Origin of the sequence: Paraclostridium bifermentans (genome assembly GCF_964259345.1) — a bacterium.
In the GTDB taxonomy this organism is placed as follows: domain Bacteria; phylum Bacillota; class Clostridia; order Peptostreptococcales; family Peptostreptococcaceae; genus Paraclostridium; species Paraclostridium bifermentans_B.
This window is the reverse complement of the sequence record NZ_CAXVJR010000006.1, coordinates 1-230686: the sequence shown is the minus strand read 5'-3', so window position 1 is coordinate 230686 and position 230686 is coordinate 1. Positions and strand designations below refer to the sequence as shown.

Genomic DNA, 230686 nt, shown 5'->3' with positions numbered 1-230686 from the left:
GATTTTTGAATGCTATCAATTCCAAAGAATGTCCACCCTACCATCACTAAAACCATAGTATATATGTGTTGCATAAAGTTTGGTAATGACTGTAATATATTTTTTAAGAAGAATTTTTCAATTGCTAGAATTAGCCCGTAATATAATCCCCACAATATAAAATTCCAATCTGCTCCATGCCAAAGTCCAGTTAAAAACCATACTACAAAAAGATTTCTAAATTGAACTATTTGGCTACATCTATTTCCTCCTAAAGGTATATATACATATTCTCTAAACCAACTACCCAATGATATATGCCATCTTCTCCAGAATTCAGTAATACTTTTTGATATATATGGGTAGTTAAAGTTTTCTATAAAATCAAATCCAAACATTTTACCAAGTCCTATTGCCATATCTGAATACCCACTAAAATCAAAATATAACTGTAGTGTATACGCAGCTATTGCAAGCCAAGCAGTTAATACTGATATTTCATTTACATCATATTGTTGAATACTTGTAAATATCATCCCTATATTATTTGCAAGCAATACCTTCTTTGCAAGCCCTTGTATAAATCGCTCTACCCCTTCTCCAAATTTATTCACACTATGTCTTCTGTGTTTTAACTGATAGTCTATATCTACATATCTTACAATTGGTCCTGCCACTAATTGAGGAAACATTGTAACGTATAATCCAAATGATATTAGATTTTTTTGTACTTTTACTTTACCTAAATAAACATCTATTATATAAGACAGTGTCTGGAATGTATAAAATGATATACCTATTGGTAGAGGTAATTGTTCATATCCAATGTTAATTGAAAATATAGCATTTATATTTTCAACTAAAAATCCATAGTATTTAAAAAATCCTAGTATTCCTAAATTTACAATAACTCCAAATATAAATATATTTTTTATTTTCCTTTTATCACTTCTGTTATTATTAATTAGCAACCCTATTATATAATCAAATATGGTTGTAAATATCATAAGAAGTACATATATCGGTTCTCCCCAAGCATAAAAAATTAAACTTATAAAAAGAAGCATTACATTTTTTAACTTTCGTGGAGACATATAATATAGAATTAAAGTTATAGGTAAAAAAGTGAATAAAAATATTATGCTACTAAAAACCATTTGCTTTACCTCTCCCTCTTAATTCTTAATACTTTCTTTAAAAGCATCAGTTATACTATCTACATCTTTTGATACTGTATAAAATACATAGTTACCTTTATTTTTCACTTCATAATCTTGAAGTAGCGCAACTTGCTTAGGTCCATATCCACTAAAACTCTCAATTTGTTTATTAACCCTACTATCTATTGCATCTTCTAACCCTGTAACTTGAGATTTATCTTTTACTTTTACTATTAACATTTCTTCTACATCCATTGTTGATTTTGGAATATATAATACAAAATCATCAAATTGATTAGAGTTTAATCCAAAAAATCTTTTAAGAGCCTTGCTATCTCCTTCTTTCATATTACTCAAATCAACTTTACTACTTATATCACTAACTACTTTATTTAAATCTTTATCTTCATTTACACCACATCCACTTACTATAAACATAGTTAATAAAAAACTCATTAATAGTACGGATTTTTTAATTCCTCTCACAATTGTTCCTCCTATCTATAAATTAGCCTTATCCTTTATAATCTTTAAGTATCCTTCATAAAAATCTGGTTTAAAGTGTATCCCATCTGGTGCATACAAATCATTACTATTCATAGCTCCACTAACATCTATAAACTCTACATTTAATTCTTTACACATACCTTTTATAGCTTCATTAAACTTATCTACATTTTTAAATTCTGGATGACTATTTACAGCCTTCTGATTAGTAGGAATTATTGAGGTTACATAAATTTTTGTAGCAGGTAGCTTTTTCTTTACATCTACTATAAGCTCTTTATATTTTTTTATAAAATCATTTGAGTTTTTAAATAGCTCTAAATCATTCATACCATATGTCATAAAAACTTTGCTTGGAGCAAGTCCTACAACAGTCGAAATATCATCTTTAGCTTTTATAACAGTTCTTCCCTTATAAGCTACTACTGATGATGAACTTAGCACTCCATATTCAGTTAGTCCCTCACCTCTTGAATCTCCCATTATAACGGAATCTTCAAATACTTTATTAAAATCTATGTCTTCATTTTGTTCATTATTTACTTTCTCATTGTCTTGCCCATTTTGTTCTATATCTTCTCTTATTTTTGTAATACTTTCATTCTCAAGCTCTTTAATCTTAGCTATACCTTTATCAGTGCTTATGTACGACTTTTCATAATGAGATTTGTAGATATATCTAGCTAAGATAATTAGTCCTAATATTACTGCACATATTGATATTAATCTTAGAACTTTAATACCTGAAATCTTCCTCATCAATGTCACTTCTTCCTTAGATATTATTTATTTCCTTCCATTGAAACAACTAATATTATACTCCTAAATTTTATGCCTTTGTATATTATTTTTCCTTACAATTTCGTAACAACTTTTCACATTTATTTACATATTTCGACATATAGTATATATAATACCAAAATATATCTCTACTTGCTATGATAATCTAGCCATTTCAATAAATTTACATCTTAAAGTCTATATTTATTATAGTTGGTTAATATACTTTATTTATAAATACTAAAAAGCATATTAACTTTTAAAAGTTAATATGCTTTTTAGTATTTATATCATTGGTTTATTTGAATTACCTCTAACATCTATTTCTATAATTTCCTCAATATCCTCTCCCCTATATCCTATAATATAGCTTGTCATATTAGCACAAGAGCATGAATGGTTAGGTATTATTTCTACCTTATCACCAATATTTAAATTTGTATCTCCTAGTATTTCAATCTTTCCAACCTCTTCAGATAATCCAATTATATTCAGTTCATCATGACCTTTAACTTTTCCAAATCCAGTTATTAAAGAACTTCCATGTGCACCTTTATCTAACCCTAAACACTTGCTTCCCACATCTACTATAAATAATTTATCATTTGGTTTAGATATTATAGTTCCTAATGCTGTAAGTGCACAATCTTCTTCTTTGCATATACCTAATGATAACTGTATATTATCATAAAAAGGATAGTTTCCTGGTCTTAATATATCAAATAGATTTTCACTTACTACATCAAAGAATGTAGGCGTGCTCCCTGTGGCAACATACTTCACTTCGAATCCCGCTTCAGTTAGATATTTTTTTGCAATCTCCATAACTTGCACCTCTTGATTTGATACTAACTTTACTTCTTCAGGTGATTTTACTCCATAAACATGGCCTGGATGCGTACTTATTCCAATTAATTTTAAATTTGTTAAATTACTTAGCTCTTTTGACAATTTTACACATTCCTCAGGTTTTACGCCTAATCTATTAAGCCCTGAATTTATTAGTATAAAATATTCTAATTTTATATTCTGATTATTTAATTCTTTATCCCATATTTTAGCTGATTCTATATTGTCAAAACTAATTATTATTCTTGCTTTTTTTGATAATTCTATAATTCTTTTTATATTATTTACATTAGATATAGTATATGGAAATGTTATATTCTCTACCCCTTCATTTATAAATGCTTCTGCTTCATCTACTGTTCCTACTAACAGACCCTTAGCACCATATTCAACTTGCATTTTAGCTAACCTAGTTGACTTATGTGTTTTAGTCATTGGCCATAGGTTTTTATCATTTTTGTTACAAAGATCTTGTACATGCTTTAAATTTTTTTCTAATACATCTAAATTTAATATGAAATTAGGCGTTTGAAGTTCATTTAGTTTCATTATCTTTCCCCTTTTATTAAGTATTTATTAATTTTAACCATTTTTATTAATTTATATTTAATATATATCATATTTTCATAGTATGAATCAATATTTTATTAATAAATACTTAATTTAATGGTATATAAATTAAATCATTTTTAATTTTAATATATATGTCTCTTGAAATTTTAATCTGTATTGTTATAATTTAAATATTAAATATATTTGGAGGTATTTATGTACGATATAAATATAGGTAATAAAATAGCTGAGTATAGAAATAAACAAAATTTATCAATAAAAGATTTAGCTCAAAAAATAGGAGTTACATCCTCATTACTTAGTCAAATAGAGAGAGGCATATCAAACCCTTCTATAAATACTCTAAAACTTATAGCCAAAGGATTAGATATTCCTATGTACAATTTTTTTAAAGAAGATAAAATTAGTGATAGCTTAATCATAAGAAAGGATAAAAGAGTTAAACTGACTTTTCCAGAAAACAATAACTTGTCTTATGAGCTTTTATCACCCTCTTCAAATGGAGTTATCCAATGTATGATGTTAGAACTTCCTTCAGGTTGCTCAACTTCAAATGAATTAATGTGCCATGAAGGTGAAGAAGTAGCTACAGTACTTGAGGGGTGCGTTGATTTATATTTAGATAACGAAGTAATAACATTAAATAATGGTGATAGTATTAGGATATTACCTAATATGAATCATAAGTGGATAAATAACTTTAATAATACAAGTAAAGTTATATTTTCAGTTACACCTCCTAAGTTTTAAAACAAATAACTATTTTCGCCAATAATTTCTCTTTTTATTTATATTTTACTGTTTTGTTACATTTTTGTTATATTGTATTGTAATTAAAGTTGTATAATTAATATGTTAAATAAAATAAAAGTAAAGGGGAATATTAAAGTGGCTTACAACAAAGGCAAGCATCATGTAAAGAAAAAAGTAGTTAATAAGAATAAAGTTATGTACATTGTTATACCTGTAGTATTATCACTAGGTATATTTATAGGATATAAAGAAATATCTAATGCATTTTCAAACTCTACTAACGAAGTAACTCAAAAAGAAATTCAATTGTCTAAGGAAATAGTTGAATCTCAAGACCCTGTAATAAAGAAATTAGTTAAGTTAGCTCCTTCGTATCCTAGAGTATATGATATATTAAAAAATATAGATCAATATCCTTATGAACTTTTAGAGATGGCTTCTAAGAAGCCTGAAACAATAGAATATGTAGCTGACTATCCTAATCACAAAGATATTGAAACTTCTACTGCAATATCAGTAAAAAGTGAATATAAAAAAGGGGAAATTCCATTATTTATGCAGTGGGATAAAAGATGGGGTTATGATAAATACGGGCCTGACTTTTTCGCTATAAATGGTTGTGGACCAACAGCTCTATCAATGGTTACCGTAGGGCTTACAGGAAATACAAATATAAGTCCTAGATATGTAGAAAATTTCAGTAAAGAAAATGGTTATTTAGTAGAAGGTGTTGGTACTGCTTGGAGCCTTATGACTGAAGGAGCAAGACAATTAGGTCTAAAAAGTAAGGTGATTCCTTTAAGCGAGGCAAGTATTATATCTACACTTGAACAAGGGCATCCTATTATAGTAACTATGGGTCCTGGTCACTTTACAACAGAAGGTCATTACATCGTGTTGACAGGAGTTACTCCTGATGGAAAAATAAAAGTGAATGATTCTGATAGTATAAAAAGAAGTAATCAAACATGGGATGTAGATGTATTCCTTAAAGAAGCTAAAAACTTATGGGCTTTCAGTGTATAAAGTATAATAAAAAGAACTACCTTCAAAGGTAGTTCTTTTTATTTATTAATGAGTAAATCCATATCTTTTATTTTCTTGTTTTTTACCATGTACTAATACATTTGCATTATTTAAATCATCTATAGCTGTTTTTAAATCTCTTATAAATAATTCACCCATATCATGACTTAAATCAGCTCTACATACTATACGTTGTATTATTGTATCTTGTAAGTTTTCTGGTAATGGATAAGCTGGTATTTGCCATCCTTTCATTGCTAATCTATCTGCTAAATCATATAATGTCCATTGAACTTCATCTTCATTTTTTAATCTATAACATACTATTGGTAAATTTTCTCCATTATTATATATTTTAAATAATCCTGTTTTTTCTATTTCATCTGATAAATACATAGCTACATCTTTTGTACGTTGATGTATTTGTCTATATCCTTCAAATCCAAGTCTTAAGAAATTGTAGTATTGACCTATGACTTGACTTGCTGATCTTGAGAAGTTTATAGCCATTGTTGGCATTGATCCACCTAAATAGCTTACTTCAAATATTAATTCTTTTGGTAGATATTCTTCATCTTTCCATACTACCCAACCTATACCTGGATAAACTAATCCATATTTATGTCCTGATGTACTTATTGATACTACATTTTTTAATCTGAAGTCCCACTCAAGTTCTGGGTCTATAAAAGGTGTAAATAATCCACCTGATGCTGCATCAACATGTATTGGTACACTTATTTTAGCTGTTTTATTATATTCTTCCATTAATGCATCTAATGCTTTTATATCATCAAATTTTCCTGTATATGTTATACCAAGTAACGCTACAACACCTATTGTATAATCATCTACATAATCTAATACTTTATCTATATCTAGACTCATGTGATCTTCATCCATTGGTACTGTACGCATTTCTATATCCCAATATACACAGAATTTTTCCCAACAAACTTGGAATCCTGAAGATACTACTAGGTTTGGTTTTCTACCTGTAACATCCATTCCTAATTTTTCTGCTCTATTTCTCCATCTAAATTTCATTGCCATACCACCAAGCATACATGCTTCCGATGAACCTACTGTTGATGTTCCTATATAGCTCATACCTTTTGGTGCATTCCATAAGTTTGCTATCATATCAACACATCTATTTTCCATTTCTGTTGTTTGTGGGTATTCAGACTTATCTATCGCATTTTTTTCTAATGTTTCCGACATAAGTTTAGTTGCTTCTTCTTCCATATATGTTTGGCAGAATGTCGCTAAGTTAAGTCTTGCATTACCTTCATTCATTAACTCATCTTTTATTAATCTATACGCTATGTTTGGAGCAATAGGATCTTTCCCTATCACATCTTTAGGTATATTAGAGCCAGACTCTATTGTCCCAAACACTGGTGTACTATAATTATCTTGCTTTTTGAATAACATCTTAAAAATCCTCCCTATTATGCACTGATTATCTATTATATGATTATTTTTATAATAGTCTTATATTATGCTGCTTGTTTTTGATCTACTTCTTTAACATCTCTTTTTTTAGATGTAATTGAATATATTACAAATGGTATTAATACTGTAACTATAAAACTTACACTTAATATTGTTAAATATTGATGTTCACTATTACCACTTAACTGACTTGGTGGGAAAAATGATATTATTAATGCAAACACTGAAGTTACAAAACCACATGTTGCAACTATTAACTTAAACACCTTTCCTCCTGGTACTTGATAAGAACGTTTTAAGTCTCCTTTTTTTAGTATTAATGTAAAATACCCAACAAAGAATAATAAATATCCAACTAAGTATATAACCACTGTTAATGATATAGCTGTAAGGAATGATACATTATTTCCTCCACCACCGAATGTAAGAACTGCTGCCCATATTGTAACTATTACACCTTGAACTAGCACTAAGTTAACTGGAACATCATGTTCATTTGTTTTTGATAGTGATTCAGGTAATATTCCTTTTTGTGCTGCTATATACATACCTCTTGAAGGTCCTACAACCCATGCACTAACTTCGCCCATTACTCCTAATGCTAACAATATAGCTATTAATTTTACAAGCCATGTTGCATGTGGTGCAAAATGAAGTATTAAAACTTTAAATGTTTCAACAACCCCAGAACTTAAACTTAAATCACTTTGTGGTATTACAGCTGCTACTGTTAATCCACCTATTGTGTTTAATATTATTGCTAGTACAACTAATATAATCATAGCTAATGGATAGTTCTTTTTTGCATCTTCTAACTCAGTTACATGTGATGCAGATGCCTCAACTCCCATGTAAGCAAGTATAAATGAAACAAATACAACTAATGTATTAACCTTTGTAAAATCAGGTACAAAATATTTAGCTCCTATTTTTACATCTAAAGGGTTACCTTGAACTATATAAGCTATTGATAATCCAAATAATATAATTGCAGGTATTGCTATTCCAAATATAAATCCAGCTTTTGCTATTTTAGCTGTGTTTTTAGTACCTCCTAATTGTGAGAATGTTAATCCCCAAAATATAACTAAAACTCCTATGAATTTTATAAGTGGAACTGTATTTAATGCTTCCCAGTTAAATATGTATGATACACATCCTAATATAAAATAAATCATTGTTACAAATCCAACTGTTATTTGGAACCATTGGAAAAATATCGCTGCGAAACCATATCTCTCTCCAAGTGTATTTCCTACCCATGAGAATATTCCACCTTCTTGCCATCCGTCAACTGTAGCCATCTCTGCTGCACACAATGCAACCGGTAAGAACCATAAAATACCTCCTAGTAAAAGGAAAAATACTAAACTAAATCCTGAAGTCGCAAATGTTGGATACTCATAAACCGTCATAACCATAGATGCTGTCATTGCAAAGAATGCAAATAAACTAAGCGAATTCCTTTTAGATGCTTGTCCGTCTTTCATGTCAATCGTCTCCTAGTATATTTAATTTTTACAATATAAATTATGTCTAGGCCTATAATAATTAATCATTGTCTTTTGTACGATGTATTTATACCCCCTTGGTAACTCATTAAACAATTTTTGCAAAATAAATTGCACTATTTTTTCAATATGCAAGTTTAAAATCACACCTTTCTTTTGTAGAAATAAAAAAAGTCTTAAGACTTTTAAGATAGTCTTAAGACTTTTAAAGTTATAACTTGCTTTGAGGCTAATTTCTAGTGAGTAAATCCATATGTTTTCTTTTCTTGTTCTTTACCGTGAACCAATACATTTGCATTATTTAAATCATTTATAGCTGTTTTTAAATCTCTTATAAATAATTCTGCCATATCATGACTTAAGTCTGCTCTACATACTATACGTTGTATTATTGTGTCTTGTAAGTTTATTGGTAATGGATATGCTGGTATTTGCCATCCTTTCATTGCTAATCTATCTGCTAAATCATATAATGTCCACTCAACATTAGCATTATCTACTAATCTATAGCATACTATTGGTAAGTTTTCTCCATTATTATATATTTTAAATAATCCTGTTTTTTCTATTTCATCTGATAAATACATAGCTACGTCTTTTGTACGTTGATGTATTTGTCTATATCCTTCAAATCCAAGTCTTAAGAAGTTATAATATTGACCTATAACTTGACTTGCTGATCTTGAGAAGTTTATAGCCATTGTTGGCATTTTTCCACCTAAGTAGCTTACTTCAAATATTAATTCTTTTGGTAAGTATTCTTCATCTTTCCATATTACCCAGCCTATACCTGGATATACTAAACCATATTTATGTCCTGATGTACTTATTGATACTACATTTTTTAATCTAAAGTCCCATTCCATATCTGGATCTATAAATGGAGTAAATAATCCTCCTGATGCACCATCAACATGTATTGGCACACTTATTTTAGCTGTTTTATTGTATTCTTCTAATAAAGCATCTAGTGCTTTTATGTCATCAAATTTTCCTGTATATGTTATACCTTGTAAAGCTACTACCCCTATTGTGTAATCATCTACATAATCTAATACTTTATCTATATTTAAACTCATATGTTCTTCATCCATTGGTACTAAACGCATTTCTATATCCCAATATACACAGAATTTTTCCCAACAAACTTGGAATCCTGAAGATACTACTAAGTTCGGTTTTCTACTTGTAACATCCATACCTAACTTCTCTGCTCTATTTCTCCATCTGAACTTCATAGCCATACCACCAAGCATACAAGCTTCTGATGATCCTACTGTTGATGTTCCTATATAATTCATATCTTCTGGTGCATTCCATAAGTTTGCTATCATGCTTACACATCTATTTTCCATTTCTGTTGTTTGAGGATACTCTGATTTATCTATAGCATTTTTCTCTAATGTTTCTGCCATAAGTTTAGTTGCTTCATCTTCCATATATGTTTGGCAGAATGTACATAGATTTAATCTTGCATTACCTTCATTCATTAACTCATCTTTTATTAATTGATAAGCTACATTTGGAGCAATAGAATCTTTCCCTAATTCATCTTTTGGTATACTAGAGCCAGATTCTGTTGTCCCAAATATTGGTGTCTCATAACTATCACCTAATTTATTTTTTCTTCCATATAACATTTCAAAAACCTCCTTCATACAATTGAGTACATATATTTATCTATTTTTAACAAAAGAACAACTTTTAAAACTTTTTTATAGCATACAGAATCATTTTTATTTTTTTCTATTATTCAAAATAAACTTTACTAGCTTTTTCTTAGTTTTACTAAGTTTTCCTTTGTTTTTTGTTATATTATATATATACCTATTAATTTGAAATCTAAACATTTTTTTACACTTTTTACATTATTTTGAACTCGACGTTCCACTTTCTAATATTGATACTATCGAGAACAAAGTAAAGCATATGGCACCTAACCCTATCATTACTCTAGCAGGTATAAAATAAGATATATTGAATATCTCTGCTTCAAATAGAAATGCACCTATAAATAAACAAGTAAGCGCTGTAAACACTGGTATCAATGGTACTCTTTTTGATAATGGATTTGATTTTCTCCACACCATGCCTAATAGCAAAACTTTACTCAATATGCTATAACATACTATTCCTAATCCAATTAAAACATATCCTGGAGCTATCCATGCAGGATTTCTCGCTATTATGAGTATACAAATTCCCCATAATATATCTATTGTTCCTAAAATAAAAACAGTTATAGACCATTTATAACGCTCTTTTTCTGTAAAAGTATTTTGAATTTGTTTAACTATACTAACTACTAACATTATTAAACTAGCACAAACTAATGATATCCCTACAAGTACATGTCCCGCTACAAAGTGATCATTTGATGTAGATGTAAATAATAAATATACTCCTCTTAAAAAACCTATTAAAGTACATAATACAGGTACTGAAATTAATATTTTTTCTGTACTCTCATTAAATCCTTCTTCTTGTTTTTCTCCTTCTTTTAAATTAGCACTATTTTTAGGTATTAACATAAATTTTGTTGATGCTGTTGCAACAGTAGATACACAACATGTTATTAACCCTAATCCAAATACTACATTTCCTGAAACAAAATATGGGGGGTTATCCATACCTATTTGCCATAATACAATTCCAGAAATAATAGTAAATATTCCAGACAAATATCCTAACGTAGGTAAAGCTATTTTATAAAATTGATTGTATTTATTTATAAGCTGTCTTATTATAGTTGCAGCAGTTGTGAACAGTGCTATACAAATTGCTGTCAAGTATATTAATACATGACCTGCTACTACAAAATCTGAACCCATTGCTTGACCTAAATCTTTAACATAAAATCCATATCCTAGGCATATAGCTCCCATAATTAGTGGTATAGCTCTGAATAAAACACTAATATAATAATTCATTTATATTTCCTCCAAAACTTAATAGATTAAAAAGTTGCTCAAAATGTCATTTTTTACTTTCAACAAGACACGGGTATACCTATACTATATAAGTTATCCGCACATATTCGTTAACCATAAATTCCTTAAGCGTAAAAAAGCAACTGGCACAAATAACCTAGCACCAGTTGCTTTTAAAACATTTAACTCTATTTTAATGAGTGAATCCGTATGTTTTCTTTTCTTCTTTAGCATGTACTATTACATTTGCATTATTTAAATCTTCTATAGCCATTTTTAAGTCTCTTATAAATAGCTCTGCCATGTCACGACTTAGGTCTGCTCTACATACTATACGTTGTATTATTGTATCTTGTAAGTTTATTGGTAATGGATATGCTGGTATTTGCCATCCTTTCATTGCTAATCTATCTGCTAAATCATATAATGTCCACTCAACATTAGCATTATCTACTAATCTATAGCATACTATTGGTAAGTTTTCTCCATTATTATATATTTTAAATAATCCTGTTTTTTCTATTTCATCTGATAAATACATAGCTACATCTTTTGTACGTTGATGTATTTGTCTATATCCTTCAAATCCAAGTCTTAAGAAGTTATAATATTGACCTATAACTTGACTTGCTGATCTTGAGAAGTTTATAGCCATTGTTGGCATTGATCCACCTAAATAGCTTACTTCAAATATTAATTCTTTTGGTAAGTATTCTTCATCTTTCCAGATTACCCAACCTATACCTGGATATACTAAACCATATTTATGTCCTGATGTACTTATTGATACTACATTTTTTAATCTAAAGTCCCATTCCATATCTGGATCTATAAATGGAGTAAATAATCCTCCTGATGCACCATCAACATGTATTGGTACACTTATTTTAGCTGTTTTATTGTATTCTTCTAATAAAGCATCTAGTGCTTTTATATCATCAAATTTTCCTGTATATGTTATACCTTGTAAAGCTACTACCCCTATTGTGTAATCATCTACATAATCTAATACTTTATCTATATTTAAACTCATGTGTTCTTCGTCCATTGGTACTAAACGCATTTCTATATCCCAGTATACACAGAATTTTTCCCAACAAACTTGGAATCCTGAAGATACTACTAAGTTCGGTTTTCTACCTGTAACATCCATTCCTAATTTTTCTGCTCTGTTTCTCCATCTGAACTTCATAGCCATACCACCAAGCATACAAGCTTCTGATGATCCTACTGTTGATGTTCCTATGTAGTTCATATCTTCTGGTGCATTCCATAAGTTTGCTATCATGCTTACACATCTATTTTCCATTTCTGTTGTTTGAGGATACTCTGACTTATCTATAGCATTTTTTTCTAATGTTTCTGACATAAGCTTAGTTGCTTCATCTTCCATATATGTTTGGCAGAATGTACATAAATTTAATCTTGCATTACCTTCATTCATTAACTCATCTTTTATTAATTGATAAGCTACATTTGGAGCAATAGAATCTTTCCCTAATTCATCTTTCGGTATACTAGAGCCAGATTCTGTTGTCCCAAATATCGGTGTCTCATAATTATCACCTAATTTATTTTTTCTTCCATATAACATTCTTAATCACTCCTTATCTTTAAATACAAATATTTTTATTTTGTTTAAATTTTGAATAATTTTAAATATTTTTACTTATTTTTATTTCATATTCTTTAATTTTCTTTATTTTACTTCAAATTACTCAAAATTAATACGTTATATATATACCTATCAAATTTAAATCCAAACATAATATTTAAATTTTTATTAATTTATTTTCTAAAAAAGCAACCGTTAATTGTACTTCAGTTGCTTTTTTAGAATAATATTTTTACTCTATATTTGGAACAATAGGATCTTTCCCTAGTTATCTACTAGAGCTAGATTCTGTCGCTCCAAATTATATCTTTATTTATACTATTTTACTTTTGTTGCTTTATCTTTTCTTTTTTTAGATGTAATTTCATATATTACAAACGGAATCAATACTGTAACTATAAAACTTATACTTAATATTGTTAAATATTCATGTGCACTACTTCCACTTAATTGACTTGGTGGGAAGAATGATATTACTAGCGCAAACACTGAAGTTACAAAACCACATGCTGCTACTATTAATTTAAATGTTTTTCCACCAGGAACATGGTATGCACGTTTTAAGTTATCTTTTTTAAGTATTAATACAAAATATCCTACAAAGAATAGTAAGTATCCAACTAAGTATATAACAACTGTTAATGATATAGCAGTAAGGAATGATACGTTATTTCCTCCACCACCAAATGTAAGAACTGCTGCCCATATTGTAACTATTACTCCTTGTACAAATACTAAGTTAACTGGAACATCATGTTCATTAGTTTTTGTTAATGCTTTAGGTAATATACCTTTTTGAGCTGCTGCATACATACCTCTTGAAGGTCCTACAACCCATGCACTAACTTCTCCCATTACACCTAGTGCTAATAATATAGCTATTAATTTTACAAGCCATGTTGCATGTGGTGCAAAATGAAGTATTAAAGCTTTGAATGTTTCAACAACTCCTGCACTTAAACTTAAATCACTTTGAGGAACTACAGCTGCTACTGTTAATCCACCTACAGTATTTAATATTATTGCTAAAACAACTAATATAATCATAGCTAATGGATAGTTCTTTTTAGCGTCTTGTAATTCATTTACATGTGATGCTGATGCTTCAACTCCCATATATGCAAGTATGAATGAAACAAATACAACTAATGTATCAACTTTCGAAAAATCTGGAACAAGATATTGTGCTCCTATTTTTACGTCTACTGGGTTTCCTTGTACTATATATGTTATTGATAATCCAAATAGTATTATTGCTGGTATCAATATACCAAATATAAATCCAGCTTTTGCTATTTTAGCTGTATTTTTAGTACCACCTAATTGTGAGAATGTTAATGCCCAGAATATAACTAAAACTCCTATGAATTTTATAAATGGAACATTGTTTAAAGCATCCCAATTAAATATGTATGATACACAACCTAATATAAAATAAATCATTGTTACAAATCCAACTGTTATTTGAAACCATTGGAAGAATATTGCTGCAAATCCATATCTTTCGCCTAAAGTATTACCTACCCAAGCAAATATACCACCTTCTTGCCATCCATCTACTGTAGCCATTTCAGCAGCACATAATGCAACTGGTAAAAACCATAATAAACCTCCTAATAATAAGAAGAATACTAAGTGGAATCCTGATGTTGCAAATGTAGGATATTCGTAAACTGTCATAACCATTGATGCTGTCATTGCAAAGAATGCAAATAGACTAAGTGAATTCTTTTTGGCTGTTTGAGCCTCTTTCATTTTAATCATCTCCTAATATATTTAGTTTTTAAATATTAATTATCCTACCCCTAGAACAATTGATATCACTCATGTTGATAATATTAGGATACCCATGAATTTTACGTTCAAACTTTTTTGGTAAATGTTGTAAAAGTCTAAAAATTCCCTATTACCTGATAATATAGTTATAAATCTAACAATTTTTAAATTCACATTATAAAAGAGCTAGTCTAAATAAAACTAGCTCTTTTACCTATATCTATTAATCTATACTTATAGCTACTACTGGACAAGCGTCTTTAGCTTCTTGTGCTGACTCTGTGTATTCCGATGATATATCTTCTTTTATTGCTATTGATTTTCCATCATCATCCATGCTAAATACTTCTGGGCATATACCTACACAAGCTTCACATCCTATACAAGTATCTTTATTTACAAATGCTTTCATACTTTTTTCCTCCTAGTTTTTTTATATTATTTAATAGGCACTTCTAAACATGATGCTAAATCCTTTTCAGGTGTACTTATAGGTTTTATATCAAATGTATCCACTAGATATTGAAGTACATTCGGACTTAAGAATGCTGGAAGTGTTGGTCCTAAATAAATGCCTTTTATTCCTAAAGATAATAGCGCTAATAAATCTGCTACAGCTTTTTGTTCATACCAAGATAATATTATAGATAGCGGTAAGCTATTTACATCAGTATCAAATGCATCTGCTAATGCTAGGGCAATTCTTACAGCTGAATATGCATCATTACATTGTCCTACATCTAATAATCTTGGTAATCCTGCAACTTCGCCAAAGTCTAATTTATTAAATCTATATTTACCACATGCTAATGTAAGAATTATACAGTCTTTAGGTACTTGTTCAGCAAACTCTGTATAATAATTTCTACCAGCTCTTGCTCCATCACATCCACCTATTAAGAAGAAATGCTTAAGTTTTCCTGATTTTACTGCATCTATTATAGCTGGTGCATTGCTTAAAGTTGCGTTATGACCAAATCCAACTAATATTTCATGTGGTTTTTGATCTTCTTCATATCCACCAAGTTCTAGTGCTTTATTTATAATTTCACTGAAATCTTTTTCTCCATTTTCATTTTTACCTATATATTTAACTCCATCCCATCCAACTACACTAGTTGTAAAAATTCTATCTTTATATGAGTCTCTAGGTTTCATTAAACAGTTTGTAGTCATTAATATGCACCCTGGAATATTATCAAATTCTTTTTGTTGATCTTGCCATGCTCCTCCAAAGTTCCCTGCTAAATGCTTATATTTATTAAGTTCTGGATATCCATGACATGGTATCATTTCTCCATGAGTATAAATATTTATACCTTTACCTTCAGTTTGTTTAAGTAACATATCTAAATCTTTTAAGTCATGTCCTGATACAACTATAAATGGACCTTTTTTTAGATTAACATTTACTTTTTGTGGAGCTGGATGTTTATATATAGTAGTATTTGCTTCATCTAGTTTTTTCATTATGGCAACACTCATATCTCCAGTTTTGATAGTCCATGTTATTAAATCTTCAAGTGTTAATTTATCATCTGTTGTTGCTTGTAATGCTCTAAAATAAAAATCATCTACTTGGTCATCATAATAGCCTAGCTCTCTAGCTTGATGTCCATAAGCTGATATCCCTTTAAGTCCGTATATTATCGTTTGTCTTAATGACCTTATATCTGCATCTAAATTTTGGTCATACATTATACCTGCTTTTTTAGCATCTTCTAACATTTGGCTTCTAGTTTCGCTTAGATTATATGTAGCTTGTTCACAACAATTATTACAACTACCTAATTTACTCCTTAATGTTTGTTTTATTTCTTGTGATTGTCTAAGCATTTTTTCATGGACATCACCATCAAAATTGACATTAGTTAGTGTTGTAAATAAACTATTTTCAACAAAACTAACTATATCTTTATCAATTTTTTCACCTTTATCTATAAGTTGTTTTGCATAACAACTTATACCTTTTATTTGATATATAAGTAAATCTTGAAGTGCAGCTATTTCTGGAGTTTTTCCACAAACCCCTACTTTAGTACATCCTTTACCTCCTGCAGTTTGTTCACACTGATAACAAAACATTGGATATTCCATTTTTAAGCCTCCTTTACTATTTTCTATAATATAGTTTCCATAATTTAATATATTTATTATTTTAAATAATAAATTCAGCTGCATTACATATTAAAAAATGCCTCTTAGAATAAGTTATAACTTATTCTAAGAGGCATTTTTTTAATATAACAAAACTTATCCTAAGAATATCTTTAAATCATCTTCAACATTAGTTATTCCACCTATCCCAAAGTTTTCAACTAAAACTTTAGCTACATTTGGTGATAAGAATGCTGGTAAAGTTGGTCCTAAGTGTATATTTTTAACTCCTAAATATAGTAATGATAACAATACTATTACAGCTTTTTGCTCATACCAAGCTATATTAAATGCTATTGGTAATTCATTTATATCTTCTAGTTCAAATACTTCTTTAAGTTTTAATGCAATAAGTGCTAATGAATATGAGTCATTGCATTGACCTGCATCTAATACTCTTGGAATTCCATTTATATCTCCAAGTTGTAATTTATTGTATTTATACTTAGCACATCCTGCTGTAAGTATAACAGTATCTTTTGGTAAGGCTTTTGCAAAATCAGTATAATAATTTCTTGATTTAGCTCTTCCGTCACACCCTGCCATTACGAAGAATTTCTTTATTGCTCCTGTTTTTACTGCTTCTACAACTTGATCTGCAAGTGCAAATACTTGATTGTGTGCAAATCCACCTATTATTTCACCAGTTTCTATTTGCTTTGGAGGAGCACATTTTTTAGCTTGCTCTATTATCTCAGAAAAATCTTTATTGTCTTCACTTATACCTTTTATATGCTTAACTCCAATAAACCCTGCTGCACCTGTAGTGTATATTCTATCTTTGTAACTATCCTTTGGTGGTACTATACAATTTGTAGTCATTAATATTGGTCCATTAAAGCTTTCAAACTCTTCTTTTTGTTTCCACCAAGCATTTCCATAGTTTCCTGCAAAATTAGAATATTTTTTAAATGCTGGATAGTAATGAGCTGGTAACATTTCTGAGTGAGTATATACATCAACTCCAGTTCCCTCTGTTTGTTTTAATAATAATTCTAAGTCCTTTAAATCATGTCCTGATACTAATATTCCTGGATTATTTCTAACTCCTATATTAACTTTTGTTATTTCTGGATGTCCATAAGTTCCAGTGTTAGCTCCATCAAGTAAAGCCATTGCGTCTACTCCAACTTTTCCTGTCTCTAAAGTTAATGCTATTAGTTCATCTATTGTTAGAGTATCATCTAAAGTTTTTGCTAATGTACTTTGCATAAATGCATTTACTTCTTCATTGTCATAACCTAATGCATTAGCATGTTTCATGTATGCCGACATACCTTTTAATCCATATATTATAAGTTCTCTTAAACTTCTAATATCTTCATCCTTTGTAGCTAATACACCTACTTGTGTAGATTTTTCATCCAATATTTCATCTATATTTGCTTCTTCTTTTGTAAAAATAGCATCTTTGATTTTTTGTAATAAACCAACTTTTACATCCATTTCTAATTTGCTTGAAGCATTCCATAACGCAGCTTCTGATAAATTATTTTTATCTTTTAATAACGCTAATAGTGACTCTTTTACTTTTAAAGTTTGTTTTACTCTTTGATAGAAAACTTCATCATCAAAGTTTGCATTAGTTATAGTTGTAAATAAGTTTATAGTTATTAAATGATTAACTTCATGATCAACTAATTTTCCTTCACCTCTAAGTTTCGTAGTTACTTCTGATAATCCTTTTGTTGCATATATTAATAAGTCTTGCATTCTAGCTAAATCTGGTGATTTACCGCATACCCCAAATTTCGTACATCCTGTGCATCCTGCTGTCTCTTGACATTGAAAACAAAACATTTTATTTTCCATTTCATATTCCTCCGATTTATATCAATTTTCTTTTATGTTCATCTTATGTACTTATTTTATAATTTATTTTTATATTTAACTGTACCTTAGGTTACAAAAACTTTATAAAATTTCACTAATAATTTATTTGCATAAAAAAGAAGAAGCGAATCATTAGATTCACTTCTTCCTCAATATTTATATTATATTAAAATTCAATAATTATTTTTCATTTAACTTAGTTAAAATTTCTTCTAAATCTAATCCGTGTATTTCACAAGCTTGTTTTAAATTTTCCATTTGAGCTGATGGGCATCCTAAACACGCCATACCATAGCTCATTAGTATTTGAGCCGCTTCCGGTTTTACTTTTACTATATCTGCTATTATCATATCTTTAGTTATCATAATATTATCTCCTTCTAAACATTATTTTTTATAATTTTTTTATAGTATTTATTGTAATGTCTTCATTTGATTGCTTTTCATATGCATAATTTTTAGGTAAATTTTCTATAAAAGTTCTAATCCATAATTCTCTTAACTCGTTCATATACTCTATATCTGCTTTTCCTAGTTCATAATTGGATTTGTGTATACAACCTCTTTTTTCATAAATTATATAATCTTCACTTTTTTCTACTACTGAATTTACTCTATCACATGGCATTCCAGATAATATATAGTTATTTAATGTCATGTAAACATCTTCTGGTGATCCTATTTTATTATTTTCATTAATTGCACATTGTTTAGCTTGATTTATATATACATTTTTTGTTAGTTCTTTACTTTCTTCTTTAAATATTTCATAATATCTACTTATTATATAAGAACTCCTACTTTCAACTTCCTTTATCTTTTCTTGTAACCAGCCATGTATATTGTCTGTATCTATAAGATTTTCTATAGGTTCATTAGGAATATAATCACCATATATTTTCTTTGCCTCTTCCTCTATATCTACAGCTTCTTTGTTGTATTTATTTGAATGTACTTTTACAACTTCTTTTTCTAAGTCTTGTGCTAAATTTATTTTATTAAAAAGCCATGTGTGTATTGGCGCTAAAAATCTACTCATATTCGTCACTCCCTTTATGATTTATAAACTTATTATATCCACAAACTAAGTTTAAGTATGTAACGCAGGTTATAGATTTAAAAATTTAAAATAAACATTTTTATTAATTTTTCTCATTTTATAAATATTATAAGTAATTTATTTACATTTATATTAATAAAATACTTATATAATCATTTAAATTAAATTTTCTTATATTAAATTTCTTTATTTTAAGGGGGAGATAGTAATGCAAGTTCAAGAAAATACTGTAGATAACAGTATAAATAATGATGTTTTAAAAGTTAGCCCTAGCATAGTAGATAATCCAAATTCTTTAGCAATAAAACTAGAAGAAATAAAAAAAGCTCAAGAAGTATTTGCCACATATACACAAGAACAAGTTGATAAAATATTTTTAGCTGCATCTATAGCTGCAAATCAACAAAGAATTCCTTTAGCTAAGTTGGCAACTAAGGAAACTGGAATGGGTATAGTTGAAGATAAAGTTATAAAAAATCATTTTGCTTCTGAATATATATACAACGCATATAAAAATACTAAAACGTGTGGTGTTATAAAAGAAGATCCAGCTTTTGGTATAACAAAAATTGCAGAACCTTTAGGGGTTATAGCTGCAGTTATACCTACAACTAACCCAACATCAACAGCTATATTCAAAACATTACTAGCTTTAAAAACTAGAAATGGAATTATAATATCTCCACATCCAAAAGCTAAAAAATGTACTGTTGAAGCTGCTAGAGTTGTACTTGAAGCGGCAGTTAAAGCTGGTGCTCCTGAGGGAATAATTGGTTGGATAGATGAACCTTCACTTGAAATGACTACAGATATAATGGAAAAAGCAGATATAATACTTGCTACAGGCGGACCAGGTATGGTTAAGTCAGCATACTCTTCTGGTAAACCAGCTATAGGTGTTGGTCCTGGAAATACTCCAGCTATAATGGATGATAGTTGCGATATAGAAACTGCTGTAAACTCAGTTTTAGTTTCTAAAACTTTTGATAATGGTATGATTTGTGCTTCTGAGCAATCTATTATTGTATTAAAGTCAATATATGAAAATGTTAAAAATGAATTTGTAAAACGTGGTGCTTATCTTCTTAATATTGATGAAACTGAGAAAGTTAGAGCTATATTATTAAACCCAAATGGAGGATTAAATGCTAGTATAGTTGGTCAACCCGCTTATAAAATAGCTGAACTTGCAGGAATTACAGTTCCTAAAGAAAGTAAAATATTACTTGGCGAGGTTGAATCAGTTGAGCTTTCTGAACCTTTTGCACATGAAAAATTATCTCCTGTTCTTGCAATGTATAAAGCTGAAAACTTTGATGATGCTGTCTCTAAAGCTAGTCAGTTAATAGCTGATGGTGGTTTTGGTCATACATCTTCTATATATATAAATACTATAACTCAATCTGAAAAACTTAATAAGTTTAAAGTAGCTATGAAAACTTGTAGAGTTTTAGTTAATACACCTTCTTCTCACGGTGGTATAGGTGACTTATACAACTTCAAATTAGAGCCATCTTTAACTCTTGGATGTGGTTCTTGGGGTAACAACTCTGTATCTGAAAATGTTGGAGTTAAGCATCTAATTAATATAAAAACTGTTGCTGAGAGGAGAGAAAATATGCTTTGGTTTAGAGCTCCAGAAAAAGTTTATTTCAAAAAAGGATGTCTAGGTGTTGCATTAAAAGAAGTTAAACATGTATTAAATAAGAAAAGAGCATTTATAGTAACTGATACTTTCCTTTATCAAAATGGATATACAAAACCAATAACTAGTTTATTAGATGAAATGGGTATTAAACATCATACATTCTACGATGTTGCTCCTGATCCTACTTTAGCTACTGCAAAAGAAGGTGCTAAAGCTATGGCAGACTTTAACCCAGATATAATAATAGCAGTTGGTGGCGGTAGTTCTATGGATGCAGGAAAAATAATGTGGACTATGTATGAACACCCAGAAGTAGATTTTAATGATCTTGCTATGAGATTTATGGATATAAGAAAAAGAGTTTATGAATTCCCTACAATGGGTGAAAAAGCTTATTTTGTTGCTATCCCAACTTCAGCAGGTACAGGTTCTGAAGTAACTCCATTTGCAGTTATAACAGATCAAGATACAGGTATTAAATATCCTCTTGCTGATTATCAATTAATGCCTAATATGGCTATAATAGATGCTGATTTAATGATGAACATGCCAAAAGGATTAACAGCTGCATCTGGTATAGATGCTCTAACTCACTCTTTGGAAGCTTATGTTTCTATGCTTGCAACAGACTATACTAATGGTCTTGCTCTTCAATCAATAAAAAGCATATTTGAATGCCTTCCAAGAGCTTATAATAATGGTCCTAACGACCCTGAATCTAGAGAAAAAATGGCTAATGCTTCAACTATGGCAGGTATGGCATTTGCTAATGCCTTCCTAGGTGTTTGTCATTCTATGGCTCATAAATTAGGTGCTTTCCATCATATACCTCATGGTGTTGCTAATGCACTTTTAATAAATGAAGTTCTTAAGTTTAATGCTGCTGAAGCTCCTATAAAGATGGGAACTTTCCCTCAATATAGATATCCTCAAGCTTTAAGCAGATATGCTGAAATAGCTTCATTTATAGGAATAAATGGAAATAGTGATGAAGAAAAATTCAATGGATTATTAGATAAAATAAATGAATTAAAAGAAAAAGTTGGTATTCCTAAAACTATAAAAGACTGGGGTATAGATGAAAATAAATTTTTAGAAACTCTAGATGACATGGTAGAGCAAGCATTCGATGATCAATGTACTGGAGCTAACCCTAGATATCCATTAATGAGTGAAATAAAAGAAATGTATTTAAACGTTTATTACGGAAATTAACATATATATATTAAAAAGAGTGTAACTATCTTTTTAAGATAGTTACACTCTTAATTTATTTTAAATGAAACTTTATGGCTTTATATTATTTTAAACTATTTGCAATTTCAGTGAAGATAACACCTAATCCATAAGCTCCTGCATCTGGATATCCTAAACTTCTATCTCCGACAGTTCCTGCTCTACCCATACGAGCTACTATTTGCTCAGTTGCTTTAGCTCCTTTTACAGCTTCTTTTGCACCTTTTTCAAATGCTAATTTGAAACTATCATTTTCTTTTGCACTAACTTCCCATGAATTTGCACATGGAACTAATGCATCTATTAAAGTTTTATCTCCTACTACAGCTCCTCTACCAAAAGATCTTTCCCCTGTAGCTTGTATTCCATTAACTGCAGCTTGCATCATTTTTGCAAAATCAGAAATTGTCATTTCTTTTTTATCTCCTATAAATCTTCCTGCAGCTCTAAATGCAGAACCCCATATAGGACCTGATGCTCCTCCACAATGTTCCATGATTACCATTGAACAATCATCTAAAAACTTACCAATAGTTAAATCTTCATTTTTAACTATATCTCTCCACTCTCTTTTTAACTGTTTAAATCCTTTTGCAACACTCATACCAAAATCTCCATCTCCAGCATGAGAATCTAATTCACAGAATGGAACTTCATTTTTTATTATAATTTCACTCATCTTATCTACTATATACATCATATTATTTATAGTTAATTTGTTATCTTCTATATTTGAAAACTTCTCATCAGTTTCAACTTTAAAACATACATTTTCTATGTCTGTATTATTTTCATTTATATCTACATACTCTATAGCTTCAACTGGACCTGATACTTTAAATCCTGGAGCTTCACTTACTTGTGAAAGTAGAGTCTTTAATTCTTCATCTAACTTCATTATAGATATAGATGCTCCTTCCATATCTATACTAGTCATATAATTTCCAACAAATACTCTTGAAATCTTAATATTTCTATTAGCTAACTCGCGAGTTACTGAATTATTAAATAGATATAATTCTTGTAATGGAGTTCCTCCAAATCCATTTATCATTAAAGCTACTTCTTCATTAGATTCTCCAATCTTCATATCCTTTAATATTGCATCTACCATTTTTTTTGATAGTTCATCTGCTGAAGTTAACTTTTCTCTTCTTATTCCTGGTTCTCCGTGTATTCCAACTCCAAACTCAATTTCATCTTCTCCTAATTCAAAAGTTGGTGTACCTTTTGCTGGAACTGTACAAGATGTAAGTGCAAACCCTAAACTACGAACACTATCAGCAGCTTTTTGAGCTATTCTTTTTACTTCGTCTAATTCCATTCCTTTTTCTGCTGCTGCTCCAGCTATTTTATGAACTAATACAGTACCTGCAACTCCACGTCTTCCTACAGTATATAAACTATCTTCAACAGCTATATCATCTTCTACTTTTATATAATCCACTTTTATTCCATCTTCACTTGCTAAATGAGCAGCGTTTTTAAAGTTCATCATGTCTCCACTATAATTTTTTATTATTAGTAAAGTTCCTTTTTCACTAGCTGTAGATTTTATAGCTTGATAAACTTGTATCTGAGATGGTGATGCGAATACGTCTCCACAAACAGCAGCATCTAGCATTCCATATCCTACAAAACCTGCATGTGCTGGTTCATGACCACTTCCACCACCACTTATTAAACTAACTTTATTTTTATTTATATCTTTTCTTTTTATTACTTTATATTTTTTTACAAATTCAAGTTCTGGATGTGCCATAGCTATTCCATTACACATTTGCATAACTATATCTTCTGGTCTATTTATTATTTTTTTCATATTTACATCCCTCTATTATTTTTATATTCTTTTCCTATCTTATCAGCTGTTATAATACATGCAGCTACAGATTCTATATCTATAGGAAATGGCATAGCATATATAGATTCTTCTGGAATACAAGCTTTTTCTGCTACTGCTAAAGCTTCTTCTTCTGTAATACTATCTACACCTATATCTTCTAAACATACTGGTAATCCTATTTCTAAACAGAAATCTAGAACTTCATTTATCTCTTCTGTTGGAGCGTTTTCTAATACTAATTGAGCTATTGTTCCAAATGCTACCTTTTCTCCATGGAAGTATTTATGTGTTCCTTCTAACATTGTTAATCCATCATGTATAGCATGTGCCGCTGCTAATCCTCCACTTTCAAATCCTAACCCTGATAAAAGTATATTTGTTTCTATAATATTTTCTAATGCCTGAGTTACTAAATTACAATCACATGATTTTTTAGCTTTAACACCATCTTTTAGCAGTGTTTCATAACATAATTTAGCAAGCGCTAATGCTGCATTAGTTCCTATAGCTTCTTCACATCTACCTTCTCTAACTCCACAAGGTAACCCTGCATTTACTTTAGTAAATGAATTTGATGTAGCTCTTGCTTCGAAATATGTTGATAACGCATCTCCCATTCCTGAAACTAAAAAACGAGTTGGTGCTTTAGCTATAACTGTTGTATCTACTAATACTACACTAGGACTTTGCTTAAAGTATGCATAGTCATCAAATTCACCTTCTGGTGTATATAATACTGCTGAATGGCTTGTTGGTGCATCAGTAGCTGCTATAGTCGGTACTATTATCAGATTTTCTCCTTCAGCAACACATTTAGCTGTGTCTATTGCTTTTCCTCCTCCAAGTCCAATTGTACAAGAACATTTATTATTTTTAGCTATTTCTTGTAATCTAGCCACTTCTTCTCTTGAACATTCCCCTTGGAAGTTACTTTCTATAAATTTTATATCGAATTTTTTTGCTGTTATATCTAATTTATTTTTAACACGTTGTATATCATCTTTATGAGCAATTAATAACGCTGAATCTCCAAATACTTTAACAAAATAACCTAAATTTAATAATTCATCTTGACCTTGTACATATTTTGTTGGACATATAAATGCTTTTCTCATATTAATCTCTCCTTCGTATTTTACAAATACTATATTTTTTAAGTTATTTTTATTATAATATCGTTTTCATAAAATTTCATTGGAGTAATATGTTGAAAAATTACAATTCAAAACCGTAATTTTTTTAACTAATATAGTAAAATTGTAATCTTTCTACTTTTCGTAATTTTTTTAACAGTATATAATCTTATTTTATTAATGCTTCTTACAATGCTTTCTATATATAGCTGGTGTTACACCTTCATGTTTTTTAAATATTTTTATAAAGTATCCAGATTCACTAAATCCAAGTTCTTCACTAATCTCATTTATATGCATATCCGTTTCTTCTAATAAACTTTTAGCCCATTTCATCTTTAATTTTGGTATATATGTAGAAAACTTCTCGCCTATTTCTTTTGAAAACAATCTACTAAAATAACTAGTACTTACATGGCATAAGTTCGCCATATCTTCCATAGATATATTTTCACTTTTATGATTATATATGTATTCTATTGCAGGTTTTAAAGTCTTGCTTATAGATAAACTTTCTCCCTCTATATCATCTTGTTGTGATATGCAACTATTTATAATTGCATTAGACATTTCTTTTTGTACGTGTCTAATATTTTTTATACTATATCCCTTAAAATTCTTTGCATTAACTTCATCTTCACTCTTTATGGCTTTTTCATACATTTCTAAAATTAAATTTTTATCTAAAGCTTCTTCAACAATATAGCTAGACATACAAAACAACATATTTGAAATATCGTTTACCTCATCATATGATAAAACTGGCAAAGCTTCATAGTATTCTTTTAAATCGTCCGATATATTATATTCTCTTATATTTTTGTTTGATACTTTTACTATTTGTTCTAAAGTTTCACAACAGTTAGAATCTGATAATTTTACTTGTCCAGCCATAATAGCCCCTATATATTTATCATCTATTATTATAGGTATAGCAACATCTACTATATTATAATGACATAAATAAATATATGGTTTATTCATTCTTACTGCCTCTAATCCCCCTCTTGAATCACACTTATGACAATACCTAGCCACTTTTGGATCAGATCTTACTGCTTCACAAAACTTATGGCATCCACTATGCTTTGTTACAGGGTTTCCTTTGTAATCTACTATAACTATAGCCATCTTCGTTACTAGCGAAAGATAATCTTGAAGTGTATCCCATTTTCTAAAGTCTATGATTTTTTGCAAACTTAAATTATCATTTCTCACTTTTTGAGCTCCTTTAAAAGTAATTTTTCTAATTATTATAATAATTTTATCATATAATTCTCATTTCCATAAAAAAAGATATACAAAATATAAATATTTTGTATATCTTTTATATATTATTTTAATTTAAAGTTAATAGTAACTGGATTATGATCTGTATATTTAAATTCTAAATTAGTTCCTTTTACACTTGTTACATCTATATTATCTGAAACTAAAAATCCATCTATAATTGATAGTAAATTTTCACCTTTCTTGTATTTGATATCCATTGTTCTAGAAGTTGGTATTGATTCATCAGCTATCCATCTAAATCCATTTGGATTAAAATCACTAGGTATATCTTGTAACCATGCTGGTTTTTTTTGTGTAGTTTCAAAATTTTTATAATCAGTTCCTGGAATTTGTTGATTAAAATCGCCACCTAAAACTACATAATTTCCTTTAGAAGATTCCTCGTTTAAAAAATCTTCTATAAAATCTAGTTGTTGTAATCTTACTTTTCCACCTTTATCATAAGCTGACAAATGAGCATTTACAAGAACTAGTTCTTTTCCATTTTCAACAGGAGTTCTACTTACCATTATACATCTATCTAATTCAGCTAGTTGCCTTATGAAACTTTCTTTTCCTGGTAAATCATATCTAGTAGATTCTTTTATGTAATATTTAGACATAGTAGTAAGTCCAGCTAAAACTTTTCCATGTGGATCACTTATAGGAACTGGAACCCATGGTACTTTATAGTTTATAGCAAACATAATACCATAATCTTTAAAGTTATTTTTGTATGCTTCATATTGATCAATATTAAAACTTCTTGTTGATTCCTTGTCTACTTCTTGTAAAAAGTAAATATCCGAATTTAGTTTTTTCATTTCATCTATCATTCCATTTAAATCTTCATGTACTCTATCTTTACTTATAGCCTTAGACATAGTTCCTCCATCCATAAAGAAATCTATATCCTTATCAGTTCCAGCATAGCCTGTATTTAAAGTAGTTATAGATACATCTTCCCCAATAGCTACTTTTTTACTTTGATTGTCCTCTACATCTATAGTGATTTCACTTTCTGGTTTATAATCTGTAGCTATCATAAACAATAAATAGCCTCCAAGAATTAATATTACTGTAACTACAATTCCTAATATTATTTTGAATATATTTTTTTTAATCATTCTATTCCCCTTTTCTGTTATGTTAACGTTATCCCACTCCTAATATACCAAATCTATTTTAGTTTGCATATAGATTGAAAGTAATTAAATTAACTTTTTATAATAGAAGTTACATTCCATATTGTGGAAAATTTAGCTTAATTAGTGTATCATCTATGAAGTGTTTGTTTTTATATAAAATTTTACATTTGGAGGTATTTATGACAAAAACATTTAGAAACAAAAACTTTATAAAAAAATCTTTAATTATTTTATCTATTTCATCAGTAATTATTTCGAATTACTCATTTCCTGTATCTGCTTTAGAATCATCTACTCCTATAAATAATTCTATTGAAAAAAACTATACTATCAGCTATCTAAATAAATTAGATTATGATACTCTGATAAAATTCATTAAAACATCAACAGATTTCAATTTCAATGAATTTTTCAAGTTTAACAAAGATACTATAGAGTTTTATTCTAATACTAACCGTTTAGATAAACTTATCGATGCACTAGAAATATCTAGTCATAATTATACTAAAGATGATACTAGAGAGGTTTGTAATCTTATAGAAGTTATTCGTGCTGGATATTATATAGGTGCATATCATAACGAACTTGCTTTATATAGAACTGATAAGTATAAAGCTAAACCTAATAAAGCTCTTTCTTCAATTATCAATAACAAAAACTTTAAACTTGGTTCTAAAAGCCAAAATGAATTAATTAACAGTGTAGGAAAATTTATAGGTAATTCTTCTGCAAGTAGCGATGTCATTAATAGTCTATCTAAAATTTTGACTGATTTTAGTGAAAATTTTAGTACATATTCTCTTCAACAAGATAAATCAAGTGCTGTATATAGTCTATTAAATGGAGTTAATCAAGTTGTTAATTATGAATATAGTGTAGAAGACGAAAACTTAAGCACTAATAGTTTTTATAAAAACATAGACCCCTTTATAACTAGCTTAGAAAAATTATGTATCACAGATTCAGATAAAATCAATGAAAGTAATGAATATATAGTTAATAATGCATTATACTACACAGGAATATTAAGCAAATTTAAATCTAATGCAAATGAAAGTCAAAGAGCTTTAACAAATGCAATGAATAAGTATTCTTATTTATCATATCAATATTTAGAGGCTGCTCAAGCTATTGATAAAAACTTTAACCATAAAGACTACAATGGTAAAATAATCAATTTTAATGATATTAAGGAAGATGCTAAAAATAAATATTTATCTAATACTTATACTTTTGATGATGGTAAATTCATTGTTAAAGCTGGAGATAAAGTCTCAGCTGAAAAAATCAAAAGAATGTATTGGGCATCTAAAGAAGTTAAGGCTCAATTTATGAGGTTAATTCAAAATGATACTCCGTTAGAATCTAACAATCCAGATGATATTTTAACTGTTGTTATTTACAATTCTCCAACTGAATATAAGTTAAATCAAAAATTATATGGATGTAATACTGATAATGGAGGTATATATATAGAAAAAACAGGAACTTTCTTCACATATGAAAGAACTCCTGAAGAAAGTATTTATACATTAGAAGAATTATTTCGTCATGAATTTACTCATTATCTTCAAGGAAGATATTTAGTAAATGGTATGTGGGGTGAAGGTAATTTCTATAAAAATAATGAGCTTACTTGGTATGAAGAAGGTAGTGCAGAGTTTTTTGCTGGTTCAACTAGAACAGACGGTGTTAAACCTAGAAGTTCAATAGTTAGAAATTTAAAATACAATGATCCTATGGAACTTAAAGACCTTTTACATTCTTCATATGGTGGGTGGAATTTTTATAATTATGGATGTGCTTTTTCTTCTTATTTATATAACTCTAATCCAGAAGCATTTAAATCATTATCTAATTACATAAAAAATAACGATATAAATGGATATAAAAACTATATAAGTAACTTATCTAATAAAGATAGTTTAAATACTAATTACAAGAGCTATATAAATGAATTAGTAAATAATGACAAAAATATAGGTACTCCACTTGTATCTGATTACTATACAGTTAGACATGGTTACAAAAACCCAGGAGAGTTATATTCTGAAATAACTGCAACTGCTAACTTAAAAAATGCTAATATTCAAAAGCACCATTCTCAATTCTTTGATACTTTTACTTTAACTGGTACTTACACTGGTACTCAAAGTAAAGGTGAAAACTCAGACTGGAGCAATATGAATTCTAGTTTAGATAATACACTGAAAGAATTAGCTAAGAGAAATTGGTTAGGTTATAAAACTTTAACTGCTTACTTTAAAAATCATAAAGTTGATAGCAATGGAAATTACCAATACGAAGTTGTAATACACGGTATTTTAAATACTGACCCGAATAGTAAAAGTGAACAAGACTTTGACCTAAGTCCAGTAGCTAACATAGTTTCTAAGACAAGAAATTACGCAGGTGAAACTATTGAATTTAATGGTTCTAATTCAAAAGACCCAGACGGAAAAATAGTAAGCTATAATTGGGATTTTGGAGATGGAAATAAATCTACAGATATAAACCCTAAACATACTTTTAATAAAAATGGAGTTTATACAGTAACTCTTTCTGTAACTGATAATTTTGGAAAAATAACTACTACTTCAAAACAAATTGAAATAGTAAATAAGAACAAAGAACTAGTAATTAATGAAGTTGAAGATAATAACAGATTTAGTACTTCAAATGAAATAAACCGCTCAAATACAACAGTTAAAGGAATTTTGTCTAAAGGTGATATAGCTGATTCATTCTATTTTGATGTTACTAAAGAAGGCGAAGTTAGTATAAGTTTAAAAAATACTAATTTTGATAATGTTTCATGGTTAGTTTACGATGCTAAAAATACATCAAACTATTTAATGTTCCCTGATTTAATTAATAATGAACTTAAAGGAAGTATGAACTTAAAGCCAGGAAGATATTATATTAATGTTTATAGATTTGATAGAAATGCAAGTCCTGATAGTTATGATTTAAATGTTGAAGGTAATATAAATAAAAAAGAACAAACATCTTCTAATCAAATACATGATACTACTGTTAATGAAATAGAAAAAAACGATTCATATGAAAGTGCAATGCCTATAAACCTTAAAAATATTATAAGTAGCTCTATTAGTAAAGATGATACTACAGATATTTATAAATTTACATTAGATAAAGAAACTGATTTAAAAATAGTTTTAGAAAATAAAAAAAATCTAGGAGTTAACTGGCTACTTTACTCTACTGATGATTTATCTAATTATATAGACTATGCAAAAGCTAACGGAAGTAACTTAGAATCTACTTGTTCACTTAAAAAAGGAACTTACTACATATATGTTTACTCATATGATAGTAATTCTGAAGGAAGTTATAAACTAAATTTATTATAAATATCAGAAAATATTTAAATTTACAATTATATATATTTTTATTGACTTATTTTAAATATGCTTTATAATTGTATACATTAAATAAATAACTGAGATAGAGGCGCGAAGATTAAGAGTATTATTATGGAGGTAAGCTCGATGAAGTAATATGAAAGGAATTTTCGCCGAAGTAAATAGTTAATAGCTTTAATACTATTTGCTGGGCTTATATAAAATATATATAAGACTGTCACATTTATGTGGAGTGCTATTTTCAATGAAATATACAGTATATGCATAGTATTGCATATTACGTTCGTATAAAGTCATGAGTATAGTCTCATGGCTTTTTTGCGCTTTAAAAAACTATTTTTAGTTAATCAAGCGAAACGAATTTTTTATTGTTATGAATTTTTTATTATCTTAGTTACTTATTTTATAATTAGCACCATTAGGAGGATAATTAAAAATGAGTGATCAAAATCAAGAATTGAAAAGAGGTTTAAAAGCTAGACATTTAAATATGATAGCTTTAGGTGGTTCTATAGGAACGGGTATATTTTTAGCAATGGGAGATACCCTTCACCAAGCAGGTCCAGGGGGTGCATTAGTTGCTTATGGACTTATAGGTGTTATGGTTTATTTCTTAATAACTAGTTTAGGTGAAATGGCAACTTACATGCCTATATCTGGTTCATTTAGTTCTTATGCAACTAAATTCATAGATCCAGCTTTAGGTTTTGCTCTTGGATGGAACTATTGGTATAACTGGGCTATAACAATAGCTGCTGAAATGGTTGCAGGATCTTTAGTTATGAAATATTGGTTCCCAAATATTCCAGGTTTTTATTGGAGTATATTATTCCTTGGAATAATCGTTGGATTAAACTTTTTATCATCAAAAGCATACGGTGAATCTGAGTATTGGTTTGCTGGTATAAAAGTTGTTACTGTAATTGTATTTCTAGTAATAGGAGTTTTAATGATTCTTGGAATAATGGGATCTGACGAGATAGGTTTCCATAACTACTTTATAGCTGATGGACCTTTCCATGGTGGAGTTAAATCTATATTTGCAATATTCTTAGTTGCAGGCTTCTCTTTCCAAGGTACAGAACTTATAGGAGTTGCTGCTGGAGAAAGTGAAAATCCTGAAAAAACTATACCAAAAGCTATAAAATCAATCTTTTGGAGAATATTAATATTTTATTTAGGTACTATAATTGTCTTAGGAGCTATAATACCATTTACACAAGCAGGTGTTTCAGAAAGTCCTTTTACTATGGTATTTGAAAAAGCTGGTATAGCTGGTGCTGCATCATTTATGAATGCAGTTATATTAACTTCTGTATTATCAGCTGGAAATTCAGGAATGTATGCTTCAACAAGAATGCTTCATTCAATGGCAAAAGAAGGTCTTGCTCCTAAAATATTTGCTAAAACTAATAATAGAGGTGTTCCTGTAAATGCATTAATTTTAACTACATTAGTAGCTTCTGCATGTTTCTTAACAGGAGTATTTGCAGAAAGCACTGTTTATGTTTGGTTAGTTGCTGCATCTGGACTTGCTGGTTTTATAGCTTGGGTAGGAATAGCAATTTGCCACTATAGATTTAGAAAGGCCTTTATACACCAAGGTCATGATTTATCTGAATTAAAATTTAAAGCTAAATGGTATCCATTTGGACCTATATTAGCACTTTTAATGTGTTTTGTTATTATACTAGGTCAAGGTTATTCTTGTATAAAACCTACAGGTGTTGATTGGAATGGGTTAATAGCTTCTTATATTGGTATACCTTTATTCCTTGGTTTATACATAGGATATAAAGTTAAGCATAAAACAAAAGTTATTTCTTTAGACGATGTTGATTTAACTTATCATGATGATACTAAAAAAGATTTTAATGAAATAGAAAAAGAAATATCTGAATTAAACTAAAAAAATAGCTAGATTAAATTAAATTTAATCTAGCTATTTTTTAATTTATATAGAAATTTCCCCTCTACATAAATTTAAATAAATATATTAAACCTATTACCCCTAGTATTACTAAAGCAATAGCTGCATATCTTTCAATTTTTGTAAACTCAGGCTTATTAGGTTCAGTTTCTTTTCTAGCTTTTTTGAATACTGGAATACCTATTGCATATATTACAAGAGATATTAATAAATATTCAAGTCCAGCTGCATAAATTAACCATAATCCATATATAGTCCCTAACATAGCAGTAACTACTGCATAAGTACGACTTGCAAATATCTTAGGATATGTGCTATCTTTTGAAGCTATTTTATATAAATATAAAGTTGATGCTATATAGCAAGGTAATGCCATTACACTAGTTATACTCAACATCATATTCCATGCATTTCCTGTAAAGTGAACACATATTAATATTATTTGCATTACTATAGTTGATGCAAGTAATGAAAATGATGGTGCTTCATTTTTATTTTCTTTTGTAAATATTTTAGGGAATGTTCCTCCTTTAGCAGCTGCAAATGGAAGTTCTGAAAGCATAACTGTCCATATAAGCCAAGAACTTAATATAGCTATAATTACACCGATATTCATTATAATGCTTCCCCATTTACCCATTACTGCCATTAACACTGCTGCTGTTGATGGTGGAGCCATTTTTGAAACTGTTCCTTGAGGAACTACTCCAAGTGGAAGTAATGAAAGTGCAGTGTATAATAGTAAGCAAATTAAAAAGCCTAAAAATGTAGCTTTTCCAACATCTTTTTGAGATTTAGCTCTTCCTGATACAACTACAGCTCCTTCTATACCTGTAAATACCCATAAAGTTACAAGCATTGTACTTTTAACCTGAGGTAACAATCCTCCAAGAGCACTGTCGTGTACTGATGCTACAGTTTTTAAGCCCCAGAAATCTGTGAAGAAAAGTGAAGCCTTAAATGATATAGCCAATACTAATAAAAATATAGCTAAAGGAACTAACTTACCTATAGTCCCTATAATATTTAAAAATGAAGCTTGTTTAACTCCAGATAAAACTGCAAAATATATAATCCATAGCACTATAGATCCACAAACGATTGATAACCAATTATTCCCTCCTGTAAAATATGATGGAAAGAAATAATTAAGTGAATCCATTAATAGTACTGCATATCCTACATTAGCAAAAGAGTTGCATATCCAATAACCCCATGCCATTAAAAAACCTGTAAACTTGCCAAATCCAAGCTCTCCATATGCATATATACCAGTTTTTACTTCTGGTCTAGCAGCCGCAAGAATTCTAAAAGTATTGGCAATAAACCACATACCTATCCCTGTTATTATCCATGCAATTAAAATTGCACCTGCTGATGCATGTTGAGCCATATTTTGTGGTAGATTATAAACACCTCCACCTAACATAGCACTTATTACAACTCCGGCTAAAGCAACTACACCAAGCTTTTTAGTGCTATTATCGTCCTTTTTACTACTAGCTTTATCGCTCATAATAGCCTCCTAAATTTCATTTATTTTTATGAAATACCTTAGCTTTAAGTGCATTTTGCTATTTAATCCCTTAACAAAACGTACTTAAACTCTTACCCTTGAGTACACTCTGTTAAAGGCTTAAATTCCATTTCATCTAACCAGTTGTTAAGTGTCATTTGATTTAAACTTGAGAATCCTGTACTAGGTACTGCATCTCTTGCAAGAGTTACATATGGTGCACATGTTAATGCATTTCCTATTTCTCCTGGTTTCATTATTGTATATGCAAATCCTACATAAGTTCTATCAAATACGACATGAGAATCTTTACCACATTCTTTAACTGACCAAACTACTGCTTTTCTATGTTCTTCTAGAAATGCTTTTAAGTCTTCTTCATTATCATTTTTTGTCCAAAGTCCAGCATCTTCTATAAATAAATCAGCACAGCTATCTCTATCGTTTGATAATGATATTGCTATAAATGACCAAACTCCATAAGCTTCTCCATCATTGAAAGGTCTATTTTCTTTCGGTCTATATGATGTAACACTTTTATTTGCACATATTACATGAGCTCCTGGCGCTGTTGTAAAACGTCTATTTTTTTCTGTACCAAATAACTCTATACCTGCTTCTAATAAAGGTTTTGCATCATATACATGAAGAGGTGTTCCATCAAATTGTTCTACATCAAATAATGGTTGTTGTTCTTCAGTAACTATAGATTCATGTGCTGCTAAATCATATCCCCAAACTTGTCCAGCTATTCCACAGAAAGAAGATGCAGTTAGCATATTAATTTGTCCAACATAAGCATCATTTATTTCTGCTCTGTCATATGAAACTATACCATCTAATAAAAAGTCATCTGTTTTTTCTACAGTTCCAACTGACACTGTAAGTACTGAAACATATCCATTACCATATGCTCCTGGCATTCCATATCCATCACAGTAACGATTGTATGGACTAATGGCTGTTTTATCAACTTTAGCAGCTCTCACTTTTCTTACCTTATTAGGCCCTACCCCTATGGTTCTATTTCTTTTTTCTTCAAGATTTTTGTTCATCTTAAAATACCTCCTTAATTTTTTTGTTGCATGTAAATTAGTATACCCTTTACTAAATGCCCAAACCCGAAAATGTTTATTTCTTTATATTTAGAAATATAAAAACTTTGTATCAACTTGTATATTATTTAAGTTCAACTATTTATAATACGTATATATGACATACTATAAAATTTTCCTATAATTATTATCTATTTTTACTATTTAACTTATTTCTTTTTAAAGATTATAATATTGACATAGAAATACTTTACTATGAAAGAAGGAATTTTAAATGACTATAAAACTAATATGTATAGATATGGATGGAACGCTTTTAATAAATCAACAAAATATATCTGAAAAAGATAAATTAGCTATACAAATGGCTGTAAACAAAGGTGTTCATGTTGCTATTACAACTGGTAGAGTTTATAACTGCGCTAAGTTATATTCTAATGAAATAGGTTTAAAAACTCCAATAATAGCATCTAATGGAGCTTTTATAGGTGGTGTTAATGGCGAGGTTATTTATAATAATCCATTAACTCAAAACGAGGTTTTTGATTTCTTAAAAATAACAAATAAATATAACCTATTTTCTTATCTAACTGCGAACTTTGGAATTATATCAACTTCAGAGCTTCCTGATAATCATATTTATAAAATTTTAAATAATAGATTAAAAGATAATGAAAAAATAAGATTAGAAGTGTTAAATAGTATAGAAGATGCATGTAGTTTATATCCAAATGAACTATTAAAAGGAGTTTGCGTTGAAAAGTTTAATACGAGTAAATTAATGCAAGCTAAAAATGAATTAAAAAATTTAAATCCAGAGCTTGAAATAGTTTCTTCTTGGGATGATAATTTTGAAGTTATGAAAAAAGGTAGCTCTAAAGGTGATGCTGTTGCTTATCTTGCTGAGTATCTTAATATAAAAAGTGATGAAGTTATGTGTATAGGTGATAGCGAAAATGATTTATCAATGATAAAATATGCAGGAATCGGTGTAGCTATGGGTAATGCTATAGATACAGTAAAAGCTTGTGCTCAATATATAACTGATACAAATACTAATTCCGGTGTTTCTAAAGCAATAGAAAAGTTTATTTTAGATTAAATATAAAAATAGAGTATTTATAAATACTCTATTTTTAATCTTCAAATCTATATCCTACTTTAAATACAGTTTTTATATTGTTTTTTAAATTTAATTTATCTCTTAATCTTTGTACATGCATATCAATAGTTCTAGTCTCTCCCATATAATCAAATCCCCATACTTTATCTAGTATTTGTTCTCTTGATAAAGCTATATTTTTATTTCTTAAAAATAAAATAAGTAAATCAAATTCTTTTAAAGTTAATTCAATAAATTTATTATCTACTTTAACTGTTCTATGTTCTATATTAACTTCCATATCATTTACTTTTATTATATTTATATTCTTATTATATCTTCTAGCTACAGATTCAATTCTAGCTAAAAGTTCAATACTTTCAAATGGTTTAACTATATAATCATCAGCCCCTAATCTAAGCCCTTTTACTTTATCTACCACTGAATTTTTAGCAGTCAAGAATATAACTGGTATGTCTTTTTGCTTTATATATCCTATTAATTCAAACCCATCTACTTTCGGTAACATAACATCTAATAATACTATATCTATGTCATTATCATCAAACATTAATTTTGCTTCTTCTCCATCTTTAGCTGTTAATACTTTATACCCCGATATACTAAGATTTATATCAATTAAGTCTCTTATCGCCACATCATCTTCTACCACTAATACGTTCATAATTTCCTCCAAATATACTTAATGTTTTATAGATTTTCTAAAAGCTATAATTTTTTCATTATCATAATCTATATCAAACCGATAACTAATAGATTTATTTTTATTATCCTTGCATATAACTCTTACTCCACTGCTATAGCTATAATCAAAATAACTATCACCTATATTAATATTTAATTCATGTGCTAAAGGTTGAATTATTTCCTTAGCTTTATTGATATTTAATGCCTTGTTTTCTTTATAATTTTGTATTTTCTTGTATTCATAAATCCCTATGTTATATATTTCTCCACTATCAGCACTAATACTGCAATAATAATCTCTAATACTATCTAATCCATCATTTTCATATAATAATATACTCCATTCATATTTATCTTCATTTTTGTTTAAATCTATATTTTCATAAAGATTTTCTCTATCTAAATCAATTTTAAATCCATTTTCAAAAACTTTTAAAGTCTTTGAAACGGCTTCTTCACGAGTTACATAATCCTTATTATTTGAATCTATAACATTAGAACTAGATAGATCTTTTTCTGAATAAAGAATATTATTTTTATATCTATTAAATGGTATGTTTAATAAAATACTTATTCCTATAACAATTAAACTTAAAACAAATATATTTCTCAATTTATTATTCATGCTTAATTTTCTCCATTTTAAATGTTAATGTAACTTTAGTTCCTCTATTAATTTCACTTTCTATATCAAATTCAATATCATTAGCTATACAAATTTCCTGACATATAGCAAGTCCTAATCCAAGATTGTTTGTTGATTTAGATCTTGATTTATCAACCATATAAAAAGGCTCTCTTACTTTCTTTAAATCAATTTCTGATATCCCAAACCCCTCATCTATTATTTGCAGTTCATATTTGTCTAAATTTTTTATAGCTCCCCTAATATATATATATGAACCTTTTTCAGAAGCCTTTATAGAATTGTCTAAAATATTTGTAATTAATAATACTATTAATTGCTTATCACCTATTACTCTTTCATTTTTCAAATCTATTTTAATATCTATTTCATTTTTATCTATTTTATAATTTAATCCTTTTATAGTTTCACTAACCACATCTTTTATAAAAAACACATCTTTTATATTGTCATTATTTTGAACCATGATTAACTTTATAAGTGATGAACTCATATTTTCCAATCTCTTACCTTGAGAATTTATGTAATCAAGAGCTTTTAATTTAATACTCTCACTTATATTTCCTTTTAGTAATAAATCTGAATATCCTATTATAGATGTAATTGGAGTTTTCATCTCATGTGTCAAATTATCTATAAATCTTTGCTTTTGATTATTTATATTTTTTAATTCATCTATTTTGTCTTCAATTTCTTGCATCATAGCATTAAAATTTTTAGACAAAATTCCTATTTCATCATTATTTTTATAACTTGATCTTTTAGTATAATCCCCTTTTGTTATACTATTTGAAACTTCAGTAAGTTCTTCTATAGGATTTGTTATGTTCTTTGATATTATATACATTCCTATAGCTAAAAGTATTGTTACTAATCCACTTAGTACTATGAATATCTCATAATTTTTAATTCTTTCTTCATTTAAAAAGCTTATATCTTTAGTTATAACTAACTTATAAATATCTTTATCAATTTTTATTGCAGAACTAACAAATATTAAATTTTTATTGTCTACATTCCTAATTATAAACTTACTTTCATCTATATCTGTCGTATTTAATTCTAATCGCTCATAATCGATATTCATATCTACATCATTAATAATAACTTCGTTCTTATCATTAAATACTTCTATATTTTCTATTTTTGAAACATCTCCATATATATAGTTTTTCAAAAGCATCCAAAAGCTGTTACTATTGTTTGAATCTATTGAGTCTAAATTTATATATATAGAATTTTTTATACTTTTTTGTTCATTTATAGCTGCTACTATTGCATTATCTAAGTTTCTATTATATATGTTTTGTATAATAGCTATTCCAGCTCCATTAAATAAAACTATAAATAAAGTTATAGAATAAACAAATATCTTTTTCCATATTTTCATTACATAGATTCTCCTCTTTTATATATTTTTTATATTCTACATAGTTTTACTTAATTAATAATACTATATCTTAAGTATTATCTTTTAATTAATAATTTATTTTTACAACTATTTTACATCTAGGTTACAATGAGTATTAATCTCCTTTTTATAATAAGTTATAGAAATTAGTAAAAAGGAGGAAATTTATGAAATATATAAGACTTTTATATAATAAAAAATTTAAAAATATTGTTTTTCTGCTATTAACATTATTAATCTTAGGATTAATATATATTACTTATGCAAATTTAAATTCTACAAAGGCATATACATCTAACAAAACCACATTATCTGATGATGAAAAAATGGTTATGAGTTCTAAAAGTTCCGTAATTAAGGATTTAGTCAATATTTCTTACTCAAATCCAGAAGTAGATGCTATTTTAAGTAATTTAGATGCATATCCTTCTGAGTTGCTTGAACTAGCATCCAAGAATAAAGAAACTCTTAATTTTGTAACTAACTACCCTAAAAACATTTCAAATATTAATAAATCCGTATCTATTGAAAAAGATTATGTTCCTGGAAAAATTCCTTTATTTTTACAGTGGGATGAGCGTTGGGGATATGATAAATATGGAAATAACTTTATCGCTTTAAATGGCTGTGCTCCTACATCTTTAGCTATGGTGGCAGTTGGACTTACAGGCAATACTACTGTAACCCCAAAAACTGTTGCTGATTATTCATTTAAAAATAGTTTTTATGTAAATGGTGTTGGTTCTAGTTGGCAACTTATATCCAAAGGGGCCTCTTATTTTGGACTAAAAAGTAAGGAGATTCCGTTGAGTAAATCATCTATTTTATCATCTTTAAAAAGAGGTAACCCTGTGATTGTAACTGTAGGTCCCGGTACATTCACATCCTCTGGACATTTTCTTGTTTTAACCGGAGTGGATAATGATGGTAGAATTAAAATTAATGATCCTAATAGCAAATTTAATTCTTCAAAAACTTGGAATATAGATGTCTTTCTTAAAGAAAGTAGAAACCTATGGGAGATAAGTAAAATGTAAAATCCATATATATTAGTCTATATTTTAGTTATGTTTTTTCCTTTTGATTTAGGGTATGAATAATTATTATATGTTAGATTGGAAGTTATAATTATGAGCATTTTATCTATAACTAAGTTTTTCATATTAAAATATGGTGTGATTAGTGTTTTCTTTGCTAGTATGCTTGAATATCTATGTATTCCAGTCCCAATAGAAATTGTATTACCCTTTGTGGGTGCGCTTGCTAAAAGTAATAATCAAAATATATTTTTACTTACTTTAGTAGCCGTTCTTGGTGGAACCACAGGTTCTTTAATTATGTTTTTAGTAAGTAAGTATATACTTAAAAACTTTGTGGAGGATTTAGAAAAGAAATTTCCTAAATTTGAAACTTCCGCTAAAAAATCCGAAAAATTTTTATATAAATATAGATATATAGGAGTATTTTTATCAAGAACAGCTCCAGCAGCAAGAACTGTTACATCTATAATTGCACCTTTGATAAATATGAAACTTAGTAAATTTTTATTTTTTTCTGCTTTAGGTATGACTATATGGGATTTTATGTTGATTAAGTTAGGAACTATAGTTACCGTAAATCATAGTTTAATTAGTGAACTTATAAAAAAATATATGTTACTTATAGTTCCTTTAATAATACTTGTCATAGGTTTATATTCTTTCATAAAATCTAGACGTTCTAAAAAAAATTCACTATAATTTTACTGAACGTAAAAATAGGTTAAAATTAGATAAAATCTAATTTTAACCTATTTTTAGTTTAATGCTTATTTTCTTAATATATCACATATAGCTTCTTTTAACTTTATCATCTCTTCTTCAAAATACTCATCTGATTTTTCTTCAAATACTCCATCTTCTTTATAAAAATTTGCAAATTCTTGATTTATATATCTTGGAACAACATGCATATGGTAGTGATTTAACTCACTAAACACTCCTCCATTTTGACATATTGTAATTCCATCAGGTTTATAAACTTTATTTATTGCTTTAGATATTATTACAGATGCATCCATTATCGCCTTATAAGTATTAATATCTAATTCATAATTCTCTTTATAATGGTGTTTAGGTAAAATCAATGTATGTCCATCATTAAATGGTTGATAATCTAAAATACAGTTTACATAGTCATTTTCATATACTGTATATATTTTCAGATTATTATTAGATAACTTACATCCTAAACATTCATTATTTTTTATCATTTAATAACCCTCCATTTAAATCGTATTTACCTGGAATTGGATTATATCCATTTATTATTGTAGTAGATTCGTATGGTTCACAACTTACACCTAATACTTTGTCATTATCAGCAATTATATATACTATTGTTGAATCTATATCATCGCCTTTTTTAGAGTCTAGTTTATGATTTTTAACTCTAACTGTATATTTTATTAAATTTTCATGATCTATATCTATATTATAAGCTTCACTTTCTTCAGCTGAAATATAATATTCAATTGATTCATCTGAACTTATTAATTTTAAATCATTCTCTTTTAAAACATTCTTAACTACTTTCGGTGTTAAAAGCACTTCTTTTATATTTTGTTCTGCAACTACGTATCCACATAATAAAATTCCTATTATTATTCCTATAGCCACATTATTTCTTTTACTTTTCTTGTAAGTATCAAGCTTATCACTTTTAACATATTCATAAAAGTTTGTATAAACTAACTGTATGTAAGGTCCTACCCATATATATGCAATCCCAAATGTAAATCCTACTAGTAATATCCATCCTATTAAACTTAAATTAAGAATTATGTAGTCTATAGCATGTCCTTTCATCATTATAATAGATTTTTTTATCGCCTCTATACTACTTATATCTTTTTTATCAGCAACAATATATTCTACCTGTGCAAATATTATCATAAAAAATGTGTTAGCTATAAGTATTATTGATTGCATCATAACTATTGCAAAAAAATTATCTTTAGCTAAAGCTATAGGAATTACCGCAAGAGGTATTGTTAAAACAGCCATTATAATATATTGAATTAAAGTTACTAGATAAATTTTATCTAATCTATCTTTTATTTTGAAAATATCTTTAAATTGTATTTTTTCTCCTCTTACACAATTTATAGACATATAATAAAATCCTATTGTTAATGGTGTTCCTATAAATATTGGTATTGTAAGTAGCAAAATGTATGCTACATATGATGTAGTAACATTATCTATTATTAATGTTGGTATTGTAATTAAAATAGATATAAATAAATTAGCTAAAATCATAACTTTATTATTTGCAGCTAATTGTCTTTTGGCATCTGATTTTATTTGTGCTCTTATTTCTCCCCTGGTCATAATCTTTACCCCCTATTATTTTTATTTCATCGTTATAATAAATTATATATAACTTTATCATATATTTAGGTTACATTAAGTTTACAGGTTATCTTATTTTTTAAAGTTTTGTGGCAAATACTGATATAAGTTCTTCATAAAAATCTTCTATATTAAAATACTTATCTCTATTTTTTTCATAATACTCTAATTTTTCTATAAGCTTTAGTATATACCTATATCCTAAGTCATAATCTCTTTTTATATGTTTATCAGCATAATAATCTCCACAATATTTTCTAGTCATTAAATTAGAAAATGCTCTAATTATATGTTCATTAATACATTCTTCAAAATCTCCATACCCAGCTATATTTGTTTTATATTTTTTCAAATCTTCATAGCTACTTTCATATTTCTTTAACTTACTCATATTAGTTTTAGTTAATGGATTTATAATTGGATGACTTAGCTCATGAAATATAGTATTTATATATCTAGAATCTAAATTGAATTTAGCCATATTATTCTTATTTAAAAACTCTAAAACTATAAAAATATCTATATTCCCTTTTTTACTTTCAAAGTTAATTCCAAAATTTCCTCTATTTAAATTATGTATTATAAGATTATAGCTATTAGCTGATTTTCCATAGAAATTTTCAAATTCTTCTATAAATGGATATTTGTTTAAATTACTTTTTACTGCTATTAATATTTCTTTGTACTTATCATATATTGTTGGTATGAATTTTTCAAAATTTATTTCATTTTTAAAATCGATAATTAAGCTTATTAAATCATTTATGTTATCTATACCCCCACTAAAAGCTATACAAGTTTCACTTAGATCATATTTGAATTTAAATGAATCTAAGTTATCTATAGATAATGCAATTTCAATAGGCCTTACTAGAAAAAATCCTACCTTTGTCATTTCTTCTATTTTTTTATAAACTTTGTGATTTTCAAATTTATTAAAGTATAAATCTATAGCTCTAGTATAATCAGTGTTTTCTACTATAGGTGAAAATCCTATCATATCCTTACAAATTTGATTGTGTTTACTTTTATATAAGATAATACTAATTAATTCTAATGCTAAATTAAGTTCTACATTTATTTTTCTATAAACTTTCATAATTTTTTTCCTTTCAATTTTTTAATATATATATCATATTTAAACACTATTTTTCTATTAAAATCATAGAGATAAAATATATCCTTCTTTAAAAAGTGTTAGTTAAATTAATAGTAACTAAATTAACCTTATTAATTTAGTTACTACAGTATCATGTATATACCTTTTTTATTTTTGAAGAAAGATATTTAGATTTTAATAAATTATTATGATGATAAAAAGGAGATTAATTTTAATGAGCTTAAATAAATGTAGTAGAAAAAGTTGTAACTCTTTATATGATAAGTGTGAAGATTTGTTAAACTACCATGTTATCCTAAGAATGAAAGATGATAGCATCTTTGATGGTATTATAGTTGATCTTGATGAAGATAACATAGTAGTTTTAGTCGGGGAAGATGTATTTTATGATGACAAATGCAACGGAAGAAGACCTCGTAAAAGATATAGACGATTTAGACGTAGAAGATTTCCTCTCCTAGCTTTAGCTGCTATATCTTTGTTACCTTATCATTACTACTATCCTTATTAATAGTGTATATAGTAAAAAATACTACTATCTCTAGTTTATTAGAGTTAGTAGTATTTTTTTTAGTTAGCTGTTAATCTGTCTATTATACTTACAAGATTAGCTATCTCAGGTTTAGTTATTTGTTCATCTGCTCCTATAGATTTACCTTTTACACGCATTTCTTCACTTATTAATGAAGAGAATAATATTAATGGTATGTCTTTAAGAACACTGTCTTCTTTTACAAGCTTTGTTAGTCTATGTCCATCCATTAAAGGCATCTCTATATCAGTTACTATACATGCAACATGCTCTTTAACTGGATCTCCACAAACTTTTACTTCTTCTAAGAAATCCCATGCTTCTTGTCCATTGTCTACCTTTACAGTGTTTTTATATCCTGCTTTATGTAAACATTCAACTATCATCTTAGAAAGTAATACTGAGTCTTCTACTATTAATACAGTATTATCACTTGGCTTACGATTACCTAACTTTTCTATATCTGAGAATTGTATACTTGATTCTGGACTTATTTCTGCAATAATTTTTTCAAAGTCTAATATAGTTATAAGTCTATCTTGGTATTCTGCTATTCCAGTTGCAACGCCTTCATCTCCACCGTATATAACTCTATCAGGCTTTTTAATTGATTCCCATGAAACTCTAGCTATTCCAACCACTGTTTCAACATGGAATGCAAAGTTTAATTTGTTAAAGTGTGTTACTATGAAAATATCATTACCATTCTCATTTAGCTTAGGTATATTTAAGTATTTTCCTAAATCAATTACTGTTATAATTTCATTTCTTGGCTTAAATACCCCTTCTACCACTTCATGTGAATTAGGCATTTGTTTAACATCTTGAGCAATCATTATTTCTCTAACTTTTGCTACATTTATTCCGAATAATTCACCACCAATGGTAAATTCCATAATTTCAAGTTCATTAGTTCCCGATTCTAAAAGTATTTTTGTTTGACTTGTATTTTCTGAAAATCCCATGACAACCTCCTATTTTACAAATTTTATAAATATAAAAAAATATACGTACTTACATCTTTATATACGGATTATTTCAATAATTCTAGAGTATTCTTTATAATTAATTCTTTAATTATTTTATTATAAAATTTTAGATAATATATAAAATAATAATTATTACTATAACTATAACGACTGCAGATATTTTTTCAGAAGGCAATCCTAAATTAAAAGGTAAATATTGATTTATATTAAATAATTTTTTTCTTTCTTTATTTAAATATCCTAGCTCTTCTTTTTTTATTTCCTCTAACATTAATAAATTCATATTGTATTGAGCTTTTGAAATTAATCCATTTTTATTTATAGATTCTAAATCATTAATCACTTTAGATATTACTTGTTGTTTTTCTTCTTTTGTATCAAACTTATTTATATTTTCTTTTAAGTTTATGTATTTTTCTTTCAATTCTTTAGCTATTTGTTTAATTTCTGGATATTTATCATTTATAAATTTTTCTTCTTTAGGATTTAATTTTTCTCCCTTTATTACTTTCACTGCTATTATTTCTGCTTTTTTATCTTCCAATTGAATCTTTTTGCTTTCTTTTGCAATTTCTTCTATAACAGCTATTTTCACTTTAACTTCTGTTTTTGATATAAGATTATTTTTATCTAAATTTTTTATATCTTTAATTGCATTAGATATTATAGCTTGCCTTTCATGGTCTGTTTTACATGATCTCAATTGTTCTTTTAAATTTGAATACTCTTTCGTAGCTTTTTCTACCATTTCCTTAACTTCTGGAAACTTCTGATTTATAATTTGTTGTTCTTTAAGAGTTAATTTTTCACCCTTTATTATTTTTACAGCAATTATTTCTGCTTTATTTAACTCTTTTTGCGATTCTGTGAAACTCTTTTGAGCCTCTTCGACTCCGGATAATTTTATTCTAGATTGTAGTTCTGAAAGCACGCCTTTTTTAATCATAGTCTTTATATATTTAACAACATTAGAAATTAATTCTTTTCTAGCTTCATCAGTTTTACAATTCTTTAAATCTTTTTTTAGAGTTTCACATTCTTTTTTCGCTTCTTTTGCAGTTTGTTCTAGCTCTGGATATTTTTCTTTTATTAGCTTTTCTTCCTTTGGTGTTAGTTCTTCTCCTCTAACTATCTTTATAGCTGCTAGTTCTGCATTTGTTATTTCTTCTTTTATTCGGTTTAAAAACTCTCCTACTTCTTCACCCTGAAAAGTATTTAGTTTTTTTAGTTCATTATTATTTAATGTTGTTTCTAATTTATTTTGAATTTTGTTTATTTCATCATTAGATTTAAGTGTACTTTTGCCGTACAAGTTAGCATTATATGAGTTCTTATTTACATTATTAATCATTTCACTTGCTCCTTAAGTGATATATATTCCTTATTTTTACTTATTTTAATATTGTACGGTTAAGTTTAAAGTTTCTGTATAATTTAAATGGATGCTCAAAGGCATCCATTTTTATGTTAATTATTTTTATTTACTATTCTTTTATATCCTCTGTAAGTTCCAAAGCAATATATAGCATATATTATACATATACTCCCTATTGAAACTATATTGTTTCCTGTAGTATTATAATTTCCAAATATATTTACTACGTTATTTGCTACTTTTATTCCAAATATACTATGGACTAAAGCTAACATTATTGGAAGTGCAAAATATATTAAAACTTGTATAAATATTGATTTATTTATCATGTCAGAACTTACGCCAAGCTTTTTAAGTATTTCATATCTTCCTAAACTTTCTGTTGCTCCTGATAATTGGTTAAGTGCTAGAACCGCTGCACTACATATTAAGAAAACCAATCCTACATATATTCCTACATATAAGAACATACACGATGTACTCATATTTATATCTAACCCTAAACTTCTAGTTATATAATATATTTGTGTATTCTTATAATAGTTATCTTTTTCCATTTTATTAGCCATTTGCTCAAAGTTTTTATTAACTTTTTCTTCAGTATTAGGATTATCTAACTTATAATTTAAACTTAAACATTTTTTACTTATATCATAATCATTTACATAATTATCTCCTATTACCAATGTTATGAACTTACTATTTCCTATATTACTTTCTAGTGCTTGATATTTATAATCAGATTTAACTTTAAATTCATTTTCACCTATTTTAATATTTTTATTATTTTTTATATAATCCTTTACTGGGTTTTTCATAACATCCATATCTGTAATAACTAATACTTCATTGTCTTTTAACTCTATAGGTTTCTTTTCTTGCATTTGAGATAATCTATTATAGTCTGAAAGTTTCACAACAGGAATATTAAAGTCCATCATAACTTTTATTTGTTTACCTAAAAATTCATCTGAAGTATTTTTAAACATTTCCTTAAATTTTACTGGAGAATTGTAAAAATTATAGTCTATATAATCTTTAGAATAATCCTTTACATTAAATCCAAATTTTTGAGTCATATCACTTAATTTTTCATTAGTAAAATTAGGTTTTTCTTGATAAATATATTCTTCACTTATAGTCATATCGTATGGAGTTCTAAACTCTGATGATTTCTCCATTGCAACTTTTATTGATATTGCTGCAGAGTACATACCTATAGATATAAATAGCATCAAACATATAACACTCATTGATATATAATTTGTATTAATCTTGCTGTTTAACTGTCTTAGCGTAAACGTATTAAGATTTCTTAAATATAAATTTTTATCACTTTGAACTAATTTCACTAAAAATCCAGCTAGTGATCTAAAGAATAGTACTGTTCCTAAAATACCTAATAATATAGATAACTTAAATTTATTATCTGCTATATCTATAAGAGCATTATCTAAAATAAGTTTATAAGCTGTTCCTAAACAAACTATAGATAATATAAAAAGTACTACTGATAATATTAAATTTGTACTTTTTAAACTCTCACTTCTTCTTTGGCTGTTTATTAAATTTATAAGCTTATATCTAGAAACTACTATAAAGTTTAGTAACATAGTTATAAAAAACATTATGCTAAAATATATTGTTGTTTTTATACAAGCATCCTTTGAAAATACAAAGGTATATTTTTTCATATCAACTTCAAATAAACTTGCAGTTACTGTTGCTAGCCCTTGAGATAAAAATACCCCTACGAATAATCCTACAGCAAGTGCTATTATTCCAATTACAACAGTTTCAAAAAATAACATAAAAGAAATTTTACTTCTACTTATTCCCAGTGTCATATATATACCAAATTCTTTATTTCTTTTCTTTATTATAAAATTATTAGCATATATTATTAAAAATCCTAAAACAAAAGATATAAAAACAGATACAACAGAAATTACTTTAGTTATGCTTTCTATAAATTCTTTTCTGCTTTGTGATATATCCATCATAACAGTTTGTGCTTCAATTGAGTTAAATACATAAAATATACAAACACCTAAAACAAGTGTTAGAAAATAAATACTATAATCTTTTACACTTTTTTGTACATTTCTTTTAGATAACTTAAATAACATTACTATTGTCACCTCCTAAAAGAGTAACAACTTCTATTATTCTTTTGAAAAATTCTTTTCTATCATCATTACCTCTTATTAACTCATTGAAAATTTTTCCGTCTTTTATAAATAAAATTCTTTTACAGTAACTAGCTGTGAATGCATCATGTGTAACCATCATTATCGTCGAGTTTAAACTTTCATTTAAATCTTCTAAGTTTTCAAGTAAAACTCTAGCTGACTTTGAGTCTAATGATCCTGTTGGTTCATCTGCAAGAATTAATGCTGGTTCATTTATTATAGCTCTTGCACAAGCTACTCTTTGTTTTTGACCTCCTGATACCTCATAGGGAAATTTACCTAATATATCTGAAATTCCTAATTTATTTGAAACAACTTTTACTTTTTCATCTATTTCTGATCCTTTAACTCCAACTACAGATAACGCTAATGCTATATTTTCATAAACTGTTAAAGTGTCTAATAAGTTAAATTCTTGGAATATAAACCCTAAGTGCTCTCTTCTAAACTTTTCTATTTTCTTTCTTGATAAAGTTGTTATATCTCTATCTTCTATTTGAATAGTTCCTGTTGTTGCCTTATCTATTGTAGCTATGCAATTTAAAAGTGTAGTTTTTCCACTTCCACTAGGGCCCATAATTCCTACAAACTCTCCCTTATCTACTTCAAATGAAATATTATTTATTGCCTTAGTCAAATTTTTCTTATTCCCATAATATTTTTCTATATTTTTAACTTTTAAAACTGTATTCATCTTATCTCCTCCATATTTATTTTATACTTATAGTGTATTGCTTTTAGAGGATTACATTAATAAGATAACCTTACAGCTATCTTACGATAATGTAAGGTTATCTACATTTGAATCATATTACTTTTTGGAAATGTTATTTTTACAGTAGTTTCTTTGTTTATTATAGAATCTATTTCTATCCCTAAATACATTTTATCGGCTAGTTTTTTTGATATATATAACCCCATTCCAGTTGACTTTTTAATCTTTCTTCCATTTATTCCTGTAAATCCTTTGCTAAAAACCTTATCTAAATCTTTTTTATCTATTCCTATTCCATTATCTTTTATATAAAGCTCTAAGCTATTGCCTTTTAACTTTGTATATATTGATATTTTAGGAAATTCCTTTTCTAATTTTTTATTAATATTTTTGTTTCCTATGTACTTTATAGAGTTCACTATTATTTGATTTAGTATAAACTCTATCCATTTGCTATCACAATAAACAACTTCATTGAAATCCTCTATATCTATACATATTTTGTTTTCTCTAATTAATTTTTTATTTTTTTTGATAGTGTTATTTATACATTTTCTTAAGTTAGTTTCTTTTATTATATAATCCATTTCTAATTCATTACTTTTTGAGTAATAAAGAGCTTGTTCTATAAAACTCTCTACTTTTTCAATTTCTTCTAAAATACTTAAAGTAGTTTCATTTTTATTATTTTCAATTATTAATTTACTAGCAGCTATTGGAGTTTTTATTTCGTGTACCCATAAATCAAGATATTCTCTATATTCTTCTTGATTAAATTTATATTTATTAACTTCTTCATTCATAGCTTTGTCTGTGATACTAAGTATTTTGTATAATATTTTGCCTTCTAAAAAAGAAGCTTCGTTTATAACTACAGGTAATAAGTACTTTTTATCTAACTCCTGAAGTGATAAAAGTAATTGATTATAATAAGACTTCTTTTTATTGTAGTCATATAAAATAGATATACTAGTTAATGCTATCCAAAGTAGTACTATAAAATGTATTGTTATTCGTTCAATGTAAGCTAATTTTAAAATATAAATTACAAAAACAAAAAACATAAAATTCAAAAATATTTCTAAGCTTCTCTCTTTTAAATAGTCTTTTATATTCATAGTTACGGCATTATATAGCCTCTCCCCCTTTTAGTTTCTATGTATCCATTACATCCTATTGCATCTAATTTTTTTCTAAGTCTATTTATATTAACTGTAAGTGTATTATCATCTACAAATAAATCTAAATCCCATAAATAATCCATCAAATCTCCTCTTGAAACTATTTTACCTTTATTTTTAATTAAACAATTTAATACTCTAAACTCATTTTTAGTTAATTCAACTTCTTGATTTTTAAAGCTTGCAGTATTTTTAGATAAATCTAGCTCTAAGCCTTTATATTTAAGCATATCTGAGTTTAAATTTTTATAAGTTCTTTTTAAAAGAGAGTTTATTCGAGCTAGTAGTATTTGCGTGTTGTATGGTTTTGTTACAAAATCATCAGCTCCTAAATTCATACTCATTAATTCATCCATTTCCGTATCTCTACTTGTTACTACTATTATTGGAATATTTGACTTTTCTCTTATTTTTCTACATAAGTAGTATCCATCACATACTGGTAGATTTATATCTAATAAAACTAAATGTGCATCTATATTTAATACTTCTTCTACTACATTTTCAAATTCTTCTATGGTAATAACTTCATAATTATAATTAGCTAAGAAGTTTTTTAATTCGTTCCTTATTTTTTCTTCATCTTCTATTATTATAATCTTTTCCATAATACATCTCTCCCACTAAAGTATTTACTCATATTAATTATATAGGATATATTTATTCTATGCCATTTGCTTATATAGACAATCTAAATACTTTGGAATATAATAGTTCTAAAAGTATAACTAATATTTAAATATATTTTTATAAACCAGGAAGGATAATTATGAATAAGATAGGATTGATATTAGAAGGTGGCGGTATGAGAGGTATTTATACTGCTGGTGTTTTAGATTTTTTTATAGAAAAAGATATAGAAGTTGATTTAGTAATTGGAGTTTCAGCAGGTAGTTGTCATGCTTCTTCATATTTATCAAAGCAATATAAGAGAGCCTATCATTCTACAATAGATTATATAGGTGATAAAAACTATTTAAGTTTTAAAAATTTAATCAAAACAGGCTCAATTTTCGGTATGGACTTTATGTTTAATAAAATCCCTAATGAATTAAATATTTATGATTATGATACATTTAATAAATCTAATTCTAAATTTGTAGTTGTTACAACCAACTGTGAAAGCGGCAAAGCAGAATACTTTGAATTAAAAGATTTGAAAAAAGATATAATTTACATGCAAGCATCATGTTCTATTCCAATGTTTGCAAATATAGTAGAAGTTGATAATTATAAATTGCTAGATGGAGGAGTTTCTGATTCAATTCCTATTGAATATTCTATAAATCAAGGATATAAAAAAAATATAGTCATATTAACTAGAGACTTATCTTACAGAAAAAGTAAGCAAAAACTTATTTCTATTGTTAAAAGAAAATATAAAAAATACCCTAAACTTGTTAAAGCTATTGAAAATAGACATATTAACTATAATAAGAGTCTCGATATAATTAATGAGCTATCTCAAAAAGGTGATGCTTTCGTTATTAGACCCAAAAATCCAGTTAAAGTTAGCCAAGTTGAAAAAGATATCGATAAATTAACAAATTTATATTTAGAGGGTTATAATGATGCAAAAGAACTATATCCTAATGTTTTAGATTTTATAAATACTGCTAAAAGTTTTTAAATATATAAAAGGAACCATCTATTTTAGATAGTTCCTTTTTATTTTAAATTAGTATTTAATTAAGCTTCACTTTTACAACTTCGTTTTAGCCAATCTTTACCTTCTACAAGTCTTGCAACCATCATAGAACAAACTGTATTTCCTGTTGAGTTTAATACAGTAGCTGGTGCATCTATAATAGTACTTATAACAGCTATTATAGGTAACACTTCTGGAGAGAATCCATAAACACTTATGATTAACATTTCTCCCATCATTCCTCCACCTGGTATAGCTCCCATTACAGCTCCAACTAAGAATGATACTACTAATATTGAAAGTATAGCTGATATACTAGTCATATCTTTTCCAAATAGCCCAAATAGGAATGTTATTTTTAATACTCCTCCTATAACTGAACCATCTTTGTGTATGTTTGCACCTAATGGTATAACAGTTTCTGCTATATCGTTTGGTACTCCCATTTTTTTACTTGCATCCATATTTACAGGTATTGATGCTGCACTTGAACAAGTAGCTAATGCTGTTACTGTTGGTGCTATTGCATTTTCCCAGAATACTTTAACTCCTTGTTTTCCTCCAGCTATATACGCATATAAAGTAAATGCTCCTAAGTATATAACTATAGATAATAATAGATATAATACAAATGCTTTAGCATATCCAGAAAGAATTTGTGGTCCTAATTCTCCTACTACACTTGCAAAATAACATCCAAGTCCTAATGGTGCTATCTTCATTACTAAATCTACTATTTTCATCATTACAGCAGCTCCAGCTTGAGTAAGCTTAGCTATAGGCTTGGCTACATCTCCTGCCATAACTGTTGCTATACCTACTAGTATAGAGAATATTATAAGTTGTAACATATTTGATTTTGATAATAAATCTTTAAAATCTGAAACTGTTACCGTATTTACAAGTTGTTGTAATAAACCAACTTTTTCAGAATCAGCACTTTCTGTTGCATTCTTCATTAAATCCGAGAACATACTTGGATCTAATCCTTTTGTTGGATTAATTATAAGAACTCCTATAATACCTACTATAGCTGCTATAATAGCAGTTGTTGCGAATACTAAAACTATATTCTTTAATATTTTACCTAATCTTTTCATCTCTCCCATATTAGATATGGCTGATGTTACACTAAAGAATACTAATGGTACTAATGTCATAAATAATAGGTTTAAGAATAAGTCTCCAACTGGTTTAAAAACTACAGCGTCTTGACCCATTACTACACCTACTACACCACCTATTAATATTGCTCCTAGCAATATAATCGATGATTTGTAATTCTTCCAAAATGATTTCATCTTATGACTCCTTATTAAATTTTATAATAGTTCTAAGCTTAAAAGGTCTTCATAACTTTGTCTTTTACATATTAAATTAGCCTCTCCACCTCGAACTGATACAACTGCTGGCTTAATGATTTTATTATAGTTTGATGACATAGAATATCCATATGCACCAGTAGATGACATTATTAGTATATCTCCACTTTCTATATCCATAATATCAGCATCAGTTATTAGTATATCACCACTCTCACAACATTTACCAGCTATTGTTACCTGGTTATTTTTTTCTTGACCCATCTTATTCGCAATTGCACATTCATATCCAGCTTGATAAAGAGAAGGTCTTATATTATCAGTCATCCCTCCATCTACACTTACATAAGTTCTAACATCTTTTATATCTTTAATAGAACCTACTGTATATATAGTACTTCCCGCATTTGCAACTATAGATCTTCCTGGTTCTATAACTAAGATAGGTGTATCTATGCCTATTTCTTTGCATACTTTATCGCATTTTGTTATTATAGCTTTACAAAATTCTTTTATAGTTTTAGGCTCATCTTTTTCTGTGTAATAAACTCCTACTCCTCCACCCAAATCTACTTCTTTTATATTTATGTAATGATTTTCTCTTATGTCTTTTACTAAGTTCATCATTATTTCTACTTCATCTAAAAATGGCTCTACATCAAATATTTGAGACCCTATATGAGCATGTATTCCTACTAATTCTATATTTTTATAGTTTTTAATATGTTCTAGGGCATTATGTAAATCTCCATTAGATAAGGTAAATCCAAACTTAGAGTCAATTTGTCCTGTTTTTATATAATCGTGTGTATGAGCTTCTATACCTGGTGTTATTCTAAAATAAATAGATTGTTTTTTATTTTTTTCTTCACATATTTTTTCTAATAAATCTAGTTCATAATAATTATCTACTACAAATCTACCTACACCTAGGTTTACACCCATTTCTATTTCTTCTATGGTTTTGTTATTCCCATGAAATAATATTCTTTCCATAGGGAAATTTGCCTTATTTGCCGTATATAGTTCTCCACCTGATACTACATCTAGATACAATCCCTCTTGGTTTATTAAGTCACACATATAAATTGGTAAAAAAGCCTTACCTGCATATGCAACTCTATTTTTTCTTTCTTCAACTTCGAAATATTCCTTGTATTCTCTACAGTTATTTCTAACTAATTCTTCATCAAATATATATAGTGGTGTTTGGTATTCTTTTCTAAGTTCTTCACAACTTATTCCTCCTACATATAATTGACCTTGTTCAATAGACATTGTTCCTTGTAATTTCATTTTGCATAACCTCCTATATTTTGATGTTTGAGGTTGCTACAGGACATATTAGTTTTTAATGTTTTAATAAAAAAAATCTCCACTTAAGTAACACTTAAGGGAGATTATGGTTCTAACATAAAATACTATCCGTTCCTTAAATGTAGCTCAACACAATTTTACTTGTGACAGTTATGCATATATTCTATACATACCCAGGACTATAACCTTAAAGCATCAGTTATATCCTTCGGCGATAGTTCCTTTCCCAATAAGTCATTGTGCTTGCCTCATTATTGGTACTGATAAGTATCGCGACCTCTACAATCAATTATTATTTATTTAATACGTTATTTTACATATATAAATTTTACTTGTCAATTATTTTTCTGAATTTTTCAAATAATATTCATATAAAGCTTATTTTTCTACTAGTTTATTTATTTCTGTTAGTTCTTTTGTAATATGTATATCTATTATCTTGACAAGCTCCTTATCTATCATAACTTGATTATAATCGATACATCCCATTACAAATGGTACTCCAAATTTTCTAAAAACATATATACGAGCCTCTTCTTTAAATAAATTATCAAAGTTATTACTAATAATATCTATTATAAGCCTCATTTCATCCATCGTTATAATTGACTTAACAAGATATTTTTCTATTATTCCTATAATTAATAGTTCTTTTATTCCTATAGTTTCATTGTTTCCACATAGACTATAAAATACATTTTTTGTATAATCACTTAAAATATTTTTTTCTATTAACTCATCTATCTTGTATTCTTTTACTTCAATTTTTTTATTAAAAAAATCACACATCTCATCTAAAGACTTATCATCTTTCATTGATAGTATTAAGTTTATTCGCTCTAATACTTTTTCTTTAGGTAAAAATGTTTCTTGCCCTGTAAATGTGGATTTTTTTATAAACCAATCTTCTGGTATTATATCTTTTCTCTTCCATCTATACAATTGTCCATAAGATATCTTTGTTTTTTCTAACAAATCTTTTTTAGATATTAGATCTTCCATATACCCTCCTTAATTCATTTATATATTTAAGTAAACATATGACTTTATTAGTGTATTTGTTCTATATTTCTTTGTTTTTATTATTTATATTACATATTTTGTAACATTGTTTCATTGTTTTATATTCTTTATTTTATTCAACGTAACATTGTTATATTTATAATTATACTCCTATTTTACCAATAAAAAAAGCCTACATAGATATTTTTTCTATGCAGACTTTCCTTTATACACCTTTTTATGCTTATAATATAAATAGCTCAACTAATACAAATACAGTTACTACATTGCAAACTGCCGATACTATTCCTTCCTGAGCTCCAGTTTTTATATTTGCTATATGAACCCTATGTTTACTTATAGGATAAAATATAGGCACTCCCATTGGATTAAATAAATCCAAAATAATATGACTAATATATCCAATAGTAGCTCCCCATGCAAACATATCTAAACTATCATATACTCTACTTGAAAATATAGTGCATATACCTATTAATATGATTAAAGATGGATACTCTAAATCTAATAATTTCTTTATTTTTTTATTATGTACAAATTTAGGTCTCATTGAATTTAAAGCTGTATCTAAAGCTATCCATATTAAAAATCCACTTATTCCTCCTAGTATCAATCTAGATATTAAGCTTTCATGATAAAAACTTTTTGTAATCCCTACTACTCCAATTAAAAACATTGAAACTATAAAAGCACATACAAAGGTATGCGTAAATCCTCTATGTTCTGTATTTTCACAAATAATTTTTGATATAGGCTTTAGTTTCTTGCCTACTTCACTACCTTTATGATCTATATCTGGTAATAATGCCCCAAATGTGGCTCCTGTTACAAGCATTATACCTTGTTCTATAGATACATGGTTATGTACGCTAAATACTAATGTGGCTATAGATGCTAATGCAACTCCTCCACATTTATGTGCTGTTGAATTCATTGTTGCACCTCCTATTCATTTAATTATATACCTATTTTTATTTAATTTAACTCATTTTTTAAGCGTAAAAAAGAAGATATGATAAATATCATACCTTCTTTTAATTTATAGTAATTATATAATAAGCGTTGTTATTAGTTTTTAGTGTCTTTCTAAATATACTCTAAATATTCTATACCATTAAAAGATATTTTACCATACTTATCTATAAGTAATTTTATAACTTCCTGTTAATATCTTTAAACTACATTACATATAACTATATTTTTTTAATTTTAATCTCTGTACTTAGTTTTTCATAAAAAAACATCGACTATATTTTATAGTCGATGTTTACATTTATTTTTAATCTTAATTTTAGTCTTCTACTAATTTACTTAATTTTTTATCTAATCCCCATAATACTATACCACATACTATAACTATTACAGCTACTACTGCATATGCAGGTGCAAATGAATATTTAGATAAGTACTCATATAAGTATCCATATGATTTACCAGCTATAAATACTGCAAATGGCCATACACCCATCATTAATCCTAGTAATTTAGCAGGTGAGAATTTACTTATAAATGAGTTTCCAAGTGGAGAGAATACCATTTCACCAAGTGACATTAATACCCCGACCATAACTATCCACATTAAGTTTGCTTGACCATCACCTCTTATAACTTCAGCTAATGCCATTACAACAAATGCTGCTCCAAGTAATACCATACCTAATGCAGTTTTCTTGAACATACTTAAATCACCTTTAGGAGATTTAGCAAGCTTATTCCAAATCATAGCTAAAACTGGTCCAAGAAGTATACAACATAAAGCGTTTAATGAATCAAACCAAGAAGATGGTACTGTGAAGTTCCCTATCATCCAGTTTGCTTTATTAGCGTAATCAAAGTCTGGTCCCCAGTGATACATAACTGGCATGTATGTTAAGTACCAAACAACCCAGAATACTATAGAGAATATAGTAACAAGTACGATTGCTCCAACTCTTAACTTTTCTTTCTTAGTTAAAGGATTACTTTCATCTACTTCTACTTTTTTACCTGAAGCTTCTTTAACTTCATCAATTTTGAAAGGTTTTTTACCAACATCTCCGAAAGACATTCTTCCTCCAATTACAAACCATATTGTATCTAGGAATAAAAGCATTGCACATATTAAGAATGTACCACCAAATCCTATTGTAGAATATGCTATGAAAGATACGAAAGTAGTTCCTATAAATGATCCTATATTAACAAAAGAATATTGAACAGAGAATGCTCCGTCAAGTTCTTCTTTATTATCAAATAATCTACCATTTATACCAGCAACATTTCCTTTGAAGAATCCTGTACCTATTGATACAAGAAGTATCATTAACCATACAAATGTAGCTGATGACTGAACTGATGCTTGCCATCCACACATATACCCAAGTCCCATAAGTATTGTTCCTATAGGTACACATAATCTTGGACTTAACCATTTATCTGCTATTATACCTCCAAGTATAGGAGTTAAGTAAGTAAATGCAACTAAGTTAGCTGTCATTTTAGCTCCATCTGCTGGAGTTAATCCAAGTCCACCTTTTGCTACTGAAGCAGCTATAAAGATTCCTATTAACCATTTTGAAGAATAAAATGCCATACGTTCTAATGTGAAAGATAAAGAACATACATAGAATCCAAAAGGATACTTCTTTTTAGTTTTTACTGCGTTTTCCATATTTCCCCCTCCAAAGTATTTGACTTTTAGATTTCTACTAGTGCCAGTTACATACATATTCTGCTTTTAATATAATTTTGCAAAATGATTCCCCTATTACCTGAGTCACTATATGTAGAAATTAATTATTTACTTATAACTTTTAACTAAACCCTAATTTAGCAAAAGATTATAGCCCCGTTTATTGATTTTTATTTTCATAGATGCTTTGGATATTTTATGTCGATTATGTAATTTTTAATTACTAATTATGTCTGATTTGCTGAATTCTTTTCTTGAATTCTTAGATGTCGTATTAAATTGAATTTATATTTTCCTTATCGAATTATAATTTTATAAAACTCGATTTTTTAGATGTTAAAATGAATTGTGTCTAATATAATGATAGTACTATTTAATCATTTGTGCATTCAAATTTTTGATAAATAAAATAATTTATTATAAGTGCAATTAATTGTCAAAACGTCTTGTCTTTTTATTTTTTATTTTGTGTATATTACGATAGTAAATTTATTTATCTATTTAATTTTGACAATTTTTCAACAATTTCTATTATTAATCCCCCTTATGTAAATCTCCCCCTATGAGAAATTTATCAAAAAACGTTTTTCATGTCAATATAAATATACTATATATATAAAATTTATTTATAATTGTGAATATTTAAAGTAAACTATTTATATTTTAATATTAATTTATACAGCCTATATCTATGATTTACTCTTAATTTTTAAGTATATTTACTTAAACTATTTTAAAATAAAAATTTTTTCTGCTTTTTTCTAATGTATACGAAATAATGATATATATAGTTTCTTTAAACATAAAAAAGCGTAGAATTTATCTACGCTTAAAAAAATGGTTATTTTTTAATTATACTAAAATTATTTATTACCTATATTATTTACTTTTTCCCATCCATTGTTACCTTTAACCATATTAGCTGGGAATTTCTCTATACCTTCATTAAATAATTTTATATCTACATCATTAAGACCATCTATATAATCATCATTACTATTATTAGTTGCTATTATAGTTTCCATATCTTCATAAATGTTTTTATCTGATTTCATTTCATCATTTTTATTATAAATATCTATAAGTTTATCTACACTTTCATTAAATTTTGATATTATTTCAGTTTGTTTATTTATGTCTTTGCAATTTTCAGGATGCAGAGTCTCATTTCCTTTTAAATCTTTATTATCTAATAATATAATTTTTTCTCCATTTTCTAGAATATCATTTACTACAGATTTTGTACCGTTATATTTTTCTATATCTCCTTTATTTTCTATTAATATATCATTAATTTCTTTCATCTCATTTTTTAAGTTATAAACACCTGATGAAATCGTAACTTCTGTATTTTGTAATATATTTATTTTTCCATATTGAACTACTCCAAATATCCCAATTGATATAGTCATTACGCCTGTTATTATTCCTAAAGCTATTTTTTTATTTATTTTCATTTCATTATCTCCTTTTTAAAAACATTTAATAAAACTCATTTCATATCTATATTCGTTTTACTATTTATCATATCTATCAAATTTTCAATATATTTTTATATTTTTCATACTTAAGTAGTTTGTTCTAAACATTTATCCTTGTATTGCTTTTATTGGATCTAACTTAGCTGCCTTAATAGCTGGTATAACTCCAAATATAGCCCCTGTAGCTATAGATACAAAAAATGCTCTCATATATGATTGAACATTTGGTATAGCATCTACTCCAACATATAAAGACGCATAATTAGCAGCAAAAGTCCCTACAACCATCCCTATAATTCCACCAAGTACGGTTATAACTACTGTTTCTATTAAAAATTGTATAAGTATATCTTTGGGTTGTGCTCCTATAGCTCTTCTTATACCGATTTCTCTTTTTCTTTCAGATACAGCCATATACATTATATTCATAATTCCAATTCCACCTATAAATAATGATATTTTTGATAAAGTTTTAGTAAATGTATTTATCATAAAACTTAAATTTTGTATGTCCATTTCCGCATCACTATTTCCATTTATTCCATACGAACCATCTTCCGGATTTTTTGTTTCCTCAAACATTTTATTTATTTTATCTAAAGCTTCATAAGTATCGTATTCAGCCGATGTTAATATGTCTAATCCAGTTATAGTTGAGCTAGAAAATCCTTTGTTACCTAACTCTTCTAATGATTTTTTAGGTAAATATGACTCTAATTCTCTATAACTATTTTCTGTATCTTGAGGATCTACTTTTATTTCTTTTAATACTCCTATTACCTCAAAAATTTCTCCATTTAGATTTATAGATTCTCCTACTGCACTTTTAGGGTCATTATAAAATAAGTTATAAGCTAATTCATGATCTATTATTATTGTTTTTCGTTCTAAGTCTTCAATAGAAAATTTTCTTCCATATGCTATATCTAATTTTGTATTATTTTTATATTGAGTTAACTTTGCATATTTTATATTCTCTCCTACACGTAATTCTCCACTATATATACTTTCTTGAGAATCTCCATATTTTGGTGTAACTAGTTCAATTTCTTTCATATTTGATAATCTAGTTATATCTTCTTGTGTAAATGGTTCATAAAAAGCTGAATCTCCTATGGGGCTATCTGGATTTGCATAAAAATTCACAACAAGCTTTCTAAATTCTGGATTTTTCTTAGTTTCTAAGGACTTTTTTTCTATTCCATTACCTATACTTGAAACCACTATAACTGATGTTATTCCAAGAACTATCCATACCATAGCAGCTATTACTCTAATTTTATTTGTTTTTATATTCTCTATAGCATTTTTTATAATTACCATGATTAAACCTCCTCAACTATAACGCCGTCTTCTAATCTGATAACCTTAGTTGCATATTTTAAAAGATCAGGCTCATGAGTAACCATAATTATAGTTTTTCCTTCTTTATTTAAACTTGTTAAAAGTTCCATTATATCTTTACTTGTATCTGTATCTAATGCTCCCGTAGGTTCATCTGCAAATATTATATCTGGATCATTTACTAATGCTCTAGCTATAGTTATTCGTTGTTGTTGCCCTCCTGATAGCTCCAGAGGCCTTTGATTTATCTTATCTAATAATCCCACTATCTTTAATTTCGCTTTTATTCTTTTATCTTTTTCTTCTCTATTGTATTTGTTGTTGTATATCATAGGTAATTCTACATTTTTATATATATTTAAATTTTGTATAAGATTAAATTGCTGAAACACAAAGCCTATATTGCAATTTCTAAATATAGATCTTTCTTTTTCATTCAAATTTGTAACATCCTCACTCTTAAAAAAATATTGACCTTCATTAAATCTATCTAAAAATCCCAGAATATTAAGTAGAGTAGTTTTTCCACTCCCTGACTTTCCCACAATCATTAGAAATTCACCTTTTTTTATATCTAAATTTATAGATTTCAAAACATGTAAACTTTCTCTACCTATTGGATAATATTTTTGTATATTTTTTAATTCAATTATATTTTGTCCCAATCTTTCTTCCTCGCTTTCTCCTGTTTTTACATATCTTCTCCAGTGTATATTTCTTGTCCGTCTTCTATAGTTCTATCTTGTACATTGATAACTATTTCATCTCTTTCTTTTAATCCACTAGAAACCAATGTGTACCCTTCTTTTTCATCCACTACCGTTATCTCTGTTTTATGCGCTATTTTATTTTTAACTTTATAGACATAATGTTTACCATTCTCATTTATTACTGATGAGTTTGGTATTTTTCTATTTTCATCACCATATAAAGCTGTAAGTTGCACGTGTAATCCACTTTTTAAATTATCTTGACTTTCTAAATTTACTTTTACTTCATATTGGCTCATACCTGAATCATTGTTATATCCTTGATTTAATTCCGCTGATTCTAATGGTATATCTGATATGTTTGATATAATTCCATCATATTTTTCTTTTGTAGCTAAAGTAGTTATTTTTATATTTTGGTTGTTTTTTATCTTGTATGAGTCTCTTTCATTTACTTGTGCTTTTACGTAAAAATCAGGTGATTGTATTTTCATTACTGGCTTTGTTGCATCATTTTTATCAGAATCTGTATTTAAATATATTTTTCCATTAAATGGTGCATATACGTATTGGTACACCCCTTTATTTAAATCTGATATTTGTTTGTTTAACTGCTTTATTTCTTCATCCAAAGCTTTTTTCATCTCTTCATCTTCTGAACTTTCTTTTTCTTTTTTCTTTTGTGCTATTTGTAAATTTATGTTTTTTATTTCTTCTACTTTTGAATTATCTTTGTAAGTAAGTAATACCGTACCCTTTTCTACATATTGTTTGTCTTCAACATTTACTTTGTATAATTCTCCTTTTTCTGCACTTACATATATATTTTCCGATTTGTTAGGCTCAACTTTTCCCGTCATAAATATTCTTTCTTTTCCTACAACAGTATAAATATCAAATAAATTTTCCATTTGCTTTTGATATTTCATATCTTCTTTTACTGATACATAAGTTTGGAAACCTCCAAAAGATATAACTCCTACTGCTATACATGCTATAATTTGTTGTTTTTTACTTAATTTTATTTTATTTAAAAATTTCATATACCCTCCGCTAAAATACCTTAATTAATATTTCTTATCTTAATTTCATTTAATATTTCGTAATGCTTAAATCAAAATCTATCATTTTTAATTTTTTTATTTCAAATATTAATTCGTATATGATTTTAAGGTATCTATCAAAATAAAAAAGCTAATTTCTTTTTTAAAGAAATTAGCTTTTTTATTTTATTATCTTAAATCTATTTTAAATTCTTCTCCAATTTTTTTATCTTTAACCTGATACTTTCCATCTTTTTCTATAGTTCTACGAATGTAAGGAGCTACACTTAAATACTGAGTATTAAAATTAAATTCATTTTTTGATGAATCAAATTCATATTTATAACCTATACGAGAATCTGCCATTCCATTTTTAGGAGAAAACTCTATGTCATTTCCAAAATTATCAGTTCCTTTAAAAACTAATACTCCATCATTTTCAATTTCATTTATATTGTTACTTTTAATTGTAATAACTTGATTTAATTTATTTTGTTTATATTCAACTATATCCATATTGAATCCATTTTCTAATTTTATATCTTTATCTAATTTAACTATTTTAGTATCTTTTGATACCTTATCTGCATTAACTTTGAATTTAAATGTCCAAGGACCTATAATTCTTTTAAAATCTTCGCTTTTTTCATCTTCCCATTTATAAGCGTCCATTATTCTTAATTTAACATCTATATCTCCTTTATATTCTGCTTTGTCTAATTCATACCCTAATACAAACTCAGATTTACTTCCACTACGTTTTGTATAGTATCCAGACATACCCTTATTTACTTTTTTGCCATTTACATATAATTTTTCAGATATTAACTCAATAGATTCTACTTCTTTTAAATCTTTATCATATTCATGTTCTATAAATATTAATAGTTCATTTCCATCTAATACAACTTCTTTAATACTTACAGTTAATCCATTTCTAGTTACTGATTGATTTATATTTTCCACATATTCATCTAAATTGACCTCTATTCCTAATGCCGACTTTATATTATTGCCGATATCTACTAACTTTTCATAAGCATAAGTTCTTATATTACTATTAGATAAAAGTCCTATCGTTATTACAGCTGCAGACGCTACTGCTACATATTTTTTGTTATTATTATTTTTTCTATTAATAGATTTTTTAAATTTCTTTTTTATTCTTTGTTTCTCTATATCATTAAAATCTTCTTTTTCATATTCATCTAAATCTATATCTACATCATTTAACATATCATATATATTTTTCATAAATATACCTCTACTTTTCTCCAAATTTAAATATATTTTTTAACTTTTTTTTACCTCTTGAAACTCTATTATAAATTACATCTCTATGCATACCTGTTTCTTCGCTTATACTGTCTATGTCTTCTTCATTTACATATAACTTTAAAAATAGTTCTCTATCTTTTTCTTTTAAGTGACTAAGCATTTTTTCCATTTCTTCACTAAGTTCACTTTCTATAAGTTCTTTATGTGAATTGTCTTCTGTTTTTATATTTAAATCATCTATATTTTCATTTTTTAAATGTTTTATATACTTTCTTTGATAGTCTATTGTTTTGTATTTAGTAACTCCCGCTAACCAGTTTTTAAATGTGCTTCTGTTTTCATCAAAACTATCAATATTATTCCAAACGCCTAGCAAAATATCATTTATACATTCGTCTTGATGACTTTCTAAATTATATAAATTTTTCTTAACAATAGATTTTATAATCCATCCATAGTTATCTATAATATATTCCAATGCTTTTTCATCTTTTTGCTTTAGCTTTAGAATAAAATTATCTTCTGTAATTTTCATTTAATTTCCTCCGATATATCTTTGAAATTCTATTCTTATATATATTTTCGAATCAAACTTATATTTATCTATCAAAATAATTATAAATTTTATATTTATTTTGTAATTGATTAGATTTTATAAAACTCTCTTTAAATCACTTATACTTACAAAAACTAAAAATGCTAACTTATGATATCATAAGTTAGCATTTTTTTCTAAATTTTATTAGCTTCTTCTTCGTAATCTTGTTCACTTTCTATATGTTTTTTATCTGCTATTCCAGTAAGCATTAGAGTAATAGCCCCATCTCCAGTTACATTACACGCTGTTCCAAAACTATCTTGAAGTGCAAATATTGTTAGTATTAATGCAGTTCCAGTTTCATTAAACCCTAATACACTTGTAATTAACCCTAGTGATGCCATAACTGTTCCCCCTGGAACACCTGGCGCTCCTATTGCAAATATTCCTAATAAAATTATAAATATTACCATTGAAGTTAAATCTGGAAGTTTTCCATATAAGATTTGAGATACCACCATTACAAAAAAAACTTCAGTTAAGACAGATCCACAAAGATGTATGTTTGAGCAAAGTGGTATAGAAAAATTTAATATATCTTTTCTTAAAGCCTTAGATTTTCTAGCACATTCTAATGCTACTGGTAAAGTTGCCGCTGATGACATACTTCCTACTGCAGTTAAATATGCAGGTCCGTAATATTTTAATACATCTATAGGATTTTTTCCTGATATAATTCCACCTATAACATATAATAATCCTAACCAAATAAAATGTCCTATTAAAACTATAACTATAACTTTCATAAATACTGGTAAGTGATTAGTTATTGACCCTTCATAAGCCAATGCTGCAAATGTTGTTGCTATAAAAAATGGTAATAAAGGGATGACTATTTTGTTAACTAAACTTAACACAATTCCTTGAAATTGATCTAATAATTTTTCTATTAAATCTGCTTTAGTCCAAGTTGTTGCTAACCCTAATATTATTGATAAGAATAATGCACTCATAACCGGCATTATTTGCGGTATGTCTAATTGAAATATAAGTTCTGGTAATTCTCTTAACCCTTGTGTTGTAGATTGTATTGATAATTTAGGAATCAATATATACCCACAAATTGCCGAAAGTGTAGCAGCTCCTACAGATGATATATATGCCAGTCCAACTGCATATCCTAGTAATTTTGATGCATTACTTTTAAGTTTAGCAATAGAAGGCGCTATAAATCCAATTATAATTAATGGTACTGCAAAAAATATTACTTGCCCTAATATGTGTTTTAAGGTAACTATGATATTCATAAAAGAGCTAGGTGCATAAAACCCTATCATTAAACCTACTATTACTGCCAATACTAACTTAAATATTAAGCTTTCAAATAGCTTTTTCATAATACTCCCCCCTGTTATTTAATTGTTATTTTTCTTACTATCCCCTATCTCAATAGTAATTGTAGTTATATATATGCTACATGTCAACGAATATTATTTATAATTTTTAGTTAATCAAAGTTTCCTTAAACGTAAAAAAAGATACTAACATTTTCATGTTAATATCTCTTACTTATCCACACTATTTTTAGTAAAATTTTGTTTATTATAAAATTGGCTGTTGATTATTCATAGAATATCCATCTATTCTAACATCATTCATATCAAATATATCATCTTTTACTTTAACTTTACTTAGTTTTTTTACAGCTCCAAAAGGCTCTGCTAACGAAAGTTTATCTCCTCTTCCAGAAATAACCCATAAGATTTTATAGCCTCTAGGAGTTACTTCCAATCTATTTTCACCTTTTCCATCTGTAAAATATATAAGTAAGTTAAGTTTTTTATTATTAGCATATTTAAAAACTGGACTAAATTTAGTTCCACCTCTAATATGTGGTCTATCTTTTATATCTTTTGTAGATTTTACTTTGTATGTTCTTCTAATCTCATTGTCACATTCTATAATAGTAATCTCTTGATTATAATTTTTAACTATACTAAGAACCTCTTTTATAGCTTGTCTAAATTCTTCATCACTAATACTTCCACTTGTATCAATCGCAACTGCTATCTCTGCTTTATGACCTCTAAGTTCGCCTCTTAAATCTAATCTATTGGGTTGTCTTCTATTTCTTCTTGTTATAGTCTTTTTCTTATTACTTTCAATAGTTCCCATCAATCTCTTAAGATATATGTTCCAAGGTAGTTCACTTTTACTATTTTTAAGTGATGATATTAAGTTATCTAAATATGATGGTATAGTTCCTTTTTGAGAATTATTTATAGCTTTTTCTGTAAACTCTTTAAGTGTTTTGTCTTCTATATCATCAGACTCTTGCCAAATATCATGAGTTCGTTCTGGATTGTATTCAGTTTCTATATTATCATTTTGATTGCTATCGTCTTCTTTCCCTTCATCATCTTCTTCTAATAGATTTAGAGCTGTTTGTATTTTTTCTACGTAATATTCAAACGTTTCATATGGCTCAAGTTTTAATGAATAATTTAAATTTACCCACTGTAATGTAGTTGCATAAGGAGGTAAATAATCTAAGTATTTATTAACGATTATATCCATAGCCATATTTATAGCTAATGTAGAATATCTACCCTTCAGATGTTTTGCTCTTATTAAATGCATCGATATTACATGAAGTATCTCATGTTTTATTGTAGATTCCATTTGCTTCATATTAAGATTTAAAAATATTAACGGATTAAAATATATTACGTATTTAGCATTCTTAAAGTTTATTCCAGTTGGACTACTTATATCAAATCTTATCTCCCTTGACATTTGAAATAAGAAATATCCATAAAAATTATCCTTATCTTCCATAAGACTTAAATTAACTTTATCTACTAGTTTAAAAAATTCATTTTCAAAGTCTTTTGGAATATCTACTTCAAATTTTTCTTCATTATGGTTTGCTTTTAATACTGCATAAGTATTAACAACTTCATTTGCTTTTTTATAAAGTTCCCTTGTTTGTTTTTCAAAATAAGTTTCCATAATCTAACCTCTTATCATACTGTAAGATTCTAAATACGCCTCTACAAATTCTTCATTTTCTATAGCTTTTTTATACACTTCACTATAGTTATTTTTCATATCTTTCATAATCCCTATCATTAAATCTACTGGATATACTTTTAAAAACTCTACTAATCTATTAGTGTAAAACTCTGAATCAAAGTTATCATTTTTCACCTTTAACTCTAATGCTCTTAAAATGTTCATAGCTGATAAGTATAATCTTGTATGACTTTCATTCTTTATTTTTTCTACTATATTTTCATCAAGATTAGTTCCTGAAAAAACATCTTTATAAGATATTAATGGACTATGATCAGATTCTACAAAGCTTATAAATTCTTGTGCTATAACTTTTCCTACATTTCCTTTTATAACATTTAAAAATACATCTCTAGGTATTGAATCCTTTTGTTCTTTATATACCTTATAACTTTTAGAAACTCTTTCATAACTTCTTGGAGTTGCTCTTACATCATCTACATTTATTTTATGTAAGTACTCTGGGAAAGTCGATATAAACTCTATAACTTTTTGTTCAATCCCTGCATCTATTGCCCATCTTAGCCATTGAGTATGGTCTGCCTCCATGTTTAGCCATACAAATCTATTTTCCTGTGCTGCATCCATATCTACAACTTGATAGTCAAAGTCTGAACCATACTTACTTGATGGGTTCATAGCCGCTAATATTTTCACTTCATCACTTAATTTATATCCGTTGATTTCTCTATTTAATATTAAGTTCATAAGTTCTTGTTGAACTGTGTGTTCACAACGATTTATTTCATCTATAAATAAAAGTACTGTATTACCTTTAGATATTTCTTCGTCTATTTCTTTTAACTTGTTATGAACAGCATATACTGTTGTCTTTTTTTCTATTTCATTTCCATTAGAATTTATCATTGTATAAGATTCTACTGTAGGAAGTCCTCCTATTTCTCCTTCTTTAAGAAGATTTCCATCAACTACTACTAAACTCCAATTATTTTCTTTAGCAAGTTTTTTTGCTAAAGCTGTTTTTCCGATTCCACTTTCCCCTACTACTAGAGGTACTTCTCCAGTAGATAATACTAAGTCTACGCTCTTTAATGTATCTACAAAATTCATTTTCTTTCTCTCCTAAATCATTTTTAATTTTTCGTCTACTGCTATTTTCTTTGCTTTTTTACTTCCGTACTTATAAATGAACATTGTTTTGTCCATTGATATATTGTTATTTGTATCTATAGATTTACAGTTTAAGAAATCTCTAACGTACTTTTCTTCAACATCTTCTTTTGATAAAGTTTCTTTTAATACATTTTCTAATTCTTCTCTAGATATTTTATTTGCAATGTATTTAATTACTAAAATATTTACTTTTAAAAATTCTATCATTTTTTCTGTATCTAAGTCGTTTATAAATCTAATAGCCGCTTCATTATTTTTTATAGCTAGGATTTCTGCATTATGATTAGGATTTTCTATGTATCTCAATGCATCATAGCTTATTTTTATACCTTCTATTTGAACACTTTCATAAGGTTCTTTTATATATTTTAGCGAGTCATAATTTTTTTTCACTGCTAATAATTGTAATTTTTCACTTGGATTTTTTATATATTGAATTGCCCATCCTGCTTTATCTATAGCCATCTCCATTACTTTTTGTGTTGGATTTTTAATTAGTTCTAGTATAGTCCATCCATCATTTATAGCTTTTAGCATCATTTTTTCACTTGGATTTTCTATATATTTGATTGCTCTAGCATTGTTTTCTATTGCAAGTTCTTGCATTTTAATAGTTGGATTTTCTATATATTCTAGTAAAAGTCCATTCTTTTTAATTGCTAATAGTTTCATTTCATCAGTTGGATTATCTATAGTTTTTATAACAGACGGGTTATTGTTTATCATTTTAATAATTTTTTCTGCTTCCATAATTATGCCTTTCTATTTCCGATTATTTTATTTAGGTATAATTTTTTCTTATTATAATTAATATACTTTTTTTGTACTTTTAAACAGCATAATTATTACAATTTTTTAAATATTTAATTGTTTTAAATATAAAATAAGTATAAAAAATCCCTAATACCATAATAGTACTAGGGGTTTTTTCACCTCATATATAATTTATAATAAACCTTGAGACTTATAATTTTCTAAATTCTTTATTATATAACTTAATGTACAAAATTCTTTATCTATTCTTTCTCCAATTAACATCAATCCATCTATTAATTGCTTTTCTTTAAAGTTTTCTAAAAGTATCATAACACTTACAGTATTTATTCCACCGTCTTTAGTATCTAATGCTCTTGATTTTTTTACATACTCGTTTTTCATTGCAAATTTAACTGCGTTTTCTAATCTTTCACTCATATCTATTTCTGGCATTTTTTCAAATACTTTTATTTGAGGTGAATTTGTATTAAGATTTGTAGCTTTAGTTATATCTGTATCTACAAATATTACGTTTTTAAACTTTGCTCCTGAAAAATCTACTTCCTCTAAGTTAACTCCTTCAAATACAGTATTTTCAAACTTTGCATTTTTAAATTTACTTCTTTTTAAGTTTGAACCTATTATTTCTGATGATTTAAAAGTACATCCGTAAAAGTTACAAGATTTAAAGTGTGCTCCTCTTAAAGATGTGAAATTAAAGTTTGAGTTTGAAAAATCAGTGTTGTAACAGTTACTTCTTTTTAAATCTTGATACATAAAGTTTTTATCCATTTTTTTAGCTTTGTTGTATTTTAATGCTGTTTCTTTTTTTGCTTTATTATTCATTTTTCCTCCGTAATTTAAAAGCCCTTATACCTAAAAGTATATGAGCTTTATTCTTGTTTTCATAATAATTATTCCCTAATGTTATCATATAAACACAGGCATAACAAGCTTATTACAAATTACTTCTAATACTACACTAGCTTTATTTTTGATATAATAACATTAAATTTAATTTAGGAGATTTTTAAAATGAACAATAAATTTAGTAATAAAGAGTACGCATGGAATGATGCTATGATTTTAGATAAGATACAAGAAATTTTAGAAGGTAAAAATTTAGATGACTTAGAGTTTACAGAAGAAGAACTAGCAAATATAAAAAATCAATTGAGCAAGAGTATTTCAGAAGATGAAATAAATGAGTCTGCATATATAGTTGCTGAAAATATTGATGAGTTAAAAGTTTTAGATAATGAAGATATAAAAGATTATATAGTTAGATTAAAAAATTATTTAGATGAAACTACTTTAAAATGCATTAGAGCAGAATTTAAAGGAATTGATTTTGAAGTTTATAAAGATTCTTCTGTCGACGATGTATTTAAAGAATATTATTCTAAATATGATGAGATATATGGTATATCTGATATGCTTTCTGATTTAGGTATCATGAAACGTTAATTATTTTATAATTTAAAAATCAAATCAAAAAAAGCAACTGAATTTGAAATATAATTTTCAGTTGCTTATCAACTTTTAAATAATTTATTTTTATTGTAAAATATAGTTCTATATATTATCGATAACAAAATAAATAATCCTCCTAAGTAAAAACTCATAATAAAAGTATTATTTATATTTAATTTGTCCATATCTAAATTAAGTATCATAAGGTTTTGCATTATATTATATATAGAATGTAAGATAGCTACATATATCCAGTTTGATGAATCTTCATATATAGTTCCTAATCCTATACCTGCTAATGATGTAGCTATAAATAATGCCAAGTAATAACTAATAAGCACCTCTTGTTCTAAAAAAATTACATGATATAATCCAAAAATAAAACTACTAATTAAAATTTTATATTTCCTATTGTCCAATACTTGTAGCTTAATTTTTTCAAAAAGTAAATATCTGAAAAAGTATTCTTCTATTAAACAATTAAATACTTGAAATATTATTATAGGTGTAATTATATTGTAATAATATAAATTTATAGAATTATATTTTTTCAAATAAAAAAAATTATATATTATTAATTCTGAAAAAATTATTACTATTGATAAAGTTATAAGCCCACTCCACTTTTGATTTTTGATACTTTGAATCTTAATTTTATCTTTATCCTTAAAATTCCAAGTTATACCTACTAGCAAAATACAAATATGCATTGGAATGTTTATAATTTGTTGTATTAGCCTTGCAATTAATATTAGAAATACAACTTTAACTATAAACAATGTTATAGTTAAAGTTGTAGTTTTATCCTTAAATTGGCTCATAATATGTTGTAGTTGCTATTTTTTTGATATTTTCATATCTTAAAAAATGACCCATTCTATCATAGACTTTAAACTTCACTTTAACTTCTCTTTTTAGTCTATATGTTTTGAATTTTTTAGTTTCAGAATATGTTTTAGAAGAACCTAAATTTAGAAACTTAATACTAATTCCTGCATTGTATGCAGTAGTAGTAGTTTTTGTTACCGTTCCATTATATTTCTTAGATATAGTTCTTATAGATTTTGAAGCTACTCTCCAGTCTTCTGTAGAGCACGAATATTCCAATTTAGGAACATCTTGTTTTTTTACAATTTCCTCTACTACAGGCTCTTTACTCCTAGCTTCTAAGGCTGAAACTGTACTAAATGTCGGAGTTGAAATAGTAAATCCAATTAAAGCTAATACAATACTTTTACTTAAACTACTTTTTTTCAAAAAATCTCCTCCTTGAATTATATAGCCCTTATTTTATAAGGTAATTTAAGTATAACTGAAAATTATTATTATTTTTATTATTTGTTATATTTTGTCATTTTTTTGTAATTGATTGTAATTTTCTGAAAAGATTATATTTAAAACAAATTCTATAAGTTTACTTAATGATTGTTGCTATAAAGTTAATATTATATATTAAATTATTATTCCTTCAAAATGATCTACTTCATGTTGAATTATTTGAGCTGTAAACCCTGTAAATACTTGCTTATGCTTTTTGAAATTTACATCTAAATACTCAACTTCAATACTTTCATATCTAGTTGTTTTTCTAAATCCTTCTAAAGATAAACAACTTTCTTCAGCTTCATAAGGCTTTTCTTTTTTTAGTATAACTGGGTTTACCATAGGAACTATAATACTACCTACAGTAAATACTAATATACGTTTTTTAACTCCTATCATATTAGCAGCCATACCCACACAACGATCTAAATTTGCTTTTAATGTATCTGTTAAATCATTAATAACTTCTATATCATCTTTAGTTGCAAGTTCTGATTTTTGTTCTAAAAATGCTATATCTTTTACAATGTTTCTTATCATTCTTATCCCAGCCTTTCTTATTTCTGCAATAGGTTAATATTAATTTATATTCCATATCTTAAAAGTATACTCTAATATATCCTCATTGTATAATCATAAAATTATTTATTTTTTTAATTATTCTTCATAAAAAAAAATACATTGATAAATTTATCAATGTATTTGAAAGTATATTAAGTTAATATATTCTTATATTAATGATTAATACTTAGCATTTTCTACTACATTTGGAATTCCTATAGTAAACCTGCTCCCTTTATTAACCTCACTTTCAAGTTTAATATATCCACCATGAAGTTCTGCTATATATTTAACAAGTGTAAGTCCTATCCCACTACTGCTTGTCTTCGTAGCTCCCGTACCATCATCAACTTGTGAAAATCGTTTAAATATAAACTCTTGATCTTCTTTTGATATACCAATTCCTGTATCTTCTATCGTTATCTCAATATTATTTTCAACCTCTTCAATATATATACGTATCTCTCCACCCTCTTGAGTAAATTTAACTGCATTACCTATTAAGTTGATTATACATCTTTCTATTTCAGTTTCATCACAAGATATTATTTGTTCTTCCATATCAGGATCAATTATAAGGGACAATCCCTTATCTTCTATAAATTTACTCATATTAAGTGCAGCTTCCTCAACTATATATACTATATCATTATTTTTTTTATTAATTTTATACTTTCCAGTTTCTATTTTTGAACTATCTATAATATCATTTATTATTTTCAATAAATTATCACAATTTTTGCTTATTATGTTAATATATTGATTAAATTTTTCATATGTAATATTTTTATCTTTACTAAGTAGTTTTATTAATTGTAATGTTGATACTATAACATTTATTGGAGTTCTAAGTTCATGAGATAAGTTCACAAAATAATTATTTTTAAATTTTTCATTATCAATTATTTCTTCGCTTAGTTTTTTATTTTCTTCTAATTGTTTATTTAGTTTCATTGTTTTTTGATCTACTAAATGCTGTAATATTTTTACATAGTTAAATATACAAATAGCCATACCAATTATTATAGATATATATATTAAATAAGCTAAAGATGTTTTCCAAATAGGTTTTTTTACTCTTATATTAATACTATTTTCTTTAGTTAATTCTCCATGGCCATCCCTAGCTCTTATTTTTAAAGTATATTTTCCAGGCTCTAAAGTTTTGAAATCTAAATTACTCTGAGAATCAAGATATATCCATTGTGAATCAATTCCCTCAAGCATATATTCATAAGTTATATTATTTAAATTTTCATAATTAGGTAAAAAAAAGTTAATATACAAATTTTTGTAATCAGGTTCCAAAATCATCTCATTTCCATCATAAACAGCTTTGTTTTTTCCAATAAAAATATCTCCAATTACGACCTCATCTCTGTGTATTTTATAATCAATTAAATCATCTGGGTTAAAGTACGTACAACCATCTGTACTACCAAATATAATAGTCCCACTTTTAAGTTTTAAGCTTGAATTTAAATTAAATTGATATCCATATAATCCATCCATTTTTGTAAAGTTTGTAAATCTATTTTTTTTAATATCAAATTTACTTAAACCTTTATTAGTACTTACCCAAATATCCCTATTATCATCAATTAAAATTGAGTTTATAAAATTATTTACTAATCCTTCAGCCGTAGTATAAGAGGTAAATTTATTAGCTTTAATATCAAATTTACTAAGTCCTATATTTGTGCCTATCCACAAGTTACCATCATTATCAAATGTCATACAGTTTATATAATCATTAATTAAAGAGTTTTCATTTAAAGAATCATTTACATATTTTTCTAAAACTCCTTTTTGTTTATGATACTTAATCAATCCAATATTAACTCCACCTAGCCAAATTATATTTTCATCTTTATTATCTTGTAATATATATTTTATATTGCCTGTATTTATGCCTAGTTTCTTCATATTGTTGCTATTATCTACCTTTTTTCCTGTATTAATACAGTAGCAATAAAAATCAGTTGTAGTAGCTAACCATATGTATTTGCCATCGTTATACATATAGTTTAATTCAGTAGAATAATCATCTCCAATTATTATTTCTCTAGATAAATATTCTTGTGTATCAAAAACTATTAATCCTTTATTAGTTGATATAAGAATATATCTGTCATTTATTTCAAATAAACTTTTTATATATTTACCACTTAAATTAATTTCATCTTCCTTTATTTTCTTAATTAAATGTCCATTTGCTTCATTGTATATATATATACCTTTGAATTTAGTAGCTACCCAAACCTTTTTATCATGCCGCAATATAGATACTATATCTTTACCATCTTCTTTATTAATATAATTGAACATATCATTGTCATTTAATATGTTTGCTCCTTTATCTGTTCCTATCCATATAGTACCATTAGAGTCTTCATAAAAACATGTTATAACATTACTTGTGATAGAATTCTTGTAATTTATATTTTTTTTAAATACATTAAACTCTCTTTTTTCTTTTGAATACTTTATCGCACCATCACAACCAGATATCCATGTGTTATTCTCACTGTCATTAAATATGAAATTGTTATAAAATTTTACTTCATTATTATTAAAAGTATAGATATGATCTATATTTCCTTCATTTATATTATACTTTTTAATCCCATCTCCATTAACTCTAAGTAAAAAACCCCTTTGCCCTTTACTTATATTGTACATAAACAACCCTGTTTTAGTAGATATCCACATATTACCTTCTTTATCTTTTGATATATAATAAATGAATAATTTATCTTTGATAATTTTAGTGCTCCTACTATTTAGTACTTTTGAGTTTTTATCTATTACATTTAGTCCACTTTTTGTTCCTACCCATAAAAGGTTTTCTTCTCCCTCTTCTAGACATGTTATTGACGCACTAGTTAACGAATTGCTGTTGTTTGAATCATCATAAAAAGCTTCAACTATTTTATCTTCTATATTTATTTTTATTAAGCCATCTTCAGTACCTACCCACATAATATTCTCTTCATAGCTACTCTTTAGTAATGAAGTTATTTTAAAATTACCTAGATTATATTTATTTTTGATATCTTTCATTCTTACAATAGTGTCCGTATCCTTGATTAAAAAATCTAATCCGTGGTCAGTGGCTATCCATATATTCCCCTTTGAGTCTTCTTCTATATCTGTTATGTACGTTGAACTCAAAGTGTTTTTGTCTTCAGCATTACAATTGTATATTTTTATTCTTTCTCCATCATATCTATTGAGCCCATCTTTTGTTCCTATCCACATATATCCCTTACTATCTTGAAATATTGATGTTATATACTCATTAGAGAGACCTTCATCTATAGATATATGTTCAAATTTTGCATTACTTAATGTTGCTGCCCATGACTTCATAGGTATTAAAATATTGAGTAAAATAAATACTATTAAAATTTTAAATCTCATATCCTTTATAACCCCACATTATTAATTCTCTATATATTTAATTTTTCATATTAATGTAAAAAATTAAATAAAACCCTATTTTCTACTGAATTTTTATGCGTATCAATAATATTTTAATTTATTTCGTTCGATTTAATTTAAATTTGTCGTTAAATGGCTTTTTTTATATCTAAATTGCACATATAATAATTTCATTTAACTTAGTTAGAAGTTATTTTCTTATAAAAAAAAGGATACTACTTAACATCAGTATCCTTTTATATATTATATTTAATCTTCATATTGTATCATCGCATATGTCATAAATATGTTGTTTTCATGTTTTCTATTGATATATCCATTATGTTTTTTTACTATACTATCAATTTGAATTAAGCCAATACCATTTATTTCATTATTTTTCGTTGTTAGAAACTTACCATTAATCTCATTCACATATCCATTAGTATTATTGCTGATTTTTATTACCAATCTATTATTCTCTGAAATTATTCTTAAATCAATAAATTTATATCCCTCAATAACACTACATGCCTCAATAGAATTATCTAATAAATTTCCTAATATAATACAGATATCCACATTTGAAATTTTTATTTCTGAATTTATTTTTATATCTAAGTTTACTTTTATATTTTTATATTTTGCAACTTTAATTTTACTCACTAATATAGAATTTATTGCTATATTATCTGTATATATATTTTTATCCAACTCCCTAATCCCAATATCAATTTCATTTATGTACGAAATAACATCGTCTTTACTATTTGCTTCTACTAAGCCTAAAATCATATTTATATGATTTCTAAAGTCATGTTTCCAACCTGTCATCTTCTTATACATATCTATAATTTCTTCATCGTATATTTTACGATTTAAATTCATTTTCAATATAAAGTTTTCTTCCATCTCTTTAGAAAATATATTTAATATATCTACTAATAATATTTGTATAATACCAATGCTAATGGCAATAACAATAATATACATATTTATTTTATGTAAGTTTTTAATTAAATATCTTTCTATTACAAAAATTATTATATGGTTTAAAAATAAAATAAAACCTACTACATATAATGTTTTATATTTTGCGTATTTTATGAAATTTATATTATTTAAAAATATACAAACAATCATAAATTGAATAAACCTACTAATAATTAACCCTATAATTCTTTTGTAACTAACGTCTAGAAATAATTCTACTAGTTTTACATTAAAAACTTTTGCTAATATTATATATACTATAAAAGAACTTGCTAGTATAGCGCTAATATAAAATGATGATAAAAAAACTTTTTCTGACATCCTCCCTCTTCTAAATAGAAGAGGGTATATAAATACCAAAGTATAACATATAAATATAAATATAAACACCTGATAATCTTTCATTCTATAAACTATATGATTTACCCTATTTGATGATATTAGTGTATAAACTATAACCATAACAATTCCATATACTTTGCTATATTTTTTATTTCTAGGAGGCATAATCCTATTAAAAAAATAAACAGTCATAATCGCTCTAAAAAAATCCATTATTACTTCAAAAATATATAAACTAGTCATAACCTTACCTAAACCTTTACTCACTAATGTAATCTATAAAGGTATCGTTTATTTCCTTATATTTACCTCTACTTATTGGTACTTTAACTCCATTTTCCAGGAATACATTATTCTTTGTGATTGTTTTAATATGTTTTACGTTTACTATATACGATCTATGACATCTAACAAAATATTTGCTAGGTAAAATTTTCTCCATTTCGCTTATTTTCTTTCTTAGTACTATTTTTTTCTGATTTTGTATGAACATCTATATATGGTGAAAACATTATACAATAATATATTTCATTGTAATCTAACTTTATAACTTTTTTTGTAGTTTCTACAATAAGTTTAGATGTTTCATCCTTGCCATTTGTTCTATATAATACCTTATCTAAACAAGAATATAAATCTAATGTATTTATAGGCTTCATTAAATATTGTAATGCTCCTACTCTATATCCATGTAATGCATATTTAAAAAATCCTGTTACAAATACAATATCAATAGTTTTATTTTTTTCTCTAATTATGTTAGATAACTCAATTCCTGACATCTTACTCATATTTATATCTAAAAATACAACATCATATTTATCATAATCTAACCATTGAAATAAAAATGATTCTGCACTTGTAAAATCATCAATTGATATATTAATATCTTTATCCTTTGCCCACTTTTTAATCTTATTATTAAGTAAATCAATTTGCTCAGATTGATCCTCACATATAGCTACTTTCATTTGTATAATACCCCCTATATTTTAGCTACTATATAATTAATATTTTATATTTAATTTTATTTAACTACAACTATCTAATATATAATCCCTAAAAAATTATCTAATACTTCATCAGTTAAATAAAAAAGCGTATTGCTTTTTATATCAATACGCTTCTATACTTCATTAGTAAACTATATATTAAGTTATTTTTTTATATTTCTTTTGAAAGTATAATATGTACCTGTGAAATAAACTAAATAAATACAAATGATTAAAACTACTGCAATTATTATACTTAAAATGAAAGTTGTACCTCCAATATATGAACTAATCACTGGTTCGTATATAAGATAGAAATTATATATAAAAATCACAAATCCAACTATCGCAATAATTATAGGTGTTATAAAACAAATAGATATTTGCTTTAAAATAATCTTATTTATTTCGCTATCCTCCACCCCAAGTTTCTTAAGTACTCCAAATCTATCTTTATGCTCTATAGAATCTGATAACTGTTTAAGCGAAAGAACTGTTAAACTTATCATAAGTAGCACTGTTCCTAAATATATTCCTAAAATCCTCATAGCTAATGTTGTATTTAAAATTTCATTAGTTTCTATAACTTTTATTCTAGAATCAATAAGATAATCACTTGACTCTTTATATTCTTCAACTAAATTTTTGTTATTTTTATTAAACCAATCATATACATAATTAGCTTCAAATTCTTTTGCTTTATAAATTGATTCATCTTTTACATTAGCAAAAAAATCTGTACTTGCTAAAGCTAACTTTTCACACATCTTATCTGGTAAAATTATAAGGTTATTACAATAAAAATTATAAATTCCTTCTCCAATAGAATCCTTATAATATGAGTTACGACTGATCTTTAACTGATGTCCATTAATATTTATAGTTGGATTTTCTTTTATATATTTATTTATCTCACTTTGATCACTCATTCCATGCCACTGTGTAGTGAATTCATCATAATTAAGTTTTATTTCTTTATAACCTAACATACTTCTTAACTTGTTAAAATCGCTTAGCTTTATAGCTAATATAGGTCCTTTATTTACATTCCTTATATTAAAATCATCTTTATTAATAAAGTATTTTTCTACCTGACAATAACTTTCTACATCATAATCTTCATCATTTAAATGTTTAACAACTTCGCTATAATCTAACTTTGGTATATCATCTATTTTCTTTATTCCATTATCTTCACTTAAAAAATAAGAATACTCATTTCTTATTTCTATATCAAAAGGTACTCTAAAATCTAAATACCCTACAGTCCATTGAGATAGAAAAAGAGTTAAAATAAAGCTTATTGCTCCACCTAAAAATGTTAATGCTATTGTAGCCATTAAAATTGGGGCTGACTTAATTTTTGAAACTAATGATCCTATTAAAAATAGGTTTGTATTTTCATATTTGAAATTTATGCACTTATTCTTTATATGTATCATTATGTAAGCCATAGAATAAAATAGTAAATATGTACCTACTATAAACATTCCTAAAGATATAACTTCTAGAATCATTTTATCTAGTATTAAGTTTATAGGTTCATCAATTGATTTTATTAATTTAAATGTGCAATAACCACAAATACTATATGAAATTACCGACATAATAAATACTATAATATATGTTTTTTTACTTCTTTTAAATTGAAACTCAACTTGCTTGTGTGCATTCATCATATTTATAAGCTTTATTTTTTTTAATACTCTAGTATTAGAAAGTCCTATTATACAAAACATTGCTATAAAAAATATAAAAGTTATAGCTACAGTATCCATATACAATCTAAAATTAAAAGTTATTTCTTGTTTTGCACTAGCAAGAACTATTGCAGTAACTACCTGTGAAAATAATGTTCCGATAAATATTCCACATATTATAGCCATAATTCCTACTATCAAAGTTTCAATGAAAAACATATATGCAACACTTCTTTGCTCCGTACCGAGTAAAATATAGGTTGCAAACTCTCTTTGTCTTCTTCTTATCATATATTTATTTACATATATCACAAGAATAGATAATATTGCTGTAATTATGTAAGTTGAATATTTCAACATAATTTTCAAAGCTTCAAAATTAAAAGAATCTGCTGTGATTAGCTTATAATCTTCACTTGATAATGATGTAAAAGCATAAAACAAACTTACACATAGTGTTATAGTTATGAAATAAATTAAATAATCTTTAATAGCTTTCTTTGCATTGCCTAGTGCTAATTTAACGTACATCCCTTACATCACCACCTAACAACGCAACTACATCTAATATTTTATTGAAAAACTGTCTACGAGTATTTTCTCCTTTAATTAATTCCGTGAATATCTTCCCATCTTTTATAAATAAAATCCTATCGCAATAACTTGCTGTAAAAGAATCATGAGTTACCATTAAAATTGTAGCACCTAAATCTTTATTTAAATTTGAAATCATTTCAATTAGCATCTGAGCTGATTTAGAATCAAGTGCTCCTGTTGGTTCATCTGCTAAGATAAGTTTGGGATTTGTTATTAATGCTCTTGCACAAGCAGTTCTTTGTTTTTGTCCTCCCGATACTTCATATGGATACTTTTCAAGTAATTCTTCAATTCCTAACTCTTTTGCTATCTCTACTACTCTATTGTCTATTTCACTTTTTTTAGCTTTGTTTATCGTTAAAGCCAATGCTATATTTTCATGAATAGTTAAAGTATCTAATAAATTAAAATCTTGGAATATAAATCCTAAGTTTTCTCTTCTAAATTTTGCTATATTCTTTTGATTTATTTCAGTTAAATCTTTACCACCTAAATAAATATGACCTGAACTTACTTCATCTATTGTTGCTATTAAATTTAATAATGTTGTTTTCCCCGAACCCGATGGGCCCATTACACCTATAAATTCCCCTTTTTTTACACAAAAACTTATATCATCAATAGCTTTTACTACGTTTCCTTTATTCCCATAATATTTTTGAACATCTTCTATTTTTAATATTTCACCCATAATTATCACCTCGATACAATTCTAACCCATTTTCATATTGCCTGATTCGATTTAATATTACTTTAACATGACATTATCGTAACATTAACAAAACAAAAAGTCGCTGACTCCTATCGCCAACGACTTTGACCATTGTCACAATATTAAAATTTAGAAAAACTTCCTTTTGGAAATGTAATTATTACTCTCGTATATAAGTTTTCTTCTGATTCTATTTTTATTAATAAGCCTAATTTGTCACATAATTTTTTACATAAATATAATCCAATTCCTGTAGATTTACTCGTTATTCTTCCTTTGTTTCCTGTGAAACCCTTTTCGAAAACTCGATTTATTTCATCTTTAGGTATACCTATACCATTGTCTTCTATGATAAGTTGATTTCCATTTTTTATAGGTATAGATTTTATTTTAATCATAGAGTTCTCATTATTTCTATACTTCACAGAATTTACTATTATTTGATTTAATATAAATTCCAACCACTTACTATCACAATAAACACATATATCTATATCTTCTATTTCGATGCCTATATTGTTTAAAATAAATACCTGCTTATTTCTTGTTATTACTTTATTTACACATTCTTCTAAATAGATTTCTTTTATTAAGTAATCTTTTTCTACATCTTCACTTCTTGCATAAAATAAAGCTTGTTCTACGTATCTATCAATATCTTCTAATTGTTGTAATACTGCTGATGATTTGCTTGTTTTATTATTTTCTTCTATTAATTTAATTAAAGATATTGGTGTTTTTATTTCATGTACCCATTGTTCTATGTACTCTTTATAATTTTTACGTTTTTTTACTTCTACATTAATTTCATCACGCATAGATTTGCCTGCTTTTTTTAATAAATAATAATATAAACTAGCTTCGATATAAGGAGGTTTTTCTACTACCTCACTTATAAGATATTTTTTATCTAGGTTTTCTACACATTTTAATATTTCACTAAAAAATATTTTTCTATTTTTATATTCATAAGTTAAAAATAAACTTAAAACTAAAATCCAAACTCCTATAATAACTTTTATAGTTTCAAAAGTGTTTCCTACACTAAGCAAGAAGACTATTAGCATTATAAGTGAAATAGTATTTAATAAAATTACTATAGTTCTACTTTTTAAATAATCTATTAAAGTCATATAATGTACCCTTGTCCTCTTTTAGTTTTTATAAGATCCTTTACTCCAATTTCTTCTAACTTATTTCTTATTCTGGTTATATTCACGGTAAGAGTATTATCATTTACAAATAAAGAGCTATCCCATAAATACTCCATTATGTCATATCTAGAAACTATTTTTCCGTTATTATTTAATAAGTAATGCAAAATTTTAAGTTCATTTTTAGTTAGTTCTATAGAACTTCCTTCGTACTCTATTGTGCTTGATAGTATATTTAATTTTAATCTATTATATTCAAGTGTATCTGTAGTATTTTCATTTGGATAAGCTCTTTTTAAAAGAGAGGATATTCTTGCTAATAAAATTTGAATGTTGTATGGCTTTGTTATAAAGTCATCTCCTCCTAAAGTTATTCCCATAATTTCATCAATGTTTGTATTTCTACTTGTTATAAATATTATTGGTATATTAGAAAAGCTTCTTATTTCTGTACATATTTTAAATCCGTCATCCTGTGGTAAATTGATATCTAAAAGAATTAGATGAGGACTTTGTTCTTTTACTAGTTTTGGTATGTCGTTAAATTCTCTTGATTTTATTATCGAATATCCATTAGACGTTAAAAGATTCCCCAACTCATTTTGTAATTGTTCATTGTCGTCTATTATCATTATATTAAACATATTTTTTCCCCATTTATAATTTATTTTCTTACTAAATATATAATACTAAGTTGATTATATTGTCAATTTAACACATAACTATTAATAATTTATATTTTTCTTTCAATCCAATTTGATTATAAAAAAACACCTACTTTAAAGTAAGTGTTTTTATTATTTATTTACCATTTTTATAAGCTTCTGTTTCTCTTAGTCCAATATTTTGATATTTACAATTTTCGTATTACTGTTTAACTAGCCCATTTTCACTCAAGAAAGTATCAACTACATCATCTATTTCTTGACCATCAACATCTACTTTATAATTTAATTCTGTAACAGTCTTTGTATCTAATAAATCAGTTAGTTTTTTCACTGTTTCTGGTAGTTCTGGGTATTCATCTATAGTTTCTTGTCTAAATACAGGAGCTATGTTATAAACTGCAAATGCAGATTTATCATCATCTAAAACAACTAAGTTATCTGATTTTATTCTTCCATCTGTCATAAATCCAGTTGTTACTTCACCTTCACCATTTTTTAATGCATCATAGAATAATCCTAAATCTAGCATTAATCTATCTTTTTGATCTATGTTAAATCCATATACAGAGAATAATCTTGGCATCATATCTGGTCTTTCATATGATTCAGCTGCTGTAACAAATTTTATATGTTTTCCATCATTATATGCTTTTGCTAAATCAGATGCATTTTTCAAATTATATTTTTCTGCAATTTCTTTAGGCATTGCTAATGCATATGTATTATTAGCTTGTGCATAGTCTAACCATACGATTCCATTCTTTTTATCAAAATCTCTTATTAATTTATAGCATTCATCTGAGTTAAATACTGGATCATGTTTCATAAATTGCATTAGACCTGTTCCTGTATATTCAAAACATCCATCAATCTCACCTGATGTTATTGCTTGTCTGATTATTCCAGTTTCCCCAAGTCCAGTTTCATCTACAACATTATAGCCCTGATTATCTAAATATTTAACTAATATTTTTCCTAAAACTATATTTTCTGTAAATGTTTTAGATCCTATTGTTATTTCACTACCTTCTTTTTCTGAAGCATCTGAACCGCTACATCCAACAGCCATTCCCATTGTTAGTCCCATCGTTAACAGTAAAGCTAATTTTTTCACTAATTTTTTATTCATTTTAATCCCCCAAATTTATGATTATATTTTATACTGCTATTTTCTTTTCTATAAATCCCCAAAACTTATCCATAGATATAGCAATTATTGCACATAATAAAGCTCCTACAATTAGAAATTCTGGCCACAACATACTCATTCCACTTGATATTAGTACACCTAATCCACCTGCGCCTATAAATCCTCCTAATGTAGCTACACTTACTACATATACTGTAGATGTTTTAATACCACTTATTATCATAGGTAATGCTAAAGGTAGTTCTACCTGGAATAAAATTTGGCTTTTACTCATTCCCATACCTTTAGCTGCTTCTTTAATATTTTCATTTACTTCGCATAATCCAACAATAGTACTTCTTGCTATTGGAAGTAAGCTCTGAATAACTAGAACTACTATTGTAGGTTTGTAACCTAACCCAAGTAAAGGCATTGATACCGCTATAAATGCAAAAGCTGGTATTGTTTGAAAAACATTTAATATGTTTATAACTATCCATGAATACTTTTTATATTTTTCTCTACTTAAAAATATTCCACATGGTATTGAAATTACTATAGATATTAAAACAGCTACTACTACCATAGCTATATGTATAACAACTTGTATTGGAGCCCTATGAAATAAAGCTTCATAAAAACGTGATAAGCTCATATCAAATCCCCTTTTAATTAAATTTTTCTCTAATATTTTTAAAAGATATGTACCCTAAAAATTTATTATTTTCTACTACCGATAAGTACTCTACGTTATTTTCAATCATTATAGAAAGAGCACTTTGTAGTGAACAATCTACATCAATATTAATTTTTTTATCTAATTTAGCTTCCTTTACAAGACAATCTTTCACATCTTTTACTTCGTATAAAGACAGGCTTTTTATAACTCTATGTTCTCCCATAAAATCTTTCACAAAATCATCTGCTGGATTTTTTAATATATTAGAAGGCGTATCATATTGTACAATTTTACCTTTGTTAAAAATAGCAATTTTATCTCCCATTTTTATAGCTTCTTCTATGTCATGAGTTACAAAGCAAATAGTAGTTTTTAATTCTCTTTGTATTTTTAAGAACTCATTTTGTAAATTCATTCTAGCTATTGGGTCAACTGCTCCAAAAGGTTCATCCATAAGCATAATTGGTGGTTCACATGCCAATGCTCTTGCAACACCTACTCTTTGAGTTTGTCCTCCACTTAATTGCGATGGACGTTTATTTCTTTCTACTTTTGGATCTAATCCAACAAGTTCTAATAACTCAGTTACTCTATTTTTTATTCTTTCTTTGTCCCATCCATATAATCGAGGAACTACTGCAATATTTTCTTCTATTGTTTTATGTGGTAGTAATCCTATTTGTTGAATTACATATCCAATTCCCATTCTTAACTTATCAGGATTACTATCTTTTATGTTTTTACCATCTATTTCAATCTCCCCAGACGTAGGTTCTATTAATTTATTTATCATTCTTAATGTTGTACTTTTTCCACATCCAGATGGTCCAAGAAATACACATATCTCACCTTTTTTTATGTGTAATGATAAATTATCTACAGAAGGAAATTTATTATTATCATAGATTTTTGTAATATTTTCTAATTTAATCATTTTATGCCCCTTTATTTAGATGTATTGTTTTTTATTTCCATATGAAATCCTTTTCTCTATAAAGGCTAATATACTGTCTAGTATTATTGCTATTAGCGAAATAGTTATAGCTCCTACTACAACCATTTCAATATTTCCTCTTGATAAACCTTGAGATATTAGCCTACCTAAGTTTTTTTCACCTATGTATGTAGCTAATGCTGCCGAACTAACTAGCATTACTGTAACAGTTCTAAGTCCTGCAAATATAGATGGAGCCGCCAATGGCATTTGTACTTCCATAAATATCTGTTTCGGATTCATTCCTATTCCTTTTGCCGCTTCTATAACTGATTCATCTACTCCTTTAAGTCCAGTATAAACACTTCTTACCAAAGGCATCATTGAATATAAAACTAAAGCTAGTAATGCTGATTTTCTACCCAATCCTAGTTGAGGTATTGTTATTAACACAGCAAACAAAGCTAAAGATGGTATGCAATATAACATATTGCTAAATTCTATAACTTTCTTTGCAATTTTTTCATGTTTAGTTATGTATATTCCTAAAGGTATCCATACTACTAAAGATATAAGTAATGCAGATATAGATAAGGAAAAGTGATTTATCATATATTCAGTAATTCTATCTAAGTTTTTATCAATAAATTTAATTATGTCGATATCCAAATTTCATTTCCCCCTTAATCTAACCTAGCTACTCCTAAGCAAGAACCATAATAATTCTCGCCTTTTTTTATATTTATATCTAAGTTTTCTTTTTTAGCTTTTTCTATAATTTTATCTTTTCTGTAATCAGGCTCTACACTATTTGTTGTTTCTAATACTCCATTTACGACCTTTTTAAATATTGAATAAGGCATACCAACTCCTATTTCATCATCTCTCCAATTGCAAGAATGCCTTGTATTAGAGCATAAAACAGAAATATTTATATCATTATTCATATATGGTCTTGTTGTTAATTCAGAACATACTCCTTGATTACCTGCAAATCTTATATTTTTAGCAAACCCAAATTCATAAGAATATCCTTGCATAATTCTCATAATATTATATGGTTTACTTATTGCAATCACTACTTGTGGCTCGTCTTTAAATTCTTCAATAGGTCTTAGTTCAAGTCCATATACATTATGATTTAAATAAACTACTTCATCAAAAACTTTTCTTGCAGTTCCTAAGCTATTGTAAAGTCCATATGAAAAATACTCTATTCCTGCTTTAACTTTTTCATCAACTTCTTTTATTCCAAAGGCTCTTGCCGAGGAATTACACCAAAAATGTTCATTTCTCACTTTGATAGATTTTCCACTTGTAACTATGTTTACCATCATACAGTATGATAATTTTGTTTTTGCTGGTTTTACATCAGATTGCTCGTATTCTTTTTCATTAAATAGAAATTTAACTCCTACAATACGCCTATCCATTGTTAAGCACGCTAAAAACTTTTTTATTTCATTGTCCATAAATAAAACTCCCCTAAATTCCCCTTTTTTTGTTTATTTTCTACATTTTGCTTTTACATTTGTCATTATACAGTAAATTCAGTTAAATATATATTGATTTGAATTAGTATATAAACTAACAATAATATACCCTTTCACTATAGTTTTTTTCTATAATAAATTTTGTCTAATATTTTTTTAAATATGCTATAATTTACCTACTACATAGGGGGTATATTATGAAAATTGACAAACTTACTTCAAAAGAAAGAATGAGCAACCTTATATTAGGTAAAGAAATTGATAGAGTCCCTTTTATTTCAGCATCTACTATGTATGCCGGTACCATTTCAGGACTTTCCTCTGAAGAATTTTTCTTAAATCAACAGAAATCTTTTGATGCTCAAAAACTGTGTATAGAGCTGCATGGTTGCGATGGTTCTCCTGGATTTGACTTACCAGGTTGGATAGGATGGGATTTTGGTAGTAATTTGACTTTTGTGGAGGGGGCACATGTCTGTATTCCAAAATTAGAACCTATTATAAAAAGTAAAATTGATATTGATAAGCTTTGTATGCCTGATATACACAATGCTTTTGCTTTTAATAAAAGATTAGAGTTTTATAAAATAGCTAAAAAAGAAGGTCTTTCTGCTTCTGTACCTGCTGGTTCTCCTCTAGAAATAGTAGGTGAAATAGTTGATACATCATTGCTTATGAAGTGGTTTTATAAAGAACCTGAATTAGTTCATGAACTACTTAGATTAACAACTGACTATTTGTTAAAAGTTGCAGATTTATATATAGATGAGTTTGGAGTTGATAATTGTTGTGCTTCTTCAAACTATCCGTTAGAGTCAAATACATTGATATCTCCAAAGCTTTTTGAGAAGTTTAGTCTTCCATATATAGTTGAGATACATGATAAATTTAAAGAAAAAGGAATACCTAGTTATAGTGTTCATCTTTGTGGAGATCATAAACGTAATATTGATTATTTTAAAGAATTAAATTTACCTGATAGAAGTTTTGTAAGTGTTAGTGAAAAGCTAGATATTGAAATGGTTGCTAAAAGTTTTGGTGATGATTATATTATTGGTGGAAATGTTCCAACACATGTAATTCAAAGTGGTACACCTAATGAAGTTTTTAATGTATCTAAGGATATAATAGAAAAAATGAAGTATCATCCAGGTGGGTTTGTTTTAATGCCATCTTGTGATTTGCCACCAAATACACCTCCACTAAATTTATATGCTATGTTAAAAGCAGTTCAAACTTGTGGATGTTATTAATTTTTATGCAAAAAACTCCTTTACGATAATATCAATAACATAAAGGAGTTTTTTTAACTTAATATTTGTATATTATCAATCTAAATTTTTTATTATTATAAAAATTCTCATACATCAAAATAAACTCACTTTGCTCTATACCTTAAACTTCAAACAAATTAGTTATTATATTACTTGTTATTATCTTCGCCAACAGGCTTTATAACTTTACATAGCATTTTATAAATTCCATTACCGTACAATCTTTGCATAGCATTAAGCTTTGCATTTGGAAAATATGGTGTATCAATCCATGATTTACTCTTCCAATATTCTTTGTCTACTGGAAAAATATTTGTAGCTAAAGTCCTTTGAACATTGTAAGTATAAATTTCCTTTAATCTAGGTGAGTATGCTTTAGAGTTATAATTTATCAACTCAATAAACTTTGATAATTCTTTTTCTTCAATTGGTTGATTGAAATTCCTACCATTTCTAGATATAGTTCCTCCTAAACAAACACCCCATTGAATCATAACTTCTTCTATAGATTTTAATGTACTTTTAATACCTGACCCTTGTGTATTTGCAAGAATTAAAGTTGGTTTTTGAGCAACTTCACTTCTATGAAACCAGCTACACGTTCTATCAATAAAAGCCTTTAGTATTCCACTCATATTATTCAGATAAACTGGAGTACCTATCACTAATCCATCACTTTCAATTATTTTTTGCATAATTTTATTTGAATCATCCTTTATGAAACAATTACTTTTTAATATACATACTTCACAGCCTTTACAAAAATCTATTTTATAATCATGAAGATTAATAAGTTCTGTTTCATAGCCTTTGTTTTTTAGTATATTTTCTATCGATATTAAAAGCTTATAAGTATTTCTTTTTCTCTTACTAGAATTTATTAATAATATCTTTTTCATTTGTTTCTCCTTCATTAATATGGTTATTAAGAATATACTAACGATGTTTTTATAAAATATTTAATGCTAATACTAAACAAAACACAGCTATAAATGTTCCTATCATTATTCCAAGAGTTTTAGAATACCCTTTTGGTGTAATTTCATTCTTCTCATCTAATTGCTTAATTATAGGGTACAACTTCCAATAAAAAGAGGCTATTGATAATATTAAAGCAACTACACTTAATAACTTTGTTGTATCACTTCCTGTAAGTAAAATCACTATTAATAACACAATAAATATTAGTTTTGTTCCAGCTACCCAGTATACTAAATATTCAATAAAACTGTGCATTTCTGGATCACTCTTTGATTTTTCCCAAGCATTAAATACTGCAACCCCATTTCCTAATTTAGAGTCGGGTTTAAAATATAAAATAATTACATTCGATAATTCTAATAAAATAAATATGCTAATAGCTATTGATAATATTTCCATTATTTATCATCTCCCTTTTTTTATTCTTTTTACATTTATTAATTGTTTATATATAACAATATTTTTATCCTTCATATTTATTTTTACGTTACACTTGTTTCACATTTAAACATATTATATAATCTAAAATAATAATTCTCAATAATATATAGACTTGTGATACAGGAGGATTAAATATGTATCAGAAAAAACGAGATAAACGTTCCATTCAATCTAGTGAATGGATGTATGAGGCCTTAAAAGAATTGATGGAGGTTAAAGATTACTCTAAAATAACAGTTACTGATATAACTAATAAAGCTAACCTTGGAAGAACAACTTTTTATAGAAATTTTGAAACTATAGATGATGTTTTAGAAATGAAATGTATTGAAAAATTTAAGGAGTTTCGTCAATACTGTATTGATTTTTATAAATTAAATGATATTGAGGTTAAGTCATTTTTAAAGCCTTTTCTTATGTATTGGTATGATAATTCAGAGGTTATCGAATTACTTATTAAAGCAAATCGTGATAATATAATAAAGAAATATTTAACTAAAGAAGTACAATTTTTCGTTGATATTTCTTCAATAAATAAAGATACAGTTATTAGCTCTCATATTAATTATTTTATTGAAATGAGAGTATCAAACTCTATAAGTATTTTAACTGAATGGATTAAAAATGATAAGAACATACCACCTGATGAGTTAGCTAATATTATTTCTACTCAAACAAAAGAATCTATTGAAGTAAACTTATTTTTATAAGTTTGCTTCAATAGATTTTGTATTATAATATATTACATTTCTACTTTACTTACTTTTCTTGGTCTACCTTTTATATTTTTCGTTTGCAATACTTTTAGTACCATCTCACCTTTATTGTTTAATATTTCAACATAAGTAGATATATCAAGTACACTTATAATACCTATATCTTGTGCTGTCATACCTTCTATACTACAAAGTGTACCTACTATATCAACTGGTCTCATCTTAGTTTTTTTACCAGCATTTATGTGTATCTTCATAATATCTTGGCTTAAATTTGCACCTTTATCTTCTTTAACTTTTTGTCTTTGTTCTAACTTTTTATCAAACTCAGGTTTTAACTCCATAACAAGTCTTTTACTTGGTTTCAGTTTCATTGTTAATTCTTTTCCTGTGTAAGAATGTATTTCGGCTATACGTCTTTCATCAGATTTCATAACAAAAGTAATGGCTCTACCTTCTTTACCTGCACGCCCTGTTCTACCTATTCTGTGAACATAGTTTTCTCTTAATACAGGTACATCGTAATTTATTACATGAGTAATATTATCTATATCTATACCTCTAGCAGCTACATCTGTTGCTATTAAGTATCTAAAGTATCCTTTTTTAAAGTTATTCATTACTTTTATTCTCTCATCTTGCTCCATACCACCGTGTATTTTATCACATGGGTATTTAAGTTTTACTAATTCTTTGTATATAGCTTCTACTTTTGATTGAGTGTTACAGAAAATAACACAACTATCTGGATTTTCTATTGTTGTTATATCTTTTAATAAATTTAATTTACCTGTTTCTTCTATTCTATATCCATCCTGTTGTATTCTATCTACAGTTAAAGTTTTTGCTTTGATTTCTATTGTAACAGGATCTTTCATATGTTTTTTTGATAGTGCATCTATGTCTTCTGGCATAGTTGCTGAAAATAACATAGTTACACGATTTTTAGGTAGTGCTTCTATTATCTCTTCTACTTGTTCTAAAAATCCCATGCTAAGCATTTCATCTGCTTCATCTAATACAAGATATTTTATATTATCTGTTACAAAGTTTCCTTCTTTTATATGGTCTATTGTTCTACCTGGTGTTCCAACTACTATATGAGTTTTTTGTTTTAATTCTTTTGCTTGTAGTGCAAAAGATGATTTACCGTATAGTGCTGGTACTTTTATTCTTTTGAATCTTCCTATATTGAAGATATCGTCTTTAACTTGTATTGCAAGTTCTCTTGTTGGTGTAAGTATTAGTGCTTGTGGTTTGTTTTCATCCCAATCAACTAGTTCGCATAGTGGTATTGCAAAGGTTGCTGTTTTACCACTTCCTGTTTGTGATTTTACTAATACGTCTTTGTTTTCTAGTGCAACTGGTATTACTTCTTGCTGAACTTTTGTTGGTGTTTTGTAGTTTAGCATGTTAATAGATTTTAGTATTTCACTACTTAATTTATAATCTTTAAAATTTGTTTTTGTCATTTATATTATTTTCCTTTGTGTTATTTAAATATTTTCATATTAATTCGATACTCTATATTTGTTACTCAATAATATCACAAAAATCATACTTCTCCTAATTATATATTTATTAGCATACTTGTAGATTTTATTTACAATAAACTAAAAATCACTCTTACTGGCAATAAGAGTGACTCTAATAAAAAATAATTCAGTTATTTATACATAGAAATCACACTCTCATCCAAAAGATTATAATTTCTTTTTTATGTCTTTACATTATACTATATTAATTATAAAAATAAACTATAAAATATTTAGTAATTGTGAAATTTTATTTATTTCTTTGTATGGTTTATTATCGATATATTCAATATGATTTTTACTATTGTATAATATAGCGTTCATTCCTATATCTAATGCAGGTTTAATATCTTTTTCTAAACTATCTCCAACCATAACAGATTCCTCTGGTGCAATATTCATTTTATTAAGAGCTTCTATAAATATACTTTTGTTAGGCTTTCCAACCCTTAATGAATAACTAAATGTAAAGCTATCAATTAAATTATAAATTTTCACTTTTTTAAAGCACTCTATCATAACTTCATCATAATAACAAGTATTTGATATAATACCTATTTTATATCCCTTAGATTTTAGTTTATCTAATGTTTTATAAATATCCTCTTCAAAATACACTTGTTCTCTATATTCTGTGTAAAATAAATTAATAATTTCTATACATTGTTCTTTGGTTAGATTTATTTTATATTTATGAAGAAATTTATTTAAAAATTCTTCTATAGGATATTCTTTGTATGTTATTTTTCTATCTTTTATCCCTTCCATCCACGTATTGTAAAACTCATTCTTAACTTCGTATAATGTAATATTTTCATCTAATTTATTTAAATATTGAGTTACGTGTATTAATCCTTCCATATCTTTTTCATTGTCAGTTTTTCCATAATGAAAGTGTAATAATGTATTTCCCATATCAAAAAATATAACTTTTATCATGTTCATAAATGTAGCCTCCATAGTTTAAGCTTACCTTTTATACAATATTATTTTATAAATAAAAAAGATATTACCATAAAATTATGATAATATCTTTTCTTGTATTTAAATGCTGGAGATGATTCTCAAAAACCATACCCACAGTTTTCTTAATTATTATTTATTTTTTATATGTACTATATACTTAGTTAAGCATTAGCTTTCTCTTTTGTATTATGAGCATTCCAAGTAAATGATAAAAATACTATTGCTAAGACTGAAGATATTATTAACATTACAAATCCTCCATCCCAATTATATCTATCAACTACCATACCCATTGCAAGCTCGGCTAAAACCTGTCCTCCCATATACCCAAATAAGCCTGTAAATCCTGCTGCAGTTCCTGCTGCTTTTTTAGGTACAAGATCTAGTGCACTTACTCCTATTAACATAACAGGTCCATAAATTAACGCTCCTATTGATGCCAATGCACAATTTATAGCAAAAGGACTTGTGCTTTTCCAATATACCATTGTTGCTATAGCTACTCCAACCATACATATTACACCCATTGGAGCACGTCTACCATGGAATATATGGTCACTAATCCATCCAACTATAATAGTTCCAGGTATAGCTGCATATTCAAATAATGCAAATGCTACAGAAGACTCTTCTGGGTTAAAATGTCTAACTTCTTGAAGATATGTAGGAACCCAATTTATAACACCATATCTAACCAAATATACAAAAACGTTTGCCAGAGCTATGCACCATAAAAGTTTATTGTTTAATACATACTTAAATAAAATTTCCTTAGCACTTAGTTCTTCTTCAGCATTTACACCCTCAAGCTCATATTCTGGATAATCATTTTTATATTCTTCAATTGGTGGTAACCCCACAGATTGCGGAGTATCTCTCGCAAATATAATATATACTAGTCCACCTATAATTGCTATTATTGCTGGTAAATAGAAAGTACCTTTCCATGTTCCAAATAATGATACCCCAATTAATGCAACTGTAGCTATAAATCCTCCACCTATATTATGTGCAGTGTTCCAAATAGACATTTTTACACCACGTTCTTTATCTGAAAACCAATGAGTCATTATCCTACCACATGGAGGCCATCCCATTCCTTGAAACCATCCATTTAATAACATTAAAACAAACATAAAAGCAACATTAGTTGCATTTGGTAAAAATAAATTTACTACCCCAGACATTATAAGACCTATTGCTAGAAAATATCTTGGGTTAGATCTATCTGATACATTCCCCATTACAAATTTACTAATACCATAGGATACTCCTAAAGCTGATGCTACAAGCCCTATTTCAGCTTTTGTAAATCCTTGTTCTATAAGATATACCTTCGATAATGCAAAATTGCTTCTTACAAAATAGTATAAAAGATATCCTACATAAATACTTATAAATACCTGAATACGATATCTCTTATATGTTGAATCTATCTCTTCTTGAGGTAACCTTTTTACAAATGGTGCTGGTTTTAAAAATTTTAACATTAAAGATCCTCCTTTTACGCTAAAAAAAGCCAAGCTAAGCCTATATTAGTATTATTAACTAATATGTTAAGGCTTGTGCTTGACTCCTATTCTCTAACGCACGTTATATTGTATTTTTCCTAAATTTTTGTCTCCAATATAAAATTACCATATTTTACCTTATATTTCAACATTTTTCAGCAAATTCTTGTTAACGTTTTCATTTCTTAGCTATAATTCATCAATTCAAAAAAATATTTTGGGTCATTAGTTTTATAAAGATTTAACCATGAACTTAATGCCTCTTCTTTAAAAACATCTAAAACTTTTAAAACTTGAATCGTAAATTCTAATGGTGCCGTTCCTGAAGCAGTAATTAAATTTTCACCATTAACTGCAGATTCCATTTTATAATATTTTTCTCCAGTGTAATTTGGTCTTACCATTTTTAGAAATTCTAAATCATTACTTGTATGATTTCTAGAATCTAATAACCCAGTTTTAGCTAAACCTAATGTCGCTCCACAGATAGCTGCAACTACTGATCCTTGTGTCAAAGCTTCTTTAGTTTTTTCTAATATACTTTCATGAACTTTCGATGTCCAAGTATCCCCTCCTGGTAAAATTAATAAATCATTAACTTCAACATTACACTCATCTATTGTAATTTCAGGTAAAACTTTTAATCCTCCCATTGTCATAATGGGATTCTTATCAATTCCTACTGTAGTTACTTTTAAAGGTTTTAATCCTTTTTTAAAATATCTCCCTGTATTTAATTCAGCCGTTAGATACCCTACTTCCCAATCTGACATAGTATCAAATACATACATATACACTTTTCTATTTTTCATATTTTTACTCCTTATTTGATTAATTAATATACTTAATTGTAAAATAACTTAACTGACATCTTCTGTCAGTTAAGTTATTAAATTTGATAATGATTTATTAATTCAAATAAATTTTCAATTATTTTTTCTTTTAGACTTAATGGTTCAACTATTTGTATTGATTTTCCATAAGGTAAAATTATATTTGGTATATATGTAAATATTACTTCTTCTGGAAGCATAAATATTAATTTATTCGTAGTTCTTTCTTTTAAATAATATCCTAAAAACCAATGCTGGCATAAATTATCTAGCGCATTTATATCTCCCTCTATAACTAGTGGAATCAGATTTTGATTTCCTTTTATATTAGTCACAATTCCTTTTATAAAAAACTCACTTGCTGAAAATTCCTTTTGTCTGTTAAAAGTATTTGTTGTTTCTATAATGTTATTAATTCTATCTACTCTAAAGCTACGAATTTCATTTCTCATTTGACAAAATGCTACTACATACCAATTGTTATTCCAATGAACAATTCCATATGGATTTATAATCCTCCATTTTGATTTTTCTTCACGACCTGTACGATAGTTAATTTCTACAGATAACTCATTTACTATACTACTTTCCAAAGTTTTAAGTACATATTCTGCAGGTATCATTCCTATAGGTTTTATTACTTCAAATCCTATTAAGTGCTTTTTTAAAGTTTCTTCTTGTTTTTGATTTGAATACATTTTTAGTTTTGAAGTTGCTTTATCTAATGCTTCATCTAAAAAATATCCATTTTCTTTTGCTAATATAGCTGCATGAAATAAGGCTACTTGCTCTTTTGTATCAAAAAAAAGGGGTGCTTTGATAAAATCATTTAAAAGGCTATACCCACCATTATGCCCAGCATCTGAAATTACAGGTACTCCACTAGCAGAAAGCATATCAATATATCTATATACTGTCCTTATGTTTATTTCTAATTTTTCAGATATTTGCTTCGCTGTAACTTTTTTATCGGATCTTAGCATCCACAGTATAGACATCATGTTATCAATTTTAGCCATGAGATTCACCTCTTTATATCCGTTGTATAAAGTTATTATATAACTCATGTATTGATTTTTACAAATAAAAAAGATATCAGCTAAATAGCTGATATCTTTTCGTGAATTTCAATGGTGGAGACGATTCTCAAAAATCATACCCACGATTAATTTAACTATGTGTGAATTCTAAATAAATGATTATTTTGTGAGGCTATACTCTACTGCCAAACAAATTATAATTATTTTATATTTTCTTAACGGTATCATTTTGAGTTTTAAGCTTTGCTTAAGGTTTAATTTATACAATAAAGTTGCATGGAATACTAAAAAATTTTAAGGAGGTTTTAAAATGGCAATTAAATCATTTAAACGTTATGAAAAAAAATTCATTTTAAATCAAGAACAATATGATGTATTAATTCCAAAACTTCTAGAGTATATGAAACCAGATGAGCATTGTGAGTTTGATAAAAATTACTCTATCTACAATATATATTACGATACTACTAATAATGATGTTATTAGACACTCTATTAGTAAGCCTTATTATAAAGAAAAACTAAGACTTCGAAGTTATAGTATTCCTTCTAGTCTCGATGATAAAGTCTTCTTAGAGCTTAAAAAGAAAATTAATGGTATTGTAAATAAAAGGAGGGTTGTACTTACTTTAGATGATGCTTACAAATTTCTTACCTATGGTGTTGAGCCTATTTGTAGTAATTATTTAAATAAACAAGTTATTAAAGAAATAAAATATTACCTAGAAAAAAATAAGGTCATTCCTAAAGTATATATTAGCTACTCTAGAAAAGCTTTCTTTGCTAAGGACGATAAAGATTTCAGATTAACTTTTGATTCTAAAATTATTACCAGGCGTGATGATTTATCTTTAGAGGATGGTAGCTTTGGATATCCTATTTTGGATGACGGTATATATTTAATGGAAGTGAAAATTCTAAAAGCTATGCCTTTATGGTTTACTAGAATACTTACTGAATTAGAAATTTATAATACACATTTTTCAAAATATGGAAATGAATTTATGAATTACTGCTTAAATAATTCAAATATAGATTTGAAAAGGGGAGAAAAAATATGTTAGAAACAATAATTTCATCAACGACTGGAGAATCAATTACTCTTGCAAATACTTTAATTGTAATATTCTCATCCATCGCATTGGGAGTTGCAATTAGTTTTGTATATATTATGACAAATAAAGATACTTCTAATCAAAGTTTTACTACTACTCTTATTATATTGCCTGTAGTAATAGCAATGATAATTCTATTGGTTGGAAATAATGTTGCTAGTGCATTTAGTTTAGCTGGTGCATTTTCAATTATTCGTTTTAGAAGTGCTCCTGGCAGTCCTAAAGATATTGCTTATGTATTCTTTACTTTAGCAGTTGGTCTGACTTGCGGTATGGGCTATATTGGATATGCTGTAATATTTACTACTATCTTATGCGCTGTTATGGTAATAATTGAATTTACTGATTTTGCAACACCTAAGAATAAGAGTATGCAACTTAAAATAACTATTCCAGAAGATTTAAACTATGAAGATGCTTTTGAAGATATCTTAAGCAAATACGCAAATTCATACAGTATAGAAAGAATTAAAACTAGAGATTTTGGAGCTTTATTTGAATTAAACTACAAGGTCCAATTAAAACAAGATGTAAATCAAAAGAAGTTTATTGATGAATTAAGATGTAGAAATGGAAATTTAAATATAGTTTTAACTCTTGCAGGATTTGAAAATAATGCTTACAGTTAGTATAAACCCCTTAAAATTATTTTAAGGGGTTTATATTAATCTAGAGGTTAATGGCACATCTCTTACATTAACTTCAAAAAAATTTGATGTATTAAAATACTTCATTGAAAGGACTACTACTATAATAACTGAGGATGATTTGATTAATGAAATGCTATCTCTAGCTAAGTCAATAGCAACTCAACATAAAGGTAAGATTTATGCTAAAAGTAATTTGGGAAAAGATTGTAATTTTATAGTAGGCTTCCTCTACAATAATTTAATTGATACTAAAAAGGGCTATAACGATAATTGTTATAGTCCTTTTTGGCTATTTATTTTACTGTACTTGAGTATTATCTATTGTATTGTTTTGTGTTGTTGGAGGTTGTATATTACTATTTCTATCTGGTCTAGGTCCACCCATGTTGCCTGAACCAGTTGTTCCTAAGTTAGTTATTGTATCTGATACTGTAAAGCTAGTAGATTCTGTTCCTTCTGAATATTTACCATCAGAGTATAATCCATCTTTAACTTCTCCAGTTGAAGTCCCTCCGTATGATACTGTATATGTTGATCCTGTTTTTAATTCAGGTGATGATACTACTACTGATTGGTATTGTTTTGATGGTGCAAATGTAATTATATCATTTCCTGTTTCATCCTCTATATGAATTATAGTATTAGCTGATTGTGATGATAAAGCTACGTTTACTGTGTTTTGAGATGAAGTTGAGCTAGGTGACTGTGCCATACCTACACTACCTGCTGCTATTAAAATACCCCCACTTATATCACACGTACCATCATAATCTAAGGCTCCATTTCCTCCATTTTCTGGACCATTTACTATTGTAGTTCCACCTGTTATTGTCATATCTCCATTTGCATCTAACCCATCTCCACTAGAATCTATCACTGTATCTCCGCCATTTATAGCTATTTCACATGTGCTAGATGAATTAAAATTATTTTCTCCTGGTCTTCCATTAGTTGCAGAACCATCATTTCCTCCACCTGCATTGATTCCATCATCACTTGCTACTAAGTGTATATTTCCATCATTTATAGTTATTGATTGACTTTCAATTCCTTCATAAGATTTGGTAATATTTATATCTCCTCCATCGATTTCTATTGTAGAGTCTGCATGTATACCATCATCTCCTGAAGCAAGGTTCATTGTTCCTCCATTAATAACTGCACTATCATTTGTATGGATAGAGTCATCTGATGAATCAATGTTTATCTTACCTCCTGATATAGTAATGTTAGAAGTTGCCTTTATACCTTTTGCACTAGTAGTATCTGTTTCTTCTGTAAAAGTTGTTGAATTACTATCTAAAGCTTTACCACCAGGTGCTTGTTCTCCTCCTTTAGGTTGCATTTCACCCCAATTACCCCATCCTTCACTTTTATTACTACTATTTTCGCTACCTTCTCCAGATACTATATTTATTTCTCCATCAGATATTACTATATTATTCTCAGCTTGTATTCCATCTTGACCTGATGTAATATTTAGAGTCCCACCTGCAATGTATACATATCCTTTATCTGCGTCTTCAGCATTACTTGATTTTATCCCATCTTCTTTAGCATCTATCGTTATTTTACCATCTAGTATTGTGATAGAATCCTTTCCTCTAAATCCATCACCCACAGCATTTACTGTTATCTGTCCGCCTTCTATTTTTAAGTCATCTTTACTAGTAATTCCATTATTATAGTTTGCATTTACTATTAACGAACCCGTTCCTGCTATAGTAAGATCATCTTTACTATATATTGCTGCATTTGGCTCATCTGTTGTATCATCTTCTAATACATAATCTTTACCATCTGTTATAGTATTTTGAGTTCCTTCATTTAATGCTAGTACTACTCTTTTAGCACTTTTAATGTATACTGGTGCACTGTTTGAACATGTTAAACTTGCATTATTTAATTGTATCTGAACCTTATCTTCTTCTCCTGCACTTACTACTATTTGACCATCCTTTAGTTCACCACTAATACTATAGGTACCTTCTGTTGTTATTGTTACTACGTTATTTTCAACTGTAGCACCTTCCCCTTTAATATTTATGCTATCTCCAAGTTCTATATAAGTATCTACTTCTTTTATTTCTTCACTTTTTGTTGTATCTATAACTTGAGTCGTTGTATTAGTTTTTGTAGATGTAGTATCGTTATTTTTTGTTGAACATCCCGTTACACTTACTGCTAATGAAAATGCGCATAATGTTGCTATTAGTTTTTTATTCATGATTAATCCTCCATAAATAGTGTCTATTTAATTCAAGTTTCTTATCTAAAGAATACAATAACAACTACACCTTAAACTAAACTTAAAACAGCATATTAACCAAAGAGTTTTTTACTTATGTGATAAACCTATATATGATGTTAGATTAAATATTTAAAATGATTTTAGATAATTTCAAAATATATTTTTTATATTTTTGTGACTTTTATATATTCTATACCTATTCATATTACTATTATACAGAAATTTGCTACAGTTTTTAAAGTATCATAATGCTCTTGCAATAAAAAACTCATATTCAAATGAATATGAGTTTTCGTGGATTTAAATGGTGGAGACGAGGGGAGTCGAACCCCTGTCCGCAAGTCTTTTCCTCGCTGCATCTACGTGCGTAGCCAGCTGATTTAAATCTCGTCGCACACATCGCCCAGTGGCAAGCTATGTGATTGACCAGTCCCAATTAATCCACTTTCGGTCGAGACACCTCGAAAGTAGTTCCCTGCATAAATGAAGTCCAGGCCTAGCCGGCAGGAGGGCGCGGCGGGACTAGCAGCATTATGCTGCTAAAGCGTAATTATCGTTTGCGTTTATTTTAAATTCCCCAGTTTTTACGTGACCCAGAGTAACACGACACGCAGCCTCAAGTTCCAAACCCACGTCGAAACCATTACGCCCCCGTGGTAGTTTTATAGTCCTGAGACTCTTTCGCAAACTTTATTTTCACCATTTTTTTTATTAAGTTGTTATATATATAATAAAACTTTTTCAAAACAAAAGCAATATTATCTCATTGGAATTAATACTAGTATCTACCAGATAACTCTCTCTCGATACGTCTATTAGCATCTTTCTTAGCTAAATCCTGACGTTTATCATATAATTTTTTACCTTTAGCTAACGCAAGCTCTACCTTAACCTTACCATTTTTCAGATAAACCTTTAAAGGAATTAAAGCATACCCTTTAATAGTAGTAGCCCCTATAAGCTTTCTAATTTCAGACTTATGAAGTAAAAGCTTTCTAACTCTAAGAGGATCAACATTAAAAATGTTACCTTGCTCGTATGGACTTATATGAACCTGCTTTAAGAAAACCTCTGAATTATCAACAGAAGCATAACCATCAGCTAAGTTAAGCTTACCTTGTCTAATAGACTTAACCTCAGTACCCTTTAACTCAATACCGCACTCATAAGTCTCTTCTATAAAATACTCATGTCTAGCTTTTCTATTAGTAGCTAAAACCTTAACACCTGCCATACAATCACCTCTTATCCTTCACTTCAATATTCACCCTTAAAATATACCATATATAACCCTACTAGTCAAACTGATTTTTAAGCTAATACTATTATATGTAACTATATACCCATATATACTATCCTTCTACCAACTTTCTCTCCTAAAATATATTAATTGCCCACCTCACACATAATGTTAGCTATAAAAAAGGGATAGGTATTAAGTTGTTGTTGACGTAACACTTAAAGACCGCTCTTTTTAGGTCTTTGTGTGAAGGAAACAACAACTTAATCCCTATACACCCACACACAAATATTAGTTAACAAAAATGCGAGGTGTTTAGTAGTTGTTGACGTAACACTTAAAGACCGCGCTCTTTAGGTCTTTGTGTGAAGGAAACAACTACTAAACGCCTCGCCAAGCCTTGCTAACTAACTATTCCTCTACTTTCCCAAGTAAAGCAAAATCTATTTCTTTAAAGTCAACATTGACCTTATCAACTCTAATCTTAACAACATCACCAATTCTATAAAGCTTCTTAGTTCTCTCACCTAAAATAGTGAAACTATCCTCATCAAAGATATAATAATCATCACTCATATCAGCAAGTCTAACTAAACCTTCAACAGTATTATCAAGCTCTATAAACATACCAAATGAAGTAACACTAGAAACTATACCTTCAAATTCTTCTCCAACCTTATCTTCCATATATCTAGCCTTATAAATGTCCTTAACATCTCTTTCAGCAAGTTCTGCTTCTCTTTCTCTCTCAGAAGATTGAGTACAAGCATAATCAACTATCTGAGCTAGTTGTTCTTGTCTCTTAGGTGTTAACTTACCATTTAAGAACTCTTTTATAATTCTATGGATTTGTAAATCTGGATATCTTCTTATTGGTGAAGTAAAGTGAGAATAATATTGTGCAGCTAATCCAAAATGCCCTAAAGCTTCTGGTGAATATCTAGCTTGCTTTAAAGAACGTAACATAATAGTACTTATAGCTTTTTCCTCTGTCTTACCATGTATCTTCTCAATTATTCCTTGTAATGCCTTTGGATGAACACTCTCTAAGTCTCCCTTTATAACATATCCAAAAGTAGATATAAACTTATTTAAAGTCTCTATTTTCTCTTGTGCAGGAGTCTCATGTATTCTATAAACAAACGGCATATTTAACCAGAAGAAGTGCTCTGCAACAGTTTCATTAGTTATTAACATGAACTCTTCTATTATTCTGTTTGATATTCTTCTCTCATATTTCTTTATATCAACAACATCCCCATCACCATTTAATATTATCTTAGCTTCAGGGAAATCAAAATCTATTGCTCCACGTTTTTCTCTTCTCTTCATTAAAATTCTAGCTAACTTCTCAGAATTATAGAAATCATCTACAACCTTAGCAAATGTATTTTTAAGTTTCTCATCATCTTTTTCAAGAATATCTGATACTTCTGTATAAGTCATTCTAGCTTTTGAATTTATAATAGTTTCTTTTATATCATGCTTAACAACATCACCATTATGGTTTATTTCCATAAATACAGATAATGTAAGCTTATCTTCAAACGGATTTAAACTACATACTCCATTTGATAAAGTCTTAGGTAACATAGGTATAACCTTATCAACTAAGTACACAGATGTAGCTCTCTTTAAAGCTTCCTTGTCTAACTTACTCTTTTCTTTAACATAATGAGTAACGTCAGCTATATGAACTCCTAACTTGTAGTTTCCGTTATCTAAAACTTCTATAGATACAGCATCGTCTAAATCTTTTGCATCTTCACCATCTATAGTGAATATGTTCATATCTCTTATATCTAATCTTCTATCTATTTCTTCTTGTGGTATTTCTACAGCTACCTTCTCAGCTTCATCTAATACCTTCTTAGGGAATTCTTCTGGTAATCCGTGCTCTCTTATTACTGAAGTAATTTCTACGTATCTATCACCTTTTTGTCCGATTACTTCTACTACCTTACCTTCTGGCTTTCTATCTTCAGTTGGCCATTGAGTTATTCTGCAAACAACTTTATCATTTTCTCTTGCACCATTGAAGAATTTCTTAGGTACAAATATATCCTTATTAAACTTCTTATTATCCGGCACTACAAATCCAAAGTTCTTGCAATTTTGGAAAGTTCCTACAACATCTGTTATAGCTCTTTCTACTACTTTTATTATTCTACCCTCAGCTCTTTTTTCATCAGTTGCCTCAGCTGTTATTTCTGCTATTACTCTATCGTTGTGCATAGCTCCATTTAAACTATCTGCTGGTATGAATAAATCTTGTTTATATTCTTCATCAGATTCTACAAATCCAAATCCTTTTTTATGAGATATTAACTTTCCTACGAAAAGTCCCATTTGGTTTGGAGATGTGTATTTTCCTTTTTTAGTAAGGATTAGATATCCATCTTCTACTAATTCATCTAAGAAATTATAAAACATAGGCATTTCTGTATGATGTATATCAAATATCATTGCTAATTCTTCTTTTTTAAGAGGATTATACGCTGCTTCTGATACAAGTCCTATCAATTTTGCTTTTAGCTCTTCACCCATTTTATTTCCTCCTCATCTTTTTCAAATTTATTTATTAATTTATTTTATGCATATATAAAATATATTTCCCATTTTCTTTATATAAATAACATATATATTGACTATCACTAGATTATATCATTATTTGCCTATTTTGGTAAATTTTTGTTGAAGACTTACTAATAAAAAAACAATTACGAATCTCGTAATTGTCATCTTATGTTTGAACTTAATTTAGTTTTTACTTTATTAAAAGTAATGCTATTGCATTTAAGAAAAATAACACAGCTGTTATTTTAGTTACTCTAGCAAGAAAAGCCTCTTTTCCTTTTGGTTTGAAGTAAGCTTGTGTTCCTTCTCCACCAAATTCAGTAGGCACAGCACTTTTTGTATCTTGTGGTAATATACTAAGTACTAAAACTACAGATAGCACTATTTGTACACCCATTAAAAAATTGCCCATAGTTATCCTCCTACAATTTTTAATCTCTAGTTTTTCATAATTTTAGTGTAGCACAATACACCGCTACATTCAAGCTATTAAGCCAATCTTGTTTATATTATAATACCCCAAAAAACAGTAGATACTACAGTCATCACTAATCCTACTATACATTCATAAGGTATCAACATTAAACGACTATTTATATTCATATTAGTCGCTCCTGCTGTTGCATGGAAGAAAGATCCATGAGGTAAATGATCTAAAACAGTTGCTCCTGAATGAACCATAGCTGCACCTGCTATTGGTGATACTCCAACTCCTATTATAGTTGGTGCAAAAGTTGCAGAAGCTATCGTTGCTCCTGATGTAGTAGATGCAGTTGCTGCTGACATTAATATTCCTGATATTGGAGCCAATAAAAATGCGGGCATATTCATTGCATCTAATAACATTATAGTTGTTTGTTGTAATGTAGATGCTTTTATTATTCCTGCTACTGTTCCTGTTCCTATTAATAGTATTGCTACTGGCATCATTTTTGATAACCCAAATGTTATATATTCATTAATATTTTTAGCTTTACCCATAACTAAAGCTCCTACTATCCCTCCTATAGGAAGTGCTATAAGTGGGTCTATTTCAATATTAGCTATTGGTCTAAGTGCTAGTAATAGTATTGCAACAACTGGTCCTATTATAGCCCCAAAGAATGATGGCAATTCTATATTTTCTGTTTCTGAACTTAATTCTTCTATTTTTTCATGTTTAAATTTCTTGGCTAAAAACTTAGCTATTATTACTGTAACTATTAGTCCTGCTATTGCTGGTAGTAAGTTTGCAGCCATTAAGTAAGATAAATCTACTCCGAAGTTTTCTGCTGCTGATATAGTATTTGGATTTGGAGATATTATATTCCCAGCTTTTCCTCCACCTATCATAGCTAAAAGTATTGCCATTTTGGGATATCCTAATTCTTTAGCTATGGCAAGTGCTATGGGTGCAACTGTTATTACAGCTACATCAACAAATACTCCGACTGCAGTAAGTATCATAGTCGATAAAGCAAGTGCAAATAATGCTCTTCTTTCTCCTAATGTCTTTATAATCTGATCAGCTATTTTAGCTGCTGCTCCAGTTTTTATTAAAACTCCAGCTAAAACTCCTGATGTTATTATTCTAAGTATGGCAGGCATTATAGATTTTGATCCATCTATCATTACGTCTACTGTACCAGTAAGTCCTGCTCCGCCTACTAGTCCACCTATTACTGCTCCTAGTATTAAACTATAAGCAGGATGTATCTTTTTTATTATTAATATTATTGCTACTAAAAGGCCTAACAAAGCCCCTATTGTTGTTATTTGTACTTCCATTGTTGTCTATCCTTCTGTCATTTTATTTCATTATTTTAATAAGATTAAATACTTGAGTTACTGTCTGTATAATATTATTTTTTGCAATTTCTGGTTTCATAGCTTCTTCTATACTCATTGTTGAATTTACTATAGAAAAATAAGCATCGATTCCTTCTTTATTACATTCAACTGCATCTTCTGTAGTACAACCTGCAATTGCTATTACTTTTGCATTATGTTTTTTAGCAAGTTTAGCAACTCCTATAGGTGCTTTACCCATTGCAGTTTGGTTGTCTAATCTACCTTCTCCTGTAATAACAATATCTGCATTCTTTACTGATTCTTCTAATTTAATCTCGTCTAATATTATTTTTATTCCAGATTCTAATTTTGCATTTAAAAATCCTAAAAATCCAAAGCCTAATCCTCCTGCCGCTCCAACACCTTCAACATTTGCAATATCTTTGTTTAGGTCACTTTTAACTACCTTTGCAAAATTTCTTAATCCTTCATCTAATTCTTTAACTATTTCTTCTGTCGCACCTTTTTGAGGTCCATATATATAAGCCGCTCCATTTTCTCCATATAGTGGATTATTTACATCGCAAGCTATTCTAAATTTACATTCATCTAGTTCTTTTAATCTATTATTTGTTTTTATGTATTTTATCTCATTTAATTCTTTTCCACCTAATCCAACTAACTTGTTTTCTTTGTTATAAAATTCAAATCCTAAAGCTTGAAGCATTCCTATTCCACAATCGTTTGTAGCACTACCACCAATTCCGACTATAAAATTTCTACATCCTTTTTTTATAGCTTCTTTTATTATTTCTCCAACTCCATAGGTAGTTGTGTTTAGTGGATTTCTTAAATCTTGTGGTACTAATGGTAATCCTGATGCTTGTGCCATTTCTATTATGGCTGTGTTTGTATCTTTTAGTATTCCATATGTAGCATCTACTTTTTCTAATATAGGTCCTGTTACAGATATAGTTTTAATTTCACCATTCATACCTTCAACTAATGCTTCAACAGTACCTTCTCCTCCATCTGCTAATGGTTTAATTTCTATGTCTATATTTCCATCAACATTTAATATTCCTTGTTTTATAGCAGTTGCTGCCTCTATAGAAGTTAAGCTTCCCTTTAGAGAGTCTATTGCAATTACTACTTTCATAACTCTTTCTCCTTTCACACATATGCTTATTTTAAATGAGATAATTTCTAAATTTTTAAAATAAATTATAAAATTTGATTTTAAAAATTTTTCAGTGAATTATATTTTATTCTATTATACTTGAAAAGAAAAGCCTTCTTGTTAAAATTATACATAAATAAAGGAGCCTCAGAATTTTCTAAGGCTCCTTTTAAGCATTTATCTATTTTATAGGATTATTTCTTTAAGTTGTAGAAAGATTTTAATCCACAGTATCTAGCAGACTCTCCAATCATTTCTTCTATTCTTAATAATTGGTTGTATTTAGCAACTCTATCAGTTCTTGATGGAGCACCAGTTTTTATTTGACCAGCATTTACAGCTACTGCTAAGTCAGCTATTGTAGTATCTTCAGTTTCCCCTGATCTATGAGATATAACTGCAGTGTATCCAGCTCTCTTAGCCATTTCTATAGCATCTAAAGTCTCAGTTACAGTACCTATTTGGTTAACTTTTATTAATATAGAGTTAGAAACACCAGCTTCTATTCCTCTTTCTAATCTTTCAGTGTTAGTAACAAATAAGTCGTCTCCAACTAATTGTAATTTGTTTCCTAATCTTTCAGTTAATACTTTCCATCCATCCCAATCTTCTTCATCTAATCCATCTTCTATAGTTATTATTGGGAAGTTGTTTGACCAATCTTCGTATAAATCAACCATTTGCTCAGCAGTTAACTCTTTACCTTCTCCAGCTAAAACGTATTTTTTAGTTTCTTTGTTGTACATTTCTGTAGCAGCAACGTCAAGTCCTAACATAACGTCTTTTCCTGGCTCGTATCCAGCTTTTGATATAGCATCAACTATTAATTCTAAAGCAGCTCTGTTAGAGTTTAAGTTTGGAGCGAATCCACCCTCGTCACCAACACCACAAGCTAATCCGTTATCAGCTAAAACTTTCTTTAATGAGTGGAATACTTCTGCACCCATTCTTAAAGCTTCTCTGAAAGACTTAGCTCCTACTGGTAATATCATGAACTCTTGAACGTCTACGTTGTTATCAGCATGCTCTCCACCGTTTATTATGTTCATCATTGGAACTGGTAATTGCTTAGCATTTACTCCACCTATGTATTGGAATAATGGTAAACCAACTTCTTCAGCAGCAGCTCTAGCTACAGCCATAGAAACACCTAATATAGCGTTTGCTCCTAATTTACCTTTGTTTGGAGTTCCGTCTAACTCTATTAATAATGCATCTATTCCAGGTTGGTCAGTTGCATCCATACCTTCTAATTCAAGTGCTATTATTTCATTAACATTGTTAACTGCATTTTCAACACCTTTTCCTAAGTATCTTGATTTATCTCCATCTCTTAACTCAACTGCTTCGAAAGCTCCTGTTGATGCTCCTGATGGAACTATAGCTCTACCAGTTGCTCCACTTTCTAATACTACTTCAACTTCTACAGTTGGATTTCCTCTTGAATCTAATACTTCTCTAGCGTATACTAAATCGATTAATGACATAATTATGTCTCCTTTCAAGTTTATATATTTATTTTAAATATATTTTTATTATATTATAGTTTCTTACAAAAAATAGTTTATTTTGAAAAATTTTCAAACATTTTAAATTATTTTGCTATTAATGAATCCCCAGTCATTTCCTCTGGTTTATCTATATTCATTAAGTCTAGTACTGTTGGTGCAATATCACTTAATCTTCCATCTTCTCTTAGTTTAGCTGATTTATATTCATCACCTACAACTATAAAAGGTACTGGATTAGTTGAGTGAGCAGTTACAGTAGTTTTAGTTTCAGGATCTTGCATAAGTTCTGCATTTCCATGGTCAGCAGTTATTAAAGAAACTCCGCCTTTTTCTAATATCTTGTCTGTAACTTTTGCTACACACTTATCTACTTCTTCTACAGCTTTTACTGCTGCTTCTACTACTCCAGTATGTCCTACCATATCTGGGTTAGCGTAGTTAAGTACTATAAAGTCATATTTATCTTCATCTATAGCTTTTAATATTTTTTCAGTTAATTCTTCAGCACTCATTTCAGGTTGTAAGTCATAAGTAGCAACCTTTGGAGATGGTACTAATAGTCTTTCTTCTCCTTGGTTTGGCTCTTCTACTCCACCATTGAAGAAGAATGTAACATGAGCGTATTTTTCTGTTTCAGCAGCTCTTAATTGAGTCTTACCATTTTTAGCTAAATACTCTCCTAGTGTATTTTCTAAACTTTGTGGTTTAAATGCTACATGAACATTTTTTATAGTTATATCATATGTAGTTAAACATACAAAGTAAGTTTTCATACATGGTCTTTCAAATCCAACAAATTCATCGCAAACTAATGCTCTAGTTATTTGTCTAGCTCTATCTGGTCTAAAGTTTCCAAATACTATAGAATCATTTTCTTTTATAAGACCTACTGGGTTTCCATCTTCAACTATTACAGTTGGAAGTACGAATTCATCAGTTTTATCATCAGCATAAGCTTTTTCAACTGCTTCTTTTGCAGAAGTAGCAGTTTCACCTTTGCCATCTACCATAGCATCATATGCTAATTGTATTCTTTCCCATCTCTTGTCTCTATCCATAGCATAGTATCTACCTGATACTGATGCAAATTTACCCACGCCTACTTCTTTCATGTAGTTTTCTACATCTTCGATATAAGTTAAAGCACTTTTTGGTTCAGTGTCTCTACCATCTGTAAATGCGTGAACATATACGTTTTCAACACCATTTTCTTTTGCCATTTTTATTAATGCTTTTAAGTGGTCTATGTGAGAGTGAACTCCACCATCAGATAATAATCCCATTAAATGAAGTGAATGTTCTTTTCCATTTTTCATAGCCTCTAATAAAACATCATTTTGGAATAAGTCTCCATCTTCTATTGCTTTACTTACTCTAGTTAAATCTTGATATACTATTCTTCCTGCTCCGATGTTTGTGTGCCCTACTTCTGAGTTACCCATTTGTCCATCTGGAAGACCTACATCAAGTCCACTAGCTTGTATTAAAGTATGTGGATAGTTGTCATGTAATTTATCTAGGTTAGGAGTGTTAGCACTTGCTACAGCGTTTCCTACCTTTATTTCACTACAACCAAAACCATCCATTATTATTAATGCTACTGGTTTTTTCATGTCTTTCACTCCTTAGAAATTAACAAGCTCTACAAAGTCAGCTGATTGTAAACTAGCTCCACCAACTAAAGCTCCATCTATATCAGATTGATTCATTATTTCAGCTACATTAGCAGGTTTAACACTTCCGCCATATTGTATTCTTACTTCTTCTGATATTTCTTCTCCGTATAATCCTTTTACAACTTCTCTTACGTAAGCTATTACATCGTTAGCTTGCTCAGCAGTTGCAGTTTTTCCTGTTCCTATAGCCCATATTGGCTCGTATGCTATAACAACTTTTTTCATATCTTCAGCAGTTACGTTTTCTAAAGCTTTTTCAGTTTGTACTTTACAAACATCTTTAGTTTTGTCTGCTTCTCTTTCTTCTAAAGTTTCACCTATACATAATATTGGATCTATTCCTGCTTCTAAAGCTTTTAAAACTTTTTTATTTACAGTTTCGTTAGTCTCATTGAAGTATTGTCTTCTTTCAGAGTGTCCAAGTACTACGTAATCTATATTTAATTCATTTAACATTGGTGCAGATATTTCACCTGTGAAAGCACCTTTATCTTCATAGTGCATATTTTGAGCACCTATTTTTATATCAGTTCCTTTTGTAGCTTCCTTTAAGTCTTTTAATAAAGTAAAAGGTGCACATATAACTGCTTCTACATCTGTATTATTTACTTTTCCTTTTATTTCATTAACAAATTCTACAGCTTCTGCTATAGTCTTATGCATTTTCCAGTTTCCTGCTATTATAGGTTTTCTCATTTTATTTTCCTCCATTACTATAAATGTTATAGTATTGATAATTTTTGATTAGTGATGATATGTGGTAGTGCATCATCACTAATCTATATTTTTAAATTATTGGTAATTATAAGTTTCGATTATTTATTGTCTAATGCTACTATACCTGGTAATTCTTTACCTTCTAAGAATTCTAAAGATGCTCCCCCACCAGTTGAAACGTGAGTCATCTTGTCTCCAAATCCTAATTGGTTAACAGCTGCAGCAGAGTCTCCTCCACCTATTACTGTAGTAGCATCTTCTAAAGCTGCCATAGCTTTAGCAACAGCTAGTGTACCGTTTGCGAAGTTTTTAAATTCAAATACTCCCATTGGTCCATTCCATACTATTGTTTTAGAAGCTTTTACAGTATTTACGTATTCTTCTATTGTCTTAGGTCCTATATCTAGTCCCATATGACCTGCTGGTATGTTTGCATCTTCAGTTATAACTGGTTCTACATCTGCAAATTTATCAGCAACAGCATTGTCTATAGGTAATAATAATTTAACACCTTTAGCTTTTGCTTTTTCCATCATTTCTTTAGCGTATTCAACTTTATCTTCTTCTACTAAAGAAGTTCCTATTTCATACCCTTGAGCTTTTAAGAATGTATAAGCCATTCCTCCACCTATTATTAGGTTATCAACTTTTTCTAATAACTCGTTTATAACAGCTATCTTATCAGAAACTTTAGCTCCTCCTAATATAGCAGTGAAAGGTCTTACTGGATTAGCAACAGCTTCTCCTAAGAACTTTAATTCTTTTTGTATTAAGTATCCGCAAGCTCTTTCATCTAAGAATTGTCCAGCTCCAACAGTTGAACAATGAGCTCTATGTGCAGTTCCGAATGCATCATTTACGAATATTTCAGCTAATGAAGCTAACTCTTTAGAGAAGTTTTCTTCATTTTTAGTTTCTTCTTTTCTATATCTAGTATTTTCAAGTAATACTACATCTCCGTTTTCCATTTTAGCTACTGCTGCTTTTGCATTTTCTCCTACAACGTTTTCGTCAGCTGCAAAAACAACTTCTTTTCCTAACATTTCAGATAATCTTTTAGCTACAGGTGCTAAAGATAACTCTTTTATAGCTTCTCCTTTTGGTTTCCCTAAGTGAGAACATAATATAACTTTTGCTCCATTGTCTACTAAGTATTTTATAGTAGGCATAGCTCCGTTTAATCTATTTTCATCAGTTATAACTCCGTCTTTTAAAGGTACGTTGAAGTCACATCTTACTAAAACTTTCTTACCACACACATTTATATCTTCTATTGTTTTCTTATTAAGCATTGACATGGTCGTATCTCCTCTCAAAATAGTATTTCCACTATTTAGTATATCACATTTCTTTCTTTTTCCGTAATAAAGTGTATCTTTTTCACTTAAAAACACACTTTATTTAAGCAATATGTAGTAACTTACTATATATCGTCATTTTTTTCAGCATTTTTGTTAAAAAAAGTCCGGAGCCCGTAGTATAAAACTACAAACCCGGACTTTTTGTCAGTCTTCTTATTTTTTATTTATAAAGATTACTTAGCTAAGTTTGCGAAGTATCCTAAAGTTCTTATTAATTGAGAAGTGTAAGACATTTCGTTGTCATACCAAGAAGTAACTTTAACTAATTGTTGTCCGTCTACTTCCATAACTCTTGTTTGAGTTGCATCGAATAATGATCCGAACTCTATTCCTATTATATCTGAAGATACTAATGGCTCTTCAGTGTATCCGAAAGACTCATTTGATGCTGCTTGCATTGCAGCGTTTATTTCTTCTACTGTTACTTTTTTATCTAATGTACAAACTAATTCAGTTAAAGAACCAGTTATTACTGGAACTCTTTGAGCTCCTCCGTCTAATTTACCTTTTAATTCTGGTATAACTAAACCTATAGCTTTTGCAGCTCCTGTAGTGTTAGGAACTATGTTAGCAGCAGCAGCTCTAGCTCTTCTTAAGTCTCCTTTAGCATGAGGACCATCTAAAGTATTTTGGTCATTAGTGTATGCATGTATAGTAGTCATGAATCCTTTTTGTAATCCGAATTTATCATTTAAAGTTTTAGCCATTGGTGCTAAACAGTTAGTTGTACAAGAAGCCCCTGATATAACTGTTTCGCTTCCATCTAATATATCATGGTTAACGTTGAATACTACTGTCTTTAAGTCTCCTGTTGCAGGTGCTGATATAACAACTTTCTTAGCTCCAGCTTCTAAGTGAAGACCAGCTTTTTCTTGAGAAGTGAAGAATCCAGTACACTCTAATACTATATCAACGTTTAATTCTTTCCAAGGTAAGTCTGCAGGGTTTCTCTCAGCAGTTACTTTTATTTCTTGTCCGTTAACTACGAAAGCTCCTTCTTTAACTTCTATTTCTCCGTTGAATCTTCCTTGAGCTGAATCATATTTGAATAAGTGAGCTAATGTCTTAGCATCTGTTAAGTCATTTATTGCTACTACCTCAAATTTATCAGTTTGCTCCATTAATCTTCTTAGAGCTAATCTACCTATTCTACCAAATCCATTTATTGCTACTTTAACCATCGTATTTGCCTCCCTAAAATAAATGTGTGTATATTTAGCTAGCTTTAGCTAGTTATTAACTAATTAATTTCTAATATCTTGTAAGCACTTTCCTCATCTGTAACAATAACCATATTACTATTTATCTTTGAAATTGCAGTAACTGCTTCAGCTTTACTTGCCCCTGCAAATATTGCTATATTGTTTTTCACAGATTTAAATGTTTCTAAGTCTATTCCTACAGTGTTTAATTCATATACTATTTCACCATTTTTATTGAAATAATATCCAAATGCTTCTCCTACAGCTCCTTTAGATAATATTTCTTCAACTTGTTCTTTTGGTAATTTTCTTCTAGTAGCCATTTCATCAGCTCTACCAATTCCAAATACAAGTACATCGGTTTCTCTTATGTAAGTTAGAGTTTTCTTTATCTCTGGTTCAGAGCTAAGCGTTTTCATCGCCTCTAAACCTAACTCATCAGGTATATGAAGTAATTTGTAATGTGCTCCTAATTTTTTTCCTAATATTGCTACAATGTTATTTGATTGAGTTTCTACATCTTTTCCAACTCCGCCCCTTGCAGGAACAATAGTTGTTTGATTGTATTTCTTTTCGCTTTTTAAACTATTTGCAAATTCTAACATAGTGCTTCCACCAGTTATTGAAACAATATTACTATCTTTTAATATGCTTAAAAAATATCCTGCTCCTTGTTTTGCTACATCTTTTAATAAGCTTTCATTTTTTTCAAAATCACCGGGAACTATTATAACTTTCTTTATTCCTAGCTTTTCTTTAACTCTATTTTGTAGCTGTGAAAGTCCCATAACCTCATTCATAATATCTTTTAAGTTTTCTAAAAGTTCAATTCCTTCTTCTGTAACTGTCATTCCTGATACAGCTACATTTATTAAGCCTTGTTCTTTTAAAACTTCTGTTTCAGATCTTATTATTCTTTCGCTAATTTCTAGCATATTTGATAAGGTACGTCTTCCTATTGGTTCACTTAAAGATATTTGTCTTAAAATTGAATATCTTCTTTCCATAAGTTCTATCACTTGTGGAATTAACTTTTTTTGTATATTAATTAAGTCATTCATTAAAACTTGCTCCTTCAATATTAATCAATGTATCGGGACTTTTAATGTCCCTTGTTTAATTTTTAGTCCCACAAGTTAATTTTATTTTATAGGAAATCCTTCCTAATTTCAATAGTTTTTATAATTTTTTTATAAAATTATTATTTAATATTCCTTTCTTTTGCTAGATGAAGGTATCTGAAGCTCTTCCCTGTACTTAGCTACAGTCCTTCTAGCTACTGAAATTCCACTCTCTTTTAAAATTTTAGATATTTGTTCATCACTTAATGGTTTTTTCTTATTTTCACCCTTTATTGTTTCCTTTATAATCTTTTTTATACTAGTACTTGAAGTCATTTCATCGCTTGTAGTCTCTATAGCAGTACTAAAGAAATATTTAAATTCATAAACTCCAAATGGTGTTAGCATATATTTTCCATTAACACCTCTACTAATTGTCGATTCATGACACTCTATCATTTCAGCAATATCTTTTAATTTTAGTGGCTTTATAAACTGTGGTCCTTTATTAAAAAATCCATCCTGACATGAAACTATAGCTTCTGCAATTCTTAAAATTGTATGATTTCTATTTTGTATATTTTTTACTAAGTTTGATGCAGAATTTAATTTAGATTTGATAAAATCTTTAGCTTCACTATCTGATGATGAATTTTTAAGAACTTCTTTATAGAAGTTATTTATTTTTAAATTATATGAGTCTTTTTCATTTGTATAAACAATAAGCTCATTATCTATCTTTTCAACTATAACATCTGGTTGTACGTATACCGTTTTCTCATTACAACATAATCTTCCTGGTTTTGGATCTAGTTGCTTTATTTTATTAACTAATGCTATACACATTTGCATAGGTATCTTATGCTTTTTACTAATTTCTTTTACTTTATTTAATGCAATCAAATCTAAGTCTTCTTTTATTATTTTTATTAGTTGTTCATCATAAACACCTTGGTTATTAGCTTGTATAATTAAACACTCTACTAAATCTCTAGCTCCAACACCTACTGGTTCTAATTGTTGAATTATACTCAGTGATTTTTCAAATTCTTCTTTTTCTACATTCAAATCATCCAGCATATATCTTTCTTCTACTCTTAAATATCCATCTTCATCTAAACTATCTATTATATAATTGCAAATTTCTCTTTCTTTATCACTAAGCTTATATAAACCTATTTGTAGATTTAAATATTCATATAAGTTAGTTTCTTCTTTTATAATATTCTCTAAATTCAACTCATTATCTGGGTTATAATTTATTTCCCCTTTATACCCTTTATCAATATTATTTATATAAGCTTCCCAGTCTATCTCTTCTTTTCTTTCTATATCTAATAGTGGATTTTCTTCTGACTCTTTTCTTATTTCCTCTTCTAGTTCTACTTTACTCATGTTAAGTATCGTCAAAGATTGTTTTAATTGAGTAGTCATAACTAGTTTTTGAGATTGTACCAACTCCAGCCTATTATTAAAATTCATAAATTTATTCACCTCACTTTATATATCGTAATAACCTAAAAACTCTCTAGTCTATTTATGTCTATTTATGTAAAAAAACCCTTTTGCTTTAGTATATTCTACCACTTGGTATAACACTTATGCAAAAGGGTTTTCTATAACATTTTATTATCTATTCATTTTATCTAATATAGAGTTTAATTGCTCTTCATCGAATACATATTTAGTATTACAGAATTGGCATCCTATTTCAGCTTGTTTATCTTCTTCTATTATTTCAGATAATTGTTGCTTTCCTAAAGATATTAAAACTCCTTCGACTCTTTCTTTTGAACATTCACATTCAAATCCTACTTCACATTTATCTAATATTTGAGGGTTTAAACCATCAAGTACTATATTAAGTATATCTTCAGGAGTATTTCCAGCCTTTAACATATTAGTTATAGAATCTAATTTTGCAACATTAGCTTCTAGTTTTGCAATATTTTCTTCAACAGCATCTGGCATTAGCTGAATTATAAATCCTCCTGCATATTCAACTTCTTCTTCCTTAGTTAATACGCCTAAAGCCACAACTGATGGTGTTTGTTCTGATACTGCAAAGTAATAAGTTAAATCTTGTGCTATTTCTCCACTAACTATAGGGTATGACCCATTGTATGGTTCTCTTAATCCAAGGTCTTTAGTTACTCTAACTGTACCTTCTGTTCCTACAGCCGCCGCAACGTTTAATTTTCCATTTTCATAATCTGGTACTACAACATTTGGATTATCAACATATCCTTTTACTATACCTTTAGAGTTAGATGTTGCTAATACGTTACCTATAGGCCCGTTACCTTTTATTATAACTGTTAGCTTATCTCCATCATTTTTCATCATTAGCCCCATCATAGATGTTGCTGTAAGAGTTCTTCCTAATGCAGCTGTTGCTACTTTAGTTGTTTGATGTAACTCTCTAGCTTTTTCAACCATACCTTTAGTTGTTGCAACAAATGCTCTTATTTGACCATCTCCAGCAGTTGCTCTTATAACATAATCCTTCATATATATTCCTCCAATCATCCTAAACTACGCTATTTATTTCTTACAAACAAAGAATATTCTCTCTGAATCTTCTTTTGGTTTATCAAATGTAAAATCTCCATATACTTTTACATTTTTAAATCCAGATTCAGTTAGCATTTCTATTATTTCTTCTTCTGTATAAGCTCTTTGTTGATGAACTTCTTCAAATTTATCATATCTATTATCTTCACCTTTTATAAAGAAAGCTAATTCCATTTCTAATAAATTCTCTTCATCATCAAAGTAGTTTTGCCATAAATATGATACTTCTTCTCTGTTCTCCCCATATATATTTCCACCTAATATATTAGCAAGCTTGTAATATGAACTTATATCAAACATGAATAATCCATCATCTTTTAATAATTCATATGTTGTATCAAATACATTTTGTAAATCATCGTCATAAGTTATATAGTTAAATCCATCGCAAGCACATAATACACAGTCAAGTCCTGTTATATCAAAATCTAACTCGGCTATATCTTGTTGTAATAAAACTAATTCTATACCTTGTTTTTCTGCTTTTTCTTTTGCTACGCCTAGCATTTCTGCTGATATATCAATACCTGCTATATCGTATTCTTTTTTAGCTAGTGGTATAGTTATATTCCCTGTTCCACATGCTAATTCTAGTATATTTTTAACTTTTACATCTTCATTTTCAATTGTATCTTCTATATATTTAACCCATTTATCATAGTCAACATCATTCATTAGTTCATCGTAAACAAATGCAAAATCTTTATATTGATCCATCCTTTTTCTCGTCTTCCTTTTCCTTTTCATTTTTTTTCCTTTGCTTTTTGCGAGAAGTCAGCATACCACCTATACGCCCTGCTTCTTTAGCAGTCAAACCTCCCCATCCAAGCTCAGAAACCTTGTCCATTAGCCCCAGTTCTGAGGCTATCTCATATTTCATTATATCATCATCTGTCAATATTTTCTTTTTATTAGTACTACTTTTCTTTCTTGGTTTATTTATATCAATTTTTTTATCGTTCATAAAAATCACTCCTTCATTTGTATTTTTGTCATATAAGTAAAATTTATACAAATTTAAGGAGTGATTTGAATTTTATATTAATGATTTTTTATGTTTTAATAGTTTCACATATACATCTAAGGCATTACCTAATATACTTTCATCAAAGTTAAAGTTTATACTATGAAGTCCATTTGTAAATCCTTTTTCTTCATTTCTTGCTCCTAGCATAAAAAATAACCCTGGTATTTCTTTTTGATAAAATGAAAAATCTTCAGATATCATTATAGGCTCTAGTTTTATAACTTTTTCTTTACCTATAACTTCTACAAATTCTTCATATAAAGCTTCATTATTATTAACAGCTGGATAATCATCTCTTATTTCTACATTTATACTGCAGTTATAAGCAACTTCATAGCCTTTAGCTAGTTCTCTTATTCTCTTCTTGATAGTTTCATAAACCTCAGGTTTAAAAGCTCTTATAGTTCCTTCTATTCTTATATTTTCAGCTATTATATTTCTTCTAGTTCCACCTTCCATCTTACCAATTGTAAGCACTGCATTTTCTAGTGGACTTATATTTCTAGATATTATAGTTTGTAAACTTCCTATAAAGCTAGATGCTAAAACTATTCCATCTATTCCATTTTGAGGCATAGCTCCATGACCACTTTTAGCAATTATATCTATATCTAATTCCCCAACTTGAGCTAAGAAGTAATTCGGTCTCGTTCCTACATAACCTTCTGGAATTTCTGGGTATATATGAAGTCCATATATTTCATCTATATTGTATTTTTCTACTATTCCAGCGTCAATTAGTGGTTTAGCTCCTCCTGGTCCTTCTTCTGCAGGTTGGAATATAAATACAATATTATCCATTAAGTTTTCTCTTTGTTCATTTAAGTATGTTACTAATCCTAATAGTACACTCATATGCCCATCATGTCCGCATAAATGCATAGCTTTATCACCCATAGTAAGAGCATCCATATCAGATCTAAACGCTATAGTCTTTTTAGGATTTTTTCCTTTTATAATTCCTACCACAGCAGTTTCTAACATTTCTTCAAATTCTACACCTATGCTTTTTAAATAATTTTTTATATAATTACTAGTTTTATATTCTTTATTTCCAATTTCAGCTAGTACATGTAATTCTTTCCTATTGTTTTTCATGTTTTCTTTTATATTACATATATTACTCATACAAAACTCCTTTGATATCAATTTATATAATATAATTATACCCAATATATATTGCATTAGTATTGTTATTAATGCTTAACTTTCTTAAAACTATTGCTATTAGTGCTATATTTATATACAAAAAAAGGATTGGTTTTAAACCAATCCTTTTTATAATTATCTATCTTCGTTAGTAACATTAAATACGTAAGGTACGTTTCTATAGTAATCTCCGTAGTTTAATCCGTATCCAACAACAAATTTATCTTCTATTTCAAATCCACAGTAGTTAGGAACTAATTCTACCTTTCTTCTACTTGGCTTATCTAAAAGTACACAACACTTTATACTTGCAGGATTCTTAGTTTTTAAGTGGCCCATAACAAAGTTCATAGTTAAAGCTGTATCTGTTATATCGTCTACAACTAAAACATCGTATCCTTCTATATCATCACTTATATCTGCTACCATATTAACTTGACCAGTACTGTTCTCTCCATGACCATAGCTTGAAGTAGTCATAAATCCGATTTTAACAGGAACTGTTATATGTCTTACTAAGTCTGCACAGAATATAAAACTTCCTTTAAGTAAAGATATTACCATTAGCTTTTTACCTTCGTAATCTTTAGATATTTGTGCCCCTAGCTCTTTTAATCTTTCTTGTATTTGTTCTTCTGAACATAATACTTCCCATTTTTTAGTTTCTATATCCATGTTACAACCTCCGAAATGTTATATTATATCCATTTTATAAGAGATTCCTTAATTTTGCAACGGTTTTAAGAATATATTAGTTAGCTTTATTCATATCATCCATTACGCTTATTATAACCTTATCAGTAGTAGTCATACCTTTATCACTAACTCTACCTAAGTTTTGTATACTTTGCTCTGCTCCAGTTCCAACTATTCCGTTCATTGGAGGTACTATACAATCTTGCTTAGCTATTATAGCACTTTGTACTGCTGCTGATGCTGCTGATGCAAGCTTTAATGCACATCCAGCTTTAGCTCCGTCACATATCATACCACTTAAGTTTGCTACCATGTTTTCTATAGCACCTTCTATTTGAGTTTCATTACATCCCATTAACCAAGCTAATCCTGCTGTAGCTCCTATACTTGCTGCAACACCACATCCACAAACTGCTGATAATCTTCCTGTGTAGTTTTTAACGTATGCAGTTAATAAGTGAGATATAGCTAATGATCTAGCTAATTTTTCTTCTGATTGAGGGAATTTATCATTGTATGCAACTATTGGAAGTATAGCTGTTATTCCGTGGTTTCCACTTCCGTTAGAACTCATAACTGGTAATTTAACTCCTGCCATTCTAGCATCAGATGCAGCTGCAGTTATCATCATAGTGTAGTTCATTAAGTCATCACCTAATAATCCTGACTCTATAGATTTCTTTATACCGAATCCTACACCAACACCAACTTTTTCATTTAATCCACACTTAGCTATTTCTTCGTTCATAGTTATTCCGTCTAATAAGAATTTGATTTCTTCAAAATCAACAGTTTCCATAGCTTCTACTATTTCTTTTATTTTTATAGTATCTAATATATTTTCTTTAGCCTCTGTAGCTGTAGTTGCAACTTCTTCAATCTTTTCGTTAACTAATATATCATCATTTTTTTGAACGAATACTATATTGTCATGCTTAGTTCTTATAACAACTTTAGATTTGTTGTTTGCTCCTTCTAATTCAACTTGTATATAAACTTTTTCTTCTGTATCTATTGGAGATATATTTATATCATTATTATCCATAAAGTCTTCTGCAACTTTAACATCTTCTTTAGTTAATGTTTCTAAAACTCTTAATCCGTTTTCTGATTTTCCACCTATAAGACCCATTGCAGCAGATATTTTTAATCCTAATCTTTCAGTTCCTGGTATTCCTACGCACATACCATTTTTATATACATTTGGGCTTAATCCTATTGTACATTTAGTTATTTCTTCCCCTAATGTTTCATTTGCTTTAGCACATGCTAATGCTACAGCAACTGGCTCTGTACAACCTAATGCTGGTTTAACTTCTGCTTTTAATATATTAACTAATTTTTCTTGTATATTTTTCATTTATATTCTCCTCCTGAATTTACATATAATATTTATGTATTTTATTAAAAGCAAAAACCGTGCCAACTTTTTATAATTTTAAAGGTGTTGAAATCGCTAACATTTATAGTTTTATAGATATTTTTTCATCATTTCAATCTCATTTAGAAATAAAATAGTCTCAAAATGAGATTAAGTATCATTTTGAGACTATTTTATATCGTTCTATTTTTCTATACAGTGTAGCTCTTGATATACCAAGTGCTTTTGCTGCTAAATCTTTATCTTTTTTATAGCTTTTATATTTTTCTAATGCTTTTATTATTTCTTTTTTCTCTAATTCTTCTAATGTAGATATATTTTCTGTGTTATTTATTGATATTTCATTATTTGCTTGTCCATGTTTTACTCTATTAGGTAAATTGTCTAAAGTAATAATATTACTTTCACATCTATTAACACTGTACTCCACAACATTTTGAAGTTCTCTTATATTTCCTGGCCAGCTATAATTGCATAAATATTCTAATGCTTGAATATCTATATCATTTACATTTTTGTTTAGCTTATTTGAATATTCTTTTATCATATATTCTATAAGAAGATGTATATCATTTTTTCTTTGCCTTAGTGTAGGAAGCACTACAGGTATTACATTTAATCTGTAATATAAATCTTCTCTAAAGGTACCTTTTTTAACCATATCTTCTAAATCTTTATTAGTTGCTGCAATTATCCTTACATCTATTGATATGTTTTTAGATGCACCTATTTTATCTACTTCCTTTTCTTGCAATACTCTAAGTAGTTTAGCTTGTAGATGTAAACTCATGTCACCTATTTCATCTAAGAATATACTCCCCTTATCTGCTAACTCAAACTTACCTAAACTTCCACCTTTTTTCGCTCCAGTAAATGCACCTTCCTCATATCCAAACAACTCACTTTCAAGTAAGTTATCAGGAATGGCAGCACAGTTAATTGCAATAAAAGGATTTCCCGACCTATTGCTATGATTGTGTATAGCTCTAGCAAATAACTCTTTTCCAGTACCACTTTCTCCAGTTATTAAAACTGTAGAACTAGTTTTAGATGCCATTAAAGCTTCTTCCTTAGCTTTATTTATACTGTAACTATTACCTATTATATTATCTAAAAATATTTGGTGATCATGACTTATCTTATTATAATTTTTTATAGCATCTATTTTATCTATAAAATCTAATACATAACCTTTTAATTCATTATTTAATAGAATAGGCTTTATATTGTATATTCCTTTAAATTCTTTATTATTAGATCTATAAATAAAACTATAAGATTTATCATTATTTAAACAGCTGAAGTTGCTAATTTTTATAAAGCTTAGTACATCTCCTATAAAAATATCTTTTACATCTTGTTTTATTTTAAATATTTCTTTAAATTTTAAGTTGTATTTATCTATATTAGCATCTCTGTCTAAAGAAACTACAGCTTTATCCATATTATCAAGTAAAGTTTCTAGCTTTTTTCTTTCTATATCAACTTCATAAGTTTTTATTTCAGCTTTTATTTTACTAGATATCAAATCTGCCATTTTATGAAGAAAGTTCATTAAGTCTTGTTTTCTAAATTTAATTACATCTGCTTGCTCTTTAGTAAATGCTATAAGACCTATTACCCCATAAGCTTTATCCTCGTATACTATAGGGCAACATACTTCTGCAAACTCCTTACAAACTCCATTGCTATGGCACTCATGACATATTTTATTGCTTTTAGGATCTTCTATTATTAATTCTTCTTTTGTTGTTAATGAATATTTAAACGCTGAATATTCTCTTAGCTGTTGTCCAATCTTATGAAAGTAAGTTCCAGTCCCAGCTATTCTTATCAAATTCGAATCTACTATAGTTACATCAATTTCTAAAACAGATGAAATTGCTTCTGCTATATTTTGTATATCTTTTTTTATAAAGTTTAAATTAATCATTTCTTCCATCCCTTAGTTTTTGTTTGTACATTAGTAATTTCATTTCTTTAAGCTCTTTGTATATTTTATTTAAAGTATACTGTATTGATACTAATATTACAAATAACATAGCAATAATTATCATATCATAATGTATTTTCATAAAAAATTCCTCCTAAAGCAAAAGACCAGGTATAACCTAGTCTTTAAGCATTTCTCGTTCCTATATAAATATAATTGTCACATTTGATATTCTCTAAAATACCTGTGAAATTTGAATGTCTTAATCTATCTATAATATCTTGTGGATAATGATATTTTATTTTTTCTCCACATACCCTATGTTTTAAGTATTTAAGCTTTATTTTTAGCTTACTTAAATTAGGTTCTTGTAATATAATCTCTCCATCTATTTTTAAAACTCTGCGTATTTCTTCTAATGCTTTACTTTGGTTATTTGTATAGTTAAATTGATTTAATACAATAACTTTGTCAAAACACCTATCTTCAAAAGGTAGTAGTTCTAAACATCCTTTTACTATACTGCAATTTTCATTGTGAACCAGTGAGTAACAGATGTCATTGTATGCACTATCTTCAAGTATAGTAACATGGACACCAAGCATCCTTAATCTCTTACCTAGGGTACCTATATTTCCAACTATAAGAACTTTTTCTCCTATCTCATACCTCATGATACTTAATATATCTTCTTCGGTATCCTCTGCAAAATATTTAGATTCATAATTCCATTGTACTACGCTTTTCACAGTGCTCCCCCTCAATCAATTTATTTTCTGATTTTTACATCATAGAATAGATTATAATAAATCCTAAGCAACTATTCAATAACCATTTTAAACTATTTTTGAAATATTTTTTTAGTAGGGTTTTCCTGCAAAATTTTTAAATTTCAGTTAGTTTATATTATTCTCATCTAATCGTTTTATCTTTGATATAGACACCTCATAAGCCACTCTTTTTTGTACATCCCCATTGTCTAATTTTTTCTCATATTCTCTACTTTGAACCCTTCCCCACATTTGGATTCTATCTCCAACCTTTAAACTTTTAGCAAATTTAGCATTTCTTCCCCAAACTATAGATGGTATGTAATCAGATTTGTTATATGGTCTATTTATCGCTACCAATAAATCTGTTATTTCTCTTCCTAAAGGAGTTTTTCTATATATAGGATCCTTACATATATATCCATCTAAAAATATGCTATTAGGATCTTTAGTCTCTTCATTTACAACATTTATTTCTCTTGCAAAAACTGTTAATACTAATTTATTTCTATTATCTATATTTTTGTTATATGATCTTAATTGACCTGCTACATCAACTAAATTATTTTCTTTTATATTAACTTCTTGTAATAACCTTTCAGATATAGTTATTGGTAATGTATCATATGTATCACTTAGTCTATGTATTTTTATTTTTGTACTATAAAATTTTTCACCAAATATTTCATGGCTAAATGTCAATTCCTCTTCAAGTTCTCCTCTTAAATTTACTATGTTAGTATCTTCCTTTACTTTTATCATATCTTTACCCCCACAATTGTTAATTACCATATTTTATCTTGAATCTATATAATAAATATATTTATACATGTTTACTTTTATTACACCTTTAATAAAACTAAACTGATTAATTTTGATTCTAATATGGCAAAAAATAAAAAATATACCGTATCTTAAAATACGGTACACTTTTCATTTTATCAAATTGTCACTTTTATGCTTTACGAGCAGTAAATGCCTTTTTTAACATTGTTACTGAAGTATATGCTATAACTACTATAACAACCCATCTTAATATATCCATAGGCATTGAACTAACAAAGTTAGCAGCTATAATTACCCCTATAACTCCACCTATTGTTATCCAGAAAGAAGTTTTCTTAGCATATGTTTCTTCTTTTATGAACTTAACGCTTGCTGTTGGCATTAATAAAGCACAAGATCCCATCATTATAGGGAATGCTACATCAGGAGACATTCCTAAGAAGTAAACCATAGCCATACAAGGAGAGTATAATCCCACTCCAGCAGTCATTAAAGCTCCAAATATAAAGTTACCAACTATTCCTATTATAAGTTTTGTTCCAGTTAATCCGGTTGCATCTCCTCCTGCAGGGAATAATCCAACTGCAGATAATAGCATTAATAATGCTGTTGCTGCTAATGCAAATCCCATAACTATTTGTATTTTTCTTTCATCCATTTTAGATATTATTCCTGCACCTATATAAGATCCTACAACTGCTGCGCCTAATAAACTTATTAAAGTTACTGAATCTACATCTATAACTGTTGTAAATATAAATGCTTCAACAACAACTGGTATTGTATGACATACATTTAATGTTCCTGGTATTAATTTATCAGGTATATTTATTTTTAATGCATTCATCATTGCTACAGTTGGCGCAAATGAACCTATCCCTAATGTATCAAAGAAGTCTGTTACAAAACCTGTTAAAAATGGCTTCCAAGTTGGTACATCTTCAAACTTGTTACTCGCTTTAGCTTTTGATAAATCTTTTAAAAAGTTAAATCCAAATATTGACACAAAAGCTGCTAATAGTATTCTTACTACGTTTAACATCCTATTAATTCCTCCTAATTGATTTTGATAAAAAGTGTCTTACATAGAAATATGATTAAATACCCATTGGGTATCTAATCATATTTATTATAAGTTAATCCTTAGTGTATTACTACTTTAATATGAATCCGTGCTTAACTGGATCTTCTTCATCTATAACAAAGTGGTTAAATCCTGTTATATATGCAGCTCCTGTTATTTCTGGTATTATAGCATCGTAATCAGCTACTTTATCAAGACCTACTATTCTACCTTTGAATAGAGTTCCTAATATACTCTCATATACGAATAGTTCACCTTCTTTTAACTCTCCTTTAGCGTGTAAAGTAGCAAGTTTAGCACTTGTTCCTGTTCCACATGGAGATCTATCCACTTGTCCTTGTCCAAATATAACTACGTTTTTGTAGTTAGCTTCTGGATGAGTTGGCTCGTCATATATTTCAACTAAATCTACTGTTTTTATATGAGCTAATTCTGGATGTTGTATTTCTATAGTTTCGTTTATTATATCTCTCATCTTTAAACCTATTTCAGTTAGTTTTTGAGCGTTCTTTGGCTCCACTTTTAATCCTAACTCACTAGCTTTAACTATAGCGAAGAAACTTCCTCCGAAAGATATGTCAAAAGTTACAGTTCCTATTTCAGGCATTTCTATTTGAACATCTCTTTTGTATAAAAATGCTGGTACGTTTACTATAGAAACTTCTTTAACTCTATCATTTTCAACTTTAGCTTCTGCTTTTACTATTCCAGCTGGAGTATCCATAACTACATGTGTTATAGGAGATTTCATTTCTACCATACCTGTTTCTATAGCAGCTGTTATAGCTCCTATTGAACCATGTCCACACATATTTAGGTATCCTCCACCATCCATGAAGATTATTCCAAAGTCAGCTTCTTCATTACAGGGTTGAGTTATTATAGATCCGAACATATCATTATGTCCTCTTGGCTCTAACATTATAGCTGTTCTTACGTAGTCTAAGTTTTCTTCTAAGTAAGCTTTTTTCTCAGCCATAGTATTACCTTTTATATTAGGAATTCCACCTGTTACTATTCTTGTTGGTTCTCCCATTGTATGAGAATCTATTGCGTGTATACTTCTTGAAAATTTCATTGTACAGCCCCCTATATTTTTATTATTGTATTCTTATTATTTCTTGTTTCTCATTTTTAGTTTCAGTAAAGCTAAAGATTTTTTAGCATCTAGTTCATTTACTGTATTTTCGCCGACAACTTCAGTTTCTATCCCCTTATCTGATTTATTAAAATCTACTATTGTATCCATATATCTATTGGTAACAACAAATTTAGCTTGTGTTCCATTAAATGTAAGTCCAACTACCGGGATATCTCTTTTTCCAATTTCTTCGATAGTATTAGCATAATCTACGTGAGAGTTTCCCCACCCATCACATGATACTATAACACCATCAGCTCTCATGGCTTCTAGCCATGCTGCTGTTCTTTGTCCAACAAATTCTTTTTCTTTATTATCTTGTGGTGTTCCTACTACTACTATTCCTAAAAGATCTATATCTTTGTCATTACTAACAATATCTAAAAGTGGATCTCTAAAGTGATGTAATGACGTTTCTTTAGTTGATGGTCCTATTCCCATATTTTCACCTCATTAAGTCATCGCTCTCAAGGCACCGTCTCTATACTCATTAGGTGATATTATCATTGGTACATTTCCCATATCTATGATAGATGTACCTCCCTCTAAACCACTAGGTTCTTGAGAAAATAGCTGATTATCATACATTGCACCTTGTCCTGCAATTTGTTTTACTATGACAACTTTTTTAGAATTAGGTCTTATTTTGTCAAAATATTCACGAACTTCTGTAGCATTTCTTCCATCTTCTTGTTTTAAGATGTTTCTTATACTTTGTATGTATTTGTCACAAGCTCTAAAAGCTGCCATAGGAAGTTTTCTTTCATAAGGTAGACCACCTTTAACTGTAACATCTATATGTATTATATAATCTGTAGTTGATGGAGTACCAAATCTTCCAAATACCATTTGTTCTGCTAGTATTCCTTCAGATGATCCAAATTCATGCATTTGTCTACCATCTTCATCTACCCCAGTAAGCATAACATATACTCCTGTTAGTGTATGAGTTATACCTTCACCTAATCTTCCTAATACTTTGGTAGATATAGGTATTATGTCCATAATAGTATTAATTTCTCTATTATAATCACCTGGTTTAATTATATCTATTTTTATATCTGTTATTAATTTTTCTGATTTCATGATTTCATTTGCATAATCATTGTTTATGGATAGTGTACCTTTTTCTATTGAGACTTTTTCATTGAATTCAACATTATTTATATGAAATGGCTTAATTACTAAACGTCTAAGTATTTTCTCTTCCATATTTATATCACCTTTTTATAAGCCCCTCTCTATTTCTAGAGAAGGGCTATGTTATCTTATTATACTTGAGCTACATACTCATATGGTAATTGTACTATCTTACCAGCTGAAGGTATTTTTATTAATTGCTCTAATGTATCTCTTAATATATTTGTTTGCATTTCTACGTTGTTTGGTTCACCAGCGTTAGCACCCATTGGAACTAATGGAGCAACTGCTCTTGGAGTTCCGTTTTGTCTAACTACTGGAGGAAGTGCTGATATTATTATAGTTGGTATACCAGCTTCTTCTATTGCTCTCTGCACGATCACGGCAGTTCTATGGCAAGTACCTCAGCCAGCTGTTAGAACTACACCGTCTACTCCCTCATCTTTTAATCTTCTAGCGATTTCAGGACCAGTTTCTTCAGTGAACTTAGTTTGGTCTCCTCCACCACCCATGAATCCTATGTGAACTGGAGCTACAGATTTTATGAATCCAGCTTTAGCTAATTCATGTAATCTATCTATAGGGAACATACAGTTTATGTCCTTGTTAACGTCAGCGTTATCATATCCACCGTGAGATACCATCATCTCATCAGTAGTAGCTGTGTCAGGTATTTCTCTAAATGTAAAGTCACCTGCTAAGTTAAATCTCTTGTCAGATTTTAAGTGTACACCTGCTGCTGTAGCTAAAGCTATAGTCATATCCTTTAATTCTTTAGTTACAGGAGTCCAAACTGGAGGAGGTGTTATCGGAACGAATATTTCAGATTGAAGTCCTTTTATTGTTGTAAGGCTCATATTTTTCCTCTCCCTTCTATTTATCTAAATCTTCTTGGTTTATTTTTTTATTTCTTTCAATTATATCGACATACTTTTGATTAGGCTCTGGACTTAATACTTCTGGATAGCTTAGCATAAATCCAACCTCAAGACCAAGCTTAAGTTCATAGTCAGTTATAAGCATTCTTTTCGGTATTTTAAATTGACCTAGTCTTCCTTTTAAGTCTATAGTTACTCCACCGTCAGTTATCTCTACTATTACTCCCTCATACATTCTTTCAGTTGATATATATTTTAATCTATCCATACTCTTTCATCCTTCCATTATCTCTAAATGTCTTTATTATTTAGCGTCTTTTTCGTATATATTTTTTCTTTTTTCACTCATTGGTAATGTTTGCTCATTTTCTACAAGCTCTATTTTATTACCAGTTTCTTTTTCTATTAACTCAACGTTATTTAATTTAACGTTAGCATTCCATTTTCTTTCAGCAGCTTTAACTTCTTCTCCACCCATTACTGTCTTTAACATTGCTAAAGATCTAGTAGCATCTTCTGGGCATAATGTATTATTTGATAATACTTCATTTTCTATACCTTGCTTAGACTTGTTGTTGTCTATCATGTACTTCATGTACTCATTACCAACAACTAGAGCCCCTTGTACAGCAGAGAAACTTACACCTACTACAGCTACATCTCTCTTACCTATTTGCTCTATGTGAGAAGCGAAGTCTATATGGTTGTTTCCGAATCCTTCAGTAGTTACTATTGCACCATCAACCCCCATAGCTTCTATCATCATACCTAATCTCTTAGATACATAGAATTTCTCAGCGTTTACTTGAGGAGATCCTACAAATATAACACCTACTAAGTCTATTTCTTCATCATGCATAGCTTCTATTACTAATGGCTCTCTCCAGTAGTGTCTAGAGTTCTCTTTAGATGCAGGTCCTATACAAGTTAATGCATGTATACCACCATCTAATACTTCAAGTGGAGATAATACAACTGGAACGTTTCCTAAGTCAACGTTTGGTTTAGCTCCTAATGTTCCAACTGGCTCTACAGGTAATATTAAGTTATCATGCATTGCCCCTTGTCCCATTATTTCTTTAACTACAACAACCTTTTTCTTACCAGGTCTTCTGTATTGAGTTAATTCTTCAGTATCAACTACTAAAGACTCGTCAGCTTTCTTTAAAGCTTCTCTTATTTCTTGAGTTATATAATCAGATGCACAGTGAGCAGCTAAAGGTCCTGGTCTTTCCATGTTAGTTCCTTCTTTAACTGTTACTTGAGTTTTGATGAATATATCACCTTTGTCAGGAGCACCTGGTCTTCCCCACATTATGTTAGTTTCTAATACACCTTCTGAAGAACCGAATTCACCTATTTGAACTCCGTTTTCATCTGTACCAGTTACCATCATGATAACTCCGTCTATTACTCTAGTTACACCTTCACCTATTTCTCCTTCTTCTTTAGCAGCTATAGGTTGAACGTCCATTATAGTTTCACTGTACTTGTTGTACTCAGCTGGAGTTATTATTTCAAGTTTCATATCAACTACTAATTCTTCTGATGCTGCAGCTTCCTTAGTTAACTCTTCAGGCTTTCTTAAGTATAATGTAGTTCCTTCTATTTTAGTTTCTTCAGCGAAAACTACGTTTTCTATTTTGAAGTGCTTTTTAGTTAAGCTTCTTATAGCTTTAGCTTCTTGAGCTGGCTCAGCTTTAACTTCTACAGCTTCAACAGTTTCTTGAGCTACAGGAGCAACTGGTGCTACACCCATTCCTTGAGCTACAGTTAAAGGTATTTCTAAGTTTATATCTCTACCTTCACCTATATGTATTTTTATAGTTTGTCCATTTACTGGAGCAACTGGTGCTACAGGAGCAACTGCTGCTACTTCTTTAACTTCTTCAACTACTTCTTCTTCTTCCTTAGCTTCTTCAGCTACTACTACACCTTCTACACAATCTGCAGTTATTGGTGTTAAAGCATCAAGAGTTTTTAATAATTTAGCTCCTAAAACTTGTTCTATTGTTAAACAATCTTCTGATATTGTTAATAATCCTGAATCCTCTAAGTCAGCAAATATTGCTGGATCTTCTAAGTTTGATGGTTCTAGTACAGTTCCTGCTTCAAATCTACAGCAGCATACCGCTGGATCTTTAGCATGAGCTTTAGCTGTTTCTACAGTTATTGACATTTTCTAATACCTCCTAGCATTATTTTTTTCTTCTATATAATCTATGTCCAGAAGCTCTTAATACATGATCTGTACTATGGTATACAGGCAATCCTAACCTAGGTGCCACTTGCATAACTGTGTTTGTTCAGTCCTCGCAGTTACCGATTAATACAGCTTCAGCTCCTTGACTCTTTAACTTAAGTACTTTTTCAGCTTGACCTGGGCATATACCTGGTAAATCACATCTAAATCTACCATTTACCTCAGTCATTCTCTTACATTTTTCTTCTGCTACAACTTCAGCACCCATCATAGATGCGATTTGCTTTAATCTGTCTTCTTGTGCTCCACATTCGCAAGCTATTATTCCTAGCTTTTTGCTTTCTTGTGGAAGTGGCATTGACACTAATATTCCTCCAAGAGTTTTTGTGACAGGGCTTTCCTCTTCACCGTGTCTACCAGTGAAAGGACCTCCTAAAACTATTTCTCCAAAAGGTTTTATGAATCCACCACATTTTTCTATATAAGTTATTATTGGCATTCCTATTGGAACATCCATAAATACCTTTCCATGATTTTCTGCACCTACTACTCTTCCTCCAACAGTTATATCCTTAGTTATAAAAGGTTTTCTGTCTTCTATAGCTTCTACTATACGTTTTATTGTTTCAACGTTAGAAACTACAGTTTTAGCTTCTATTGGAAGTTGTCCTGGAACAAGAGTTACTCCTAATAATTCTCTTATTATTACTCTTTCATCTCCAGCTGGATACATATCTGGTAAATATTTTATCTCTATATTTGGTTCATTTTTACAAGCTTTTCCTAATGCCATTATAGCTTTCTTATATTTTGGTTTTACCGCAATATAAGCTTTATCAGCTTTAGTTATATCAAGCATGTACTTTAATCCTTTTATTATTATTTCTGGATTATTTTCCATTAACTCTACATTGTGCCCAAGTACTGGTTCACACTCTGCAGCATTTGCTATGATACAACCTCCTGTAAGATCTACATTAAGCTTTATGTGTGTAGGGAAACCTGCTCCTCCTGCACCAACTATACCAGCCTCTTTTATAGCTTCTAAGTTGTTTTCAGTATCTTTTATCTTTACATATTCCTCTGGTTGATTTTCATCAGCTTCTATTATTATAGAAGTTTCTGTTATCTCAACTACTTTACCGTAAACACTCGAATGTATATTTGCACCTAATCCTTGAGGCTCAGCTATAAGTTGTCCTTTTTTAACTTCACTACCAACCTCAACTATTGGGTTACACGGAGCACCTACATGTTGTCTTAATTCTATCTTAAGCATCATGGATTTCACCCCCTGACTATTTTATTTAACAGTATTTTATTTAACACTGTTTTATTATTAGCAATTAGCGTGCCAAATATTTAATTCAGTTATTTTTTTATGCATATTTTTTTATTTAATCGTGAAATTATCATTTTTCGACATTTTTTTCACATGTTTTTTTGCCACTTACTATATATTTTATACTATTTGCCAACAAAAATCACTATTAAATTACGTTTTCCCTTTTTCTTTGTCGAATTACCGACATATTTCCGTCATTTTTATAATATAAATTTAGTTATTTTTATCACATCCCACTATGTACCTAGTTTTTCAATCCTAGGTACATAGTGTCAGTTTTCAGTCTACTGTCTATTTTTAGACACTTCTATATTATACTGATCTATCTTATAGTATAGCGTTGTCCTTGGTATATTAAGTATTTTAGCAGCTTTAGCTTTATTTCCTTTAGCCATATCTAAAGCTTTACTTATAGTATTTATTTCTAATTTACTTATAGCTTTATTTAAATCTAATGGATATTCTTCAGTTAATAAATTATTCTTTTTGCTTGATTCAATAATATGAACAGGTATATCATCTATTTCTATATTATTACCTCTAGATAGTACAACTATGTTTTCAATAGTATTTTTTAATTCTCTTATATTACCTTTCCATGTATATCTTTGAAGTATATCAATAGCTTCTTTACTTATATTTAAAGTTTCTTTTCCATTTTGCTTACATATTTCTTTTATAAATTTATCTACTAATAATAATATATCTTCTTTTCTTTCTCTTAAAGGAGGTAAATCTATTTCTACTACATTTAGCCTGTAGTATAAATCTTCTCTAAATTTATCTTGTGCTACTAAGTCTTGTAAATTTTTATTTGTAGCAGATATTATTCTTGTATCTATCTTTATTGTTTTTTCTCCACCAATTCTCCTAACTTCTCTTTCTTGTAATACTCTAAGAAGTTTAGCCTGCATACTTAAAGGTAAATCTGCTATTTCATCTAAAAACACAGTTCCACCTTTTGCTAGTTCAAATATACCCATCTTCCCTTTTTTGTTCGCACCTGTAAATGCTCCTGATTCATATCCGAAAAACTCACTTTCAAATAATTCTGATGGTATAGCACTACAGTTCACTGGTATAAATGGTCCTTTTCTCTCACTGTAATCATGTATAGCTCTTGCAAAAACCTCTTTACCTGTACCACTTTCTCCAAATATAAATATACTGCTAGTTGTTTTAGATACTCTTTTAGCTACCTCTTTAGCTCTTTCTAACTTATAACTTCTTCCTAAAATATTATCAAAACTACCTTTAGATAATATTTTCACTTCATCTTCTAAATATTTCAATCTATCATTAGCCTTATCTAGCTTGTGAGATAGTTTTTTAGCTTCTGTTATATCTACTTCTGTACAAACTACACCTACAAATTCTGAATTTATAAATATAGGATTTGCATCTACAAGACCATAAACATCATTTTCTTGATTCTTATATATTCCACTTTCTCTGGTTTTCGTTTTTAAAACTTTAGAAGATACAGTTCCTTTTAAATATTTTTCTATATTTTGACCTACTATATATTCCGATTTTATTCCATATCTATTTTCCATAAATTTATTCCAAAGCACTACTTTTCCATCTGTATTTATTGCACATATACCTTCTTTTATTTCTCCTACAATATGCTTAATTGTTATCCCATAATCTTCTAACTCCATATATAAAAAATCTCTTATATGTTTTTGATTCACAACCCCTATAATCTTTTCATTTTCTAATACAGGAAGTACTCCTATATTATTTTTCATCATTATATTCCTACACTCATCTATTTTAGCTTCTTTATTTACAGATATTAAATCTGTTGTCATTATATTTTTTACTAATTCATTTTTATAATCTTTGCGTTTTATAGATAAATGACATATATCTGTTAAAGAAACTAATCCTTTAATTCCGCACTTTCCATTATCAACCATAATTTCTCTTTCATTTTGATTGACGATTAAGTCTATAGCTTCTCCTAGAGTAATATTTTCATCCACTAATATAAATTTTTTACTCATTACTTCTTTTACTATCTTGGTCTCTGGTACAGAAAACATTAACAACCTCCCACGTACTACTTTATTATTAAAATATATTATACTATATAGTTCTTTTCTGTAATCTATATATTTAATTTTAAACATATAAAAAGAGCATTATAGCTTCTTTCTACTAAAATACTCTTTTTTATTTTTTATTTAATTATAGTAACTTTATTTTTTTCTTTGAATTCCATTAGAGTCGATTTCATATCCTTCATTATATAAAAGCTTTGATAAAGGCACTATATCATGTTCTTTTTTTAATTCTCTTATTATTATATCTAAATATTGTTTATTATTTTTTACATCTCCATGAAATAATACTATAGATCCCGAATCAACACTTTTTAAAACTCTATCTACAACATGATTAGTTCCAATTTCTTTCCAGTCAAAAGAGTCTATATCCCATTTAACTGTAGTATATCCAAGTTCTTCACATATTTTCAAACTATCATTATCAAAATCCCCAAATGGAGGTCTATACATAGTTGGTCTTTCTCCTGTTATTGCTTCTATTTTATCTGAAGCAATACTTAACTCTTTTTTCAAGTCCTCATCACTTATTTGTGTCATATTTGCATGTGTATTAGAATGACTTCCTATATCATGACCTCTTTTATGTATTTCTTCTACTATTTCTTTATTTTCATCTACCCAATTTCCAACTAAAAAGAATGATGCTTTTACCTTATGTTTATCTAATAAATCTAATATTTCATATATATTAGAATCCCCCCACGATATATCAAAGGTCAACGCTAGTTTATTATTATTATTTTCAACTTTATTAATAGGCATATTTTTAGAGTTCATATTCGTACCTATATACTTCGCGCTATAAACAACACCAAACACTACAGTTAATGTCAGTGTAAAAAATAAAATGCTGCATACCAAAGATTTGATTCTATTTTCTTTTTTCATATAATCCCCCCATTACTAAGTACTCTAGTACAAGTTTATTTTTATTTTTTTCAAAAAATTACTATTAAATTAAATTTATTAATTGGGAAACTTAATTGTAATCTATTTAAAAGGTGGTGTTTATTTTGAATAATTTAAGAAATGAGTTTGGCGTATTAAAAGGTAAAGTAGAAGATAACTCTCCTAGAAGTGTAAACTTAAATAGTACTCATTATTTAAGAGAGGCTCATGGTATTCAAGAAGGTATTAGAAAAGATAAAAAAATTAAGATTAATAAAAAATTCAAATAAAAAATTATAAAATATGAATATAATTTTTCATTCGGGTTAAATTAATATCAACAACAAGATATAAATTGTTGTTAGACATCTAATAGTTTAAGGAGGAAGTTTACTATGTCAACTAAGAAAGCCGTTCCTGAAGCAAAAGCAGCATTAAATCAAATGAAGCTAGAGATCGCTAATGAGTTAGGATTATCTAACTACGATTCAGTAGATAAAGGTAACTTAACTGCTAGACAAAATGGATATGTAGGTGGATACATGACTAAGAAACTAGTTGAAATGGCAGAAAGACAAATGTCTGGTAAGTAGATAGTAAATTGTACACCTATCATCTTTTGAGAAAGGCTACCTATTAAAGGTAGCCTTTTTATGTAACTACATATTTTAATTATATAAATGTATTTATGTAAATATCAAATTCTACTTTTATTTTTATATGTTTTAGTTTAATATAATTATATAGAAACATTATACGGAGGATGATATTATGTTTGAAAACTCATCTGAAGAATTAGCTTACCATAAATTATTAATTTTATATGTGTTAGAAAAGACAAATATGGATTTAACTAATTCTCAAATTACTCAGGTTATACTTGAGACAGAAATTATGAATTATTTTTCATTACAACAATTTCTATCACAACTTATGGATGCTAAATTCATAAAAATATATGAAGATTCAAATAAGGAGTATTATACTCTAACACAAAAGGGTATTGAAACTCTAGAATACTTTTTATCTAGAATACCTACTCAAATTACGGAAAAACTAGATGAATATATACGATTAAATAAAGAAAACTTACTAGCAGATACTCAAGTAAAATCAAGTTTTGTTAAGCAAAGTGATAATGAATATATAGTAAATCTAAGAGTTATAGAAAATCAATCTAACTTAATAGATTTAAATCTAAATGTTTCTTCCGAGAAGCAAGCAAAATTAATATGTGATAATTGGAAAAAGAATGCATCTTATATGTATGCAGAAGTAATAGATTTACTTATTACAAACAAAAATTAGCCTACGCAAATACTATAGTAGTAGGCTCTTTTCCTACCTTAATTTCATTTATATATTTATTCGCACCCGTTTCGTACACTTTAACACTATTATTAAAAGTATCAGTTACAAACAAATATCTACCATCTTCAGATAAAGCTAATCCCTGAGGATTTCCATTCATTTTTATACATCCTATATTCCTATAATTATTATAATCTAAAATTTTTATATCCTTATATCCCAAATCTGCTATATATATTTTTTCATTTTTTAAATCAATACATATTTCAATAGGTATTAATAAGTTTTCTATAATTTTTACTATTTTTAAGTTATACTTATCTAACACTACCATTTTTCCATCTAATGTAGATGTATATATCAATCCTTTATAGTTATCTACTTTCACATGCCAAGCTTTAAAATCCATCTGAATTTTTTGCTCTATTTGTTTATTAAATGTGTTTATACATATTAAGGAATCTATACAAGGAACATATAGTCTATCTGTTTTTTCATCTAAAGAAAAACCATGTGGCATATTATCTACACTAATTACACCTATAGGCTCCAAAGTATTTTTATTTACCACATATATACTATTAGAATCTTCATTCGATATAAATAATTCATTTCTACAAAGCATTACTTGACTGAGATTCCCTCCAATAGACACAGAGTCTATTATCTTTTCAGATTTCATATCCAATACATATAATATTCCATCAAAGGAACTCGGTATGTACATAATATCCTTCTCTTTTTCTATATAAAAATGATGAGGATATATATCAGCTCCAAGTTTTATCTCTTTTTCCAAACTGAGCGCTTCATGATCTATAACACTTATACTCTGTGATAAATAGTTAGATGTATATAACTTCAAAATAAAACCTCCTCACTTAATAAGTATACTAACATAGTATATTTATTCGAATACTTGTCTTATTACTGTTTTTTATGCTTGAAATACATCGATATTATTTGATATTATTTACTTAGTATATTTTGGGAGGTTATAGTAATGAAAGTATCTTTTAAACCATCAGGTGTTTGTTGTAAAGAAATGATATTTGATATCGATGAGAATAATATAGTTACAAATGTTGATTTTGTTGGAGGATGTCCTGGAAATTTAATAGGTCTTAAGCAATTAATAGAAGGAAGACCTGCTAATGAAGTAGCTGATAAATTAGAGGGGATTTCTTGTGGAACTAAATCAACATCTTGTCCTGACCAATTTTCTAAAGCTTTACGTGAGCAATTATCTAAATAATGTAATAAAAATAAAGCATATCAAAACGATATGCTTTATTTTTATATATCCCTAACTATAGTTCTTATATTTCCTATCATATATAAAGACCCTGCACATATTATTACATCATTTTTACTAGCAACTTTTAATGCACCTCTAACAGCATCTTCTATTTTAGATTTACATTCTACTTCTACATTATACTTTTCTATTTTTTCTGTAAGTTTGTTAGCATCTATAGATCTTGGATTATCTGGAGTAGTAGTTATAACTTTATTAAATCTAGGTATTAATAAATCTAACACAGAACTTATATCCTTGTCTTCTAACATACCTATAACTAATATCTTATTTTTATCTTCAAAGTATTTATCTATAGAATTCGCAAGAGAAGTAGCTCCTTCTTCATTATGCGCTCCATCTATTATCACCATTGGCTCTTCTTTTATTTTTTCTATTCTACCTGGCCACTTAGTTTCTTTTAATCCGTGTCTTATACTTTCTTCATTTATATTTAAGTTTTCCTTAGAATTTATATAGTTTATTACATTTAGTGCAAGCACTGAATTATTTACTTGGTGATCACCTATTAATTTTATTTCTAAGTCTTTATATTCTTTTCCACCTATAATACAATCGTATTTTTGGAAATTAATATTTGATTCTTTTATATTTATATCTTTAAAGTTACATTCTATATATGTAGATTTCACTTCATCGCATATATTTTTTATAACGTTTTCAGCTTCTTTGTTCTGAGGATATACTATAGTAGGACATCCTTCTTTTATAATTCCACCCTTTTCAAAAGCTATTTTTGCTAATGTGTCTCCTAATATTCCTGTATGATCTAAACTTATAGAAGTTATAACGCTAGCTAATGGTTTATCAATAACATTTGTAGCATCATATCTTCCCCCTAGTCCTACTTCTAGTGCTACAAAGTCTACTTCTTTTTGATTATAGTAGTAAAACGCCATAGCAGTTACTATTTCAAATTCTGTTGGATATGAATATCCATCCTTAACCATAATTTCTATCTTTTCTTTTATTAAAGCTACAATTTTAGCTACTTCTTCTTCAGGTATATTTTCTCCATCAACTCTTATTCTCTCTGTAAAAGTTTCTAAAAAAGGAGATGTATATAAACCTACTTTATATCCACTTTCTTTTAATATGCTTGATATAAATGAACAAGTAGAACCTTTACCGTTAGTTCCAGCTACATGAATTATTTTTAAGTTTTCTTGAGGATTGCCTAGTAATTCTAATAATTTTTTTATATTATCTAATCCTAGTCTAACCCCAAATTTATGACTTTCATGTATGTAATTTAATGCTTCATTATAATTCATATTATTCCTCCATAATACATTAACTAAGTATTTTAATTATCTTCTATTAATTTCGTCAAAATACTTAGTTAATCCTTTATAAATACATTTATTTATATCTATATTTAGTAATTTATTCTAAGTCCTTTTGGATAGTGATTTTTAAGTACTCCATTGGATTCTTTTCCCCAGCCAAGAGGCACTCCTTCTACTGTTACTAGAACCCATCCTCTACTTTGTCCTGTACTTATAGTATTTCCTCTTAAGTAATTTAAAACTTCTTCATTATCTAACTTTAGGTTTTCAACATTTTTCACGTCTTCAGGTTTTAAATAATGTGATAATGCATGAGACGGTTCAAATCTATTCTTCTTTAATACCCCTAAATGAAGTCCATATCTTAAAACTTTTAATTTTTTTGTATCTGGTGACTCTTGTGGTATTAAATATAGATTTTCTCCTCTTATATCGAATTTATCTCCCATATTTATATTTAAGAATTTTTTTTCAAAATCTTTATAATCTTTTAACTCTTTATCTAATCTTTTAGTTTTTATTTCTTTCGTGTTGCAATCTTCATCTTCTAACTTTTGTATCTTAGCGACAAAATGACCTTCTCCTTTTACTTTATGAGGCCATACTCTATCGATTTCTATAAGCTTTGCATTTTTATATTCTTCTATAAATTCATTTATTACAGTTTCATTTTCTTCCTTTGCAAAAGTACATGTAGAATAAACTAATACTCCTCCATTTTTAAGCATATCATAGCCATCTCTTATAATTTCTCTTTGTATAGATTGACACTCTAATACTTTTGCATAAGACCAATCTTTTATCGCTACTTCATCTTTTCTAAACATACCTTGTCCAGAACATGGTGCATCAATTACAACTTTATCAAAGTATCCTGTAAATACTTTTCTTAAATTATTAGAATCTGTATTAGTTATAATACAGTTTTTAGCTCCAAATCTTTCTAGATTTTCACCTAATGCTTTTATTCTTATTGGATTTATTTCATTAGATACTAAAAGCCCTGTATCATTCAATTTAGATAATATATATGTAGATTTTCCTCCAGGTGCAGCACACATATCAAGTATCTTTTCACCTTCCTTAACATCTACTTTAGGTACAACGCTCATAGCTGATGGCTCTTGTAAATAATATGCCCCTGCTTCATGTAAAGCATTTTTACCAGGTCTATCTATAGTTTCATCATAATAAAATGCTTCATCAGCCCATGGTATTTGACTTAATTGAAATAAATTTAAGTTTAGAAAATCTTCTTTATTTATTTTAAGAGTATTAACTCTTAACCCTGTTGTTTTTGGTTCATCATAACTTTTTATAAAATCAGCATACTCCTCTTTAAGTATATCTTTCATTGCGTCTAAAAATTCTTGAGGTAGTTTTGTCAATTTGTATCGTCCTTCCTAGTTCTTATATCTTTATATATTAATCTATATAATCTATTTTATGAAATTTCATTCAAACTATAAACATTATAATAAACTATATAATACACATCAACAAAATTCGCTTCGCTTTCTATAAAAAATTAAAGAGTTGCCTAAAATTAGACAACTCTTTATTAATTAGTTATTTATATATTTTTCAAATACTTCCGTAAAATCTTTATTGCTATAATTTATTCTTAAAGATTCCATCCAGTCTAAATTAAAGTTTGTAAGTTCTTTAACTATATTAACTGCATTTCCTTCTAATGCACATCTTGATATAGAATCATTTGCCATTTGAAGACCTTTAGTTCCATCTTCTATAGAAGTATTATTTTTACCTTGTTTAATTCCTATTTCAACTAATGTTTTATATAAATCTTTTAATTGTTCTAATTGTTTTTTATCAACATCTATACTAAAACTTTCATTTCCAAAACTAAATTTTATTTCTACATCTAAGTCTACTGTTCCTGCTGTTTCTAATGTTACAGAATGAACTCTTTCATAGTAAAATTCATGTCTTTTTACAGTTCTTTTTTTACTAACCGCAGTTGCTCCATCTACATGTAATAATCCTCTATTTGTAAAAACATACTCATCTGACTTTGACTTTATAACGAAAAATATCTTTTCTCCATCTTCATGCATTATGTAGTCATCGCCATCTACTTTATCAAAGTCTTTAGGTGATATTATTTTACCTATATCAGATAACCCCAATGTATCTGCTGCTACTTTTCCAAAAAAATTTCCTGCCATACAAACCCCTCCTAATTGTAAATTATTTTATATATTATTATATACTATTATTAACATTAAAGACTAACTTAATTATATATGTTTATTTGAAGTAAGTTTATTATTGTGGTAAAATTTTCAATGTCAAAATATAATAGGAGAATTAGTCATGGATATATCAAACAATAATATGAGTAATAGAACCAAAGGCATTTTGTGTATAATAGCATCTGCTCTTGGTTTTGCTATGATGTCTACATTCGTTAAACTATCTGGCAATTTACCTGTATTTCAAAAAACTTTTTTTAGAAATTCAATTTCTTTTTTATTTGCTTTAATTATGGTTTTAAAACAAAAGGAAAGTCTATTTGGTAAAAAAGAAAATAGAAAGCTCTTACTTTTAAGAGCTACAACAGGAACTTTAGGAGTATTATTTAACTTTTATGCTATAAGTAAATTAGTTTTATCAGATGCTAATATGTTAAATCAATTAAGTTCTTTTTTTGCAATAATTCTTTCAGCTATATTTCTTAAGGAAAAAGTTAGTATGAACCAATTTATTTCTATAATAGTAGCTTTTATTGGAGCATTGTTTATTATTAGGCCTACATTTAATATGGATATACTTCCAGCATTAATAGGAGTATCAGGCGCTATATGTGCAGCATCTTCTTATACTTGCCTTAGGGCTTTAGGAAAAAAAGAAAAAGGAGCTACTATAGTATTTATTTTTTCTTTATTTTCATTAATAGTAATTTTTCCTTTGATGCTTGTAACTTATAAACACATGACACTTTTACAGCTTTCATATCTTATACTTGCTGGAGTTTCTGCAACTATAGGTCAGTTTGGAATAACATTTGCGTATAAGTATGCTCCCGCTAAAGAAATATCAATTTTCAACTATACTAATATAGTTTTTGCAACTATTATGAGTATCTTTTTATTTCATACTATTCCTGATGAGTTTAGTATTATAGGATATTTTATAATTTTTTCAGCTGCACTTTATATGTTTATGTATAATAAAAAGTTAGACAAGATAAATATATAGAAATTAGGATGTTTCCAAATATTTAATTTTTATTTTGAGGTATCCCAATTTTTATATCATCTTAATAAACAAAGGGACTATCTACAAAGATAGTCCCTTATTTTTATTAGTTCATTTTAGCTTCTATGTTTTCTATTCTTTCAAGAACTGATTTAATCATTTCTTCGAATTTCTCTTTTTTAGCTTTTTCTTCATTAACTAAACTTTCTGGAGCTTTAGCTAAGAATCCTTGGTTAGAAAGTTTTCCGTTAACTCTCTTTATTTCGCCTTCTAATTTAGCTTTTTCTTTATTTAATCTCTCTAATTCTTTAGTAAAGTCTACTAATTCATCAAGAGGTATAAATATTTTAACTCCATCTATAACAACACTTACTGCATCTTCTGGTACATTAGTTTCATCTTCAACTATTTCAACTACTGATGCAGATGCTAATGTTACAAAGTAATCAGCTCCAGCTTCCATAGCTTCTTTCTTTTCAGCTGTTGGAACTATTATAACTTTAGCTTTCTTTGATGGTGGTACGTTCATTTCAGCTCTTACATTTCTTATGTTTCTTATACCATCCATTGTTAAGTTCATCATTTCTTCTTCTTTAGCCATATTGTCAGTTTCATTGTAGTGAGGCCACTCAGCCACTACTATACTTCCTTCTACAGTTGGAAGGTGAGTGTATATTTCTTCAGTTATAAATGGCATATATGGGTGAAGAAGTTTTAATATTTTCTCTAATACATATGTTAATGTATATAAAGCTGTTTGCTTAGCAGCTTTATCATCAGAGTATAATCTAGGTTTAACTATTTCTATATACCAGTCACAGTACTCTGACCAAGCAAAGTCGTATATCTTTTGAGCTGCTATTCCTAAGTCAAATTTGTCCATATTATCATTAACTTCTTTAACTAAGTTATTAGCTCTAGATATTATCCACTTATCAGCTAAAGTCATATTAGATTCTACTGATTCTCTAGTTACACCATTCATTATTTCTTCATCTATATTCATGAATACAAATCTAGATGCATTCCATAATTTATTTGCGAAGTTTCTAGATGCTTCAACTCTTTCCATGTAGAATCTCATATCATTTCCTGGAGAGTTTCCAGTAGTTAACATGAATCTTAAAGCATCAGCTCCGTATTGATCTATAACTTCTAATGGGTCTATTCCGTTTCCTAAAGATTTACTCATTTTTCTACCTTCAGAGTCTCTTACAAGACCATGTATTAATACATGCTCAAATGGAGTTTCTCCCATACAGAACATTCCTGCAAATGCCATTCTTACAACCCAGAAGAATATTATATCGTATCCAGTTACAAGTACACTTGTTGGATAGTAGTAATTTAACTCTTCTGTGTTATGAGGCCATCCTAATGTTGAGAAAGGCCATAATGCAGAAGAGAACCAAGTATCTAGTACGTCTTCATCTTGCTTGAAGTGAGTATGTCCACACTTACATTCTTTTGGCATTTCTTTAGCAACAACTACTTCACCACACTCTTCACAGTAGTAAGCTGGTATTTGGTGACCCCACCATAATTGTCTTGATATACACCAATCTCTTAAGTTTTCTAACCATTGAGTATATGTCTTATCAAATTTATCTGGTACGAATTGTAATTCCTTCTTCTTTAATATATCTAAAGCAGGTTTTGTTAATTCATCCATCTTAACGAACCATTGATCTGATAATCTTGGCTCAACTACTGTATGACATCTATAGCAAGAACCTACATTGTGGTTGTGGTCTTTTATAGCTATTAAGTATCCTGCTTCTTCTAAGTCAGCTATAAGTTGTTTTCTACACTCATATCTGTCCATACCTTCGTACTTACCAGCTAATTTATTCATAGTTCCGTCTTCATTCATTACGTTTATCTTTTCAAGATCATGTCTTTGACCAACCTCAAAGTCATTAGGGTCATGAGCTGGTGTCATTTTAACTGCACCTGTTCCAAACTCTAAATCAACATAATCATCAGCAACTATTATAAGTTCTCTTCCTACTAAAGGTAAAATAGCATGCTTTCCTACTAAGTGAGTATATCTCTCATCTTCAGGGTTTACTGCTATACCAGTATCTCCTAACATTGTTTCTGGTCTAGTAGTTGCTATTTCTAAGAACTCTTCACTACCTGCTATTGGGTATTTTATATGATAGAACTTTCCATCATGCTCTTCATGCTCAACCTCAGCATCAGATAATGTAGTTTTACAATCAGGACACCAGTTTATTATTCTGTTTCCTCTGTATATTTGACCTTTTTCATATAATTTTACAAAGAACTCAGTAACTGCTTCATTACAACCTTTATCCATTGTAAATCTTTCTCTATCCCAGTCACAAGAATCTCCTAACTGTTTCATTTGGTCTACTATTTTTCTACCAAATTCATTTCTCCAGTCCATAGCTCTTTTTAAGAACTCATCTCTTCCTAATTCGTACTTAGTTTTTCCTTCTTGTTCTTTTATTCTTTCAACAACTTTAACTTCAGTTGCTATAGATGCATGGTCTGTTCCTGGTTGCCATAAAGTTTCATATCCATCCATTCTCTTCCATCTTATAAGTATGTCTTGTAATGTATGGTCTAGTGCATGCCCCATGTGTAATTGACCTGTTATGTTAGGTGGGGGAAGCATTATTGTAAATGGCTTTTTATTTGGGTTTGGCTTAGATTTAAATAATCCTTCTTCTAACCACTTTGAATATAATCTTGATTCAAAGTCTTTTGGATTATACGTTTTTGGTAAGTTAGTATTTTCCATATCGATTCCTCCTATATAATTTATATTTATAATAAAAAAGAGCCCTTCATCCACATAAGGACGAAAAGCTCGCGTTACCACCTTAATTTTATATAGAATAGTTTTAATTATATTCTATATAACTCTTAATAAATTTAACGATTCTCACCGTCTAAACTTACTACTATTTCAGTTTAGAAACTCCAAAGCTACCTTCTGCAATTCATTTCTTAGAAAGTCTTTCAGCCGGTGAACTTTCCTCTCTGTAAGTTGAGTTTGCATACTCCTCTTTTTCTTAGTTTTTAAATATGCTATTATCTTTTAATTATATTAATATCTACTATTATTGTCAATGTTTATAAATATTATATTCATTTAGTTAAATTTTGTTCCCAATAGTTTTTATGTTTATAATTTTCTTCTATAGGCAAAATAGTATACCCTTTTTCTCTAAGTGTGTCTATTATACCTTGTAGTGCTTTTACACTCTGTTCTTTTTCATGCATTAGTAATACTATTTCGTTATACTGTCCTGAATACATTTTTACATTTTCAATTATTTCTTTATCTGTAGCTCTCCAGTCCTGTGTATCTAAGTTCCAATCCCATATTTTATATCCTGAATCTATTAAAGCTTTATATGATTCTTTTGTTGCATATGGCTTACTTCCATAAGGTAATCTTATTAGCCTTGATGTCTTATTTGTTATATCTTCTAAAGTTTCTCTACATTTATTAAACTCTGAAACTGTTACTTCTGGCGTCTGGTATAATACATCTATATCATGACTTACACTATGAAATCCTAATGAATGTCCTTTATTAGCTAATAATTGTAGCTCTTGTTGATATTTTCTCATATTTCCATCAACCATAAAAAATGTAGCCTTCACATTGTTTTTTTCTAGTATATCTACTATTTCTTTTGTATATTTTGATGGTCCATCATCAATAGTTATGTACGCAACTTTCTCTGGTTTTGGCCTAGGTCCTCTTTCATTAATTTCACTAGTTTGGATTATGAGTTGTGTTAACGTTAATGTATCACTATTTATTAAATCTACATTTATATCAATATTCTCATTTGAAGTATTAATTAGTTTATCATATGTAAAAAATATTAAAATTAAAAGTATTAAAATTACAAACAAATTTAAAAAAATAGGCTTTATTCTTCTTTTCATCCCCACTTCCCCTTTATACTATTTATAAACTATGTATTAGTTTAATTATTGACACTTATATCAATCTATATAGCCTTTATTTAATAAAACTTCCTCATATTTTTATAAATATGTTTGCAATCCTAAAAATATTAAAAAAATAAAACTACTAGTTAGTAGTTTTATCCAATCTCAACCATGTCTCCATTTAGAGCATATATTATTTTTTCACATATATTTGTAGTGTGATCTCCTATTCTCTCTAAGTATCTTCCTACAAATAGAATTCTTACACCCTGATCTATATTTATGTCTTTTTCATGCATAACCTTCAATGTATGTTCTTGAACACAATCATATAATTTATCTACTAAATCATCTTTTTTAGCACTACTATATGCTAAATCTTCATCTTTATTTTGTAATGCTAGTTTTGCATCTTTTAACATTTCTATGCATATATCTTTCATCTTAGGTATATCAACTAATTCTTTTATATACTCTTCGTTGCCTATTTTAATAACTTCATCAGCTATATTAACTGAGTAATCCCCTATTCTCTCTAACTCTAAACATATACTCTCTAATGCATATACAAATCTTAAATCTTTTGCCATAGGCTGTTTTAATGCCATAAGTTCAATACTTCTATCTCTTATATAGTCTCTTAAAGCATCTATCTCATCATCTTCACTTCTGATTTTACTTGCTTTTTCTAAATCTTTATTTATCATGCAATCTATAGAATCTTCTAAGATTTCTTCACATTTATCAATCATTTTAAGTGTATAGTTAATAAGTGTATTTATATTTAACTCCAAGCTACTGTTGATCATATTAAAACTCCTTTTATTGATTGTTTTTATCTTGATATCAAATTTAATCTTACCCAAATCTTCCTGTTATATAATCTTCTGTACGCTTATCACTTGGATTTGTAAATATAGTTTTGGTTTCATCAAATTCTACAACTTCCCCATTTAAGAAGAATGCTGTTTCATCAGATACACGTGCAGCCTGTTGCATGTTATGAGTAACAATTACTATAGTGTATTTATCTTTTAACTCTTCTATAAGTTCTTCTACTTTAGATGTTGATATAGGATCTAATGCAGAAGTTGGCTCATCCATTAATATAACCTCTGGTTTCATAGCTATAGTTCTTGCTATACATATACGTTGCTGTTGTCCTCCAGATAGTCCAAGTGCTGATTTATTTAGTCTATCTTTAACTTCATCCCATATAGCAGCTCCTCTTAAACTTTCTTCAACTATTTTATCTAATGCTTTCTTATCTCTTATACCATGTATTCTTGGTCCATATGCAACATTATCATATATACTCATTGGAAATGGATTTGGTTTTTGAAATACCATACCTACTTTTGTACGCAATTTTATGACATCATCAGATTTATATATATCTTCTTCATCAACTAGTATTTCTCCTTTTATTTTTACACCTTCTATTAAATCATTCATTCTATTTAACGTTCTTAAAAATGTTGATTTCCCACATCCTGAAGGTCCTATCAAAGCTGTAACTTTATTTTCTTTTATATCCATATCTATACCTTTTAGGGCTTTATTTTCTCCATAATATAATTCTAAATCATTTACACTTATTTTTATGTTATTCATCTTAGTAGCTCTCCTTACTAAACTTTTTAACTATAAACTTAGCTAAAGTATTTAAAGATAATACTATTACTATTAAAACTACACCTACACTTGCAGCTGCTTCTATGTTTCCTGTTTCTTTAGCTATTAAATACGATTGAACTGTCAGAGTTCTTGCACTGTCAAATATTCCTGTAGGCATTTGTGCTACAGTTCCTGCTGTTAATAAAATTGCTGCCGATTCTCCAACTACACGTCCTATAGATAAAATTATTCCTGATAATATACCCGGTGCTGCACTTGGAACTATTACTTTATATAATGTTTGAAACTTTGTAGCTCCCATAGCTAACGATGCTTCTCTATATCCATCAGGAACTGTTTTTAAAGCCTCTTCTGTTGTACGTATTATTACTGGTAAAATTATTATTCCTACTGTTAACGATCCAGCAAGTATAGAATATCCCATTTTAAGAGTCATAACAAAGAATATACCTCCGAATAACCCATATACTATAGATGGTATTCCAGCTAAGCTTTCCGTAGCAAATCTTATTGCATTTACAACTTTTCCTTTTTTAGCATATTCTTGTAAATATATAGCTGCTAAAACCCCTACTGGTGTAGCTACAAGTATAGCTAAAAATACTGTATATAAAGTTGTAACTATCATCGGTAGAATTCCGCCACCTCCACCTGCTGAATAATCGCTAGTTAAATACTTTAAATTTATACCACCAATTCCTTTTACAAATATAAATCCAACAATTATAACTAGCACGCTTATAGTAAATATAGCCGATAATAAAACTATAGCTTTTAATATATTTTCTCTTAGTTTTCTCATTTTACATGCCTGCCTTATTAGAAAGTTTACTTAATAGTAAGTTAAGTATTAGTATGAATGTAAATAGTACTACTCCCGTTGCAAATAACATCTCTTGATGAGTTCCGAATGCATAACCCATTTCAAGTGCTATATTAGTTGTCAAAGGTCTTACACTATCCATTATAGAGTTAGGTATAACTGGTGAGTTACCTGCAACTAGCATAACTGCCATAGTTTCTCCTAATGCTCTTCCAGTACCTAATACCACTGCTGCTAATATTCCTGATTTTGCAGCTGGCAAAACTACTTTAAATATTGTTTCCATTTTAGATGCACCCAAAGCTAAAGATCCTTCTCTATATGCATTAGGCACTGCTTTTATAGCAGTTTTTGAAACAGCTATAATTGTTGGTAACATCATTATAGATAATACTAAAATTACAGCTAATAAACTTTGTCCTTTTGGTAAATTAAACATATCTTGTATTGTTGGAACTATAACCGCTAATCCAAATAATCCATATAAAACAGATGGTATACCTGCTAATAAATCTACTCCTGAGCTTATTACTTTAGCTACTTTTTTAGGAGCAACTTCAGCAATAAATACAGCTGTAAGAATTCCTACTGGAGCTCCTATCAAAAGAGCTCCTATAGTTGATAGCATTGATGCTACTATCATTGGTAAAATTCCATACTGATCTGCACTTGGAACCCAAGAAGTACCTGTTATAAAATCTATAAACGAATACCCTTTTGCTATAAATGGTGTAAGTCCTTTATAAAAAACAAAACCTATTATAAGTAGCAAGCTTACTACCGCTACTAATGCACTCATCATAAATATATTTTTTGCTACTTTTTCTATAGTATATTTTGTTCTATTATTACTCTTAGAACTAACCAGTTGCTCCTTAGCTAACATAAATACCTCCATTTTAATTACTTAACACTTATTAAACCTTCTTCTTCAACTACTTTTTGTCCATCTTCGCTTAATACATAGTCTATAAATTGCTTTCCATTTTCTGATAATGAATCTTCTTTATAAACTAATAAGAATGGTCTTGCTAATTTATAATCTCCAACTTTAGCATTTGCTGCTGTTGGCTCTATTCCATCTACTTGAACTGTACTTATACTATCATCTAGATAACTAAATGATGTGTATCCTATTGCATTTTCATTTCCTGCTACAGTTGATTTTACATTTCCATTTCCATCACTTATTTGAGCTTCTGTTGTTAACTGTGTTGAATCATATCCAACTATTTCCTGGAAAGCATCTCTTGTCCCTGAACCATCTTCTCTTGAAACAACAACTATAGGAGCATCCTTTCCTCCAACGTCTTTCCAATTAGTTATTTTACCTGTATATATATCTTTTATTTGATCCATAGTAAGCGATTTAACACCATTATTTTTATGAGTTATTATTCCTATTCCATCAACAGCTATATTAGTTTCTGAAAGTCCTGAACTTTTTTCTTCCTCTTTTAAATCTCTAGATGCCATACCTATTTCAGCTACTCCATTTATTGCATCTTTTATTCCTGCTGATGATCCTAATTGATTTATCTCTACTGATACATCTGGGTTAACTGACTTAAACCCTTCTGCTTCTTTCTCTATTACCGGTCCTACTGAAGTTGATCCTGATATTGCTAGTTTAGCTGAGTTTTGATCTGATGAGCCACACCCTACAGCTAAAGCTCCTATCATTATAGTACTTGCTAATAAAACTCCTATCTTTTTACTAAACATAGTATTCCCTCCAATGTTTTATTTAAATTGTTTTGATTTCATTTTGTTTTGCTATGCTTTAATAATAAAGCTTCTATGTTAAATCTAAATTAGATAAAGGTTAACTAAGAGTAAATAAAGTTAAATACTTGTAAAGAAATGTTAAGGGAGCGTAAATACATAAATATTAACTTATTGTTCTTTTAAAGATTAATTTTATAAATATCAAATGTTTTTCTGTATTTTATTCTATATAAATAAATTTAAGAATTTTTTTATTTATATGTTATTGAATATCACAATTATGAAATTTAAAGAAAATTGCAAAAAGAAGGAATTATAAATAAGCATAAAGAATAGTGTATTAGATTTAATTGGAAGATAATTAGAAATATTACAAAAATATAATTGTAAGGAGGTGTTTCATAGTTTATAAATCGCATGATTTATTGTGATTTCATTTTGTGATATATGGAGTGTCCGAAAAATTTTTTAAAGCAGGGGGATAACAAGTGTATAAATTTGATATACGGGAAGATTTTTATCTTAATGATAAAAAAATTAAAATTATATCTGGTGCCTTACATTACTTCAGGGTTGTACCTGAGTATTGGACTGATAGACTAGAAAAATTAAAAGCTTTAGGTTGTAATACAGTGGAAACTTATGTACCTTGGAATTTTCATGAACCTAAGGAAGGTGTATTCGACTTTGAAGGTCAAAAAGATTTAGCCAAATTCACTAAATTAGCTCAAGACCTTGGATTATTGGTAATTTTAAGACCTACACCTTATATTTGTGCAGAATGGGAATTTGGTGGACTACCTGCATGGCTTTTGAAATATCCATCTATACGAGTACGAAGTAATTGTGAAATATTTTTAAATTCCGTAGATAAATATTTTGCAGAGTTGTTCAAACATATCTATCCACTTCAAGCAACTCAAGGCGGACCTATTATAATGATGCAGATTGAAAATGAATATGGATCTTTTGGTAATAATAAAATTTATTTAAAAAACTTAAAGAATATGATGATTAAATATGGATGTGAAGTTCCTTTATTTACATCTGATGGAGCCTGGAGAGAAGTTTTAGAATCTGGAACAATCTTAGATGAAGATGTATTGCCAACTGTTAACTTCGGTTCTAAAACAAAAGAACAATTTGGATATTTCAAAGAGTTTCTAGAAAAAAACAATTTAGAAAAACCTATGATGTGTATGGAGTTCTGGCTAGGTTGGTTTAGTAATTGGGGACAAGAATTTAAAAGAAGAGATGCTCAAGACGCTGCCAATGAACTAAAAGACATGCTTGATATGGGCCATGTTAACTTTTATATGTATCATGGAGGTACAAACTTCGGATTTTACAATGGATGCTGTTGCCCTGATGAAATTTCTCCGCAAACTACAAACTATGATTATGATGCTTTACTTAATGAACACGGTGAATTTACAGAAAAATACTATAAATTTAAAGAAGTAATATCTAACTACGCCGAAATACCTAACGTTGATTTCTCTACTAATATAAAAAAGATATCTTACGGAAGTGTTGAGTTAAAAAATAAAGTAAGTTTATTTTCTACTTTAGATACTATATCTAAACCTATATATAGTGAAAATACCTTAAACATGGAAGCTCTTGATCAAAATTATGGTTATATATTATATAGATCTAATATAGGTAGCAAAAACAATTTAGAGAGATTTAAGTTAGTAGGAATGGACGATAGAGCTCAGGTATTTATTAATGAAAACTATCATTCTACTCTATACAAAGAGAAGTTTGTTAGCAAAAACCAAACTTTACAACTAGAAAAAGAAGATAATAATATACTAGATATTCTAGTTGAAAATGTAGGTAGAGTTAACTATGGTCCTAATTTACTATCTCCTTCTCAAAGAAAAGGTATAAAGGGCGGAGTTATGATAGATATTCATTTACATACTGGATGGGATCATTACTGCTTAGAATTAAATAATATAGATAAAGTTGATTTTTCAGGAGATTACAAGGAAAATACACCTGCGTTTTATGAGTATGAATTTGAAGTTAATGAATTAGGAGATACGTTCTTAAATGCAGATGATTTTGGGAAAGGTGTCGCATTTATAAACGGATTTAATTTAGGTCGTTTCTGGGATATAGGTCCAACTAATTATTTATATATACCAGCTCCACTACTAAAAGAAGGTATCAACAAAATAGTTATATTTGAAACAGAAGGAAAATACAAAGATGTAATCTTCTTAGATAATAAACCGAATTATATTGAAATTCATAAGTAATCAAATCTTAGTTTTATATAGAAGCAGTATATAAACTTAAATAAATGAGGATGTAAAATAACAGTATATATACCGTGTTTTACATCCTCTATTTATTTTAAAACTATTTTATTTTTTCTAATTCATCTACTAGCTCTTTAAATACTTCTAAAGCTTTTTCTATAGATTCTTTCTTTTCCATATCTACCCCAGCAGCTCTTAATTGATTAAGTGGATAATCTGATCCTCCACTCTTTAAGAATTCTAAATATTTTTCAACTGCACTTTCACCTTCATTTAAAATCTTTTCGCTTAAAGCACTTGCTGCTGAAAATCCTGTTGCATATTTATATACATAGAAGTTTGAGTAGAAATGAGGTATTCTAGCCCATTCTAAACCTATTTCTTCATCTACTACACATGATTTTTCATAATATTTTTTATTTAAGTCATAATATATCTCTGTAAACTCTTTAGCAGTTAATGGTTCTCCACCTTCTACTCTTTCATGAGTTATTTTTTCAAACTCAGCAAACATCGTTTGTCTATATACTGTAGTTCTAAATTGCTCTAAATAATAGTTTAATAAGTAGATTTTTTCTTCTTTAGAGTCTGCATTATCTAATAAATAGTTTACTAGTAATAATTCATTTAATGTAGATGCAACTTCTGCAACAAATATCTTATATGAAGAATATAGATATTCTTGATTACTTCTTGAATAGTAACTATGCATTGAGTGACCTAATTCATGTATTAATGTAAATAAAGAGTTTAAATCATCTTTATAGCTCATTAATATGTAAGGAGATGAATCATAACTTCCCCATGAATAAGCTCCACCTTGCTTACCTTTATTTTCATAGACATCAATCCATCTTTCACTAAAGGCTTTTTTAACTACACTTAGATACTCTTCTCCTAAAGGCTTTAATGCTTTTAATATTATATCTTGAGCTTCTTCATAAGTTACCTTCATATCAAAATCTGAAGTTATAGGTACATATAAATCATACATATGCATTTCATCTAAATTTAGATATTTTTTTCTTATATCAACATACTTATTTAGTACATCTAGACTTTCATCAACTGCATCTATAAGATTGTTATATACATCTACACTTATATCATCTTGGAATAATGAACTTTCTATTGCAGATTTATAGTTTCTCATCTTAGAATAGAATATTTCACTTTTAATTCCACCATATAAAGTTGATGCAAATGTATTTTTATACTCTCCATAAGTTTTATAAACTGCATCAAATGCATCTTTTCTAACTCTAGCATTCTTGCTCTTTAAAAATGAGGAATAATTTCCGTGAGTAACTCTTACGTCATTTCCATCTTCTCCCTTTATTTCTGGGAATTTTAAATCTGCAAAAGAAAACATCTCATATACATTTTCAGCTACTCCACTTAATTCTGATGCTGCAGCTAAAATTTCTTCTTCTTTTTCTGTAAGAGTATGTGGCTTTTCTCTTAAAATTTCATCTATATACTTTTTGTAAAAACTTAACTTTTCATCACTTAAATATTCTTTTAATTTGTTTTCATCCATAGCTATTATCTCTGGAACCATATATGATGTTGCCATAGATAATTCAGTTGAAAGCATTTCTGTTTTCGTAGCTCTTGCTTGATTTTCATTTTTTCTTGTATCTTCATGTTGCTTCATATGAGTGTATACATATAAGTTTTGAAGGATTCTCGATGCTTTTTCTGAATCATTAAGTACTTTATAAAGGTTTTCTTTACTATCTGCAAGCTTACCTTTATAAGATTTTAGCTCTTCTATAAGCATATTTACCCTATCAATATCCTCTTTTATTAATTCTGGGGATTCATACATAGAGTCAATGTTCCATTTAAATTCTTGTTCTATTGTATTTCTATCTACTCCCATAATTTCACTCCTTTTCTTTAGCTTGTTAAAGAACTGCTATTAATATAGCTCCTTCTGATGTATAAGTTCCCATAACAGGTCCTATACTTGATATTATTATGTCCTTATGTTCATAATTTTCTTCTATATGTTTAGCAATTTTACAAGCTTTTTCTTCACAGTTTGCGTGACCTATAACTAGGGTTTTATTTTTTATATCATGAACGCTATTTTTAACTTTTTCAAATAGCTTTTTCATACTATTACTTTCTCCTCTAGCTTTGTCTATAGGCTTAACTTCACCTTGTGCAATCTCTATAATAACTTTGAAATTAAGTGCATTAATTAATTTTCCAGCTATTGGATTTACTCTTCCACCTTTTATAGCATTTTCAAGTGTATCTAGTACTCCATAAAAGGCAATATCATTTTTAACTTCTTCTAAATATTCAACTACCTCTTTAAGACACTTACCTTCTTCTATTAATTTATTTGCCTTATACACCATTAATCCTACACCTATAGATCCACTTAATGAATCTACAACTGCTATTCTTTTATTAGTATCTGGATTATGTTCAAAATATATATTTTTAGCTAACACAGCACTGCTATACGTACTAGACAGTTTAGAAGTCAGTGTTATAACTAATATCTCTTCTTCTTCGCAATCAAACATTTCTATAAATCTCTCAGGAGATGGACTAGATGTTTTAGGCAATTCCTTACATCCCTTCATCTTCTTATAAAACGTTTCTTCATCAATGTCTTTTCCACCTATATAACTTTCTTCTCCAAATGCTATATTTATTCCTACAACCTTAACTCCCATTTCATCTAAAAGTTCTTTCGGAAAATCTGTTGATCCTTCAATTATTACTCTTATGTTTTTTTCCAATTCATACACCTCAACTTTTTTCTAGCTATCTTTATTTTATATATTTTAATGTAAATAATCTATATTTATTATATTTTTTAGCTCATTTAATTCTAATATTATCTTTTCTATCATAATTCGTCTATCATAAATGATAAAAAAGTTTACAACATAGCAGTATTCTCCATTAACTACATCAATATTATTCACTTTTATTTGAGATTTCTCAAGTTTATTATAAATCGTAGATATTACATTTATATTATCTATGTGTATAGTAAGTATATTTTGATTTTTTCTAAAAATTATTTTATCTATATTTTTTAGTATATAAAGAGTTATCATTACAAATGACCATGCTAGTATACCTAATGTGTACTGTCCATAACCTATAGCTATTCCAATACAAGCTGTTGCCCAAATTCCTGCTGCTGTAGTAAGTCCTCTTATCCCACTAGAATTCTTTAATATTGCTCCAGTTCCTAAAAAACCTATACCTGATAGAACTTGTGCAGTTAATCTAGATGGGTCTAAATTAGTTTTGCTACTATACTCCATAAATAATATAACAGATGTAATTGATGTTATACATGAACCTATCGCTACTAATATATGTGTTCTAAAGCCTGCAAATTGATATGACTTTTCTCTTTCAATCCCTGTTAATCCCCCTATAACAAGAGCTACTAATAATCTTGTTACAATTTCCTTTGCTGTCATTAATACTCCCCCTTTATAACTAGATATATTATTTATATTTTTATATCTTGGTTATTATTACGAGTATTAAATTATTGATATTTTATTAAAATGCAAAAAAAGACTATATTTAATAGTCTTTTATACTAATTCTTCCTATCATTCCTTAATACATTTATATGAGTTGGATAAGCTATGCTAATATCTTTCTCTCTGAACATTATAAGTATTTGAAGCTTTGTATCTTTAAGAACACTAAAATATTTTTGTGATTGAACAACTCCAGTTATAGTATACTTTGCTCCAATACATTCTTCTTCTATATCAGTAACTCCATAGACTTTAAATGAGCCTATAGACTCCTTACCTTTTTTTATACATAATATTTCTTTATGTCTTTCATTTAAAACTTGGCAGACCTCTTCTAACGCATTAATTACTTTTAGTGGATCTTCCTCATACGAAACTCTAACACTAACAACTACTCTCATTTTAGTTTTACTATAGTTTCTTATACTAGATATATTACCATTAGGAATAGTTATTCTTCTTAAGTCCCAATCTCTAAGACTTGTACTTCTCAACCCAATTTCTTCTACTGTCCCTCTAAACTCTTCATTTAAGATTACAAAATCCCCGACTTGGAGTTGTTTCTCAAATATAATAAAGAAACCGTTAAATATATCTTTTAGTATGCTCTGTGATGCAACCCCAGCAATTAATCCTACTATGCTGGCTCCTGTAACTAAAGTACTAAATTTAGTTACATCAACTATTTTAAATTCTTTAAGTAAAAGTATTATAGCCAATATAAATATAATATAATATGCCATTGAACATAAAAGACTGCTTAAAGTATTTTCATACCTAACATCAAATCTTGTAAATTCAAATATTTTCTTTACAAAGTATTGAATTATTTTAAGTAATATATAAGCGCACAAAATTATTATAACCGAGTTTACTATTCTTGCTAAAATCATGATTACTACCTTTCTTTCAACAATTAATATACACCTCAGTTATAAATTATTAACTTATATATACAATGGTATACTTACATAAAAAAAGTCTTCATATATTATTTAGAAGACTCTTGGCTTAATTTTATATACTTGTTTATAGCTTCATCAATTTTGTTACTAGTACTAACCAGCTCTTCTTTAAATATATCTGGATATTCTATATAGGTATTGATTTCTTCCCTTAATGCTTCAATTTCTTTTTTTAGTAAAACCAGTTCATTATTAGTCATATTATCACCACGGTTACAAATTTATATATATACCCTTCTATTTTAACAATGTTTTCCCTATCATGTCAACAAACGTTTTTCGTAATATATTGTAATTTATTTACCATGTATTTAGATGTAACTCCTACAAATACTCCTGTAATTATAGATGCTATTAACATATATGGTAAATATCCAAATATCATACTATTATTTATAATCAATCCAGCTACAATTAATTGCCCTACATTGTGCCCTATAGCCCCTATTACACTTACTCCAACCAATGAAAATTTATCTAATTTTAAAGCAATTGTCATTAATATTAAGCTTAAATATCCTCCTGCTATACTAAATAATAAAGTGGACATAGGTCCTGCAAATATTGATGACATTAAAATTCTTACAGATAAAATTATAAATGTATCTTTTACTCCAAATATAACTAAAGAAGTTAATGTTATTATATTTGTTAACCCTAACTTAGCTCCTGGAAATATAGCAATAAGAGGATTTGGCATATAACTTTCTATTATATATAAAATTAAACTATACCCTATCATTAAAGACATATACGTTAACTTTTTTGTTTTCATATGTATTTGATCTCCCCTTTTAATTAATTTATTTTAAATATATATTATCATAATATTTATATTTAAATTAATTATTTTTAGTCAATGTCTTTAGTATATATTGACTTTTTGAACATTTAGTGATATATTTATATTATGATTAATTGAGAATGAAACTCATTAGGAGGTGTTAATGATGACTGTTTACGACTTGAAAATAGGCCAAAAAGGCATTATAGATAATATATACGGTGATGAGAAATTAGCAAAAAGACTTCTAGCTCTAGGGTGTATCAATGGTACAGAAATAGAAGTTACAAAAATAGCTCCTTTAGGAGATCCTTTAGTTATTCATTTTAGAGGTTTTGACTTAGCTATTAGAAAAAAAGACGCAAAAAATATAAGCTTAAAAAAATAAGGAGGTACCAACTTGATTAATGTAGCTTTATTCGGTAACCCTAATGTAGGTAAGACAACTGTATTCAACCTGCTTACTGGTTCTAAGCAATATGTTGGAAACTGGCCAGGTGTTACAATAGATAAAAAAGAAGGATTTTTAGGTAATGATATAAAAATAGTAGATTTACCTGGTATATACGCAATGGATACATTTTCAAATGAAGAAAAAGTTTCTAAAGACTTTTTAGAAAACGGAAATGTTGATGTAATATTAGATGTTGTTGATGCATCAAATTTAGATAGAAACTTATATTTAACTACACAACTTATGCAATATGATAAACCTATTATACTTTTATTAAATATGATTGATGTTGCGGAGTCTAAAGGTATAAATATAGATGCAAAAAAATTAGAAAAAGAATTAGGAGTTAAGGTAATTCCTATAGTTGCTAAGAAAAAAGAAGGTCTTGATAATATAGAATCTGATATAAAATCAGCTATATCTTCTACTTTTAACTATAAAAAAGATTTCGGAAATGAACTTAATACTTACAAAGAAATAGAAGAAATATTAAGCAAATCAATGAAGTCAGATTCAAAAAATAGAAAAAGCATTAGTAGTAAGATAGATAATATAGTTTTAAATCCTATATTAGCTTATCCAGTATTTATCGCTTCATTATTAATACTATTTAAGTTCACTTTTAACTGGGTTGGAGCTCCTTTACAGGATTTAACTGAAACTTTAATAACTAATTATATAGCAACTCCAGCAGATGCTTTATTAGCAAATTCTAGCCCTTGGTTCCACTCTTTAATAGTAGATGGTATCATAGGTGGTTTAGCAGGTGCTTTACCTTTCTTCCCTCTAATATTTGTGTTATTCTTAGGAATGACATTTTTTGAAGATAGTGGTTATATGGCTAGAACAGCAGTATTAATGGATAATATAATGAGAAAAGTTGGATTATCTGGAAAGGCATTTATACCTATGATAATGGGATTTGGATGTGCATCTCCAGCTATAATGGCTACTAGAACATTAGAAAGTGAAAAAGACAGAAAAATAACTGCACTTATTTCACCTCTTATGACTTGTGGTGCTAAAGTTCCAATTTACGCATTATTCGTTGGAATATTCTTCCCTAAAAATGCTCCTATAGTTACTACTTCTCTTTATTTATTAGGCGTAGTAGTTGCTATAATAGTAGCTTTAATTTTAAATAAAACTGTTTACAAAGCGGAAGTAGAACCTTTTGTTCTTGAGCTTCCTGAATATAAATTGCCAACAATTAGCGCTTTATTAAAAACAACTTGGTCTAAGGCTAAAGGGTTCTTAATAAAAGTTTGTACTATAATGTTTGCTATGTCTGTTGTTATATGGGGATTATCATATTTTAATTTAAATGGATTTACAACTGATATAAATAATAGTTTCTTAGCTTCATTAGGTAACTTTATATCACCAATATTTGCTCCTCTAGGATTTAATGATTGGAGAGCAGGTGTATCTATATTAACTGGTATAAGTGCAAAAGAAGTTGTTGTAAGTACAATGGGTGTAGTTTACGGAAACTTAGAAACTGTATTACCTACAGTATTCACTCCATTAACAGCTTATGTATTCTTAGTATTCTCTGCATTATACACTCCTTGTATAGCTGCACTTTCTACTATGAAAAAAGAATACGGAAGTAAAATGATGTTTATATCTGCAATATACCAATTCGCAGTTGCATGGGTAGTATCTTTTATAATAAATCTATTTGGATCTGCTTTATATACATCAGCTTCATTAGAATTAGTTGTAGGTGGGTTAATAATATTAGTAGCATTATTTATACTTTACAAAAATGTAAAATCAAAAAAGAGCGGATGTTCTGGTTGTTCAGGTTGTGCTAGTCAAGGATCTTGTCCTAGTGCTAAAGCTAAATAACTAATAAAAAAAGATGGGATTATAATCCCATCTTTTTTATTTATCTTTAGAATTTAACATCTATAGTTATATCTTTTCCACCTCTATTAACAATTACCTTTGAACTTTCTCCTACAGAGTATTGATATAGAGCTTTATTTAAATCACTCATTGATGTTATCTTAGTATCTCCTACTTTAGTTATAACATCCCCTGCTTGTATTCCTGATCTTTGAGCTGGTGTATTAGCTATTACTTCTGCTATATAAACACCTTCATCAGCTTCTAAATCTGTACCTGTTGCAGTTTCAAATGTTTTAACATCTATTCCTTTTATACCTAGAGTTACTTTTTCAAATTTACCGTCTTTTATAATTTGATCTACTATAGGTTTAGCTGTATTTATAGGAATTGCAAATCCTAACCCTTCAGCTCCTGATGCTTTTGCTGTATTTATACCTATAACTTGACCTTTGTCATTTAGTAAAGGCCCTCCACTATTACCAGGGTTTATACTAGCATCTGTTTGTATAAGACCTGTCATACTAGATTGCTCTGTTTGTATACTTCTATCTAGCCCACTTATTATTCCTTGTGTAACACTTTTTTGGAATTCTAATCCTAAAGGATTCCCTATAGCTATTGCTATATCTCCAGTTCTTACTGAATCACTATCCCCTAGGTCAGCTACTGGTAATCCAGTTTTCTCAACTTTTACAATCGCTAAATCTATACTAGGATCATTCCATAACACTTTTCCTTTTGTTGTAGATCCATCATTGAATAAAACTGTTACATCAGATGCTTTTCCATCAGATACAACATGTGAATTAGTTAATATGTATCCTTTTGAGTCAACTATAAATCCTGTACCTACACCTTGAGATTGTTGAGGTATTGCAAACATATTATCTGTATCTATAGTTGTTGTAGTTATACCGACAACTGAAGGCATTGCTTTATCAGTAACTGCATGATAAACATTTTGACTTTTCCCACTATCGTTAACTACTATATTTTGCTTACTCGCTTCATTGCCTTTTCCGTTTAACTTATCTCCAAGTACAAAAGCTGTAATAAAACTTCCTATCATAGCACTTATTATACTTACTATTACAATCAGCGCTATACTAGTCTTCTTGCCATTTTCACTCATATAACTATCCCTCCTGATTATTTTTGTTTTATTAAGTTATACCCAAATTTTAATAATATTATTTGATGATTATCATTTCAATATACTTAAAATAAATAACACTATACAGAAAACTTTTCTGTATAGTGTTATTATATAATTCTATCCTTAATTAAACCTTAACTATTTTAATCTTTTTTCAAGTTCTGCTTTTTCTTTTTCAAATCCTGGTTTTCCTAATAAAGCAAACATATTCTTTTTATATGCTTCAACCCCAGGTTGATTAAATGGATTTACTCCTAGTATATATCCACTTAATGCACACGCTTTTTCGAAGAAATACACTAAATATCCAAAGTTATATTCGTCTAATTGAGGTATATTTACTATTAAATTAGGAACAGACCCATCTGTGTGAGCTAATAGAGTACCCTCAAATGCCTTTTTATTTACGAAGTCTACTGTTTTATCAGCTAAGTAGTTCAATCCGTCTAAATCTACCTTTTCTTCTTTTATAACCACTTCTCTTCTAGCTTTTTCTACATTTAAAACTGTTTCAAATAATATTCTCTTACCTTCTTGGATATATTGTCCCATAGAATGTAAATCTGTAGAAAAATCTACTGAAGCAGGATATATTCCTTTGTTATCTTTTCCTTCACTTTCACCATATAATTGTTTCCACCATTCACCAACATAGTGTAAGCTAGGCTCATAGTTAACCATTAATTCAACATCTTTACCTTTTCTATGAAGTAAATTTCTTGTTACTGCATATTGGTAACTAAAGTTTTCCGCTAAATTAGGATTGTTAAAATCATTCATAGAATCTTTAGCACCTTGCATTATACTATCTATATCTATTCCTGCTGCTGCTATAGGTAATAATCCAACTGGAGTTAATACTGAGAAACGACCACCTACATCATCAGGTATTACAAAAGTCTCATAACCTTCTTCATTTGCTAGCATTCTTAATGCACCTTTTTTAGCATCAGTTGTAGCGTAAATTCTTTTACTTGCTTCTTCTTTTCCATATTTCTTTTCTAAGAATTCTTTAAATACTCTAAATGCTATAGCAGGTTCTGTTGTAGTTCCTGATTTTGATATAACATTTATAGATACATCTTTGTCTTTTATAATATCTAATAAGTCCATCATATAAGTAGAACTTATATTTTGACCTACAAAATAAACTTCAGGAGATTTTCTATCTTCTTTAGCTAAGTTGTTTCTAAAAGAATGTCCTAGCATTTCTATAGCTGCTCTTGCACCTAAGTAAGATCCACCTATTCCTATAACTAAAAGTACATCTGAATCTTTCTTTATCTTATCTGCAGCTTTTTTTATTCTTTCAAATTCTTCTTTATTGTAATTCTCAGGTAAATTAACCCACCCTAAGAAATCGTTACCCTCACCTGTTTTATTATGTATCATATCGTGAGCAACCTTTACAAATTCACTCATACAATCGATTTCTTGCTGATTAAAAAATCCTATTGAGTTACTATAATCAAAACTTAACTTTTTCATAGTGTACCCCTTCCTTATTGTTAAAATTTTATTACACATAGGAATTATATCAAACAATAAAACTTTTTTCCAATTAATTATAATATTTTTTTATAATTTAATTATAATATTTTCAAAATTTTGTTCATATATGCAAAATTCCTGTATATAAAAATATACAGGAATTTTAAGTTAAATTATTATTTAGAATCTATTTTATTTGCTATAACTTGTTGAGCTATATTAACTGCGTGATCAGATACTCTTTCTAAGTTAGATATTAAATCTAAGTATATTACTCCGCTATCAATACTACATAAATTATTATTTAATCTATGCATATGATTTGCTCTACAAGATTTTTCCATAATATCAACTTGTTCTTCCATTTTTATAACTTTACAAGCTAAATCTACATCATAATTTTTCATAGCTTCAAGTGCATAAGAATATGTTGATATAACTTTATTATATAATTCTCTTATTTCTTCTGTTCCTTGTTCAGATAGTTTTAACTCTGAATCTATTATATCTTGAGCCAGTTCTGCAATATTTTCTGCATGGTCTCCAATTCTTTCTATATCATTAACTGTATTGAATAATGAGTCTACTATGTCTCTAGAATCCTCATCTAAATTAGCCTTTGATAGTTTTAATAAATAGTTTAATATCCCTTTTTGTAACTCATTTACCATTTTTTCTCTTTTAAATGATTTATCTATCTTCTCTTGAGATTTTCCTATAAATCCTTCTACTGCATAAGTTAAACTTTCCTTAGATTTTTTACCCATTCTTAAAGTTTCTTTTACAGCACTTGCAACTGCTATTGAAGGAGTTTCAACCATTCTATCATCTAGATATTTTATAGCCTTATGATCATCTTCTTCTCCCTTTTTATCAGGAACAAGCTTAACTGCAAGTTTTATTATAAACTTACTAAATGGTAATAAGATTATAACTGAAATTATGTTAAATAATGTATGAGTGTTTGCTAATTGTCTTGCAACATCTCCTGGGTTCATACTAGTAACTAGTCCAACCACAGGTCCATTTAAGAATATTAAGAATACTAATGTTCCTAACACGTTAAATATTAAATGCATTACAGCTGCTCTTTTAGCATTGCTAGATGCACCTACACTTGATATTAACGATGTAACACATGTTCCTATATTTTGTCCATATAATATAGGTAATGCAGCTTCTAAAGGTATTAATCCTTGTGACGCTAGTGCTATAAGCATACCCATAGATGCACTTGAACTTTGAACTATAGCTGTTATCCCAAATCCTAGTAACATACCTAGTATTTTATGATTTCCGAATGTTATTAATAAATCAGTAAATCCTTTATATTCTTCTAATGGCTTAACTGCTTCTTTCATAAAGTCCATACCAGTAAATAATATACCAAATCCTATAAGTATTTCTGCTATATTTTTTGTTTTTGGTTTAGACGCAAATAAATATAAAATAATACCAATTCCTAAAGCAACTGGTGCCATTCCATTTAAATTAAATGATACAAGTTGTGCTGTTATAGTTGTACCTATATTAGCACCCATGATAACCCCTATTGCTTGCGTTAAATTCATTATACCTGCGTTAACAAATCCAACAACCATAACTGTAGTTGCACTACTACTTTGTATAACCGCTGTAACAAATGCACCTACTAATACTCCCATGAATATATTACTCGTAAGAAGTTCTACTATCTTTTTAAGTTTCGATCCTGCTGATTTTTCAAGACCTTCTGCCATCAAGTTCATTCCATATAAGAATAAACCCAATCCTCCCATAAGGCTAATTACTATATCCAATTTCATTTCCTCCTTGAAATATTTATAATATTAGTCTATAAATATAGCACCTTAATCATTTTATCAAACGAGCTACATATTTTTGTTAAATCCATGTTAAATATTAAAAATATATTAAATTTTTATTAAATTTATGTTAAATATTGGTTTCAGAATATTTAGATATTATTTTTTCAGCACATTTAATTCCATCTACTGCCGCAGTTACTATCCCACCTGCATATCCTGCTCCTTCTCCACTTGGATAAAATCCACTTACGTTTATAGATTCTAGACTTTCTTCATCTCTAACAATCCTTATTGGAGCTGATGATCTTGTTTCTACTCCAGTTAAAATTGCATCATTCATAGCAAAACCATTTAATTTTTTATCTAATATTAATAAACCTTCTTTCATAGTTTCACAAACAAACTTAGGTAAACAATCTCTTAGGTCTACAAATTTATATCCTGGTTTGTATGATGGTGTTACAGTTCCTAATTTTTCACTTATTTTATCATTTATAAAATCTCCAACTAATTGAATTGGTGCATTATAGTTTTTTCCACCTAATTCAAATGCTAACTTCTCATATTTTTCTTGGAAGTGTACACCTGCTAGAGGATGATTACTTTCAAAGTCCTCTGGAGTTACATTAACTAAAACCGCACTATTCGCATTCTCTTTATCTCTAGCATGTTCACTCATACCATTTGTCACCACTTGTCCATCTTCAGATGCTGATGCTATTACAGAGCCTCCTGGGCACATACAGAAAGTATATATTGTTCTTCCATTTGATGTATGCTCTACTAGTCTATAGTCAGCTGCTCCTAATCTAGGATGTCCTGCAAACTCTTTATATTGAGCTTTGTTTATTAGTTCCTGAGGATGTTCTATTCTAGCTCCTATCGCAAATGGCTTTTGAGTAATCTTAACGCCTCTTTCATAAAGCATCTCATATGTATCTCTAGCACTGTGTCCTATTGCAAGTATAACTGCATCTGATTCTATTCTTTCACTTTCATTAACAACAACAGATTTTATATGTCCATTTTCAATGCTAATATCCGTTACTTTAGCATCAAACTTTACTTCTCCTCCTAATCTTATTATTTCTTTTCTTATATTTTTAACTACTTCCTTTAATATATCTGTTCCTACATGTGGCTTATAAGAATATAATATTTCTTCAGGAGCTCCAAAATTTACAAGTTCCTCAAGTACTTTCCTACATCTAATATCTTTTATTCTAGTTGTTAATTTACCATCTGAAAATGTTCCTGCTCCACCTTCACCAAATTGAACATTAGACTTAGAGTTAAATTTTCCTTCTTCCCAAAAACTATCTATATCCTTTGTTCTAGTATCTACGTCTAATCCTCTTTCTAGTAGTATAGGTCTATAACCTCTTTGTGCTAAAACTAACGATGCAAACAAACCGGCAGGCCCACTACCAACTATAACTGGTCTATTATTTAAAACTTCATTGCCACTTTCAACATCTTTATAATTTTTTTCTTTAACTTCAACTACATCTTTAATTTTTGATTTTTTTAATATATTTTTTTCATTTTTTATTTCTACATCTACAGTATATACAAATTCTATTTTACCTTTTCTTCTAGCATCTATAGACTCTTTATATATCTTGTATTTAACTAATTCTTTTTCACTTATTTTTAATTTTTTTAGTATCAAATCTTTTATATTATCTAAGCTATCATTGATATCTAATTTTATATTTGAAACTCTTAACATCTGTATATCCCTTTCTCTATTTGAAGTTTTGTTTAAAATAAAAGCTAGGCTTTCTAAGGCCTAGCTTTTATGGTTATATTATAAATTATATTGTTACTTAATCTCTTTTAGTTATTAAACCTCTTATAACCTTCATGTTATTAAATACTTTTTCTAAGAAATTCTCTGCCTCTTCATTATCTAGTAATGCTATTTGAGTTTGTTCGTTATCTTCTATACCATTTTGCTTGCAGTATTCTTTAGCTATATTTATTAACTCTTCTTTAGCAGAATCACATAATTCAAAATCTTTATAGTCTATTATTATGTATTGCATTGCTTTTTCTGAGCTTTTTTCATTATATCCTATTTCTATATGATATATTACAGCATATAAGTTTTCTGGAGTTTCTTCTCCTTTGTATACTGGCACCGCTGGATTAGATTTTACATAACTTGTTGATACAGCAATTGATTTTCCTAAATTAAGACCCATGTATATACCTCTTTCTGTATATTAAAATTTAAGTTTTACACTACATTCTTAAGTCTTTGTGTCTCTTACCTAAAGTACTTGGACTTATATCGTATTTTTTAGATATTTGAGATTGTGTTACAGCTTGTCCATTTTCTTTTTTAATATGATATTCTACAGCTGCAGCCCATCCATTCTCAGAACCTTTTATTTCGCTATTATTAGCTTTGTAACTGTTCCAGAAATCTAAACATTTTTCTAAAATATCAGCTTCAACTTGTGATTTAAGTAAAGCTGAAACTTTACAATCATCTTCTGATATCATATCTTTAACTTCTTCTTGTTTTTTAGCACTAACTTCTTTTTGATTTTTAAGATATTCTGCTATCTTAGGATCTAGTAATTGTTGAATATACTTGTATAATATGTGAGTATGATATATTAAGAAAGTTTTTATGTCTTTATATAAATCCTCATATTGTTTGAAGAAGTGGTTTATATCATTTACTATAATATCCTTTACAGCTTCTGATATACTTACTGTTACATCTAGTAATAAATGTGACTCTCCAACTTTTACTATTCTTGCTATTATACAATCACCTTGATTAAACCCATTTAATAGATTTATATCTTCAGTATATATTTCGTCTCCTGTTATAGCATCTTTTAATAGTATTTTATCTTCTAATTTTTCTTTTATAACATATACACTTACATAAGATTCAAATAAGCTTTTTAATATTTCTACTTCAGCTTTTGTTAAGTTATTTTTATTTTCTTCAAAAAAGTCAACAGTTATAACTTTTTTATTTTCCATTATATGATCTTGTATAAAGTATGTGTTAAAGAAACTTTCAAACTTATTATTTATATTTTCATCATCTAATATATAAAACATTTCTTGTGCTTTTTTATACTCATCATTAAATTGTGGCTGTCTTGAATATTCATACAGTTTTGAGTACAGTTGTGAATATTGTTTTTGTGAAAGTACAATTTTTCTACTAGCTCTTTCCGACACAACATCTTTATTTAAACAGCATTTTTTATATTTTTTCCCACTTCCGCATGGGCATAACTCGTTTCTCCCTAACACTGTTACTTTCACTCCTTTATTTCTAAATTTAAATACAATTTATAATTATATCATCTTTTTTTCAATGATTCTATACTATAAACCCATTTTATTGATTTTAAGCGCTTTTTTATTGATTTTATACAAAATTCCATATAAAATCCCTTCGTTATATTTTTTTATAACTTCTTTTATTATTGTTTCTTCTACAATATTAATCAGTCTTTCTTTATCAAAATCTATATTTATAGTTAAAATATCTTTTTTTATATTTTCTATGTAGTAATTATTAATATTTTTTAACATTATATCGCTATTAAAATCCTCAGATTTATTATTTTTTATAAAATCAAGAAATTCTTCAAATTCATCATATTTTAATAAATATTTTTCAGAGTTATTTATAGACTTAATTTTATATTTATATTTAAAATCTATTATTAACTTATAATCATTATATCCACATATATGACCTTTTAAGTATGCATATAAAATAATTTTTTTCCTATCTTTTTTTAAAGTGTTATAAATTTCTTTTGATATTTCTTCTATGTTATTTACATCTTTACAGTTTTTAATTATATTTTCTCTAAACTCATCCATAATATGTGAGGTCCATATATTTATACTTATTTTATCTATATTAACTCCATAAATATTTTTACATACTTCTATATACTTTTTATCTTCACCTTCTAAAAATTGCTTCTCTAAATTATACATATAGTCATTGATATAAAGTATATTATTCATCCTAGCCCTCCTTTAAGTTTTTGTAGAATTATTTTCTTATTTGTAAATTTATTCTACAAATCGCAAAGGAAAACCTTTTTCTATTTTGTATTGATTTTCAGTTTACAATTTATATTTTGACCATCTATGTTTTTCATGCATAAGTTTTCTATGCGCATATCTTCATCTAATTTCTCCATTTCCATTATTTTACCTACTATTAAATCTTTATTTCCATTTACCTCTACATCTATACTATACCTACCTTCTTCTTGATTAGATTTTATATATTCTATCATCCCTGAGTCTTTAAAATAATTATCAACTTCCATAATTAGGTTTTCACTTTTTAAGTATTTCTTATCATCTTGTACTTTTTCTTTTTCTAATTTTTTTATAACTTTAATTTGATTTAATAATCTAGTTTCTTTATTCTTTATAGGTTTATATACTAAGAATATATTTAAAATAATTATACCAATTGTGATAAATACATAAATTAAGTTTTTATCTATTTTTTTAAATTTCATTACTATCAATATCTCCTATATCTGCATTAATTTCAAATTGATAAGCTTCATTTTGTCTAGTAACCGAATTTATGTTACAGTTTTTTATATTTGGACTTGATTTAAGCATCTCTACATAGTTATTTACTTTATTTATCTCTGAACTCAATCCAATGAGTTTTATTTTCTTATTTTGAAATTCAATATCACTAATACTGTTATCTAACATTAATTCTATAGTTTTTTTCAATTTACTTATCTCTACTCCATTTACATTTTGTAAATCATCTACTTTGCCTAGACTTATATTTTCTTTATTTAAATTAACTTCATTCTCTAGTTTGCTAACTTCATATACTTTGAAAAAATTTATTATTACAAATAAAATCATTACTGCCGTAATTATTATATTTATAATACTTATATTTAGTTTACTACTATTATTTTCTTTAAAAAAATTAATACGATTTAAATTTTCCATTAATATGCTAATCCTATATTATTTATAAATTTATTTAAATTTTTTATATCTAAAAGCTCTTTATTTATTTCAATCTCACTTAAGTTTAATTTTTGTTTAATCTCATTATCTAAATTTTTTTCTTCTATTCCATAGTAGTAAATATTATTAATATCACCCATATTATTATTTATAAAATTGGCTAAATTATTATTTTCAATAGTATGAGAACTAATTATGTTTTTTCCGTTTATTTTATTAACGTTAGTAATATCATTTTTTATATCTAAAATAATATTTTCTTTATTATCTATTAAAACAATATCTTTTTTTATTAAATTTTGTAATGCATTAAAATTAACATCTAATATTTTAGGAATTATTTTCAGATTTTTTGACAGCTTTTTGTAATTTTGAACTATTAATTTAGGCATAAGAATAGCTTGTACATCTATTGATTTAATATTTTCTTCTAATAATCTATATTTTAGTACATATTTTTCTAGGTCTATTGGCATATATTGGTTTAATTCGTATTTTATTAATCCATATATATCTTCTTTGTGATTTGTATTTATTATATTTACATTTCTATTTATTATATTTTTATTTTGTATTGTATATGAAATTTGTTTAAATGGTAATTTCATACTACTTATTTCATTTTTTATTAAACAGCTTACATTATCTATATTTGTTATTATATTTTCATCAGATATGCAATTACATTGTATTTCTTTTAATAACTTAATTTTTTTAGTTCCAAAACAATTTTCTATTGCTACTAATTTTATACATCTATTTTCTATCTCTATAGCTATAGTACCTATAATTTTTATCATCTCCTTTATATTTTTTAACCTTATGATACTACTTCACTCTTAGGATAAAATGTTTTATCTCCAACTAATACTTTAATACTTTTTCCATCATCACTTATTTTAAGTTCAAATTCTTTTTCTTCTTCACTTTGTACTTTAGGTACACTTTCTAAATAATTATTTGTAACTAAGTAATTAATATCAAGATCATTTATACCACTATTACTATTTAAAGCTAGTTTTGCAGCAGTAGCTATATTATTTGCAGTAACATAGTCAGAGTTTACCTTACTCTGTTTCCCTACATCTGAAAATTTAACTAAAGCTATACTAGACAATGTCCCTAATATAGCAACAACTATAACTAATTCAATCAAAGTAAAACCTCTTCTTTTTTTCATTAATTAACACTCCTTTATATTATTTATTGAAATGATGTAACAGCATCAAAAATAGGAATCATCATAGATATAACTATAGCTCCTATTACAATCCCCATAATGCTTATAATAATCGGTTCAATTATTTTCACAATTTTATTAACAAAACTTTCTAAATTTCTATCGTAATTTTCAGTTATACTTTTTAAACACTTATCTATATTTCCTGTTTCTTCTCCAACCTTTAAAATAGATATTACCAATTCTGGAAAAATATTTGCCAATTTAAATGAATCAGTTATGCTATTTCCTTTTTTTATATTTTCTTTTGATATTTCTATTTTCTCATACATGTACTTATTACCTATAACTTTAGATGATATATCTAGAGAGCTAGTAATATGTATTCCATTACTACTTAATATATAAAAACATCTTATAAATTTACTAATTTCTATATTTTGAACTATTTTTTTAGAATATCTAAATTTAAATATTTTTTTATCTATAAAATATCTAAATTCATTTGATGTTTTTATCTTGTTTAATATATAAAGCACTAAAATTAATAAAATTACTACTATGATTTCATAGTAATTTCTAATAAACATAGATATATTAATTAAAATTTTAGTACTTACAGGAAGATTATTATTATTTTGCAAAAAAGATTTTTGAAAATTTGGAACTGCATATATAAGCATAAATAAAATTACTAAAGAACTAACTATTATTAGTAATAAAGGATATATCATTGCTGTTAATAATTTATTTTTAAATTCATATTCCTTTTTATAATAATTAGATAAGTTTATAAATATTTCATCTAATTTCCCACTTTCTTCGCCTGCTCTTATCATGTTTATGAAAAAATTTGAAAATACATATGTATTTTGAAATGATTCGGAGATTGAATTTCCTTTTTTAAGATTATTATTTATTATTTTTAGAATTGAATTTATTTTACTATTACAATTACTTCGTATTGTATTTAATGAATTTGTAATTTCACATCCCGATGATATCATCATCCCTAATTGATTACAAATAATAGACAGATCTTTATTTTTTAGTCTTTTAATTTTGTTTTCTTTTAATATTTTTGTACAAGCTATTTTTAAATTATTTTCTTTTGCATATAAATCTAAATCTTTTTCAGATTCAAATTCTAACTTAACATTTTTTCTATTTCCTTCTTCGTCATATAATATGCATTCATATTTAGACACTAACTCACCTCTAATTATTCAAAACTTCTACAGATATGCATTCATCCTGTGTTGTAATCCCTTCTTTTATCAAGTATTTGCAACTATCTTCAAATGTAATCATATCATTATTTTTTGCAATGCTATAAATTTCTTCAGTATTTTTACCTTCTATTATAGCCGTTCTTATATTCTTATTAATTTCCAATACTTCATTTACAGCAATCCTACCTTTATATCCTGAATTGTTACACTCAGAGCATACTATTTCTGGCTTACCACTACTATATACACTCATATCAAATCTTTCATTATTTACTAAATTTACATATGACTCACTTTTACATTTATTACAAGTTCGTCTTACTAACCTTTGTGCTACTATGCCTTTTAGAGAGGATGCTATTAAATACCTTGGTATTTCCATATCTAATAGTCTATTTATAGCCTCTACTGCGCTATTAGTATGCATTGTACTTAAAACTAAATGACCTGTAGCTGCTGCTCTCATTGCTATTTTTGCAGTTTCTACATCTCTTATTTCACCCACCATAATTATATCTGGGTCTTGTCTTAAAATAGCTCTAAGTCCATTAGCAAAGTTCAATCCAATTTTTGTATTTAATTGTATTTGATTAATGCCATCTATTTTGTACTCTACAGGATCTTCTATTGTAACTATGTTTTTATCCATATGTTTAAAGTCATTTACTATTGAATATAAAGTAGTTGTTTTTCCACTACCTGTAGGGCCTGTTATTATCAATATTCCATTATTATTTTTTACTATATTATTTATTTTTTGTATTGAATGTTGAGAGAATCCAATTTCTGATTTATTCTTTAAAAATTTATCTCTATTTAACATCCTAATAACAACTTTTTCTCCGTGTATAGTCGGAATTGTAGATATCCTTAAGTCTATCAAGTTATTGTTTATAACCCTATCTATCCTTCCATCTTTAGGTAGTCTTTTTTCTGCAATATCTATACCTGCTAATAATTTTATAATAGACACTAATCTCATATGTAATTTAATCGGATAACTATAAATCTCATTTAAATATCCATCTATTCTCATTCTTATTTTCAAATTGCATTCATATGGCTCTATATGTATATCACTAGCTTCTAAACTTAATGCTTTTTTCAATATATCATCTACTAATGTTTTTGAGTACTCATCACTATTAGTATTATTTTCAAGATAATACCTTTCAATATCTTTTTTTATATCACTTTCATTTTCTAACTTAAAAATAATATTTTTTCCAGTAGCTAGTCTAAAGTCTTCATCTGCATATAAATTTTCTTTTGCTATTGCTACCATTAAATTATTTTCATTATCAATGTCTATAGGTATAGCATTATATTTTATAGCTAAGTTTTTAGATATTATACATGGAGCTTCATCATTTAGTACTAAAATATTATCTACTCTCCTTTATATAATCTAAATTATTTTGAATTTCCATTTTATTCATACTTATATTTTTTACTTCAGATACAGTTATATTTATAGGATAATTCTCTGTTAGATTTTTTATATAATAATTTGATTTAGTTTTATAATCTTTTAATTTTTCAATATCTCCTATGACCTTTATATTATATGGGGGTGCTATTGGAATAAAGTTAATATTTATATGATTTCCTGCCAATATTATTGCAGTATATTGATTTATTCTTTGGTTATTTATACTTATATATTTCCCTCCCTTTGATTTTAAATCATTTACAGTATTTATAAGTATATTATTATAATCAATTAAGTTAGCTATATTCCCTGCTTCATCATTCTCAGCGTCTATTACTACTTCTATTCCTTTTCCATATATATCTGTATATGATAAATTTGCCTTCATAGTTTCAATAGTATTTATTTCACTAGAGCTCAAGTAAGTTTCATTAAAATTATTTAACTCTTTATATAGCTTTTCTTTTTCCTTATTTAGTCTCTCTATAGATTCATTTACTTCTTTTATATTTTCATATATAACTTCGTCCTTTACAATAAAACTATTTTTTTCAAACTCATCTTTTTTCATCATATACCCTACAAATATTCCACTTATAACACTAACTACTATTATTAACATATATGGTTTTTTCATACTCGATTTCACCTCACTTAAAATCAAAAAAGAGTCATATGACTCTTTTTATTTTAGTTTAATTTAATTATACGATATAATTCTTTCTATTAATAAATCTTTTAATTCATTAACCTTATCAAAGTCCATATTTGGTATATAATATTCTTCTAATTTATCATGTGCTTCCTTTGCTCTAGTTATATTTAATAATCCATAATTAACTAATTCTTCTAAGATATTATTACTAAATTCTAATTCTTCTTTATATTTTTTATGCTTCTCTTTATCCATAAATGAATTTAAATCGATGGATTTTTTATTATTATGTTTAAATAGCTCACTTGTTGTTATAGCTATTTCTAAATCTTTTATAACAATAGTCTCTATTTTTTCCGGTAGTAAAGGTGCATGGAATAGCTCTACCTCAATTCCATATTCTTCAGACTTACTAGCAATTTTATTTAGTAAAGTAGATTTACCTGTACCTAAGTCACCTTCTAGATAATATATATTATCTATATCTTTTAATATAGTATCTGTATATTCTACATGTCCTATAGGTGATAATGCACTACCAAATAAATGTATAGATGGTTTATATTCTTTGTTTGGAGTACAGTTTTCAAATATACTTTCTATTAATCCCGATGTAAGCTCATTAACTCCTCCAAAATCCATACAATCTATATTTTTAGATTGTATTTCATAAGCTATAGGTGCCGCTGCTTCAAAATATTTAAATCCCATCTTAAAAAATCTACTAACTTCTTTATTACATTCTAAAACTTCTTCTTTTTTATCCTCAATACCTTTTCTATTCCAAAATCTTCCTAAGTCTAATATCTCATCTATAGCCCCAGGATTTTTCGGATCTACTATATGAGGTGCTGTAGCATCTAACATAACTGCCCCTAAGTCTTTTATAACTATAGCATCTAATGAATTGGGATCTGATGAACATGGGTATAAATCAACATCATATCCTCTATTTATCATTTCCTTTGCTACCTTCTTCATTAAAGATGATTTCCCTACTCCAGGTCCTCCTTTCATACAAAATATTATATTTACATTTTTAGGTATAACATAATCAAAAAATGACTTAAATCCTTTAGATGTGTTTCCACCTGGAAACATCTTTCTTACGTTACCTTCCATAAGTTCATTCCCTCCAAGCATTTTTTATTCCCTATATTAAACTATTAAACTATTATAGTATTTGTGTTTGTCCAATAATTATTAATAAAAATTCACTTTACCCCTATCTCTAACTAATTCATACATTTATTAAAAATATTTTTATGCTCAACATATATAGTTTATAAACGTAAAAAAACAGCTAAACTTTTAAAGTTTAGCTGCTTTTTATTAGTCTACTCTTATTTCGTAACCCTTATCTGTATATTGAGAAATTAATTCACTCCATAATTCTTCAACTCCAGTTTTCTTTAAAGACGATATAGGGAATATTTTATCTTCTTTTGATAATCCTAATTTTTTTCTTATTATATTAAAATGTTTTTGATATTGACCTCTTGATATTTTATCAGCTTTTGTAGCTACTATTACACAGTCATATCCATAATGCTTTATCCAATCATACATCATTTTATCATCATTTGATGGTTCATGTCTTATATCTACAAGTAAACAAATAGCACAAAGCTCATCTCTTTCTTGTAAATATCTTTCCATTATAACTCCCCATTTTTCTTTTTCAGATTTAGATAATTTTGCATATCCATAACCTGGTAAGTCTACAAAGTAAAACTCTTCATTTATTAAATAAAAGTTTATAGTTCTAGTTTTACCTGGAGTTTGACTTGTTCTTGCAAAGTTTCTTCTATTTAATAGAGTGTTTACAGTAGATGACTTTCCAACATTTGATCTACCAACTAATGCAATTTCTGGTATACCTTCCTCTGGATATTGACTTTTATTTACTGCACTCATCGTAATTTCAGCACTTCTAATTTTCATCTTTCTCACCATTCCTTAATAATGCATGTTCTAATACTTCGTCCATGTGGCTTACTAAAACAAATTCCATTTCATCTTTTACCTTTTGAGGTATTTCATCTAAATCTGCTTCACATTCTTTAGGAAGTAAGACTTTAGTTATTCCAGCTCTATGAGCAGCTAAAAGTTTCTCTTTAACTCCTCCAACTGCAAGAACTCTTCCTCTTAAAGTTATTTCACCTGTCATTGCCACATTATTTCTAACAGGAATATTAGTTAATGCTGATATAACTCCTAGAGCCATTGTTATACCTGCAGATGGTCCATCTTTAGGAACAGCTCCTTCTGGTAAATGGATATGGATATCATTTTCTTTATAAAAATCTGGATTTATATCAAATCTATCTGCTATAGATCTTATATAAGATATCCCTGTTCTAGCAGACTCTTTCATTACATCTCCAAGTTTTCCTGTTAAAACAATTTGTCCTTTTCCTTTTAAAACATTAACTTCTGTAGTTAAAGTTTCTCCTCCTACTGCAGTCCATGCAAGTCCTGTTACAACACCAACTTCTGGCTCTTTACCTGCCATTTGATGTCTTACCTTTTGCTTACCTAAATAGTCTTCTAAATCACTTTTAGTAACTACTATTTCTTCTATGCTTTCATCTTCAACATATTTTCTAGCAGCTTTTCTACATATTTTTCCTATAGTTCTTTCTAATCCTCTAACTCCAGCTTCTCTTGTATAACTATTGATAATTTCAAGCATAGTTTCATCATCAATCTTTACAAAATCTTCTTTTAGAGCATTTTCTTTAATTTGTTTAGGTAATAGGTATTTTTTAGCTATATTTAATTTTTCCTCTTCTATATATCCAGATACCTCTATTACTTCCATTCTATCTAATAATGGTCTAGGTATAGTACTTAAAGTATTTGCTGTTGTAACAAATAATATCTTAGACAAATCAAAAGGAACTTCTAAATAGTGATCTACAAAGTCCTTGTTTTGTTCTGGATCTAGAACTTCTAGCATTGCTGCTGATGGATCACCTTTAAAGTCTGATGACATTTTATCTATTTCATCTAATAAAAATACTGGATTTTTAGTTTTAGCTTCTTTAAGACCATTTATAATTCTACCTGGTATAGCTCCTACATAGGTTCTTCTATGCCCTCTTATTTCAGCTTCATCTCTAACTCCACCTAGTGATATTCTTACAAACTTTCTATCTAGTGAGTTTGCTATAGATTTAGCTATAGATGTTTTTCCTACACCTGGAGGTCCAACTAAGCATAATATAGGTCCTTTTAAACTATTAGATAATTTTCTAATAGCTAAATATTCTATTATTCTCTCTTTTACTTTTTCAAGTCCATAATGCTCTGCATCTAATATCTCTTCTGCTCTTTTTATATCTAACTTATCTTTTGTTTCTTTATTCCAAGGTAAAGAAAATATAGTGTCTAAGTAATTTCTACTTACAGCTAAATCTGGAGCCATCGGAGATATTTTTGAAAATTTATTTATTTCTTTTGATATCTTCTCTTTTGTTTCTTTTGACGCCTTTAACTTTTTAAGTTGCTTTCTGTAAGTATCAGCTTCAGAATCTATATCTTCATCTTCTCCTAATTCTTTTTGAATAGCTTTTAATTGTTCTCTAAGATAATACTCTTTTTGAACTTTATTCATACTTTTTTTAACTTTTAAAGCTATCTTTTTTTCTATTTTTAATAATTCAATTTCTTCTAATAATGTTTTTAATATTAATTCTAATCTAGCTTGAATATCAAATTCATCTAAAATAGCTTGCTTTTGCTCTGGTTTAAGGAACATATTAGCTGCTATAGTATCTACAAATCTATCTTCATTATCCATTTCAGCTAAGTTTATAAGTATTTCAGGAGATACCCTATTACTTATATTTATATATTCTTCAAAAGCATCAAATACATTTCTAACTGTTGCTTGTACTTCTTTATCTTCATTTACAGTATCAATATCATATACTACTTCTTCTAATGAAACTCTTATGTATGGTTCCTCTTGTATAAATTCTTTTATCGTTCCTCTTGATACACCTTCAACTAATACTCTAACCCCTTCTCCAGGCAACTTTACTAATTGTTTAATTTTACATATTGTTCCTGTATGATAGTAGTCTTCCTCTGTAGGTTCATCTATTGATGAGTCTTTTTGGGCTGTTAAGAATATCATTTCATCATCTGCCATCGCCTCATCTAATGCTTTTAAAGATATCTCTCTCCCTACATCAAAGCTTAATATCATATATGGGAATATAGCTAATCCTCTTAAAGGAATCAGCGGTAATTCACGTTCTATTTTAGTGTAGTTTTTATCCATACTAACATCACTCCTTCCAAATGCTAGATTGCGTCACTTTCTTTATTATATATTTACATAATTGAATTTTCAATAATATTAGATATTTCTTAATCATTTACATCCATTTATTACTATTATGTTATAATATTATTACTTGTATACTAATTTTTAAATATGGAGGATTCTATGCTTAAGCTTTTTTTAACATTTTGTAAAATAGGCGCTTTTACATTCGGTGGCGGCTATGCTATGGTACCTCTCATAGAGGATGAACTTGTTAATAAGCAAAAACTATTAACTCAACAAGAATTTGTTGATTACCTTTCTATAGCACAAAGTTACCCCGGTGTATTAGCTGCAAATATTTCTATTTTATTAGGTTATAGGTTGCACAAAATTCCAGGAGTATTAGTTTGTACTCTAGGTTCTATACTTCCATCTTTTTGTATAGTACTAATATTATCATATTTCTATTTTAACAATCAAAGCTCAAATATTTTAAATGGTTTTTTCACTGGAGTAAGTCCAGTCGTTATAGCTCTAATACTTTATTCATTTGTAAATATGTTTAATAAATTACCCAAATCTAAGAAAAATATATCATTTTTAATTATATCATTCTTTTGTGTCGGTGTATTTAATATAAGCCCAATATACTTAATAATATTAGGAGGTGTATATGCTCTATGTCCGAAGTCTTAATGCTATTTTTAACATTTCTTAAAATAGGTAGCTTTAGCTTTGGTGGTGGTTACGCTATGCTTCCTTTTATACAACAAGAGTTTATTGATAAATATAATTTTATATCTAATAAGGAATTTTTAGATTTATTAGCACTTTCACAATCAACACCAGGGCCAATTGCAATAAATAGTGCTACTTTTGTAGGTTATAAAATCTCTGGATTTTGGGGATCTTTAGCTGCAAGTATCGGGGTTATACTATTTTCAGTTATAGGTCTTACAATAATAGCTAAACTATTTAATAAGTTTAAAGATAACGAGAAAGTTGAAAAAGTTCTTTCTGTTCTACGTCCTATAACTTTAGGTTTTATTTTAGCAGCTGTGTATTCATCTTCTATAGATATACATTGGGGGATATATGAGATATTAGCTTTTTCTTCAGCTTTTTATCTTTTATATACAAAGAAAATCGGATCTATATCAGCAGTTTTTATATATGGATGCATAGGCATTGCCCTATCTTTTATCTAAATTAAAAAGGAGCTATAAAGCTCCTTTTTTATGCACTTTCTTCTTTATCTTTTAAAACAACCACTGGTTCAGCTTCATCTTTTACAGATTGTTCTGTTAGGATTATTTTCTTTATATCATCTCTAGATGGTATCTCATACATAATATCCATCATTATATTTTCAACAATACTTCTAAGTCCTCTAGCGCCAGTATTTCTTTCAATAGCTTTTTTAGCTATTGCTCTAAGTGCAGCATCTTCAAATTCTAATTCAACACCATCTAGCTCTAATAACTTCTTAAATTGTTTTACTAAAGAGTTTTTAGGTTCTTTTAGTATACTTACAAGTGCCTCTTCATCTAGTAATTCTAAAGTTGCAACTACTGGTATTCTACCTATAAATTCTGGTATTATACCAAATTTAAGTAAGTCTTCAGTTTGAACTCGTGCATAAATTTTTCCAAGATCTACATCTTTCTTACTTTCTATCTTAGCTCCAAAACCTAAAGTTTTTTCGCCGCCTCTTCTTTGTATAATTCTTTCTATTCCATCAAAAGCTCCACCTAATATAAATAATATATTAGTAGTATCTAGTTTTAAAAATTCTTGATGTGGATGCTTTCTTCCTCCTTGAGGTGGGACATTAGCTACAGTTCCCTCTAATATCTTTAATAGAGCTTGTTGTACACCTTCACCACTAACATCTCTTGTTATAGATGGATTTTCAGATTTTCTAGCTATCTTATCTATCTCATCTATATATATTATACCTCTTTCAGCTTTCTCTATATCAAAATCAGCTGCTTGTATAAGCTTTAATAATATATTTTCAACATCTTCTCCAACGTATCCAGCTTCTGTTAAAGATGTAGCATCTGCCATAGCAAATGGAACATTTAAAGTTTTAGCTAAAGTTTGAGCAAGAAGTGTTTTTCCTGATCCAGTAGGTCCTAATAATAATATATTACTTTTTTGAATTTCAACATCTTTATTAGATCCCTTATTTTTTCCATATATTCTCTTGTAATGATTATATACGGCTACAGATAAAGCTTTTTTAGCTTTTTCTTGACCAATTACATAATCATTTAATGTTTCCATCATTTCTTTCGGTTTTGGTAAGTTTACAGATTCTTCTTCTGTAGTTTCCTCAACCTCTTCTTGAATTATTTCATCACATAATTCAACACATTCATCACATATATATACATTTGGACCTGCAATAAGTCTTCTAACTTGTTCTTGGTTTTTACCGCAGAATGAACATTTTAATTGTCTTTTATCTTCATACTTTGACATATTAACACCTCTCTTGTCTACGGTCTTTTAGTAATTACTTCATCTATTAAGCCATATTCCATAGCTTCTTCTGCACTCATGAAGTTATCACGTTCAGTATCCATTTTAATTTTTTCTATAGGCTGACCTGTTCTTTCAGCTAATATAGAGTTCAACTTATTTTTCATACTTACTATTCTTTTTGCATGTATTTCTATATCAGTAGCTTGCCCTCTAGTTCCTCCTAGTGGTTGATGTATCATAACCTCACTATTTGGAAGTGCAAATCTTTTTCCTTTTTCTCCTGCAGCTAATAAGAATGCTCCCATAGATGCAGCCATACCTATACATATAGTTGATACATCTGGTTTTATATATTGCATAGTATCATATATTGCCATTCCAGCAGTTATGCTTCCTCCTGGAGAGTTTATATATAAATGTATGTCCTTATCTGGATCTTCAGCTTCTAGAAATAATAACTGAGCTACTACAAGTCCTGCTGTAGCATCATTTACTTCATCTCCTAAAAATATAATTCTATCTTTTAGAAGTTTTGAATATATATCGTAAGATCTTTCTCCTCTTCCTGTTTGTTCTACTACTACAGGTACTAATGCCATGGATTATACCCCCTATCATAATTATCTATATATACAATATACAGTAGCTGTAACAGCTACTGTATGAAATATACTTAATAATGATTAAACTAATTTAGCACTATCAACTAATAAATCTATTGTTTTTCTTATTTTTAATTGACCTTTTATATCTTCTAAGTCAGTTGGCTTCATCATTGATTTTATTTTTTCAAGATCCATGTTGTACATTTCTGCCATTTTAGCAACCTCTGCATCAACATCTTCTTCTGAAACTTCTACGTTTTCTGCTTTAGCTATTGCTTCTAATATTAAAGAAGATTTAACTAATTTAGTAGCTTCTTCTCTCTTTTCATTTCTTAATTCTTCTATTGATCTTCCAGTCATTTGTAATAACTGCTCTAATTGTAATCCTTGGTATTGTAATTGGTAGTTAAGTTCCATTAACATATTGTCTATTTGAGTTTCAACCATTGCATTTGGAACTTCTAACTCAGTACCTTCAGATATTTTTTCAACTAAAGAATTTTTCATTTCAGCTTCTGCTCTATTTTTAGCTTCTTCTTCTACTTTAGTTCTTAAATCTTTCTTTAATTCATCTAATGTATTGAATTCTGTTGTATCAGCAGCAAACTCATCATTTAATTCTGGTAATTCTTTACGTTGTATATTCTTAACAGTAACTTTGAAAGTTGCTGGCTTTCCTGCTAAGTTTTCAGCATGGTATTCAGCTGGGAACTCAACGTTTACTTCTACTTCTTCACCTTTGTTTTTACCTGTTAATTGCTCTTCGAATCCTGGTATGAATGTGTTTGATCCTATAACTAAGCTATAGTCCTCTCCTTTTCCACCTTCAAATGCAACTCCATCTACAAATCCTTCGAAGTCTATTATAGCTGTATCTCCACTGTCTATAGCTCTACCTTCAACATCTACTAATCTAGAAGCTTTATTTCTCATATCATCTAATCTTACATTTACTTCTTCTTCACTTACAGTATAGTCAGGTTTTGCTATTTCTATACCTTTATACTCTCCAAGTTTAACTTCTGGTTTAACTTCTACGTTAACAACCATAACTAACCCATTGTCTTTGCTTATTTCTTCTATGTCTAAGTCTGGTCTATCTATTGGGTCTATGTTTAACTCATCTAAAGCTGTTGGGTATACTTCTGGGAATAACATATCTATAGCATCGTTATAGAATACTCCTTTTCCATATTGAGATTCTATTATTTGCTTAGGTGCTTTACCTTTTCTAAATCCTGGTATGTTAAACTTACCTTTGTTTTTGTTGTAAGCTTTTGTTACTGTACCTTCAAATTTATCATTATCAACTGTTATTTTAAAAGTAACTTTGTTACCTTCTTTCTTAAGTAATTCTGCTTTCATCATTCTAATCCTCCTATGATTATGTATTCTTTTATATATATAGTATACTAGTTTTCATTACTATAATTTTACTATTTTATTATAACACATTCTTTTTTTTATTTACAAGTGTTCCATTAATCTGAAGCAACTATCATAAATACCTATTTCATGGTATTTCTACCAAAATAGCCTCCTCTAACATTCTTTATTTCAGCTACTGCCACAAATGCTCGAGAATCATAGTCATTTATAGTTTTTTGGAAGTTTTGAAGGTGTTTTCTATCTAGTACAACTTGTAGTATATATCTTATTCCTTCACGTCCTTTACCCTCTATTACAGTTACTCCAAATCCATTTAATCTTAAATACTCTGCAAAATCATCTACATCTTCACCAGTAAATACTTGTGCAGTTATTAGACCTATTGCTAATTTTTCTTCTAAGCAAATTCCAACTACATTTCCTGTTGAAAATCCTAATGCATAAGATATAACTTTTATAGGATCTCCCATATCTCCTAATACCTTATCCATTGCGAATAGGTAAATCAATATCTCTAAAAAACCAATACAAAAAGCAAGTTTTTTCTTTCCTTTTACTACAAATATAGTTCTGATTGTCGCTAATGTAACATCTGAGCATTTAGCTACAAATATGAGTAAATACCCCAATATAAATTCCATTTACCTTATCCCCCCAAATTCATTATAACCTTACCTCTTCAACACTCACATTGTCATCACTTATCTCTAGTATAGCAAAACTTCTATAGTTTACTCCTCTTGGAAGTGATGTACTCCCAGGATTTATATAAATTATATTGTTCTTTTCTTTTATTAAAGGTGTATGCGTATGTCCAAATACGACAATATTTGCTCCTATAGATTCAGCCTTTTTTTCCAAGTCATAAAGTCCATATTTAACACCATATCTATCCCCATGACATATAAAAAACTTTTTATTTTCTACTTCAAATTCTAACTCTTCTTCCACATTTTCAAAATCACAATTTCCTCTTACTGCCATGATACCTACGTTAGTCATATTGTGAATATATTTAGAATCTACAAAATTATCTCCAGCATGTATAATCAAATCACACTCTTTCAAATAAGGTATTGCTTTGTCTATAAATCTATTCATTCTATGTGTATCACTTACTACCCCTATTTTCATTATTTCACTATCCTTTTATTAAATTCATCTTTCATAAGTTTTAATGAATTCGCTCTATGACTGATAGAATTTTTAACTGAACTAGGTAATTCTCCAAATGTTTTATTGTAATTATCTACTATAAACAGAGGGTCATATCCAAATCCATTATTTCCTTTTTCTTCAAAACCAATTGTCCCTTCACAAGTACCCCTTACAACAAACTCTTTTCCACTAGGGAATACTACTGCTATAGCTGAAACAAATCTTCCTGTTCTCTGACTCATAGGCACATTTTTCATAGCTTTTACAAGTTTTTCTCTATTTTGCTCATCAGTTGCATTTTCCCCTGCATATCTAGCTGAGTAAACTCCTGGTTTTTTACCAAGTGCATCAACTTCAAGCCCTGAATCATCTGCTATCGCAACCATATTTGTAGCTTTAGCAATAGTTCTAGCCTTTATTAACGCATTATGCTCAAATGTGTGTCCATCTTCTACTATTTCTATTCCGTCTAAATCTACATCTTTTAATGAATATATATCACAATTAAAATCTTCTAATATAGCTGATATTTCTTCTAATTTATGTGCATTATTTGTAGCTATAACAATCTCACTTGGTTCTTCTTCTCCTAAAACTTCACTAGCTATTTTTCCTAATGCTTTTCTTTGTGCTTTTATAAGCTCTTTATTTCCCTTTTCCCCAAGTTCAAGTAGTGCATTTAAATCTTTTCTACTAAATGGTGACTCTTCACCAGTTCCTTGAACTTCTACAAATTCACCCTTGTCAGTCATTATAACATTCATATCTACATGTGCATTAGAATCTTCCTCATAACATAAATCAAGTATGTGTTCACCATTTACTATACCTACACTTATAGCTGATACAAAGTTTCTTATAGGTAATGTTTTTATTTGTTTTTTCTCATATAAAGAGTATATAGCCTCAGCAACTGCAACAAATGCACCTGTTATAGAAGCCGTTCTTGTTCCACCATCAGCTTGAATTACATCACAGTCTACCCAAATAGTTCTTTCTCCTATTTTATTTAAATCTATTACAGATCTAATAGCTCTTCCTATTAATCTTTGTATCTCTTGTGTTCTTCCATCAACTTTCCCTCTTGAAGATTCCCTTATTTTTCTTTGGTGTGTTGATCTTGGTAACATAGAGTATTCTGCATTTATCCATCCAGTTCCACTATTTCTTAAAAATGGAGGAACCTTATCCTCTATAGATGCTGTACATATAACTTTAGTTTCTCCCATTTCTATCAGCACAGACCCTTCAGCGTATCTAGTGAAATTTCTAGTTATTTTAATAGGTCTTATTTCATCATTTTTTCTACCATCAATTCTTGTCATATATCTTACCTCACTTAAATTTCCATAAATTTTTTGATTATAAATTATCCGAACAAATTTTAATAATATTTACTATAATATCTTAGCACCATTTTAAAGTAATTAGTAGTAATTTATTAAGATATTTTTCGCACTATTTCTTACTTTATCTTCATTTCAACTTCATCCTTAGAGTTAAGTTCTAAAAGTTCTAAAAACTTAGCTTCATCGATTACTGTTATACCTAATTCATTAGCTTTCGTTAACTTTGACCCAGCTTCTTCTCCAGCTAGTACAAATGTTGTTGATTTACTTACGCTCGATGTTGCTTTTCCCCCTCTTTTTTCTATCATTTCTTTAGCATCATTTCTTTTTAATGTCGGTAATGTTCCTGTTAAAACAATTTTCATTCCTTCAAATATACTCTCTATATCTTCATTGTCTGAAGTTATAGAACTCATATTGACACCAGCTGATCTTAATTTATTAATTACTTCAATATTCTTTTCTTCTTTGAAAAACTGGACAACACTATTAGCCATAATTTCTCCAAACTCTTCTAAATTTATTAAATCATCTGAAGTTGTATTTATTATTTCATCTATATCACTAAAGCTTTTAGCTAATACTTTTGCTCCTTTTACCCCTATGTATTTAATCCCAAGTCCATTTATTAATCTATATAAATCATTTTCTTTTGATTTTTCTATTGCATTAATTAGATTCCCTGCTGATTTTTCTCCCATTCTCTCTAAATTAACTAAATCTTCTTTTTTAATATAATATAAATCAGCTATGTCCTTTATTATATTATTATCTAAAAGTAGGCTTACTATCGATTCTCCTAAACCTTCTATATTCATTGCATCCCTAGACGCAAAGTGTATTATTCCTCTTCTTATTTGAGCAGGACAACTCATATTTATACATTTTACAGCAGCTTCACCTTCTAATCTTACAGTTGGTTCAGAACATACTGGACACTTATCTGGTAACTTAAATTTCACTTCATTGCCTGTTCTTTCTTCTTTTACAACTTCTACGACTTGAGGTATTATATCACCAGCTTTTTGAACTAATACAGTATCTCCTATCATTATATCTTTTTCATTTATGTAGTCTTCATTATGTAAAGTAGCACGAGAAACTGTAGTTCCTGCTAATCTAACTGGTTCTAAAATTGCTGTAGGAGTTATAGTTCCTGTTCTACCTACCTCAACAATTATATCTAAAAGCTTGGTCTTTTTTTGCTCGGCAGGGAACTTATATGCTATAGCCCATCTAGGACTTTTTGCTGTATACCCCATCTCTTCTCTTTTTTCTAAGTCATTAACTTTTATAACCATACCATCTATTTCAAATGAAAGGTCTGATCTATTTTTAGTCCAGTATTCAATATGATCTATAACCTCATCTATGCTTAAGCATACTTTATAATTAGGACTTACTTTAAATCCTAATCCATTTAAATACTCCAGTGATTCACTATGAGTCTTAAACTTAGTATCTTGTGTGTACTCTAAGTTAAATATAAATATATCTAATGGTCTTTTAGCTGTTAATTTAGAGTCTAATTGTCTTAAAGTTCCTGCAGCTAAGTTTCTTGGGTTTGCAAATAGTTGAAGTCCATTTTCTTCTTGTTGTTTATTTATCTTTTCAAAATTATCTTTAGAGATGTAAACCTCTCCTCTAACAACAACTTCTTCATTATCATTTATTCTTAACGGAATGGTTTTTACTGTTTTTAAATTTTGAGTAATATCTTCTCCTATAACTCCGTTTCCTCTAGTTGCACCTGTAGTAAAAATCCCATCATTATATGTTAATCCTACTGATAGCCCATCTATTTTAAACTCCACCACATACTCTACACTATTTCCTATAGATTCTTTTACTCTTTTATCAAAATCTTTTAAATCTTGTGCTGAGTATGCATTAGATAAACTAAGCATTGGAATTTTATGTGTTACTTGCTTAAATTTATCAAGAGGTTTTCCCCCTACTCTACTACTAGGTGAATCTACTCTTTTAAATTCTGGATTTTCTTCTTCTAGTTTAATTAGCTCTTTCATCAAACTATCATATTCAAAGTCTGATATTTCTGGAGAATCTTCATTATAGTACTTATCACTATGATAGTTTATTAAATCTATCAATTCATCTATTCTATTTTTTACATTCATATATATCACCTCTTATAAAAGTCAAAAGTATTGCTTGTATATTTGCCTATTTTAGAATTAATTATATCTTAGTATACCATAATTTGCTTTTTATAATTATAGCTTAACATTTTGTCTAATATCCTTTTTCAACCTCAATAATATTTTTAAGCTTTTCATTATTTATATATCTTTTTAAATTTTCATATATAGTTTTGAATGTTCTTTCTCTATTTTTATCTGATATCCATGAGTTATGTGGAGTTATTGTTACATTATCAAATTTCCACAAAGGGCTTTCTTTATCTAAAGGCTCTTTATTAAATACATCTAGGCATACTCCTTTAAACTTATCTATATTATCTATTAAATCTTCTTCATTTATTATATTACCCCTACCAACATTTATAAGAACCGATTTTTCTTTCATTTTTTTTATTTTATACCTATCTATCATTCCAATAGTTTCTTTTGTTGATGGAACGGTAATGACTACTACATCACATATTTCTAACATTTTATCAATTGATGCAGTTGAGAAACACTGCTTGAATCCTTCAATACTTCTTCCATCTGTATTAACTCCATAAATCTCAACTCCAAATGTAGTTAATCTATTTGCTGCATTTTGTGCTATAGTACCAGTTCCTATAAATCCTATCTTTTTATTAGTTAACTCTTCTAATTCTATATCTAACTTCCAGTATGATCTTCCTTGTTGCTCATACATTTTTTTAGAGTTTTTATATACATTTAAAATGTACATCACTATGTACTCAGCCATTGGAATACTATAATTTCCTTTATTATTACAAATCTTTATATTGTTTTTTATAATTTCACTTTTGGGAATTTGATCTATTCCTACACTACTTAACTGAATATATTTTAAATTTTTTAATTTAGATATATCTAGACTTTTAAACGGATTATACCCTACTAACACTTCTATATCTTTTATATTATCATTTACAATAGCCTTTGATTCTTTCATGTATATAACTTCATACCCTAAATCTGTTATTTGTTTTATTTCAGCATCACTGTATTTATTTGTAACTAGTAATTTCATATTTATCCCTCCCAATTTTTATAGTTATATTATATTTTATTTATAAAAATAAAAGTCCTTTAATTATAATATTATAATTAAAGGACTTTAATCTATTTAATATAAATACACTTATCAGATTTTGCTTAACTGAGGTGCTGTTGTGTATTTATCTACTTTTATGTTATCCAAATATTTATTTTTTATAAGTTTATATATTTAAAATTTGTTAACAATATTAAATATGTAAATTTAAATTATACAGGGGTGATTGTATGTTAAAATTGCATCATGATAGTACATTAAATCATTATATAAATAAATATAACATTAATAGTATTTTTGATTCTTCCTCAATAAAAAAACTTGAGCTTCATTGTTTTAATAAAAATGAATTTATAGCTTTAAAGTCAACTTTCCCTAACTATTTATATTTTTTAGTGGAAGGTAGCGCTATAAAATATATAAATTCTATATCTTCACCTGAAGATACTTATAAAGACTTTTCTATACTAGGTTCCATAGAAATATTTAACGAATCTAGCTTGAGTTATGATATAAAAGCTCTTAGCGATTGTATTTGTATAGGATTCCCTAGTTATATACTACTAGATAGCAATTTCAATGATTTAATCTTTTTAAAGTTTTTTTGCAAATTTTTCAGTAACAAATTAAGTCCTAGTAATTTAAACTTTTTAACAAAAGAAAAAGATGCCATCTAGCATCTTTAATAAAAGGGAATAGATAGTTTTAAAGTCTATCTATAATAGAGTTATGTTTTGTACATAAATTAAACAAAAAAACCATGAAGGTCTATAAACCTTCATGGTTTTTTTATCACTTATACTTTACACTTTAATAGTAGCAGACTCATCATTTATTCGCAACTATAAGTTTTACTTTTTTATTAACTTTGCAACACATTCTACGTGCATAGTGTGAGGGAACATATCTACAGGTTGAATTTCCTTACATACATATCCTTTTTCATCTAAATAAGCTAAGTCTCTTGCTAATGTAGAAGGATTACATGATACATATACTACTTTATCCGGCTCCATTGAAACTATAGTATCAAGTACAGATTCTTCACACCCTTTTCTAGGAGGATCTACAACTACTACATTTGCAGTTTTTCCTTCTTTATATAACTTAGGCACTACCTCTTCTGCTTTACCTACATAAAACTCCGTATTTTCTAAGTTATTTAGTTTTGCATTTATATTAGCATCTTTTATAGCATCTCCTACAATTTCTACACCATAAACTTTTTTAGCTTTTTGTGCTAAAAATAAAGATATAGTTCCTATTCCACAATATATATCAAATACCGTATCATTCTCTTTTAACTCTGCATATTCTAATGCTTTATTGTATAAAACTTCTGTTTGTAAAGGATTTACTTGGAAAAATGATAATGGAGATATCTCAAATACCAAATCTCCTATATAGTCGTTTATTTTTCCATTTCCATATATAACTTTATTTTCTTTTCCTAATATAACATTTGTCTTTTCTCTATTAGTATTTACAACTAGTGTCTTGAACCCTGGAACATTTTCTTTTAATACAGATGCTAGTTCATTTAAGTATGGTAGTTTTTTTCCGTTCGCAACTAATATGACCATAACTTCTTTAGTTTTAAATCCAACTTTAGTAACTAAATGTCTTAGTACACCTGTATGAGTTTTTTCATCATATAAACTTACGTTATATGCTTTTATATATGTTTTTATTATTTTTATTATTTTATCATTTACATCATGTTGAATTATACAAGTATCTGTTGGTATAACATCATGACTTTTCTTTTTATAGAATCCTATAACTGTTTTACCATTAGCTTTTTGTATTGGGAATTGAGCTTTATTTCTATATCTAAAAGGATTTTCCATACCTAATGTGGGGTGAATTAAAACATTATCTAGCTTACCTATTCTAATTATTGTTTGCTTTACTTCATTTGTTTTTATTTCTAATTGTTTTTCATAATCTAATTCTTGTATTTGACATCCTCCACAATTAGCTAGGTGTTCTGAGCATTCTCTTTTTACTCTAAATGGTGATTTTTCGATTATTTCTACAATATCAGCAACTGCATAATTTTTTTTTGATTTGTTTATTTTTACTTTTAATTTATCTCCTATTAATCCGCCATCTACGAATACAGTAAATCCATCATATTTACCAATTCCTACTCCACCTTGCCCTATATCAACAATGTCTACTATATACTCTCTGTCTTTTAATAACATAGGCTTTTCCTCCGAACATAATAATTAACTACAAAAACTTATTTTATCAAAAAAATAGGAGCTTATAAAGCCCCTATCTTAAATATAGCGTCATTTTTTCAATTTTTTATTATAATACTCTAGTTGATCCTCTGTATATAACACCTCTTGCAGCATCAACAGTTATAATATCTCCGTCTTTTACTAACTCTGTTATATTCTTAGCTGAAACAACTACTGGTTTATCTAAATTTATACCAACTATAGCAGCATGGCATGTCATTCCACCATCTTCTGTAACTATAGCTGAACATTTTTCTATATATGCATTCATATCAGCATCCGTCATATGACTTATTATTATATCTCCTTCTTCAAAGTCTAAAACTTCTGCTGGATTTTTAACTATTCTAACTCTACCTTCTGCAGTCTTGTTACCTACACCTATACCATTAGTTATTTCTTCGCTTATAACATGTACTTTTATTAAGTTAGTAGTTCCACTTACTCCTACTGGTACTCCAGCTGTTATAACAACTAATTCTCCATTTTCTAAATATGAAGCTTTTTTAGCTGCATCTATAGAATTTTCTACAACTTCATCTGTGTTAGTTGCTTCCTCTGCTATTATAGGATATACTCCCCAAGTTAAAGCTAATCTTCTCATAACTTTATCATCATTTGTAGCTGCTATTATAGGACATGCTGGTCTAAATTTAGATACCATTCTAGCTGTATGTCCTGAAGATGTTGATGTTATTATAGCTGAAGCATTTAAATCTATAGCTGTAGTACAAGTTGCATGACTTATTGCATCTGTAACATTAACTCCGTTAAGTTTTTTGTTCTTTAATAAATCATTGTAATTTAATGTTTCTTCTGTTCTCTTAGCTATTGTAGCCATAGTCTTAACTGCTTCTACAGGGTATTTACCTGCTGCTGTTTCTCCTGATAACATTATTGCATCAGTTCCATCATATATAGCATTTGCAACATCTGTAACTTCTGCTCTTGTAGGTCTAGGATTTCTTATCATAGAATCTAACATTTGTGTAGCTGTTACAACAGGTTTTCCTAGTTCATTACATTTTCTTATCATCATTTTTTGAGCTATAGGAATTTCCTCTGTTGGTATTTCAACTCCTAAGTCTCCTCTAGCAACCATTATACCATCAGAAACTTTTAATATTTCATCTATATTATCTACACCTTCTTGGTTCTCTATTTTAGATATTATTTGTATATCTGTAGCATTATTTCTCTCTAGAACTTCTCTTATTGCTAAAACATCTGATGCTTTTCTAACGAAAGAAGCTGCTATGTAATCTATGCCTTGAGATATACCAAATTCTATATCACTTATATCTTTATCTGTTAATGCTGGTAAGTTTATTTTTACACCTGGTACATTAACTCCTTTATGATTTTTAACTATACCTGAGTTTTCAACAACACAGTGTATATCATCTCCACTTATATCTTCAACTCTAAGTCCAACTAATCCATCATCTATTAATATAGTATCTCCAGGCTCTACATCTGATGCAAGTCCCTTATAGCTTACTGTACATATTTCTTTAGTCCCCATAACATCTTTCATTGTTATAGTAAACTTTTGTCCTTCTTCTAATAAAACCTCTGGTTCATCAAAGTTTCCAGTTCTTATTTCTGGACCTTTAGTATCTAATAATATAGCTACTGGTTTATTTAATTTTTCTCTAACTTTTTTAGCCATATCGAATCTTTCTTTATGCTCTTCATGAGAACCATGTGAGAAGTTAAATCTACAAACATTTAACCCATTTTCTACAAGTTGAGTTAAAACTTCCTCACTTTGTGATGCAGGTCCTAGTGTACAAACTATTTTAGTCTTTTTTATCCCTTTTAACATGTTAGATCCTCCTAAATTTATATAGATAATATTTTTACCATTTCATATGTTTCTTCATCAAATTTTCTTTCCATTGCTAATGCTTCATGTATATCCATATCTATTATTTTATTATCTTTTGTCCCTATTACTCTAGCTGATTTTCCATCTAATAGTAATTCTACAGCGCGTACTCCCATTTTACTTGCAAGAATTCTATCAAATGCACTTGGGCTTCCACCTCTTTGTACATGACCTAATACTGTTATTCTTAAATCAGCACCTGTATGTTCTACTATCTTATCACCTAGTTCTTTAGCATTTCCTACACCTTCTGCTAAAACTATTATACTATGTCTTTTTCCTCTTTTTTGAGTAGTTTTTAATCTCTTACATACATCTTCAACTTTGAAGTCAACTTCAGGTACTATAACGGTTTCAGCTCCACCAGCAAGACCTGCATATAAAGCTAAGTCTCCACAGTGTCTTCCCATTACCTCAACAATGTTAACCCTTTCATGAGACGAAGATGTATCTCTTATTTTACCTATAGCATCTATTATTGTATTCATTGTTGTATCAAATCCTATAGTGTAGTCTGTATATGGTAAATCGTTATCTATAGTTCCAGGTATTCCTATTGCTGGGAATCCTAGTTCACTTAGTTTTTGAGCTCCATGGAAAGATCCATCTCCTCCAATAACTACTAAACACTCTATTCCATATTTTTTTAGTACTTCTACACCTATAGCACGTCCTTCTTCTGTTTTGAACTCTTCACATCTAGATGACTTTAATACTGTACCACCTCTATGTATTATATCTCCAACTGAAGATAAATTCATTTCTTGAATATCTTCTTCTATTAATCCTTTGTATCCTCTATTTATTCCATAAACTTTGCATCCATAGTATATTGCAGATCTAACAACAGCTCTTATAGCTGCATTCATACCAGGTGCGTCTCCTCCACTAGTTAATATTCCTATAGTTTTCATTATAATTACCTCCTAGTTGATTAATATATTTTCATCAAATACAGGGACTTTTATCGTCCCTATATTATTTTTTCATCCCAGTAAGATTAAAAAAATTCAATAGAAGCGAAACTATCTATTTTTTGTTATTATAACATAGTTCCGCTATCTTTTTATATAATAAAATTTTAAATAAGCTTAAATTTTTATTTTTATACTTGTTTTTGGTAAAATATTTTCCAACTCTTTAATTAAATTTTCATTTATATTAACCTTTATATGATTCCATTTATACATTTGTTTTATGTTTTCTGCATAAATGTATATATCATTGTCTCCTTGATATTTTGTTGCTACAGATATAAGATCATTCACTAAGTCTTTATCTTCTATAGATTTTACTTTTAAATATAAAGTAGGTTTTTCATCATTCATGTCTCTTATTTCTCTAGCTATAAGTTTTGCATTTTCATCTTCTTTTATACTTAATCTTCCTTCTATATATAGAATTTTATCTTCTTGTATTACAGTATTGTACTTTTGAAGAATTTGAGGGAATACAATAACCTCGATAACTCCATATAAATCTTCTAGTTCAATTATCGCCATAAGGTCATTTCTCTTTGTAGTTCTTATAGTTTTATTAACTACTATTCCACCCATTGTTACTTCTTTTTCATTTAAATTTAGATAATTAACATAATCTTCTTTTATATCATTTATGTCTGCATTATTGATAGTTGTATTTTTCTTTAGTTTTTCTTTATACTGAGACAATGGATGCCCACTTACATAAAGACCTAAAACTTCCTTTTCTAAATATAATCTTTCTTTTTCTTCCAACTCTTTTACTTTCGGCAAAGTATACATATTCTGTATATCATTACTTAAATTTTCATCCATAGAAAATGCATCAAATAACGATACTTGTCCTGCTAAATTTTTCTTTCTATCCATAGATATACTTTCTAAAAGTTTCTCATATCCTAATAGCAAGCTAGCTCTATTGTCACCCATCTCATCAAATGCTCCACATTTTATAAGGCTTTCAATTATACGTTTATTAGAATCCTTTGAGTCTAATCTTTTACAAAACTCATTAAAATCTTTGAATTCGCCTCCAGATTCTCTTTCTGCAATAATATTATTTAATACATTAATACCAACATTCTTTACTGCCGCTAACCCAAATCTTATACTGTTATTTTCAACAGAAAACTTTGGATAACTTTTATTTATATCTGGTTTTAATACATCTATTTTAAGGTTGTTACACTCTCTTATATACTCTACAACTTTATCAGTATTTCCCATTACACTTGTTATTAATGCTGCCATAAACTCTACTGGGTAATGTGCTTTTAAATATGCTGTTTCATACGATAATACCCCATATGCCGCCGCATGAGATTTATTAAATGCGTATTTTGCAAAGTCTATCATATCATCAAATATTTTATTCCCTATATCTTCTGGAACTCCATTTCGTACGCATCCTCTTATTTCAGTTTCTCCATTTTCATCTAATTTACCATGTATAAAGTACTGTCTTTCTTCTTCCATTACATCCATCTTTTTCTTACCCATAGCTCTTCTAACTAAGTCACTACGCCCATAACTATATCCACCTAAATCTCTAACAACCTGCATAACTTGCTCTTGATATACTAGACATCCATAAGTTACATCCATTATTGGTCTTAGTTTTTCATGTAAATATGTTACTTCTTCTGGATTATTTTTATTATTTATATAACTAGGTATAGAGTCCATAGGTCCTGGTCTATAAAGTGATATTCCTGCCACTATATCCTCAAAATTATCTGGTTTTAATTGCTTCATGAAACTTCTCATACCAGCACTTTCTAGTTGGAATACTCCTAGTGTATTTCCTGAAGAAAGTAATTCATAAACCTTAGGATCATCATATTCCATATTGGAGAAATTAATTTTAACACCATGGTTTTTTTCTATTAAATCAAGAGCATCTCTTATTACCGTTAAAGTCCTAAGACCTAAAAAGTCCATTTTTAACAGACCAAGTTCTTCTAATGTAGTCATAGTAAATTGAGTGGTTATTGCATCTTGATGTTTATATAATGGTACATACTCATCTATTGGCTTTTTCGATATAACAACCCCTGCTGCATGTGTAGATGCATGCCTTAACATACCTTCTATCTTTCTTGAAACATCTATTACCTCTCTAGTTTCACTATCTTCCTCATATAAATTCCTTAAATTTGGATTAGTATCTAAAGCTTTATCTATTGTCATACCTAATGCAAAAGGTATTTCTTTTGCTATTTTATCAACTTTGTTATATCCAATGTCTAGAACTCTACCAACATCTCTTATTGCTGCTTTAGCTCCCATTGTTCCAAAAGTTATTATTTGTGCAACATGATCTTCTCCATATTTACGTTTTACGTAATCAATAACTTCTTCTCTTCTCTCATAACAAAAATCTATATCTATATCGGGCATAGATACACGTTCTGGATTTAAAAATCTTTCAAATAATAAAGAATATTTTATAGGGTCTATATCTGTAATATATAATGTATATGATACGATTGATCCTGCAGCACTTCCTCTACCAGGACCTACCATTATATTATTTTCTCTTGCAAAATTTATAAAATCCCATGTTATAAGGAAGTATTCTACATACCCCATTTTCTCAATTACACTTAGTTCATATTCTAATCGCTCTGTTATTTCTTTTGTTGGAGTATTATATCTTTCTTCTAGTCCTTTAAAGCATAACATTCTAAGATACTCTCTTGCTGTATAACCTTCTGGAACATCATATTGAGGCAAATGTATTGTATTAAAATCAAATTCAACATTACATCTTTCTGCAATTTTAACTGTGTTATCTAAAGCTTCTTGTACGTCTGGAAAAATTAGTTCCATCTCTTCTCTAGATTTTAAATAAAACTCATCACTTCCAAATCTCATTCTAGTTGGATCATCAACAGTTTTCCCCATTTGAATACACATTAAAATATCATGTATCTTCGAATCTTCTTTTCTAACATAATGAATATCATTAGTAGCAACTAACCCTACATCTATTTCTTTTGATAATTTTATTAGTTCAGCATTTACTTCTTTTTGTTCCGGTAAATTATGATCTTGGATTTCTATATAGTAATTTTCTTGTCCAAAAATTTCTTTGTATTTTAAAGCTATAGATTTAGCCTTATCATAATTTCTATTCATTAGAGCTTGCGATACATCTCCTGCTAAACAAGCTGATAATGCAATAATTCCCTCACTATGTTTTTTTAATTCTTCTATATCAACTCTAGGTTTATAATAAAACCCTTGTACATATGCCTTTGATACTAACTTTATAAGGTTTTGATACCCTTCCATATTTTTTGCTAGAAGTACTAAATGTCCTTGAGATTTATCATAATTAGGATCTTTATCTGTCATGCTTCTTGGTGCCGTATATACTTCACATCCAATTATAGGTTTTATCCCCTCTGCTTTTGCTATTTTGAAAAAATCTATCGCTCCGAACATACATCCATGGTCAGTTATAGCAACAGCACTCATATTTAATTCTTTAGCTCTACTTACTAAGTTTTTTATCCTAGAAAATCCATCTAGTAAACTATATTCTGTATGAACATGTAAATGAACAAAATCTTTGCTCAAAGACCTCACCTCCTACTTATAAAAATAATTTTACCACAATAAATAGTTCTTAATCAAAAAAGAGGCTTAATGCCTCTTATTCATACTTCGCCCTTAAATCTTGTGCTATGTGTTCTATTTTTCTTAATCTATGATTTACTGCTGACTTGCTTAACTCAGGAGTTGCCATCTCTCCTAATTCTTTTAAAGTTAAGTCCTCATTTTCAATTCTTAGAAATGCTATTTCTCTTAGATTATCTGGTAAGTAACTTAAACCTACTTTTTCTTCAATGTATTTAATATTCTCTATTTGTCTAACTGCTGCATTAACAGTTTTAGATAAATTGGCAGTTTCACAATTAACTATCCTGTTAACATTATTTCTCATTTCTTTAACTATTTTTGTACTTTCAAGGCTTAATAGAGCTTGGTGTGCTCCTATTATATTTAATAAATCTGATATTTGTTCACTTTCTTTTAAGTAAACTACATAGTTACTTTTTCTAGATACTGTTTTAGAGTTAAATCCTAATGAATTTATAAGATTTTTTAAAGATTCTGCAAATTCTTCATTATTAGTTACAAATTCTAAGTGATAATTTTTTTCTGGGTCACTAATAGACCCTCCACCTAAAAATGCACCTCTTATAAATGCTCTAACACACTCATTATCTTTAATAAGATTTTCAGGAACTTTATTCATTGTAAAGAATCCTTCTCCTTGCGATAATATTCCTAATTCTCTCAATAGGTTTTCAGCACCCATATCACTAGTTACCATAAGTACATAACTATTATTTCTCTTTAGCATTTGGTTTTTATTTACTGAAATCTCTGTATTAATTCCAAAATTACTTTTTAGTAATTTAAAAACTTTTCTTGCAGTTGAATTAAGTTCTGTACTTATTTTTAAATTTAGTTTTCTATATCCAGCAATTTGTATACTACCTGCCAATCTAACTATTGCAGCTAACTCACTTATGTTACAACATTTATCTTTTGAAAAAACTCTAGCTAACTCATTTTTTGTTTCCGCTGAAAAAGACATCTTTCATCACCTTTAATTAGTTCTTTTTTAATCTTTTTTTAATTTCATCTAAAGCAACTTTTATAATTTCTTTTTCATCATCATATCTAGCTAAGTCAACAACTCTATCTAAATGAACAAACTTAGCATCTATAAATCCCTCTTCTTTCTGAGGTATAGTATCCATACTTCTAGCTTGCATCAAATACCAGTAAACAGTTTTGTGAACTGCTCTATTTTCATCCCAATTTTCCTTGAAAGTATAATGTATCTCACCTAAATACTTTAATATATCCGCTTTTACTCCCGTCTCTTCTAAAACTTCTCTAAGAGCTGCATCTTCTTTATTTTCTCCAGCTTCAACTTTTCCTTTAGGTAATACCCAATCTCCGTTAAATTTTCTAAGTAAGAGTACTGCATTACCAAATAGTACTACGCCCCCGGCACTAACCTCTTCTCTCATTGGTGTTCACTCCTTAAAATAACATAATAATAAGGATTTCTACATAAATTTTTAAAATCCTTTTTTACTTCTCATTGCCATAATTATGACTTAGTGCCAAATTAACAACTATACTAGATATATAATCTGCATCATGTCTTATATAGTTGCTCTTTATCTCTACTAAATTACATTCTATAACTTTTATTCCCATACTTTCTAGTATTTGTTTTTGATTTTGGTCCAATAATACCTGGCTTGCACCATCTTTATTATATATATCAAATACAGGTTTAGGTAATACTTCATTATTTGTTATTACTATATCAATAATATTTTCTCCACAATGCTTATTTATAGCTTTTATATGATCTACAACATTATAATTATCTGTTTCACCTGGCTGAGTCATTATGTTAGCTATATATAATTTAGGTGCTTTAGAATTTCTTATAGCATCTACTACACCTCCAACTAATAAGTTAGGCATTATACTTGTATATAGGCTTCCCGGTCCTATTACAATTATGTCTGTATTATATATAGATTTTATAACTTCGTCTAGTGGCTCTGCATTTTCTGGTTCTAACTTAATACGACTTATCCTAGTGTTTTGGCTTCTTACCTGATTTGGTATATTAGATTCACCTTTTACTGAATTTCCATTTTCTAAATGCGCTATTAGATTTATATCTTCTAAAGTTACCGGTAATACTCTACCTGTTATTGCAAATATTTCACTCATTTTATAAACCGCTGTTTCAAAATTCCCATAGACTCCATTCATAGCAGCTAGAAAAAGATTTCCAAAACTCTGTCCCTTTAAAGCACCTTCTGTAAATCTATATTTCATAACTTCGCTCATAGTCGGTTCTATATTTGCTAACGATAACAAACAGTTTCTTATATCACCTGGAGGTAGCATTCCTAAGTCTTCTCTAAGAACACCTGACCCTCCTCCATCATCAGCAACTGTAACTACAGCTGTTATATTAGGAGTATAGTGTTTTAAACCTCTTAAAAAAACTGATTGCCCAGTTCCTCCTCCTATTACAACAACCTTTGGCTTTTCTTCTTTTATATTAAGTTTTATAGTTTTAGACTTATTTTCTTTTTTTTCTTTAAAGTATAAATATACTGCTACTAGCAAAAAAATCCATCCTGCTAACCCTATAAAAATCATTACTGATGTCATATTTCCCTCCATATTTTATCTAAGAGTGTAATCTCTGTGTTTTTTTACAACTCTATATCCCTTTTTAATTAAATCATCATATATTAAATTAGAAATCGTAACTGATCTATGTCTTCCGCCTGTACATCCAATAGCAATAACTAAGTGATTTTTTCCCTCTTTTATATAGTTAGGTACTAAAAAATCAATCATATCTTGTAATTTTGTAAAAAATTCCTTACTTATTTCAGAGTCCATTACATAATCTCTAACTTCTTGGTCATCTCCAGTCTTAGGTCTTAGATCTTCTATATAATATGGATTTGGTAAAAATCTAACATCAAATACTAAATCTGCATCTATAGGAATTCCGTGTTTGAATCCAAATGATACCACAGATATTGTTAATTTAGGATTTTCTTCTCCTTCTAAGTATAACCTACTTACCTCTTCCTTTAAATCCCTAGGTTTCATATTGCTAGTATCAATTATACTATCTGCCTTATCTCTTAATGTTTTAAGAATTTCTCTTTCTTCCTTTATTCCTTCTGTTATTTGTGTAGATTTAGCTAATGGATGATTTCTTCTAGTCATTTTGTATCTTTTAACTAAAATATCATCTGCACAATCTAAAAATAGAACTTCATATTTATAATTCTCTTTTTCTAACTGATTTAAGCTTTCATTTAAAGTTTTAAAAAACTCTCTACCTCTTATATCTATTCCAAGTGCTACTTTATCTATATCTGAACTTCCTTGATAGCACAATTCTGCAAATTTAGTTATAAGGGTTGGTGGCAAATTATCTACACAGTAAAAGCCAATATCTTCTAAAGACTTCATTGCTTCACTTTTTCCAGACCCAGATAATCCCGTTACTATTATAAACCTCATAATGTATACCCCCTTCTTAAAGTTCAATATTTTTTATAAGATTAAAATCTACATTTGCTTCTTTTGCTATTTTTATAGCTTTTTCAAAGTTTCCAACATGTTCAGGTCTATGTGCATCAGATCCAATCATAAACTTAACACCAGTATCTTTTATCTTATTTAATTGCTCAACACCTAAATATCCATGATGTGAGTTAATTTCTAAAAAAGTATCATTTTCTATAGCTGCTTTTGCAATTTCTTCAATGTATACATCACCTTTATCTCCAGGGTGCGTTACTATAAAAAGATTATTGTTTTTTATAGCATTTATAACAGCTCTAGTATTATAATCTCTACAATATTTTTTTATTTTTAGATAATTAAATGTATGATTAAACATACTTTTTATAGATGAAGGCATTGATCCAAAATGATATCCTGCCATAGTATAGTCTAACATTCCTAAAATTTTTTCATCCATATCTATATTACCTTTATCATCTAAAATGTTACATTCCATGCCTAATAATATTTCTATATTCTTATACTTATCATTTAAGATATCAATTTCTTCTCTCATCTTGGCTATACTATCATATTTAACTCCATATGCAATATGTTTATAACCATGATCTGATATTCCTATTTTTTTTATATTTTTTTCAATAGCTACCTTTACGTTATCTTCAATAGTACCTTTTCCATGACTATATATAGTATGTGTATGATAATCAGCTATTATATTCATATATTATTCATCTCCTAATATCTTGACTTCCTCTTCTAATGTAACTCCAAATTTAGAATAAACTGTACTTTTAACTACATATATTAAATCTATTATATCTTTAGCTTTAGCTCCACCAGTATTAACTATAAACCCAGAATGTTTATCAGAAACTTGAGCCCCTCTTAAAGTTAATCCTTTTAACCCACTATCTTCTATTAGTTTTGCTGCAAAATATCCATCTGGTCTTTTAAATGTACTTCCAGCACTAGGTAAATTTAAAGGTTGCTTAGTTACTCTACTCTTAGTTAACTCTCTCATAGATTCCTTTATTTCATCATGGTTACCTTCTTCTAACTCTAAAGTAGCTGATAAAACTATATAATCCTTTTCACTTAATATACTTTTTCTATACTTAAAATTCATTTCTTCATTTGTAAGTTCAAATATATTACCTTCAGTATCTATTAACTTTACGTTCTTAACTAGATCTTTCATTTCTCCACCATAAGCTCCAGCATTCATTGCAATTGCTCCTCCTAGTGTACCTGGTATTCCAGCTGCAAATTCAAATCCAGTTAAATTATTATTTAATATAGCTTTTCCCATAAACGAAAGTAGTGCTCCTGCTTGAGCATATACTGTCTTATTATCTATTTTAAATTCATTGTAGTTATCTGCAATTTTTATAACTACACCCCTTATTCCTCCATCTTTAACTAAAAGGTTTGATCCATTTCCTATTACTATATAAGGTATATTCTCTTTTTTTAGGAAAGTAACCAAGCTTTTTATTTGTTCTTCATTTGTAGGTTTTACTAAAAAATCTGCTGGCCCTCCTACTTTAAATGAAATATGATTCTTCATTGGTTCATCTAAAAATATATCCTCTTTATTCACTATATTTAGTAAGCCTTTATATATAAATTCCTTATCCATTATATTTCCTCCTAATTAACTATCTTTATTCACATTATTATCTACTTATTTAAGTTTAAAATTATACATATACTATAATAATGTATAAAAAACAAAATAACAATATACAAAACCCTTGAAATAAGTCTAAAAAACGTTGATATTAATATCAACGTTTCTTTATTATATAAATTGATTAACTTTGTCTTTCTTTAAATAACAATTATAATAAATATATGGTATTACAATAGCCCCTCCAAAAATGTTTCCTATAGTTACTACAATTAAATTTATAATTAATTGAGATATAGCTACATTGGCTCCTAAAATCATACCTAATGGAATAAAAAACATATTAGCTACACTATGTTCAAATCCACATAAAACAAACAACATTATAGGAAACCAACATGCAAACATTTTGGCTGTTATATCTTTTGCTGCCGTAGCAAACCATACAGCTAGCACAACTATCACATTACATAATATAGCTCTTATAAACATTTGCATAATACTTAAAGACACTTTACTTTGAGATATTTTAACAGCTTTATCTATAGCTTCCCCAGATAATACATTTCCGTAGAATACAAGTAGTACAAGTACAATAGATCCAATGAAATTTGCTAAATATACAAGCCCCCAATTTCTAAGCATTTGTTTTATTGTTATCTTCTTATCCATGACCCCCATAGTCATAAGGTTATTACCTGTAAATAACTCAGCCCCACAGACAACAACCAACATAAGCCCCACTGGAAATATGCATGCTCCTGCAAATCTAGATAATCCAGCATCTGGTATTGTCTGGCTTATCAATATATTTCCTAATCCTCCCAATCCAATAAATACTCCTGCTAGTATTCCTAATAAAATACATTTTTTATTAGACAGCTCAGCTTTTTTTATGCTTGAATCAACTGTAGCTTTCGCCACTTCTGCTGGTGTAAAAAAATTTCTATCCATATTTATACCCCCTAAGTAGTTATAATAAATTTTTAAATTTATCTAAAATTTAGATTAGAATTATCTACCTCTAAATTTTAAATTCGAATATTATTGTAATTATTAATTGCTTTTGCAATCGCGTACTACTTTAAGATGCTTATAAAAAAGATTATTAATTAATTTACTTGAAATGTTGCATGAATTGATGAATATTAAGTTAGCTTTAACTAAAACTACAGTATTTGGTATGTTGTTGGTAATTTTTTAACATTTATTTTTTTAAACTTCTATATATATTTAAGTTTATATTTTCTAAAATACTTTTGCAACTTATTATATATATCATAAAAATTATAATTCTATTTAAGTATATTATATTAAACCAACTTATATATGTGCTTTTCTTGTTTTTGTAAAATACGTTTACCTATTTTTTGAATCTAAATATTTTTAATATAGTTTATTTTTATATTACGGTTTTTGTATACAATGTTAATATTTTATTGTATAATTGTTACGGTTATTAATAAATGATAAATATTTTGACAAATTATTATTATTTCATGGGAGGAATTATAAATGAGTGACAAAAAAATGCTTACACCTGCTGAAGTAGCTGAATATACACTTAATGCAGGTATAAAAAAGGCTACTACTCCAACTAAGAAAGTTTTAGTTTCTGCATTCTTAGCAGGAATGTACATAGCTTTAGGTGCTTTAGGATCACTAGCAGCATCTTACAATTTATTAGCTAACCCTGCAACTTACGGATTAGGTAAAATGGTAGCTGGGCTTATGTTCCCTGCTGGACTTGTTCTTATATTAATCGCTGGTGGAGATTTATTTACAAGTAATATATTAATCACATTAGCTGCTCTAAAGAAAAAAGTTACTTGGGGACAAACTGCTAAAAACTGGTCTTTAGTTTGGTTCGGTAACTTATTAGGAGCTGCATTCGCTGCTGCTTTAGTTGCTAAATCTGGAGTATTTGATTGGAGTCATGGTTTATACGGTGGTGTTGTTGTAAAAACTGCTGTCGGAAAAGCAAATATAGGATTTGTAGCTGCAATAGCTTCAGGTATAGTATGTAACTTATTAGTTTGTGCTACTGTTTGGTCTACTTACGCTGCTAAATCTGTTTCTGGAAAAGTAATAATGGGTTGGTTAGGTATATTCGTATTCGTATGTATAGGAGTAGAACACGTTGTTGCTAACATGGGATACTTATTATCTGGATTAATGGTTAAATTAAATCCAATGTACTTAGAAGCAGCTCATAAAACTTTAGCTGATGTTGCAAGTTTAAATATAGGAAATGTATTCTTACACAACTTCTTACCTGTTACAATAGGTAATATATTAGGTGGTATGATAATAGCAGGTTCTTATTATTTCTTATTTATGAAAGAAGATTCAAAATAATAATAGATTAATTAAACCCCTCTTAAGTTTTAAGAGGGGTTTTTATATGGTTAATTTTTTATCTTTTTGCTATAATGGCTATAACGAATGTAATCATTATTTAATTTAAAATATATTTATAAGGAGGCGAGTGCTATTTTGTCTGAAATTTTTTCATATCAATTTATGGTTACCGCTATATATTTAATTAACTTTTTAGTTATGTTAAATCTTATTTTTAGAGAAAGAAGAAGTATTGAGTCTACAGTTGCTTGGATTTTAATACTAACAATACTTCCTTCTGCTGGTTTTGTTCTATATATTGTCTTTGGTAGACGTATGAACAAATATAATATGTTCAAGCTAAAAAAAGATGAAGATAAAAAACTTAAAAGTAGAATGCTTGAGTCTAGTGATTTTTTACAATACTCCGAAAAATTTGAGCCTACAGTTGTAAATCATAAGGATATGATATACGCTTTATCAACTTTAAATAGCTCACCGTATACTACTAATAATAAAGTTTCTATTTACACTGATGGATATGAGTTCTTTGATGAGCTTAAAGTTCAGCTAAAAAAAGCAAAAAAATATATTCATATAGAATTCTATATATTTAAAGATGATGAGCTTGGAAATGAAATTTTAAATATACTTATTGATAAAATTTCTGAAGGTGTTGAAGTTAGACTTCTATATGATACTGTTGGTAGTAGACTTTTTTCTAAAAAGGGAATTCAACGTTTTAAAGATGCTGGGGGTAAAATCGGAGGTTTCTTCCCTTCATTCCTAAAGTTAATAAACTTTAATTTAAATTATAGAAATCATCGTAAAATAGTTGTAATAGATGGGGAAACTGGATTTGTTGGTGGTTTTAATGTTGGAGATGAATATTTAGGAAAAGATCCTAAATTTGGTTATTGGAGAGATACTCATACTAAAATCGTAGGTTCAGCTGTTAACGACTTAAACCTTAGATTTATGATGGACTGGAGATATACTACACATGAAGATATGGATTTCACAAAATATATGAATGATGATATAAATCCATATGATGGTAATGTTGGTATACAAATAGTTTCTAGTGGTCCTGATTTATCAGAAATAGACGAAATAAAATATGGATATTTAAAAATGATTCAAAAGGCTAAGGAATATATATATATACAATCTCCTTACCTTATATTAAATAGCTCTTTAATAGATGCTCTAAAAATAGCTTGTTTATCTGGTGTTGATGTCAGAATAATGATACCATCTAAGCCTGACCATCCATTTGTTTATTGGGCAACATGTTCTTATGCAGGAGAACTTATTAAATCTGGGGCTAAAGTTTACACTTATGGAACAGATGCTTTCCTTCATTCTAAAACAGTTGTTATAGATGATTCTATATGCTCTATAGGTACTGCTAATATGGATATACGTAGTTTTGAACTTAACTTTGAAGTTAATGCATTTATGTATTGTCCTGATATAGCAATCCAACAAAAATTAATTTTTGAAAATGATATAAAAAATTCTACTCAAATAACACAGGAAATTTATGAAAATAGACCTCAAATAATAAGGTTTAAAGAGTCTATATCAAGATTGTTATCACCTGTTTTATAAGTAAATTTTATAAAAAGGCTATCTTTAAATGGTATAAAATTCCATATCAAGATAGCCTTTTTTATTGAAACAACTTAATCCTGTTAATATTTTATTTTTTGAAAATTTAGGAAATTGGTAAAGACAATTAAAATAAATGAGTTATAATATTTATATGATAGGAAATATAATGATGTAAGCAGTAAAATTTTTATAATTTATTTTAAGGAGGTTCTTTATGTGTAGTTGTTCTCAATGTAATAACAAGTTATTCCAAGAATTAGATGCATTTATAGATGCTCTACCAACTAAAAAAGGCGCTCTAATTCAAGTTTTACACCATGCTCAAGGTTTAATTGGGTATTTACCAAAAGAAGTTCAACTTCATATCGCTAAAAGGTTGGATGTATCTCCAGCTAAAGTATATGGAGTTGTAAGTTTCTATTCTTACTTCACTACTGAACAAAAAGGGGAATATAAAATAAGTGTGTGTTTAGGAACTGTATGCTTTGTAAAAGGAGCAGATAAAATTTTAGCTGAATTTGAAAATCTTTTGGGAATAAAATCGGGGGAAACAACATCAGATCTTAAGTTTTCTCTTGAAGGTTTAAGATGTGTTGGGGCTTGTGGCTTAGCTCCTGTAGTTGTTGTAAATGGAAAAGTTTATGGTCAAGTTACAGTTGACCAAGTAAAAGATATCGTAGACGAGTACAAGCAATTGGAAGCTACTTGTTAATATAAAGGGGGGGAATATATGAGTCAAATAAAATCATTCGATGAATTAAAAAATCTAATTAATGAACTAAAACCTAACCTATCTTTAAGAAATAACAAAATCCAGGAAAATAATAAACGAGAGTTACTAGTTTGTGGTGATACTGGATGTAGAGCTGCAAATAGTATGCCTATCATAGATAGTTTAAAAGAAGAAATAAAAAATGCAGGACTTGAAGACACTGTATCAGTATCTTTAACTGGATGTTTTGGATTCTGTGCTCAAGGCCCAATTGTTAAGGTTCATCCTGATAACGTTTTTTACGTTAAGGTTGATGCTGATGATGCTAGAGAAATAGTCCAAGACCATTTAGTTAAAGGGATTGTTGTTGATAGATTATTATTCCATGAAGCTTCTGAAAATAAAAAAGTTCAAGCTTCTGAAGATATGTCTTTTTATAAACAACAAATGCGTATAGCTTTACATAACTGTGGATATATAAATCCTGAAAAAGTTGAAGATTACTTGGCTAATGACGGATATTTAATGCTTGGTAAATGTCTAAATGAGCTTACTCCTGATGAAGTTATCGAGGAAGTAAAGACATCTGGACTTAGAGGTAGAGGTGGTGCCGGCTTCCCTACTGGAATAAAATGGGAAGCTACTAGAAAATCTCAATCTGATCAAAAATATGTAGTCTGTAATGCTGATGAAGGTGACCCTGGTGCATTTATGGATAGATCAATATTAGAAGGAGATCCTCATAAGGTACTTGAAGCTATGGCAATTTGCGGATATGCAGTAGGTGCTGATACTGGTTATATATATATAAGAGCTGAATATCCTCTTGCAATAGAAAGACTTCAACTAGCTATATCTCAAGCTAAAGAGTTAGGAATGTTAGGAGATAATATATTAGGAACTGGTTTTAATTTCAATATAGAACTTAAATATGGAGCAGGAGCTTTTGTCTGTGGAGAAGGTACAGCTTTAATGCGTTCAATAGAAGGTAATCGTGGTGAACCTCGTATGAAAACTTATAGCTCTACTAAAAAAGGGCTTTGGGATGTTCCTACTTGCTCTAATAATGTTGAAACATTCGCAAATATAACTCCTATTATAAAAAATGGTGGACAGTGGTATAAAGACATAGGTACTGAGAAATCTTCTGGAACTAAAGTATTTGCATTAGGTGGAAAAATAAATAATGTAGGCCTTGTTGAAATACCTATGGGAACAACTTTAAGAGATGTAATTTACAACATAGGTGGAGGTATACCTGATGGTGGTAAGTTAAAAGCTGTTTTAACTGGTGGTCCATCTGGAGGATGTATCCCTGTAGACTACTTAGATACTCCTATTGATTTTGATAATTTAAATAGTTTAGGATCTATGATGGGTTCTGGTGGTATGCTTGTTTTAGATGATACGGACTGTATGGTTGATATAGCTAAATTCTTCTTAGGATTTACTGTTGAAGAGTCTTGTGGTAAATGTACTCCTTGCCGTATAGGAAATAAACGTTTACTTGAAATATTAACTAAAATAACTGATGGCAAAGGTACTGAACAAGATTTAATAGATTTAGAAAATCTTTCTAAAACTATAGTAAGTACATCTTTATGTGGATTAGGTAAATCTGCTCCTAACCCTGTTTTAAGTACTCTTAACTATTTCTATGATGAATACAAAGCTCATGTTGTAGACAAGAGCTGTCCTGCTGGTAAGTGCCAAGCTTTATTAAATTTTGTTATTACAGATGCTTGTATAGGATGTACAAAATGTTCTAAAGTCTGTCCTGCTGGATGTATATCTGGAAAGGTTAAAGAAAAGCATGAAATAGATATAAGCAAATGCTTAAAATGTGGAGCTTGTATGGATAACTGTAAATTTAATGCAATAGTTAAAAAATAAGGGGGGTAAGCAATGAGTTTAGTTAATTTAACTATAAATGGTAGAGCTGTATCTGTTGAGAACGAAACTACAATACTTGATGCTGCTAAAAAACTAAATATAAAAATTCCAACACTATGTCACCTTCATATGGATGAAATAGGAATGCATAACAAATGTGCATCTTGTCGTGTATGTATGGTTGATACTAAAAGAGGATTAGTTCCTGCTTGTGCTACAAATGTTCGTGAAGGCATGGAAGTTCAAACTAATACTCAACGTGCACTTAATGCTCGTAAAACAGTTGTTGAGCTTTTATTATCAGACCATCCTCAAGATTGTCTTGTATGTGAGAAAAATGGTAATTGTGAGCTTCAAGTTATAGCTCAAGACCTAGGTGTTAGAGGTGTATCTTATCAAGGTGAAAAAACTAACCTAGGTATAGATGATTCTAGTAAATCTATAGTAAAAGATCATGATAAATGTATACTTTGTAGAAGATGTGAAACTATGTGTTCTGAAATACAAAAAGTAGGTGTTTTATCTGGAGTTAATCGTGGATTCGAAACAATGGTGTCTACATTCTTCAATGAAGATATGGATAAAACTAACTGCTCTTTCTGTGGTCAATGTGTAGCTGTCTGTCCTACAGGCGCTTTAACTGAAGTTAATAATACAGAACTAGTTTGGAACGAGCTTAATAATTCACAAAAAACAACTGTAGTTCAAGTAGCTCCTGCAGTTAGGGTTGCATTAGGAGAAGAATTTGGACTTGAACCAGGAGTTGTTACAACTGGAAAAATTGTATCTGCTCTTAGATTGTTAGGTTTTAAATATGTATTTGATACTAACTTTGCTGCTGATATAACTATACTTGAAGAAGCCTCTGAATTTATTCATAGGTTAAAGGATGGTAAGAATCTACCTCTACTTACTAGTTGCTGTCCAGCTTGGGTAAATTATTTAGAACATCAATATCCAGATTTACTAAATTTACCTTCTAGCTGTAAATCTCCTCAAAATATGTTTGGTGCCGTAGCTAAAAACTACTTCTCTTCTAAAGTAGGTTTAACACCACAAGATATAACTGTAGTTTCTGTTATGCCTTGTATAGCTAAAAAATATGAAGTTTCTAGAGAAGAGTTAGGAAATGATGGAGTTTTAGATGTTGATATATCTATAACTACTAGAGAACTTGCAAAAATGATTAAGCAAGCAGGTATAGACTTCCTTAATCTAGAAGATGATACATTTGATAGTCCTATGGGCGAATCTACTGGAGCGGCTGATATATTCGGTACTACTGGTGGTGTATTAGAAGCTGCTCTTCGTACAGCTTATGAATGGGCTACTGATGAAGAATTAGAAGATGTTAACTTTACATCTGTAAGAGGTCTTGATGGCATAAAGGAAGCTAGTATAAATATAGGCGGAAATGTTATAAATGTCTGTGCTGCTAGTAGTTTAGGTAATGCTAAACAAATAATGGATGAAGTTAGAGATGGCAATTCTAAATATCATATTATTGAGGTAATGGCTTGTCCTGGAGGATGCGTTGCAGGTGGTGGTCAACCTTATCACTGCGGAGATTATGATAAAATAAAAGCTCGTGCGAAAGGCTTATATGATATAGATATAAATAAAGAAGTTAGAAAATCTCATAATAACCCTTCTGTAAATAAAATATATGATGAATTTTTAGGTGAGCCTTATAGCGATTTAGCTCATAAGTATCTTCATACTCATTACTTCGATAAAAGTGATTTTTTCGAAAGTAAAGAATGCTTAGCTGAAGCTACTGAATAAATTAAAAGGTGTGACAATATTTGTCACACCTTTTTTAGTTATTCTTTTTATCTATTAATGTAGCAAGTTTTTTTGTAAACTCCTTAGCTGAGTCATATCCCATACGTTTTTGTCTAAAGTTCATAGCTGCAACTTCTAAAATCATAGCTGTATTTCTTCCTGGCTTTACTGGTACTATTAATTTTTCAACATCTATGCCTAGTATTTCCTCATACTCTTTATCTAAACCTAGTCTATCATAATAAGTGCTGTCATTCCAAGATTCTAATCTTATTACTAAATCAATAACTTTTGAATCCTTAACTGCTCCTATACCATACATGCTTCTGACATCTATAATTCCTATACCTCTTATCTCCATAAAATGTCTTAGAACTTCTGGAGATTGTCCCATAAGTAAATTTTCATCTATTTTAGTTATCTCTACAGCATCATCAGCTATTAGTCTATGTCCTCTTTGAACAAGTTCTAATGCTGTTTCTGATTTTCCAACACTACTTTCCCCTCTTATTAAAACACCTACTCCAAATACGTCAACTAAAACTCCATGTATAGTAGTTGTAGGCGCTAATTTAGAATCTAAGTAATTTGATAATTTATTTATTAATCTAGTTGTATTTCTCTTCGTTGCTAATACTACTCTATTATGTTTTTTAGCCATCTCTATAACATCTTTTTTTACTGTAAGTCCCCTAGATACAATTAATGCTGGTACTTCATAACTAAAAAACTTGTCTAGTACAGCTCTTCTTACATCTTTCTCCATATGACTAAAGTAAGTATATTCAGTTCTTCCAACAATCTGTATTCTATCATAAGTAAAATGTTCAAAATAACCTGCAAACTGTAGTCCAGGTCTATGAATATCTTGATAATGAACATAATATTCTACATCATCTGGCATATAAACAACTTCTAAGTCTAAATCCTTAACTAACTGTCTAATCGAAACTGATTTTTCACTTCTTTCGCTATCCATAATGTCTTTTACTCCTTTTGTAATATATTTATGATTTAAAAAAGTTATATACATTTTCAGCTGAAGTCTTATTCATACCATCAACTTCTAGTAATTCTTCAAATGTAGCTTTTTTTATTTCATCTACTCCTTTAAAATGAGCTAAAAGAGCTTTTTTTCTTTTCTCTCCTATTCCTTGTATATCATCTAATACAGATTTTGTCAAAGATTTATTTCTCAAACTTCTATGATATGAAATTGCATAATTATGGACTTCTTCTTGTATGCTTGCAACAAATCTATACAGATTAGAGGTTTTATCGAGTTCAATCTCCTTTTCCTGGGAAATTAATCCCTTTGTTCTGTGTTTGTCGTCTTTAAACATTCCCCATAGTGGTATTTTGACATCATATCTATCTAAAACTTTCTTAACTGAGCTAACTTGTCCTTTACCTCCATCTAATAGCATTAAGTCTGGTAAATCTCCATACTTTAATCTTCTCTCTACAATTTCGGCCATAGAATCATAATCGTTAGGACCTTCAACAGTTTTTATTTTATATCTTCTGTATTCTTTTTTATCCTTCTTACCATCAGTGAATACTACCATAGAACCGATTGAGTCTACTCCTTGAATATTAGATATATCAAAAGACTCTATTCTTTTAGGTATTTTATCCAAACCTATTAAATTTGTTAATTCTTCTAAAGCACCTATACTTTTTTGATATTTTAATTTATTCATATTAGAAAACTTCTCTAAGTACTCAACTGCATTTCTTCTTACCATTTCTACTAAACTCTTCTTTTCTCCTTTTTGAGGAACTTTTATGAATACCTTTTGTCCTTTTTTCTCAGATAACCATTCTTCTAATACAAAACTATCTTCTATTTCATCTTCAATTATAATTTCTTTAGGAATATAATCTTGCGCCATATAAAATTGCTTTACAAATGAAGATAGTATAGCTCCTCTTGAACTATCCATAACACCTTCTAATATATAATGTTCTCTTCCTACTATTTTTCCATTTCTTATAAAGAATACTTGTACACATGCTTCATCATGTGCTCTTGCCATAGCAATTATATCTTGGTTTAAGTCTGAAGTACCTAAGTCAATTTTCTGTTTCTGAATCATATCTTCTAAGCTTTTAATTTTATCTCTATACATTGCTGCATCTTCAAAATTAAAGTTTTTTGCACATGTATTCATTTTTTCTTTAAGAATTTCTATTAATTTTTCTTCTTTACCAGATAAAAACAGTATTATTTCTTCTATCATTTTATTGTATTCTTCTTTGGTTACATCTCCAGTACAAGGTCCAACACATTTTTTTATATGTTTATTCAAACAAGGTCTCATATTATTTTTTATAGCTTTTTGAATGTCTATATTACAAGTTCTAATTGGATATGTGTTTCTTATAATTTCTAATGTATCATTTACAGCAGTAGTATTCGTATATGGCCCGAAATATTTAGCCTTATCCTTTATAACTTGTCTTACTTTTAATACTCTTGGATATTCCTCATTTGTAGTAACCTTTATATATGGATAAGTCTTATCATCTCTTAATAAAACATTATATTTAGGTCTATATTTTTTTATTAAGTTACATTCTAATATTAAAGCTTCAAGTTCTGAATCTGTTATTATATATTCAAATTTATATATGTTTTTGACCATCGATTTAACTTTAGATGTATGATTTTTTGATGATTGAAAATATTGTCTAACTCTATTTTTTAAAGATATAGCCTTTCCAACATATATAACTTTATCATTTTCATCTTTCATTAGATAAACCCCAGGTTCTGCTGGAAGTTTTTTTAACTGTTCTTGTATATCAAACATTGCCTCACCTCGGTTATTATTTATATTAAAATTATACCCTAATTTCAATATAAATAAATTATAAAATTCGCTTTACTCATATCGCCAACGACTTCGTCCGTTGCTCAAAAAACAAAAGAGATGATGTAAATACCATCATCTCTTTTAGCTTAAAAACTATCTATTTTTGCTCTTTACCACCATTTATTTGTAAGAAATATGTTCCTGCCTTTAGTGAAGTCTTAAATTCTGGAGAATCTTTATACTTATCAACATTTTCAGAATTTAATCCTACTATATCTATTTCGCCTGCTTCATATAAATTAAGTGCTGCATTACTATCTTTAACTATCTTTGTATTTACTGCTTCTATTTTAACTGAATCAGCTTCCCAATAATCAGGATTTTTACTCATTGTATATATATCTTCCAATTTCCATTGGCTTAATGTAAATGGTCCATTATAAACAATTTTATCATGAGCAGTTCCATATTCTTGACCAAATTGCTCTACAACTTTTTGATTTTGTGGTAAGAATGATTTAAAGAACATTAAACTGTCAAAATAATGTACTGGTCTTACTAATTGAACCTCTAATGTATAATCATCTATTGCTTTTACTCCTACACCATCTGCATTGTCTACTTCTCCTAAATTATATTCTTTTGCCCCTACTATATCGTACATAATAAATCCATATGTTGATGCTGTTGCTGGGTCTAATGTTCTCTTCCAAGAATATTCAAAGTCTTTAGCTGTTACAGGATCTCCATTTGACCATTTAGAATCTTTTCTTAAATGGAAAGTCCATGTTTTACCATCTTCTGATTTTTCCCATTTTTCTGCTACTCCAGGAACTAGGTTCTCATCTTTATCTTTTTTAACTAATCCTTCCATTGTATTCATTAATACTTCTGATGAAACTGTATCTGTAGCTTTACTTACATCTAATGTAGGTATATCAGATGCCCCAGATAAATTTAATTGAGTTTTACCATCGCCTAATTCAACCCAATTGTATATACTATCAACTCCAAATGTAGGAGTAACTCTTCCGCTTACATATGACTTTTGTAAATATGATGATCCTGATTGTGTAAGAGGTGCTATATATGCATCTTCTAGCATTAATTTTTCAGCTTCTGCAAATTTAGCCCAACTTTCTTCTTGACTTCCTGCAGTTTTAGCTTCTTCTACTAATTTATCGTATTCAGGGTTACTATATCCTGTATTTTTAGCATACTGTAATCCACTTTGCATAGTTTCTAAGAATGTTAATGGATCTGGATAATCTGGTGACCATCCACCATGAGCTAAATGGAAATCTCCACTACTTTCTAACTCTAGCTTTTGCTTAAATGGTTGGCTTTTAACCTCTATTGTAAGTCCTGGTAAAGCTTTTTGAAGTTCTGCCTGCATAAATTCAGCTTGTCTTTTTCCTGTATCTGAATCAAATGATAATAACTCTAATGTTACAGTGTCAAACCCTACTTCTTCCTTTGCCTTTTCCCATAACTTAGTAGCTTCTTCTGGGTTATAGTTATATCCCATCTCTCCTGCTACTTCTCTATAATCTTTACCTTCTTCATTAATTGCAAGTCTTTCACCTGTTAAATAATTTGCAGGTTTTGTACCATTGTTTATTATAGTATCACACATAGTTTGCTTATCTATTGCCATATTTATAGCTGCTCTAGCATTTTGGTTAGCAAGAACTTTATATGGATCTCCTGCTCCTCCTCCAGTTGAACCTCCAGAAGAACTTCCACCATTGTCACTACTACATCCAACCATAGTCATTACAGCTATTGCTGCAGTTGCACTCATTAAGGCCATTTTCTTTTTTAGAACCATTAATTATTCCCCCTTAAACAAATTTGTATTAAGTATTTATAATTGCATCTAAATTATGTGTTTTTATATTATATGCACTATAATCTGTCCTTAATGATTTATATTTTTATAAAAATATAAATTAATATAAAAAATAGCAGATTTAAATCTATGTATTATAGATTTAAATCTGCTATTTATATTAATTTATATTATTTACTTTCGCCTTTTCCACCGTTAACTTGGAAGAAGTATGTTGATGCCTTCAGTGTAGTTTTAAATTCTGGAGATTCTTTGTATTTATCAACATTTTCAGAAGTTAATCCTACTAAATCTATATCTCCTGTTTCATATAAGTTTAATGAAGCATTAGGGTCTTTAACTATCTTTGTATTTACTTTATCTATCTTAACTGAGCCTGCATCCCAATAATTAGGGTTTTTGCTCATTGTGTATATATCCTCAATCTTCCAATCAGTTAATGTAAATGGTCCATTATAAACCACTTTATCTGCTGCAGTTCCATACTCACTACCAAACTCTTCTACTGCTTTTTGGTTTTGTGGTAAGAATGATTTAAAGAACATTAAACTATCAAAATAATGTACTGGTCTTACTAATTGAACTTCTAATGTGTAATCATCTACAGCTTTTATTCCTACTCCATCTGCATTATCTGTTTTTCCTAAGTTATAATCTTTAGCTCCTACTATATCATACATAATGAATCCATATGTTGATGCAGTATCTGGCGCTAAAGTTCTCTTCCATGAATACTCAAAGTCTTTAGCTGTTACAGGGTCTCCATTTGACCATTTAGCATCTTTTCTTAAATTGAAAGTCCAAGTTTTACCATCTTCTGATTTTTCCCATTTTTCTGCTACCCCTGGAGCTATTTTTCCATCTTTATCTAACTTAACTAATCCTTCCATTGTATTCATTAAAACTTCTGATGAAACTGTATCTTCAGCTTTACTTGCATCTAAAGTAGGTATATCAGAAGTACTTGTTATATTAAGATCTTTTTTACCTTCTCCTAGTTCAACCCAGTTATATATAGCTGGAACTCCGAAAGATGGAGTAAGTCTTCCACTTACATATGGTTTTTGTAAATATGATGATGCTGATTGAGTAAGAGGAACTAAATAAGCATCTTCTAGCATCATTTTTTCAGCTTCAGCATATTTTTTCCAACTTTCTTCTTGATTTGCTGCATTTTTAGCTTCTTCTATAAGTTTATTATAGTCTGCATTATCATATCCTGTATTTGTTGCATATTGAATTCCTGTTTGCATTGTTTCTAAGAATGTTAATGGGTCTGGATAATCTGGATTCCATCCTGCATATGATAAATGGAAATCTCCTTTACCTTCTAACTCTAACTTTTGCTTAAATGGTTGCGATTTTATTTCAACAGTTAATCCTGGAAGTGCTCCTTGAAGTTCTGCTTGCATAAACTCAGCTTGTCTTTTACTATTTTCTGAGTCAAATGTTAATAACTCTAATGTTAGAGTATCAAATCCAACTTCTTCTTTAGCTTTTTCCCATAGTTTAGCAGCTTCTTCATCATTTTGAGCATATCCCATCTCTCCTGCTACTTCTCTATAATCTTTTCCAGCTTCATTGACAGCTAAAGTTTCTGCAACTAAATATGTAGCTGGTATAGTACCATTATTTAATATAGTATCACACATAGCTTGTCTGTCTACAGCCATCGCTATCGCAGATCTAGCATTTTGATTTGCAAGGACTTTGTATGGATCTCCTTCGCCTTTTCCGCTAGTACTTCCTCCACTTGATGTATCTCCCCCTCCAGTACTACTACAACCAACTAAAGCCATTACAGCTATAGCAGAAGTTGCACACATTACAGCCATTTTTTTCTTTAAAACCATAGTACATCCCCCTTTATTTGTTTATTCTTTACCATTAATTGTATTAATTTAGATTATAAAATAATTTTTTGTAAATGTCATTATTTTTTGAATATTTATTTTATTAAATCTTTTTTTTGGTAAACTTCATATTTTTAAAAAGTGTTTAATAATAATTATTATACTTATTTTGTTAAATCCCTTCTTTTAAATTTTTTAAATATTATAAATTTTTTATATAAATGATTGTTTTTTTGAATAAATCGTACTAATATTATATTAAACCTAACTTGTATAATTTAGTAATTAAATTTCAAACGGGAGGGTATGTAATTGAAAAAATTCCAAAAACTGATTTTAGCAAATTTAATTCTTAGTTTAATCTACTGTATGATTAATAGTTTTGAAAGATTTTCTTTTATAAATGCATCTTTTATAGTAGGTATGATTTATTTAGCTCTTGGGGTATTCTTTTATGTTGCAGAACAAGGAGTATTTAATTTAACAATCTATGCATATAACAAACTTTGTAATCAACTCCAAAGAAGCAGAGGTATTTTATCTGAAGGAAATATAACAATAGACGATTATATCAATAAAAAATATGAATTCGCTAATACTAATTCACTTTTATCATCCGGTTTAATCATATCTTTAAGTACTTTATTTTTAAGTTTCATTATGTACTAATAATAAATTTTATTTCATATAAATAATTTATCAATTTTAATAATTTAGTTTTCAAATTCTGGTATCACTTTAAACTTATCAGAATTTATTTTTAAATAATACTAATTTATTCAAGGGGGTGTAGCGATGGGTCGCTATATTTTAAAACGTCTTATACTTATGTTTATGACATTATTAATTGTTATTTCAGTTACATTTTTCTTGGTAAGGTTATTACCAGGAAGCCCATTTAACGATGAAAAGTTAAGTGAACAACAGGTTGAAATGATTAACAAGCAATACGGTCTTGATGCACCAGTTCCAGTTCAATATGTAAGATATATGAAAGGTGTATTCACAGGAGATTTAGGAAGATCATTTAAGTATGATAACAAAAAGGTTGAAGATTTAATAAGTACTCGTTTAAAACCTTCTGCTATGTTAGGAGCTCAAGCTTTAGTTATTGGGGCTTCTGTTGGTTTAGCTTTAGGAATAGTAGCAGCACTTAAAAAGAATACTATTTGGGACTACTTAGCTACTGTTATCTCTGTTTTAGGAGTTTCAGTACCTTCATTTGTACTAGCCGCATTACTTCAATTGTATTTAACAACAAAGCATCAAATTTTCCCTGTTACATGGGGAATGCCAATCGGATCAGACTTTAGATACGTTTGGACTGTATTACCTTCTATAGCATTAGCATTCTTCTCAATAGCAAGTATAGCACGTTTTACTAGAACTGAACTTGTTGAGGTATTAAATGCCGACTACATAGTTACTGCAAAATCTAAAGGATTAACTAAAGCTGCTGTAATAATAAAGCATGCTTTAAGAAATGCTTTAATCCCTGTTATAACTATGCTTGGACCTTTAACAGTTAGTTTATTAACTGGATCTCTAGTTGTTGAAAAGGTTTTTGCAGTTCCAGGATTAGGAGATTTATTAGTAACATCTATAACAACTAATGATTTATTCTGTATATCTGGTGTTTCTATATTCTATAGCGCATGCTACATAGGTGTAATATTACTAGTAGATATCTTATATGGAGTTATAGATCCTAGAATACGTGTTGCAGGGGGGAAAGCTTAATGATAGATAAGGTTATAATTGATGGTAAAGAAGTTGCTATAACTGCTGATTTATTTGAGGTTAGTCCTGCTGATATGACTCAGCATGATGCAATAACTAGACCAAGTTTAACATTTTGGCAAGATGCTAGAAAAAGATTATTTAGAAATAAAGGAGCTCTTACTGGATTAATAATATTATCAGTAATTTGTTTTTTAACTATATTTGGTCCAATGTTTAATGAGTATGCTTATGACCAACAAAACTTACGTCATGCTAAATTACCACCTAGAATGCCTGTAGTTTCATCTCTTGGGATATTAGATGGTACTAAAAAGCAAACAAGCTTTGATGGTAAAGTTTCAGAAGTTGATGTTTATGAACAAAAAGGTGTAGAAGATGGAGTTAATTACTGGTTTGGTACAGATGACTTAGGTCGTGACCTTTGGACACGTACTTGGAGTGGAGCTAGAGTTTCTCTATTCATAGCTATATTAGCTGCTGTATATGACTTGTTAATAGGTGTTACATATGGTGGTGTATCTGCTTACTATGGTGGAAAGATCGATATGTATATGCAACGTTTTATAGAAATATTAACTGGTATACCAAGTCTTGTTATACTTACTCTATTTATATTAGTATTTGAACCAGGAGTACTTTCTATGTCTCTTGCTATGGCAATATCCGGATGGACTGGAATGTCAAGAATAGTTCGTTCTCATGTACTTAGACTTAAAAATCAAGAATTCGTTTTAGCTTCTAGAACTTTAGGAGCTTCAGATAAAAAGATAATAGTTAAGCATTTATTCCCTAATATAATAGGGCCTGTAGTTGTTATGATGATGTTCTCATTACCTTCAGCTATATTCTATGAAGCATTCTTAAGCTTTATAGGTTTAGGACTACAACCTCCTTATGCATCACTAGGAGTATTAATAAATGATGGATTTAAGCAACTTCTAACAAATCCTTATATGATGGTAGTTCCATCTGTAGTAATATGTTTATTAATATTTAGTCTTAACTTACTTGCAGATGGTTTAAGGGATGCTGTTGACCCTAAAATGCGTAATCAATAGTTAGAGAGGGGATGAGTTTTATGGGAAAAGAAAAATTATTAGAAGTTAAAAATCTAAAGGTTCATTTTAAAACTTTCGGGGGAGAAGTTCAAGCCGTTAGAAATGTTACATTTGATTTACATAAAGGAGAAACTCTTGCTATAGTTGGTGAGTCTGGTTCTGGGAAATCAGTAGCTTGTAAAACTATAATGAGAATAATGTCTTCAAATGCACTTATAAAAAATGGTGAAATACTATTTGATGGGAAAGATTTAACTAAGCTTCCTGAAAAAGAGATGGAATCTATAAGAGGTAAAGACATAGCTATGATATTCCAAGATCCTATGACTTCTCTTAATCCAACTACTACAATAGGTAAGCAAATTGCTGAAGGTATAATAAAGCATCAAGGTTTGAATAAAGATGAAGCTATGAAAAAAGCTATAGAGCTTATAGATCTTGTTGGTATACCTTTCCCTGAAAAAAGAGCTAAACAATATCCTCATCAATTTTCTGGAGGTATGCGTCAACGTATAGTAATAGCTATAGCACTTGCTTGTAATCCTAGAGTACTTATAGCAGATGAGCCTACTACTGCTCTTGATGTTACTATACAAGCTCAAATATTAGAACTTATAAAAGATCTTCAAAAGAAAACTGGAGTTGCTGTTATATTTATAACTCATGACCTTGGAGTTGTTGCTAATATGGCAGATAGAGTTGCTGTTATGTATGCTGGTAAGATAATAGAAGTCGGTACATCTGACGATGTATTCTATAATCCTCAACATCCATATACTTGGGGACTACTAGCTTCTATGCCTAGCCTTGATATAGGAGATAATGATTTATACAACATACCTGGTACTCCACCAGATTTAATGAATCCTCCTGAAGGAGATGCATTTGCTCTTCGTAATAAGGATGCACTTAAAATAGATTTTGTTGCAGAGCCTCCTATGTTTAAAGTTAGTGAAACTCACTCTGCTTCTACATGGTTATTACACCCATTGGCTCCTAAATTAGAAAGACCTGCAAGCATAGGAAGAAAGAAGGTGTCTTCACATGAGTAAGAAAAAATTATTAGAAGTTAAAAATCTTAAACAATACTTCCCTATCGATAAGAAAAGTGTTGTTAAGGCTGTTGATGATATAAGTTTTCATATATATGAAGGAGAAACTTTTGGATTAGTTGGTGAATCTGGTTCTGGTAAATCAACTACAGGTAGAGCTATTATAAGACTTTATGATCCAACTGGTGGTGAGATAGTATTTGATGGAAAAGATTTATCTGCTAAAAAATTAGATAAAGATACAAGAGCATTTTTAAATAAAAATATGCAAATGATATTCCAAGATCCTATGGCATGTCTTAATCCTCGTATGACGGTTATGGATATAATAGCTGAAGGTCTTGATATACATGGTTTATATAAAGATAAAAAAGAAAGAACTCAAATAGTTTACGAACTTTTAAGAACTGTTGGTCTTAATGAGCAACATGCAGGAAGATATCCTCATGAATTCTCTGGAGGTCAGAGACAGCGTATAGGTATAGCTCGTTCTTTAGCTATACAACCTAAGTTTATAATAGCAGACGAACCTATATCTGCACTTGATGTTTCTATACAAGCACAAGTTGTAAACTTACTTAGAAAGTTACAAAAAGAAAAAGGATTAACATACTTATTTATAGCACATGACCTTTCAATGGTTAAGTATATAAGTGACCGTATAGGTGTTATGCACCACGGTAGATTAGTTGAATTAACTACAGCTGAAGAGTTATATGCTAATCCTCTTCACCCATATACAAAATCATTATTGTCAGCTATACCACTTCCTGACCCAGAGCATGAGAGACATAGAGTTCGTATAAAATACGATCCTAAGATGCATGATTACTCTGAACATCAACCTAAGTGGTTAGAAATAAGACCTGGTCATTTCATATTTGGTTCTGATCCTGAGTTCGCTGAATATGAAAAAGAATTAGCTCAAAAAGAAGCTACAAGTAAATAATAAATAATAAACGAGGATAATATATTATCCTCGTTTTAATTTACTCAAAATATTTTTTTAAGAAAAGTCCTGTATAAGAACCTTCTACTTTAGATACTTCCTTAGGAGTACCTGTTGCGACTATCTCTCCACCTTTATCTCCACCTTCTGGTCCAAGGTCTATTATATAGTCACAAGTTTTTATAACATCTAAATTATGTTCTATTACAACTATTGTATTTCCTGTATCTGCAAGCTTTTGTAAAACAGTTATTAACTTGTCTACATCTGCCATATGAAGTCCTGTTGTAGGTTCATCTAATATATATAAAGTTTTTCCTGTTGGTCTTTTACTTAACTCAGTTGCAAGCTTAATTCTTTGCGCTTCTCCTCCTGATAGTTGAGTTGAAGGTTGCCCTAATTTTATATAAGAAAGTCCAACATCCATAAGTGTTTCTAACTTTCTTTTTATAGTTGGTATATTTTCAAAGAAGTTAAGAGCTTCTTCCACATTCATATCTAATACATCTGAAATTGTTTTGTCTTTGTACTTAACTTGTAAAGTTTCTCTGTTGTATCTTTCCCCTTTACAAACTTCACAAGGAACATATACATCAGGTAAAAAATGCATCTCTATTTTTATTATTCCATCACCTTTACAAGCTTCACATCTACCACCTTTTACATTAAAGCTAAATCTTCCTTTTTTATATCCCCTAGCTTTAGCTTCATTAGTAGTTGCAAATAAATCTCTTATAAGATCAAATACACCTGTATATGTAGCTGGATTTGAACGAGGAGTTCTACCTATTGGACTTTGATCTATATTTATAATTTTATCTATATTCTCTATACCTTTAATTTCTTTATGTTTTCCTGGTCTATCTCTTAGTTTATTAATTTTAGTAGCTATCCCTTTGTATAATATATCATTTATTAATGTACTTTTTCCAGAGCCTGATACCCCTGTTATACATGTAAATTTACCTAAAGGGAACTTAACATTTATATTTTTCAAGTTATTTTCTGTAGCTTTCACTATTTCTAAAAACTTTCCATTACCTTCTCTTGTTGTTTCTGGAATTTCTATAACTTTTTTCCCACTTAAATATTGTCCTGTTATAGAGTTAGGATTTCTTAGTATTTCATCTAACATACCTTCTGCTACTATTTCTCCACCATGGACACCTGCGCCTGGACCTATATCTACAATATAATCAGCTTCTCTCATTGTATCTTCATCATGTTCTACAACTATAAGAGTATTTCCTATATCTGTTAAATGTCTTAAGGTTTTTATTAATCTATCATTGTCTCTTTGATGTAAACCTATACTAGGCTCATCTAAAACATATAAAACTCCTACTAATGCTGATCCAATTTGAGTTGCTAATCTTATACGTTGAGCTTCTCCACCAGATAACGTTCCTGCTTTTCTCGATAAATTTAAATAATCAAGTCCAACATCTCTTAAGAAAGATGCTCTTCCTTTTATTTCTTTTAATATTTCATGTGCTATAAACTTTTGTTTCTCTGTTAAGTTTATATTTTCAATGTAATCTATAAGTTCATTAACTGAGTAATCAGTAACTTCCATTATGTTTTTTCCATCTACTAATACAGAAAGAACTTCTTTTCTTAATCTATTTCCCTTACATCTTGGACATGGTCTTTCTGCCATAAATTCTTCTATTTTTTCTCTTGAATACTCTGAATTTGTTTCTCTATATCTTCTTTCTAGATTTACTATTACTCCTTCAAATGGAGCTTTATACAATCTATTTCCACCATACTTAGATTCATATACAAATTCAACCATTACATTGTCATGACCATAAAGTAATTCTTGTACAAAATCTTCAGGTAAATCCTTAAAAGGTGTAGCTAAATCTACCTTAAACTTTTCAGCTAAGCTTTTTACCATCTTGCTGTAATAAGTATCATCATTAGTTCCAACTGAACCCCAAGCAGCTATAGCTCCTTGTTTTATTGATAATTCTTTGTTAGGAACTACAAGGTCTGGATCTACTTCTTTACTTTCTCCTAATCCATTACATGTATCACATGCTCCAAATGGACTATTAAACGAGAACATTCTAGGTGATAGTTCTTCTATTCCTATACCATGTTCTGGGCAAGCAAACTTAGTAGAATACATAATTTCTTCACCATCTATTATTTGTGCTATTACAAGTCCATCTGATAATTTAACAGCTGTTTCTATAGAATCTGCTAATCTAGTTTCTATTCCATCTTTTATTATTATTCTATCTACAACAACTTCTATATCATGTTTTTTATTTTTATTTAAATCTATATCATCAGTAACTTCATAATTTTCACCATCTACTCTGATTCTTACAAATCCTTCTTTTTTAATATTCTCTATCACTTTTTTATGAGTTCCCTTTTGCCCTCTTACCACAGGTGATAATATTTGTAGTTTAGTTCTATCTGGAAAATCCATCATTTTATCTACTATTTCTTGTATAGTCATCTGACTTATTTTCTTTCCACAAGTAGGACAATGTACTTCTCCCACTCTTGCAAAAAGTAATCTTAAATAATCATATATTTCTGTAACTGTTCCAACTGTAGAACGAGGGTTTTTTGATGTTGTTTTTTGGTCTATAGATATAGCTGGTGATAAGCCTTCTATATATTCAACATTTGGTTTTTCCATTTGACCTAGAAATTGTCTTGCATATGCAGATAAACTCTCTACATATCTTCTTTGGCCTTCTGCATATATTGTATCAAAAGCTAAAGATGATTTTCCAGAACCTGAAAGTCCTGTAAAAACTATAAATTTATCTCTAGGTATTGTTAAGTCTACATTTTTTAAATTATGTTCTTTAGCTCCTTTTATTATAATGTTATCATTCATAAATATAATCCTTTCATAGTACAAATTTGTCTATTATTCTTTATTGATTATTTTATTTCAATTTTTCTTCTAATTCTTTTATTTTATCTCTTAGCTCTGCTGCTCTTTCAAATTGAAGATTTTCTGCAGCCATCATCATTTCAGCCTGAAGATTATCAATAGATTCTCTAATACTATCTATATCATTTTCATTTATTTCTCCATATATAGCTTCTTCATCCGCTACTTTAGTTGCTTCTATAGCATTTCTTATTCCTTTTTTAATAGTTTGAGGTATAATTCCATGTTCCTCATTATAATGCGTTTGTATTTCTCTTCTTCTTTTAGTCTCTTCGATAGCACTTTGCATTGATCTTGTTATTTTATCGGCATACATTATTACTCTACCGTTTGCATTTCTAGCGGCTCTACCTATTGTTTGTATAAGAGATGTTTCAGATCTTAAAAATCCTTCTTTATCAGCATCTAGTATTGCTACTAAAGAAACTTCTGGAATATCTAATCCTTCTCTTAGTAAGTTTATACCCACTAATACATCAAATTTACCTAATCTTAAATCTCTTATTATTTCTACTCTTTCTAAAGTATCTATATCAGAGTGTAGATATTTAACTTTTATACCTATTTCTTTTAAGTAATTAGTTAAGTCTTCACTCATTTTCTTTGTTAAAGTAGTTATAAGAACTCTTTCACCTTTATCTACTATAGTATTGATTTCACCTACTAAATTATCTATTTGATTATCAATTGGTCTGACTTCAATTACTGGGTCTAATAGTCCCGTAGGTCTGATTATTTGCTCTGCAATAGTTGTTGAATGTTCTATTTCATAAGGCCCTGGTGTAGCTGTAACAAATAATATTTGATTTATATTTTCTTCAAATTCATTAAAGTTTAAAGGTCTATTATCATATGCAGAAGGTAATCTAAAACCATTGTCTATAAGAGAAGATTTTCTTGATCTATCTCCTGCATACATACCTCTTATTTGAGGTACTGTTACATGAGATTCATCTATTATAATTAAATAATCATCCGGGAAGAAATCCATTAATGTATATGGTTTATCTCCTGGTTCTCTTCCAGTTATATGTCTAGAGTAGTTTTCTATCCCTTGACAAAAACCTATTTCTTTTAGCATTTCTATGTCATATCTAGTTCTTTGGTCTATTCTTTGAGCTTCTATCAATTTATCATTATCTTTAAAGTAGTCAATTCTATCTGCTAATTCATCTTGTATATCTACTATTGCTTTATCTATTCTTTCTTGCGTTGTAACATAATGTGAAGCAGGGAATATAACTACATGATTTCTTTGTCCAACTATCTTTCCTGTTAAATAGTCTATCTCTGTTATTCTATCTATTTCATCTCCAAAAAATTCTATTCTAATAGCTCTTTCATCTGTATTAGCAGGGAATATTTCTAAAATATCACCTCTTACTCTAAATGTACCTCTTGTAAAATTCACATCATTTCTTTCGTACTGTATTTCTATTAATCTTTTTATAATATCGTCTCTATCTTTTTCCATTCCAGGTCTTAAAGAAACCATAAGCTCTTTATAATCTTCTGGATCCCCTAATCCATATATACATGATACTGAAGAAATTATAATACAATCTCTTCTTTCTAAAACAGCTGCTGTAGCTGAATGTCTTAATTTATCTATTTCATCATTTATACTTGCATCTTTTTCTATATATGTATCACTGTGAGCTACATAAGCTTCAGGTTGATAGTAGTCATAATAACTAACAAAATACTCTACAGCATTTTCAGGAAAAAATTCTTTAAACTCACTATAAAGTTGAGCTGCTAAAGTTTTATTATGAGCTATTATTAATGTAGGCTTATTAACATTTTGTATTATATTAGCCATAGTAAAAGTCTTTCCTGAACCTGTAACTCCAAGTAATGTATTAAATTTTCCCTTATTATTTATCGATTTAACAATTTTATTTATAGCCTCTGGTTGGTCACCTGTAGGCTTATATTCAGATTGAATTTTAAACTCCACAATATCCACTCCTAACCGAACATCTGTTCACTATATTCTATTATATTATAGCATAGCTTTCACGTATTTTATCACTCTATATTAATATTCTCTTTTTTATAGTGTTTTAAATATTTTTTTATACTCAAATAAAATATATTGATATGTATTTTATAACTTATCCATAAATTTTATTTAAATATAATTGTTAGTAGTAAAAAAGACTCCCATTAAAATAGAAATCTTATTTACTAAAAAATTATGTACTTACTTTATTAATATTTTCTTATATTATTTAATCTGTTTAATATTTCTAAATCCTCACTATCATTTTTTTCATCTACAATTATATTGTGATTCATTTTTTGCCCATTTTCATCTACACATACAAACGTTATAAAACCATCTACAACTACATCTTCTGTATTATTTCTATTAACTTTACCATATACAGTTAAACTAGTATTTCCTGCATAAATAATTTTAGACTTAATATTTATTATATCCCCTTTTTTTATTGGTCTTGTGAATCCAAGATCATGTACTTTTAGACATACTAAATTTTCTGGATGTTTATACTCATTTGCTACTGTTATGAAACAATTTTCAACAAACCATTCTGTCATTCTTCCTGCAAATAATGTTCCATGGTGATTTAAGTCTTCACTTTTTACAAGTCTATAAGTTTCATTATATTTCATACTCTACCTCCTGATGACATATTAAGTATATTTTAAAATATATACTTAACTAAATCAATTTATTATTTATACAAATATTAGTTAAATATATTTTCCTTAAGCGTAAAAAATAAGGCCTCTATGGGGGATAGAGACCTTTTAAATGGGGGAGATTGAGTATTTATTTATACTTATATGATGTCCCATTTTTTGATTTATATTCATATTTTATAAAATTTTTTCAATTTTATTTTTTGACACATAAAAAAAGATTACGCGGCTACGTCCTACTCTCCCAGGCAGCTTCCCACCAAGTACCATCGGCGCTAAAGAGCTTAAC

Annotated in this window: 199 protein-coding genes, 1 other RNA gene, 1 pseudogene, 2 riboswitches and 1 other annotated feature (1 of these 204 cut by a window edge); of the genes and pseudogenes, 36 read left to right on the top strand and 165 right to left on the bottom strand. The window is 28.5% G+C overall.

Annotated elements, in window-relative coordinates; all coding sequences use genetic code 11:
- The 4 genes from ACEXNK_RS13450 to ACEXNK_RS13435 form a co-directional block, all read right to left on the bottom strand.
- A protein-coding gene (locus tag ACEXNK_RS13450) for an MBOAT family O-acyltransferase (protein WP_373601607.1) crosses the window boundary here: on the bottom strand, positions 1-1136 show its 5' portion. Its footprint begins 271 nt before the window's first position; only the first 1136 of its 1407 coding nucleotides appear in the window; it begins with the start codon at positions 1134-1136; the stop codon falls past the left edge of the window.
- An 18-nt stretch (positions 1137-1154) separates the two neighbouring features.
- Positions 1155-1625 carry a DUF4358 domain-containing protein gene (locus tag ACEXNK_RS13445; RefSeq protein WP_373599061.1) on the bottom strand — a complete coding sequence of 157 codons (471 nt, stop codon included), beginning with the start codon at positions 1623-1625 and terminating at the stop codon, positions 1155-1157.
- A 15-nt stretch (positions 1626-1640) separates the two neighbouring features.
- On the bottom strand, positions 1641-2405 hold the full coding sequence (locus ACEXNK_RS13440; RefSeq protein WP_373599082.1) for a GDSL-type esterase/lipase family protein: 765 nt from the start codon (positions 2403-2405) through the stop codon (positions 1641-1643).
- A 306-nt stretch (positions 2406-2711) separates the two neighbouring features.
- The gene (locus tag ACEXNK_RS13435; protein ID WP_373599060.1) at positions 2712-3824 is read right to left on the bottom strand and encodes an alanine racemase; all 1113 of its coding nucleotides are present in this window, start codon (positions 3822-3824) and stop codon (positions 2712-2714) included.
- Positions 3825-4043: 219 nt separating this feature from the next.
- Here ACEXNK_RS13435 and ACEXNK_RS13430 point away from each other — a divergent pair, with 219 nt between their 5' ends.
- Both ACEXNK_RS13430 and ACEXNK_RS13425 read left to right on the top strand, forming a co-directional pair.
- Positions 4044-4598: a helix-turn-helix domain-containing protein gene (locus tag ACEXNK_RS13430; RefSeq protein WP_373599059.1), complete on the top strand. Its 555-nt coding sequence runs from the start codon at positions 4044-4046 to the stop codon at positions 4596-4598.
- A 138-nt stretch (positions 4599-4736) separates the two neighbouring features.
- Positions 4737-5627 carry a C39 family peptidase gene (locus ACEXNK_RS13425; RefSeq protein WP_373599058.1) on the top strand — a complete coding sequence of 297 codons (891 nt, stop codon included), beginning with the start codon at positions 4737-4739 and terminating at the stop codon, positions 5625-5627.
- 45 nt (positions 5628-5672) lie between these two features.
- Here the strand turns inward: ACEXNK_RS13425 and ACEXNK_RS13420 are convergent, their stop codons facing one another.
- From ACEXNK_RS13420 to ACEXNK_RS13370, 11 genes are all read right to left on the bottom strand, one after another.
- Positions 5673-7064 carry a glutamate decarboxylase gene (locus tag ACEXNK_RS13420; RefSeq protein ID WP_373599057.1) on the bottom strand — a complete coding sequence of 464 codons (1392 nt, stop codon included), beginning with the start codon at positions 7062-7064 and terminating at the stop codon, positions 5673-5675.
- Positions 7065-7129: 65 nt separating this feature from the next.
- Positions 7130-8575: a glutamate:gamma-aminobutyrate antiporter gene (gadC, locus tag ACEXNK_RS13415; protein WP_373599056.1), complete on the bottom strand. Its 1446-nt coding sequence runs from the start codon at positions 8573-8575 to the stop codon at positions 7130-7132.
- Between the two features lie 257 nt (positions 8576-8832).
- Positions 8833-10236, bottom strand: a complete 1404-nt coding sequence (locus tag ACEXNK_RS13410) for a glutamate decarboxylase (protein ID WP_373599055.1) — start codon at positions 10234-10236, stop codon at positions 8833-8835.
- Between the two features lie 228 nt (positions 10237-10464).
- The gene (locus ACEXNK_RS13405; RefSeq protein WP_373599054.1) at positions 10465-11526 is read right to left on the bottom strand and encodes a DUF2776 family protein; all 1062 of its coding nucleotides are present in this window, start codon (positions 11524-11526) and stop codon (positions 10465-10467) included.
- 193 nt (positions 11527-11719) lie between these two features.
- Positions 11720-13120: a glutamate decarboxylase gene (locus tag ACEXNK_RS13400; RefSeq protein ID WP_373599053.1), complete on the bottom strand. Its 1401-nt coding sequence runs from the start codon at positions 13118-13120 to the stop codon at positions 11720-11722.
- 339 nt (positions 13121-13459) lie between these two features.
- Positions 13460-14896 carry a glutamate:gamma-aminobutyrate antiporter gene (gene gadC, locus ACEXNK_RS13395; protein WP_373599052.1) on the bottom strand — a complete coding sequence of 479 codons (1437 nt, stop codon included), beginning with the start codon at positions 14894-14896 and terminating at the stop codon, positions 13460-13462.
- 244 nt (positions 14897-15140) lie between these two features.
- Complete coding sequence (locus tag ACEXNK_RS13390; protein WP_373599051.1) at positions 15141-15329, bottom strand: ferredoxin; 189 nt, start codon at positions 15327-15329, stop codon at positions 15141-15143.
- 26 nt (positions 15330-15355) lie between these two features.
- Positions 15356-17014 carry a hydroxylamine reductase gene (gene hcp, locus ACEXNK_RS13385; protein ID WP_373599050.1) on the bottom strand — a complete coding sequence of 553 codons (1659 nt, stop codon included), beginning with the start codon at positions 17012-17014 and terminating at the stop codon, positions 15356-15358.
- A gap of 156 nt (positions 17015-17170) precedes the next feature.
- Positions 17171-18886 (bottom strand): hydroxylamine reductase, encoded by a 1716-nt coding sequence (hcp, locus tag ACEXNK_RS13380; protein WP_373599049.1) that lies wholly within the window; start codon positions 18884-18886, stop codon positions 17171-17173.
- A 201-nt stretch (positions 18887-19087) separates the two neighbouring features.
- Positions 19088-19273: a DUF1858 domain-containing protein gene (locus ACEXNK_RS13375; protein ID WP_373599048.1), complete on the bottom strand. Its 186-nt coding sequence runs from the start codon at positions 19271-19273 to the stop codon at positions 19088-19090.
- Positions 19274-19301: 28 nt separating this feature from the next.
- A complete protein-coding gene (locus ACEXNK_RS13370) occupies positions 19302-19946 on the bottom strand; it encodes a hypothetical protein (RefSeq protein WP_373599047.1) in 645 nt (214 codons plus the stop codon).
- A 229-nt stretch (positions 19947-20175) separates the two neighbouring features.
- Between ACEXNK_RS13370 and adhE the strand changes: the two genes are divergently transcribed.
- Positions 20176-22830 carry a bifunctional acetaldehyde-CoA/alcohol dehydrogenase gene (adhE, locus tag ACEXNK_RS13365; RefSeq protein WP_445013609.1) on the top strand — a complete coding sequence of 885 codons (2655 nt, stop codon included), beginning with the start codon at positions 20176-20178 and terminating at the stop codon, positions 22828-22830.
- A gap of 85 nt (positions 22831-22915) precedes the next feature.
- Here adhE and dhaK read toward each other — a convergent pair whose 3' ends face one another.
- The 4 genes from dhaK to ACEXNK_RS13345 all read right to left on the bottom strand — a co-directional run bounded on the left by dhaK (position 22916) and on the right by ACEXNK_RS13345 (position 28229).
- Entirely contained in the window at positions 22916-24673 is a 1758-nt protein-coding gene (gene dhaK, locus ACEXNK_RS13360; RefSeq protein WP_373599046.1) for a dihydroxyacetone kinase subunit DhaK, read from the bottom strand.
- Positions 24674-24675: 2 nt separating this feature from the next.
- The gene (locus ACEXNK_RS13355) at positions 24676-25812 is read right to left on the bottom strand and encodes a glycerol dehydrogenase (RefSeq protein WP_373599045.1); all 1137 of its coding nucleotides are present in this window, start codon (positions 25810-25812) and stop codon (positions 24676-24678) included.
- 195 nt (positions 25813-26007) lie between these two features.
- Positions 26008-27048 (bottom strand): PocR ligand-binding domain-containing protein, encoded by a 1041-nt coding sequence (locus ACEXNK_RS13350; protein ID WP_373599044.1) that lies wholly within the window; start codon positions 27046-27048, stop codon positions 26008-26010.
- 116 nt (positions 27049-27164) lie between these two features.
- Positions 27165-28229 (bottom strand): endonuclease/exonuclease/phosphatase family protein, encoded by a 1065-nt coding sequence (locus ACEXNK_RS13345; protein ID WP_373599043.1) that lies wholly within the window; start codon positions 28227-28229, stop codon positions 27165-27167.
- Positions 28230-28429: 200 nt separating this feature from the next.
- On the opposite strand from ACEXNK_RS13345, the gene ACEXNK_RS13340 reads away from it, so the two are divergent.
- Together ACEXNK_RS13340 and ACEXNK_RS13335 are read left to right on the top strand one after the other, a co-directional pair.
- Positions 28430-31624, top strand: coding sequence for a collagenase (locus tag ACEXNK_RS13340; RefSeq protein ID WP_373599042.1), 3195 nt, complete (start codon positions 28430-28432; stop codon positions 31622-31624).
- Positions 31625-31711: 87 nt separating this feature from the next.
- Positions 31712-31882: riboswitch (Lysine riboswitch) on the top strand.
- Between the two features lie 190 nt (positions 31883-32072).
- Positions 32073-33545 (top strand): amino acid permease, encoded by a 1473-nt coding sequence (locus ACEXNK_RS13335; protein ID WP_373599041.1) that lies wholly within the window; start codon positions 32073-32075, stop codon positions 33543-33545.
- 64 nt (positions 33546-33609) lie between these two features.
- Here the strand turns inward: ACEXNK_RS13335 and ACEXNK_RS13330 are convergent, their stop codons facing one another.
- Together ACEXNK_RS13330 and hdcA are read right to left on the bottom strand one after the other, a co-directional pair.
- Positions 33610-35082, bottom strand: a complete 1473-nt coding sequence (locus tag ACEXNK_RS13330; protein ID WP_373599040.1) for a basic amino acid/polyamine antiporter — start codon at positions 35080-35082, stop codon at positions 33610-33612.
- A gap of 92 nt (positions 35083-35174) precedes the next feature.
- Positions 35175-36137: a histidine decarboxylase, pyruvoyl type gene (gene hdcA / locus ACEXNK_RS13325; protein ID WP_373599039.1), complete on the bottom strand. Its 963-nt coding sequence runs from the start codon at positions 36135-36137 to the stop codon at positions 35175-35177.
- A gap of 274 nt (positions 36138-36411) precedes the next feature.
- On the opposite strand from hdcA, the gene ACEXNK_RS13320 reads away from it, so the two are divergent.
- Positions 36412-37239, top strand: coding sequence for a Cof-type HAD-IIB family hydrolase (locus ACEXNK_RS13320; protein WP_373599038.1), 828 nt, complete (start codon positions 36412-36414; stop codon positions 37237-37239).
- Between the two features lie 34 nt (positions 37240-37273).
- On the opposite strand, the gene ACEXNK_RS13315 is transcribed toward ACEXNK_RS13320, so the two are convergent.
- The 3 genes from ACEXNK_RS13315 to ACEXNK_RS13305 are packed head-to-tail and all read right to left on the bottom strand — an operon-like array spanning position 37274 to position 39983.
- Positions 37274-37924, bottom strand: a complete 651-nt coding sequence (locus ACEXNK_RS13315; RefSeq protein WP_373599037.1) for a response regulator transcription factor — start codon at positions 37922-37924, stop codon at positions 37274-37276.
- A gap of 18 nt (positions 37925-37942) precedes the next feature.
- Positions 37943-38572 carry a hypothetical protein gene (locus ACEXNK_RS13310; protein ID WP_373599036.1) on the bottom strand — a complete coding sequence of 210 codons (630 nt, stop codon included), beginning with the start codon at positions 38570-38572 and terminating at the stop codon, positions 37943-37945.
- Positions 38565-39983, bottom strand: a complete 1419-nt coding sequence (locus tag ACEXNK_RS13305; protein ID WP_373599035.1) for a sensor histidine kinase — start codon at positions 39981-39983, stop codon at positions 38565-38567. Before ACEXNK_RS13305 ends, ACEXNK_RS13310 begins: the two co-directional genes overlap by 8 nt.
- Before the next feature lie 188 nt (positions 39984-40171).
- On the opposite strand from ACEXNK_RS13305, the gene ACEXNK_RS13300 reads away from it, so the two are divergent.
- Together ACEXNK_RS13300 and ACEXNK_RS13295 are read left to right on the top strand one after the other, a co-directional pair.
- The gene (locus tag ACEXNK_RS13300; RefSeq protein ID WP_373599034.1) at positions 40172-41041 is read left to right on the top strand and encodes a C39 family peptidase; all 870 of its coding nucleotides are present in this window, start codon (positions 40172-40174) and stop codon (positions 41039-41041) included.
- A gap of 93 nt (positions 41042-41134) precedes the next feature.
- Positions 41135-41743, top strand: a complete 609-nt coding sequence (locus ACEXNK_RS13295; protein WP_373599033.1) for a DedA family protein — start codon at positions 41135-41137, stop codon at positions 41741-41743.
- A gap of 68 nt (positions 41744-41811) precedes the next feature.
- Here ACEXNK_RS13295 and ACEXNK_RS13290 read toward each other — a convergent pair whose 3' ends face one another.
- From ACEXNK_RS13290 to ACEXNK_RS13280, 3 genes are all read right to left on the bottom strand, one after another.
- On the bottom strand, positions 41812-42255 hold the full coding sequence (locus ACEXNK_RS13290) for an HIT family protein (protein WP_373599032.1): 444 nt from the start codon (positions 42253-42255) through the stop codon (positions 41812-41814).
- The gene (locus ACEXNK_RS13285; RefSeq protein ID WP_373599031.1) at positions 42242-43375 is read right to left on the bottom strand and encodes a DUF975 family protein; all 1134 of its coding nucleotides are present in this window, start codon (positions 43373-43375) and stop codon (positions 42242-42244) included. The genes ACEXNK_RS13290 and ACEXNK_RS13285 overlap by 14 nt, the downstream gene beginning before the upstream one ends.
- Before the next feature lie 100 nt (positions 43376-43475).
- Positions 43476-44495 carry a DUF4932 domain-containing protein gene (locus ACEXNK_RS13280; RefSeq protein WP_373599030.1) on the bottom strand — a complete coding sequence of 340 codons (1020 nt, stop codon included), beginning with the start codon at positions 44493-44495 and terminating at the stop codon, positions 43476-43478.
- Between the two features lie 235 nt (positions 44496-44730).
- Between ACEXNK_RS13280 and ACEXNK_RS13275 the strand changes: the two genes are divergently transcribed.
- Positions 44731-45027 carry a hypothetical protein gene (locus tag ACEXNK_RS13275; protein ID WP_373599029.1) on the top strand — a complete coding sequence of 99 codons (297 nt, stop codon included), beginning with the start codon at positions 44731-44733 and terminating at the stop codon, positions 45025-45027.
- Between the two features lie 59 nt (positions 45028-45086).
- Here ACEXNK_RS13275 and ACEXNK_RS13270 read toward each other — a convergent pair whose 3' ends face one another.
- The 6 genes from ACEXNK_RS13270 to ACEXNK_RS13245 all read right to left on the bottom strand — a co-directional run bounded on the left by ACEXNK_RS13270 (position 45087) and on the right by ACEXNK_RS13245 (position 52108).
- Entirely contained in the window at positions 45087-46013 is a 927-nt protein-coding gene (locus tag ACEXNK_RS13270) for a chemotaxis protein (protein WP_373599028.1), read from the bottom strand.
- Between the two features lie 130 nt (positions 46014-46143).
- Positions 46144-47388, bottom strand: a complete 1245-nt coding sequence (locus tag ACEXNK_RS13265) for a hypothetical protein (protein WP_373599027.1) — start codon at positions 47386-47388, stop codon at positions 46144-46146.
- 116 nt (positions 47389-47504) lie between these two features.
- Entirely contained in the window at positions 47505-49541 is a 2037-nt protein-coding gene (locus ACEXNK_RS13260) for an FtsX-like permease family protein (protein WP_373599026.1), read from the bottom strand.
- On the bottom strand, positions 49531-50298 hold the full coding sequence (locus tag ACEXNK_RS13255) for an ABC transporter ATP-binding protein (protein WP_373599025.1): 768 nt from the start codon (positions 50296-50298) through the stop codon (positions 49531-49533). Before ACEXNK_RS13255 ends, ACEXNK_RS13260 begins: the two co-directional genes overlap by 11 nt.
- A gap of 101 nt (positions 50299-50399) precedes the next feature.
- On the bottom strand, positions 50400-51437 hold the full coding sequence (locus ACEXNK_RS13250) for a sensor histidine kinase (RefSeq protein ID WP_373599024.1): 1038 nt from the start codon (positions 51435-51437) through the stop codon (positions 50400-50402).
- A gap of 2 nt (positions 51438-51439) precedes the next feature.
- Positions 51440-52108 (bottom strand): response regulator transcription factor, encoded by a 669-nt coding sequence (locus ACEXNK_RS13245; protein ID WP_373599023.1) that lies wholly within the window; start codon positions 52106-52108, stop codon positions 51440-51442.
- Positions 52109-52269: 161 nt separating this feature from the next.
- Here ACEXNK_RS13245 and ACEXNK_RS13240 point away from each other — a divergent pair, with 161 nt between their 5' ends.
- Positions 52270-53130, top strand: coding sequence for a patatin-like phospholipase family protein (locus tag ACEXNK_RS13240; RefSeq protein ID WP_373599022.1), 861 nt, complete (start codon positions 52270-52272; stop codon positions 53128-53130).
- Between the two features lie 59 nt (positions 53131-53189).
- Here ACEXNK_RS13240 and ACEXNK_RS13235 read toward each other — a convergent pair whose 3' ends face one another.
- The 16 genes from ACEXNK_RS13235 to ACEXNK_RS13160 form a co-directional block, all read right to left on the bottom strand.
- Entirely contained in the window at positions 53190-54449 is a 1260-nt protein-coding gene (locus ACEXNK_RS13235; protein WP_373599021.1) for a dicarboxylate/amino acid:cation symporter, read from the bottom strand.
- 21 nt (positions 54450-54470) lie between these two features.
- Positions 54471-55766, bottom strand: a complete 1296-nt coding sequence (gene lysA, locus ACEXNK_RS13230) for a diaminopimelate decarboxylase (protein ID WP_373599020.1) — start codon at positions 55764-55766, stop codon at positions 54471-54473.
- 135 nt (positions 55767-55901) lie between these two features.
- Positions 55902-56077, bottom strand: a riboswitch (Lysine riboswitch).
- Between the two features lie 88 nt (positions 56078-56165).
- Positions 56166-56789: a DUF4004 family protein gene (locus ACEXNK_RS13225; RefSeq protein ID WP_373599019.1), complete on the bottom strand. Its 624-nt coding sequence runs from the start codon at positions 56787-56789 to the stop codon at positions 56166-56168.
- 244 nt (positions 56790-57033) lie between these two features.
- Complete coding sequence (locus ACEXNK_RS13220; RefSeq protein ID WP_373599018.1) at positions 57034-57744, bottom strand: metal-dependent hydrolase; 711 nt, start codon at positions 57742-57744, stop codon at positions 57034-57036.
- 357 nt (positions 57745-58101) lie between these two features.
- The gene (locus ACEXNK_RS13215) at positions 58102-59460 is read right to left on the bottom strand and encodes a peptide MFS transporter (RefSeq protein WP_373599017.1); all 1359 of its coding nucleotides are present in this window, start codon (positions 59458-59460) and stop codon (positions 58102-58104) included.
- Between the two features lie 884 nt (positions 59461-60344).
- Positions 60345-60938, bottom strand: a complete 594-nt coding sequence (locus ACEXNK_RS13210; protein ID WP_373599016.1) for a hypothetical protein — start codon at positions 60936-60938, stop codon at positions 60345-60347.
- A 132-nt stretch (positions 60939-61070) separates the two neighbouring features.
- Positions 61071-62285: an ABC transporter permease gene (locus ACEXNK_RS13205; protein ID WP_373599015.1), complete on the bottom strand. Its 1215-nt coding sequence runs from the start codon at positions 62283-62285 to the stop codon at positions 61071-61073.
- A 2-nt stretch (positions 62286-62287) separates the two neighbouring features.
- On the bottom strand, positions 62288-62971 hold the full coding sequence (locus tag ACEXNK_RS13200) for an ABC transporter ATP-binding protein (protein WP_373599014.1): 684 nt from the start codon (positions 62969-62971) through the stop codon (positions 62288-62290).
- 26 nt (positions 62972-62997) lie between these two features.
- Positions 62998-64059 (bottom strand): efflux RND transporter periplasmic adaptor subunit, encoded by a 1062-nt coding sequence (locus tag ACEXNK_RS13195; RefSeq protein ID WP_373599013.1) that lies wholly within the window; start codon positions 64057-64059, stop codon positions 62998-63000.
- Between the two features lie 189 nt (positions 64060-64248).
- Positions 64249-65313 carry a DUF4179 domain-containing protein gene (locus tag ACEXNK_RS13190; RefSeq protein ID WP_373599012.1) on the bottom strand — a complete coding sequence of 355 codons (1065 nt, stop codon included), beginning with the start codon at positions 65311-65313 and terminating at the stop codon, positions 64249-64251.
- A gap of 10 nt (positions 65314-65323) precedes the next feature.
- Positions 65324-65872: a sigma-70 family RNA polymerase sigma factor gene (locus ACEXNK_RS13185; protein WP_373599011.1), complete on the bottom strand. Its 549-nt coding sequence runs from the start codon at positions 65870-65872 to the stop codon at positions 65324-65326.
- 197 nt (positions 65873-66069) lie between these two features.
- The gene (locus tag ACEXNK_RS13180; protein ID WP_373599010.1) at positions 66070-67272 is read right to left on the bottom strand and encodes a dicarboxylate/amino acid:cation symporter; all 1203 of its coding nucleotides are present in this window, start codon (positions 67270-67272) and stop codon (positions 66070-66072) included.
- A gap of 205 nt (positions 67273-67477) precedes the next feature.
- Positions 67478-68887: a vWA domain-containing protein gene (locus ACEXNK_RS13175; protein ID WP_373599009.1), complete on the bottom strand. Its 1410-nt coding sequence runs from the start codon at positions 68885-68887 to the stop codon at positions 67478-67480.
- A 3-nt stretch (positions 68888-68890) separates the two neighbouring features.
- On the bottom strand, positions 68891-70021 hold the full coding sequence (locus tag ACEXNK_RS13170; RefSeq protein WP_373599008.1) for an ATP-binding protein: 1131 nt from the start codon (positions 70019-70021) through the stop codon (positions 68891-68893).
- Positions 70022-70033: 12 nt separating this feature from the next.
- Positions 70034-70834, bottom strand: a complete 801-nt coding sequence (locus ACEXNK_RS13165) for a hypothetical protein (RefSeq protein WP_373601606.1) — start codon at positions 70832-70834, stop codon at positions 70034-70036.
- 195 nt (positions 70835-71029) lie between these two features.
- Complete coding sequence (locus ACEXNK_RS13160) at positions 71030-71686, bottom strand: pentapeptide repeat-containing protein (RefSeq protein WP_373599006.1); 657 nt, start codon at positions 71684-71686, stop codon at positions 71030-71032.
- Positions 71687-71875: 189 nt separating this feature from the next.
- Here ACEXNK_RS13160 and ACEXNK_RS13155 point away from each other — a divergent pair, with 189 nt between their 5' ends.
- Positions 71876-72307, top strand: a complete 432-nt coding sequence (locus ACEXNK_RS13155) for a hypothetical protein (RefSeq protein WP_373599005.1) — start codon at positions 71876-71878, stop codon at positions 72305-72307.
- Positions 72308-72375: 68 nt separating this feature from the next.
- Here ACEXNK_RS13155 and ACEXNK_RS13150 read toward each other — a convergent pair whose 3' ends face one another.
- The 16 genes from ACEXNK_RS13150 to ACEXNK_RS13075 all read right to left on the bottom strand — a co-directional run bounded on the left by ACEXNK_RS13150 (position 72376) and on the right by ACEXNK_RS13075 (position 88992).
- A complete protein-coding gene (locus ACEXNK_RS13150; protein WP_373601608.1) occupies positions 72376-73023 on the bottom strand; it encodes a CPBP family intramembrane glutamic endopeptidase in 648 nt (215 codons plus the stop codon).
- A gap of 97 nt (positions 73024-73120) precedes the next feature.
- Positions 73121-73570: a hypothetical protein gene (locus ACEXNK_RS13145; protein WP_373599003.1), complete on the bottom strand. Its 450-nt coding sequence runs from the start codon at positions 73568-73570 to the stop codon at positions 73121-73123.
- Positions 73571-73765: 195 nt separating this feature from the next.
- A complete protein-coding gene (locus ACEXNK_RS13140; protein ID WP_373599002.1) occupies positions 73766-74176 on the bottom strand; it encodes a peptide deformylase in 411 nt (136 codons plus the stop codon).
- A gap of 201 nt (positions 74177-74377) precedes the next feature.
- Positions 74378-77620 carry a ligand-binding sensor domain-containing protein gene (locus tag ACEXNK_RS13135; RefSeq protein WP_373599001.1) on the bottom strand — a complete coding sequence of 1081 codons (3243 nt, stop codon included), beginning with the start codon at positions 77618-77620 and terminating at the stop codon, positions 74378-74380.
- A 270-nt stretch (positions 77621-77890) separates the two neighbouring features.
- Positions 77891-78934: a sensor histidine kinase gene (locus ACEXNK_RS13130; protein ID WP_373599000.1), complete on the bottom strand. Its 1044-nt coding sequence runs from the start codon at positions 78932-78934 to the stop codon at positions 77891-77893.
- 280 nt (positions 78935-79214) lie between these two features.
- The gene (locus ACEXNK_RS13125; protein WP_373598999.1) at positions 79215-79397 is read right to left on the bottom strand and encodes a LytR/AlgR family response regulator transcription factor; all 183 of its coding nucleotides are present in this window, start codon (positions 79395-79397) and stop codon (positions 79215-79217) included.
- Positions 79378-79926, bottom strand: a complete 549-nt coding sequence (locus ACEXNK_RS13120) for a LytR/AlgR family response regulator transcription factor (protein WP_373598998.1) — start codon at positions 79924-79926, stop codon at positions 79378-79380. The genes ACEXNK_RS13125 and ACEXNK_RS13120 overlap by 20 nt, the downstream gene beginning before the upstream one ends.
- A gap of 185 nt (positions 79927-80111) precedes the next feature.
- On the bottom strand, positions 80112-82178 hold the full coding sequence (locus ACEXNK_RS13115; protein ID WP_373598997.1) for an FtsX-like permease family protein: 2067 nt from the start codon (positions 82176-82178) through the stop codon (positions 80112-80114).
- Positions 82168-82935, bottom strand: coding sequence for an ABC transporter ATP-binding protein (locus ACEXNK_RS13110; protein WP_373598996.1), 768 nt, complete (start codon positions 82933-82935; stop codon positions 82168-82170). The genes ACEXNK_RS13115 and ACEXNK_RS13110 overlap by 11 nt, the downstream gene beginning before the upstream one ends.
- A 143-nt stretch (positions 82936-83078) precedes the next feature.
- Entirely contained in the window at positions 83079-84089 is a 1011-nt protein-coding gene (locus ACEXNK_RS13105; protein WP_373598995.1) for an ATP-binding protein, read from the bottom strand.
- Positions 84086-84754 carry a response regulator transcription factor gene (locus ACEXNK_RS13100; protein ID WP_373598994.1) on the bottom strand — a complete coding sequence of 223 codons (669 nt, stop codon included), beginning with the start codon at positions 84752-84754 and terminating at the stop codon, positions 84086-84088. The genes ACEXNK_RS13105 and ACEXNK_RS13100 overlap by 4 nt, the downstream gene beginning before the upstream one ends.
- A gap of 223 nt (positions 84755-84977) precedes the next feature.
- Entirely contained in the window at positions 84978-85907 is a 930-nt protein-coding gene (locus ACEXNK_RS13095; RefSeq protein WP_373598993.1) for an ABC transporter substrate-binding protein, read from the bottom strand.
- Between the two features lie 28 nt (positions 85908-85935).
- Positions 85936-86562, bottom strand: coding sequence for an ABC transporter permease (locus ACEXNK_RS13090; RefSeq protein ID WP_373598992.1), 627 nt, complete (start codon positions 86560-86562; stop codon positions 85936-85938).
- 13 nt (positions 86563-86575) lie between these two features.
- Positions 86576-87520, bottom strand: coding sequence for an ABC transporter ATP-binding protein (locus ACEXNK_RS13085; protein ID WP_373598991.1), 945 nt, complete (start codon positions 87518-87520; stop codon positions 86576-86578).
- A 15-nt stretch (positions 87521-87535) separates the two neighbouring features.
- Positions 87536-88189 carry an ABC transporter permease gene (locus ACEXNK_RS13080; protein WP_373598990.1) on the bottom strand — a complete coding sequence of 218 codons (654 nt, stop codon included), beginning with the start codon at positions 88187-88189 and terminating at the stop codon, positions 87536-87538.
- A 14-nt stretch (positions 88190-88203) separates the two neighbouring features.
- Positions 88204-88992 (bottom strand): DUF169 domain-containing protein, encoded by a 789-nt coding sequence (locus ACEXNK_RS13075; protein ID WP_373598989.1) that lies wholly within the window; start codon positions 88990-88992, stop codon positions 88204-88206.
- A gap of 218 nt (positions 88993-89210) precedes the next feature.
- Between ACEXNK_RS13075 and ACEXNK_RS13070 the strand changes: the two genes are divergently transcribed.
- Positions 89211-90266 carry a uroporphyrinogen decarboxylase family protein gene (locus tag ACEXNK_RS13070; protein WP_373598988.1) on the top strand — a complete coding sequence of 352 codons (1056 nt, stop codon included), beginning with the start codon at positions 89211-89213 and terminating at the stop codon, positions 90264-90266.
- Positions 90267-90436: 170 nt separating this feature from the next.
- Here ACEXNK_RS13070 and ACEXNK_RS13065 read toward each other — a convergent pair whose 3' ends face one another.
- The gene (locus ACEXNK_RS13065; RefSeq protein WP_373598987.1) at positions 90437-91186 is read right to left on the bottom strand and encodes a flavodoxin family protein; all 750 of its coding nucleotides are present in this window, start codon (positions 91184-91186) and stop codon (positions 90437-90439) included.
- A gap of 49 nt (positions 91187-91235) precedes the next feature.
- Positions 91236-91667: a hypothetical protein gene (locus tag ACEXNK_RS13060; protein WP_373598986.1), complete on the bottom strand. Its 432-nt coding sequence runs from the start codon at positions 91665-91667 to the stop codon at positions 91236-91238.
- A 176-nt stretch (positions 91668-91843) separates the two neighbouring features.
- Between ACEXNK_RS13060 and ACEXNK_RS13055 the strand changes: the two genes are divergently transcribed.
- Positions 91844-92419, top strand: coding sequence for a TetR/AcrR family transcriptional regulator (locus ACEXNK_RS13055; RefSeq protein WP_373598985.1), 576 nt, complete (start codon positions 91844-91846; stop codon positions 92417-92419).
- 32 nt (positions 92420-92451) lie between these two features.
- Here ACEXNK_RS13055 and ACEXNK_RS13050 read toward each other — a convergent pair whose 3' ends face one another.
- The 5 genes from ACEXNK_RS13050 to ACEXNK_RS13030 all read right to left on the bottom strand — a co-directional run bounded on the left by ACEXNK_RS13050 (position 92452) and on the right by ACEXNK_RS13030 (position 98289).
- Positions 92452-93897, bottom strand: a complete 1446-nt coding sequence (locus tag ACEXNK_RS13050) for a DEAD/DEAH box helicase (RefSeq protein WP_373598984.1) — start codon at positions 93895-93897, stop codon at positions 92452-92454.
- A gap of 285 nt (positions 93898-94182) precedes the next feature.
- Positions 94183-94905, bottom strand: coding sequence for an HAD family hydrolase (locus ACEXNK_RS13045; RefSeq protein WP_373598983.1), 723 nt, complete (start codon positions 94903-94905; stop codon positions 94183-94185).
- 182 nt (positions 94906-95087) lie between these two features.
- The gene (gene glpT / locus ACEXNK_RS13040) at positions 95088-96416 is read right to left on the bottom strand and encodes a glycerol-3-phosphate transporter (protein WP_373598982.1); all 1329 of its coding nucleotides are present in this window, start codon (positions 96414-96416) and stop codon (positions 95088-95090) included.
- 206 nt (positions 96417-96622) lie between these two features.
- Positions 96623-97249 carry a type 1 glutamine amidotransferase family protein gene (locus ACEXNK_RS13035; protein WP_373598981.1) on the bottom strand — a complete coding sequence of 209 codons (627 nt, stop codon included), beginning with the start codon at positions 97247-97249 and terminating at the stop codon, positions 96623-96625.
- Between the two features lie 77 nt (positions 97250-97326).
- Positions 97327-98289, bottom strand: a complete 963-nt coding sequence (locus ACEXNK_RS13030) for a helix-turn-helix transcriptional regulator (RefSeq protein ID WP_373598980.1) — start codon at positions 98287-98289, stop codon at positions 97327-97329.
- A gap of 331 nt (positions 98290-98620) precedes the next feature.
- On the opposite strand from ACEXNK_RS13030, the gene ACEXNK_RS13025 reads away from it, so the two are divergent.
- Complete coding sequence (locus tag ACEXNK_RS13025; protein ID WP_373598979.1) at positions 98621-99373, top strand: polyphosphate polymerase domain-containing protein; 753 nt, start codon at positions 98621-98623, stop codon at positions 99371-99373.
- Complete coding sequence (locus ACEXNK_RS13020; RefSeq protein WP_373598978.1) at positions 99367-100053, top strand: DUF4956 domain-containing protein; 687 nt, start codon at positions 99367-99369, stop codon at positions 100051-100053. The genes ACEXNK_RS13025 and ACEXNK_RS13020 overlap by 7 nt, the downstream gene beginning before the upstream one ends.
- Positions 100054-100372: 319 nt before the next feature.
- Here the strand turns inward: ACEXNK_RS13020 and ACEXNK_RS13015 are convergent, their stop codons facing one another.
- The 33 genes and pseudogenes from ACEXNK_RS13015 to ACEXNK_RS12855 form a co-directional block, all read right to left on the bottom strand.
- Entirely contained in the window at positions 100373-102301 is a 1929-nt protein-coding gene (locus tag ACEXNK_RS13015) for a carbohydrate-binding domain-containing protein (RefSeq protein ID WP_373598977.1), read from the bottom strand.
- A gap of 329 nt (positions 102302-102630) precedes the next feature.
- Positions 102631-102978: a transfer-messenger RNA gene (gene ssrA / locus ACEXNK_RS13010) on the bottom strand.
- A 125-nt stretch (positions 102979-103103) separates the two neighbouring features.
- Positions 103104-103559 (bottom strand): SsrA-binding protein SmpB, encoded by a 456-nt coding sequence (smpB, locus tag ACEXNK_RS13005; protein ID WP_373598976.1) that lies wholly within the window; start codon positions 103557-103559, stop codon positions 103104-103106.
- Between the two features lie 417 nt (positions 103560-103976).
- A complete protein-coding gene (gene rnr / locus ACEXNK_RS13000) occupies positions 103977-106112 on the bottom strand; it encodes a ribonuclease R (RefSeq protein WP_373598975.1) in 2136 nt (711 codons plus the stop codon).
- A gap of 220 nt (positions 106113-106332) precedes the next feature.
- On the bottom strand, positions 106333-106554 hold the full coding sequence (gene secG, locus ACEXNK_RS12995) for a preprotein translocase subunit SecG (protein ID WP_373598974.1): 222 nt from the start codon (positions 106552-106554) through the stop codon (positions 106333-106335).
- Between the two features lie 92 nt (positions 106555-106646).
- Positions 106647-107909, bottom strand: a complete 1263-nt coding sequence (locus ACEXNK_RS12990; protein WP_373598973.1) for a GntP family permease — start codon at positions 107907-107909, stop codon at positions 106647-106649.
- Between the two features lie 22 nt (positions 107910-107931).
- Positions 107932-109071: a glycerate kinase family protein gene (locus ACEXNK_RS12985; RefSeq protein ID WP_373598972.1), complete on the bottom strand. Its 1140-nt coding sequence runs from the start codon at positions 109069-109071 to the stop codon at positions 107932-107934.
- A 215-nt stretch (positions 109072-109286) separates the two neighbouring features.
- Positions 109287-110579, bottom strand: a complete 1293-nt coding sequence (gene eno / locus ACEXNK_RS12980; protein ID WP_373598971.1) for a phosphopyruvate hydratase — start codon at positions 110577-110579, stop codon at positions 109287-109289.
- A 107-nt stretch (positions 110580-110686) separates the two neighbouring features.
- Positions 110687-112216: a 2,3-bisphosphoglycerate-independent phosphoglycerate mutase gene (gene gpmI, locus ACEXNK_RS12975; protein ID WP_373598970.1), complete on the bottom strand. Its 1530-nt coding sequence runs from the start codon at positions 112214-112216 to the stop codon at positions 110687-110689.
- Positions 112217-112228: 12 nt separating this feature from the next.
- Entirely contained in the window at positions 112229-112975 is a 747-nt protein-coding gene (gene tpiA / locus ACEXNK_RS12970) for a triose-phosphate isomerase (protein ID WP_373598969.1), read from the bottom strand.
- A 119-nt stretch (positions 112976-113094) separates the two neighbouring features.
- Entirely contained in the window at positions 113095-114294 is a 1200-nt protein-coding gene (locus ACEXNK_RS12965) for a phosphoglycerate kinase (protein ID WP_373598968.1), read from the bottom strand.
- A 236-nt stretch (positions 114295-114530) separates the two neighbouring features.
- Positions 114531-115538, bottom strand: coding sequence for a type I glyceraldehyde-3-phosphate dehydrogenase (gap, locus tag ACEXNK_RS12960; RefSeq protein WP_373598967.1), 1008 nt, complete (start codon positions 115536-115538; stop codon positions 114531-114533).
- Positions 115539-115597: 59 nt separating this feature from the next.
- Positions 115598-116620 carry a sugar-binding transcriptional regulator gene (locus ACEXNK_RS12955; protein WP_373598966.1) on the bottom strand — a complete coding sequence of 341 codons (1023 nt, stop codon included), beginning with the start codon at positions 116618-116620 and terminating at the stop codon, positions 115598-115600.
- 144 nt (positions 116621-116764) lie between these two features.
- Complete coding sequence (gene rpoN, locus ACEXNK_RS12950) at positions 116765-118102, bottom strand: RNA polymerase factor sigma-54 (RefSeq protein WP_373598965.1); 1338 nt, start codon at positions 118100-118102, stop codon at positions 116765-116767.
- A 147-nt stretch (positions 118103-118249) separates the two neighbouring features.
- Positions 118250-119131 (bottom strand): Hsp33 family molecular chaperone HslO, encoded by an 882-nt coding sequence (gene hslO, locus ACEXNK_RS12945; RefSeq protein ID WP_373598964.1) that lies wholly within the window; start codon positions 119129-119131, stop codon positions 118250-118252.
- 33 nt (positions 119132-119164) lie between these two features.
- Positions 119165-119911 carry a class I SAM-dependent DNA methyltransferase gene (locus tag ACEXNK_RS12940; RefSeq protein WP_373598963.1) on the bottom strand — a complete coding sequence of 249 codons (747 nt, stop codon included), beginning with the start codon at positions 119909-119911 and terminating at the stop codon, positions 119165-119167.
- The gene (locus ACEXNK_RS12935; RefSeq protein ID WP_373598962.1) at positions 119898-120158 is read right to left on the bottom strand and encodes a small, acid-soluble spore protein, alpha/beta type; all 261 of its coding nucleotides are present in this window, start codon (positions 120156-120158) and stop codon (positions 119898-119900) included. The genes ACEXNK_RS12940 and ACEXNK_RS12935 overlap by 14 nt, the downstream gene beginning before the upstream one ends.
- Positions 120159-120230: 72 nt before the next feature.
- Entirely contained in the window at positions 120231-121349 is a 1119-nt protein-coding gene (locus ACEXNK_RS12930; protein WP_373598961.1) for an N-acetyldiaminopimelate deacetylase, read from the bottom strand.
- A 156-nt stretch (positions 121350-121505) separates the two neighbouring features.
- Positions 121506-122045: a hypoxanthine phosphoribosyltransferase gene (gene hpt, locus ACEXNK_RS12925; protein ID WP_373598960.1), complete on the bottom strand. Its 540-nt coding sequence runs from the start codon at positions 122043-122045 to the stop codon at positions 121506-121508.
- Between the two features lie 76 nt (positions 122046-122121).
- The gene (locus tag ACEXNK_RS12920) at positions 122122-123426 is read right to left on the bottom strand and encodes an L-cysteine desulfidase family protein (protein ID WP_373598959.1); all 1305 of its coding nucleotides are present in this window, start codon (positions 123424-123426) and stop codon (positions 122122-122124) included.
- A gap of 178 nt (positions 123427-123604) precedes the next feature.
- Positions 123605-125389 carry a sigma 54-interacting transcriptional regulator gene (locus tag ACEXNK_RS12915; RefSeq protein WP_373598958.1) on the bottom strand — a complete coding sequence of 595 codons (1785 nt, stop codon included), beginning with the start codon at positions 125387-125389 and terminating at the stop codon, positions 123605-123607.
- Positions 125373-125522 (bottom strand): hypothetical protein, encoded by a 150-nt coding sequence (locus ACEXNK_RS12910; RefSeq protein WP_373598957.1) that lies wholly within the window; start codon positions 125520-125522, stop codon positions 125373-125375. The genes ACEXNK_RS12915 and ACEXNK_RS12910 overlap by 17 nt, the downstream gene beginning before the upstream one ends.
- A 43-nt stretch (positions 125523-125565) precedes the next feature.
- On the bottom strand, positions 125566-126129 hold the full coding sequence (locus tag ACEXNK_RS12905) for a class I SAM-dependent methyltransferase (protein WP_373598956.1): 564 nt from the start codon (positions 126127-126129) through the stop codon (positions 125566-125568).
- Positions 126130-126276: 147 nt separating this feature from the next.
- Entirely contained in the window at positions 126277-126912 is a 636-nt protein-coding gene (locus tag ACEXNK_RS12900; RefSeq protein WP_373598955.1) for a single-stranded DNA-binding protein, read from the bottom strand.
- Positions 126913-127105: 193 nt separating this feature from the next.
- Positions 127106-127978, bottom strand: a complete 873-nt coding sequence (locus tag ACEXNK_RS12895) for a sulfite exporter TauE/SafE family protein (RefSeq protein ID WP_373598954.1) — start codon at positions 127976-127978, stop codon at positions 127106-127108.
- A gap of 112 nt (positions 127979-128090) precedes the next feature.
- A complete protein-coding gene (locus ACEXNK_RS12890) occupies positions 128091-129098 on the bottom strand; it encodes a proline racemase (protein ID WP_373598953.1) in 1008 nt (335 codons plus the stop codon).
- Between the two features lie 36 nt (positions 129099-129134).
- Positions 129135-130373 (bottom strand): annotated as a pseudogene (gene prdD, locus ACEXNK_RS12885) (proline reductase cluster protein PrdD).
- 59 nt (positions 130374-130432) lie between these two features.
- On the bottom strand, positions 130433-131158 hold the full coding sequence (prdB, locus tag ACEXNK_RS12880) for a D-proline reductase (dithiol) protein PrdB (RefSeq protein ID WP_373598952.1): 726 nt from the start codon (positions 131156-131158) through the stop codon (positions 130433-130435).
- 16 nt (positions 131159-131174) lie between these two features.
- Positions 131175-131447 carry a CBO2463/CBO2479 domain-containing protein gene (locus tag ACEXNK_RS12875; RefSeq protein WP_055340599.1) on the bottom strand — a complete coding sequence of 91 codons (273 nt, stop codon included), beginning with the start codon at positions 131445-131447 and terminating at the stop codon, positions 131175-131177.
- 36 nt (positions 131448-131483) lie between these two features.
- Entirely contained in the window at positions 131484-133358 is a 1875-nt protein-coding gene (gene prdA / locus ACEXNK_RS12870; protein WP_373598951.1) for a D-proline reductase (dithiol) proprotein PrdA, read from the bottom strand.
- A gap of 19 nt (positions 133359-133377) precedes the next feature.
- Positions 133378-134664: a proline reductase-associated electron transfer protein PrdC gene (prdC, locus tag ACEXNK_RS12865; RefSeq protein WP_373598950.1), complete on the bottom strand. Its 1287-nt coding sequence runs from the start codon at positions 134662-134664 to the stop codon at positions 133378-133380.
- A gap of 347 nt (positions 134665-135011) precedes the next feature.
- A complete protein-coding gene (prdR, locus tag ACEXNK_RS12860) occupies positions 135012-136778 on the bottom strand; it encodes a sigma-54 dependent transcriptional regulator PrdR (protein WP_373598949.1) in 1767 nt (588 codons plus the stop codon).
- Positions 136779-136934: 156 nt separating this feature from the next.
- Entirely contained in the window at positions 136935-137690 is a 756-nt protein-coding gene (locus ACEXNK_RS12855; RefSeq protein ID WP_373598948.1) for a polysaccharide deacetylase family protein, read from the bottom strand.
- Between the two features lie 125 nt (positions 137691-137815).
- Here ACEXNK_RS12855 and ACEXNK_RS12850 point away from each other — a divergent pair, with 125 nt between their 5' ends.
- From ACEXNK_RS12850 to ACEXNK_RS12840, 3 genes are all read left to right on the top strand, one after another.
- Complete coding sequence (locus ACEXNK_RS12850) at positions 137816-137980, top strand: hypothetical protein (RefSeq protein ID WP_373598947.1); 165 nt, start codon at positions 137816-137818, stop codon at positions 137978-137980.
- 105 nt (positions 137981-138085) lie between these two features.
- Positions 138086-138283, top strand: coding sequence for a small, acid-soluble spore protein, alpha/beta type (locus ACEXNK_RS12845; RefSeq protein WP_373598946.1), 198 nt, complete (start codon positions 138086-138088; stop codon positions 138281-138283).
- 178 nt (positions 138284-138461) lie between these two features.
- On the top strand, positions 138462-138998 hold the full coding sequence (locus tag ACEXNK_RS12840; RefSeq protein WP_373598945.1) for a DUF4364 family protein: 537 nt from the start codon (positions 138462-138464) through the stop codon (positions 138996-138998).
- A gap of 1 nt (position 138999) precedes the next feature.
- Here the strand turns inward: ACEXNK_RS12840 and ACEXNK_RS12835 are convergent, their stop codons facing one another.
- A complete protein-coding gene (locus ACEXNK_RS12835; protein ID WP_373598944.1) occupies positions 139000-139866 on the bottom strand; it encodes a YncE family protein in 867 nt (288 codons plus the stop codon).
- Between the two features lie 138 nt (positions 139867-140004).
- Here ACEXNK_RS12835 and ACEXNK_RS12830 point away from each other — a divergent pair, with 138 nt between their 5' ends.
- Positions 140005-140256 carry a TIGR03905 family TSCPD domain-containing protein gene (locus ACEXNK_RS12830; RefSeq protein ID WP_373598943.1) on the top strand — a complete coding sequence of 84 codons (252 nt, stop codon included), beginning with the start codon at positions 140005-140007 and terminating at the stop codon, positions 140254-140256.
- A 41-nt stretch (positions 140257-140297) separates the two neighbouring features.
- Here the strand turns inward: ACEXNK_RS12830 and ACEXNK_RS12825 are convergent, their stop codons facing one another.
- From ACEXNK_RS12825 to ACEXNK_RS12815, 3 genes are all read right to left on the bottom strand, one after another.
- On the bottom strand, positions 140298-141593 hold the full coding sequence (locus ACEXNK_RS12825; protein ID WP_373598942.1) for a bifunctional folylpolyglutamate synthase/dihydrofolate synthase: 1296 nt from the start codon (positions 141591-141593) through the stop codon (positions 140298-140300).
- Between the two features lie 104 nt (positions 141594-141697).
- Positions 141698-142996 (bottom strand): RsmF rRNA methyltransferase first C-terminal domain-containing protein, encoded by a 1299-nt coding sequence (locus ACEXNK_RS12820; protein ID WP_373598941.1) that lies wholly within the window; start codon positions 142994-142996, stop codon positions 141698-141700.
- Positions 142997-143173: 177 nt separating this feature from the next.
- Entirely contained in the window at positions 143174-143797 is a 624-nt protein-coding gene (locus tag ACEXNK_RS12815; protein ID WP_373598940.1) for a PH domain-containing protein, read from the bottom strand.
- Positions 143798-143945: 148 nt separating this feature from the next.
- Here ACEXNK_RS12815 and ACEXNK_RS12810 point away from each other — a divergent pair, with 148 nt between their 5' ends.
- Positions 143946-144830 (top strand): DMT family transporter, encoded by an 885-nt coding sequence (locus ACEXNK_RS12810; protein WP_373598939.1) that lies wholly within the window; start codon positions 143946-143948, stop codon positions 144828-144830.
- 106 nt (positions 144831-144936) lie between these two features.
- On the opposite strand, the gene ACEXNK_RS12805 is transcribed toward ACEXNK_RS12810, so the two are convergent.
- From ACEXNK_RS12805 to ACEXNK_RS12775, 7 genes are all read right to left on the bottom strand, one after another.
- Complete coding sequence (locus tag ACEXNK_RS12805) at positions 144937-147600, bottom strand: valine--tRNA ligase (RefSeq protein WP_373598938.1); 2664 nt, start codon at positions 147598-147600, stop codon at positions 144937-144939.
- A gap of 53 nt (positions 147601-147653) precedes the next feature.
- Positions 147654-147885: a binding site (T-box leader), on the bottom strand.
- A gap of 65 nt (positions 147886-147950) precedes the next feature.
- Positions 147951-148763: a polysaccharide deacetylase family protein gene (locus tag ACEXNK_RS12800; RefSeq protein ID WP_373598937.1), complete on the bottom strand. Its 813-nt coding sequence runs from the start codon at positions 148761-148763 to the stop codon at positions 147951-147953.
- A 161-nt stretch (positions 148764-148924) separates the two neighbouring features.
- Entirely contained in the window at positions 148925-149578 is a 654-nt protein-coding gene (phoU, locus tag ACEXNK_RS12795) for a phosphate signaling complex protein PhoU (RefSeq protein WP_373598936.1), read from the bottom strand.
- A gap of 49 nt (positions 149579-149627) precedes the next feature.
- Positions 149628-150383, bottom strand: a complete 756-nt coding sequence (gene pstB / locus ACEXNK_RS12790; RefSeq protein ID WP_373598935.1) for a phosphate ABC transporter ATP-binding protein PstB — start codon at positions 150381-150383, stop codon at positions 149628-149630.
- Position 150384: 1 nt separating this feature from the next.
- Entirely contained in the window at positions 150385-151209 is an 825-nt protein-coding gene (pstA, locus tag ACEXNK_RS12785; RefSeq protein WP_373598934.1) for a phosphate ABC transporter permease PstA, read from the bottom strand.
- Between the two features lies 1 nt (position 151210).
- On the bottom strand, positions 151211-152116 hold the full coding sequence (pstC, locus tag ACEXNK_RS12780) for a phosphate ABC transporter permease subunit PstC (protein ID WP_373598933.1): 906 nt from the start codon (positions 152114-152116) through the stop codon (positions 151211-151213).
- 17 nt (positions 152117-152133) lie between these two features.
- A complete protein-coding gene (locus ACEXNK_RS12775; RefSeq protein ID WP_373598932.1) occupies positions 152134-152955 on the bottom strand; it encodes a phosphate ABC transporter substrate-binding protein in 822 nt (273 codons plus the stop codon).
- A 491-nt stretch (positions 152956-153446) separates the two neighbouring features.
- Here ACEXNK_RS12775 and ACEXNK_RS12770 point away from each other — a divergent pair, with 491 nt between their 5' ends.
- A complete protein-coding gene (locus ACEXNK_RS12770; protein ID WP_373598931.1) occupies positions 153447-155228 on the top strand; it encodes a glycoside hydrolase family 35 protein in 1782 nt (593 codons plus the stop codon).
- Positions 155229-155331: 103 nt separating this feature from the next.
- On the opposite strand, the gene pepF is transcribed toward ACEXNK_RS12770, so the two are convergent.
- From pepF to ACEXNK_RS12740, 6 genes are all read right to left on the bottom strand, one after another.
- Positions 155332-157116, bottom strand: coding sequence for an oligoendopeptidase F (pepF, locus tag ACEXNK_RS12765; RefSeq protein WP_373598930.1), 1785 nt, complete (start codon positions 157114-157116; stop codon positions 155332-155334).
- Between the two features lie 25 nt (positions 157117-157141).
- A complete protein-coding gene (locus tag ACEXNK_RS12760) occupies positions 157142-157993 on the bottom strand; it encodes a DegV family protein (protein WP_373598929.1) in 852 nt (283 codons plus the stop codon).
- Positions 157994-158038: 45 nt separating this feature from the next.
- On the bottom strand, positions 158039-158692 hold the full coding sequence (locus ACEXNK_RS12755) for an MgtC/SapB family protein (RefSeq protein ID WP_373598928.1): 654 nt from the start codon (positions 158690-158692) through the stop codon (positions 158039-158041).
- A gap of 125 nt (positions 158693-158817) precedes the next feature.
- A complete protein-coding gene (locus tag ACEXNK_RS12750) occupies positions 158818-159654 on the bottom strand; it encodes a mechanosensitive ion channel family protein (protein ID WP_373598927.1) in 837 nt (278 codons plus the stop codon).
- 98 nt (positions 159655-159752) lie between these two features.
- Positions 159753-159926, bottom strand: coding sequence for an aspartyl-phosphate phosphatase Spo0E family protein (locus ACEXNK_RS12745; RefSeq protein ID WP_373598926.1), 174 nt, complete (start codon positions 159924-159926; stop codon positions 159753-159755).
- 65 nt (positions 159927-159991) lie between these two features.
- A complete protein-coding gene (locus ACEXNK_RS12740) occupies positions 159992-160501 on the bottom strand; it encodes a Gx transporter family protein (RefSeq protein WP_373598925.1) in 510 nt (169 codons plus the stop codon).
- 175 nt (positions 160502-160676) lie between these two features.
- Here ACEXNK_RS12740 and ACEXNK_RS12735 point away from each other — a divergent pair, with 175 nt between their 5' ends.
- Both ACEXNK_RS12735 and feoB read left to right on the top strand, forming a co-directional pair.
- Complete coding sequence (locus ACEXNK_RS12735; protein ID WP_373599080.1) at positions 160677-160898, top strand: FeoA family protein; 222 nt, start codon at positions 160677-160679, stop codon at positions 160896-160898.
- 12 nt (positions 160899-160910) lie between these two features.
- Complete coding sequence (gene feoB, locus ACEXNK_RS12730) at positions 160911-162818, top strand: ferrous iron transport protein B (protein ID WP_373598924.1); 1908 nt, start codon at positions 160911-160913, stop codon at positions 162816-162818.
- A 46-nt stretch (positions 162819-162864) separates the two neighbouring features.
- Here feoB and htrA read toward each other — a convergent pair whose 3' ends face one another.
- The 17 genes from htrA to lon all read right to left on the bottom strand — a co-directional run bounded on the left by htrA (position 162865) and on the right by lon (position 181073).
- The gene (gene htrA / locus ACEXNK_RS12725) at positions 162865-163953 is read right to left on the bottom strand and encodes a serine protease HtrA (protein ID WP_373598923.1); all 1089 of its coding nucleotides are present in this window, start codon (positions 163951-163953) and stop codon (positions 162865-162867) included.
- A 162-nt stretch (positions 163954-164115) separates the two neighbouring features.
- Complete coding sequence (locus ACEXNK_RS12720; RefSeq protein WP_373598922.1) at positions 164116-165465, bottom strand: glucose-6-phosphate isomerase; 1350 nt, start codon at positions 165463-165465, stop codon at positions 164116-164118.
- A gap of 179 nt (positions 165466-165644) precedes the next feature.
- Positions 165645-167267: a Na/Pi cotransporter family protein gene (locus ACEXNK_RS12715; RefSeq protein WP_373598921.1), complete on the bottom strand. Its 1623-nt coding sequence runs from the start codon at positions 167265-167267 to the stop codon at positions 165645-165647.
- Between the two features lie 136 nt (positions 167268-167403).
- On the bottom strand, positions 167404-169008 hold the full coding sequence (locus tag ACEXNK_RS12710) for an NAD(P)/FAD-dependent oxidoreductase (protein WP_373598920.1): 1605 nt from the start codon (positions 169006-169008) through the stop codon (positions 167404-167406).
- Between the two features lie 97 nt (positions 169009-169105).
- Positions 169106-169483, bottom strand: a complete 378-nt coding sequence (locus tag ACEXNK_RS12705) for a hypothetical protein (RefSeq protein ID WP_373598919.1) — start codon at positions 169481-169483, stop codon at positions 169106-169108.
- Between the two features lie 40 nt (positions 169484-169523).
- Positions 169524-170561, bottom strand: coding sequence for an SEC-C domain-containing protein (locus ACEXNK_RS12700; protein ID WP_373598918.1), 1038 nt, complete (start codon positions 170559-170561; stop codon positions 169524-169526).
- A gap of 75 nt (positions 170562-170636) precedes the next feature.
- Complete coding sequence (locus ACEXNK_RS12695; protein ID WP_373598917.1) at positions 170637-171293, bottom strand: hypothetical protein; 657 nt, start codon at positions 171291-171293, stop codon at positions 170637-170639.
- Between the two features lie 80 nt (positions 171294-171373).
- On the bottom strand, positions 171374-171802 hold the full coding sequence (locus ACEXNK_RS12690; protein ID WP_373598916.1) for a hypothetical protein: 429 nt from the start codon (positions 171800-171802) through the stop codon (positions 171374-171376).
- Entirely contained in the window at positions 171792-172262 is a 471-nt protein-coding gene (locus ACEXNK_RS12685) for a PilN domain-containing protein (RefSeq protein WP_373598915.1), read from the bottom strand. The genes ACEXNK_RS12690 and ACEXNK_RS12685 overlap by 11 nt, the downstream gene beginning before the upstream one ends.
- Positions 172262-173083: a pilus assembly protein PilM gene (gene pilM, locus ACEXNK_RS12680; RefSeq protein WP_373598914.1), complete on the bottom strand. Its 822-nt coding sequence runs from the start codon at positions 173081-173083 to the stop codon at positions 172262-172264. Before pilM ends, ACEXNK_RS12685 begins: the two co-directional genes overlap by 1 nt.
- A 20-nt stretch (positions 173084-173103) precedes the next feature.
- Positions 173104-173463, bottom strand: a complete 360-nt coding sequence (locus ACEXNK_RS12675; RefSeq protein ID WP_373598913.1) for a type II secretion system protein — start codon at positions 173461-173463, stop codon at positions 173104-173106.
- Positions 173464-173486: 23 nt separating this feature from the next.
- Positions 173487-174671 (bottom strand): type II secretion system F family protein, encoded by a 1185-nt coding sequence (locus ACEXNK_RS12670; RefSeq protein WP_373598912.1) that lies wholly within the window; start codon positions 174669-174671, stop codon positions 173487-173489.
- Between the two features lie 10 nt (positions 174672-174681).
- Positions 174682-175980: a GspE/PulE family protein gene (locus ACEXNK_RS12665; protein ID WP_373598911.1), complete on the bottom strand. Its 1299-nt coding sequence runs from the start codon at positions 175978-175980 to the stop codon at positions 174682-174684.
- Positions 175981-176080: 100 nt separating this feature from the next.
- Positions 176081-176764 carry a DUF881 domain-containing protein gene (locus ACEXNK_RS12660; RefSeq protein WP_373598910.1) on the bottom strand — a complete coding sequence of 228 codons (684 nt, stop codon included), beginning with the start codon at positions 176762-176764 and terminating at the stop codon, positions 176081-176083.
- A 63-nt stretch (positions 176765-176827) separates the two neighbouring features.
- Positions 176828-177904, bottom strand: a complete 1077-nt coding sequence (locus tag ACEXNK_RS12655) for an ATP-binding protein (protein ID WP_373598909.1) — start codon at positions 177902-177904, stop codon at positions 176828-176830.
- 210 nt (positions 177905-178114) lie between these two features.
- Positions 178115-178726: a ribosome biogenesis GTP-binding protein YihA/YsxC gene (gene yihA, locus ACEXNK_RS12650; protein WP_373598908.1), complete on the bottom strand. Its 612-nt coding sequence runs from the start codon at positions 178724-178726 to the stop codon at positions 178115-178117.
- Positions 178716-181073, bottom strand: a complete 2358-nt coding sequence (gene lon, locus ACEXNK_RS12645) for an endopeptidase La (protein WP_373598907.1) — start codon at positions 181071-181073, stop codon at positions 178716-178718. Before lon ends, yihA begins: the two co-directional genes overlap by 11 nt.
- Positions 181074-181241: 168 nt before the next feature.
- Between lon and ACEXNK_RS12640 the strand changes: the two genes are divergently transcribed.
- Positions 181242-181757 carry a chromate transporter gene (locus ACEXNK_RS12640; protein WP_373598906.1) on the top strand — a complete coding sequence of 172 codons (516 nt, stop codon included), beginning with the start codon at positions 181242-181244 and terminating at the stop codon, positions 181755-181757.
- Positions 181742-182269, top strand: a complete 528-nt coding sequence (locus ACEXNK_RS12635; RefSeq protein WP_373598905.1) for a chromate transporter — start codon at positions 181742-181744, stop codon at positions 182267-182269. The genes ACEXNK_RS12640 and ACEXNK_RS12635 overlap by 16 nt, the downstream gene beginning before the upstream one ends.
- A gap of 28 nt (positions 182270-182297) precedes the next feature.
- Here ACEXNK_RS12635 and clpX read toward each other — a convergent pair whose 3' ends face one another.
- The 8 genes from clpX to ACEXNK_RS12595 all read right to left on the bottom strand — a co-directional run bounded on the left by clpX (position 182298) and on the right by ACEXNK_RS12595 (position 191241).
- A complete protein-coding gene (gene clpX, locus ACEXNK_RS12630) occupies positions 182298-183548 on the bottom strand; it encodes an ATP-dependent Clp protease ATP-binding subunit ClpX (RefSeq protein ID WP_373598904.1) in 1251 nt (416 codons plus the stop codon).
- 17 nt (positions 183549-183565) lie between these two features.
- On the bottom strand, positions 183566-184150 hold the full coding sequence (gene clpP / locus ACEXNK_RS12625) for an ATP-dependent Clp endopeptidase proteolytic subunit ClpP (RefSeq protein ID WP_373598903.1): 585 nt from the start codon (positions 184148-184150) through the stop codon (positions 183566-183568).
- Between the two features lie 84 nt (positions 184151-184234).
- The gene (gene tig / locus ACEXNK_RS12620) at positions 184235-185521 is read right to left on the bottom strand and encodes a trigger factor (protein ID WP_373599079.1); all 1287 of its coding nucleotides are present in this window, start codon (positions 185519-185521) and stop codon (positions 184235-184237) included.
- A gap of 143 nt (positions 185522-185664) precedes the next feature.
- Complete coding sequence (locus ACEXNK_RS12615; RefSeq protein ID WP_373598902.1) at positions 185665-186186, bottom strand: DUF2179 domain-containing protein; 522 nt, start codon at positions 186184-186186, stop codon at positions 185665-185667.
- Positions 186187-186208: 22 nt separating this feature from the next.
- Entirely contained in the window at positions 186209-186679 is a 471-nt protein-coding gene (locus ACEXNK_RS12610; protein WP_373598901.1) for a YfcE family phosphodiesterase, read from the bottom strand.
- Positions 186679-188028: a ribonuclease PH gene (rph, locus tag ACEXNK_RS12605; protein ID WP_373598900.1), complete on the bottom strand. Its 1350-nt coding sequence runs from the start codon at positions 188026-188028 to the stop codon at positions 186679-186681. Before rph ends, ACEXNK_RS12610 begins: the two co-directional genes overlap by 1 nt.
- A gap of 140 nt (positions 188029-188168) precedes the next feature.
- Positions 188169-190190: an NAD-dependent DNA ligase LigA gene (gene ligA / locus ACEXNK_RS12600; RefSeq protein WP_373598899.1), complete on the bottom strand. Its 2022-nt coding sequence runs from the start codon at positions 190188-190190 to the stop codon at positions 188169-188171.
- Positions 190191-190305: 115 nt separating this feature from the next.
- Entirely contained in the window at positions 190306-191241 is a 936-nt protein-coding gene (locus ACEXNK_RS12595; protein WP_373598898.1) for a phosphoglycerate dehydrogenase, read from the bottom strand.
- Positions 191242-191495: 254 nt separating this feature from the next.
- Here ACEXNK_RS12595 and ACEXNK_RS12590 point away from each other — a divergent pair, with 254 nt between their 5' ends.
- Complete coding sequence (locus ACEXNK_RS12590; RefSeq protein ID WP_373598897.1) at positions 191496-191942, top strand: hypothetical protein; 447 nt, start codon at positions 191496-191498, stop codon at positions 191940-191942.
- A 174-nt stretch (positions 191943-192116) separates the two neighbouring features.
- Here the strand turns inward: ACEXNK_RS12590 and rlmD are convergent, their stop codons facing one another.
- The 11 genes from rlmD to ACEXNK_RS12535 form a co-directional block, all read right to left on the bottom strand.
- Positions 192117-193475, bottom strand: coding sequence for a 23S rRNA (uracil(1939)-C(5))-methyltransferase RlmD (gene rlmD, locus ACEXNK_RS12585; protein ID WP_373598896.1), 1359 nt, complete (start codon positions 193473-193475; stop codon positions 192117-192119).
- Between the two features lie 109 nt (positions 193476-193584).
- Positions 193585-195345, bottom strand: coding sequence for a pyruvate kinase (gene pyk / locus ACEXNK_RS12580; RefSeq protein WP_373598895.1), 1761 nt, complete (start codon positions 195343-195345; stop codon positions 193585-193587).
- A gap of 17 nt (positions 195346-195362) precedes the next feature.
- Entirely contained in the window at positions 195363-196322 is a 960-nt protein-coding gene (gene pfkA, locus ACEXNK_RS12575; protein WP_373598894.1) for a 6-phosphofructokinase, read from the bottom strand.
- Positions 196323-196499: 177 nt separating this feature from the next.
- On the bottom strand, positions 196500-199973 hold the full coding sequence (locus tag ACEXNK_RS12570; RefSeq protein WP_373598893.1) for a DNA polymerase III subunit alpha: 3474 nt from the start codon (positions 199971-199973) through the stop codon (positions 196500-196502).
- A 76-nt stretch (positions 199974-200049) separates the two neighbouring features.
- Complete coding sequence (gene whiA, locus ACEXNK_RS12565; protein WP_373598892.1) at positions 200050-201000, bottom strand: DNA-binding protein WhiA; 951 nt, start codon at positions 200998-201000, stop codon at positions 200050-200052.
- Between the two features lie 16 nt (positions 201001-201016).
- On the bottom strand, positions 201017-201442 hold the full coding sequence (locus tag ACEXNK_RS12560) for an NUDIX hydrolase (RefSeq protein WP_373598891.1): 426 nt from the start codon (positions 201440-201442) through the stop codon (positions 201017-201019).
- A 64-nt stretch (positions 201443-201506) separates the two neighbouring features.
- Positions 201507-202616, bottom strand: a complete 1110-nt coding sequence (locus ACEXNK_RS12555) for a gluconeogenesis factor YvcK family protein (RefSeq protein ID WP_373598890.1) — start codon at positions 202614-202616, stop codon at positions 201507-201509.
- A gap of 15 nt (positions 202617-202631) precedes the next feature.
- A complete protein-coding gene (gene rapZ, locus ACEXNK_RS12550; protein ID WP_373598889.1) occupies positions 202632-203489 on the bottom strand; it encodes an RNase adapter RapZ in 858 nt (285 codons plus the stop codon).
- A gap of 16 nt (positions 203490-203505) precedes the next feature.
- Positions 203506-204219 (bottom strand): PHP domain-containing protein, encoded by a 714-nt coding sequence (locus ACEXNK_RS12545; protein ID WP_373598888.1) that lies wholly within the window; start codon positions 204217-204219, stop codon positions 203506-203508.
- Positions 204220-204222: 3 nt separating this feature from the next.
- Entirely contained in the window at positions 204223-205137 is a 915-nt protein-coding gene (gene murB, locus ACEXNK_RS12540) for a UDP-N-acetylmuramate dehydrogenase (protein ID WP_373598887.1), read from the bottom strand.
- A 162-nt stretch (positions 205138-205299) separates the two neighbouring features.
- A complete protein-coding gene (locus ACEXNK_RS12535; protein WP_373598886.1) occupies positions 205300-206082 on the bottom strand; it encodes a formate/nitrite transporter family protein in 783 nt (260 codons plus the stop codon).
- 561 nt (positions 206083-206643) lie between these two features.
- Between ACEXNK_RS12535 and ACEXNK_RS12530 the strand changes: the two genes are divergently transcribed.
- The 5 genes from ACEXNK_RS12530 (at position 206644) to ACEXNK_RS12510 (ending at position 213475) form a co-directional block, all read left to right on the top strand.
- Positions 206644-207486 carry a formate/nitrite transporter family protein gene (locus ACEXNK_RS12530; protein WP_373598885.1) on the top strand — a complete coding sequence of 281 codons (843 nt, stop codon included), beginning with the start codon at positions 206644-206646 and terminating at the stop codon, positions 207484-207486.
- Between the two features lie 138 nt (positions 207487-207624).
- Positions 207625-209082 carry a cardiolipin synthase gene (gene cls, locus ACEXNK_RS12525; protein WP_373598884.1) on the top strand — a complete coding sequence of 486 codons (1458 nt, stop codon included), beginning with the start codon at positions 207625-207627 and terminating at the stop codon, positions 209080-209082.
- A gap of 217 nt (positions 209083-209299) precedes the next feature.
- Complete coding sequence (locus ACEXNK_RS12520) at positions 209300-209797, top strand: NADH-quinone oxidoreductase subunit NuoE family protein (RefSeq protein ID WP_373598883.1); 498 nt, start codon at positions 209300-209302, stop codon at positions 209795-209797.
- 18 nt (positions 209798-209815) lie between these two features.
- On the top strand, positions 209816-211690 hold the full coding sequence (locus tag ACEXNK_RS12515) for an NADH-ubiquinone oxidoreductase-F iron-sulfur binding region domain-containing protein (RefSeq protein ID WP_373598882.1): 1875 nt from the start codon (positions 209816-209818) through the stop codon (positions 211688-211690).
- A 12-nt stretch (positions 211691-211702) separates the two neighbouring features.
- Positions 211703-213475, top strand: a complete 1773-nt coding sequence (locus tag ACEXNK_RS12510; protein ID WP_373598881.1) for an NADH-dependent [FeFe] hydrogenase, group A6 — start codon at positions 211703-211705, stop codon at positions 213473-213475.
- 34 nt (positions 213476-213509) lie between these two features.
- On the opposite strand, the gene hprK is transcribed toward ACEXNK_RS12510, so the two are convergent.
- The 4 genes from hprK to ACEXNK_RS12490 all read right to left on the bottom strand — a co-directional run bounded on the left by hprK (position 213510) and on the right by ACEXNK_RS12490 (position 219999).
- Positions 213510-214454, bottom strand: coding sequence for an HPr(Ser) kinase/phosphatase (gene hprK / locus ACEXNK_RS12505; protein WP_373598880.1), 945 nt, complete (start codon positions 214452-214454; stop codon positions 213510-213512).
- Between the two features lie 28 nt (positions 214455-214482).
- Complete coding sequence (gene uvrC, locus ACEXNK_RS12500) at positions 214483-216291, bottom strand: excinuclease ABC subunit UvrC (RefSeq protein ID WP_373598879.1); 1809 nt, start codon at positions 216289-216291, stop codon at positions 214483-214485.
- Between the two features lie 160 nt (positions 216292-216451).
- Positions 216452-218125: an ABC transporter substrate-binding protein gene (locus ACEXNK_RS12495; protein ID WP_373598878.1), complete on the bottom strand. Its 1674-nt coding sequence runs from the start codon at positions 218123-218125 to the stop codon at positions 216452-216454.
- Positions 218126-218316: 191 nt separating this feature from the next.
- Positions 218317-219999: an ABC transporter substrate-binding protein gene (locus ACEXNK_RS12490; protein ID WP_373598877.1), complete on the bottom strand. Its 1683-nt coding sequence runs from the start codon at positions 219997-219999 to the stop codon at positions 218317-218319.
- A 312-nt stretch (positions 220000-220311) separates the two neighbouring features.
- Here ACEXNK_RS12490 and ACEXNK_RS12485 point away from each other — a divergent pair, with 312 nt between their 5' ends.
- The 5 genes from ACEXNK_RS12485 to ACEXNK_RS12465 all read left to right on the top strand — a co-directional run bounded on the left by ACEXNK_RS12485 (position 220312) and on the right by ACEXNK_RS12465 (position 224801).
- A complete protein-coding gene (locus tag ACEXNK_RS12485) occupies positions 220312-220668 on the top strand; it encodes a DUF3899 domain-containing protein (RefSeq protein ID WP_373598876.1) in 357 nt (118 codons plus the stop codon).
- Between the two features lie 126 nt (positions 220669-220794).
- Positions 220795-221739 (top strand): ABC transporter permease, encoded by a 945-nt coding sequence (locus ACEXNK_RS12480; RefSeq protein ID WP_373598875.1) that lies wholly within the window; start codon positions 220795-220797, stop codon positions 221737-221739.
- Entirely contained in the window at positions 221739-222800 is a 1062-nt protein-coding gene (gene opp3C, locus ACEXNK_RS12475; protein ID WP_373598874.1) for an oligopeptide ABC transporter permease, read from the top strand. The genes ACEXNK_RS12480 and opp3C overlap by 1 nt, the downstream gene beginning before the upstream one ends.
- A gap of 20 nt (positions 222801-222820) precedes the next feature.
- The gene (locus tag ACEXNK_RS12470; protein ID WP_373598873.1) at positions 222821-223852 is read left to right on the top strand and encodes an ABC transporter ATP-binding protein; all 1032 of its coding nucleotides are present in this window, start codon (positions 222821-222823) and stop codon (positions 223850-223852) included.
- Positions 223845-224801: an ABC transporter ATP-binding protein gene (locus ACEXNK_RS12465; protein ID WP_373598872.1), complete on the top strand. Its 957-nt coding sequence runs from the start codon at positions 223845-223847 to the stop codon at positions 224799-224801. The genes ACEXNK_RS12470 and ACEXNK_RS12465 overlap by 8 nt, the downstream gene beginning before the upstream one ends.
- 40 nt (positions 224802-224841) lie before the next feature.
- Here the strand turns inward: ACEXNK_RS12465 and uvrA are convergent, their stop codons facing one another.
- The 3 genes from uvrA to ACEXNK_RS12450 form a co-directional block, all read right to left on the bottom strand.
- Positions 224842-227667 (bottom strand): excinuclease ABC subunit UvrA, encoded by a 2826-nt coding sequence (gene uvrA / locus ACEXNK_RS12460; RefSeq protein WP_373598871.1) that lies wholly within the window; start codon positions 227665-227667, stop codon positions 224842-224844.
- A 52-nt stretch (positions 227668-227719) separates the two neighbouring features.
- Complete coding sequence (gene uvrB, locus ACEXNK_RS12455) at positions 227720-229687, bottom strand: excinuclease ABC subunit UvrB (RefSeq protein WP_373598870.1); 1968 nt, start codon at positions 229685-229687, stop codon at positions 227720-227722.
- Positions 229688-229941: 254 nt separating this feature from the next.
- Positions 229942-230367: an acyl-CoA thioesterase gene (locus ACEXNK_RS12450; RefSeq protein ID WP_373598869.1), complete on the bottom strand. Its 426-nt coding sequence runs from the start codon at positions 230365-230367 to the stop codon at positions 229942-229944.
- Positions 230368-230686: the final 319 nt, after the last annotated feature.

What these genes read in the sequence shown, in the direction of transcription:
- ACEXNK_RS13410 (WP_373599055.1), bottom strand. Translation starts at nt 10,236, where the DNA reads ATGTTATATGGAAGAAAAAATAAATTAGGTGATAGTTATGAGACACCA.
- hprK (WP_373598880.1), bottom strand. Translation starts at nt 214,454, where the DNA reads ATGGATAGCGAAAGAAGTGAAAAATCAGTTTCGATTAGACAGTTAGTT.
- ACEXNK_RS13370 (WP_373599047.1), bottom strand. Translation starts at nt 19,946, where the DNA reads ATGAGTAGATTTTTAGCGCCAATACACACATGGCTTTTTAATAAAATA.
- pstA (WP_373598934.1), bottom strand. Translation starts at nt 151,209, where the DNA reads ATGAGAAAACTAAGAGAAAATATATTAAAAGCTATAGTTTTATTATCG.
- pepF (WP_373598930.1), bottom strand. Translation starts at nt 157,116, where the DNA reads ATGGGAGTAGATAGAAATACAATAGAACAAGAATTTAAATGGAACATT.
- ACEXNK_RS13235 (WP_373599021.1), bottom strand. Translation starts at nt 54,449, where the DNA reads ATGAAATCATTTTGGAAGAATTACAAATCATCGATTATATTGCTAGGA.
- ACEXNK_RS13225 (WP_373599019.1), bottom strand. Translation starts at nt 56,789, where the DNA reads ATGGAAGATCTAATATCTAAAAAAGATTTGTTAGAAAAAACAAAGATA.
- pstB (WP_373598935.1), bottom strand. Translation starts at nt 150,383, where the DNA reads ATGAATAACATAAAAATAAGTGTAAATGATTTAGAATTATATTATGGA.
- ACEXNK_RS13205 (WP_373599015.1), bottom strand. Translation starts at nt 62,285, where the DNA reads ATGGTAATTATAAAAAATGCTATAGAGAATATAAAAACAAATAAAATT.
- ACEXNK_RS12740 (WP_373598925.1), bottom strand. Translation starts at nt 160,501, where the DNA reads ATGAAAACAAAAAAGTTAACGTATATGTCTTTAATGATAGGGTATAGT.
- ACEXNK_RS12775 (WP_373598932.1), bottom strand. Translation starts at nt 152,955, where the DNA reads ATGTTTAGTAAAAAGATAGGAGTTTTATTAGCAAGTACTATAATGATA.
- ACEXNK_RS13320 (WP_373599038.1), top strand. Translation starts at nt 36,412, where the DNA reads ATGACTATAAAACTAATATGTATAGATATGGATGGAACGCTTTTAATA.
- ACEXNK_RS13420 (WP_373599057.1), bottom strand. Translation starts at nt 7,064, where the DNA reads ATGTTATTCAAAAAGCAAGATAATTATAGTACACCAGTGTTTGGGACA.
- ACEXNK_RS12935 (WP_373598962.1), bottom strand. Translation starts at nt 120,158, where the DNA reads ATGAACGATAAAAAAATTGATATAAATAAACCAAGAAAGAAAAGTAGT.
- ACEXNK_RS13100 (WP_373598994.1), bottom strand. Translation starts at nt 84,754, where the DNA reads ATGTTTAATATAATGATAATAGACGACAATGAACAATTACAAAATGAG.
- ACEXNK_RS12655 (WP_373598909.1), bottom strand. Translation starts at nt 177,904, where the DNA reads ATGGAAGGTAACGTAAGAAAGATGTTTCCAGGTGGAAACACATCTAAA.
- ACEXNK_RS13140 (WP_373599002.1), bottom strand. Translation starts at nt 74,176, where the DNA reads ATGATAAGAAACATTGTAAAAGATATAGCATTTTTAGAACAAAAATCA.
- ACEXNK_RS13345 (WP_373599043.1), bottom strand. Translation starts at nt 28,229, where the DNA reads ATGATTAAAAAAAATATATTCAAAATAATATTAGGAATTGTAGTTACA.
- ACEXNK_RS12555 (WP_373598890.1), bottom strand. Translation starts at nt 202,616, where the DNA reads ATGACATCAGTAATGATTTTTATAGGGTTAGCAGGATGGATTTTTTTG.
- ACEXNK_RS13125 (WP_373598999.1), bottom strand. Translation starts at nt 79,397, where the DNA reads ATGGAGAAAATTTTACCTAGCAAATATTTTGTTAGATGTCATAGATCG.
- ACEXNK_RS13240 (WP_373599022.1), top strand. Translation starts at nt 52,270, where the DNA reads ATGAATAAGATAGGATTGATATTAGAAGGTGGCGGTATGAGAGGTATT.
- ACEXNK_RS12895 (WP_373598954.1), bottom strand. Translation starts at nt 127,978, where the DNA reads ATGTTAAACGTAGTAAGAATACTATTAGCAGCTTTTGTGTCAATATTT.
- ACEXNK_RS13110 (WP_373598996.1), bottom strand. Translation starts at nt 82,935, where the DNA reads ATGGGTGAAATATTAAAAATAGAAGATGTTCAAAAATATTATGGGAAT.
- ACEXNK_RS12695 (WP_373598917.1), bottom strand. Translation starts at nt 171,293, where the DNA reads ATGAATAATATACTTTATATCAATGACTATATGTATAATTTAGAGAAG.
- ACEXNK_RS12755 (WP_373598928.1), bottom strand. Translation starts at nt 158,692, where the DNA reads ATGACAGCAAAGGAAATTGTAACAAGATTATTAGTAGCTCTTGTTATA.
- ACEXNK_RS12705 (WP_373598919.1), bottom strand. Translation starts at nt 169,483, where the DNA reads ATGGGTCTTAATTTAGGAAAATCAATTGCTGTATCAACAAGTTATGTA.
- dhaK (WP_373599046.1), bottom strand. Translation starts at nt 24,673, where the DNA reads ATGAAAAAAATAATAAATAGACCAGAAGATATAGTTATGCAAATGTGT.
- ACEXNK_RS12615 (WP_373598902.1), bottom strand. Translation starts at nt 186,186, where the DNA reads ATGGAATTTATATTGGGGTATTTACTCATATTTGTAGCTAAATGCTCA.
- ACEXNK_RS13285 (WP_373599031.1), bottom strand. Translation starts at nt 43,375, where the DNA reads ATGACCAGGGGAGAAATAAGAGCACAAATAAAATCAGATGCCAAAAGA.
- ACEXNK_RS13245 (WP_373599023.1), bottom strand. Translation starts at nt 52,108, where the DNA reads ATGGAAAAGATTATAATAATAGAAGATGAAGAAAAAATAAGGAACGAA.
- ACEXNK_RS12530 (WP_373598885.1), top strand. Translation starts at nt 206,644, where the DNA reads ATGAGTGACAAAAAAATGCTTACACCTGCTGAAGTAGCTGAATATACA.
- ACEXNK_RS12800 (WP_373598937.1), bottom strand. Translation starts at nt 148,763, where the DNA reads ATGAAAAGAAGAATAAAGCCTATTTTTTTAAATTTGTTTGTAATTTTA.
- ACEXNK_RS13430 (WP_373599059.1), top strand. Translation starts at nt 4,044, where the DNA reads ATGTACGATATAAATATAGGTAATAAAATAGCTGAGTATAGAAATAAA.
- ACEXNK_RS12965 (WP_373598968.1), bottom strand. Translation starts at nt 114,294, where the DNA reads ATGTCAATGCTTAATAAGAAAACAATAGAAGATATAAATGTGTGTGGT.
- rph (WP_373598900.1), bottom strand. Translation starts at nt 188,028, where the DNA reads ATGACAAGAATTGATGGTAGAAAAAATGATGAAATAAGACCTATTAAA.
- ACEXNK_RS13180 (WP_373599010.1), bottom strand. Translation starts at nt 67,272, where the DNA reads ATGAAAAAGCTATTTGAAAGCTTAATATTTAAGTTAGTATTGGCAGTA.
- ACEXNK_RS12900 (WP_373598955.1), bottom strand. Translation starts at nt 126,912, where the DNA reads ATGATAAAAGTAAAGGAAGATACTAACATAGTAAATTTAAGAGGAGAA.
- ACEXNK_RS13330 (WP_373599040.1), bottom strand. Translation starts at nt 35,082, where the DNA reads ATGAGCGATAAAGCTAGTAGTAAAAAGGACGATAATAGCACTAAAAAG.
- hcp (WP_373599050.1), bottom strand. Translation starts at nt 17,014, where the DNA reads ATGGAATATCCAATGTTTTGTTATCAGTGTGAACAAACTGCAGGAGGT.
- rapZ (WP_373598889.1), bottom strand. Translation starts at nt 203,489, where the DNA reads ATGAGGTTTATAATAGTAACGGGATTATCTGGGTCTGGAAAAAGTGAA.
- hcp (WP_373599049.1), bottom strand. Translation starts at nt 18,886, where the DNA reads ATGGAAAATAAAATGTTTTGTTTTCAATGTCAAGAGACAGCAGGATGC.
- whiA (WP_373598892.1), bottom strand. Translation starts at nt 201,000, where the DNA reads ATGTCTTTTTCAGCGGAAACAAAAAATGAGTTAGCTAGAGTTTTTTCA.
- ACEXNK_RS13390 (WP_373599051.1), bottom strand. Translation starts at nt 15,329, where the DNA reads ATGAAAGCATTTGTAAATAAAGATACTTGTATAGGATGTGAAGCTTGT.
- ACEXNK_RS12640 (WP_373598906.1), top strand. Translation starts at nt 181,242, where the DNA reads ATGCTTAAGCTTTTTTTAACATTTTGTAAAATAGGCGCTTTTACATTC.
- ACEXNK_RS12660 (WP_373598910.1), bottom strand. Translation starts at nt 176,764, where the DNA reads ATGAAAAAACCATATATGTTAATAATAGTAGTTAGTGTTATAAGTGGA.
- ligA (WP_373598899.1), bottom strand. Translation starts at nt 190,190, where the DNA reads ATGAATGTAAAAAATAGAATAGATGAATTGATAGATTTAATAAACTAT.
- ACEXNK_RS13115 (WP_373598997.1), bottom strand. Translation starts at nt 82,178, where the DNA reads ATGTACGTTAAATTAGCACTAGGCAATGCAAAGAAAGCTATTAAAGAT.
- ACEXNK_RS12560 (WP_373598891.1), bottom strand. Translation starts at nt 201,442, where the DNA reads ATGAGAGAAGAGGTTAGTGCCGGGGGCGTAGTACTATTTGGTAATGCA.
- ACEXNK_RS12665 (WP_373598911.1), bottom strand. Translation starts at nt 175,980, where the DNA reads ATGGTAGCAATAGCAAAAGAAAATTTATATGCAGATGAAGACTTTAGA.
- ACEXNK_RS13150 (WP_373601608.1), bottom strand. Translation starts at nt 73,023, where the DNA reads ATGCATATTTGTATTTTGCTAGTAGGTATAACTTGGAATTTTAAGGAT.
- eno (WP_373598971.1), bottom strand. Translation starts at nt 110,579, where the DNA reads ATGTCATTAATCGATTTAGTATACGCTAGAGAAGTATTAGATTCAAGA.
- ACEXNK_RS13015 (WP_373598977.1), bottom strand. Translation starts at nt 102,301, where the DNA reads ATGAATAAAAAACTAATAGCAACATTATGCGCATTTTCATTAGCAGTA.
- secG (WP_373598974.1), bottom strand. Translation starts at nt 106,554, where the DNA reads ATGGGCAATTTTTTAATGGGTGTACAAATAGTGCTATCTGTAGTTTTA.
- ACEXNK_RS13440 (WP_373599082.1), bottom strand. Translation starts at nt 2,405, where the DNA reads ATGAGGAAGATTTCAGGTATTAAAGTTCTAAGATTAATATCAATATGT.
- ACEXNK_RS12720 (WP_373598922.1), bottom strand. Translation starts at nt 165,465, where the DNA reads ATGAAAAAGTTAAGTTTTGATTATAGTAACTCAATAGGATTTTTTAAT.
- pstC (WP_373598933.1), bottom strand. Translation starts at nt 152,116, where the DNA reads ATGTTAGCTAAGGAGCAACTGGTTAGTTCTAAGAGTAATAATAGAACA.
- ACEXNK_RS13335 (WP_373599041.1), top strand. Translation starts at nt 32,073, where the DNA reads ATGAGTGATCAAAATCAAGAATTGAAAAGAGGTTTAAAAGCTAGACAT.
- ACEXNK_RS13275 (WP_373599029.1), top strand. Translation starts at nt 44,731, where the DNA reads ATGAGCTTAAATAAATGTAGTAGAAAAAGTTGTAACTCTTTATATGAT.
- ACEXNK_RS12470 (WP_373598873.1), top strand. Translation starts at nt 222,821, where the DNA reads ATGGGAAAAGAAAAATTATTAGAAGTTAAAAATCTAAAGGTTCATTTT.
- ACEXNK_RS12690 (WP_373598916.1), bottom strand. Translation starts at nt 171,802, where the DNA reads ATGAAATTTAAAAAAATAGATAAAAACTTAATTTATGTATTTATCACA.
- ACEXNK_RS13170 (WP_373599008.1), bottom strand. Translation starts at nt 70,021, where the DNA reads ATGAATTTTGTAGATACATTAAAGAGCGTAGACTTAGTATTATCTACT.
- ACEXNK_RS12685 (WP_373598915.1), bottom strand. Translation starts at nt 172,262, where the DNA reads ATGGAAAATTTAAATCGTATTAATTTTTTTAAAGAAAATAATAGTAGT.
- ACEXNK_RS12910 (WP_373598957.1), bottom strand. Translation starts at nt 125,522, where the DNA reads ATGAAAATACATTATGATATGATAATTATTGCTATGTTATTTGTAATA.
- ACEXNK_RS13070 (WP_373598988.1), top strand. Translation starts at nt 89,211, where the DNA reads ATGAAAATTGACAAACTTACTTCAAAAGAAAGAATGAGCAACCTTATA.
- ACEXNK_RS13085 (WP_373598991.1), bottom strand. Translation starts at nt 87,520, where the DNA reads ATGATTAAATTAGAAAATATTACAAAAATCTATGATAATAATAAATTT.
- uvrA (WP_373598871.1), bottom strand. Translation starts at nt 227,667, where the DNA reads ATGAATGATAACATTATAATAAAAGGAGCTAAAGAACATAATTTAAAA.
- ACEXNK_RS13400 (WP_373599053.1), bottom strand. Translation starts at nt 13,120, where the DNA reads ATGTTATATGGAAGAAAAAATAAATTAGGTGATAATTATGAGACACCG.
- ACEXNK_RS12675 (WP_373598913.1), bottom strand. Translation starts at nt 173,463, where the DNA reads ATGAAAAAAAGAAGAGGTTTTACTTTGATTGAATTAGTTATAGTTGTT.
- hdcA (WP_373599039.1), bottom strand. Translation starts at nt 36,137, where the DNA reads ATGAACAAAAATCTTGAAGAAAAAAGAAATAGAACCATAGGGGTAGGG.
- ACEXNK_RS12930 (WP_373598961.1), bottom strand. Translation starts at nt 121,349, where the DNA reads ATGAGTAATATATGTAATATAAAAGAAAACATGAAAAACAATAGGAAA.
- gap (WP_373598967.1), bottom strand. Translation starts at nt 115,538, where the DNA reads ATGGTTAAAGTAGCAATAAATGGATTTGGTAGAATAGGTAGATTAGCT.
- ACEXNK_RS13030 (WP_373598980.1), bottom strand. Translation starts at nt 98,289, where the DNA reads ATGGCTAAAATTGATAACATGATGTCTATACTGTGGATGCTAAGATCC.
- ACEXNK_RS12535 (WP_373598886.1), bottom strand. Translation starts at nt 206,082, where the DNA reads ATGGATAGAAATTTTTTTACACCAGCAGAAGTGGCGAAAGCTACAGTT.
- glpT (WP_373598982.1), bottom strand. Translation starts at nt 96,416, where the DNA reads ATGTTAAAATTTTTAAAACCAGCACCATTTGTAAAAAGGTTACCTCAA.
- ACEXNK_RS13210 (WP_373599016.1), bottom strand. Translation starts at nt 60,938, where the DNA reads ATGAAAATAAATAAAAAAATAGCTTTAGGAATAATAACAGGCGTAATG.
- rlmD (WP_373598896.1), bottom strand. Translation starts at nt 193,475, where the DNA reads ATGTTATTAAAAGACAGAGAGTATATAGTAGACATTGTTGATATAGGG.
- ACEXNK_RS13340 (WP_373599042.1), top strand. Translation starts at nt 28,430, where the DNA reads ATGACAAAAACATTTAGAAACAAAAACTTTATAAAAAAATCTTTAATT.
- ACEXNK_RS12480 (WP_373598875.1), top strand. Translation starts at nt 220,795, where the DNA reads ATGGGTCGCTATATTTTAAAACGTCTTATACTTATGTTTATGACATTA.
- opp3C (WP_373598874.1), top strand. Translation starts at nt 221,739, where the DNA reads ATGATAGATAAGGTTATAATTGATGGTAAAGAAGTTGCTATAACTGCT.
- ACEXNK_RS13105 (WP_373598995.1), bottom strand. Translation starts at nt 84,089, where the DNA reads ATGACTTTAATAGATTATTTAAAAAGTAGAACTATAGTAATTTTATTA.
- ACEXNK_RS12985 (WP_373598972.1), bottom strand. Translation starts at nt 109,071, where the DNA reads ATGAAAGTAGTAATTGCAATAGACTCTCTAAAGGGAAGCTTAACTTCT.
- ACEXNK_RS13065 (WP_373598987.1), bottom strand. Translation starts at nt 91,186, where the DNA reads ATGAAAAAGATATTATTAATAAATTCTAGTAAGAGAAAAAGAAATACT.
- ACEXNK_RS13060 (WP_373598986.1), bottom strand. Translation starts at nt 91,667, where the DNA reads ATGGAAATATTATCAATAGCTATTAGCATATTTATTTTATTAGAATTA.
- ACEXNK_RS12855 (WP_373598948.1), bottom strand. Translation starts at nt 137,690, where the DNA reads ATGAAAAAAGAAAATAGAATCAAATCTTTGGTATGCAGCATTTTATTT.
- ACEXNK_RS13215 (WP_373599017.1), bottom strand. Translation starts at nt 59,460, where the DNA reads ATGGAAAACGCAGTAAAAACTAAAAAGAAGTATCCTTTTGGATTCTAT.
- ACEXNK_RS13160 (WP_373599006.1), bottom strand. Translation starts at nt 71,686, where the DNA reads ATGAATAATAAAGCAAAAAAAGAAACAGCATTAAAATACAACAAAGCT.
- ACEXNK_RS12490 (WP_373598877.1), bottom strand. Translation starts at nt 219,999, where the DNA reads ATGGTTTTAAAGAAAAAAATGGCTGTAATGTGTGCAACTTCTGCTATA.
- pilM (WP_373598914.1), bottom strand. Translation starts at nt 173,083, where the DNA reads ATGATAAAAATTATAGGTACTATAGCTATAGAGATAGAAAATAGATGT.
- clpX (WP_373598904.1), bottom strand. Translation starts at nt 183,548, where the DNA reads ATGTCAAAGTATGAAGATAAAAGACAATTAAAATGTTCATTCTGCGGT.
- ACEXNK_RS13280 (WP_373599030.1), bottom strand. Translation starts at nt 44,495, where the DNA reads ATGAAAGTTTATAGAAAAATAAATGTAGAACTTAATTTAGCATTAGAA.
- ACEXNK_RS12845 (WP_373598946.1), top strand. Translation starts at nt 138,086, where the DNA reads ATGTCAACTAAGAAAGCCGTTCCTGAAGCAAAAGCAGCATTAAATCAA.
- ACEXNK_RS12450 (WP_373598869.1), bottom strand. Translation starts at nt 230,367, where the DNA reads ATGAAATATAATGAAACTTATAGACTTGTAAAAAGTGAAGACTTAAAT.
- ACEXNK_RS13435 (WP_373599060.1), bottom strand. Translation starts at nt 3,824, where the DNA reads ATGAAACTAAATGAACTTCAAACGCCTAATTTCATATTAAATTTAGAT.
- ACEXNK_RS13265 (WP_373599027.1), bottom strand. Translation starts at nt 47,388, where the DNA reads ATGATTAATAATGTAAATAAGAACTCATATAATGCTAACTTGTACGGC.
- ACEXNK_RS13055 (WP_373598985.1), top strand. Translation starts at nt 91,844, where the DNA reads ATGTATCAGAAAAAACGAGATAAACGTTCCATTCAATCTAGTGAATGG.
- prdR (WP_373598949.1), bottom strand. Translation starts at nt 136,778, where the DNA reads ATGTTTTCTGTACCAGAGACCAAGATAGTAAAAGAAGTAATGAGTAAA.
- ACEXNK_RS12610 (WP_373598901.1), bottom strand. Translation starts at nt 186,679, where the DNA reads ATGAAAATAGGGGTAGTAAGTGATACACATAGAATGAATAGATTTATA.
- tpiA (WP_373598969.1), bottom strand. Translation starts at nt 112,975, where the DNA reads ATGAGAAAACCTATAATAGCAGGAAACTGGAAAATGCATAAGACTATA.
- ACEXNK_RS12710 (WP_373598920.1), bottom strand. Translation starts at nt 169,008, where the DNA reads ATGTTAAGAGTTTCAAATATAAAATTAGATATCAATGATAGCTTAGAT.
- ACEXNK_RS12520 (WP_373598883.1), top strand. Translation starts at nt 209,300, where the DNA reads ATGTGTAGTTGTTCTCAATGTAATAACAAGTTATTCCAAGAATTAGAT.
- gadC (WP_373599052.1), bottom strand. Translation starts at nt 14,896, where the DNA reads ATGAAAGAGGCTCAAACAGCCAAAAAGAATTCACTTAGTCTATTTGCA.
- pfkA (WP_373598894.1), bottom strand. Translation starts at nt 196,322, where the DNA reads ATGAAAACTATAGGAATATTAACTAGTGGAGGAGACGCACCTGGTATG.
- ACEXNK_RS12815 (WP_373598940.1), bottom strand. Translation starts at nt 143,797, where the DNA reads ATGGCAGGAAATTTTTTTGGAAAAGTAGCAGCAGATACATTGGGGTTA.
- ACEXNK_RS12805 (WP_373598938.1), bottom strand. Translation starts at nt 147,600, where the DNA reads ATGGAAAATACTAACTTACCAAAAACGTATAATCCAAAAGACTTTGAA.
- murB (WP_373598887.1), bottom strand. Translation starts at nt 205,137, where the DNA reads ATGGATAAGGAATTTATATATAAAGGCTTACTAAATATAGTGAATAAA.
- ACEXNK_RS13295 (WP_373599033.1), top strand. Translation starts at nt 41,135, where the DNA reads ATGAGCATTTTATCTATAACTAAGTTTTTCATATTAAAATATGGTGTG.
- tig (WP_373599079.1), bottom strand. Translation starts at nt 185,521, where the DNA reads ATGAAAGCAGAATTACTTAAGAAAGAAGGTAACAAAGTTACTTTTAAA.
- yihA (WP_373598908.1), bottom strand. Translation starts at nt 178,726, where the DNA reads ATGAAAATTAGAAGTGCTGAAATTACGATGAGTGCAGTAAATAAAAGT.
- ACEXNK_RS12465 (WP_373598872.1), top strand. Translation starts at nt 223,845, where the DNA reads ATGAGTAAGAAAAAATTATTAGAAGTTAAAAATCTTAAACAATACTTC.
- ACEXNK_RS13095 (WP_373598993.1), bottom strand. Translation starts at nt 85,907, where the DNA reads ATGAATAAAAAATTAGTGAAAAAATTAGCTTTACTGTTAACGATGGGA.
- ACEXNK_RS13155 (WP_373599005.1), top strand. Translation starts at nt 71,876, where the DNA reads ATGAACAATAAATTTAGTAATAAAGAGTACGCATGGAATGATGCTATG.
- ACEXNK_RS13315 (WP_373599037.1), bottom strand. Translation starts at nt 37,924, where the DNA reads ATGAACGTATTAGTGGTAGAAGATGATGTGGCGATAAGAGACTTAATT.
- ACEXNK_RS12955 (WP_373598966.1), bottom strand. Translation starts at nt 116,620, where the DNA reads ATGAATGACTTAATTAATATACAAAAAAAGTTAATTCCACAAGTGATA.
- ACEXNK_RS12830 (WP_373598943.1), top strand. Translation starts at nt 140,005, where the DNA reads ATGAAAGTATCTTTTAAACCATCAGGTGTTTGTTGTAAAGAAATGATA.
- ACEXNK_RS13355 (WP_373599045.1), bottom strand. Translation starts at nt 25,812, where the DNA reads ATGAGAAAAGCATTTATATGTCCAACAAAATATGTACAAGGTCAAGAT.
- ACEXNK_RS13270 (WP_373599028.1), bottom strand. Translation starts at nt 46,013, where the DNA reads ATGGGATTTTCAGAAAATACAAGTCAAACAAAAATACTTTTAGAATCG.
- ACEXNK_RS13310 (WP_373599036.1), bottom strand. Translation starts at nt 38,572, where the DNA reads ATGAATAATAAATTGAGAAATATATTTGTTTTAAGTTTAATTGTTATA.
- ACEXNK_RS13020 (WP_373598978.1), top strand. Translation starts at nt 99,367, where the DNA reads ATGTTAGAAACAATAATTTCATCAACGACTGGAGAATCAATTACTCTT.
- ACEXNK_RS13375 (WP_373599048.1), bottom strand. Translation starts at nt 19,273, where the DNA reads ATGATAACTAAAGATATGATAATAGCAGATATAGTAAAAGTAAAACCG.
- ACEXNK_RS12875 (WP_055340599.1), bottom strand. Translation starts at nt 131,447, where the DNA reads ATGGATAGATTAAAATATATATCAACTGAAAGAATGTATGAGGGAGTA.
- ACEXNK_RS12890 (WP_373598953.1), bottom strand. Translation starts at nt 129,098, where the DNA reads ATGAAATTTTCAAGAAGTATACACGCAATAGATTCTCATACAATGGGA.
- ACEXNK_RS12515 (WP_373598882.1), top strand. Translation starts at nt 209,816, where the DNA reads ATGAGTCAAATAAAATCATTCGATGAATTAAAAAATCTAATTAATGAA.
- uvrC (WP_373598879.1), bottom strand. Translation starts at nt 216,291, where the DNA reads ATGTTTGATATACAAGAACAGTTAAAAAAACTTCCAGCAGAACCTGGG.
- pyk (WP_373598895.1), bottom strand. Translation starts at nt 195,345, where the DNA reads ATGTTAAAAGGGATAAAAAAGACTAAAATAGTTTGTACACTAGGACCT.
- ACEXNK_RS13300 (WP_373599034.1), top strand. Translation starts at nt 40,172, where the DNA reads ATGAAATATATAAGACTTTTATATAATAAAAAATTTAAAAATATTGTT.
- gadC (WP_373599056.1), bottom strand. Translation starts at nt 8,575, where the DNA reads ATGAAAGACGGACAAGCATCTAAAAGGAATTCGCTTAGTTTATTTGCA.
- phoU (WP_373598936.1), bottom strand. Translation starts at nt 149,578, where the DNA reads ATGATCAACAGTAGCTTGGAGTTAAATATAAATACACTTATTAACTAT.
- prdA (WP_373598951.1), bottom strand. Translation starts at nt 133,358, where the DNA reads ATGTCAATAACTGTAGAAACAGCTAAAGCTCATGCTAAAGATCCAGCG.
- rnr (WP_373598975.1), bottom strand. Translation starts at nt 106,112, where the DNA reads ATGGGTGAAGAGCTAAAAGCAAAATTGATAGGACTTGTATCAGAAGCA.
- hslO (WP_373598964.1), bottom strand. Translation starts at nt 119,131, where the DNA reads ATGAAGGATTATGTTATAAGAGCAACTGCTGGAGATGGTCAAATAAGA.
- ACEXNK_RS13260 (WP_373599026.1), bottom strand. Translation starts at nt 49,541, where the DNA reads ATGTTATTTAAGTTATCTAAAAGAAATGTACAAAAAAGTGTAAAAGAT.
- ACEXNK_RS12825 (WP_373598942.1), bottom strand. Translation starts at nt 141,593, where the DNA reads ATGAATTATAATGAAGCATTAAATTACATACATGAAAGTCATAAATTT.
- smpB (WP_373598976.1), bottom strand. Translation starts at nt 103,559, where the DNA reads ATGGCAGGTGTTAAGGTTTTAGCTACTAATAGAAAAGCTAGACATGAG.
- ACEXNK_RS13050 (WP_373598984.1), bottom strand. Translation starts at nt 93,897, where the DNA reads ATGACAAAAACAAATTTTAAAGATTATAAATTAAGTAGTGAAATACTA.
- ACEXNK_RS12940 (WP_373598963.1), bottom strand. Translation starts at nt 119,911, where the DNA reads ATGGATCAATATAAAGATTTTGCATTTGTTTACGATGAACTAATGAAT.
- ACEXNK_RS13120 (WP_373598998.1), bottom strand. Translation starts at nt 79,926, where the DNA reads ATGAAAGTAGCTATATGTGAGGATCAATCTGAGCAAATTGATTTACTT.
- ACEXNK_RS13255 (WP_373599025.1), bottom strand. Translation starts at nt 50,298, where the DNA reads ATGAATACAGTTTTAAAAGTTAAAAATATAGAAAAATATTATGGGAAT.
- ACEXNK_RS13175 (WP_373599009.1), bottom strand. Translation starts at nt 68,887, where the DNA reads ATGGAAACTTATTTTGAAAAACAAACAAGGGAACTTTATAAAAAAGCA.
- ACEXNK_RS12735 (WP_373599080.1), top strand. Translation starts at nt 160,677, where the DNA reads ATGACTGTTTACGACTTGAAAATAGGCCAAAAAGGCATTATAGATAAT.
- ACEXNK_RS13220 (WP_373599018.1), bottom strand. Translation starts at nt 57,744, where the DNA reads ATGAATTCAACAGCACATAAATGTGGAGGAGTTGCATTAGCATCTATA.
- ACEXNK_RS13165 (WP_373601606.1), bottom strand. Translation starts at nt 70,834, where the DNA reads ATGGAAGCAGAAAAAATTATTAAAATGATAAACAATAACCCGTCTGTT.
- ACEXNK_RS13090 (WP_373598992.1), bottom strand. Translation starts at nt 86,562, where the DNA reads ATGAGCTTATCACGTTTTTATGAAGCTTTATTTCATAGGGCTCCAATA.
- gpmI (WP_373598970.1), bottom strand. Translation starts at nt 112,216, where the DNA reads ATGAAAAAACCAGTAGCATTAATAATAATGGATGGTTTTGGTTGTAGT.
- ACEXNK_RS12595 (WP_373598898.1), bottom strand. Translation starts at nt 191,241, where the DNA reads ATGAAATTACTAGTTACAAATAAATACAGTGATGCTGAAATAAAACAA.
- ACEXNK_RS13185 (WP_373599011.1), bottom strand. Translation starts at nt 65,872, where the DNA reads ATGAAAATTACAGAAGATAATTTTATTCTAAAGCTAAAGCAAAAAGAT.
- ACEXNK_RS13035 (WP_373598981.1), bottom strand. Translation starts at nt 97,249, where the DNA reads ATGAAAAATAGAAAAGTGTATATGTATGTATTTGATACTATGTCAGAT.
- clpP (WP_373598903.1), bottom strand. Translation starts at nt 184,150, where the DNA reads ATGGCATTAGTACCTGTAGTAGTAGAACAAACAGGAAGAGGAGAAAGA.
- ACEXNK_RS13135 (WP_373599001.1), bottom strand. Translation starts at nt 77,620, where the DNA reads ATGAGATTTAAAATTTTAATAGTATTTATTTTACTCAATATTTTAATA.
- ACEXNK_RS13025 (WP_373598979.1), top strand. Translation starts at nt 98,621, where the DNA reads ATGGCAATTAAATCATTTAAACGTTATGAAAAAAAATTCATTTTAAAT.
- ACEXNK_RS12510 (WP_373598881.1), top strand. Translation starts at nt 211,703, where the DNA reads ATGAGTTTAGTTAATTTAACTATAAATGGTAGAGCTGTATCTGTTGAG.
- ACEXNK_RS13045 (WP_373598983.1), bottom strand. Translation starts at nt 94,905, where the DNA reads ATGAACATGATAAAAGTTATATTTTTTGATATGGGAAATACATTATTA.
- ACEXNK_RS12810 (WP_373598939.1), top strand. Translation starts at nt 143,946, where the DNA reads ATGGATATATCAAACAATAATATGAGTAATAGAACCAAAGGCATTTTG.
- ACEXNK_RS13075 (WP_373598989.1), bottom strand. Translation starts at nt 88,992, where the DNA reads ATGGACAATGAAATAAAAAAGTTTTTAGCGTGCTTAACAATGGATAGG.
- lysA (WP_373599020.1), bottom strand. Translation starts at nt 55,766, where the DNA reads ATGAAATTACAAGGAACAATGTCTATTGAACAAGGTCAATTATATGTA.
- ACEXNK_RS12545 (WP_373598888.1), bottom strand. Translation starts at nt 204,219, where the DNA reads ATGAATATAATAGCTGATTATCATACACATACTATATATAGTCATGGA.
- ACEXNK_RS12750 (WP_373598927.1), bottom strand. Translation starts at nt 159,654, where the DNA reads ATGATTTTAGCAAGAATAGTAAACTCGGTTATAATAATTTTGTGCGCT.
- ACEXNK_RS12635 (WP_373598905.1), top strand. Translation starts at nt 181,742, where the DNA reads ATGTCCGAAGTCTTAATGCTATTTTTAACATTTCTTAAAATAGGTAGC.
- ACEXNK_RS13250 (WP_373599024.1), bottom strand. Translation starts at nt 51,437, where the DNA reads ATGAATATAAAAGACTATTTAAAAGAGAGAAGCTTAGAAATATTTTTG.
- ACEXNK_RS12915 (WP_373598958.1), bottom strand. Translation starts at nt 125,389, where the DNA reads ATGGAAGAAATGATTAATTTAAACTTTATAAAAAAAGATATACAAAAT.
- ACEXNK_RS13405 (WP_373599054.1), bottom strand. Translation starts at nt 11,526, where the DNA reads ATGAATTATTATATTAGTGTTTTATTCAGAGCTATACCACTAATTATG.
- ACEXNK_RS12840 (WP_373598945.1), top strand. Translation starts at nt 138,462, where the DNA reads ATGTTTGAAAACTCATCTGAAGAATTAGCTTACCATAAATTATTAATT.
- ACEXNK_RS13305 (WP_373599035.1), bottom strand. Translation starts at nt 39,983, where the DNA reads ATGAAAATATGGAAAAAGATATTTGTTTATTCTATAACTTTATTTATA.
- ACEXNK_RS13290 (WP_373599032.1), bottom strand. Translation starts at nt 42,255, where the DNA reads ATGATAAAAAATAATGAATGTTTAGGATGTAAGTTATCTAATAATAAT.
- ACEXNK_RS12745 (WP_373598926.1), bottom strand. Translation starts at nt 159,926, where the DNA reads ATGACTAATAATGAACTGGTTTTACTAAAAAAAGAAATTGAAGCATTA.
- ACEXNK_RS13195 (WP_373599013.1), bottom strand. Translation starts at nt 64,059, where the DNA reads ATGAAATTTTTAAATAAAATAAAATTAAGTAAAAAACAACAAATTATA.
- htrA (WP_373598923.1), bottom strand. Translation starts at nt 163,953, where the DNA reads ATGAGTGAAAATGGCAAGAAGACTAGTATAGCGCTGATTGTAATAGTA.
- lon (WP_373598907.1), bottom strand. Translation starts at nt 181,073, where the DNA reads ATGGATAAAAACTACACTAAAATAGAACGTGAATTACCGCTGATTCCT.
- ACEXNK_RS12590 (WP_373598897.1), top strand. Translation starts at nt 191,496, where the DNA reads ATGTTAAAATTGCATCATGATAGTACATTAAATCATTATATAAATAAA.
- adhE (WP_445013609.1), top strand. Translation starts at nt 20,176, where the DNA reads ATGCAAGTTCAAGAAAATACTGTAGATAACAGTATAAATAATGATGTT.
- ACEXNK_RS12920 (WP_373598959.1), bottom strand. Translation starts at nt 123,426, where the DNA reads ATGAAAAATATACAAGAAAAATTAGTTAATATATTAAAAGCAGAAGTT.
- ACEXNK_RS12495 (WP_373598878.1), bottom strand. Translation starts at nt 218,125, where the DNA reads ATGGTTCTAAAAAAGAAAATGGCCTTAATGAGTGCAACTGCAGCAATA.
- ACEXNK_RS13190 (WP_373599012.1), bottom strand. Translation starts at nt 65,313, where the DNA reads ATGAAAAATATATATGATATGTTAAATGATGTAGATATAGATTTAGAT.
- hpt (WP_373598960.1), bottom strand. Translation starts at nt 122,045, where the DNA reads ATGGATATAGAAACTAAAAAATGGGAAGTATTATGTTCAGAAGAACAA.
- ACEXNK_RS13130 (WP_373599000.1), bottom strand. Translation starts at nt 78,934, where the DNA reads ATGTCAGAAAAAGTTTTTTTATCATCATTTTATATTAGCGCTATACTA.
- ACEXNK_RS12990 (WP_373598973.1), bottom strand. Translation starts at nt 107,909, where the DNA reads ATGGAAGTACAAATAACAACAATAGGGGCTTTGTTAGGCCTTTTAGTA.
- rpoN (WP_373598965.1), bottom strand. Translation starts at nt 118,102, where the DNA reads ATGAATTTTAATAATAGGCTGGAGTTGGTACAATCTCAAAAACTAGTT.